Origin of the sequence: Pantoea sp. ICBG 1758 (assembly GCF_002928325.1) — a bacterium.
In the GTDB taxonomy this organism is placed as follows: Bacteria; Pseudomonadota; Gammaproteobacteria; order Enterobacterales; family Enterobacteriaceae; genus Pantoea; species Pantoea eucrina.
Genome location: NZ_POWL01000002.1, coordinates 113366 through 344051, shown reverse-complemented (window position 1 = coordinate 344051; position 230686 = coordinate 113366). Strand labels below are relative to the sequence as shown.

General features: G+C 56.2%; 184 protein-coding genes, 2 tRNA genes, 1 other RNA gene, 1 pseudogene and 1 riboswitch (2 of these 189 cut by a window edge). Of the genes and pseudogenes, 66 read left to right on the top strand and 122 right to left on the bottom strand.

Going from position 1 to position 230686, the window contains the following annotated elements:
- Nucleotides 1–140, bottom strand: the 5' portion of a protein-coding gene (sdhE, locus tag C1Y41_RS11145) for an FAD assembly factor SdhE (RefSeq protein ID WP_039380010.1). The gene continues 127 nt to the left of window position 1, outside the view; only the first 140 of its 267 coding nucleotides appear in the window; its start codon is at nt 138–140; the stop codon falls past the left edge of the window.
- A 226-nt stretch (nt 141–366) separates the two neighbouring features.
- On the opposite strand from sdhE, the gene ygfZ reads away from it, so the two are divergent.
- Nucleotides 367–1350, top strand: coding sequence for a tRNA-modifying protein YgfZ (gene ygfZ / locus C1Y41_RS11140; protein WP_039380012.1), 984 nt, complete (start codon nt 367–369; stop codon nt 1348–1350).
- Nucleotides 1351–1405: 55 nt separating this feature from the next.
- Here the strand turns inward: ygfZ and C1Y41_RS11135 are convergent, their stop codons facing one another.
- Entirely contained in the window at nt 1406–2059 is a 654-nt protein-coding gene (locus C1Y41_RS11135; protein WP_104085471.1) for a hemolysin III family protein, read from the bottom strand.
- Nucleotides 2060–2233: 174 nt separating this feature from the next.
- Here C1Y41_RS11135 and C1Y41_RS11130 point away from each other — a divergent pair, with 174 nt between their 5' ends.
- Complete coding sequence (locus tag C1Y41_RS11130; RefSeq protein ID WP_039385630.1) at nt 2234–2965, top strand: MurR/RpiR family transcriptional regulator; 732 nt, start codon at nt 2234–2236, stop codon at nt 2963–2965.
- Between the two features lie 125 nt (nt 2966–3090).
- On the top strand, nt 3091–4530 hold the full coding sequence (locus C1Y41_RS11125) for a 6-phospho-beta-glucosidase (protein WP_104085470.1): 1440 nt from the start codon (nt 3091–3093) through the stop codon (nt 4528–4530).
- Nucleotides 4531–4549: 19 nt separating this feature from the next.
- Here the strand turns inward: C1Y41_RS11125 and C1Y41_RS11120 are convergent, their stop codons facing one another.
- The 8 genes from C1Y41_RS11120 to C1Y41_RS11085 all read right to left on the bottom strand — a co-directional run bounded on the left by C1Y41_RS11120 (nt 4550) and on the right by C1Y41_RS11085 (nt 14774).
- Nucleotides 4550–5293 carry an SDR family oxidoreductase gene (locus C1Y41_RS11120; RefSeq protein WP_104085469.1) on the bottom strand — a complete coding sequence of 248 codons (744 nt, stop codon included), beginning with the start codon at nt 5291–5293 and terminating at the stop codon, nt 4550–4552.
- 59 nt (nt 5294–5352) lie between these two features.
- Nucleotides 5353–8226 carry an aminomethyl-transferring glycine dehydrogenase gene (gene gcvP / locus C1Y41_RS11115; protein ID WP_104085468.1) on the bottom strand — a complete coding sequence of 958 codons (2874 nt, stop codon included), beginning with the start codon at nt 8224–8226 and terminating at the stop codon, nt 5353–5355.
- Nucleotides 8227–8322: 96 nt separating this feature from the next.
- Nucleotides 8323–8709, bottom strand: a complete 387-nt coding sequence (gcvH, locus tag C1Y41_RS11110) for a glycine cleavage system protein GcvH (protein WP_039380024.1) — start codon at nt 8707–8709, stop codon at nt 8323–8325.
- A gap of 20 nt (nt 8710–8729) precedes the next feature.
- The gene (gene gcvT, locus C1Y41_RS11105) at nt 8730–9827 is read right to left on the bottom strand and encodes a glycine cleavage system aminomethyltransferase GcvT (protein WP_039380026.1); all 1098 of its coding nucleotides are present in this window, start codon (nt 9825–9827) and stop codon (nt 8730–8732) included.
- Between the two features lie 600 nt (nt 9828–10427).
- Complete coding sequence (ubiI, locus tag C1Y41_RS11100; RefSeq protein WP_039380028.1) at nt 10428–11630, bottom strand: FAD-dependent 2-octaprenylphenol hydroxylase; 1203 nt, start codon at nt 11628–11630, stop codon at nt 10428–10430.
- A gap of 13 nt (nt 11631–11643) precedes the next feature.
- Entirely contained in the window at nt 11644–12822 is a 1179-nt protein-coding gene (gene ubiH, locus C1Y41_RS11095; protein ID WP_104085467.1) for a 2-octaprenyl-6-methoxyphenyl hydroxylase, read from the bottom strand.
- Nucleotides 12819–14141 carry a Xaa-Pro aminopeptidase gene (gene pepP, locus C1Y41_RS11090; protein ID WP_082032641.1) on the bottom strand — a complete coding sequence of 441 codons (1323 nt, stop codon included), beginning with the start codon at nt 14139–14141 and terminating at the stop codon, nt 12819–12821. The genes ubiH and pepP overlap by 4 nt, the downstream gene beginning before the upstream one ends.
- A gap of 51 nt (nt 14142–14192) precedes the next feature.
- On the bottom strand, nt 14193–14774 hold the full coding sequence (locus tag C1Y41_RS11085; protein ID WP_039380033.1) for a YecA family protein: 582 nt from the start codon (nt 14772–14774) through the stop codon (nt 14193–14195).
- Between the two features lie 169 nt (nt 14775–14943).
- Between C1Y41_RS11085 and zapA the strand changes: the two genes are divergently transcribed.
- From zapA to C1Y41_RS11070, 3 genes are all read left to right on the top strand, one after another.
- The gene (gene zapA, locus C1Y41_RS11080; protein WP_034823204.1) at nt 14944–15273 is read left to right on the top strand and encodes a cell division protein ZapA; all 330 of its coding nucleotides are present in this window, start codon (nt 14944–14946) and stop codon (nt 15271–15273) included.
- A 39-nt stretch (nt 15274–15312) separates the two neighbouring features.
- Nucleotides 15313–15496, top strand: a non-coding RNA gene (ssrS, locus tag C1Y41_RS11075) — 6S RNA.
- Nucleotides 15497–15630: 134 nt separating this feature from the next.
- On the top strand, nt 15631–16233 hold the full coding sequence (locus C1Y41_RS11070) for a 5-formyltetrahydrofolate cyclo-ligase (RefSeq protein WP_104085466.1): 603 nt from the start codon (nt 15631–15633) through the stop codon (nt 16231–16233).
- A gap of 21 nt (nt 16234–16254) precedes the next feature.
- Here C1Y41_RS11070 and serA read toward each other — a convergent pair whose 3' ends face one another.
- Complete coding sequence (gene serA / locus C1Y41_RS11065; RefSeq protein WP_039380039.1) at nt 16255–17493, bottom strand: phosphoglycerate dehydrogenase; 1239 nt, start codon at nt 17491–17493, stop codon at nt 16255–16257.
- A gap of 278 nt (nt 17494–17771) precedes the next feature.
- Nucleotides 17772–18431: a ribose-5-phosphate isomerase RpiA gene (rpiA, locus tag C1Y41_RS11060; RefSeq protein WP_039380041.1), complete on the bottom strand. Its 660-nt coding sequence runs from the start codon at nt 18429–18431 to the stop codon at nt 17772–17774.
- A gap of 182 nt (nt 18432–18613) precedes the next feature.
- Here rpiA and C1Y41_RS11055 point away from each other — a divergent pair, with 182 nt between their 5' ends.
- Nucleotides 18614–19519 (top strand): LysR family transcriptional regulator ArgP, encoded by a 906-nt coding sequence (locus tag C1Y41_RS11055; protein ID WP_039380043.1) that lies wholly within the window; start codon nt 18614–18616, stop codon nt 19517–19519.
- A gap of 39 nt (nt 19520–19558) precedes the next feature.
- On the opposite strand, the gene C1Y41_RS11050 is transcribed toward C1Y41_RS11055, so the two are convergent.
- Entirely contained in the window at nt 19559–20293 is a 735-nt protein-coding gene (locus tag C1Y41_RS11050; RefSeq protein ID WP_104085465.1) for an oxidative stress defense protein, read from the bottom strand.
- A 214-nt stretch (nt 20294–20507) separates the two neighbouring features.
- Between C1Y41_RS11050 and C1Y41_RS11045 the strand changes: the two genes are divergently transcribed.
- Nucleotides 20508–21821 (top strand): MFS transporter, encoded by a 1314-nt coding sequence (locus C1Y41_RS11045; protein WP_104085464.1) that lies wholly within the window; start codon nt 20508–20510, stop codon nt 21819–21821.
- Here C1Y41_RS11045 and C1Y41_RS11040 read toward each other — a convergent pair.
- From C1Y41_RS11040 to tkt, 7 genes are all read right to left on the bottom strand, one after another.
- The gene (locus C1Y41_RS11040; RefSeq protein WP_104085463.1) at nt 21805–22503 is read right to left on the bottom strand and encodes a transcriptional regulator; all 699 of its coding nucleotides are present in this window, start codon (nt 22501–22503) and stop codon (nt 21805–21807) included. The genes C1Y41_RS11045 and C1Y41_RS11040 overlap by 17 nt on opposite strands.
- A 77-nt stretch (nt 22504–22580) precedes the next feature.
- Nucleotides 22581–23201, bottom strand: coding sequence for an arginine exporter ArgO (gene argO, locus C1Y41_RS11035; protein ID WP_104085462.1), 621 nt, complete (start codon nt 23199–23201; stop codon nt 22581–22583).
- A 131-nt stretch (nt 23202–23332) separates the two neighbouring features.
- Nucleotides 23333–24214 (bottom strand): small-conductance mechanosensitive channel MscS, encoded by an 882-nt coding sequence (gene mscS, locus C1Y41_RS11030; RefSeq protein WP_039380053.1) that lies wholly within the window; start codon nt 24212–24214, stop codon nt 23333–23335.
- A gap of 308 nt (nt 24215–24522) precedes the next feature.
- Complete coding sequence (gene fbaA / locus C1Y41_RS11025; protein WP_039380055.1) at nt 24523–25602, bottom strand: class II fructose-bisphosphate aldolase; 1080 nt, start codon at nt 25600–25602, stop codon at nt 24523–24525.
- 102 nt (nt 25603–25704) lie between these two features.
- Entirely contained in the window at nt 25705–26868 is a 1164-nt protein-coding gene (gene pgk, locus C1Y41_RS11020; RefSeq protein WP_094111522.1) for a phosphoglycerate kinase, read from the bottom strand.
- 51 nt (nt 26869–26919) lie between these two features.
- Entirely contained in the window at nt 26920–27939 is a 1020-nt protein-coding gene (gene epd, locus C1Y41_RS11015) for an erythrose-4-phosphate dehydrogenase (RefSeq protein WP_039380059.1), read from the bottom strand.
- Nucleotides 27940–28292: 353 nt separating this feature from the next.
- On the bottom strand, nt 28293–30284 hold the full coding sequence (tkt, locus tag C1Y41_RS11010; protein ID WP_039380061.1) for a transketolase: 1992 nt from the start codon (nt 30282–30284) through the stop codon (nt 28293–28295).
- Between the two features lie 272 nt (nt 30285–30556).
- Between tkt and C1Y41_RS11005 the strand changes: the two genes are divergently transcribed.
- Complete coding sequence (locus tag C1Y41_RS11005) at nt 30557–31312, top strand: M48 family metallopeptidase (RefSeq protein ID WP_094111524.1); 756 nt, start codon at nt 30557–30559, stop codon at nt 31310–31312.
- A gap of 45 nt (nt 31313–31357) precedes the next feature.
- Here the strand turns inward: C1Y41_RS11005 and speB are convergent, their stop codons facing one another.
- The 7 genes from speB to speA form a co-directional block, all read right to left on the bottom strand.
- Complete coding sequence (gene speB / locus C1Y41_RS11000) at nt 31358–32278, bottom strand: agmatinase (RefSeq protein WP_039380065.1); 921 nt, start codon at nt 32276–32278, stop codon at nt 31358–31360.
- 144 nt (nt 32279–32422) lie between these two features.
- Nucleotides 32423–33619 carry an HlyD family type I secretion periplasmic adaptor subunit gene (locus tag C1Y41_RS10995; protein WP_369826800.1) on the bottom strand — a complete coding sequence of 399 codons (1197 nt, stop codon included), beginning with the start codon at nt 33617–33619 and terminating at the stop codon, nt 32423–32425.
- Between the two features lie 23 nt (nt 33620–33642).
- On the bottom strand, nt 33643–35820 hold the full coding sequence (locus tag C1Y41_RS10990; RefSeq protein ID WP_039380067.1) for a type I secretion system permease/ATPase: 2178 nt from the start codon (nt 35818–35820) through the stop codon (nt 33643–33645).
- The gene (locus tag C1Y41_RS10985) at nt 35817–37268 is read right to left on the bottom strand and encodes a TolC family outer membrane protein (RefSeq protein WP_104085460.1); all 1452 of its coding nucleotides are present in this window, start codon (nt 37266–37268) and stop codon (nt 35817–35819) included. The genes C1Y41_RS10990 and C1Y41_RS10985 overlap by 4 nt, the downstream gene beginning before the upstream one ends.
- Before the next feature lie 71 nt (nt 37269–37339).
- Nucleotides 37340–51889 (bottom strand): Ig-like domain-containing protein, encoded by a 14550-nt coding sequence (locus C1Y41_RS10980; protein WP_104085459.1) that lies wholly within the window; start codon nt 51887–51889, stop codon nt 37340–37342.
- Between the two features lie 304 nt (nt 51890–52193).
- Nucleotides 52194–52883 carry an EAL domain-containing protein gene (locus C1Y41_RS10975; RefSeq protein ID WP_104085458.1) on the bottom strand — a complete coding sequence of 230 codons (690 nt, stop codon included), beginning with the start codon at nt 52881–52883 and terminating at the stop codon, nt 52194–52196.
- Between the two features lie 666 nt (nt 52884–53549).
- A complete protein-coding gene (speA, locus tag C1Y41_RS10970) occupies nt 53550–55529 on the bottom strand; it encodes a biosynthetic arginine decarboxylase (protein WP_039380074.1) in 1980 nt (659 codons plus the stop codon).
- A gap of 785 nt (nt 55530–56314) precedes the next feature.
- Here speA and metK point away from each other — a divergent pair.
- From metK to ruvX, 8 genes are all read left to right on the top strand, one after another.
- On the top strand, nt 56315–57466 hold the full coding sequence (gene metK / locus C1Y41_RS10965; RefSeq protein WP_071668584.1) for a methionine adenosyltransferase: 1152 nt from the start codon (nt 56315–56317) through the stop codon (nt 57464–57466).
- Between the two features lie 612 nt (nt 57467–58078).
- A complete protein-coding gene (locus tag C1Y41_RS10960; protein ID WP_104085457.1) occupies nt 58079–59473 on the top strand; it encodes a sugar porter family MFS transporter in 1395 nt (464 codons plus the stop codon).
- Between the two features lie 98 nt (nt 59474–59571).
- The gene (locus tag C1Y41_RS10955; RefSeq protein WP_139239665.1) at nt 59572–60084 is read left to right on the top strand and encodes a SprT family zinc-dependent metalloprotease; all 513 of its coding nucleotides are present in this window, start codon (nt 59572–59574) and stop codon (nt 60082–60084) included.
- A gap of 79 nt (nt 60085–60163) precedes the next feature.
- Nucleotides 60164–60868, top strand: a complete 705-nt coding sequence (gene endA, locus C1Y41_RS10950) for a deoxyribonuclease I (RefSeq protein WP_039380079.1) — start codon at nt 60164–60166, stop codon at nt 60866–60868.
- A 74-nt stretch (nt 60869–60942) separates the two neighbouring features.
- Nucleotides 60943–61674, top strand: a complete 732-nt coding sequence (gene rsmE / locus C1Y41_RS10945; RefSeq protein WP_039380081.1) for a 16S rRNA (uracil(1498)-N(3))-methyltransferase — start codon at nt 60943–60945, stop codon at nt 61672–61674.
- Between the two features lie 96 nt (nt 61675–61770).
- A complete protein-coding gene (gshB, locus tag C1Y41_RS10940) occupies nt 61771–62715 on the top strand; it encodes a glutathione synthase (protein ID WP_039380084.1) in 945 nt (314 codons plus the stop codon).
- An 86-nt stretch (nt 62716–62801) separates the two neighbouring features.
- Nucleotides 62802–63365, top strand: a complete 564-nt coding sequence (locus tag C1Y41_RS10935) for a YqgE/AlgH family protein (RefSeq protein WP_104085456.1) — start codon at nt 62802–62804, stop codon at nt 63363–63365.
- Nucleotides 63365–63781: a Holliday junction resolvase RuvX gene (gene ruvX / locus C1Y41_RS10930; RefSeq protein WP_039380089.1), complete on the top strand. Its 417-nt coding sequence runs from the start codon at nt 63365–63367 to the stop codon at nt 63779–63781. Before C1Y41_RS10935 ends, ruvX begins: the two co-directional genes overlap by 1 nt.
- A gap of 108 nt (nt 63782–63889) precedes the next feature.
- Here the strand turns inward: ruvX and C1Y41_RS10925 are convergent, their stop codons facing one another.
- A complete protein-coding gene (locus C1Y41_RS10925) occupies nt 63890–64897 on the bottom strand; it encodes a type IV pilus twitching motility protein PilT (protein ID WP_071668588.1) in 1008 nt (335 codons plus the stop codon).
- Nucleotides 64898–64912: 15 nt separating this feature from the next.
- Between C1Y41_RS10925 and C1Y41_RS10920 the strand changes: the two genes are divergently transcribed.
- The 4 genes from C1Y41_RS10920 to hemW are packed head-to-tail and all read left to right on the top strand — an operon-like array spanning nt 64913 to nt 67924.
- Nucleotides 64913–65620, top strand: coding sequence for a YggS family pyridoxal phosphate-dependent enzyme (locus C1Y41_RS10920; protein WP_039380094.1), 708 nt, complete (start codon nt 64913–64915; stop codon nt 65618–65620).
- Between the two features lie 12 nt (nt 65621–65632).
- Nucleotides 65633–66187 carry a YggT family protein gene (locus C1Y41_RS10915; RefSeq protein ID WP_039380096.1) on the top strand — a complete coding sequence of 185 codons (555 nt, stop codon included), beginning with the start codon at nt 65633–65635 and terminating at the stop codon, nt 66185–66187.
- A gap of 20 nt (nt 66188–66207) precedes the next feature.
- Nucleotides 66208–66801: an RdgB/HAM1 family non-canonical purine NTP pyrophosphatase gene (gene rdgB / locus C1Y41_RS10910; protein ID WP_104085455.1), complete on the top strand. Its 594-nt coding sequence runs from the start codon at nt 66208–66210 to the stop codon at nt 66799–66801.
- On the top strand, nt 66794–67924 hold the full coding sequence (gene hemW / locus C1Y41_RS10905) for a radical SAM family heme chaperone HemW (protein WP_104085454.1): 1131 nt from the start codon (nt 66794–66796) through the stop codon (nt 67922–67924). The genes rdgB and hemW overlap by 8 nt, the downstream gene beginning before the upstream one ends.
- A 31-nt stretch (nt 67925–67955) precedes the next feature.
- Here hemW and C1Y41_RS10900 read toward each other — a convergent pair whose 3' ends face one another.
- The 3 genes from C1Y41_RS10900 to trmB all read right to left on the bottom strand — a co-directional run bounded on the left by C1Y41_RS10900 (nt 67956) and on the right by trmB (nt 69918).
- Nucleotides 67956–68669, bottom strand: coding sequence for a DUF2884 domain-containing protein (locus C1Y41_RS10900; RefSeq protein ID WP_104085453.1), 714 nt, complete (start codon nt 68667–68669; stop codon nt 67956–67958).
- 203 nt (nt 68670–68872) lie between these two features.
- Entirely contained in the window at nt 68873–69199 is a 327-nt protein-coding gene (locus C1Y41_RS10895) for a YggL family protein (protein ID WP_071668591.1), read from the bottom strand.
- Entirely contained in the window at nt 69199–69918 is a 720-nt protein-coding gene (gene trmB, locus C1Y41_RS10890) for a tRNA (guanosine(46)-N7)-methyltransferase TrmB (RefSeq protein WP_039380104.1), read from the bottom strand. Before trmB ends, C1Y41_RS10895 begins: the two co-directional genes overlap by 1 nt.
- 154 nt (nt 69919–70072) lie before the next feature.
- Here trmB and mutY point away from each other — a divergent pair, with 154 nt between their 5' ends.
- From mutY to mltC, 3 genes are read left to right on the top strand one after another with little or no spacing between them, the layout of a single operon-like run.
- Entirely contained in the window at nt 70073–71158 is a 1086-nt protein-coding gene (gene mutY, locus C1Y41_RS10885; RefSeq protein WP_071668592.1) for an A/G-specific adenine glycosylase, read from the top strand.
- The gene (locus tag C1Y41_RS10880) at nt 71158–71430 is read left to right on the top strand and encodes an oxidative damage protection protein (RefSeq protein ID WP_039380106.1); all 273 of its coding nucleotides are present in this window, start codon (nt 71158–71160) and stop codon (nt 71428–71430) included. Before mutY ends, C1Y41_RS10880 begins: the two co-directional genes overlap by 1 nt.
- A 54-nt stretch (nt 71431–71484) precedes the next feature.
- Nucleotides 71485–72564, top strand: a complete 1080-nt coding sequence (gene mltC, locus C1Y41_RS10875; RefSeq protein WP_039380107.1) for a membrane-bound lytic murein transglycosylase MltC — start codon at nt 71485–71487, stop codon at nt 72562–72564.
- A gap of 49 nt (nt 72565–72613) precedes the next feature.
- Here the strand turns inward: mltC and C1Y41_RS10870 are convergent, their stop codons facing one another.
- Entirely contained in the window at nt 72614–74761 is a 2148-nt protein-coding gene (locus C1Y41_RS10870) for an ornithine decarboxylase (protein ID WP_104085452.1), read from the bottom strand.
- 161 nt (nt 74762–74922) lie between these two features.
- Between C1Y41_RS10870 and C1Y41_RS10865 the strand changes: the two genes are divergently transcribed.
- Nucleotides 74923–75924, top strand: coding sequence for an MDR family oxidoreductase (locus C1Y41_RS10865; protein WP_104085451.1), 1002 nt, complete (start codon nt 74923–74925; stop codon nt 75922–75924).
- Nucleotides 75917–76198: a SelT/SelW/SelH family protein gene (locus C1Y41_RS10860; RefSeq protein ID WP_039380110.1), complete on the top strand. Its 282-nt coding sequence runs from the start codon at nt 75917–75919 to the stop codon at nt 76196–76198. The genes C1Y41_RS10865 and C1Y41_RS10860 overlap by 8 nt, the downstream gene beginning before the upstream one ends.
- Before the next feature lie 34 nt (nt 76199–76232).
- Here C1Y41_RS10860 and C1Y41_RS10855 read toward each other — a convergent pair whose 3' ends face one another.
- The 6 genes from C1Y41_RS10855 to C1Y41_RS10830 form a co-directional block, all read right to left on the bottom strand.
- On the bottom strand, nt 76233–77024 hold the full coding sequence (locus C1Y41_RS10855) for a siderophore-interacting protein (protein WP_104085450.1): 792 nt from the start codon (nt 77022–77024) through the stop codon (nt 76233–76235).
- Nucleotides 77025–77184: 160 nt separating this feature from the next.
- A complete protein-coding gene (locus tag C1Y41_RS10850; RefSeq protein WP_223811773.1) occupies nt 77185–77328 on the bottom strand; it encodes a cytochrome P450 in 144 nt (47 codons plus the stop codon).
- A 250-nt stretch (nt 77329–77578) separates the two neighbouring features.
- On the bottom strand, nt 77579–78445 hold the full coding sequence (locus tag C1Y41_RS10845; RefSeq protein ID WP_104085449.1) for a helix-turn-helix domain-containing protein: 867 nt from the start codon (nt 78443–78445) through the stop codon (nt 77579–77581).
- 194 nt (nt 78446–78639) lie between these two features.
- Nucleotides 78640–78786 (bottom strand): DUF2474 domain-containing protein, encoded by a 147-nt coding sequence (locus tag C1Y41_RS10840; protein ID WP_369826793.1) that lies wholly within the window; start codon nt 78784–78786, stop codon nt 78640–78642.
- 22 nt (nt 78787–78808) lie between these two features.
- A complete protein-coding gene (gene cydB / locus C1Y41_RS10835) occupies nt 78809–79813 on the bottom strand; it encodes a cytochrome d ubiquinol oxidase subunit II (RefSeq protein ID WP_039380114.1) in 1005 nt (334 codons plus the stop codon).
- On the bottom strand, nt 79814–81238 hold the full coding sequence (locus tag C1Y41_RS10830) for a cytochrome ubiquinol oxidase subunit I (RefSeq protein ID WP_039380115.1): 1425 nt from the start codon (nt 81236–81238) through the stop codon (nt 79814–79816).
- An 832-nt stretch (nt 81239–82070) separates the two neighbouring features.
- Here C1Y41_RS10830 and treF point away from each other — a divergent pair.
- Nucleotides 82071–83729, top strand: coding sequence for an alpha,alpha-trehalase TreF (gene treF, locus C1Y41_RS10825; protein WP_094111541.1), 1659 nt, complete (start codon nt 82071–82073; stop codon nt 83727–83729).
- A 45-nt stretch (nt 83730–83774) separates the two neighbouring features.
- Here treF and C1Y41_RS10820 read toward each other — a convergent pair whose 3' ends face one another.
- The 10 genes from C1Y41_RS10820 to C1Y41_RS10770 all read right to left on the bottom strand — a co-directional run bounded on the left by C1Y41_RS10820 (nt 83775) and on the right by C1Y41_RS10770 (nt 93351).
- Nucleotides 83775–84599 (bottom strand): alpha/beta fold hydrolase, encoded by an 825-nt coding sequence (locus tag C1Y41_RS10820; protein ID WP_071668595.1) that lies wholly within the window; start codon nt 84597–84599, stop codon nt 83775–83777.
- Between the two features lie 123 nt (nt 84600–84722).
- Nucleotides 84723–85694: a sensor domain-containing diguanylate cyclase gene (locus C1Y41_RS10815; RefSeq protein ID WP_039380118.1), complete on the bottom strand. Its 972-nt coding sequence runs from the start codon at nt 85692–85694 to the stop codon at nt 84723–84725.
- An 891-nt stretch (nt 85695–86585) separates the two neighbouring features.
- The gene (locus C1Y41_RS10805; RefSeq protein WP_039380119.1) at nt 86586–87278 is read right to left on the bottom strand and encodes an amino acid ABC transporter permease; all 693 of its coding nucleotides are present in this window, start codon (nt 87276–87278) and stop codon (nt 86586–86588) included.
- 14 nt (nt 87279–87292) lie between these two features.
- Complete coding sequence (locus C1Y41_RS10800) at nt 87293–87979, bottom strand: amino acid ABC transporter permease (protein ID WP_199181693.1); 687 nt, start codon at nt 87977–87979, stop codon at nt 87293–87295.
- An 86-nt stretch (nt 87980–88065) separates the two neighbouring features.
- Complete coding sequence (locus tag C1Y41_RS10795; protein WP_104085445.1) at nt 88066–88881, bottom strand: transporter substrate-binding domain-containing protein; 816 nt, start codon at nt 88879–88881, stop codon at nt 88066–88068.
- 20 nt (nt 88882–88901) lie between these two features.
- Nucleotides 88902–89639: an amino acid ABC transporter ATP-binding protein gene (locus C1Y41_RS10790; RefSeq protein WP_039380122.1), complete on the bottom strand. Its 738-nt coding sequence runs from the start codon at nt 89637–89639 to the stop codon at nt 88902–88904.
- A 9-nt stretch (nt 89640–89648) separates the two neighbouring features.
- Nucleotides 89649–90215: a peroxidase-related enzyme gene (locus C1Y41_RS10785; protein ID WP_104085444.1), complete on the bottom strand. Its 567-nt coding sequence runs from the start codon at nt 90213–90215 to the stop codon at nt 89649–89651.
- Nucleotides 90212–90694: a CMD domain-containing protein gene (locus C1Y41_RS10780; RefSeq protein ID WP_104085443.1), complete on the bottom strand. Its 483-nt coding sequence runs from the start codon at nt 90692–90694 to the stop codon at nt 90212–90214. The genes C1Y41_RS10785 and C1Y41_RS10780 overlap by 4 nt, the downstream gene beginning before the upstream one ends.
- On the bottom strand, nt 90691–92145 hold the full coding sequence (locus C1Y41_RS10775; protein WP_104085512.1) for an NAD(P)-binding domain-containing protein: 1455 nt from the start codon (nt 92143–92145) through the stop codon (nt 90691–90693). The genes C1Y41_RS10780 and C1Y41_RS10775 overlap by 4 nt, the downstream gene beginning before the upstream one ends.
- Before the next feature lie 246 nt (nt 92146–92391).
- Complete coding sequence (locus tag C1Y41_RS10770; RefSeq protein ID WP_104085442.1) at nt 92392–93351, bottom strand: LysR family transcriptional regulator; 960 nt, start codon at nt 93349–93351, stop codon at nt 92392–92394.
- Between the two features lie 562 nt (nt 93352–93913).
- Here C1Y41_RS10770 and C1Y41_RS10765 point away from each other — a divergent pair.
- Together C1Y41_RS10765 and C1Y41_RS10760 are read left to right on the top strand one after the other, a co-directional pair.
- Complete coding sequence (locus C1Y41_RS10765) at nt 93914–94111, top strand: general stress protein (protein WP_039380126.1); 198 nt, start codon at nt 93914–93916, stop codon at nt 94109–94111.
- Between the two features lie 18 nt (nt 94112–94129).
- Nucleotides 94130–94636, top strand: coding sequence for a ferritin-like domain-containing protein (locus tag C1Y41_RS10760; RefSeq protein ID WP_039380127.1), 507 nt, complete (start codon nt 94130–94132; stop codon nt 94634–94636).
- Nucleotides 94637–94740: 104 nt separating this feature from the next.
- On the opposite strand, the gene C1Y41_RS10755 is transcribed toward C1Y41_RS10760, so the two are convergent.
- Both C1Y41_RS10755 and C1Y41_RS10750 read right to left on the bottom strand, forming a co-directional pair.
- Nucleotides 94741–95934 (bottom strand): MFS transporter, encoded by a 1194-nt coding sequence (locus C1Y41_RS10755; RefSeq protein WP_104085441.1) that lies wholly within the window; start codon nt 95932–95934, stop codon nt 94741–94743.
- A 255-nt stretch (nt 95935–96189) separates the two neighbouring features.
- Nucleotides 96190–96265: transfer RNA gene (locus tag C1Y41_RS10750), tRNA-Phe, on the bottom strand.
- A gap of 196 nt (nt 96266–96461) precedes the next feature.
- Between C1Y41_RS10750 and C1Y41_RS20410 the strand changes: the two genes are divergently transcribed.
- The gene (locus tag C1Y41_RS20410) at nt 96462–97778 is read left to right on the top strand and encodes a PAS domain-containing methyl-accepting chemotaxis protein (RefSeq protein ID WP_104085440.1); all 1317 of its coding nucleotides are present in this window, start codon (nt 96462–96464) and stop codon (nt 97776–97778) included.
- Nucleotides 97779–97781: 3 nt separating this feature from the next.
- Here C1Y41_RS20410 and mrdA read toward each other — a convergent pair whose 3' ends face one another.
- The 10 genes from mrdA to prfC all read right to left on the bottom strand — a co-directional run bounded on the left by mrdA (nt 97782) and on the right by prfC (nt 109214).
- Nucleotides 97782–99656: a penicillin-binding protein 2 gene (gene mrdA, locus C1Y41_RS10740; RefSeq protein ID WP_071669246.1), complete on the bottom strand. Its 1875-nt coding sequence runs from the start codon at nt 99654–99656 to the stop codon at nt 97782–97784.
- A gap of 148 nt (nt 99657–99804) precedes the next feature.
- Complete coding sequence (gene deoD / locus C1Y41_RS10735; RefSeq protein ID WP_039380134.1) at nt 99805–100518, bottom strand: purine-nucleoside phosphorylase; 714 nt, start codon at nt 100516–100518, stop codon at nt 99805–99807.
- Nucleotides 100519–100553: 35 nt separating this feature from the next.
- Nucleotides 100554–101777 carry a phosphopentomutase gene (gene deoB / locus C1Y41_RS10730; protein ID WP_039380136.1) on the bottom strand — a complete coding sequence of 408 codons (1224 nt, stop codon included), beginning with the start codon at nt 101775–101777 and terminating at the stop codon, nt 100554–100556.
- A gap of 95 nt (nt 101778–101872) precedes the next feature.
- Complete coding sequence (gene deoA / locus C1Y41_RS10725) at nt 101873–103195, bottom strand: thymidine phosphorylase (RefSeq protein WP_039380139.1); 1323 nt, start codon at nt 103193–103195, stop codon at nt 101873–101875.
- Between the two features lie 302 nt (nt 103196–103497).
- Complete coding sequence (gene deoC / locus C1Y41_RS10720; RefSeq protein ID WP_039380141.1) at nt 103498–104277, bottom strand: deoxyribose-phosphate aldolase; 780 nt, start codon at nt 104275–104277, stop codon at nt 103498–103500.
- A gap of 220 nt (nt 104278–104497) precedes the next feature.
- Nucleotides 104498–105301, bottom strand: a complete 804-nt coding sequence (locus tag C1Y41_RS10715) for a TatD family hydrolase (protein WP_104085439.1) — start codon at nt 105299–105301, stop codon at nt 104498–104500.
- On the bottom strand, nt 105298–106350 hold the full coding sequence (locus C1Y41_RS10710) for a patatin family protein (RefSeq protein ID WP_104085438.1): 1053 nt from the start codon (nt 106348–106350) through the stop codon (nt 105298–105300). Before C1Y41_RS10710 ends, C1Y41_RS10715 begins: the two co-directional genes overlap by 4 nt.
- Nucleotides 106351–106521: 171 nt before the next feature.
- Nucleotides 106522–106683: a DUF1328 domain-containing protein gene (locus C1Y41_RS10705; protein WP_065648197.1), complete on the bottom strand. Its 162-nt coding sequence runs from the start codon at nt 106681–106683 to the stop codon at nt 106522–106524.
- 96 nt (nt 106684–106779) lie between these two features.
- Entirely contained in the window at nt 106780–107367 is a 588-nt protein-coding gene (gene osmY / locus C1Y41_RS10700; protein ID WP_065648196.1) for a molecular chaperone OsmY, read from the bottom strand.
- A 257-nt stretch (nt 107368–107624) separates the two neighbouring features.
- Entirely contained in the window at nt 107625–109214 is a 1590-nt protein-coding gene (gene prfC / locus C1Y41_RS10695) for a peptide chain release factor 3 (RefSeq protein ID WP_039380149.1), read from the bottom strand.
- Between the two features lie 429 nt (nt 109215–109643).
- Here prfC and ftnA point away from each other — a divergent pair, with 429 nt between their 5' ends.
- Nucleotides 109644–110150 (top strand): non-heme ferritin, encoded by a 507-nt coding sequence (gene ftnA, locus C1Y41_RS10690; RefSeq protein WP_039380152.1) that lies wholly within the window; start codon nt 109644–109646, stop codon nt 110148–110150.
- A gap of 154 nt (nt 110151–110304) precedes the next feature.
- On the opposite strand, the gene C1Y41_RS10685 is transcribed toward ftnA, so the two are convergent.
- The 3 genes from C1Y41_RS10685 to C1Y41_RS10675 all read right to left on the bottom strand — a co-directional run bounded on the left by C1Y41_RS10685 (nt 110305) and on the right by C1Y41_RS10675 (nt 116297).
- Nucleotides 110305–113148: a bifunctional diguanylate cyclase/phosphodiesterase gene (locus C1Y41_RS10685; RefSeq protein WP_104085436.1), complete on the bottom strand. Its 2844-nt coding sequence runs from the start codon at nt 113146–113148 to the stop codon at nt 110305–110307.
- 278 nt (nt 113149–113426) lie between these two features.
- Nucleotides 113427–114029, bottom strand: a complete 603-nt coding sequence (locus tag C1Y41_RS10680) for a hypothetical protein (protein WP_104085435.1) — start codon at nt 114027–114029, stop codon at nt 113427–113429.
- A 180-nt stretch (nt 114030–114209) separates the two neighbouring features.
- Complete coding sequence (locus tag C1Y41_RS10675) at nt 114210–116297, bottom strand: bifunctional diguanylate cyclase/phosphodiesterase (RefSeq protein WP_104085434.1); 2088 nt, start codon at nt 116295–116297, stop codon at nt 114210–114212.
- Nucleotides 116298–116700: 403 nt separating this feature from the next.
- On the opposite strand from C1Y41_RS10675, the gene C1Y41_RS10670 reads away from it, so the two are divergent.
- The 5 genes from C1Y41_RS10670 to C1Y41_RS10650 are packed head-to-tail and all read left to right on the top strand — an operon-like array spanning nt 116701 to nt 121898.
- Nucleotides 116701–117270 (top strand): spore coat protein U domain-containing protein, encoded by a 570-nt coding sequence (locus C1Y41_RS10670; protein ID WP_039380159.1) that lies wholly within the window; start codon nt 116701–116703, stop codon nt 117268–117270.
- Between the two features lie 53 nt (nt 117271–117323).
- Nucleotides 117324–117800: a spore coat U domain-containing protein gene (locus C1Y41_RS10665; RefSeq protein ID WP_039385638.1), complete on the top strand. Its 477-nt coding sequence runs from the start codon at nt 117324–117326 to the stop codon at nt 117798–117800.
- 21 nt (nt 117801–117821) lie between these two features.
- Entirely contained in the window at nt 117822–118511 is a 690-nt protein-coding gene (locus C1Y41_RS10660) for a molecular chaperone (protein WP_104085433.1), read from the top strand.
- Nucleotides 118511–120943, top strand: a complete 2433-nt coding sequence (locus C1Y41_RS10655) for a fimbria/pilus outer membrane usher protein (protein WP_104085432.1) — start codon at nt 118511–118513, stop codon at nt 120941–120943. The genes C1Y41_RS10660 and C1Y41_RS10655 overlap by 1 nt, the downstream gene beginning before the upstream one ends.
- A complete protein-coding gene (locus C1Y41_RS10650; protein ID WP_104085431.1) occupies nt 120936–121898 on the top strand; it encodes a spore coat U domain-containing protein in 963 nt (320 codons plus the stop codon). Before C1Y41_RS10655 ends, C1Y41_RS10650 begins: the two co-directional genes overlap by 8 nt.
- A 40-nt stretch (nt 121899–121938) precedes the next feature.
- On the opposite strand, the gene C1Y41_RS10645 is transcribed toward C1Y41_RS10650, so the two are convergent.
- From C1Y41_RS10645 to exbB, 3 genes are all read right to left on the bottom strand, one after another.
- A complete protein-coding gene (locus tag C1Y41_RS10645) occupies nt 121939–123261 on the bottom strand; it encodes an MFS transporter (RefSeq protein ID WP_104085430.1) in 1323 nt (440 codons plus the stop codon).
- A gap of 202 nt (nt 123262–123463) precedes the next feature.
- Nucleotides 123464–123886, bottom strand: coding sequence for a TonB system transport protein ExbD (gene exbD, locus C1Y41_RS10640; protein ID WP_039380171.1), 423 nt, complete (start codon nt 123884–123886; stop codon nt 123464–123466).
- A gap of 5 nt (nt 123887–123891) precedes the next feature.
- Nucleotides 123892–124620 carry a tol-pal system-associated acyl-CoA thioesterase gene (gene exbB, locus C1Y41_RS10635; RefSeq protein WP_186368988.1) on the bottom strand — a complete coding sequence of 243 codons (729 nt, stop codon included), beginning with the start codon at nt 124618–124620 and terminating at the stop codon, nt 123892–123894.
- Between the two features lie 247 nt (nt 124621–124867).
- Between exbB and metC the strand changes: the two genes are divergently transcribed.
- Both metC and C1Y41_RS10625 read left to right on the top strand, forming a co-directional pair.
- Nucleotides 124868–126058, top strand: coding sequence for a cystathionine beta-lyase (gene metC / locus C1Y41_RS10630; protein WP_104085429.1), 1191 nt, complete (start codon nt 124868–124870; stop codon nt 126056–126058).
- Between the two features lie 97 nt (nt 126059–126155).
- Entirely contained in the window at nt 126156–126818 is a 663-nt protein-coding gene (locus C1Y41_RS10625; RefSeq protein WP_039380178.1) for a DedA family protein, read from the top strand.
- A gap of 3 nt (nt 126819–126821) precedes the next feature.
- Here the strand turns inward: C1Y41_RS10625 and C1Y41_RS10620 are convergent, their stop codons facing one another.
- Nucleotides 126822–127739 (bottom strand): AraC family transcriptional regulator, encoded by a 918-nt coding sequence (locus C1Y41_RS10620; RefSeq protein WP_039380180.1) that lies wholly within the window; start codon nt 127737–127739, stop codon nt 126822–126824.
- Nucleotides 127740–127932: 193 nt separating this feature from the next.
- Here C1Y41_RS10620 and dkgA point away from each other — a divergent pair, with 193 nt between their 5' ends.
- Nucleotides 127933–128760, top strand: a complete 828-nt coding sequence (gene dkgA / locus C1Y41_RS10615) for a 2,5-didehydrogluconate reductase DkgA (protein WP_039380182.1) — start codon at nt 127933–127935, stop codon at nt 128758–128760.
- Nucleotides 128761–128806: 46 nt separating this feature from the next.
- Here dkgA and ftsP read toward each other — a convergent pair whose 3' ends face one another.
- The 4 genes from ftsP to C1Y41_RS10595 all read right to left on the bottom strand — a co-directional run bounded on the left by ftsP (nt 128807) and on the right by C1Y41_RS10595 (nt 134367).
- Nucleotides 128807–130234 carry a cell division protein FtsP gene (ftsP, locus tag C1Y41_RS10610; protein ID WP_071669236.1) on the bottom strand — a complete coding sequence of 476 codons (1428 nt, stop codon included), beginning with the start codon at nt 130232–130234 and terminating at the stop codon, nt 128807–128809.
- 108 nt (nt 130235–130342) lie between these two features.
- Nucleotides 130343–131080 (bottom strand): 1-acylglycerol-3-phosphate O-acyltransferase, encoded by a 738-nt coding sequence (locus C1Y41_RS10605; protein WP_039380186.1) that lies wholly within the window; start codon nt 131078–131080, stop codon nt 130343–130345.
- Between the two features lie 38 nt (nt 131081–131118).
- Entirely contained in the window at nt 131119–133389 is a 2271-nt protein-coding gene (gene parC / locus C1Y41_RS10600; RefSeq protein ID WP_104085428.1) for a DNA topoisomerase IV subunit A, read from the bottom strand.
- 213 nt (nt 133390–133602) lie between these two features.
- The gene (locus C1Y41_RS10595) at nt 133603–134367 is read right to left on the bottom strand and encodes a transporter substrate-binding domain-containing protein (protein ID WP_104085427.1); all 765 of its coding nucleotides are present in this window, start codon (nt 134365–134367) and stop codon (nt 133603–133605) included.
- A 161-nt stretch (nt 134368–134528) separates the two neighbouring features.
- On the opposite strand from C1Y41_RS10595, the gene C1Y41_RS10590 reads away from it, so the two are divergent.
- Nucleotides 134529–135110 carry an NAD(P)H-dependent oxidoreductase gene (locus C1Y41_RS10590; protein WP_071669235.1) on the top strand — a complete coding sequence of 194 codons (582 nt, stop codon included), beginning with the start codon at nt 134529–134531 and terminating at the stop codon, nt 135108–135110.
- Between the two features lie 31 nt (nt 135111–135141).
- Nucleotides 135142–135450, top strand: a complete 309-nt coding sequence (locus tag C1Y41_RS10585) for a putative quinol monooxygenase (protein ID WP_039380197.1) — start codon at nt 135142–135144, stop codon at nt 135448–135450.
- A 53-nt stretch (nt 135451–135503) separates the two neighbouring features.
- Here the strand turns inward: C1Y41_RS10585 and C1Y41_RS10580 are convergent, their stop codons facing one another.
- Genes C1Y41_RS10580 through nudF form a run of 6 tightly spaced genes read right to left on the bottom strand, consistent with a single transcriptional unit; the run spans nt 135504 to nt 140886 of the window.
- The gene (locus C1Y41_RS10580; protein ID WP_039385639.1) at nt 135504–136403 is read right to left on the bottom strand and encodes a LysR substrate-binding domain-containing protein; all 900 of its coding nucleotides are present in this window, start codon (nt 136401–136403) and stop codon (nt 135504–135506) included.
- 29 nt (nt 136404–136432) lie between these two features.
- A complete protein-coding gene (gene parE / locus C1Y41_RS10575) occupies nt 136433–138328 on the bottom strand; it encodes a DNA topoisomerase IV subunit B (RefSeq protein ID WP_039380200.1) in 1896 nt (631 codons plus the stop codon).
- Between the two features lie 45 nt (nt 138329–138373).
- Nucleotides 138374–138955 carry an esterase YqiA gene (gene yqiA, locus C1Y41_RS10570; RefSeq protein ID WP_039380202.1) on the bottom strand — a complete coding sequence of 194 codons (582 nt, stop codon included), beginning with the start codon at nt 138953–138955 and terminating at the stop codon, nt 138374–138376.
- A gap of 3 nt (nt 138956–138958) precedes the next feature.
- Nucleotides 138959–139786, bottom strand: coding sequence for a 3',5'-cyclic-AMP phosphodiesterase (cpdA, locus tag C1Y41_RS10565; RefSeq protein WP_039380205.1), 828 nt, complete (start codon nt 139784–139786; stop codon nt 138959–138961).
- A 42-nt stretch (nt 139787–139828) separates the two neighbouring features.
- Nucleotides 139829–140254, bottom strand: coding sequence for a DUF1249 family protein (locus C1Y41_RS10560; RefSeq protein ID WP_039380208.1), 426 nt, complete (start codon nt 140252–140254; stop codon nt 139829–139831).
- Nucleotides 140251–140886, bottom strand: a complete 636-nt coding sequence (gene nudF, locus C1Y41_RS10555) for an ADP-ribose diphosphatase (protein ID WP_039380210.1) — start codon at nt 140884–140886, stop codon at nt 140251–140253. Before nudF ends, C1Y41_RS10560 begins: the two co-directional genes overlap by 4 nt.
- 213 nt (nt 140887–141099) lie before the next feature.
- Here nudF and tolC point away from each other — a divergent pair, with 213 nt between their 5' ends.
- From tolC to C1Y41_RS10540, 3 genes are all read left to right on the top strand, one after another.
- Entirely contained in the window at nt 141100–142569 is a 1470-nt protein-coding gene (tolC, locus tag C1Y41_RS10550; protein ID WP_104085426.1) for an outer membrane channel protein TolC, read from the top strand.
- A gap of 139 nt (nt 142570–142708) precedes the next feature.
- The gene (locus tag C1Y41_RS10545; protein WP_039380215.1) at nt 142709–143383 is read left to right on the top strand and encodes a DUF1190 family protein; all 675 of its coding nucleotides are present in this window, start codon (nt 142709–142711) and stop codon (nt 143381–143383) included.
- 7 nt (nt 143384–143390) lie between these two features.
- Nucleotides 143391–144554 (top strand): glutathionylspermidine synthase family protein, encoded by a 1164-nt coding sequence (locus C1Y41_RS10540; protein WP_104085425.1) that lies wholly within the window; start codon nt 143391–143393, stop codon nt 144552–144554.
- A gap of 52 nt (nt 144555–144606) precedes the next feature.
- Here C1Y41_RS10540 and ygiD read toward each other — a convergent pair whose 3' ends face one another.
- Nucleotides 144607–145386: a 4,5-DOPA dioxygenase extradiol gene (gene ygiD, locus C1Y41_RS10535; protein WP_169713297.1), complete on the bottom strand. Its 780-nt coding sequence runs from the start codon at nt 145384–145386 to the stop codon at nt 144607–144609.
- A 196-nt stretch (nt 145387–145582) separates the two neighbouring features.
- On the opposite strand from ygiD, the gene zupT reads away from it, so the two are divergent.
- Nucleotides 145583–146350: a zinc transporter ZupT gene (gene zupT, locus C1Y41_RS10530; protein WP_039380219.1), complete on the top strand. Its 768-nt coding sequence runs from the start codon at nt 145583–145585 to the stop codon at nt 146348–146350.
- Nucleotides 146351–146389: 39 nt separating this feature from the next.
- Here the strand turns inward: zupT and ribB are convergent, their stop codons facing one another.
- Entirely contained in the window at nt 146390–147046 is a 657-nt protein-coding gene (ribB, locus tag C1Y41_RS10525) for a 3,4-dihydroxy-2-butanone-4-phosphate synthase (RefSeq protein WP_039380221.1), read from the bottom strand.
- Nucleotides 147047–147154: 108 nt separating this feature from the next.
- A riboswitch (FMN riboswitch) is annotated at nt 147155–147304 on the bottom strand.
- Nucleotides 147305–147475: 171 nt separating this feature from the next.
- Between ribB and C1Y41_RS10520 the strand changes: the two genes are divergently transcribed.
- Nucleotides 147476–147781 (top strand): accessory factor UbiK family protein, encoded by a 306-nt coding sequence (locus C1Y41_RS10520; protein ID WP_034828368.1) that lies wholly within the window; start codon nt 147476–147478, stop codon nt 147779–147781.
- 39 nt (nt 147782–147820) lie between these two features.
- Here the strand turns inward: C1Y41_RS10520 and hldE are convergent, their stop codons facing one another.
- From hldE to C1Y41_RS10505, 3 genes are all read right to left on the bottom strand, one after another.
- Nucleotides 147821–149245 carry a bifunctional D-glycero-beta-D-manno-heptose-7-phosphate kinase/D-glycero-beta-D-manno-heptose 1-phosphate adenylyltransferase HldE gene (gene hldE, locus C1Y41_RS10515; protein WP_039380223.1) on the bottom strand — a complete coding sequence of 475 codons (1425 nt, stop codon included), beginning with the start codon at nt 149243–149245 and terminating at the stop codon, nt 147821–147823.
- A gap of 81 nt (nt 149246–149326) precedes the next feature.
- Entirely contained in the window at nt 149327–152176 is a 2850-nt protein-coding gene (glnE, locus tag C1Y41_RS10510; RefSeq protein ID WP_104085424.1) for a bifunctional [glutamate--ammonia ligase]-adenylyl-L-tyrosine phosphorylase/[glutamate--ammonia-ligase] adenylyltransferase, read from the bottom strand.
- Nucleotides 152177–152206: 30 nt separating this feature from the next.
- Complete coding sequence (locus C1Y41_RS10505; protein WP_039380227.1) at nt 152207–153517, bottom strand: inorganic triphosphatase; 1311 nt, start codon at nt 153515–153517, stop codon at nt 152207–152209.
- 204 nt (nt 153518–153721) lie between these two features.
- Here C1Y41_RS10505 and C1Y41_RS10500 point away from each other — a divergent pair, with 204 nt between their 5' ends.
- Both C1Y41_RS10500 and C1Y41_RS10495 read left to right on the top strand, forming a co-directional pair.
- Complete coding sequence (locus C1Y41_RS10500) at nt 153722–154345, top strand: TIGR04211 family SH3 domain-containing protein (protein WP_094110976.1); 624 nt, start codon at nt 153722–153724, stop codon at nt 154343–154345.
- Between the two features lie 138 nt (nt 154346–154483).
- The gene (locus C1Y41_RS10495) at nt 154484–155716 is read left to right on the top strand and encodes a multifunctional CCA addition/repair protein (protein ID WP_039380231.1); all 1233 of its coding nucleotides are present in this window, start codon (nt 154484–154486) and stop codon (nt 155714–155716) included.
- 18 nt (nt 155717–155734) lie between these two features.
- Here the strand turns inward: C1Y41_RS10495 and bacA are convergent, their stop codons facing one another.
- Nucleotides 155735–156553: an undecaprenyl-diphosphate phosphatase gene (gene bacA / locus C1Y41_RS10490; RefSeq protein WP_039380233.1), complete on the bottom strand. Its 819-nt coding sequence runs from the start codon at nt 156551–156553 to the stop codon at nt 155735–155737.
- 190 nt (nt 156554–156743) lie between these two features.
- Entirely contained in the window at nt 156744–157103 is a 360-nt protein-coding gene (folB, locus tag C1Y41_RS10485) for a bifunctional dihydroneopterin aldolase/7,8-dihydroneopterin epimerase (protein ID WP_039380236.1), read from the bottom strand.
- A gap of 107 nt (nt 157104–157210) precedes the next feature.
- Between folB and plsY the strand changes: the two genes are divergently transcribed.
- On the top strand, nt 157211–157813 hold the full coding sequence (plsY, locus tag C1Y41_RS10480; RefSeq protein WP_039380238.1) for a glycerol-3-phosphate 1-O-acyltransferase PlsY: 603 nt from the start codon (nt 157211–157213) through the stop codon (nt 157811–157813).
- A gap of 31 nt (nt 157814–157844) precedes the next feature.
- Here plsY and tsaD read toward each other — a convergent pair whose 3' ends face one another.
- Nucleotides 157845–158858 (bottom strand): tRNA (adenosine(37)-N6)-threonylcarbamoyltransferase complex transferase subunit TsaD, encoded by a 1014-nt coding sequence (tsaD, locus tag C1Y41_RS10475; RefSeq protein ID WP_039385641.1) that lies wholly within the window; start codon nt 158856–158858, stop codon nt 157845–157847.
- 280 nt (nt 158859–159138) lie between these two features.
- On the opposite strand from tsaD, the gene rpsU reads away from it, so the two are divergent.
- The 3 genes from rpsU to rpoD all read left to right on the top strand — a co-directional run bounded on the left by rpsU (nt 159139) and on the right by rpoD (nt 163317).
- The gene (gene rpsU / locus C1Y41_RS10470; protein ID WP_001144069.1) at nt 159139–159354 is read left to right on the top strand and encodes a 30S ribosomal protein S21; all 216 of its coding nucleotides are present in this window, start codon (nt 159139–159141) and stop codon (nt 159352–159354) included.
- A gap of 120 nt (nt 159355–159474) precedes the next feature.
- On the top strand, nt 159475–161220 hold the full coding sequence (gene dnaG, locus C1Y41_RS10465; RefSeq protein WP_104085423.1) for a DNA primase: 1746 nt from the start codon (nt 159475–159477) through the stop codon (nt 161218–161220).
- A 249-nt stretch (nt 161221–161469) separates the two neighbouring features.
- Complete coding sequence (gene rpoD, locus C1Y41_RS10460; protein WP_039380242.1) at nt 161470–163317, top strand: RNA polymerase sigma factor RpoD; 1848 nt, start codon at nt 161470–161472, stop codon at nt 163315–163317.
- Between the two features lie 41 nt (nt 163318–163358).
- On the opposite strand, the gene mug is transcribed toward rpoD, so the two are convergent.
- Entirely contained in the window at nt 163359–163886 is a 528-nt protein-coding gene (gene mug, locus C1Y41_RS10455) for a G/U mismatch-specific DNA glycosylase (protein ID WP_039380244.1), read from the bottom strand.
- Between the two features lie 293 nt (nt 163887–164179).
- Between mug and C1Y41_RS10450 the strand changes: the two genes are divergently transcribed.
- The 5 genes from C1Y41_RS10450 to C1Y41_RS10430 all read left to right on the top strand — a co-directional run bounded on the left by C1Y41_RS10450 (nt 164180) and on the right by C1Y41_RS10430 (nt 167592).
- A tRNA-Ile gene (locus C1Y41_RS10450) sits at nt 164180–164255 on the top strand.
- Nucleotides 164256–164496: 241 nt separating this feature from the next.
- Nucleotides 164497–165333, top strand: coding sequence for a hypothetical protein (locus C1Y41_RS10445; protein ID WP_104085422.1), 837 nt, complete (start codon nt 164497–164499; stop codon nt 165331–165333).
- A gap of 102 nt (nt 165334–165435) precedes the next feature.
- Nucleotides 165436–165654 carry an AlpA family transcriptional regulator gene (locus tag C1Y41_RS10440; protein ID WP_071591677.1) on the top strand — a complete coding sequence of 73 codons (219 nt, stop codon included), beginning with the start codon at nt 165436–165438 and terminating at the stop codon, nt 165652–165654.
- Between the two features lie 116 nt (nt 165655–165770).
- The gene (locus C1Y41_RS10435) at nt 165771–166865 is read left to right on the top strand and encodes an inovirus-type Gp2 protein (RefSeq protein ID WP_104085421.1); all 1095 of its coding nucleotides are present in this window, start codon (nt 165771–165773) and stop codon (nt 166863–166865) included.
- Between the two features lie 22 nt (nt 166866–166887).
- On the top strand, nt 166888–167592 hold the full coding sequence (locus C1Y41_RS10430) for a hypothetical protein (RefSeq protein WP_104085420.1): 705 nt from the start codon (nt 166888–166890) through the stop codon (nt 167590–167592).
- A 718-nt stretch (nt 167593–168310) separates the two neighbouring features.
- On the opposite strand, the gene C1Y41_RS10425 is transcribed toward C1Y41_RS10430, so the two are convergent.
- From C1Y41_RS10425 to hhe, 5 genes are all read right to left on the bottom strand, one after another.
- Nucleotides 168311–169303 (bottom strand): hypothetical protein, encoded by a 993-nt coding sequence (locus C1Y41_RS10425; protein WP_104085419.1) that lies wholly within the window; start codon nt 169301–169303, stop codon nt 168311–168313.
- Between the two features lie 237 nt (nt 169304–169540).
- Complete coding sequence (locus C1Y41_RS10420) at nt 169541–170620, bottom strand: PD-(D/E)XK nuclease family protein (RefSeq protein ID WP_028723596.1); 1080 nt, start codon at nt 170618–170620, stop codon at nt 169541–169543.
- A 15-nt stretch (nt 170621–170635) separates the two neighbouring features.
- Entirely contained in the window at nt 170636–172342 is a 1707-nt protein-coding gene (locus C1Y41_RS10415) for a LeoA/HP0731 family dynamin-like GTPase (protein WP_104085418.1), read from the bottom strand.
- Nucleotides 172342–174540: a dynamin family protein gene (locus C1Y41_RS10410; protein ID WP_104085417.1), complete on the bottom strand. Its 2199-nt coding sequence runs from the start codon at nt 174538–174540 to the stop codon at nt 172342–172344. Before C1Y41_RS10410 ends, C1Y41_RS10415 begins: the two co-directional genes overlap by 1 nt.
- Before the next feature lie 502 nt (nt 174541–175042).
- Nucleotides 175043–180724, bottom strand: a complete 5682-nt coding sequence (gene hhe / locus C1Y41_RS10405) for a DUF4011 domain-containing anti-phage protein Hhe (RefSeq protein WP_104085416.1) — start codon at nt 180722–180724, stop codon at nt 175043–175045.
- 334 nt (nt 180725–181058) lie between these two features.
- Here hhe and C1Y41_RS20450 point away from each other — a divergent pair, with 334 nt between their 5' ends.
- From C1Y41_RS20450 to C1Y41_RS10385, 4 genes are all read left to right on the top strand, one after another.
- Nucleotides 181059–181271 carry a hypothetical protein gene (locus tag C1Y41_RS20450; protein ID WP_369826802.1) on the top strand — a complete coding sequence of 71 codons (213 nt, stop codon included), beginning with the start codon at nt 181059–181061 and terminating at the stop codon, nt 181269–181271.
- A gap of 101 nt (nt 181272–181372) precedes the next feature.
- Nucleotides 181373–182520 (top strand): IS3 family transposase gene (locus tag C1Y41_RS10395; RefSeq protein WP_104085415.1). Its coding sequence is split into 2 segments (ribosomal slippage): nt 181373–181610 and nt 181610–182520, totalling 1149 coding nucleotides; the frame shifts between segments, so codons are not numbered across the junction.
- A gap of 54 nt (nt 182521–182574) precedes the next feature.
- Nucleotides 182575–184674, top strand: coding sequence for a RecQ family ATP-dependent DNA helicase (locus C1Y41_RS10390; protein WP_104085414.1), 2100 nt, complete (start codon nt 182575–182577; stop codon nt 184672–184674).
- Entirely contained in the window at nt 184671–186026 is a 1356-nt protein-coding gene (locus C1Y41_RS10385) for a DNA-processing protein DprA (protein WP_104085413.1), read from the top strand. The genes C1Y41_RS10390 and C1Y41_RS10385 overlap by 4 nt, the downstream gene beginning before the upstream one ends.
- Before the next feature lie 490 nt (nt 186027–186516).
- Here C1Y41_RS10385 and C1Y41_RS10380 read toward each other — a convergent pair whose 3' ends face one another.
- Nucleotides 186517–187821 carry a site-specific integrase gene (locus tag C1Y41_RS10380; protein ID WP_104085412.1) on the bottom strand — a complete coding sequence of 435 codons (1305 nt, stop codon included), beginning with the start codon at nt 187819–187821 and terminating at the stop codon, nt 186517–186519.
- A 165-nt stretch (nt 187822–187986) separates the two neighbouring features.
- Between C1Y41_RS10380 and C1Y41_RS19910 the strand changes: the two genes are divergently transcribed.
- The gene (locus C1Y41_RS19910; RefSeq protein WP_146065237.1) at nt 187987–188178 is read left to right on the top strand and encodes a hypothetical protein; all 192 of its coding nucleotides are present in this window, start codon (nt 187987–187989) and stop codon (nt 188176–188178) included.
- Between the two features lie 244 nt (nt 188179–188422).
- Here C1Y41_RS19910 and C1Y41_RS10375 read toward each other — a convergent pair whose 3' ends face one another.
- The 24 genes and pseudogenes from C1Y41_RS10375 to C1Y41_RS10265 all read right to left on the bottom strand — a co-directional run bounded on the left by C1Y41_RS10375 (nt 188423) and on the right by C1Y41_RS10265 (nt 217440).
- The gene (locus C1Y41_RS10375; protein ID WP_104085411.1) at nt 188423–189778 is read right to left on the bottom strand and encodes a VasL domain-containing protein; all 1356 of its coding nucleotides are present in this window, start codon (nt 189776–189778) and stop codon (nt 188423–188425) included.
- 104 nt (nt 189779–189882) lie between these two features.
- The gene (gene tssE, locus C1Y41_RS10370) at nt 189883–190308 is read right to left on the bottom strand and encodes a type VI secretion system baseplate subunit TssE (RefSeq protein WP_071669212.1); all 426 of its coding nucleotides are present in this window, start codon (nt 190306–190308) and stop codon (nt 189883–189885) included.
- On the bottom strand, nt 190308–190847 hold the full coding sequence (gene tssJ / locus C1Y41_RS10365) for a type VI secretion system lipoprotein TssJ (RefSeq protein ID WP_104085410.1): 540 nt from the start codon (nt 190845–190847) through the stop codon (nt 190308–190310). Before tssJ ends, tssE begins: the two co-directional genes overlap by 1 nt.
- Nucleotides 190822–191919: a type VI secretion system baseplate subunit TssG gene (gene tssG, locus C1Y41_RS10360; RefSeq protein WP_104085409.1), complete on the bottom strand. Its 1098-nt coding sequence runs from the start codon at nt 191917–191919 to the stop codon at nt 190822–190824. Before tssG ends, tssJ begins: the two co-directional genes overlap by 26 nt.
- Nucleotides 191874–193637 carry a type VI secretion system baseplate subunit TssF gene (gene tssF, locus C1Y41_RS10355; protein WP_104085408.1) on the bottom strand — a complete coding sequence of 588 codons (1764 nt, stop codon included), beginning with the start codon at nt 193635–193637 and terminating at the stop codon, nt 191874–191876. Before tssF ends, tssG begins: the two co-directional genes overlap by 46 nt.
- A gap of 17 nt (nt 193638–193654) precedes the next feature.
- Complete coding sequence (locus C1Y41_RS10350; RefSeq protein ID WP_146065236.1) at nt 193655–193972, bottom strand: hypothetical protein; 318 nt, start codon at nt 193970–193972, stop codon at nt 193655–193657.
- 47 nt (nt 193973–194019) lie between these two features.
- Nucleotides 194020–195603 (bottom strand): annotated as a pseudogene (tssA, locus tag C1Y41_RS10345) (type VI secretion system protein TssA).
- A complete protein-coding gene (locus C1Y41_RS10340; protein WP_104085511.1) occupies nt 195600–198971 on the bottom strand; it encodes an ImcF-related family protein in 3372 nt (1123 codons plus the stop codon). The pseudogene tssA and the gene C1Y41_RS10340 overlap by 4 nt, the downstream one beginning before the upstream one ends.
- A gap of 13 nt (nt 198972–198984) precedes the next feature.
- Nucleotides 198985–200124 carry a hypothetical protein gene (locus C1Y41_RS10335; protein WP_104085406.1) on the bottom strand — a complete coding sequence of 380 codons (1140 nt, stop codon included), beginning with the start codon at nt 200122–200124 and terminating at the stop codon, nt 198985–198987.
- A 5-nt stretch (nt 200125–200129) separates the two neighbouring features.
- Nucleotides 200130–200384: a PAAR domain-containing protein gene (locus C1Y41_RS10330; protein WP_071669206.1), complete on the bottom strand. Its 255-nt coding sequence runs from the start codon at nt 200382–200384 to the stop codon at nt 200130–200132.
- A gap of 419 nt (nt 200385–200803) precedes the next feature.
- A complete protein-coding gene (locus C1Y41_RS10325; protein WP_104085405.1) occupies nt 200804–201901 on the bottom strand; it encodes a T6SS immunity protein Tli4 family protein in 1098 nt (365 codons plus the stop codon).
- Nucleotides 201898–203502: a triacylglycerol lipase gene (locus C1Y41_RS10320; protein ID WP_104085404.1), complete on the bottom strand. Its 1605-nt coding sequence runs from the start codon at nt 203500–203502 to the stop codon at nt 201898–201900. Before C1Y41_RS10320 ends, C1Y41_RS10325 begins: the two co-directional genes overlap by 4 nt.
- On the bottom strand, nt 203502–206027 hold the full coding sequence (locus C1Y41_RS10315; RefSeq protein ID WP_104085403.1) for a type VI secretion system Vgr family protein: 2526 nt from the start codon (nt 206025–206027) through the stop codon (nt 203502–203504). The genes C1Y41_RS10320 and C1Y41_RS10315 overlap by 1 nt, the downstream gene beginning before the upstream one ends.
- 116 nt (nt 206028–206143) lie before the next feature.
- A complete protein-coding gene (locus C1Y41_RS19905) occupies nt 206144–206380 on the bottom strand; it encodes a hypothetical protein (protein WP_146065235.1) in 237 nt (78 codons plus the stop codon).
- Between the two features lie 33 nt (nt 206381–206413).
- Entirely contained in the window at nt 206414–207061 is a 648-nt protein-coding gene (locus tag C1Y41_RS10310; RefSeq protein ID WP_104085402.1) for a hypothetical protein, read from the bottom strand.
- 6 nt (nt 207062–207067) lie between these two features.
- Nucleotides 207068–209671, bottom strand: coding sequence for a type VI secretion system ATPase TssH (tssH, locus tag C1Y41_RS10305; protein WP_104085401.1), 2604 nt, complete (start codon nt 209669–209671; stop codon nt 207068–207070).
- A 135-nt stretch (nt 209672–209806) separates the two neighbouring features.
- A complete protein-coding gene (locus tag C1Y41_RS10300; protein WP_039380466.1) occupies nt 209807–210115 on the bottom strand; it encodes a hypothetical protein in 309 nt (102 codons plus the stop codon).
- A 54-nt stretch (nt 210116–210169) separates the two neighbouring features.
- The gene (locus C1Y41_RS10295) at nt 210170–210661 is read right to left on the bottom strand and encodes an Hcp family type VI secretion system effector (protein ID WP_039380468.1); all 492 of its coding nucleotides are present in this window, start codon (nt 210659–210661) and stop codon (nt 210170–210172) included.
- 19 nt (nt 210662–210680) lie between these two features.
- Nucleotides 210681–212327 (bottom strand): OmpA family protein, encoded by a 1647-nt coding sequence (locus tag C1Y41_RS10290; protein ID WP_199181691.1) that lies wholly within the window; start codon nt 212325–212327, stop codon nt 210681–210683.
- Nucleotides 212327–212977: a type VI secretion system protein TssL, short form gene (gene tssL / locus C1Y41_RS10285; protein ID WP_071669200.1), complete on the bottom strand. Its 651-nt coding sequence runs from the start codon at nt 212975–212977 to the stop codon at nt 212327–212329. The genes C1Y41_RS10290 and tssL overlap by 1 nt, the downstream gene beginning before the upstream one ends.
- The gene (gene tssK, locus C1Y41_RS10280; RefSeq protein WP_039380472.1) at nt 212974–214311 is read right to left on the bottom strand and encodes a type VI secretion system baseplate subunit TssK; all 1338 of its coding nucleotides are present in this window, start codon (nt 214309–214311) and stop codon (nt 212974–212976) included. The genes tssL and tssK overlap by 4 nt, the downstream gene beginning before the upstream one ends.
- Before the next feature lie 14 nt (nt 214312–214325).
- Entirely contained in the window at nt 214326–215867 is a 1542-nt protein-coding gene (tssC, locus tag C1Y41_RS10275; protein WP_186368984.1) for a type VI secretion system contractile sheath large subunit, read from the bottom strand.
- 38 nt (nt 215868–215905) lie between these two features.
- Nucleotides 215906–216403 carry a type VI secretion system contractile sheath small subunit gene (tssB, locus tag C1Y41_RS10270; RefSeq protein WP_104085399.1) on the bottom strand — a complete coding sequence of 166 codons (498 nt, stop codon included), beginning with the start codon at nt 216401–216403 and terminating at the stop codon, nt 215906–215908.
- Nucleotides 216404–216735: 332 nt separating this feature from the next.
- Nucleotides 216736–217440, bottom strand: coding sequence for an MgtC/SapB family protein (locus C1Y41_RS10265; protein WP_039380478.1), 705 nt, complete (start codon nt 217438–217440; stop codon nt 216736–216738).
- Between the two features lie 413 nt (nt 217441–217853).
- Here C1Y41_RS10265 and ddlA point away from each other — a divergent pair, with 413 nt between their 5' ends.
- On the top strand, nt 217854–218948 hold the full coding sequence (gene ddlA / locus C1Y41_RS10260; protein WP_104085398.1) for a D-alanine--D-alanine ligase: 1095 nt from the start codon (nt 217854–217856) through the stop codon (nt 218946–218948).
- Nucleotides 218949–218955: 7 nt separating this feature from the next.
- On the opposite strand, the gene C1Y41_RS10255 is transcribed toward ddlA, so the two are convergent.
- Together C1Y41_RS10255 and C1Y41_RS10250 are read right to left on the bottom strand one after the other, a co-directional pair.
- Nucleotides 218956–220374 carry a GGDEF domain-containing protein gene (locus C1Y41_RS10255; protein WP_094111012.1) on the bottom strand — a complete coding sequence of 473 codons (1419 nt, stop codon included), beginning with the start codon at nt 220372–220374 and terminating at the stop codon, nt 218956–218958.
- Nucleotides 220375–220591: 217 nt separating this feature from the next.
- Complete coding sequence (locus tag C1Y41_RS10250; RefSeq protein ID WP_104085397.1) at nt 220592–222067, bottom strand: SulP family inorganic anion transporter; 1476 nt, start codon at nt 222065–222067, stop codon at nt 220592–220594.
- Nucleotides 222068–222998: 931 nt separating this feature from the next.
- Between C1Y41_RS10250 and C1Y41_RS10245 the strand changes: the two genes are divergently transcribed.
- Nucleotides 222999–223712, top strand: a complete 714-nt coding sequence (locus tag C1Y41_RS10245; protein ID WP_039380486.1) for a polyphenol oxidase family protein — start codon at nt 222999–223001, stop codon at nt 223710–223712.
- Nucleotides 223713–223855: 143 nt separating this feature from the next.
- On the opposite strand, the gene idnO is transcribed toward C1Y41_RS10245, so the two are convergent.
- From idnO to C1Y41_RS10230, 3 genes are all read right to left on the bottom strand, one after another.
- Nucleotides 223856–224620: a gluconate 5-dehydrogenase gene (gene idnO, locus C1Y41_RS10240; RefSeq protein WP_039380488.1), complete on the bottom strand. Its 765-nt coding sequence runs from the start codon at nt 224618–224620 to the stop codon at nt 223856–223858.
- A 9-nt stretch (nt 224621–224629) separates the two neighbouring features.
- Entirely contained in the window at nt 224630–225661 is a 1032-nt protein-coding gene (gene idnD, locus C1Y41_RS10235; RefSeq protein WP_104085396.1) for an L-idonate 5-dehydrogenase, read from the bottom strand.
- A 159-nt stretch (nt 225662–225820) separates the two neighbouring features.
- A complete protein-coding gene (locus C1Y41_RS10230; RefSeq protein WP_255402082.1) occupies nt 225821–226519 on the bottom strand; it encodes a response regulator transcription factor in 699 nt (232 codons plus the stop codon).
- Between the two features lie 696 nt (nt 226520–227215).
- Here C1Y41_RS10230 and C1Y41_RS10225 point away from each other — a divergent pair.
- The gene (locus C1Y41_RS10225; RefSeq protein ID WP_104085394.1) at nt 227216–229213 is read left to right on the top strand and encodes an NADPH-dependent 2,4-dienoyl-CoA reductase; all 1998 of its coding nucleotides are present in this window, start codon (nt 227216–227218) and stop codon (nt 229211–229213) included.
- Here the strand turns inward: C1Y41_RS10225 and rlmG are convergent, their stop codons facing one another.
- The gene (rlmG, locus tag C1Y41_RS10220) at nt 229214–230332 is read right to left on the bottom strand and encodes a 23S rRNA (guanine(1835)-N(2))-methyltransferase RlmG (RefSeq protein WP_094111017.1); all 1119 of its coding nucleotides are present in this window, start codon (nt 230330–230332) and stop codon (nt 229214–229216) included.
- Nucleotides 230333–230414: 82 nt separating this feature from the next.
- On the opposite strand from rlmG, the gene C1Y41_RS10215 reads away from it, so the two are divergent.
- A protein-coding gene (locus C1Y41_RS10215) for a M48 family metallopeptidase (protein ID WP_039380498.1) crosses the window boundary here: on the top strand, nt 230415–230686 show its 5' portion. It continues 229 nt past the right edge of the window; only the first 272 of its 501 coding nucleotides appear in the window; it begins with the start codon at nt 230415–230417; its stop codon lies off the right edge, out of view.

Here is a 230686-nt window from a genome sequence, read left to right as displayed (position 1 = left end):
AGTAAAGCAACAAACACCCGCTTATCTTCATCACTCAGCGAATCATACTCATAGTGAAAAAAAGGCATAATGGAGACATCAAGCTCAAGCATGCCCCGACGGCAGGCCCACTTAACGCGTGATTTATCATGAATATCCATGTGTCGTGTTCCACGGCTGTAAACAGTAGGGTCAGTGTACCTGCTTTTTTTACCTGCTGCAGGCTGAGTGCTGTTTCCTGCGCAGGATTACGCAAAGCGGCAGGCTGTGTTGCCGCATCATCACGCGATTTGTGCGCCCGGTTCCGTAAACAGTTTGCATTGCCCCGCTGCTCTTTTAACATTGAACAAACAACTCCGGACAAACTTGATTAATCAGGATGGACACATGCCGATTTTTACCCTCCCTCCCCGCCAGCCTGTCGCTGCGGCACGCCTGCCCCTGACGCTGATGTCGCTTGATGAGTGGGCGCTGGTGGCGGTACAGGGCAAAGACAGCACCAGCTATCTGCAGGGACAGCTGACGCTGGATGTCGCAACGCTGACCAGTGAGCAGCATCGTCAGGCTGCCCACTGCGACGCCAAAGGCAAAATGTGGAGCAACCTGCGTCTGTTTCATCGCGGCGAGGGATACGCTTATCTGGTGCGCCGCAGCCTGCGTGACCAGCAGATTGCTGAACTGAAAAAATATGCGGTGTTTGCCAAAGTGACCATCGAAGCTGACGATGAAGCTGTCGTACTGGGCGTTGCCGGCTTTCAGGCGCGTGCGGCACTGACGAATCTGTTTGCCACGCTGCCGGATGCCGCGCATGCGGTAGTGCAGCAGGATGAGAGCACGCTGCTGTGGCTGGATCAGCCTGCGGAACGTTTTGTCGTGATTACTACCCCCGCCAAAGCGGAAGCGATTAAAGCGGCACTGGAGGGTGAGGCGCAGTTCAACGACAGCAGGCAGTGGCTGGCGCTGGATATCGAAGCGGGTATTCCGGTTATCGATAGCGCTACCAGCGCCCAGCTGATCCCGCAGGCCACCAACCTGCAGGCGCTGGATGCGATCAGCTTTAAGAAAGGTTGCTATACCGGTCAGGAGATGGTCGCGCGGGCAAAATTCCGCGGTGCCAACAAGCGTGCCCTGTTCTGGCTGGCGGGTAGCGCCGGTAAAGTACCGGAAGCGGGGAGTTCAATGGAGCTGCAGATGGGCGATCGCTGGCGGCGTACCGGCACGGTACTGTGTGCGGTACAGCTTGAGGATGGCAGCGTCTGGGTGCAGATGGTGATGAATAACGATCCGGAACCAGATGCGATCCTGCGTGCTGAAGGCGATGAAGGTGGTGAACTCACCATTCAGCCACTGCCTTACGCGCTGGACGCGTAAGAGGCACAGAGCGGGAGGCCGTCCGGCGTCCCGCTGCAATGCGCATAAAGCCCGTTTATTTCACATAAAAGTAGATGGCGCAGAAGTGCAGCACGCTGCCGCCGAGTACAAAGCCGTGCCAGATCGCATGGTTAAAGGGTATCCGGCGCGACACGTAAAAAATCACGCCCAGGGAGTAGACCACGCCTCCCGCCGCCAGCAGCCAGACGCCTCCGGCGGAAAGCCGCATCGCCAGCTGATAGATCACCACCAGCGACAGCCACCCCATGCTGAGATAGGTCACCAGCGACAGCACCTTAAAACGGTGCGCAATTGTCAGCTTAAAAATGATGCCCGCCAGCGCCAGACTCCAGATCACCACCATCAGTCCGTGTGCCAGCGGCGATTTCAGCCCGACCAGCAAAAACGGCGTATAGGTGCCGGCGATCAGCAGATAGATAGCGCAGTGATCAAATTTCTTCAGCCATGGCCGGGCGCGCTGATGCGGAATGGCGTGATAGAGCGTAGAGGCGAGATAGAGCAGAATCATGCTGCCGCCATAGAGGCTGTAGCTGGTGATAGCAGTGATGCTCGCCTGCGTTTCCACTGCCTGCGTCAGCAGCAGCACCAGACCGATAATACCAAACAGGCAGCCAACGCCATGGCTGACGCTGTTGGCTATCTCTTCGGCCAGCGAATAACCGGGCGTAATGAGTACGGGTTTTACCATGGTGCGGGATCCCTGAAGATAAAGGAGCGTGTTTTTTAACCCCTTCAGCCTAACCAGAAATATTTTCAGTGTACACATGTACGCTCAATTATTTCTGTGTCGGGGTGTGTCACCCGGCCTGCGGTGCAATCTGGTACACTACAGGCTCCTTTTGCTGCCTGAGCGATGTTCCGCATGTTTGCACACCGCGATCTCTCCAGCCTGAACGATCTTGAGATGCAGGTTTACCATTTCATCATCAAACATCCGCAAAGCGTCAGCTATATGACCATTCGCGATCTGGCGGCGCAGGCGGGCGTCTCTACCACCACCGTACTGCGCTTTTGCCGCAAGCTGCACTGTGACGGCTGGTCAGAGTTTCGTATCCGCTTTCGCCTGGCTCAGGAGCAGACCCCGCCTGCAATCCCCTCATCGGGCGCTGGCGAAATGCTGAGTTTTTTCAAAAGTATTCACAATGCCGAGTTTGAGCAGCAGATTGCGCAGGCCGCGCAGATGATCCTGCAGGCCGGGCATATTTTCTTTATTGGTGCCGGCACGTCGGGCAGCCTCGGTAAATATGGCGCACGCTTCTTTTCCAACGTCGGCAAATTCAGCCACCATATTGACGACCCTTACTATCCGGTTATGCCCGGAGTCAGTGAAGGCGCGCTGGCGATTATTCTCTCCGTTTCCGGCGAGACCGAAGAGATCCTGCGCTTCGCCAGTCAGTTCAGCCTTAACCGCTGCAAAATCATCGCCATCACCAATCACGACACCAGCTCGCTGGCAAAAATGGCGGATTTTACCCTCTCCTATCACGTGCCGCAGATCACGCTGGCCGGGCAGCACGACATCACCACGCAGGTGCCGGTAATGTACATTATCGAAACGCTGGGACGCACGCTGGCGCATATGCTATCCCCCTGAAAACACCCTGTTTTTTAGCTGTGACAGGTTACATTCTGCACGCGGTGTTATAGCGTGACATTCACCGGCTGCTTGTTACACTGCGGGAAATTCTGTTTTCACCCGACGTATGATGAGGCTGAACAATGCGTGATGATTTGCAGTTACCACAAGGGTTTCTCTGGGGCGGCGCAGTAGCCGCGCATCAGGTTGAAGGCGGCTGGGATCAGGGCGGCAAAGGCGTCAGTATCGCTGACGTGCTGACCGGTGGTGCACACGGCGTTGACCGCGTGATCACCGACGGCGTACAGCCGGGCAAACACTATCCTAATCACCAGGCGGTAGAGTTTTACTCACACTACAAACAGGACGTGGCGCTGTTTGCTGAGATGGGCTTTAAGTGCTTCCGCACCTCGATTGCCTGGACGCGCATCTTCCCCAACGGCGATGAAGCGCAGCCCAACGAGGCGGGCATGCAGTTTTATGATGACCTGTTCGATGAGCTGCTGAAATATGGTATCGAACCGGTGATCACTCTCTCTCACTTTGAGATGCCTTATCATCTGGTAAAAGAGTATGGCGGCTGGGCTGACCGCCGGGTGGTCGATTTCTTTGTGCGCTTCAGCGATGTGGTGATGACGCGCTATCAGCACAAAGTGAAGTACTGGATGACTTTTAACGAGATCAACAACCAGCGCAACTGGCAATATCCGCTGTTTGGCTACTGCTGTTCCGGCGTGGTGTTTACTGAGCATGAGAAGCCAGAGCAGACGATGTATCAGGTTATGCATCACCAGTTTGTCGCCAGTGCAAAGGTGGTGAAACGCGGTCATGAGATCAATCCCGGTTTTCAGATCGGCTGCATGATCGCCATGGTGCCGGTCTATCCCTTCTCCTGTCATCCGGATGATGTCATGCGGGCGCAGGAGGCGATGCATCAGCGTTACGTTTTCAGCGACGTGCAGATGCGCGGCGCTTACCCCGCTTACACGCTGAAAGAGTGGGCGCGCAAAGGCTACCACATCGAGATGGCAGCAGATGATGCCGAAACCCTGCAGCAGGGCTGCTGCGACTACATCGGTTTCAGCTATTACATGAGCAACGCGGTCGATACCCGCGCCAGCGGCGTGGATGATCCGATCACCGGCTTTGACGGCGTGGTACCCAATCCGCACGTTAAAGCGTCAGACTGGGGCTGGCAGATCGATCCGGTGGGCCTGCGCTATGTGCTGAATTCACTCTATGAGCGCTATCAGAAGCCGCTGTTTATTGTGGAAAATGGCTTCGGCGCGATCGATAAACCTGATGCGGAGGGCTTTATCGCCGACGACTACCGCATTGACTACCTGCGGGCGCATATCGAAGAGATGAAAAAAGCGGTGGCGCTGGATGGTGTCGAGCTGCTGGGCTACACGCCGTGGGGCTGCATCGACTGCGTCTCGTTCACCACCGGTCAGTACAGCAAGCGCTATGGCTTTATCCACGTCGACAAAAACGACGACGGCAGCGGCACCTTTGCGCGTTCAAAGAAAAAGAGCTTCAGCTGGTATCAGCAGGTGATCGCCAGCAACGGCGCCACGCTCTGACCGGCGATGCGGGCGGATGTCAGAGTCCGCCCGTCACGTCCAGCATGCTGCCGGTGACATACGCGGCGGCATCGCTGCTCAGCCAGAGGATCGCGCGGGCGATCTCTTCCGGCTGCGCGCCGCGTCCCAGCGGAATACGCTGCGCCACCCGATCAACCCGCTCCGGCTCGCCGCCATCCGCATGCATGTCGGTATACGTGGAGCCGGGACGCACACCGGTTACCCGGATCCCCTGGGCGGCCACTTCGCGCGCCAGCCCGCGGGTCAGCGTGTCCACCGCCGCTTTTGATGCTGCATAATCCACATATTCGTCCGGCGCGCCGCTGTGTACGGCACCTGATGAAACATTCACAATCACACCGCCCTCCCCGCCGTGCGCCCTGCTCATGCGTTTCACCGCTTCCCGGCAGCAGATAAAAGTCCCGATGACGTTCGTCGCCAGCACCCGCTGAATACGCTCAGCGCTTAGCGCCTCCACCCGGCACTGCGTAAACAGAATTCCGGCGTTGTTCACCACTATCCGCAGGGCACCCGGCTGCTCATCCAGCTGCGCAAACAGCCTCACGACCTGCGCCTCATCAGCAATATCCGCCTGCAGCGCGCAGGCACTGCCGCCCCGGCGAATAATCTCCCCGACCAGCTGTTCTGCGTCTGCAGCCCGCTGACGGTAGTTGATTACCACGCGGTAACCCGCCTGCGCCAGCAGCAGCGAGGTAGCGCGTCCGATGCCCCGGCTGCCGCCGGTAACCAGTGCCAGATCCATATGTGCCTCCAAAAGAAAAAGGACCGGCAGCCGGTCCTTAAGGGGTCAGTTCATCGCGCTTACTGATATTCGCTCATCGGCACGCAGGCGCAGAAGACGTTGCGATCGCCGAAGACGTCATCAAGACGTTTTACCGTTGGCCAGTACTTATTCGCACTGCCTGCCGGGAATACTGCCAGCTCTCGCGTATAGGGATGCTGCCACTCGCCCACAATTTCCATTTGCGTATGCGGTGCGTTGACCAGCGGATTGTCATCAGCAGGCCACTCACCGGCGGTGACGCGGTCAATCTCCATGCGGATCGCCAGCATCGCGTCGATAAAGCGATCCAGCTCTGCTTTGCCCTCTGATTCAGTCGGCTCCACCATCAGCGTGCCCGCTACCGGGAAGGACATGGTCGGAGCGTGAAAACCGTAATCGATCAGGCGTTTGGCAATATCCAGCTCGCTGATACCGCTCTGCTCTTTCAGCGGACGAATATCGAGAATACATTCGTGCGCCACGCGACCATCGCGTCCGGTATAGAGGATCGGATAGGCCGATTGCAGACGACGCGCAATGTAGTTGGCATTAAGGATCGCCACTGAGCTCGCCTGTTTCAGCCCTTCTGCACCCATCATACGGATATACATCCAGCTGATAGGCAAAATCGAGGCGCTGCCAAACGGTGCAGCCGACACGGCGCCCTGCTGCGTCAGTACGCCATCAATCTGCACCACGCTGTGCCCCGGCACAAACGGAGCCAGATGCGCTTTTACGCCAATCGGTCCCATGCCCGGTCCGCCGCCGCCGTGCGGAATGCAGAAGGTTTTATGCAGGTTAAGATGCGAGACGTCAGCACCGATATAGCCAGGCGTAGTAATGCCCACCTGGGCGTTCATGTTGGCGCCATCCAGATATACCTGACCGCCATACTGATGCACAATCTGGCACACTTCGCGGATGGTTTCTTCATAAACGCCGTGGGTAGAAGGATAGGTCACCATGATGCAGGAGAGCGCATCGCCCGCCTGAGCCGCTTTCTCACGCAGATCGCCGAGATCGATATTGCCCTGTTTATCGCAGGCAACCACAACCACCGACATGCCCGCCATCTGCGCCGAGGCTGGGTTGGTGCCGTGTGCCGACCCGGGGATCAGGCAGATGTTGCGCCGGCCTTCATTGCGGCTTTCGTGATAGCGGCGGATCGCCAGCAGGCCGGCATACTCTCCCTGCGCCCCGGAGTTAGGCTGCATGCAGAGCGCGTCATAGCCGGTGAGCTGTACCAGCCACTGCGACAGCTGCCCAATCATCTGCAGATAGCCGGTAGCCTGTTCAGCGGGGCAGAATGGATGCAGTTCAGAGAACTCCGGCCAGGTGATCGGGATCATCTCTGCGGCGGCATTCAGCTTCATGGTGCAGGAGCCAAGCGGGATCATTGCCTGATTCAGCGCCAGATCTTTTTTCTCCAGGCTGTGCATGTAGCGCATCATTTCTGTTTCGCTGTGGTAGCGGTTAAATACCGGATGCGTCAGATATTCACTGCGGCGCTGCTGGCCTGCCGGAATAGCCGCACTCTCCGCCGATACGGCGGCATCAAGCTTATCGATATCCAGCCCGTGCGTGTCGCCCAGAAAAATGGCAAACAGCGCCTGTACATCTTCACGGCTGGTGGTTTCATCCAGCGTGATACCTACGGCGTCAGGCATATCGCTGCGCAGGTTTACGCCAAAACTCAGCGCGCGATTCAGCACGCCGGCCTTGTCAGCAACCTCAACGGTCAGCGTGTCAAACCAGCTGCCGTGGCGCAGCGTCAATCCGCCTTTCTGCAGGCCGGTTGCCAGAATGCTGGTCAGGCGATGAATGCGCGAGGCGATACGTTGCAAACCCTGGGGACCGTGCCAGACCGCATAGAGGCCGGCGATATTGGCCAGCAGAACCTGTGAGGTACAGATATTGGAGTTCGCCTTTTCACGACGGATATGCTGCTCGCGCGTCTGCATCGCCATGCGCAGCGCGGTGTTGCCCGCCGCATCGCGTGAGACGCCGATAATCCGGCCCGGCATTGAGCGTTTGTGCTCATCGCGGCTGGCAAAAAAGGCCGCGTGCGGTCCGCCATAGCCCATTGGCACGCCAAAGCGCTGAGCGGAACCAAACACAATGTCAGCACCCTGTTTGCCGGGCGCCTCCAGCAGCAGCAGCGCCATGAAATCAGCGGCCACGCTCACGACAACTTTGCGGCTCTTCAGCTCTGCTATCAGATCGTGATAGTCATGTACTTCCCCACTGGTGCCCACCTGCTGCAGAAGAACACCAAACAGATCCTCATGATCGCGTGCTTTCTCTGCCCGATCGATAATCAGATCAAAGCCAAATGTTTCGGCGCGGGTGCGTACGACATCCAGCGTCTGCGGATGAATATCATCGGCGATAAAGAAGCGGGTGGCGCTCTTCAGCTTGCTGACGCGTTTCGCCATCGCCATCGCTTCAGCCGCCGCGGTGGCTTCATCCAGCAGCGACGCAGAGGCGATATCCATACCGGTCAGATCCAGCGTCAGCGTCTGGAAATTCAGTAGCGCCTCCAGACGCCCCTGTGACACCTCAGGCTGATACGGCGTATAGGCGGTATACCAGCCAGGGTTTTCCAGCATATTACGCAGGATCACCGGCGGAGTGATTACTGCACTGTAGCCCATGCCGATCCAGGATTTGTAGCGCTGATTCTGACTGGCCATCGCTTTCAGCTCTGCCAGCGCCTGCTGCTCGGTCGCGGCGTCACCCGTGGCCGGCGGCCCGGGCAGCTGAATATCCGCCGGTACGATGGTGCTGATGAGTTCGTTTAGCGAACCGGCACCAATCGCTTCCAGCATGCTGGCCTGCTGGGCGTCGGTGGGACCAATATGGCGCTCGATAAATGCACCGTTATGTTCAAGCTGGCTGAGAGTCTGGGTCATTACAGTCGATCCTGCATCGGGCTGGGTTACACAAAGGACTTACAACAGGCAGATAAAGAAGAGGTGCCGCACTGCGACACCTTCAGAGGCTACCGGTTACTCATCGATACTGGCTTTATAGGCGTCAGCATCAAGCATGCTGTCGAGTTCAGCTTCATCGCTGGCTTGCAGGCGGAACAACCAGCCATCGCCATAAGGCGCGCTGTTCACCAGCTCGGGTGAGTCGGTCAGCGCCTCATTCACCGCTACAATTTCACCGCTCAGCGGTGCATAGATGTCGGAAGCAGCTTTAACCGACTCCGCGACGGCGCAGTCGTCGCCCGCGCTAAACGTAGCGCCAACGTCTGGCAGATCGACAAACACCATATCACCGAGCAGCTCCTGCGCATGCTCGGTGATCCCCACGGTGTAAGAGCCATCTTCTTCTTTACGCACCCACTCGTGGCTGTCACGGTATTTCAACGTATTTGGCACATTGCTCATCGCCATTTCTCCTGAAAAATTTACTGAGCGACCGGCTTACCGGCGCGTACAAAAACGGGTTTAGTCACTTTTACCGGCATTTCGCGATTGCGGATCTCCACAATGGCCTGCCCGCCAATACCGGCAGGTACGCGCGCCAGGGCGATGCTGCAGCCCAGCGTCGGCGAGAAGGAACCACTGGTAATCATACCCTGCTGCGGTACGCCCTGCTCATCGGTAAAGCGCACCGTCTGACCACCGCGCAGTACGCCTTTTTCCGTCATGACCAGCCCCACCAGTTTTTCAGTGCCCTGCTCGCGCTGCGCTTCCAGCGCTTCACGTCCGATAAAATCACGATCGGCCGGTTCCCGGCTGATGGTCCAGCCCATATTCGCGGCCAGCGGCGAAACGCCTTCATCCATCTCCTGGCCATAGAGATTCATACCGGCTTCCAGACGCAGCGTGTCGCGCGCGCCTAAGCCGGCGGGTTTTACGCCCGCGGCCAGTAGCTGCTGCCAGAACATTTCCGCCTGGTCAGCGGGCAGCGCAATTTCATAGCCTGCCTCGCCGGTGTAGCCGGTGGTGGCAATGAACAGGTCGCCTGACTGCACGCCATAAAAAGGCTTCATGCCGGCAACGGCGGCACGCTGGCTCTCATCAAACAGCGTCTGTGCTTTCTGCTGCGCATTCGGACCCTGCACGGCAATCAGCGCCAGGTCATGACGCTCGGTCAGCGTCACGCCAAACGGTGCGGCGTGCTGCGTTATCCACGCGAGATCTTTCTCTCGCGTGGCGGAGTTGACCACCAGGCGGAAAAAATCCTCCTGCATGAAGTAGACGATCAGATCGTCTATCACGCCGCCCGATGCGTTAAGCATGCCGCTGTAGAGCGCTTTGCCGGGTTGAGTCAGTTTTGCGACATCATTTGCCAGCAGATAACGCAGAAACTCGCGGGTCCGTGCGCCGTGCAGATCAACGATAGTCATGTGCGATACATCAAACATGCCGGCGTCGCTGCGCACTGCGTGGTGCTCATCGATTTGCGAGCCGTAGTGCAGCGGCATCATCCAGCCGTGGAAGTCCACCATGCGTGCACCGTCCTGCTGGTGCTGCTTAAACAGAGGCGTTTGCTGAGTCATAACCATCCTGTGAAAACCAATAAGCGGGGCTCGCCTGCGCGGTAATAAACGCCGACGCAAACGTTCTCTTTCAGCTGACGTTACCACTGAAAAACAGATTTAACCATAAGCAAAACGAGGTCGAAGCCGGGCCTCATCTTTGCAGTGCATCCCATAGCATGCAGCATAATCCGCTGCCTTTGTGTGATTAAACGCGCAGATTATGCAACTCCGGGGCGATATCTCAGTAAATCAAACACGCCACCGCGGGTGAGAAGCTAAATGGCACGGCTGTGCGATTAATCCTGCATGAAAATAACTAATGCGAATCTGGCGGTAAAATTAGAATAAATCAAACGAGGCATCATTATGGCGCAGAGCGCTCTGTTTTAGTGCGAACAGGGAGTCAGGAGGAGGTTTTTGCCGGGGCGCATAAATGCGCCCCCTACCATAGGGCGGGTGCGAAATGTAACGTCCGGGGGATGGGGTTGCCGGGGCGCATTAATGCGCCCCCTACGCCAGGGCGATGCGAAACGATGACGTCCGGTATTGAGCCACCGTAGGGGCGCCATTTATGGCGCCCGGGTTGATGCGGATACGAAACGACAACGTCCTGGTTAGCTAGCGGATCCACTCTGGCAGGTCGTTCAGCCCCATCGCCTGCTTCAGCAGACGCGGCTTCACGCCTGGCAGCGTATCGGCCAGCTTTAGCCCGACGTCACGCAGCAGCTTTTTCGCCGGATGCGTGCCGGCGAACAGCTCGCGGAATCCCTGCATGCCGGCCAGCATCAGGGCTGCGCTGTGCTTGCGGCTGCGTTCGTAGCGACGCAGTGAGAGATGCTCACCGATATCGCGACCCGCCTGATGCAGGCGGCGGATCTCACCAATCAGCTCAGCCGCATCCATAAAGCCTAAATTCACGCCCTGCCCGGCCAGCGGATGAATGGTGTGCGCCGCATCGCCGACCAGCGCCAGACGATGAGCTGCAAAATTGCGCGCATAGCGTGCCGTTAGCGGGAACGTTTTACGTTCGCTCTCAACGCTGCATAATCCCAGCCGCATATCAAAGGCTACAGAGAGTTGCTGATTAAACAGCGCTGCCGGCATCGACTGCATGCGCGCTGCTTCCTGTGGAGCCAGCGACCAGACGATTGAGCACAGGTGCGGATCCTGCATCGGCAGAAAGGCGAGAATACCTTCGCCGTGAAATACCTGACGCGCGATAGCATCATGCGGCATATCAGTACGCACGTTCGCGACCAGCGCATGATGCTCATAATCCCAGAACGTCAGCGGGATATCCGCTTTTTCGCGCAGCCAGGAGCCGGCGCCGTCGGCGGCTATCATCAGCCGGGCGCTCATCATGGTGCCATCTTCCAGCGTGATAAAGGCTTCATTATCACCAAACGCGACCTGCTGCAGGCGGGCCGGTGCAAACAGCGTAACATCTTTACACTGGCTGGCACGCTGCCACAGCGCACTGTGAATCACTTCATTTTCAACAATATAACCAAGATGCGACAGCCCCTGCTGCTCATCATCAAAGCTGACAGATCCAAAGCTGTCCTGATCCCACACTTCCATACCGTGATACGCGCTGGCGCGCAGGGCGAGAATAGATGACCAGACGTCGAGTTTCTGTAGCAGACGTTCACTGGCTGCATTAATTGCGGATACCCGAATCGACGCGGCGGCTGCCGGATCGAACTGCGGTTCCGCCGCTTTCTCCAGTACTGCAACGCGCAGACCACTTCCCTGCAAACCGCAGGCCACTGCCAGACCGACCATGCCGCCACCGGCAATCACCACATCAAATGTTTGCATTGCTGCCTCTTTATTAACGCTTTACCCAGCCGAGCGTACGCGCGGCCAGCGGATGTTGCAGCCAGGGGAGGTGATCCATAGCCACCAGCCCGAGATTTCTTCCTGCAACCAGCGGTGCATAACGGTTAGCGAACAGGCGCACCAGGCCGTCAGTCACGCCGATTGTCGCCGCGCGGTCAGCCTGACGCCGGGCGGCAAAATGCTGCAGCACCGCATAACTGCCAGGATCCTGCTGCTGGCGCCAGGCGCCGGCCAGCGTTTCCGCCAGCGACATGACATCGCGCAGGCCAAGGTTAAAGCCCTGTCCGGCGATCGGATGCAGCGTCTGGGCAGCATTGCCGACCAGCGCCAGCCGGTGCGTCACCTGACGATCGGCGGTTTGCAGCGCCAGCGGGTAAATTTCACGCTGACCGGCATGGGTAAAGCGACCCAGCCGCCAGCCAAATGCGCGCTGCAGTTCGCGCCGGAATGTCTCTTCATCCCACGCCCGCACCCGGCATTCTGCGGCTGCCGGATGGCACCACACCAGCGACATACGATTGCCGGACATCGGCAGCAGCGCCAGCGGCCCGTGCGGCGTAAAACGCTCAAACGCCTGCCCCTGATGCGGCAGCTGAGTGGACACGTTGGCAATCACCGCCAGCTGCTGATAATCCTCGCGCTGCCACTGAATACCGCATGATGCCGCCAGCGATGAGCGCGACCCATCTGCAGCCACCAGCAGCGTACCCTCCAGCGTTTCGCCGCTGTTAAGCGTCACCTGCGCATGCGCTTTATCACGCGTGGCCTGCGTGACGTAATCGGGGCAGCGCAATGTTACGCCGGGCGCCTGCCGGAGACGCTCAAACAGGCGCTGTCCGACATCGAATAGCTCCACCACCTGCCCCAGCGCAGCCAGCTGATACGCCTCTGCGCTGAGCTGCACAAAGCCGCTGTGACCGCGATCGGAGACATGAATGCGGGTGATCGGCGTGGCGCAGTCCGCCAGCGAACGCCAGAGGTCGATTGCTGCCAGCTGCTGGCAGGTGCCAGCGGCCAGCGCAATCGCCCGGCCATCAAAACCGGGGTGCGCACGGCTGGCCGGCTCGCTGCGCTCAATGAGCGTGACCGGTAACCTGCCCTGCGTCAGATGCGATATCGCCAGCGCCAGCGTGGCGCCGGTCATGCCCCCGCCTGCAATCAGAATGGTCATACGCCGCGCGCCGCTGCCATCAGGGCTTCAATCGCATCCGGATCTTTCACCACGCTATCAGTAAGATTCTCATGGCCTGTCGCCGTAATCACAATATCATCCTCAATGCGCACGCCTATGCCGCGGTACTGCGGCGGCACGCTGGCATCAGGTGCAATATAGAGGCCCGGCTCTACCGTAAGCACCATGCCCGGCTCCAGCACGCGGTCGCGGCTCGGCGTACCGTAATCGCCGACGTCATGCACATCCAGGCCCAGCCAGTGGCCGAGGCCGTGCATGAAGAAAGGGCGATGCGCCTGCGCTTCAAATAGTTCGTCGATATTGCCGTCAAGAATACCGAGATCAACGAGGCCGGTGATCATGATGTGCACAACTTCATCATTCACTTCATGAATGCTGACGCCGGGCCGGAACATCGACAGCGCTTTATGCAGCGAAGCCAGCACAATGTCGTAGATTTCCCGCTGCGGCGGTGTAAACCTGCCGTTTACCGGAAAGGTACGGGTAATATCACCCGCATAACCGTGAAACTCACAGCCGGCGTCGATTAGCACCAGATCGCCGTCGCGCATTGCGCTTTCATTTTCGGTGTAGTGCAAAATGCAGCCGTTTTCGCCACTTCCGACAATGGTGTTGTAGGAAGGAAAGCGCGCGCCGTGGCGGGAGAATTCATGGTGGATCTCCCCTTCAAGTTGATACTCATACATGCCGGGGCGGCACTGCTGCATGGCGCGGGTATGCGCCAGCGCGCTGATCTTTCCCGCCTGACGCAGTATCTCAATCTCTTCTGCGCTTTTAAACAGTCGCATCTCATGCACCCAGGGACGCCAGTCGGTCACGCTGGCTGGTGCGCTAAGATTCTGCCGGAAACCGCGACGTAATTTTTCCAGCGCGCTAAACAGCAGCTGGTCAGCGTAACCATATTCGCCCTGCGCGTGATACACCACGTCAAGCCCGTTCAGCAGCAAGTGCAGCTGTTCGCCAATATCATCCCACGGCAGTGCGCGATCAACACCCAGCTTCGCCGGCGCAGCCTCCTGCCCGAGGCGACGGCCAGACCACACCTCGGCAGTCAGATCGCGTATGCGGTTAAACAGCACGCTGTGATTGTGATGTTCATCGCTTTTGATCAGCACCAGCAGCGCCTGCGGCTCGTTAAACCCGGTGAAATACCAGAAGTCGCTGTTTTGGCGGTAGCTATATTCGGTGTCGTTGCTGCGCGTGACTTCAGGTGCTGCAAAAATCAGCGCCGCGCTGCCGGGGGCCATCTGCGTAATCAGCGCCTGACGACGCTGCCGGAACTGTTCCAGTGTGATCATAGTTGCACTCCCTGTTGATAACGGGCAGCAGCGCTGCCCGCAATGACGCGCTTAGTGTAGCGTAGGTTTCTGCACTTCCGGTGCGGTTGGCGTATGCGGGCGTGTGAAGGTGTCGTGACACAGCAGCGCCGCGACGCGCACATACTCAATCACCTCTTCCAGCGACTGCTCCAGCTCTTCCTGATCTTCATCTTCTTCATAGCCAAGCTGAGCAATGGTACGCAGATCGTCAATCGCCTCGCCGGTTTCACCGGTGACTTTATCCAGTTTAGGCTGCGTAACGCCCAGGCCAAGCAGGAAGTGATTAACCCAGCCCGCCAGCGCATCAGCCCGGTCAAACACGGTAATATCATCTTCATCCGGCAGCATCAGCTGAAACAGAAAGCCATCCTCTTCCAGGGTCGTAGTCAGGCTGTCATGCAGCGCCTGCAGCGGCTGCGCCAGGCTCTGCGAGAAGGCCATGCCTTCATTAGCCAGATCGTGCACCAGCGTCTTCCAGCTGGCGTCCTGATTACCGCCACACAGGATGCCACACAGCAGTCCATGCATTTCGGCAGGCGTCATGCCCACACCCTGCTGAGAGAGGGCTGCGGCCAGCGCGTTGTAAGTGGGTGTTGCGTTCTGTAAAGACATAAGCTTTGGTCGTCGTTGGCAGAATAAGTTCGTGATATGCTACCACCAGGTGCCTCAGGGTTTCCAGAAAAGGGGTTGTATCTTCTTACCCGCGTCTATATAGTTGCGCACCTTCCGGGCCAGTGGCGAGCCGGGTGGAGCGAACGAAGTAATCAGTCAGGATGGTGGCATGTCTGCACAACCGGTAGATATACAAATTTTTGGTCGTTCTTTGAGAGTAAATTGTCCGCCTGAACAGCAGGATGCACTAAATCTTGCCGCAGAGGACCTCAATCAACGGTTGCAAGATTTAAAAGTTCGCACTAGAGTCACAAATACAGAGCAACTGGTGTTCATCGCCGCGTTAAATATCTGCCACGAGCTGGCGCAAGAGAAAGGTAAAACGCGAGACTACGCAGCAAACATGGAACAACGTATCCGCATGCTGCAGCAGACGATTGAACAGGCTTTAGTTGAGCAGGGTCGCATTACCGACCGCCAGGGCCCTAAATTCGAATAATACTTCATGGTTCTCATGCCAGAGCAACGATGAAGTCCTGTTTCTCTGAGATGTTTGCAAGCGGGCCAGTCCCCTGAGCCGATATTTCATACCAACAGAGTGTGACGCTCTGTAGCCTGTGAGCATGCTCGGTTCGTCCGAGAAGCCTGATGGTTGCGACGGCATACTCACCTTGAACCAAGGGTTCAAGGGTTACAGCCTGCGGCGGCATCTCGGAGATCTCTTTTCTGTTTTATCCGGCATCATTTCAGGTAGTAGCGTCAGCCGAGACTGCGGCTGCTACCTGAAGCCAGTCCCCCTCCCCTTCTTTTGCATGTTATAGTCAGCGCAAGCTAACCCACTCTTTAGGGGGATCCTGTGTCCGCTATCGATTATTCTGAACGCCAGCTGCTGCGTCAGCATATCCGCCATCTGCGCCGGCATCTGACGCCTGAACAGCAGAGTGAAGCGGCCGAACAGCTGGCTGAGCACGCGATTAACCTGGCACCTGTCTCAGCGGCACAAAGCATTGCGCTGTTTCTCTCTACCGACGGTGAAATCAATACCCGCCCGCTGATTGCCCGTCTCTGGCAGCAAAAAAAAGCGGTTTATCTGCCGGTACTGCATCCGTTTGCGCCAGGCAACCTGCTGTTTTTGCGTTATACCCCTGAGACGCAGCTGGTCATGAATAAGCTGCGCATTCCGGAGCCGCCACTGGATATTACGCAGATGACGACGCTGGATCGACTGGATGTCATGCTGGTTCCGCTGGTGGCGTTTGATGAGAGTGGACAACGGCTGGGGATGGGCGGCGGCTTTTACGATCGCACGCTGCAGAACTGGCAGCGCCACGGCTGTCTGCCGATTGGCATTGCCCACGACTGCCAGCGCGTTGAGGCGCTGCCGGCAGCCGCATGGGACATCCCGCTACCCGCCGTGCTGACGCCGGCAAAGCTGTGGCAGTGGGATGCTTCGTTCTGACGGGCATATGCCCGTCACCAATCAGTAAAGCAGGCGCGCGCGCATAGTGCCCGGAATAGCGCGCATGAGCTGCAGCGCTTTATCCGCCACATCTTTTTCCGCATCGATATCAATCACCACGTAACCAAGCTGTGGCGAGGTCTGCAGGAACTGCGCCGCGATATTGATATTCTGCTCAGCGAAAATCTGGTTGATGGCGGTAAGAATGCCCGGACGGTTTTCGTGAATGTGCAGCAAACGGCTGGCGCTGGCACCGTGCATCGGCAGTGATACCTCCGGAAAATTAACCGCAGAGAGCGTCGAGCCGTTGTCGGAGTATTTTGCCAGCTTACCCGAGACTTCCAGGCCGATATTCTCCTGCGCTTCCTGCGTTGAACCGCCAATGTGCGGCGTCAGAATAACGTTATCAAACTCGCACAGCGGTGAATTAAACGGATCGCTGTTGGTTGCCGGTTCAGTCGGGAAGACGTCGATAGCCGCACCCGCCAGATGTTTGCTGGAGAGCGCATGGCACAGCGCCGGAATATCGATAACGGTGCCGCGTGCGGCGTTGATCAGCAGCGCGCCCGGCTTCATCAGCGCCAGCTCTTCCGCGCCAATCATGTTCTGGGTTGAGGCGGTCTCCGGCACATGCAGGCTGACCACATCACTCATATTGAGCAGATCCGACAGGTGACGTACCTGCGTGGCGTTCCCCAGCGGCAGCTTGTTTTCAATATCGTAAAAGAAAACGTGCATCCCCAGGCCTTCAGCCAGCACGCCGAGCTGCATGCCGATATGACCATAACCAATGATACCCAGCTTTTTGCCGCGCGCTTCATAGGAGCCGGTTGCCACTTTATTCCAGATACCGCGATGCGCTTTGGCGTTCGCTTCCGGAATGCCGCGCAGCATCAGCAGCATCTCGCCAATCACCAGTTCAGCCACGGAGCGGGTGTTGGAGAAAGGGGCGTTAAAGACCGGAATACCGCGCCGGGCGGCGGCGTTGAGATCGACCTGATTGGTGCCGATACAGAAGCAGCCGACCGCGACCAGTTTTTCCGCTGCGGCGAAGATCTCTTCCGTGAGCTGGGTGCGGGAGCGGATACCGATAAAGTGCGCATCACGGACAGAGGCTTTCAGCGACTCCGCATCCAGCGCCCCTTTGTGAAACTCAATGTTGGTATAGCCTGCCGCGCGCAGATTCTCCAGCGCGCTCTGATGCACGCCCTCCACCAGCAGAAATTTAATTTTGTCTTTATCCAGTGATACCTTTGCCATTTCCCGACCCTATTCAGAATTCAACGTGGAGTGCCATAAGATTACCTTCTGCCAAAATAACAAATTCTGGCAATGCGGCAATACAAACGATTGCGACCACGGCAGCACGCCCCGGCTTTCAGGCAGCACAAATCCATACAAAATCGCAGGATGCCGGGAGCAGAGAGCAGGAATCGGCTCTCCATGCTCTGTTTGTGACATAAGTCACCAAATTCAGGCTGATAAAGAAAAGCAGAATTAGCCGGGGGAAAAACGGCGCGTCAGGCGCGCCGGAGAGATCATTTGAGAATGGTTTTGACGCCATCCGGCGTGCCAATCAGCGCGACATCAGCGCCGCGCGTGGCAAACAGGCCGACCGTGACCACGCCCGCCAGCGCGTTGATGTTTTTTTCCATCGCGACAGGATCGAGGATCTGCAGATTGTGCACGTCGAGGATGATATTGCCATTATCGGTCACCACCTGCTGCCGATACTCCGGCTGGCCACCAAGCTTAACCAGCTCGCGCGCGACATAGGCACGCGCCATCGGGATCACCTCAACCGGAAGCGGGAAACGGCCAAGGATATCAACTTCTTTGGACGCATCCGCGATACAGATAAACTTCCGTGCGACCGCCGCCACAATCTTCTCGCGCGTCAGCGCCGCGCCGCCGCCCTTGATCATCTGCATATGCGGGTTGATCTCATCGGCACCATCGACATAGACCGCGATATCATCCACGTCGTTAAGATCGAAAACCGGTATGCCCAGCGATTTCAGCTTCAGGGTGGAGGCTTCAGAGCTGGAGACCGCCCCCTCAATCTGGTGCTTCATGGTGGCCAGCGCGTCGATAAAATGCGCGGCCGTTGAGCCGGTGCCTACGCCAACAATGGTGCCTGGCTGCACATACTGCAGCGCCGCCCACCCTACCGCTTTTTTCAGTTCATCCTGGGTCATGGTATGTTTAAAACCTGTGCGACATCAAAGTGCGCGTAGTATAAAACAACGCGCTGTAAAAGTGCGCGACTCACGCACCACCGATTTTTACCTTTGGAAGCCAGTCCGCAAAAATGCACCCGCCGCACAGCGCGGCCATTTTGTGGCATAGTACTTTCCACCCTGAACGAGAGAGAACAATAATGAAACGCCCGGATTACCGTACGCTTCAGGCGCTGGATGCAGTGATTCGCGAGCGCGGCTTTGAACGCGCCGCACAGAAGCTTTGTATTACCCAGTCAGCCGTATCGCAGCGTATCAAACAGCTGGAAAACCTGTTTGGTCAGCCGCTGCTGGTGCGCACCGTTCCGCCCCGCCCGACTGAGCAGGGGCAGAAGCTGCTGGCGCTGCTGCATCAGGTAGAGCTGCTGGAGGAGGAGTGGCTGGGTGACGATCAGAGCGGGACCACGCCGCTGCTGCTCTCGCTGGCGGTCAACGCCGACAGCCTTGCTACCTGGCTGCTGCCGGCGCTGAAAGATGTGCTGGCGGACTCCCCGGTGCGGCTGAATCTGCAGGTAGAAGATGAAACGCGTACGCAGGAACGTCTGCGCCGCGGTGAAGTGGTGGGCGCCGTGAGTATCCAGCCGCAGCCGCTGCCGAGCTGCCTGGTCGATCAGCTGGGAGCGCTCGACTACCTGTTCTGCGCCTCACCCGATTTTGCCGCCCGCTATTTCCCCAACGGCGTGACGCGATCTGCTTTGCTGAAAGCGCCGGCAGTGGCGTTTGACCATCTGGATGATATGCATCAGGCGTTTTTGCAGCAGAATTTCGATCTGTCACCGGGCAGCGTACCCTGCCATATCGTTAACTCGTCAGAGGCGTTTGTGCAGCTGGCGCGGCAGGGATCGGTCTGCTGTATGATCCCGCATCTGCAGATTGAGCGCGAACTGGCGCAGGGAGAGCTGGTGGATCTGACGCCGGGGCTCTATCAGCGCCGGATGCTCTACTGGCACCGCTTTGCGCCTGAGAGTCGTTTGATGCGCAGCGTCACCGACGCGCTGATTGCTCACGGGCATCGGGTACTGCGTCAGGATGAGGTCACGGCCTGAGCATAGCGCAGCGGCAGATGCCGCTGCGGCCGTCAGCTATCAGGGCGTCGCGGCGTTTGGTTTGATTTCAAACACCACATCGACCTGATCGTCAAAGTGAATACTCTGCTGTTCATACGTCTGCTGCGCGGTGGTATCCGCCGGCGCGGCGGCAGCTTTATACATGCGCGCCATCGGCATCGGCTGATAGTTGGCTACGTGATAGCGAACGCTGTAGACCGGTCCCAGCTTCGCGTTAAAGCCTTCTGCCAGCGCGCTGGCCTGCTGCGTCGCGTTAGCAATTGCGGCTTTACGCGCCTGCTCTTTATAGCTTTCTGCGTCTGCCACACCCAGCTCAACGGTGCGGATTTCGTTCAGACCCGACTTCAGCGCGCCATCCAGCAGATCGTTCAGCTTATCCAGCTGACGCAGCGTCACTTCCACCTGGCGTACCGCGCGGTAGCCTTTCAGTACCGACTTACCCTCTTTGGTGTAGTCATATTCTGGCTGGGTGCTCAGATTAGCCGCATCGATATCTTTCTTTTCGATACCGCTCTTTTGCAGAAAATCAAAATATTGCGCAACGCGCGCGTCAGCCTGTTTTTTAGCATCGGCGGCTTCTTTGGAGGCCACGCTGACCATAATTGAGAGCGTCGCCATATCCGGACGCGCATCAACGCTTGCCTGACCGGAAGTGACCACGTGCGGTCCTTCAGGCACTTCTCCGGCCTGTACCATGCCCGACAGTGCGACAGTGCTCATTGCGGCGACCAGCGCCAGTGCTTTCAGTTTCACAAACTCCTCCTTGGAAATCGGGTTACCGGCTGCCACTATGGCGAAACCGCTACCGCTTTACTATGCGTGATGCTCTGAGTTTACGCAGACAGAAAAGTTCGTTCGCGCTGCGTTTTAACCTGCTGCCGGCTGCAAACTTATCACTACAGGGTTGCTAAAAACAGCATTGTGCGTTTCGCTTGATGGATACTCTCTGTTTCCAGGAACCCTGCCCATGGCGCACGATCCCTCAAGCCCTGGCGCGCCTGCTGCTGACGTGCGCGTCGGGCGCACGCGTTTTCTGATGCTGGCGCTGGTGTTTGTGAACATCATTATCAACTATATGGATCGCGCTAATCTGGCCGTGGCGGCACCAGCGCTGAGCGCTGAGTTACAGCTCACGCCGCTGCAGATGGGGCTGATTTTTTCTGCGTTCGGCTGGATCTACGCCGCGCTGCAGATCCCGGGCGGCTGGCTGATTGATCGACTTGGTGCGCGTATGGTGTATGGCGTGGCGATGATCGGCTGGTCGCTTATCACCCTGCTGCACGTCTGCGCCAGCAGCGTGGCGGCGCTGGTCGGACTGCGGCTTGGCGTCGGCGCGCTTGAAGCGCCGGTGATGCCGGCGAATAACCGTATTATTTCCGGCTGGTTTCCCCTGCATGAGCGCGCCAGCGCCATTGGCATTTACTCTTCGGCGCAGTTTGCTGGTCTCGCCTGCGTCACGCCGCTGCTGTTTCATATTGAAGCCGCATTTGGCTGGCGCGGGCTGTTCGCTATCACCGGCCTGACCGGCATTCTGTGGGCGGGCGTCTGGTTTGCGCTCTATCGCGAGCCTGGCGAGCATAAACGGGTATCAGCCGCAGAGCGCGCCTGGCTGCTGGAGAATGGCGCGCTGCCCGACAGCGCATCCGCCGGGCGCACATCGCTACGCCTGAGCGACGTGCAGCAGATGCTGTGCAACCGCAGACTGCTGGGCATCTGTCTGGGCCAGTTTTCTATTTCCGCTACGTTCTGGTTCTTTCTGACATGGTTTCCGACCTATCTGGTCCGGTACCGGCATATGAATTTCATCAAAAGCGGTTATGTCGCCTCGCTGCCTTATCTGGCGGCGTTTTGTGGCGTGCTGCTGGCGGGGTTTATCTCCGATTATCTGATGCGGCGCGGCGTTTCAGCGAGCGTAGCGCGCAAGCTGCCGGTTCTGCTCGGGCTGACGATGACGCTGTTTATTCTCGGCGCCAACTACACGGATAACACCACGCTGATCGTGCTATTTATGTCGCTGGCTTTTTTCGGCAACGGGCTGGCAACCATAACCTGGGTTTTTGTCACCACGCTGGCGCCGCGTCATCTGGTCGGGCTGGCAGGCGGGATGTTTAACTTTACCGGTGCGCTCTCCGCGATTGTGGTGCCGATTGCAATTGGCGCGCTGATCGACGGCAGTGATTTTGCTCCGGCGCTGATATTTATCGCCGCCCTGGCGCTGGTGGGGATCGGCAGCTATCTGTTTATCGTTGGCCGCCCCGATGAGATTACTGCTCGCCGGTGATCTTCTGCGCCAGCGTTTTCAGCTGCGTCACCCGCTGCGCCAGATGCTCGTCATCCCTCTGCCAGATTTTAGCGAACGCCAGCGCTGCGCGATTATGATTGATCGGCAGCGCCATACCAATCTCACCATCATCACGCTGCCAGATGAGATGATCGCTCTGGCGCTTGCGCGCCAGCAGAGGCGCCATCTGCGTCCACTGCGCCGCGGCAAAACGCGGCTGCAGCTGCACATCGGGCTCTGCGGCCAGCAGCGCCATGCCAATCACCGACTGCCACGCCGGCAGCATGCGAAATCCGGCCAGCGCCTGACTGGTGCGGGTGCGTTCACCGGGTTCTGAGTGCCAGATATAGATGACCTGATCTTCCCACAGCACGCCCAGCGCCACCACGATATCGTGCGGTGCATAGAGCTCCAGCTGCGGCAGCGCCTGCGCAAACAGCGAGGAGCCCCGAATCGCCTGCGCCGCCAGGGCGTGAACCCCCGGTCCTGGCAGATAGCGACGCTGCTCATCCTGAACGGTGAGGCCGATCGACGCCATCGTCATCAGCAGGCGGTTAACGCGCGTGCTGTTCATACCCATCTGACGCGCCAGCTCACGCCCGCCAATGGCTCTGTCGCTGGAGACCAGATACTGCAGGCAGCGGATACCGTCAATCAGGCTCTGGTTAGGTTGAGAAGACATCGGTCACCTCCTGGCGCTAAAAACTCAATCTTAGCAGCCTCGTCGCGTCAATAATGCCCCCTGCGCGTTTTACTTTTTTAATCCGTCAGCGCCTGATGCGCCAGCTGGAAAGCGATAAGCCACATGACGCTGCCGACCAGCAGGTTGATGATGCGCTGCGCGCGCGCGGTGCGCAGCCGGGGCGACAGCCAGGCCGCCAGCAGCGCCAGACCATAAAACCAGATTACGGAGGCGCTGACGGTGCCCAGCGCGAACCAGCGGCGGGCATCGGCGGCGGGCAGCTGACTGCCGAGGCTGCCCAGCACCACAAACGTATCCAGATAGACATGCGGATTGAGCCAGGTCACCGCCAGCATCGTGGCGACGATGCGCCAGCGCCCCTGTTTCAGCGCGCTGTCCTGCTCCAGCGCAATACCGCCGCGCCATGCGCTGCGTAACGCTCCCCAGCCATACCAGAGCAGAAACGCAACGCCAGCCCAGGTGATCAGCGTCAGCAGCAGCGGTGACTGATGCAGCAGCGCGCTGCCGCCAAATATGCCGCCGCAGATCAGCGCAATATCGCTCAGGGTACAGAGCGTGGCAGTCATCAGATGATAGTGGCGCTTGATGCCCTGATTCATAACAAAGGCGTTTTGCGGGCCCAGCGGCAAAATCAGTGCAGCGCCCAGCGCCAGCCCCTGCAGATAAATTGATAACACGTTGAATAACCTGAAAAGAGAAGAGGATGGACGCAGTATATCGGCCGGAGGGTATTAGCGGAAATTGAAAGATTTAATCGGTCATTAGCGTTGTTAATAAGAAAGGCACCCGCAGGTGCCTTACGCTAACGTTATTTAGTCAGGTTAACCGGCTGCTCCTGCGCCTCACCCTTAACCTGGTGCAGATGCACATCCATCTGCGGATAAGGGATGCCGATGCCGTGCGCATCCAGGGTACGCTTAAAGTTTTTCATCAGATCCCAGTAAACGTTCTGCAGGTCGCCGCTTTTGCTCCAGCAGCGCACGACAAAGTTCAGTGACGAAGCCGCCAGCTCGTTCAGGCCAATCTGAATACCCATATCTTTCAGCACGCGCTCATCCGCTTCCACAACTTCTCGCAGCAGATCGATTACCTGATCGACATCCGCGTCATAGGCCACGCCGATAATAAATTCGTTGCGGCGGATCGGCTCACGGGAGAAGTTAACGATATTGCTGGCGATAATTTTACCGTTCGGCACCACCACCATTTTACCGTCCGCGCTTTTCAGCGTGGTTGAGAAGATCTGCACATTCTGAACGGTACCCATCACACCACCGAGGTCAACAAATTCGCCGGTGCGGAATGGACGGAAAGTCACCAGCAGTACCCCTGCGGCAAGGTTAGAGAGCGAGCCCTGCAGTGCCAGGCCTACGGCCAGACCCGCTGCACCCAGCACGGCGATAACTGACGCGGTCTGTACACCCACCCGCCCCAGCGCTGCGATGATAGTAAATGCGATAACGCCATAGCGGACTAAGGCTGAGAGAAAATCTGCCACGGTCGCATCGATGTGGCGTGCCACCAGCAGACGATTCACGCCGTTTGAAACAATACGCGCGATAATCATACCCACGATAATAATCGCAATTGCTGCCACGATATTGACCGCATAGCTCAGGATCAGCGCCTGGTTACGCACCAGCCATCCACCTGCACTGTTAATGCCATTTACGACATTTAAATCTTCCATTTGTCAGCCCTGTTGTTGAGTTTCCCGCGGGAAATTACAAAAACGGCCAGATTGACTCCGGCACTCCAGGCTTCAAGGTTAAACAAAAACAGCATGAAGCGCCAAAATTAAGCTGATTTAACATTGTATTGAGGGAAAAACGTACCGGAATTGATGCAGATTAGCGCAGCACAGACCTGCAGGTTGCTGGTACGTATGCGGCAAAGTATGGCGGGCTGACGTGTGGTTTTGTCGGGAAGAGAGTACGGTGCCGCATCGTGAAAAGCACATAAAAAAGGCCCCAATGGGGCCTTTTTACTGCAGCGGACTTACAGTACGTCGACTGCGTTCAGCTCTTTGAACGCCTGCTCTAAGCGCACAACCATTGAAGATTGTGCTGCACGCAGCCAGACGCGTGGATCGTAGTATTTCTTGTTCGGGCTATCCGGGCCGTTCGGGTTGCCCAGCTGCGACTGCAGGTACGCTTCGTTAGATTTGTAGTACTGCAGAATACCGTCCCAGGTTGCCCACTGGGTATCGGTATCGATGTTCATTTTGATCACACCGTAGCTGATTGACTCTTCAATCTCTGCTGCGGAAGAGCCGGAACCGCCGTGGAACACGAAGTCCAGCGCGTTATGTTCCAGACCATGCTTCTCGCACACATATTTCTGTGAGTCGCGCAGGATGGTTGGGGTCAGCTTCACGTTGCCTGGCTTGTACACGCCGTGCACGTTGCCGAAAGAGGCGGCGATAGTGAAACGCGGGCTGATTTTGCTCAGCTCGGTGTAGGCGTAATCCACATCTTCAGGCTGGGTGTAGAGAGCTGAAGCGTCCATATGGCTGTTGTCCACGCCATCTTCTTCACCGCCGGTGCAGCCGAGTTCGATTTCCAGCGTCATGTCGATTTTCGCCATACGCGCCAGATATTTGCTGGAGATTTCGATGTTCTCTTCCAGCGACTCTTCAGAGAGGTCGATCATGTGTGAAGAGAACAGCGGCTTACCGGTTTTTTTGAAGTGCTCTTCACCGGCATCCAGCAGACCGTCGATCCACGGCAGCAGTTTTTTCGCACAGTGGTCAGTGTGCAGAATAACCGGCACACCATACTGCTCAGCCATCAGATGCACATGGTGCGCACCAGCGATAGCGCCGAAAATTGCCGCGCCCTGAGGTTTGTCGGTTTTGAAACCTTTACCGGCGATAAATGCAGCACCGCCGTTAGAGAACTGAACGATGACCGGCGCTTTAACTTTGGCAGCAGCTTCCAGTACCGCGTTGATGGAGTCCGTGCCGACGCAGTTAACTGCAGGCAGAGCGAATTTGTGCTCCTTCGCTACCTTGAAGACTTTCTGAACGTCATCACCAGTGACAACGCCGGGTTTTACGAAATCAAAAATTTTAGACATGGTTGTGTCCCGTTTCGTTACCGTTCATTCCCGAAGGGAATGGGATTTATTTGCCCCGCTCGGGGCCAGTTTTAAGGCAGCGCCAGAGCGCTGCCCCCAGAATTACTGCTTAGCGCGCTCTTCCAGCATCGCCACCGCAGGCAGCTTTTTGCCTTCCACGAACTCCAGGAATGCACCGCCACCGGTTGAGATGTAAGAGATCTTCTCTTCGATACCGAACAGATCGATAGCCGCCAGAGTGTCGCCGCCGCCTGCTACAGAGAACGCGTCGCTGTCGGCAATTGCATTGGCCACAATTTCGGTGCCTTTACGGAAGTTAGGGAACTCAAAGACGCCTACCGGGCCGTTCCACAGAATGGTTTTGGCCTCTTTCAGGATCTTCGCCATGTTCTGTGCGGTTTCATCACCGAAGTCCATAATCTCTTCGTTATCCTGCACTTCTGAAACCTTTTTCACGGTAGAAGGTGCAGTTTCAGAGAATTCCGTGCCCACACGGGAATCGGTCGGCACCGGAATACCGTACTGGTCACGCAGGCCTTTGGCCGCTTCAACGAAATCCGGCTCGTAGAGTGATTTACCGACCTTGTTGTCGATAGCCACAAAGGTGTTGGCGATGCCGCCGCCCACAATCACGGTATCCGCAATTTTTACCAGCGACTGCAGCACATCAAATTTAGTCGATACTTTTGAACCACCAACTACGGCAACCAGCGGACGCTCCGGGTTGCTCATGACTTTACCCAGCGCTTCCAGCTCAGCAGAGAGCAGCGGGCCTGCGCAGGCGACTGGCGCAAACTTGCCCACGCCGTGAGTTGAAGCCTGCGCGCGGTGCGCGGTACCAAACGCATCCATCACAAAGACGTCACACAGCGCGGCATACTTCTTCGCCAGCGTCTCGTCATCTTTCTTTTCGCCTTTGTTGAAGCGCACGTTTTCCAGCACGACCAGCTCGCCCGCGCCGACTTCCACGCCGTCAAGATACTCTTTCGCCAGCGTAACCTGGGTACCGTTCAGTTTTTCTTTCAGATAGTTAACAACCGGCAGCAGCGAGAACTCTTCGTTATATTCACCTTCGGTCGGACGACCAAGGTGAGAGGTAACCATCACTTTCGCGCCCTGTTTCAGTGCCGCTTCGATGGTTGGCAGGGAAGCTCGGATACGTGCGTCAGATGTCACTTTTCCTTCTTTCACTGGCACGTTCAGATCGGCACGGATCAGAACACGCTTACCAGCAAGGTCCAGATCGGTCATCTTAATTACAGACATGGTGAATCCTCTCGTTGATTCTCGTAAGTTTTGCCAGACGCCATCCGCGTCTTACCTGAAACCGCTTGCGGCCATTGCTAACGTAGTATCGATCATCCGGTTAGCAAAGCCCCATTCGTTGTCACACCAGACCAGCGTCTTGATCAGGTGATGACCGCTGACCCGCGTCTGCGTACCATCAACGATGGCACTGTGCGGATCGTGGTTAAAATCTACTGAGACTAACGGTAATTCCGTATAGTCAACTATACCACGAAATGCCCCTGCTGATGCGTTTTGCAGCAGCGCATTGACCTCACACGCCTTTACCGCCGCCCGTACCGAGACGCTCAGATCAATCGCCGTCACGTTGATAGTGGGTACGCGCACCGCTATCGCTTCGAAGCGATCGTTGAATTTCGGAAAAATGCGGGTGATGCCGGCAGCCAGCCGCGTATCGACCGGAATGATCGACTGGCTCGCTGCACGGGTGCGGCGCAGATCGCTGTGATAGGCGTCGATCACCTGCTGATCGTGCATCGCTGAGTGGATCGTGGTCACGGTGCCGGACTCGATCCCGAAGGCATCATCCAGCAGCTTGATCACCGGAATAATGCAGTTGGTGGTACAGGATGCGTTAGACACAATGCGGTCAGTTTGTTTAAGAGCCTGTTCGTTTACGCCGAACACCACGGTTGCATCCAGATCGTTGCCGCCCGGATGCGAAAACAGGACTTTTCTGGCGCCCGCCTGCAGATGCGCCTCACCGTCGGCGCGGCTGCCGTAAACGCCGGTACAATCCAGCACCACATCAACGTCCAGCTGCTGCCACGGCAGCGTGCCGATCTCAGCCTGATGCAGGATGCGGATAGTGTCCTCCCCTACCCACAGCAGATCGCGCTCCTGCCGCACGTCGAAGGCGAAGCGACCGTGGCTGGTATCATACTTCAGCAGATGCGCCATACCGGCGGCGTCTGCCAGCTCGTTAATCGCCACAACTGTAATTTCCGCCCGGCGTCCCGTTTCATAGAGCGCACGCAACACATTGCGCCCGATACGACCAAAGCCATTGATAGCAATACGAATGGTCATCGCTTTTCCTGCAACTGCACCTCTGAAATGTGCCAGATACCTTGAGCGTTTCATGCCATTTTGTACAGGGAATTCTTACGCAGCGCCTGGAGCATTGCTGAGAGATATCCTGCTAACTGAAACGGTTCAGCCAGAATAAAGCATGCGAGGAATAACCGGAATGATTGCGATCAAGGATGGTGATGATTATTGGATCTGCGTCACAAAAATGCAGCGATTAATCGATTACTGCAGGAATAATTGAAACGTTTCAGGTGGAGAAGGCGAAGAAAATAAAACAGGGCGCGCATCAATGCGCACCCTGTGGTTCACAATATCTGATCTGGTAACCCGCCCTTTAAGGCGACTCCGGATTACAGAATAGATTTTGCGGTATTAACCACATTCTCAACGGTAAAGCCGAACTCTTTAAACAGCAGCTCTGCCGGTGCAGATTCACCAAATGAGGTCATACCCACGACCGCACCGTGCAGGCCGGTATATTTAAACCAGTAATCGGCAATACCCGCTTCAATGGCAACGCGTGCGCCAACCGCTTTCGGCAGCACCGCTTCACGGTAGGCGGCATCCTGCTTATCAAACGCATCCGTTGATGGCATGGAGACCACGCGCACATTGCGGCCTTCGCTGCTGAGTTTGTCAGCGGCAGCTACCGCCAGCTCAACTTCAGAGCCGGTAGCGATCAGGATCAGTTCCGGCGTGCCGTTGCAATCTTTCAGCACATAGCCACCGCGTACCACATTTGCCAGCTGCTCAGCGGTACGATCCTGCTGCGCCAGGTTCTGGCGGGAGAAGATCAGCGCTGACGGGCCATCGACGCGCTCAATGGCATATTTCCACGCGACAGCAGACTCAACCTGGTCACAGGGACGCCACAGGCTCATGTTTGGCGTCGTACGCAGGCTGGCCATCTGCTCAACCGGCTGGTGCGTCGGGCCATCTTCACCCAGACCGATAGAGTCGTGGGTATAAACCATGATCTGACGGATCTTCATCAGCGCCGCCATACGCGCTGCGTTGCGGGCATACTCAACAAACATCAGGAAGGTCGCGGTATAAGGCAGGAAACCGCCGTGCAGCGCAAGGCCGTTGGCAATCGCGGTCATACCAAACTCACGCACGCCGTAATGGATATAGTTACCCGCTGCGTCTTCATTGATCGGTTTAGAACCGGACCACATAGTCAGATTGCTGGGTGCCAGATCGGCAGAACCACCGAGGAACTCCGGCAGCAGCTTGCCAAAAGCTTCAATCGCATTCTGCGAGGCTTTACGGCTGGCGATTTTAGCCGGGTTCGCCTGCAGCTGCTCAATAAACTGCTGCGACTCCGCCTGCCAGTTAGCCGGCAGCTCATTGTTAACGCGACGTGTAAACTCTTCAGCCAGCGCCGGGAAAGCCGCCTTATAAGCTGCAAATTTCTCATTCCACGCTGACTCTTTCGCCTGGCCCGCCTCTCTGGCATCCCACTGCGCATAGATATCGGCCGGGATCTCAAACGGCGCGTGGCTCCAGCCCAGCTGCTTGCGCGTCAGCGCAATTTCATCGTCGCCCAGCGGCGCGCCGTGTGAATCGTGCGTGCCCGCTTTGTTAGGTGAACCGAAACCGATAACGGTTTTACACATCAGCAGTGACGGCTTGTCAGAGACGCGCTTCGCCTCTTCCACCGCCTGTTTGATCGCTTCTGCGTCGTGACCATCCACGCCGCGCACAACATGCCAGCCGTAGGCTTCAAAACGTGCTGCGGTGTCGTCGGAGAACCAGCCATCAACGTGACCATCAATGGAGATACCGTTGTCGTCATAGAACGCGACCAGCTTGCCCAGCTTCAGCGTACCGGCAATAGAGCAGACTTCGTGCGAAATCCCTTCCATCATGCAGCCGTCACCCATGAAAACATAGGTATGGTGGTCTACGATATCATGACCCGGACGGTTGAACTGTGCGGCCAGCGTGCGCTCGGCGATCGCAAAGCCCACGGCGTTGGCGATACCCTGACCCAGCGGGCCGGTTGTGGTTTCCACGCCTGGCGTGTAGCCATATTCCGGGTGACCTGGGGTTTTAGAGTGCAGCTGGCGGAAGTTCTGCAGCTCGCTCATTGGCAGATCGTAGCCGGCAAGGTGCAGCAGGCTGTAGATCAGCATAGAGCCATGCCCGTTCGAGAGCACGAAGCGGTCGCGGTCAGCCCACTGCGGGTTAACCGGGTTGTGGTTCAGGAAGTCGCGCCACAGCACTTCAGCGATATCCGCCATGCCCATCGGGGCACCCGGGTGTCCCGATTTAGCTTTCTGTACTGCGTCCATACTTAACGCACGAATGGCGTTGGCAAGCTCTTTACGAGAGGGCATGTTCTACTCCAGATCGGATTAAGGCTCCGCCGCGCTTAACGTATTGTAATTAATCAGTTATAAGGCGAAGCGTGAAAGAAGTCGCCCATCAATGTACATGAAAATCGGCACAAAAGTACATGCATCCGCGTGCTAATTATCATGGCTGCGATTGCATTTTAAGCCGCGTCTGCTAGCAACTGCGAAACGGGCGCGCTATAAACATCGGGTTTATACATCTGGCCTGCTTTCAGGTGTCTGTTTTTACGACGAGTTACTTAAAGGATGATGATATGAAAATCCGGGCTACGGTTACGGCAATCGGAATGGCAGCGCTACTGAGCGGCTGTCAGGGGTTTGATAACAACGCGCTGCTGCAGTCGGGCGCGCAGGCCTATCAGGCCTATTCGCTCAGCGATGCGCAGGTAAAACAGCTGAGTGACCAGTCCTGTGCACAAATGGATAAAGAGAATCAGGTCGCGGCGGCAAACAGCAGCTATCAGCAGCGTCTGAATAAGATCGCTGCCGCGCTGGGCGACAATATCAACGGCACGCCGGCGAACTACAAGGTGTACGTCACCAAAGATGTCAACGCCTGGGCGATGGCCAACGGCTGCATCCGCGTTTACAGCGGCCTGATGGATATGATGACCGATAATGAAGTGGAAGGCGTGCTGGGCCATGAGATGGGTCACGTCGCGCTGGGCCACACGCGTAAAGCAATGCAGGTTGCTTTTGCCACCGAAGCCGCACGCGGGGCTGCCGCCTCGGTCGGCGGTATTATTGGTTCGCTGTCGCAGTCGCAGCTGGGCGATATCGGCGAGAAGCTGGTTAACGCGCAGTTCTCGCAGACTCAGGAGTCGCAGGCAGATGACTACTCATATGATCTGCTGAAAAAGCGCGGCATCAATCCGCTCGGTTTAGCCACCAGCTTTGAGAAGCTGGCGAAGATGGATCAGGGGCATCAGAGTTCGATGTTTGACTCCCATCCTGATTCAGAAGCGCGCGCGCAGCATATCCGCGATCGTATCGCCGCAGACGGTAAATAAGCGCCTGATGCAGCCCTTCTCCCGACGGGAGAAGGGCTGCTGCTATCAGCCTTTGTTCGCTGCCTGCACGTGCAGCATATCCAGCGCCAGCGTAGCCGCTGCCAGCGCGGTCAGATCGGCGTGATCGTAACCCGGCGCCACCTCAACCAGATCCATGCCGACAATATTCATTCCCTGCAGACCGCGCACCAGTTTGGTCGCTTTGTCGCTGCTCAGGCCGCCAATCACTGGCGTACCGGTGCCTGGCGCGTGCGCCGGATCGAGGCAGTCGATATCAAACGTCAGGTAGACCGGCAGGTCGCCCACGGTGCGCTTCACCTCGGCCAGAATATCATCCACGCTGCGATCGTTAACCTGCGCCGCGTCCAGCACGTTAAAGCCCAGACTCTTATCAAATTCAGTACGAATACCGATCTGCACCGAGTGCTGCGGATCGATCAGCCCCTCTTTTGGCGCAGTGAAAAACATGGTGCCGTGGTCAAACGTCGGGCCGTTAGAGTAGGTGTCGGTATGCGCATCAAAATGCACCAGCGCCATTTTGCCGAAATGCTTCGCGTGGGCGCGCAGCAGCGGCAGCGTAATGTAGTGGTCACCGCCAAAGGTCAGCATGCGCTTGCCGCTGGCCAGCAGTTTTTCCGCATGCGCCTGCAGTTTGTCTGAGAGATCCTGCGAGTCGCCAAATGCGTAAACCAGGTCACCGCAGTCCACGACATTCAGGCGCTGACGCAGATCAAACTCCCACGGCCAGCGGCACCCTTCCCACGCCAGGTTAGTTGAGATCTGACGAATCGCGCCCGGCCCCAGACGGCTGCCCGGACGGCCCGACGTAGCGGCGTCAAACGGCACACCGGTGATCACCCACTCAGCATCGCTGTCATACGGCTGAAAGTTGAGCGGAAAACGCATGAAGCCAAAGGCGTTGGAAACCAGGGAGTTGTCATACTGATTGCCCAGGGTGTTGTACATAATTCATCCTCTTTACGTCAGGCAGCACCGGCCTGATTACGGGTCAGGTATAAAAAAATCCCTTCCGCGTCGTTAAGCCCGACGAGGAAGGGATTGATGGCGTGATTATCGCCGGGAATATACTCCCCTGCAATCCTCATCCGCTTAGCGCTCGCGCATCGCCTCTTCAGCTTTATTAAACGGCTTGACCAGATAATCCATCACGGTTTTCTCTCCGGTTTTGATATCCACCGTGGAGACCATGCCGGGCGTGATAGAAAAGCGCCGGCCCGCTTTGTTCTGCACATAGTCGTTATCGGTGCGGATAAACACCCGATAGTAGTAGATCTCTGGTTTCACCTCATCCTGGATGGTATCCGGCGAGATGCTCTCCACTACGCCGTTAAGACCGCCATAGATGGCGTAATCGTAGGCGGAGATCTTCACCACCGCGCGCTGCCCCGGATGAATAAAGGCGATATCGCGCGGCGACAGGCGCGCCTCCACCAGCAGCCGGTCGTTGAGCGGGACAATGTTCATCAGCTCGCCGTTAGGCGGCACCACGCCACCGACCGTGGAGACTTTAATATTTTTAACGATGCCGCGCATCGGGGCGCGGATCGTCAGTCGCGTCACCGTATCTTCGCGTCCTTTAATCACTTCAGCGAGGCTGTCCGCTTCCGCGCTCGCTTTGGCCAGCTCTTCACGCGCCTGGACATAATATTGCGAACGCATATCGGTCAGCTTCAGCTCCAGATCGGATTTTTCACGCTGCAGGCGCAGCACCTCCACATTGCTGGCAGCCCCGCTCTTTGCCAGCCGCTGCGTAATCGCCAGCTCGCGGTTAGCCAGCGCCAGCGACGCGTTAAACTGCTTCGTCGCGTCGTTGAGCTGTGCCCGTTTAGTATTATAGAGACGGGTTTCTGCCGCGATCAGATCGGGCCAGCCTCTGAGCTCATCCGGAAAGGTCAGCCGGGTGTCGTTAACCTCTGCCCGCAGGCGTGACGCCGCCGCCAGCGCGGCGCGATAGCGTGCCGCGCTCTCACCCACGCTTGACTGGGAACGGGTCGGATCGAGACGCGCCACCACCTCACCCGCCTGCACCTGATCGCCCTCATGCACGTACAGCTCCGTCAGAATACCGCCCTCCAGCGACTGCAGCACCTGCTCGCGCGAGCTGGGGATCACCTTGCCGGTCCCGGTTGAGACTTCATCCAGCACGCCAAACCACGCCCAGATCAGCGCGACCAGCATCAGCGCGGCGCTGATAACAATCAGCCGCACCGCCCCGCTGTAGTGCGTTTCCGATTTCAGTTCGCCCAGCAGATCGTCTGACGCGTCTGTTTCAGCAGCCGTGACCAGCCGCAGTTTTGCCGGCAGCTGCTTCATGCGTTCACCTCCGGCAGATTTCCGCCGCTGCGCGCTGGCGGCAGCGCTTTCTCTTTCGGACTGTCCATAACCAGCTGCCCCTCTTTCAGCACCAGTATCCGATCCACCAGCGACAGAATCGCGGCGCGATGCGTCGCCACGATCAGCGTGCGGCCGTTCAGCCATGCGCCGAGGCGCTCAATAAACTCTTTCTCCGTATGGTCGTCGAGCGCGGCGGTGGGTTCATCCAGCAGCACGATATTAGGATCGCGCAGCAGCATGCGCGCCAGCAGCAGCGACTGCCGCTGCCCGCCGGAGAGGCCGGTGCCCCCCTCCATGATCGGGTGATCCAGCCCCAGCGGCAGGCGGCGAATAAATTCCGCTCCGCCGCTCACCGTCAGCGCAGAGAAGATGGCGTCGTCGGTAGCGTGCGCCGCGCCGAGCGTCAGGTTTTCACGCAGCGTACCGTGAAACAGACGCGCGTTTTGCGTCAGCAGCCCGACGTTGCGCCGCACGTCGGCCACGTCAATGTGCGGCAGGCTGAGGTTATCAAGCCGCAGCTCACCGCTCACCAGATCCATGCCGCCCGCCATCGCCTGCAGCAGCGTGGATTTACCGGAGCCGTTGCGGCCCAGCACCGCAATACGCTCCCCAGGCTGAATGGTCAGGGATTTAATGCGCAGCGCCATGGTCAGCGAGTCGCTGTAGTAGCGAAACATGGCGTCGGTGAACTGATAGTGGCCAAACAGCACCGGACAGTGAATACGCGTCTCATCGCTGCTGTTCTCTACCGGCAGATTCATCAGGCCGTCGAGGCTGGTTTTCGCCGCCCTGACCTGCTGCCAGCGCGCCAGTACGCCGCACAGCGTTGCCATCGGCGCAATCATGCGCGAGGAGAGCAGCGACGCCGCGACAATCGCCCCGGTGGTGATATCGCCGTTGATCACCATCGGCGCGCCCACCACAATGACGCTGGCGTAAACCAGCCCCTGCACCGTTACGCCCCAGCTAATGAGCGAGTGCATCACCTTACGCATCGCCACGCCCGACTGCGCGGTGATACGGATATAGCTGTTCCACTGCTGCAGAAAGCGATCTTCCGCCTGCATCAGCTTGATATCCTCCAGCCCCTGTACGCTCTCCACCAGCACTGCGTTACGCAGCGTGGACTCTTTCAGCGCCTGCTGCGCCAGCTTCGCCAGTTTTTTCTGGCTGAGCAGGCCCGGCAACACCATCAGCAGCACCGCCACCGGGGCGATCCACGCCAGCTGTGGCGCGATAATCGCCATAACCAGCAGAAACAGCAGGAAAAATGGCATATCGACAATCGCCGTCACGGTGGTTGAGGTCACCATTTCCCGGATCGCCTCCAGTTCACGCAGCTGGGAGATAAAAGTGCCGGTAGAGCGCGGCACCACGCTGTTGCGCAGCCGCAGCGCATGACCAAACACCCGATCGGAGACGCGCATATCGGCGCGCTTGCCCAGCAGATCGGTGACGTGATCGCGGCCCACGCGCAGAATATAGGTAAATACCACCGAAATGATCACGCCAGCATAGAGGACATAGAGCGTGGGATAAGATTGCGCCGGGATCACCCGGTCATAGACCTGCATCGAAAACACAATCCCTACCAGCGCCAGCAGATTGATCAAGAAGGACGCCAGCATCACATAGCCGTAGGGACGCAGATCGTGCAGCACCAGCCGCCGCAGCCAGTCGGGGCGAACGGTGGCGAGATAGCGATCGACCCGGCTATCTTTCGCCGCCGCCACCGGTCGCAGCGCGGCCACCACGCGGAGGGCGGGCAGCAGATCGGTGAGCATCACCGGCGTCGGCTGTTCATCGCCGGAAAAGTGCACCCGAACGCGGTCATCACCATCAAACGCCGTCACCACGCCGACCTGGCCATCATCCAGCTCTACTGCCAGCGGCAGGCGCCAGCGCGTGATCTCCCGGCTCTCCTCTGCAAACAGCTGCAGCGACAGCCCCGCCTGACGTGCCAGATGGCGCAGCGCTTTATCGCGCGTCTGTTTGCCCTGCCACTCCGCTGCCGCCATGATCATGCCCGGCGAACAGGGCAGCCGGTAGTGGGTGGCGATCTGAATAATGGCCGTGGCCCAGCCGTTAAGCGGCAGCTCGCCGCCGCTGGCGGACTGGCCCTCAGGCGCGTCCGGAATCGGTAATTGGGTCATGGCTGAATCTCCACGGTCTGGATGCGCTGGTTATTAAGCGTAAAGGCTGAACGGATCTGTCCGGTGCTGTAGAGGCAGTCGAGCTGCAGCGATCGCAGCTGGCTTACGGTCTGCTGTAGCGTAAAGCGGGTCTGCCACACCTCCTGTTCGGCATTGAGTACGTCCAGCAGCGGGCGCGTGCCGAGCTGCAGATACTGATCCTGATAGAGCTGGCGGGTTTTCTCGCCCAGCGCCTGCTGGCGCCCCATGATCGCCAGACTCTGCGACAGGCTGAGCGCTTCATTCTGCGACTCGCTCAGCTGCTGACGCGCTTTCAGCCGTGCCGAATTTACCGCTGCGTTCGCCGCCTGTAGCGCGCTGGCGGCGGCGTCACGCGCGGCGGTGATCCCGCCGCCCTGATAAAGCGGCATCTCGACTTTGACAAAGGCAGAGTACTGCGTGCGGTCCAGCGACTGACTACCGGCGTAGCGATCGTTGAGATAGTGGGTAACCTGCGGTTCCAGCGAGATAGTCGGCAGGTTCTGCGCGCTGGCGTTATCAAGTTTGGCCTGCGCCTGATTAGCCTGCGCCCACGCGGCCAGCACCGCCGGATTGGTTTTGTCATCCGCTTTGCCACTGGCGCAGCCGCGGGTCAGCGTTGCGGGAAACTGGTCGCTGACCTGCTTTACCAGCGGCCAGCCCAGATAGGTGGCTAAGGTTGCGCGCCAGCGGTTAAGGCTCGCCTGATACTGCGTCAGGGTGGTGCGCGCGCCTTCAATACGCGCATCGGTCTGGGTCGCGTCGGAGAGCGAGGCCGCGCCCTCCTCATTACGCTGCCGCGCCAGTACGCCAATCCGGCTCAGGGCGCTGAGCTGATCGCGGGCAATCTTTACCAGCTGCTGATAGCCCTGCACCTGAACCAGTGCCGCTGCGGTATCGTGCGCCACGCTATCGATACTCACCAGCACGTTTGCCTGCTCCTGCGCCACGCCCGCCTCGGCAGAGCGCACCGAGCTGCTGACTTTGCCAAAGTCATAAAGCATCTGCGACACCGACAGCACAAATGAGGGGCTGAAGCCGCTGCCGCTGTAACTGTTGCTATAGCCATTGTTCATGCCCGCACTGATTTGCGGATAATATTTTGCTTTTGCCACATCGACCTGATTCGCCTGCTCCAGCATGGTGCCAATCGCCTGCGCGATATCAGGATGCCACTGCACCGCACGCTGCACCGCCTGCTCAATTGTCAGGGTCTCCGGCACGCGGCTTAGCGCCGGTTCGGCGACTTCGCCCGCGAGCGACGGCAGCTCCTGCTGCTGAACCAGCTCGCTTTGCGTAATAGATCCAGCGCGTATCAGCGTCTCACTGGCGGCACTAAGATGCGCACTGTAAAACAACAGAAAGCCCGCGCTTACTGCGGCGGGCAGAGAGGAACGGCGAAAAGGTGCGCCGGATTGCATCAGATCCATCGATTATCCACCAGTCAGAATAGAGAAAGGGCACCTCCTGTGCCCGTGATGCTTCCCTGCGTCACACACCACTATGCCGTGTGGTTTTGGTGCGGTTGCTGCAGCAGCTCCTCCAGTGACACGTTAACGCCTTCCAGCGTGATCAGCTGCGTAGTGCTGTAGCCCGTCCCGCTACCGTCACGATCGATTGAAAGCACGGTGCTGCCATCAGAAGTATGGTCCACTTTCACGAAATCATTAATATTACTTGTGGAATCATTCCAGCCGATCAGCAGTTCACTGATATCAATCTTGTCTCCCTGGGCGACGTTAAAGTCGGTCCAGGTGTCGTGGCCGTTGCCGCCGGTGGCATCAGCGCGATCCAGCAGATGGTAAACCAGCGTATCTGCGCCGGCGCCAGCGGTGATGGTGTCATCGTAGGCGCTGCTGGTCAGCGTATCGTTACCGCCGGTTCCGTTAATGGTCGGGTGCAGCTCAATGGTGAAGCTGTGGCTGGTCAGGGTGCCGTCCCGGCCCGCCAGGGTGTAACTGAATACCTCCTTATGCGTAATGTTCTGGACGTTAACATCCGCATTGAGTGAGTAGGTGTAGCTTCCGCTGGCGCTGACCTGCAGCACGCCGAACTCACCGGCTACCTGCGTCATACCGGCCGCTCCCACCGTGGTTTCTGCCCCCAGAGCATTAGTGATGGTTAAGGTTCCGCTGTGCGTGCCGGCGCTGTCAGCCCAGATGCTGCCGCTCGCGTCATGCTCAGCGCTGCTGCTTTCCGCCAGCAGACTGGTGGCGGCAAACAGCGTGGCCGCCGGGCCGTTATGCAGCGTTACCGTCAGCGTGGCGGAGGTTACCGTGCCGCTGGCGTCCCGCACTGAATAGGTAAAGGTATCCGTCGCCGGCAGCGTGTCGATATTCAGTCCCGCTTTCAGCGCATAGGTATAGTTGCCTCGCGCATCCAGGGTCAGCGTACCGTAGCTGCTGTTGATCACCGTATTACCCGTGCCAGCAACCGTTGCGCCGCCCGCCGTTGTAACCGCCACACCGGCCGGTACCGTACCGGCTATCGAACTGGTGTCGTTCGCCAGCAGATTACCGGTGACGGTGGCCGCCGTGGTCACCGCCAGCGTGGTGTAGTCTGACACCGTGCTCACGGTAGTGGTGGGCAGTACGCTGAGGTTGGTATTCGCGCCGACCACTACCGCGTAGTTACCGGTACTCAGATTGCTGTAGGTGACGTTACCGCCGCGAATCGTTCCGATTGAGAGCAGAGAGCTGATGTAGTTGCTCTGCGAACTCACCAGCTGCCAGGAGCCGTTACTCAGCTGCGTGTAGAGGTTTAGCGAGTAGTTAGCCGCCACGCCGATACTGTTTACTGAGCCGTAGAGCGTTACCGTGCGGAAATCGTCCTGACCCACATTGAAGATATAGGCGTTACCGTTATTGAGCACGCTGGCGCCCAGTAGCGAGCCGACCCCCAGGGTAAGCAGCGCCGTGTGCGAAGAGTTCACGGTGCCGTTATTGATGGTGGCCTGCGTGGTGCCGTAATCAACCTCACTAACATCGTTGGTCGCCACAACGCGGATGGCTCCCAGCAGCGACGCCGATGGCGAAACGTTGCCCGCTCTGTCGCTCTGCGTCACCGAGAGCGTGGCACCGGTAGTCTGCGCAGTGCTCAGCGCCACTGACCAGCTGCCGCCGCTGCCCACCGTAGTGGTGCCGAGCGTAACGCCGCTGGCGTCGCGGACCGTCACCGTTGCGCCGACCTCGCCGCTGCCGGTGACGCTGGTGCCGGCGCTGTTGATCAGCAATCCGGATACCGCCGCCGGTGGAACCGTGTCAACGGTGATGGTGGTCGCTACGTTGGTGCTGCTGACGTTACCTGCCGGATCAGTCACCGTGGTGCTCAGGGTATGCGCCCCGTTGCTCAGCGCCGCGGTGGTAAAGCTCCAGCTGCCGCCCGTACCCACCGTGACGGAACCCAGTGCGGTCGTGCCGTCAAAAATGGTCACCAGCGCGCCCGCTTCTGCCGTACCGCTCAGCGTCGGCGTGGTATCGCGCGTAAAGGCACCGCTGGTCAGCGTTACCGGCGCGCTGCCCGCATCATCCGTAATGGTGAGCGTGCTGGCCACCGGCGCTACGGTGTCAACCCGCAGCGTGACCGAAGCCTGCGGGCTGACGTTACCCGCCGCGTCGGTCTGCGTCACGTTGAGCGTATGGGGACCATTACCCAGCGCTGGCGTGATGAAGCTCCAGCTGCCGCTGCCGCCGACGGTCGCAGTTCCCAGTAGCGTAGTGCCGTCGTAAACGCTGACGCGTGCACCCGCCTCGCCCGATCCGCTCAGCAGCGGCGTGCTGTCATTGGTCACGCCGTTGTTAGGGATAGCGATCGCCGTACTGCCATTGTTATTAGCCAGGGTCAGGCCGGTTACGGCAACCGGCACCGTGGTGTCGATAATCGCCGTCGAACTGATGCTGCTGCTGACGTTACCCGCGGCATCAGTGGCGGTGATGCTGAAGGTGTGCGATCCCTCGGAGAGGGCTGTTCCCGGCGTGAAGCTCCAGCTGCCGCTGCTGCTGGCGGTCACCGACCCCAGGACAGTGGTGCCGTCGCGCACAATCACCAGACTGTTTGCCTCGGCCGTGCCGCTCAGGGTTGGCGTGCTGTCGCGCGTCGCGCCGCCATTTACCACCGTGGTGTTGTTAATGTCGTTGGTGACCACCAGCGTTGGCGCAGCGGGGGCCACGGTATCAACGGTAATCGACACCGCCGGCGTCGCCGGGCTGACGTTGCCCGCGGCGTCACGTACCGTCGTGCTCAGCGAATGCACGCCGTTGCTCAGCGCAGCTGGCGTAAAGCTCCATGCGCCGTCGCTGCCTGCCACCACCGATCCCAGCACCGTGCTGCCGTCATACACCGTGACGACCGCGCTCGCCTCCGCCGTCCCGCTCAGCGTTGGCGTCGCGTCATTGGTGACTGCGCCATTTGCCAGCGGTCCGGTCACCGGCGCCACATCGTCCGTGATCGTCAGGTTACTGACCGCTGCCGGCGCCACCGTATCCACCGTCAGCGTGATGCTGGCTGGCGGACTGACGTTTCCGGCGGCGTCGGTCTGGGTCACGTTCAGGGTGTGACTGCCTTCACTCAGCACCGGGCTGACAAAGCTCCAGCTGCCGTTACTGCTGACAATCGCCGTGCCCAGCGCAACATTGCCGTCAAGGATAGTTACGCGTGCGCCCGCCTCACCGGATCCGGTCAGCAGCGGCGTGCTGTCACTGGTCACGCTATTATTGGGAATCGCGATCGCCGTACTGCCGTTGTTGTTGGCGGCAGCCAGACCGGTAACCGCACCTGGCGCAACGGTATCAATGATCGCCGTTGAGCTGACGCTGCTGCTGACGTTGCCTGCCGCATCGGTGGCGGTGATGCTGAAGGTATGCGATCCCTCAGCGAGCGCTGTAGCAGGGGTAAAGCTCCAGCTGCCGGTACCGCTGGCGGTGACTGAACCGAGTAGCGTGGTGCCGTCGCGGATAATCACCAGGCTATTGGCCTCGGCGCTGCCGCTCAGGGTTGGCGTGCTGTCGCCGCTTGCTGCGCCGTTCGCCACCGTAGTGTTCGCCACGTCGTTGGTCACGACCAGCGTTGGCGCAGCCGGCGCTACGGTGTCCACGGTGATTGCGACCGTGGGCGACGCCGCGCTGACGTTGCTTGCCGCATCACGCACCGTGACGCTCAGCGCATGCGGACCATTATTCAGCGCGGGCGACGTAAAGCTCCACGCGCCGCTGCCGTCGGCCACAGCGGAACCCAGTACTGCAGTGCCGTCATAGACGGTGACCACGCCCCCCGCCTCTGCCGTACCGCTCAGCACCGGCGTGGTGTCGTTGGTCACGGCGCCGTTAGTCAGAGGACCGGTGTTCGGCGCGGCGTCATCGGTGACCACCAGATTGCTTACTGCGGCTGGCGGAGTGGTATCGACCGTCAGCGTCAGCGTCGCATTCGGGCTGACGTTACCGGCCGCATCGCTGGCGGTAACGTTAAAGGTGTGTGCCCCCTCTGCCAGCGCCGGCGTGACAAAACTCCACGCGCCGCCGCTGCCCGCCGTTACCGATCCGAGAACGGTGTCGCCGTCGCGGATCGTCACCACGCTGCCCGCCTCTGCCGTGCCCCTGAGCAGCGGAGTGGCATCGCTGGTGGTGCCGCCGGCGGCAATTGCCACCAGCGCGCTGCCGTTGTTGTTAGCCGCGTTCAGGCCGCTCACGGCGACCGGCGCCACGCTATCCACAATCAGCGTGGTGCTGGTCGCGCCGCTGACGTTGCCCGCCACATCGGTGGCGGTGACGCTCAGGGTATGCAGTCCCTGGTTCAGCGTAGTGCTGACATAGCTCCAGCGTCCTTCCGCATCAGCGGTCACCGAGCCCAGCACCGCGTTACCGTCGCGTACCGTGACAATGGCGTTCGCTTCCGCCACGCCGCTTAAGGTCGGCGTCGCATCGCTGCTGTAGCCACCCGCCGGGATGGTTGCGCTGGTCACATCGTTGGTCACCACCAGCGTTGAGGTGGCTGGCGCAGTGGTATCCACTACTACGGTAAAGTTCACCGGATCGCTGCTGCTGCCCGCCGCATCGCGTACCGTGACGCTGAGCGGATGCGTACCTTCGCTCAGCGCGGCAGGGGTGAAGCTCCAGGCTCCGTCGCCGTTTGCCACCACCGATCCCAGCACCGTAGTGCCTTCACTGATCACCACCACGCTGTTTGCCGCGGCGCTGCCGGAGAGCGTTGGCGTGGTATCGTCAGTCGGCGTACCGCTGGTCAGCGGCCCCTGAATCGCGCCGGCGTTATCCGTTACCGTCAGTGCCGTGACCGGGGCGACCGCTGCGGTCAGCACGGTAAAGCTGATATCGCTCACCGGGCTGACGTTGCCCGCCGCATCGGCGGCACTCACGCTCAGCGTGTGCGGACCATCCGCCAGCGCGGCGGTGGTAAAGCTCCACGCGCCGTTGGTGCCGGCGGTCACCGAGCCGAGCACGGTGGTGCCGTCCCGCACGGTAACGATGCTGCCCGCCTCAGCGGTGCCGCTCAGCTGCGGCGTGTTGTCGCTGGTGGTGCTGCCAGCCGCGATAGTCAGCGGCGTGCTGCCGTTGTTATTGACCGCCGTCAGGCCGGAGATAGCCGCCGGTGCCACGGTATCCACCACCACCGTGGTGACGGCAGAGGCGATACCGGTATTACCGGCCGCATCGGTGACGCGCACGCTCAGGGCGTGACTGCCCTCGCCCAGCGCGGCAGGGGTAAAGCTCCAGGCGCCCGCGCCGCTGGCGATAGCGGTACCGAGCAGCGTGGTGCCGTCATACACGCTGACCGTGGCGTTTGCCTCCGTGGTGCCGCTCAGCGCTGGCGTACTGTCATTGATGGTTGCTCCGCTGGTGAGCGGCGTAGCCGAATCACCCGCGGTGACGTTCACCGTGCCGGCCGCAGGGGCTACCGTATCGACCGTGATGTTCAGCGCGCCGGAGCGATCGCTGACGTTGCCCGCCGCATCGGTCACTGTCACACTAAGCGCGTGCGCGCCCTGGCTCAGCAGCGGCAGCGTGGTGCTCCATGCGCCGTCGCCGTCAGCAGTGACCGAAGCGATTACCGTATTGCCATCGTAGATGGTCACCAGCCCGCCCGCTTCCGCCGTGCCGCTGAGCTGTGGCGTACTGTCGTTAGTCACGCCGTTATCCGTTACCGGCACCGGCGTGGCACCGTTGTTATTGGCCGCCGCAAGATCGGTGACGACGTCGGGCACGACGGTATCGACAATGAAATTAATCACCGCTGACGGATCGCCAGGATTGCCGGTTTCATCCGTGCTGACGACAGAAATCGCGTGCGCGCCCTCATCCAGTACCGGATCTGGCGTATAGCTCCACTGTCCGTTCGCGTCTATCGGCAGAGTAGCCAGCACTGTACCGTTATCAGAAATGGTTACAGTGCCATTTGCCGGGCCCGTTCCCTGCAGGACCGGCGTGTTGTCACGGATAGCGGCCCCGTCTGCTACCGTTACCAGCGTGCTGCCGCTGTTATCGGTGATCTGCAGCGTGCTGTCGACCGGTGGCAGATTGGCTTCAACGGTCAGCGTGAAGGCGTCAGTAGCCGGGCTGACGTTACCCGCCGCATCGGTCACGGTGAACGTAAAGCTATGCTCGCGGTTTGACAGCGCGGCATCTGGCGTAAAGCTCCAGCTGCCGTTTTCGTCAGCGGTGGCCGTTCCCAGCAGCACGTTGTCGTCATAGACCGTTATCGTGCTGCCCGTCTCCGCCGTGCCGCTGAAGGCCGGGAGATTATCATCAGTGATCGCGCCTGACGTCAGCGGACCTTCAGCGCCGCCGACGCTGTCGGTAACAAGCAGATCGTCAATTGCCTCCGGTGCCACCGTGTCGATAGTGATGGTAATCGGGCCGGTAATCGGGCCGGCGGTGCCCGCCGCGTTGCTGACCGAGACGCTGAAGGCATAGGTTGCATCGTCCAGCGCTGCGGATTCATAACGCCAGACGCCATTCTCACCCACGGTTGTGGTGCCAACGATGGCTCCATCCTGAATGATATTCACTACCGTGCCGGCGACGCCGGTTCCGCGCAGCACCGGCGTGCTGTCACTGGCGAAGCCGTTGTTCGCCACCAGCACCGGCGTGGTGCTGGCGTTGTTGTAGATATCAAAGCTCAGCACCGCGGCTGGCGTGCTGGTATCGACCGTAAAGCTGACCGTCGACGCCACCTCGCTGACGTTGCCCGCTACATCGGTGGCGGTCACCGTCAGGGTGTGCGCCCCCTCAGCCAGCGCGCTGGTGTTGAGGCTCCAGGCCCCCTGAGGATCGGCGGTGGTTCTGCCAACCTCCTGCGCACCGTCATACACAATAATGGTCGCTCCTGCCTCTGCGGTACCGCTGATGAGCGGCGTCGCATCAGGAGTTACGCTGTTGCTATTGATGGTTACCGGCGTCGCTTGTATATCATTCTGCAGCAGCAGATCGCCTGCCGGCTGCGGCGCAGTGGCATCAATAGTGATGGTCAGCGCACCGGACGGTGCGCTGACGTTGCCCACTTCATCGGTGACCGTGGCGCTCAGCGTGTGCTGGCCGTCGGTCAGTACCGGTGAGCTGAAGCTCCAGCTGCCGTCGCCGTCCGCCGTCACCGAGCCAATCACCACTCCGCCGTCATACAGCGTAATCAGGCTGTCGGGTTCCGCGGTGCCGCTCAGCAGTGGCGTATTGTCCGTGGTCAGCGCGCCGTTTGTCAGAGGCTGCGGTGTCGTACCGTTGTCGTTACTGACCACCAGCGATGTGGCATCCGGCAGCGTGGCGTCCACGGTAAAGGCGACAGGAGCAGAAGCCGGACCGGTGTTACCGGCCGCATCGGTCACCGTGGTGGTGAGGCTGTAGCTGCCATCGTCCAGCTGCGGCAGCTGATAGCCCCACTGTCCGTTACTGCCGGTGGTCACGCTGGCCAGTATTGCGGTTCCGTCCAGAATCGTTACCACGCTGCCCGGCTCTGCGGTGCCGCTGAGGAACGGCGTATTATCCGTGGTGATGCTGCCGCTGGCGATAGCCACCGGCGTGGTGCCGTCGTTGTTCGTCAGCGCGATGTTCGCTGCCACCGCCGGCGGCGTGGTATCAACGATCGCACTGAAAGTCACCGGTGCGCTGACGTTACCAAGCGTGTCAGATGCCGTGGCGGTAAAGGTGTAGCTGCCGTCCGCCAGCGCGGTGGCAGGCGTAAAACTCCAGCTTCCCTGTCCGTTTACCGTGGTGGAACCCAGCAGCGTACCGCTCTGATCGGTAAGGGTAATAATGCTGCCCGCATCTCCGCGACCGCTGAACAGCGGCGTGCCATCATTAGTGAAGCCCCCGTTGGGAACGGCTACCGGCGCAGTGCCGTTATCGTTGCTCAGCGTCAGCTGCGTAACGGCGGAAGGCGCCGTGGTGTCCACGGTAAAGGCGATCGGCGCACCCGGCGCGCTGCTGTTACCGGCAGCATCGGTGACCGTCACGCTCAGGCTGTGCGGGCCGTCGCTGAGGATCGGCGAGAAGCTCCAGTTACCCTGCGCATCGGTCGTGGTGGTCCCGAGGATCAGATTGCCATCAGATACAACGATGGTGCTGCCAGGCTCTGCGCGACCGGAGAACTCAGGCGTGTTGTCACCGGTGGTGGAGCCGGATGTAATCGCCTGCGGCGTAGCGCCATTGTTGTTCACCAGCGCGATCTCAGTGGCCGCAGCCGGTGCGACCGTATCCACGGTAAAGGTGATTGTGGGCGAAGCGGGGCTGGTGTTCCCGGCTGCGTCGCTGACAACGGTGCTCAGGTTATGCTCGCCCTGCGTAAGCGCGCCGGTCGTGAACTGCCAGCTGCCGCTGCTGTTCACGGTAACCGAACCGATTTGCGTAGCGCCGTCATAGATCAGCACCACGCTGCCCGGCTCGGCTGAACCGATCAGCTGCGGCGTCGCGTCGTTGGTCACGTCACCGCTGTTGATCGGCACCAGCGTACTGCCTTCATTATTGTTAACCAGCACGTTCTGCGCCGCTTCCGGTGCCTGCGTATCCACGTTAATCGTGGTTACTGCCGAGGCCGGACTGACGTTGCCCGCCGGCGTCGTCTCCGTAATGCTCAGCGCATAGCTGCCATCATCCAGGGCTGCGGGCGTATACTGCCAGCCGCCATCGCCACCGGCTACCACGCTGCCGATAGCCGTGCCGTCATTATAAATAGTGATGAGACTGCCGGCGGCGGCCGTACCGCTGAGCTGCGGCGTACTGTCGCTGGTGTAACCGTTACTGGCAACCGGCACGCCTTCGCCGGAAGTGACGGAGAAAGCAGGTGCAGCCGGCACGCTGGTATCCACCGTCAGGGTCACAGAGTTGCCTGTAGCGCTGACGTTGCCTGCGGCGTCGGTCGCGGTGGCCCGTAAGGTATGTGCGCCATCGGTCAGGACCGTGTCGCTAAAGCGCCAGGCCCCGTCTGCGTCTGCCCGGACAGAGCCGATAGCGGCTGTTCCGTCATAGAGCGTTACCAGGCTACCTGCCTCAGCGCTGCCGCTCAGCACCGGTGTGGCGTCGTTGGTGACGCCGGTGATCGGTGCGTTATTGTCATCCCTCGCGGTCAGGTCGACTACGGCGCCAGGGGCTGTGGTATCGATGGTGAAGTTATATGCAGAGGAGGCCGCGCCGGTGTTACCGGCGGCGTCAGTCACTCGCGTGGTCAGGCTGTAATCGCCCTCAGCCAGCGGCGCATCCGGCGTAAAGCGCCAGCCGCCGTCACTGCCTGCAGTGACGCTGCCCAGTACTTCGCCGTTGTTATAGACGGTCACGATGCTGCCCGCTTCCGCCGTGCCGCTTACCACCGGCAAGGTGGTATTAGTCGCACCGGCCTCATCGACAGGGCGCGCCACGCCGCCCGCCTCATTGCTGACCTGCAAAGCCTCTGCAGCTTCGGGTGCCGTTGTATCAATGGTGAAATTCAGCGGTGCCGATGGCGCGCTGACGTTGCCCGCCGGATCGGTAACGGTAGTGGTCAGGCTGTAATCGCCCTCAGGCAGCGGTGCCTCTGGCGTGAAGCTCCAGTTGCCGTCTGTATCTGCGGTTACGCTGCCCAGTACCGTGTCGCCATTGGAAACGGTGATCAGCGCACCCGGTTCGGCGCTGCCGCTCAGCACCGGCGACGTCGTGTTGGTCACGCCGTTATCAACCGGCAATGGCGTTTCGCCGTCGTTGTTACTGAGCTGCAGCTCGCCTGCCGCCGCTGGCGGAATAGTATCAACGGTAAACACCAGCGCAGCAGAAGGCTCGCTGACGTTACCCGCCGGGCTGGTTACCGTAGCCGTCAGGCTGTGCGGACCCTCGCTCAGCGGCGACTCTGGCGTAAAGCGCCATGTACCGCCGTCATCCACGACCACGCTGCCCAGCACCGTGGTGCCGTCAAGTACCGTTACCGTGCTGCCCGCAGCCGCCGTGCCGCTCAGCACCGGGGTAGTATCACTGGTAGTCCCGTTGGTGACCGTCACCAGCGTGCCGCTGCTGTCATTACTCAGCACCAGATCGTCCGCCACAGGCGGCGGCGTGGTTTCAACCGTAAAGTTAAGCGGTTCAGACTCATCGCCGCGGTTACCCGCCGCATCCGTGACCGTAGTAGTCAGGCTGTGCGGTCCGGCTGCCAGCGGCGTTTCCGGCGTAAAGCGCCACGCTCCGGTGCCGTCAGCGCTGACGCTGCCCAGCAGCGTGCCGTTATCATAGACGCTGACCGTGCTGCCTGGCTCAGCGCTGCCGCTCAGCGCCGGCGAGGTGTCGTTAGTTACGCCGCCGGCGTTGATGGCGTTACCGTTTTGATCGTTACTCAGCTGCAGGCCGCCTGCCGCAACGGGCGGTGTAGTATCAATGGTCAGCACCAGCGGTGCAGAAGGCGCACTGCTGTTCCCTGCCGGTGAGGTGGTGACGGCCGTCAGGCTGTGCTCACCGTCTGCCAGCGGTTCGTCTGGGGCAAAACTCCAGCTTCCCCCCTCTCCCACGGTAACGGAGCCCAGTACCTCATCCCCATCTGAAATTGTCACCACGCTGCCTGCGGCCACGCCGCTGCCGCTCAGCAGCGGCGTAGCGTCATTCGTCAGACCGTTGTTAACCGGAACCGGCGCAGTACCTTCATCGTTAGCCGCCTGCAGAGCAGCGGGTGCCGCTGGCGCAGTCGTATCGATGGTAAACACCACTGCCGTGGACGCTGCCCCGCTGTTGCCAGCCGGATCGGTGACAACCGTGGTCAGGCTATGTTCACCCGGCTGCAGTACCGGTGAGGTAAAGCTCCAGCTGCCGTCGCTACCGGCGGTGGTGCTGCCCAGCACGTTACCGTTATCAGAAACGGTGACGGTACTGCCTGGCTCAGCGCTTCCGCTGAGTACCGGCTTAGTGCTGTTAGTGATGCCGGTGATTTCGTTACCGTTTTGCCCGTTGCTCAGCAGCAGATCGCTGGCGATCGCGGGTGCAGTAGTGTCGATCACCACGCTGACCGGGGCACTGGCCGGCCCGGTGTTGCCCGCCGTATCGGTTACGGTGGTGGTAAGCGCGTGCGGGCCTTCATCCAGCGGCTGCGGCGGCGTAAAGCTCCAGCTGCCGTCGCTGCCCGCCACGGTGCTGCCCAGAACGTCGCCATTATCAGAAACGGTGATGATGCTGCCCGGCTCGGCGCTGCCGCTGAGGGTCGGCGTGGTTTCATTCGTGGCACCGCCCGCCGGCAGCGCGTTACCCTCCTGGTTATTCAGCTGCAGACCGCTGGCGGCGGCCGGTGGCTGCGTGTCTACCGTTACCGCTACCGGTGCAGAAGCGGGGCCGGTATTGCCGGCCGCATCGGTGACCGTGCTGGTCAGCGCGTGTTCGCCATCGCTGAGCGGCGGCGTGGTATAGCTCCAGTTGCCCTGAGCATCCGTGGTGGCGGTGCCAAGCACCGTATCACCGTCGCGGATGGTCACCGTGGAGCCAGGCTCCGCGGTGCCACTCAGCGTCGGCGTAGTGAGACTGGTGCTGCTGCCTGGCGTAACCGGATCGCCATTTTCATTGCTGAGCTGAACGCCGGACGGCGCGGCGGGCACGCTGGTATCGATGGTGATATTGATAACCGATGAGGAGGTCTCCGCCCCCGCTGCGCTGGTGGCAACCGCCCGGAACGCATAGGGGCCGTCGGCTAACGCGGCAGGCGTAAAGCGCCACTGGCCGTCACCGTCTGCGACGACGCTGCCCAGTAGCGTAGTACCGCTATAGAGTCTGACCACGTCGCCAGCGGTGGCGACGCCGCTCAGCACCGGGGTGTTATCGCCGGTGCTGTCGTTATCTGCCAGCGTAACCAGCGTGCTGCCGCTGTCATCTGTTACCTCCAGTGAGCTGGTTGCCGGCACGCTGCCGGCATCAATCGCCAGCGTAAACGCCGGTGACGCCGGGCTGACGTTCCCTGCAGCGTCGGTCACGGTGGTGGTAATGTTATGCTGACCGTTGCTCAGCGCCGGCAGCGTCAGGCTCCAGCTGCCGTTGCTATCCACAACGGCGCTGCCCAGCAGCACGTCGCCGTCATAAATGCGCACCACGCTGCCCGCTTCGGCCGTGCCGCTCAGCGTCGGCGTGTTGTCATCGGTGAGCTGGCCTGAAGTCAGCGGGCCGGTACTACCGCCTGCGTTATCAGTGACCTGCAGATTGCTGACCGCCGCTGGTGCGACTGTATCTACGGTAAAATTCAGCGGCGCAGAGACGGGGCTGCTGTTGCCAGCCAGATCGGTTACGGTGGTGGTCAGGCTGTGGCTGCCCTCACCCAGCTGCGGCGTGGTAAAGCGCCAGCTGCCGTCGCTGTTGGTGGTCACGCTGCCCAGCACGGTGTCGCCATCACGAATCGTCACCAGCGCACCCGGTTCCGCCGTGCCGCTCAGCACCGGCCGGGCATCGTTAACGGTGCTCTCCGGCGCGATATTGACTACGGTGCTGCCGTCACTGCCGGTTAGCGTCAGCGCATCAGCCGCTGCCGGTGCCACGCTGTCGACGGTGATATTCAGCGGCGCGCTTTGCGTGACGTTGCCTGCGCCATCGGTAGTACGCAGGTAGAAACTGTGCAGCCCCTGGAACAGACCGCGCAGGGCAAACGACCACTGGCCGTTGCTATCGGCGACAACGCTGCCGATTTCAGTGTTTCCGTCAAAGAGTGTAATCAGGTTGCCCGGCGTGCTGACGCCGCTTAGCGTTAACTCCTCGCTGCGCGTGGTCGCGCCGTCGGTCAGCGGCTGCAGCGTATTATCACCGGTGCTTACCGCTTCCAGCGGCGTGGTCGCTGGCGGCAGATCCGCCTGGACGTTAAGCGTGAAAGGTGTGCTGGCCGGACCAATGTTACCGGCCGCGTCAGTGCTGATAACGGTGAAGCTGTGCGCGCCGTTGCTGAGCGCAGGGGTGGTAAACTGCCAGCTGCCGTTAACGTCAACCAGGGCCACACCAAGCAGTACGTCACCATCGTAGATGCTGACCGAGGCGCCCGGCTCCCCGCTGCCGCTCAGCACGGGCGTATTGTCATCAGTAGTGGCGTTTTGCGGCAGCTCAACCTGGCTGTCGCCCGCGTCGTCAAAGACCCGCACATCGGTTATCGCCTCCGGAGCCGTGGTATCAACCGTCAGCTGCAGCGGAGCGGAAGCGGGGCCGGTATTGCCTGCCGCATCCGTCACGGTAGTAGTCAGAGTATGGCTGCCTTCACTCAGCACCGGGGTGGTAAAACTCCAGCGCCCGTCGCTGTCTGCGATAGCGCTGCCCAGTACCGTCGTGCCGTCACGTACGGTGATGACGCTGCCTGGTTCAGCGCTGCCGCTTAACACCGGCGTGGTATCACGGGTCACGCCATTCGTGGCAATTGGCGCGAGCGGGCCGCTGCTGTCGCTGCTGAGCAGCAGATCGCTGGCGACGGCTGGCGGCACCGTATCAATAGTAATGGTCAGCGTGACGGATGATGTGCTATTTCCGGCGGCATCGGTGGCTACCGCGCGGAAGGCGTAGCTGCCATCCGGCAGCGCTGCAGGCGTAAAACTCCACTGCCCGCTTGCGTCGGCAAGCGTGCTGCCAAGTACGGTAGTGCCGTTATAGAGCGTAACCAGCTCATTGGCGCCCGCCAGCCCGCTCAGGGTTGGGGTGGTGTCACGCGTGCTGGACCCGTCCGGCAGCGTACGCAGCGCAGGGCTGCTGTCATCGGTGATTTCCAGCGTGCTGCTGGTAGGTGCGATGCCGGCGGCGACATTGATCACGAATCCGCTGGTGGCGGGACTAACATTGCCTGCCGCATCGGTGACCGTCACGCTCAGCGTGTGGCTGCCGTTATTCAGTGCCGGTGTGGTAAAGCTCCAGCGCCCGTCTGCTCCCGCCGTGACGCTGCCAAGCAGAACGGAACCGTCATACACTTTAACCACGGCTCCCGCTTCCGCCGTACCGGTCAGCGTTGGCGTATTGTCATCGGTGGTTTGCCCGTTGAGTAACGGCCCCTGGCTGCTGCCGACATTGTCGCTGACCACGATATTTCCGGCCGGATCGGGTGCGGTGGTGTCGCCGTTACCAGGATTGCCGCCACCGTTGCCGGGATCGCCGCCGCCAGGATTGTTGCCTCCGTTACCGGGATTAGTGCCGCCGCCGGAATTACCCGTATCGTCATCGCCACCGCCACCGCCACCGCCACCGCCACCGCCGCCGGTCGCAAACAGCGCCCCGATACCGGCCAGAGCCGCGCCGCCAATACCGAATGCGGCAATCGTGCCGTTATCCGTTACGTTTTCTGCCAGCAGGCCTTCAGTGCTGTCGATCGACACATACTGAAAGCCCTCTGTGCCGGGATCTTCAACCCACCAGAGCGCACCGCGATCGTCCTGCAGGACCAGATCGCTGTCGCCATTGGCGCTGTAAAAATCATGAATAACAAGTGTTTCACCTGATTTAGTGGTTACGACTAAATCATTACCATTGCGTGTGAAAGCCTTAATGTCAGCCTGATTCAGGTTAAGTTTAACCACACTGGGTGCGTTCAGCGTAACCTGAGTACCGCTCACTTCGTTAGCAATCGTCCCACCTTTGGGCGTGATAGAAATATTGTTCATGTTATCGGGATCCCGCGCAGATATAAGTTTATGAGCGTTACTGGCACGCCCGGTATCATCAGATACCGCTTGCTATCGCAAGTAATTCAGTGAATTACTTACATCCTTCATCGGCCGTTCTTATTCCGGTAAAAGAGTAAGAACAGCGCTGAACAGGTTTAATTGCGGATTCAGAAAGGACATCAGGCGTTATGCGGAATACAGAAGCGTGATTCAGAAGTGAATATAAGCGCAGCAGGCACGCTTACCTTTTCAGCTGAAATGACTTTCTGCGCAGACCATAATCGCAAAGCTGTGTGCTGAATTACGCAAATAAATCATCAAGATAAACACTCTGCCAGTGGTAACCCTGCATGCCATAAATGGGCTTATGCGCAAGCAGATCCACATAGTGCTGATTTTCAACCCCCTCAACAATGACGCCGCGGCATAATTGATTAAGGTGATTAAGCAGAATGTCAAAGGTGCGGTCTTCGCTGAATTGCCAGAAAAACGCTTTATCAATCTTGACGATCTCAAATATTCCGCTGTCAAGCATGGTCAGGCTTGAATAACCCGGACCAAAATTGTCGAGCCAGAGAGGAGCCGGCGTAATTTTCGCTACGCCTTTAAGGGTCAGCAGATCCTCACTATTAAAACGCGAGGTGAAAAATGCAGAGATTTCCAGCCGCAATAATGCAACAGACGCCAGTTTTTCCTGAATGACTTCGTCTGCAAATATGCCGGCAACAATATCTCTGTCTACGTTTACGCTGATAACCTGGTTAAACCCCTGCTGACTAAGCTGAATAATATTTTCGACCTGGTGAAGGAATAGCTGCCATTTCTCATCGGCAGAAAGCAGAGAGAAAAAATGCTCTTCTCTGTCGGGATTGCGTTGTGTAGTTGTCGCTTTTTTTTCTTTAAAACGTGTCAGCAGCTCCCATGAAGTCACCTCTCCGGTCAGACTATGAACGGGTTCCAGCAAGAAAACCGGATTAAAACGCTCGGTCATGGCACCCTTCCTGAAGACGCTGCTGATAAGACTCTAAATATCAGATTTATTCATGTTATCTGAAATCGAAACATCGACAAAAATTACTATAGCAACTGGAGATTAGCCTGCAATTTACATTTTGAAAAATAGTTTTCAGCTAAAAATGGCCATGAAACGATAGCTAAAACCAATCATTTTCTGACAACCGTTCCGGTAATATTCTATAACTGGCACCTGTAAATAAGCCTGTTCTCTTGCACTGCGCGAGCATCAGCGCCTCACTTAGCGTTATATTACTGATTTTAAGTTAAATCAATGTTAAGGCGCAGCGTTATTAGCGTTTCACTTTAGCAATAACCGGCTATTTTTCAGGAAACCTGGCGCCAGTAAATGCGCCAGATGCATCACGGCTAAAAGCATCTCTTATTTATTAAAAACATAAATAAATTATGATTTAAGGATAAGCGAAACATAAAAAAATTTATCAATACATAAGAAAATGCAGTGCCAGAGCGAGCGATACCGGTAGAGGATATTGATTTTTAAGCCAAATTGATTGGACAGCAGCGGCAGAAGAAAACGAGGAAGTGGCGCTCGTATGAAATAGTGAATTACGTCACAAACCAGAAAAAATTTTACAGCAAAAAAAAAAGGGCCCCGCAGGGCCCGATACGTTATTACTGATTATTCATCTTCAAGATAGGTATAACCATAAAGGCCGCTTTCAAACTCGGCAAGGAACTGCGATCGCAGCTCTTCATCTATATCCTGCTGTTGTTTCACCTGATCGCGGAATAGCGTCATCAGATCGTCCGGATTCAGCTGTACATATTCCAGCATGTCAGCGACGGTATCCCCTTCATCTGATAACTGCACTTCCACGCTGCCATCCTGGAAAGCAAACACATCTACTGCTTCGGTGTCACCAAATAGATTATGCATATTGCCGAGGATCTCCTGATAAGCACCCACCATAAAGAAGCCCAGCATTGGCGGATTATCCACATCATATTCAGGCATCGGCATAGTGGTTGCGATCCCGTCACCGTCAACGTAATGGTCGATTGTCCCGTCGGAGTCACAGGTAATATCCAGCAGCACAGCGCGACGCTGCGGCATCTTGTTCAGACCTTCCAGCGGCATAACCGGGAAGAGCTGATCGATACCCCAGGCATCCGGCATCGACTGAAACAGAGAGAAGTTAACGTAGATTTTATCTGCCATACGCTCCTGCAGCTCATCGATAATCGGGCGGTGTGCACGATTGCTCGGATCCAGATGCTGCTGGATGTAGTGACAAATGCTCAGATAGAGCTGTTCCGCCCACGCGCGCTGTCCCAGATCGTAGGTGCCGGATGAGTAACCGGTGTGGATATCAAACAGATCCATCTGGCTGTCATGCAGCCATTCACGCAGCGAACGGCGCACATTGGGCTCATGCATCTCCTGCCAGGTATCCCACAGGCTCTGAATCGGGCGCGGTGCATCCGTATCAGGTGCGACCGGCGTGCTGAATTCGTTACGCTCTACGCCGATGATGTTAGAGACCAGCACGGTATGGTGTGCCGTTACGGCGCGGCCTGACTCAGTGATCACCGTCGGATGTTCAAGACCATGCTCTTCGCAGGCGTCGCCAATCGCCCAGATAACATTATTGGCATACTCATTCAGGCCATAGTTTACCGAGCAGTCAGACTGGGAGCGGGTGCCTTCATAGTCCACCCCCAGGCCGCCGCCGACGTCAAAGCATTTGATATTTACGCCAAGCTTTGCCAGCTCAACATAGAAGCGGGCAGATTCGCGTACGCCAGTCGCGATATCGCGGATATTCGCCATCTGCGAGCCGAGATGGAAGTGCAGCAGCTGCAGGCTGTCAAGCCGGCCAGCTTTGCGCATGATATCCACCAGCTGCAGCACCTGAGATGCCGCCAGGCCAAACTTCGATTTCTCACCACCGCTCGACTGCCACTTACCCGAGCCCTGCGAGGCCAGGCGCGCGCGGATGCCGAGACGCGGTACCACATTCAGACGCTCCGCCTCTTCCAGTACCAGACGGACCTCGGTCATTTTTTCCAGCACCAGGTAGACTTTATGGCCGAGCTTTTCACCGATCAGCGCCAGCCGGATATATTCACGATCTTTATAGCCATTACAGACGATAACGGTGCGCGTTTTGCCCGCGTGCGCCAGTACCGCCATCAGCTCTGCTTTTGAGCCCGCTTCAAGGCCCAGCGGTTCACCCGAGTTAACCAGCGATTCAATGACGCGCTTGTGCTGATTAACCTTGATCGGATAAACCAGGAAGTAGTCGCCTTTATAACCATAGGATTCGCGTGCGCGCTTGAACGCCGCGTTGATGGAGCGCAGGCGATGCTGCAGGATCTGCGGAAAACAGAACAGCGCCGGCAGACGCTGACCGTCAGCCTCCCGCTCTTTGACCAGCTTCGCCAGGTCAACCCGCACCTCAGGCCGATCGGGATCCGGACATACGCTGATATGGCCCAGCTCGTTTACGTCGTAATAGTTGTTGCCCCACCAGGCGATGTTATAGGTGCGCAGCATACGGCTCGCTTCCTGATCGCTTATCGCCACCTCCTGCATTGAGCGGAGGACACCCTGTTCGCCAGCTGACGAACCCTTGATATTCTTCATGTCGTCAGACATCGCGAACCTCAGTTTTCTGTTGAAATAGTAGAGAGTTATCAGGTACTGCTGGTGCGTTTGCGGCTAAAAACTTATTCATGCTGCGTGTCCCGCCTCATCAGGTTACCCCGGGTGTTACTGCCAGTAAGTGTAAAACATCGTGCTGCAGTCAGTGGAAATCCAATCGGATTTGGCACGGCTGCGGGTATAAATCACGCGCGTGTGCTGGTGTCTGATTTCAGCCGCAGTTTAATGGCTATGCATGTCGTCATGATTGCGCGGCGGCAAACATCGACAGAAAGAACAGGAAGAGTGAACAGCAGAAAGAGAGGCCAGCGCGCAAAATATGCGCTGTGAACCAGAGAGCAGATGGGAACGGTTCATTACTTTACTCACCTCCAGCGCCTGCGGGCAGCATGCGGAAACGGAGCGGAAAAAAATCAGACACGGTATCTGATCGTGCAACGCCTGACGGCGTCCTGGCATCAATAGCGGCGTTTTATACCGCCAGCCGGGTAAAATTGCAAAATCTTTGTCCCCGCCCTGCGCGCGCTGTCAGCAAAAGCTTCCAGTAAGCCGCTTTTTGAAACAAACCGAATCAGAAAAAGCTCTGGTAAAATGCACATCGGGTAACCTAAAATAGCCGTCCAGATGGTTTTCCATCTAAACTGAATAAGTTCCAGGCGGTGTGAGCCTGGCGTGCTGACACTCCCTGCTGCTCGTGGCTTTGCCTGAAGGGGCGCTAAGCAGGTTTTTCACTGGCGCTATGCAGTCGAATTCAACCCATTTCTAAGGTAAAGAACAGAATGGCTAAACACCTTTTTACATCTGAGTCCGTATCAGAAGGACATCCTGATAAGATCGCTGACCAAATTTCCGATGCCGTGCTGGATGCCATCCTCGAACAGGATCCGAAAGCGCGCGTGGCCTGCGAAACTTACGTCAAAACCGGTATGGTACTGGTAGGCGGTGAAATCACCACCAGCGCCTGGGTCGATATTGAAGAGATCACCCGCAATACCGTACGTGAGATCGGCTATGTTCATTCTGATATGGGCTTTGATGCCAACTCCTGCGCCGTACTGAGCGCCATTGGCAAGCAGTCACCTGATATTAATCAGGGCGTAGATCGTACCGATCCGCTGGAGCAGGGTGCGGGCGATCAGGGTCTGATGTTTGGTTACGCAACTAACGAAACAGATGTGCTTATGCCTGCGCCGGTTACCTATGCGCACCGTCTGGTGCAGCGTCAGGCTGAAGTGCGTAAAAATGGCACGCTGTCCTGGCTGCGCCCGGACGCCAAAAGCCAGATCACCTTCCAGTATGATGGTGGCAAGATTGTTGGCATCGACGCTGTCGTGCTCTCAACCCAGCATTCAGAAGAGGTTTCTCAGGCCGATCTGCGTGAAGCGGTGATGGAAGAGATCATTAAGCCGGTGCTGCCTGCTGAGTGGATCAACGCCAGCACTAAATACCATATCAATCCGACCGGTCGCTTTGTTATTGGCGGCCCGATGGGTGACTGTGGCCTGACCGGCCGTAAAATCATCGTTGATACCTACGGCGGCATGGCTCGTCACGGTGGCGGTGCTTTCTCCGGTAAAGATCCATCAAAAGTTGACCGCTCTGCAGCCTACGCCGCGCGCTATGTGGCAAAAAACATTGTTGCTGCCGGCCTGGCCGATCGCTGCGAGATTCAGGTTTCCTACGCTATCGGCGTGGCAGAGCCAACGTCGATCATGGTAGAAACCTTTGGCACTGAGAAAGTACCGACCGAACAGCTGACGCTGCTGGTTCGTGAATTCTTTGACCTGCGCCCTTACGGTCTGATTCAGATGATGGATCTGCTGAAACCTATCTATAAAGAGACCGCCGCCTACGGTCACTTTGGCCGCGAACACTTCCCGTGGGAGCAGACGGATAAAGCCGCCCTGCTGCGCGAAGCCGCTGGCCTGTAAGCGCAGAGTATTCTGTTTAATAGCCCGCTCTGTGCGGGCTTTTTTATGCCTGAACGTACCCCACCGCTCTGATTTCGTAACTCATCCGGACCAGGGGTGGGTCATGTGTAACCACAGGGGCGGCATTTATGCCGCCCTGGTTACGTACATCATCTGAACCAGGGGCGCATTAATGCGCCCCCTGGGTGCCGTGCCGTTAATCGCCCTGCGTGCTCCCTGCCGGGTGAAATCCTGCGGCATAGCTGGCTTCAGGCTTTCCCGGGCATAAAATTTTTCACTGGCTACACTCTTATCACCGCTGTGATAACAAAGTGTTAACGATTACATTCTAAAACTCTTTTTTAATCTGTAATTTAGAGATTTTTCAGCGTAGTCATCACTCTGAAAATGCGTTATTTTCAGCGTCGTCTGATAGGCAATATTTAAAGCGATGTCAGAAACTTGAAGGGTGCTATACCTTACTGGCGAAGAGACTGTTCCGGGCAAAAAATGCTGGATTACAGGGTTTCGGCGTGTGTAAGCGGTTACATTCGTGTGATCGCGCTCACTTTTTATCGTGTACAGGTCTCTTAGCATTAATAAAAAACAAGACAAATAACTTTCGGAGGCTTTATGCCTGGTAATACTCACAAAAGCAGAACCTCAAACAAGGCGATGACCCTGTTTGTCTGCTTTCTGGCGGCGTTAGCCGGCCTGCTGTTCGGGCTGGATATCGGTGTCATCGCAGGTGCCCTGCCCTTTATCGCTAAAGATTTCAACGTTACTGCTCACCAGCAGGAGTGGATTGTCAGCTCGATGATGTTTGGCGCGGCGGTCGGTGCAATCGGCAGCGGCTGGATGTCATCACACCTGGGTCGTAAAAAGAGCCTGATGGCCGGCTCTGTGCTGTTTGTTATCGGTTCGCTGTGGTCAGCTATGGCGCCAAACCCGGAGATGCTGATTGCTGCCCGCGTAGTACTGGGCCTGGCAGTTGGCGTGGCTTCTTATACTGCCCCGCTCTATCTCTCTGAAATTGCACCAGAGAAAATCCGCGGCAGTATGATTTCGCTCTATCAGCTGATGATCACCATCGGTATTCTGGGCGCCTACCTCTCTGATACCGCGTTCAGCGCATCCGGAGAGTGGCGCTGGATGCTGGGCGTGATCACTATCCCTGCGATTCTGCTGCTGGTTGGCGTCTTCTTCCTGCCAAACAGCCCGCGCTGGCTGGCTGCGAAAGGTAACTTCCGCGATGCGCAGCGCGTGCTGGATCGCCTGCGCGACACCAGCGAACAGGCAAAACGTGAGCTGGATGAGATCCGTGAGAGCCTGAAAGTAAAACAGTCTGGCTGGCAGCTGTTTCAGGGCAACAGCAACTTCCGTCGTGCGGTGTTCCTCGGCGTGCTGCTGCAGGTGATGCAGCAGTTCACCGGCATGAACGTCATTATGTATTACGCGCCGAAAATTTTTGAAATTGCCGGCTTCGCCAACACCACGCAGCAGATGTGGGGTACGGTGATTGTTGGTCTGGTCAACGTTCTGGCGACCTTTATCGCTATCGGTCTGGTCGATCGCTGGGGCCGTAAACCGACGCTGGTGCTGGGCTTTATGGTTATGGCGGCCGGTATGGGCGTTCTCGGCACCATGCTGCACCTGGGCATCCACTCTCAGGGCGCACAGTACTTCGCCGTGGCGATGCTGCTGATGTTTATCATCGGCTTTGCCATGTCAGCCGGCCCGCTGATCTGGGTGCTTTGCTCTGAAATTCAGCCGCTGAAAGGGCGCGATTTCGGGATTACCGTCTCGACCACCACGAACTGGATCGCCAACATGATCGTGGGCGCTACCTTCCTGACCATGCTGAACACGCTGGGCAACGCGCCGACCTTCTGGGTCTATGCCGGCCTGAACCTGCTCTTCATTGTGCTGACGCTGGTGCTGATCCCGGAGACCAAAAACGTCTCGCTGGAGCACATTGAGCGTAACCTGATGGCAGGTAAAAAACTGCGCGACATCGGTCAGCAGTAATGTTTTACTGAGTGACAAGGGCTGCCTGCGGGCGGCCCTTTTTTATGGGCGCGACTGCCCGCTGCCGCGCCAGCGCAGCGTATGGTATGCTGCCCGCCATGAAAACGACCCGCGTACCTGTCGCCTGTCAGCAGGCGGTCATGCGATCGCTGCGGCACTTTTTGCAGCTCGCCGCACAGCGCCTTGAATGCACCTTTGATGAACCCGCACTGCTCTACCAGCAGCGCGGCACTGCCGCAGGTACCGCCTGGCTGGAGAAGTGGGAGATCCGGCTGAATCCGGTGCTGCTGCAGGAGAATCTGCAGGCGTTCACCGACGAAGTGGTGCCGCATGAACTGGCGCACCTGCTGGTGTGGAAGCGCTTCGGGCGCGTTGCGCCGCACGGCAAAGAGTGGAAGTGGATGATGGAGACGGTGCTCGGCGTGCCGGCACGCCGTACTCATCAGTTTGCCCTGAACTCGGTGCGCACCAACACCTTCACCTATCGCTGCAGCTGTCAGCAGCATCAGCTGACCGTGCGCCGGCATAATCGCGTGCTGCGCGGAGAAAGTGAATATCGCTGCGTTCGCTGTGGTTCACTGCTGCAGCCCGGCGAATTCAGCAGCATATAGCGCGCTAATCCCATTTCCCCGCTCCGGTCATTCTGCTACCCTGCCGCCCTTTTTTGGGTATCGGGTAAATTTCTGGAATATGTCTCGCAAAACGCTGTTACTTCTTCCTCTGCTGCTGGCACCGCTTAGCGCGTACAGCCTCAGCTTCTCTTCGTTTCATCAGAATAATTTTCGCCAGGCAAAAGTGGTTGCATCGCAAATCAACGCGGATGCGCCCGATTTCTACTGCGGCTGCACGATCAGCTGGCAGGGAAAAAAAGGCGTGCCCGATCTTAAAAGCTGCGGCTATAGCGTACGAAAAAATGCCAACCGCGCCGGGCGCATTGAATGGGAACATGTGGTTCCGGCGTGGGAATTTGGCCATCAGCGCCAGTGCTGGCAGGAGGGAGGGCGAAAAAACTGCGCCAAAGATCCGGTCTATCGCCGTATAGAGAGCGATCTGCATAATCTTCAGCCCGCTATCGGCGAGGTTAACGGCGATCGAAACAATTTCCAGTACAGCCAGTGGAACGGCGGCGAGCAGCCTTACGGGCAGTGCGCGATGAAAGTGGACTTCAAACAGAAGCTGGCTGAACCGCCGGCCCGCGCGCGCGGCGCCATTGCACGCACCTACTTTTACATGCGCGATCGCTATCAGCTGCGCCTCTCCCGCCAGCAGACTCAGCTGTTCAGCGCCTGGGATAAGCTCTATCCGGTCAGCGTCTGGGAGTGCGAGCGCGACAGCCGTATTGCTCAGGTGCAGGGAAATCACAACCCGTATGTACAGCGCGCTTGCCAGCGCTAAAAGCGCTACCCTAAACTAGCTTATTATTTTTGCGCCGCATCACGGGATGCGGCAATAACGCTGGCAGGAACCGCATGCGTATACCCCGCATTTATCACCCCGAACCGCTCTCTGTTGACAGTGAAATCTTTCTTGAAGATGACGCGGCTAACCACGTTGGCCGCGTGCTGCGCATGGGCGCCGGGCAGATGCTTGAACTGTTTGATGGCACTAATCTGACTTTTAACGCCGAAATCACCCAGGCGGATAAAAAGCGTGTAAAAGTAAGGGTTCTTAGCGGTCAGCCTGATGACCGGGAATCCCCCTTGCATTTACATCTGGGTCAGGTGATGTCGCGTGGTGAAAAAATGGAATTCACCATCCAGAAATCGATAGAGCTGGGCGTAAACGTGATTACGCCCTTGTTTTCTGAGCGCTGCGGCGTGAAGCTGGATGCAGAAAGGCTGGCAAAGAAGATCCAGCAGTGGCAGAAGATTGCTATCGCCGCCTGCGAGCAGTGTGGCCGCAACCGCGTACCGCTGATTCGTGACGCGATGACGCTGGAAGCCTGGTGTGCCGAAGCTGATGAGGGCATCAGGCTGAATCTTCATCCACGCGCCAGCCACAGCATCAACACCCTGCCGCAACCGGTTGAGCGGGTGCGGCTGCTGATTGGCCCTGAAGGGGGATTATCTGCTGAGGAGATCGCCATGACGGCGCAGCAGGGCTTTACGGATATATTACTGGGGCCGCGCGTGCTGCGCACGGAAACCACTGCCCTCACCGCTATAACGGCACTTCAGGTGAGGTTTGGCGATCTCGGTTAAGGGATAATTCGGGCCGTAAAAGAGACGCAGACTACTACACAGCACGACGCTTTCGCATAGAAGGACGTCGCTGATATCCCCTCTGAGGAGAGAATAATGATTAAGCTTGGCATTGTGATGGACCCGATTTCGTCTATCAATATTAAAAAAGACACCAGCTTCGCCATGTTGCTGGAGGCACAGCGTCGTGGCTACGAAATTCATTACATGGAGATGGGCGACCTCTCTCTGCGCGGCGGCGTGACCTACGCCCGTACGCGTCTGCTGAGCGTGGAGCAGAATGCTTCGCAGTGGTATGAGTTTGGCAGCGAGCAGACTATCCCGCTGGCCGATCTCAACGTTGTGCTGATGCGTAAAGATCCACCTTTTGACACCGAGTTTATTTACGCGACCTATCTGCTGGAGCGGGCTGAGGAGCAGGGTACGCTGATTGTGAACAAACCGCAGAGCCTGCGCGATTGTAACGAAAAGCTCTATACTGCATGGTTTGCAGATCTGACGCCGGATACGCTGGTCACGCGTAATAAAGAGCAGCTGCGCGCTTTCTGGCAGGAACATGGTGATGTCATTCTGAAGCCGCTTGACGGTATGGGTGGCGCATCCATTTTCCGCGTTAAGCAGGATGACGCAAACTTCGGCGTGATCACAGAAACCCTGACCAACCATGGCCAGTTCTTCTGCATGGCGCAAAATTATCTGCCGGCGATTAAAGAGGGCGATAAGCGCGTCCTGGTCGTCGATGGCGAGCCGGTGCCTTACTGCCTGGCGCGTATTCCACAGGGCGGCGAAACGCGCGGCAATCTTGCAGCCGGTGGTCGCGGCGAAGCGCGCCCGCTTTCTGACAGCGACTGGGAAATTGCACGGCGTGTCGGTCCCACGCTGAAAGCGAAGGGGCTGATTTTTGTTGGCCTGGATATCATCGGTGATAAACTTACTGAAGTGAATGTCACCAGCCCAACCTGCGTACGGGAAATTGAAGCGGCGTTCCCGATTTCAGTTACCGGAATGCTGATGGACGCGATCGAAAAACGTCTGGGCTGAGGACGCAGCCGGAGTGCAAACTCCCTAACCCCTTTGATACCGGCGCTGCCGCACTGGCGCCGGTTCTCTTCGGTAAATGAGTGACAATGAATTTACAGCATCATTTTTTGATAGCGATGCCCTCTCTGCAGGATCCTCTGTTCAAACGCTCTGTTGTCTATATCTGCGAGCATAATGAAGAGGGTGCGATGGGTTTGATTATTAATAAACCGATGGAGAACCTGACGGTAGAGGGTATTCTGAAGAAGCTAAAAATCACTCCGTCAGAGCGCGATCCGTCGATTAAGCTCGATAAACCGGTGTTTGCCGGCGGTCCGCTGGCGGAAGATCGCGGTTTTATTCTGCACTCTGCGCAGCATACTTATGCCTCCAGTATTCGCATCTCAGACAACACCGTGATTACTACCTCGCGCGATGTGCTGGAAGCGATCGGCACTGCTCAGCAGCCGGAGAATGTGCTGGTCGCACTCGGCTACTGCGCCTGGGAAAAAGATCAGCTGGAGAACGAGCTGCTGGAGAACGCCTGGCTTACGACCCCGGCCGACACGCAAATTTTGTTCCAGACGCCGATTGCCGGACGCTGGCGCGAAGCCGCCCGCAGCATGGGTGTCGATATTCATAACATGACCAGCGATGCGGGACACGCCTGATGCAGAATGCAACGCTGCTCGGCTTTGATTTTGGCACCAAAAGCATCGGTGTTGCCGTGGGTCAGCAGCTCACCGGCACCGCACGCCCGCTGACAGCGCTGAAAGCTCAGGAAGGCACGCCAGACTGGAACCTGATTGAGAAACTGCTGAAGGAGTGGCAGCCTGACTACGTGGTGGTCGGCCTGCCGCTGAATATGGACGGCACCGAACAGCCGCTGACTGCACGCGCACGCAAATTTGCCAATCGCCTGCACGGCCGCTTTGGCGTACGCGTTGAGCTGCAGGATGAGCGCCTGAGTACCGTTGAGGCGCGCGCCGATCTCTTTAAGCGCGGCGGCTTTCGTGCACTGCAGAAAGGACAGGTAGACTCACAGTCGGCCGTGATTATTTTGCAGGACTGGTTCGAAACCCACTGACGCTGCAAGCAGCGTAAACGCGATAAAGCGCACTCCGGTCAGCAGGTGTAGCCGATGCCGGGAGCTGACCGGGCGCACAGCTGTAGCATCAGTGCTGCTTCAGCTCCGCTATCCGCTTGCCTGGTCAATAATGCCCTCCGCGCGGCGTGCCTGTTCACTTTGCGCAAAGGTCTGCATGCCATGCTGCGCACCGGTCTGCAGCACGCCCGGCAGCTGATGTCCTTTGCCTTCACGGATCAGGCTGGCTACCGCAGGCGTGGCGATCAGCACCTCATACAGCGCAACACGTCCGCCCGCTTTCGCCGCCACCAGCCGCTGCGCCACTACCGCTTTCAGGCTGCCCGCCAGCTGCGTGCGCACCAGGTTTTTCTCTTCGGCCGGAAAGACATCAACCAGACGATCAACCGCCTGCGCCGCGCTGCGGGTATGCAGCGTAGCGAGCACCAGATGCCCGGTCTCAGCGGCGGTCAGGGCTAAACGGATCGTCTCACTGTCGCGCAGTTCACCCAGCAGAATAACGTCGGGATCTTCACGCAGCGCCGCTTTCAGCCCGTGCTGAAAAGAGAGGCAGTGCGTCCCCACTTCACGCTGCTGAATCAGCGAACGCTGACTCCGGTGCACAAACTCGATCGGATCCTCCAGAGTGATGATATGCCGCGCCTGCTGCTGGTTCAGCGCCTGTACCAGTGCAGCCAGCGTCGTCGACTTGCCGCTGCCGGTTGCACCGCTAATCAGAACCAGTCCCTCCTGCAGCTGCAGGAGCTGCTGCACGGCAGGCGGCAGGCGCAGCTGCGCCAGCGGCGGGATCGTCTGCGCAATCAGCCGCAGCGCCAGTGATAATCCGTGCCGCTGGGTGAAAAGATTGGCACGCAGCCGTACGCCGCTGCTGAGCGTCAGGGCAAAGTCCGCCTGTCCGGTGACGTCAAGCTCCGACTGCTGCGCAGCGCTGAGAAACCGCGTAGCAAACCTCTCCAGCCACGCAGATGGCAGCGGCAGCTGCTGCGGCACCGGCTCCAGCACGCCCTGCCGCCGCCAGTGCGGTAAATGTCCGCTGCACAGGTGCAGATCGGCGGCGTTATGCTTTACACTAAGGGCCACAATTTCATCTAAATCCATTTATTTCTCCTGACTATGACTTCCATTGAGCACAACTTACATCAGGTACGCGAGCGTATCGCTGCCGCTGCCGTGCGTTGCGGCCGGGCGCCAGAAGAGATTACGTTGCTTGCAGTAAGCAAAACCAAACCTGCGAGCGCTGTCGCAGAAGCGGTTGCCGCCGGGCAGCGCGCGTTTGGCGAAAACTACGTGCAGGAAGGGGTGGAAAAGATTGCGGCGCTGATGACGGAAGGCGATCTGCAGTGGCACTTTATCGGTCCGCTGCAATCCAATAAAAGCCGTCTGGTCGCCGAACATTTTGCCTGGTGTCATACCGTTGATCGCCTGCGTATTGCGCAGCGGCTTAACGACCAGCGTCCGGCGCACCTGCCGCCGCTGAACGTGTTAATTCAGGTAAATATCAGTGACGAAAACAGTAAATCTGGCATCATGCTGGAGGCTGTTCCGGCGCTGGCCGCGGCTATCGCCGCCCTGCCCCGCCTGAGCCTGCGCGGCCTGATGGCGATTCCGGCTCCCGAGCAGGATTATGCACGCCAGCTGGCCGTCTGCCAGCAAATGGCCAGTGCGTTTCATGCGCTGCAGCGCGACTATCCCGCCATTGATACGCTTTCACTGGGCATGAGCGACGATATGGAAGCGGCAATCGCGGCCGGCAGCACTATGGTAAGAATTGGCACCGCCCTGTTTGGCGCGCGGGATTATGCGCGACCTTCACAACAATAACTGAGGAACTCCATGTTAACACTGACGTTTTTAGTCAAAACGCTGATCGATCTCTACGTCATGGTACTGCTGCTGCGTATCTGGATGCAGTGGTCACGCTGCGACTTCTACAATCCGCTGGCGCAGTTTGTGGTGAAGATTACGCAGCCGGTGATCAAACCGCTGCGTCGCGTGCTGCCCGCTATCGGCCCCATCGATACCGCCTCGCTGCTGCTGGCGTTTGTGCTGACCACGCTGAAGTATCCGATTCTGCTGCTGATTCAGGTCGGCGCTTTCTCGGTTGATCCCACCAATCTGCTGGTAGGACTGCTGTCGCTGCTGAAGTCAGCCGGTAATCTGGTGTTCTGGGTCATTATTATCCGCTCGCTGATGAGCTGGATCAGTCAGGGACGCGGGCCGCTGGATCACGTGCTGATACAGCTTACCGAACCGCTGATGGCACCTATTCGCCGTATGCTGCCCGCTATGGGCGGTATCGACTTCTCCGCCATGATTGTCATTCTGGTGCTCTATGCGCTGAATTTCCTTGGCATGGACCTGTTCCCGGGTCTCTGGTATCTGCTGTAATTTGTTAATCTGGAACTGTTATGCAAAAAGTTGTTCTCGCAACCGGTAATCCGGGCAAAGTTCGCGAACTGGCCGATCTGCTCGCTGATTTCGGGCTGGATATCGTGGCGCAAACGGAGCTTGGCGTGGAGTCAGCCGAAGAGACCGGTCTGACCTTCATTGAAAATGCGCTGCTTAAAGCGCGTCACGCGGCGCAGATAACCGGCCTGCCGGCTATCGCGGATGATTCCGGTCTGGCGGTAGATGCGCTGGGCGGCGCGCCCGGCATCTACTCCGCACGCTATGCTGGCGCAGAAGCCAGCGACCAGCAAAATCTGGAGAAGCTGCTGCTGGCGCTGGAAAATGTGCCGGATGGCGCGCGTCAGGCGCAGTTTCACTGTGTGCTGGTCTATGTGCGGCACGCCGCTGACCCGGTACCGCTGGTGTTTCACGGCAGCTGGGCGGGCGAAATTACCCGTACGGCGGCTGGTGAAGGCGGCTTTGGCTACGATCCCATCTTCTTTGTACCGGAAGCGGGTAAAACCGCCGCTGAACTGAGCAAAGAGGATAAGCGTGCCCTCTCCCACCGGGGTAAAGCGTTAACGCTGCTGCTGGACGCGATGCGCAATGGCTGAGTTACCACCGCTGAGCCTCTACATCCATATTCCGTGGTGCGTACAGAAGTGCCCCTACTGCGACTTCAACTCACACGCGCTGAAAGGGGAAGTCCCGCATCTGGAGTATGTGCAGCACCTGCTGCAGGATCTTGAGCAGGACCTGCCTCTGACCGCCGGACGCGAGGTACGCACCATCTTTATTGGCGGCGGCACGCCAAGCCTGCTGAGCAGCCACGCGATGCAGACGCTGATGGATGGCGTACGGGCGCGCCTGCCGCTGGCGGCTGATGCGGAGATCACCATGGAAGCGAATCCCGGCACGGTGGAAGCCGATCGCTTCAGCGGCTATCAGGCTGCGGGGATCAATCGCATTTCCATCGGCGTGCAGAGTTTTAGTCCGCAGAAGCTGGAGCGGCTGGGGCGTATTCATGGACCGCAGGAGGCGAAACGCGCCGCTGAACTGGCCGCCGCGCTCGGGCTGCGCAGTTTTAATCTGGATCTGATGCATGGCCTGCCTGACCAGTCGCTGGAAGAGGCGCTGGACGATCTCCGTCAGGCAATTGCGCTTAACCCGCCGCATCTCTCCTGGTATCAGCTAACCATTGAGCCGAACACGCTGTTTGGTTCCCGACCACCGCAGCTGCCGGATGATGATGCGCTGTGGGATATTTACGAGCAGGGGCACCAGCTGCTGACGGCTGCCGGCTATCAGCAGTATGAAACCTCAGCCTACGCGAAGCCGGGCTATCGTTGTGAGCATAATCTCAACTACTGGCGCTTCGGTGATTATCTCGGTATCGGCTGCGGAGCGCACGGTAAGCTGACGCAGGCGGATGGCCGCATTGTGCGGACGGTCAAAACCCGTCATCCGCGCGGCTTTATGAAGGGCAACTATCTTGATAAGCAACATGAAGTGGCGGACGAAGATAAGCCGTTTGAGTTCTTTATGAACCGGTTCCGCCTGCTGGAAGCGGCGCCGCGCGTGGAGTTTCAGCGTTATACCGGGCTGGATGAACAGACGATCCGCCCGCAGATGGAGCAGGCTATCGCCGCAGGCTATGTTACTGAGAGCGCCAGCGAGTGGCAGATCACCGAGAAAGGCAAACTGTTCCTGAATTCGTTGCTGGAACTGTTTATGTAATCAGAGCGGCCCGGTGGCCGCTCTTTTTTTGCTAGTTAATACTCTTCACCAGCGTTTTACGCTGGTTTTCCAGCGCGATGACCCGGTTGCAGACCTCATGGCCAAAGTTCTGGAAATCGCGCTCCTGGTTGTTCCATTCAGTCTGAATCGACTGCTGCAGACCACCCAGATTGCCCATCAGCGCCTGCAGCGGATTACTGCCGCTGGTCGCCTGCTGCGTGCCCATCTCATTCAGGCTATCCTGCAGTACGCCGCCCAGCGTGCTCTGTACCAGCTTCTGTCCGTCAGCGCGCACCTGGTTTATTGCCTGGTGGTGGAACGTCAGGCCATCCTGGCGCTGCTCAATGATGCGATTCATCTGCTGCTTCAGCTGGCTATCCAGCGTGGTCAGGCGGTTGCGCACATTGCTGTCGCTGCCCAGTTTCTCAACGATCACTTTATCCAGTGCGGCGCGCCCGCGTTCAAGGCGCGTTTTTGCGCCGTTGCTGACCCACGGCAAATCGCGACGCAGCGCGCTCTGGTAATCAATCGCCTGCTGACGTGCCGCGTTATCAACGGTAACCGTTTTGCCGTTAAAGGTGACATCACCCTGTGGGGTCATCGTGAGATTGCCGTTGCTGCCGACAACCTGAACGCTTTGTGGGGTGATCACCACATCATCCTGCGGATTAACGCTGCACTGGTAGTCAGCGTGTGCCTGCGCTGCCGTCAGCAGTAGCGCGGCGAACAGAGCCTTACGAATCATGAGATCTCCTGAATGTGCTGTGCGGGGTGGGTATTGTGCGGCCAATGGCGCGGGCGCCATGAATGGCGCTGCGGCAAATTACATCGCAGGGGGCGCATTAATGCGCCCCTGGCGCAGTGCAGTACAGGGCGCGCAGAAATGCGCACCTGGCGCAGTGCAGTACAGGGCGCGCAGAAATGCGCACCCGAATGTCGCACTACAACTTAGTCCCACCAGACGTCGAAGAGTTCCGTTATCTGGATATCAGACAATTCACGCCCTTCCAGCCACTTGCGCACCAGTTCACGATGCTCATCGGTGCACTTTCCGGTCTGCTGCATGCAGACCAGGCCTTCCCATACCAGATAACCACTGCCGTCATAAGCCAGACCGTTTGGATCGATCACCTCAGTGATAAACTGATCCAGCGTGGCATCAATCTGCTCTTCGGTGGTTCCCTCGGCAAAACGCCATGCTACGGAGAAACCCAGCTCCTGAAACTCATCAATATGCAGTTTCTTACGTAAACGACGACTGCGCTGTACGGCCATTATTTTACCCTCTCAAACATCAGATCCCACACGCCATGGCCCAGTCGCTGCCCGCGCTGCTCAAATTTAGTCAATGGACGCGTCTCAGGACGCGGCACGTAATCCTGGGTGGCTGACTGATTAACGTAACCCGCTACGCTGTTCATCACCTCCAGCATATGGGTCGCGTAATCTTCCCAGTCGGTGGCCATATGAAACACGCCGCCAAGCTTCAGCTTGCGATGCACCAGTTCAGCAAACGGCGCCTGCACGATACGGCGTTTATTGTGACGCGCTTTGTGCCACGGATCCGGGAAGAAAAGCTGCACCATGCGCAGAGAGTTATCCGGGATCATATGCTCCAGCACTTCTACCGCGTCATGGCACATGACCCGCAGATTCTCTACGCCCGCTTCCTTCGCAGATGCCAGGCAGGCACCTACGCCCGGCGCATGCACTTCAATGCCCAGGAAGTTCTGCTGCGGATTATTTTGCGCCATGGTGACCAGCGAGGCGCCCATACCAAAACCGATCTCCAGCACCAGCGGTGCGTCGCGCCCGAACAGCGCGGTCATGTCCAGCGGCGCGGGCTGATACTCAACGCCCATCACCGGCCAGTATTGATCCAGCGCGAGCTGTTGGCCTTTCGTTAACCGCCCCTGGCGGCGTACGAAGCTGCGGATACGGCGCAGCGGCCGCCCGTTTTCATCAAATTCCGGAGTGATGACGTCATTTATCATGTTGAAGCCTGCTGGTTAGCCTGTTCGGGGAAACGGGCATTATGCAAAGTTAAAGGTCAGAAGCAAGCCTTTGCAATCTTCCGGTTTACACCCCTGACGCTCTGTGCTGCAATTCCTGCCTGATTGTAGAGTAAACACGGAAAATTTCCTTCATATGATGCAGGCGTCGCAATTCGCGCAACAGGTGCTGAAGTGGTATGACCGCTTTGGCCGTAAAACGCTGCCGTGGCAGCTGGAAAAGACGCCCTACAAAGTGTGGCTTTCAGAGGTCATGCTGCAGCAGACGCAGGTTGCCACGGTTATTCCCTATTTTGAACGTTTTATGGCGCGCTTCCCCACCGTGCGCGATCTTGCTGCCGCGCCGCTGGATGAAGTGCTGCATCTCTGGACCGGCCTCGGCTACTATGCGCGGGCGCGCAACCTGCATAAAGCGGCTAAACAGGTCGTGGATCAGCACGGCGGTGAGTTCCCGCCGGACTTCACGGCAATTGCTGCTCTGCCGGGCGTGGGTCGCTCGACCGCCGGGGCGATCCTTTCACTGTCGCTTGGCCTGCATTTTCCGATTCTGGATGGCAACGTCAAACGCGTGCTGGCGCGCTGCTACGCAATCGGTGGCTGGCCTGGCAAAAAAGAGGTCGAAAAGCAGCTGTGGCAGATTAGCGAAGCAGTGACGCCAGCGCAGGGCGTCAGCCAGTTTAATCAGGCGATGATGGATCTCGGAGCGCTGGTCTGCACCCGTTCACGGCCAAAGTGTGAAATCTGCCCGCTTAATAGCGGCTGTGAAGCGTATGCCAGCCAGAGCTGGGCTGACTATCCGGGCAAAAAGCCCAAAGTCACTCTGCCGGTACGCAGCGGCTGGTTTTTGCTGATGCAGGATGGCGATAATGTCTGGCTGGCGCAGCGTCCGCCCACGGGACTGTGGGGCGGCCTTTACTGCTTTCCGCAGTTTAGCAGCGAGGATGCACTGCGGGAGTGGCTGACACAGCACGGTATTAGCGGCAATCTGCAGCAGCTGACGGCATTTCGCCACACCTTTAGCCATTTCCATCTGGATATTGTGCCGATGTGGCTGGCAGAGCCATCCGCCGGGTCGCTGATGGATGAAGCGGGCGGTCTCTGGTATAACTTAGCGCAACCACCGTCAGTGGGCCTTGCTGCCCCGGTAGAGCGTTTACTGCATGAATTACGCCATCCGCAGCAGCTGTCACTGTCATCGCGCGCGATCGAAGAGGAAGAGTAATGAGCCGCACCATTTTTTGTACCTATCTGCAACGTGACGCTGAAGGCCAGGACTTTCAGCTCTATCCCGGCGAGCTGGGCAAGCGCATCTATAATGAGATTTCTAAAGAAGCCTGGCAGCAGTGGATGTCGAAACAGACCATGTTGATCAACGAGAAAAAGCTCAACATGATGAATCCGGAAGATCGCAAAGTGCTGGAAAAGGAGATGGTCAATTTCCTGTTTGAAGGCAAAGATGTGCATATCGAAGGTTTTACCCCGCCAGAAAAATAACCGTTCCGGGCCTTCCTTTGAGGCCCGCTTTTTTGAGTCAGGCACAGATTCACGATGAATAAAAAACTGATAGCCCTGCTGGCGATCGCGCCGCTATTAATCTCCTGCTCCGGACAAAAAAAATCGCAGTATCACGAAGAGTGGGTTAAAGATACCAACGGCTTTGACATTCTGATGGGACAGTTTGCCGCCAATATTGAAAATATCTGGGGCATTAATGAAGTCCTTATCGCCGGGCCGAAAGATTATGTGAAGTACAGTGACAGCTACTACACCCGCAGTCACATCAACTTCGACAAGGGTAGTATCACCATTGAGACCATCTCCGGTACCGATCCCATGGCCAGCCTGCGCCAGGCGATCGTCACCACCCTACTGATCGGCGACGATCCGGGCAATGTCGATCTCTACTCTGACGCCAACGATATTAAGATCAGTAAAGAGCCGCTGCTGTATGGCCAGGTGCTGGATAATACCGGGCAGCCAATCCGCTGGCAGGGGCGCGCCGCCAGCTTTGCGGACTACCTGATCCAGAACAAACTGCAAAAACGCACCGCCGGGCTGCATGTGATATGGTCGGTAACCATTCCGATGGTGCCGAACCATCTCGACAAGCGTGCACATAAGTATCTGCCGATGGTGCGCAAATCTGCTGAGCAGTATGGTGTCGATGCCTCACTGATTCTGGCGATTATGCAGACCGAATCGAGCTTTAACCCCTATGCGGTCAGCCACGCTGATGCGCTGGGGCTGATGCAGGTGGTGCAGCATACTGCCGGCGTTGACGTCTTCCGCATGAAAGGTAAATGGGGCAAGCCGAGCCGCAGTTATCTGCTGGACCCGGAAAACAACATCGATGCCGGTACGGCTTATCTGTCGCTGCTGCAGAAAAGCTATCTGGGCGGCATTCAGGATCCCACTTCGCGTCGCTATGCGGTGATCACCGCGTATAACGGCGGTGCCGGCAGCGTACTGCGCGTCTTCTCCAGCGATAAAGACCGAGCATTTTCGCTGATCAACGATATGTCGCCAGCCGATGTCTACCAGACGCTGACCAGCCGCCATCCTTCTGCCGAGTCGCGTCGTTATCTCTATAAAGTTAACCAGGCGCAGCGCAGCTATCACCGCTATTAAATGCGCCGGATTGTCGCGCCCTGCCCGATCGGGTCAGGGCGCGATACGCTCAGGTCAGCATATTCGCCACCAGCTGCTTATAGCCGCTGCTCTGTTCCGCGATATAAACACCCTGCAGCTCCGGTGAAAAGCCCGGCAGCTGGTTGATGCCCGCTTCCAGCGCGAGGAAGTAGCGCTGTACCGCCCCGCCCCACACCTCGCCGGGCACGACGCACAGCACGCCCGGTGGATAAGGTAGTGCCCCTTCCGCCGCGATGCGCCCTTCCGCTTCTGCGACCGGCACCAGCTCCACTTCACCGCGGATATAAGCCTGATGCGCATCCTGCGGATTGACCGCTACCGGCGGGAAACAGTCAGCGCGGAACATCGCTTTCTGCAGATCTTTAACGGCAAAACTGACGTAGAGATCGTGCATCTCCTGACAGAGGCGGCGCAGCGTATAGCCGCGATAGCGCTCCGCATGCTTGCGATACAGGCTCGGCAGCACTTCCGCCAGCGGCGCATCTTCGCGCACCTGCTGTTCAAACTGCTCCAGCATCGCCACCAGATGCGCCATCTTCTCCGCGCTTTCTGCCGGCGTCAGCAGGAACAGAATGGAGTTGAGATCGCACTTCTCCGGCACGATGCCGTTCTCACGCAGATAGTTCGCCAGTATGGTGGCCGGAATGCCAAAGTCGCTGTACGCGCCGCTGCGTGCGTCGATGCCCGGCGTGGTAAGCAGCAGCTTGCAGGGGTCAATCTGATACTGGCCCGGCGCATAGCCGCTGAAGCCGTGCCACTCTGCGTCGGGCTCAAAGCTAAAGTAAGCCGGATCGCGGGCAATAGCGGCGCTGTCTGCCTGCTGCCACGGCGCGCCGTGTACCTGAGCAGGCAGAAACGGTTTAATCATGGTGCAGCGCTGCAGGATCGCTTTACGCGCATCAATGCCCTGTATGACGCAGTCGTGCCACAGGCTGCGTCCTGCCTCGCCCTGGTGCATACGCGCGTTGATATCCAGCGCGGCAAACAGCGGATAAAACGGGCTGGTTGAGGCGTGCAGCATAAAGGCGTTGTTCAGCCGCTTATGCGGGCAAAAGCGCTGCTGACCACGGATATGATTATCCTTTTTATGGATCTGTGAGGTCTGCGAAAAGCCCGCCAGCTGTTTGTGTACTGACTGGGTGACAAAGATCCCCGGATCGTCTTCCGTCAGGGTAAGCGTCAGCGGTGAACCCGCTGCCATCAGCGGAATAAACTGTTCATAGCCGAGCCACGCGGAGTCAAACAGAATGTAGTCGCACAGATGACCGATGCGGTCCACCACCTGACGCGCGTTGTAAACGGTGCCGTCATAGGTGCCGAGCTGGATAATCGCCAGCCGGAATGGCCGCGCCTGCCTGGCGCGTTCAGGGTTAACCTTTGCGATCTCTGCCCGCAGATAGCTTTCATCGAAACAGTGCGCGTCGATGCCGCCAATCAGGCCAAACGGATTACGTGCCGCCTCCAGGTAGACTGGCGTGGCGCCCGCCTGCAGCAGCGCGCCGTGATGGTTGGATTTATGGTTATTGCGATCGAACAGAACCAGGTCGCCGCGCGTCAGCAGCGCATTGGTGACGACTTTATTAGCGCTTGATGTTCCGTTCAGCACAAAATAGGTTTTGTCGGCGTTAAAAACGCGGGCTGCAAACTTTTGCGCATCTTTCGCCGAGCCTTCATGGATTAGCAGATCGCCCAGCCGGACATCTGCATTACACATATCAGAGCGGAACAGGTTTTCACCATAAAATTCATAAAACTGCCGCCCGGCGGGATGGCGGCGGAAAAACGCCCCGCCCTGATGGCCCGGGCAGGCGAAGGTGCTGTTCTGCATATCGACGTAGCGCGTCAGGGTATCAAAGAAAGGCGGCAGCAGTGCCGCCTCATACTGCTGCGCAGCCTGCTCCAGCGCCTGCCACTCTTCAGCTGCGCCGTTGATTTCTCCGGTCACGCCAGGCAGATCCAGCACTGCAGTATCAAACGCGTTAGCCACAAATACCGGCAGGTTAAATCCGGTCTGGCGCAGCAGCATCAGTACGCCGCTGCGCGTATCCGCCAGTGAGAGCACCACCGCGGCAACGTCAGTAAAGTCGGTCGTGTCGAACGTCACGACATCGCGGGTGGTATTCAGGCTCAGGCCCGGCGCAATTGCGACGCTGGCGGCTATTTTCAATGGGTTCATAACTCAAATCCCCGGCATAACAGGATGAGTGGGTGCCAGTGGCACAGAAAGGAACGGCGTGACCGGTGCAGGACACCCGCCGGTCGCGATAATGGCATTTTTTGCTGCCGCTCACAATCAGGGGTACTATTGGCTGCACACTTCCTATCGCCGGAGGCGGCATGTTCAAAGCATTAGTCATTGAAAATGATGCACAGGGGTATCGCACCTCCCTGCAGGATCTCTCCGAGCAACAGCTTCCCGATCGGGATGTTATCCTCGATATCAGCTACTCCACGCTGAATTACAAAGATGCGCTCGCCATCTGCAACAAAGGGCCGATCGTACGCCAGTTTCCCATGGTGCCAGGCATCGACTTTGTGGGCCGCGTGACCCATAGCCGCCATCCGGCGTGGCAGCAGAACGATCTGGCGCTGCTGACCGGCTGGGGCGTGGGTGAAAAGCACTGGGGAGGACTGGCGCAGAAAGCCAGCGTCTCCGGCGACTGGCTGGTCAGCGTGCCGGATGCGCTCAGTCCGCAGCAGACGATGGCGATAGGCACCGCCGGCTTTACCGCGATGCTCTGCGTGATGGCGCTGGAAAAACAGGGCATCACCCCGCAGCACGGCCCGGTGCTGGTAACGGGAGCCAGCGGCGGCGTAGGCAGTTTTGCGGTGAGCCTGCTGGCACGCCTGGGATATGAGGTGGTCGCCGCCAGCGGACGCGCAGCTGAGCGCGACTACCTGTGCAATACGCTGGGCGCCACAGCGGTAATCGATCGTGCTGAACTCAGCGAACCGGGTAAACCGCTGGCAAAAGAGCGCTGGGCTGCCGCCATTGATACCGTGGGCAGCCATACGCTGGCCAACGTGCTGGCAGGGATGCGGCGCGACGGCGTGGTGGCCGCGTGCGGAATGGCGCAGGGACTGGATCTGCCGGGCAGCGTGGCCCCCTTTATTCTGCGCGGCGTCACGCTGACCGGTATCGATAGCGTTATGTGTCCGCAGGCGCTGCGCCAGCAGGTGTGGCAGCGGCTGGCAGAACAGGCCGACAGCGCGCTGCTGCAGCAGATAACCCGCATCATTCCGCTCAGCGAAGCGCAGGAAGGTGCCGAACAGCTGCTGGCGGGCAACGTGCGCGGCCGGCTGATAGTGGATTGCCGTCAGGGAGTTAACGATGTCTAAGCCCGCGATTACCCTGCACTACTGCACCCAGTGCAACTGGATGCTGCGTTCAGCGTGGATGGCTCAGGAGCTGCTGCAGACGTTCAGCGACGATCTCAGCGCGGTCACGCTGCAGCCTGGTACCGGCGGCGTCTTTGAGATCAGCGTGGATGGTCAGGTTATCTGGGAGCGCAAACGCGACGGCGGTTTTCCGGATGCGGTCACGCTGAAACAGCGCGTGCGCGACTACTGCTGGCCGGATCGCTCACTGGGCCATGCCGACAAACGGCGCTAGCGCCGCTCGCCGGCAGCGGGATATCTGCCGCTGCTTACTTTTCAGGTGACTTTTGATGCCAGTAGGCGACGGCGCGGACAAAGTCCGTATCCGCGCCGCGCTGCTGCGTAAAATAGTCGCTGAGCTGCTTCACCGCATTGCCTTCTCCGGTCAGCCAGACAAAATAGTCATCGCCGGTAAAATCGATGGCAGACAGTTCTGCCGTCAGCTGCGCTGGCGTAGTGGTCGCCATACGGTTGCTGCCCAGCCAGTGGACGGTAACGCCCTCCATCTCTTCCAGATAGTCGTGTCCGATAGCGGCATCCGTAAACGCCAGCAGGTGAACGTGCTGCGCCTGCAGCTCCGCATAGCGCCGCTTAAAAGCAGGCAGCCCGGTTTCATCGCAGACATACACCTGGCAGGCGTAATCCACCGGCATAATGCAGGAGCCGCGCGGCCCGCCCATCGCGATCCGGTCGCCAGGCTTAGCCGCAGCTGCCCAGCCGCTCGCCACTCCGTCATCATGCATATAGAAATCGAGCGTCAGAGAGTCGACGCCGTTAAACGCCAGCGGCGTGTAGTCACGCGCGGCGGGACGCACGCCCTCAGGCCAGACGATGCCCTCTTCACTCAGCTGCGGCAGCGCAACATCGCAGCCCGGCCCGGAGGGAAAAAAGACTTTGATGTGATCGTCAAACGAGGGGGAATGAAAGCCTGCCAGATCGGCCCCGGTAAATACAATGCGCCAGAAGACGCCGGCAACACGGGTTTTGCTGGCTACCGTCAGATGACGAAAGCGCAGCTCATTACGCACTCGCTGCGGTGCACGACTCTTTTTCTGTGACAATTCACTTCTCCCGGCAGCGGCAGCAGCGCACTCCGCCTGTGCCGCCACGCTAAATTAATGTAAATAATTCTCATTACGTGGCGAAACGATAGCGGTGACCGCGCCGGGAAACAATGTCGAAAAATGCGGTTGCCGCATTAGCGGAGAGCGGCGGCAGGTGTCAGGCGTGCAGATCGCTGCAGCAGAGAGAAACGTTCTCACTGTTTTCATACTGAGGCAGTGCGTTATCACCCACAATTTCCTGCTGAGCACAGCGCTGCTGGTGCGGATGCAGGCCACCGGGGGGTGAAAATGGCTCAGCCATTTGCGCACCGGCCAGCGATGAAAAAACGGCAAGCGCCGCGGACAAGAACAACGGTAAAAGTCGCATGATAATTTAGGGTTTCATTTAAAGATCCGGAGCGGATCGGGAATGCAGAGAGCCATCCAGCCTGATGCTGCGCTGCCAGCACATGGCGCGGCAGGTCAGGCTTCGGAGCAGAATTTTACGCCGCTACCGGCGCAGGGTTTATAAAATTGTGCGGTTTGTCACATTTAGCCGCACAATTTGCTGATTATTCCAGTGCTACCGGAATATGAAAGGTGCCCTGCAGCAGCTGCGGCGTACTGTATTTCAAATCGAGCCTGAGCAGATCTTTACCGGGCCGGCGTGCCACGCCGAGCGCGGGCAGATGGTTGTAGTAAATCTCGGCGGTGAAGGCGTTGATCTCTTCCGGCGCGCCATGCCAGTCGATCTCTGCATACAGCCCGCTCTCGCCGGTCCAGTTCTGCACATGCTGCGGCAGAACGTCAGCGTGCTCACTCTCCAGCGCCTGAAACAGGCTGATATGCTGCTGATCGAGCGAGCTCACGCCGGGACTGAACTGAAAACCGAGCCAGCCGCGCGTGGCGTGCTGTCCGGCAAAGGCGATAAAGTCGCGTGTATGCTGCGCCACAATATGATTGTGATGGTCAATATATTCGCCAAAGCGGCACTCCCACTCCACCACCTCTCCACTCAGACGAATTTCCGGCTTCTCGGCGAGCCGTGCTTTAACCCACGGGCGCGGCGCAGAGATGCGGCTGTGAAAAGCTTTCATGCGCATTTCCGGAATACGACGATAGGCGCCAGGCGTCAGCGAGAAATGGCTTTTGAACACGCGGGTGAAATTTTGCTGATTGTCGAAGCCAAAACGTACGGCGATGTCGATCAGCGGCATGCTGGTTAAGCGAAGCGCCATAGCGGATAAAGTCAGGCGGCGTTTGCGCGTGTAGGAGGCCAGCGTCTGGCCGGTCATCTCCTTGAACATGCGCTGCATATGCCATTTGGAATAGCCTGATTTCAGGGTGATAAGATCGATATTAAGCTCATCGGTCAGGTTGGCTTCAATCCAGTCAACCAGGTCAGAGATATACTGCTTTTTCAGGTTCAGGCTAAGCATGGTTCTAATTGAATGAGTCAGGAAAGCGCGCGTTAATGCATTATTTGTCACATAAATATAACAAAATCGCCTAACCAACGTAAGGAAGAGTAAAGGATCCGCTCAGGGCGGCGCACTAATTGCTTAGGTTACTAACTTTTTTTAACGCAAGGCGAGCGGCACGCTGTGCTGTGCCGCTCTGCTGCAGACAGATATTAATGCGAACGCATACCTGCCGCGGTCATCATCATACGAAACAGGGATGCCACCACGCCGAGTGCCAGCACGCTTGCACCATAGATGATCACCAGCCACATCACCCGCTTCCAGAGCGGCGCTTTGTGTTCAGTGTGCTGTTTCATGTTGCTGACCTCCGTTTGCATCTCAATGGTATCCTGCGTCAGCTTTGATTTTTCCGCGGAACACATAGTAGCTCCAGAAGGTATAGCCCAGAATCATCGGGATAATCAGCAGGCTGCCCACCAGCATAAAGGCCTGGCTCTGCGGCGGCGATGCCGCTTCCCAGATAGTTACGGATGGCGGAATAATGTTTGGCCAGACGCTGATGCCAAGCCCGGAGAAGCCGAGGAAAATCAGCGCCAGCGTCAGCAGGAACGGCGAATAGTGCGCCTCACGTTTGATGGCGCGCATGATCCCCCACGAGCAGAGCAGAACCAGTACCGGCACCGGCAGGAACCAGAACAGGTTTGGCCGGGTAAACCAGCGCTGCGAAATCGCTTCGTGAGCAAACGGCGTCCACAGGCTGATAATGCCGACTATCACCAGCAGCGCAATCACCAGCGGCGTAGCCAGCGCAGACATTTTACGGTGCAGTTCATTTTCGGTTTTCATGATAAGCCAGGTGCAGCCCAGTAGCGCATAGGCCACGACCAGACCCACGCCGCAGAACAGCGGGAACGGGGCCAGCCAGTCCAGAGCTGAACCGGCAAACTCACGTCCTTTAACCGGGAAACCGTTGATCATCGCACCGACCGCCACGCCCTGGCTGAAGGTCGCCAGCAGCGAGCCGGCAATAAACGATTTATCCCAGAATGCACGATGCTCTTCGGTCGCCTTGAAGCGAAATTCAAACGCCACACCGCGGAAAATCAGGCCGATCAGCATAGCCGTCAGCGGGATCGCCAGTGCATCAGCGATCACCGCATAGGCGAGCGGAAAGGCACCATACAGCCCTGCTCCGCCCAGCACCAGCCAGGTTTCATTACCATCCCAGACCGGCGCCACGGTGTTAACCATCATGTCGCGCTCAACGGCATCTTTGTTAAACGGAAACAGAATACCGATGCCCAGGTCAAAGCCATCCATCACGATATACATCAGCGTGGCAAAGACGATGATGGCGAACCAGATAACGGAAAAATCGATCATTTATTTACCCTCCTGCGAAGCATCCAGGCTCTCATGTGCAGCAGAGAGCGGGCGCGCTGGCGTCTTATCCTGACCCGGACCACCGTGACGGACATCTTTCCCTTCACCGGTGTGCGGACCTTTTTTGATCAGGCGCATCATATAGACATAGCCCACGCCAAACACCGATGAGTAGACCAGGATAAAGGCCAGCAGGCTGATACTCATATGCAGGTCGCCATGCGCTGAAACCGCATCAATTGTGCGCTGCACGCCGTAAACCACCCACGGCTGACGTCCGATTTCAGTGGTGAACCAGCCAGCAAGGATAGCGATCAGGCCCGATGGTCCCATCAGCAGCGCAAACCACAGGAACGGTCGTGAGCTGTAAAGACGCTGTTTATAACGCAGCCACAGGCTGAACACGCCGAGCGTGATCATCAGCAGCCCCATCGCCACCATGACGCGGAACGACCAGAAGATCACCAGCGAATTAGGCCGATCCTCTTTCGGGAAGGTTTTCAGTGCCGGAACCTGTTTATCAAGACTGTGCGTCAGGATCAGGCTGCCGAGATAAGGAATTTCCAGCGCATACTTCGTACGCTCCTCTTCCATATCCGGAATACCAAACAGGATCAGAGGCGTGGCTTCACCCGGCGGGTTTTCCCAGTGTCCTTCAATGGCAGCAATTTTTGCCGGCTGATGCTCCAGCGTGTTCAGGCCGTGCGCATCGCCAATCATCGCCTGAATCGGAGCAACAATCAGCGCCATCCACAGCGCCATTGAGAACATCTTGCGGATCGCCGGGTTGTCATTGCCGCGCAGCAGATGCCATGCCCCGGACGCGCCCACAAAGAAGGCGCTGGCAAGGAATGCCGCCACCGACATATGGAACAGCCGATAAGGGAATGAGGGGTTAAACACAATTTTGAACCAGTCTTCCGGCACCACAATACCATTCTGGATGATGTAGCCCTGCGGCGTGTGCATCCAGCTGTTTGATGCGAGGATCCAGAACGTGGAGATCAGCGTACCTAACGCGACCATACAGGTGGCGAAGAAGTGCAGGCCTGGTCCGACGCGGTTCCAGCCAAACAGCATGACGCCGAGGAAGCCCGCCTCAAGGAAGAAGGCAGTCAGCACCTCATAGGTCAGCAGCGGACCGGTAATACTCCCGGCAAACTGCGAAAACCCGCTCCAGTTGGTCCCGAACTGATAGGCCATAACCAGACCTGAGACCACCCCCATACCGAAGTTCACCGCAAACACTTTCGACCAGAAGTGATAGAGATCGCGATAGGTTTCGTTACGGGTTTTCAGCCACATCCCCTCAAGCACTGCCAGAAAGCTGGCAAGCCCGATAGTGATGGCCGGGAAGATAATATGGAAGGAGACAGTAAACGCGAACTGTATCCTGGCCAGATGAAAAGCATCTAATCCAAACATTGCTTACCTCATTGCCACAAAATTACGCGGAATTTTTACTTATTATTAACAAAGATGGCGCACAGAATAATTTCTGCTACGCCGTCATCAATTCCCGCCAAATGTGAGAAACCGGCAGGAACAAACGGAAAAGTAGGAGTGAATAAAACTATACCAGTAAATCTTGATTAAGATCATTGTTTTTGCGAGAAACTATCTGTTTAAAATCACTGAGTTAAGGTTAATTATCCTGCTCTATTGTGACAATGTTGTTATTAAGCTTAGCGGCTGTAAAAGAGATTACTTCTTTAAGCAGTTCATTTGATTGTTAATTACGGTAACAACCAAAACGGCAGCCTGATGTTTGCGCCAGCGCAGTGTAAAAATTATTGCACGGCCGTTTTTTAGTTAAATTAAAATTAAAAAAAACCTGTTTATAGCGAAAGGTAATTAATAACGTTTTCGCTTAGCGCCTGCTCATCTGGCAAAAAATTTACCGCGGCGAGGTCCTGTGCAGATTCCGGATGTACAGACGCCCGGATGGCTGTAACGCGTAAGTCGCGCACCGGGTGCAGAAAACAACCGCATAAATTGATCAAGAAAAAAGGGAGAGCGGCGCCTGAAATTGGCGATTTTCTTATTTGCAGATTAATCCGGTGCGCTTTCTGAAGGTATATTTAAGAAACACCTTAAATATCTTTAAATACAGGCCGTTGTTAATATTGCAAAAAAGGCAAAAACGGCGATCCATCGACAATATTTATTACGTTCATAGATATTTCGCATTGTTGTCTGCAACCGCGAACCCTCTATAATTTGTCTTTTGAGCAACCAGGAATTTCAGGAGGCCGTTATTAATACTAACCACCAGCCACGCCAGGTGTTCGGTGAACACGAAGCCCATGCTGATCTGGGGTATCAATACGATCCTCATGAGTTCGTGCGTGAAGGCGCAGAAGATTCGGAGCCAGAACCTGAGCTGATTCAGGGACTGCCGGCACCGGATGCGCTGACGCCTGCCGATCGCTATCTGGAGATGTTTGAACACGTTCAGACCTCTCATATTTTTGCTGACAGCAAAACATTTCCCGACTGTGCGCCTAAATTCGATCCGCTGGATATTCTTATCCGCTATCGTCGCCGCAAACGGGCGGGCGATCTCGATCTGGAAAAGTTTATTCATGAGCACTTTTACCTGCCGCAGGTAAATGAGAGCTTTTATGTCTCAAATCCGGATAAAACGCTGAAAGAGCACATCGATGATCTGTGGCCGGTGCTGACAAAAATGCCTCAGCAGCATATGCCACACTCCTCGCTGCTGCCGCTGCCAAAACCTTACGTGGTACCCGGCGGCCGCTTTGGCGAAACCTATTACTGGGACTCCTATTTCAGCATGCTGGGGCTGGCTGATGCCGGACGTGACGATCTGCTGCGTCATATGGCGGACAATTTTGCCTGGCTGATCGATAACTACGGTCATATTCCTAACGGAAACCGTACTTACTATCTCAGCCGCTCGCAGCCACCGGTATTTGCCCTGATGGTGGAGCTGTTTGAAGAGGATGGCATTCGCGGTGCCAAACGCTACCTTGACCAGCTGATGAAAGAGTATCAGTTCTGGATGGATGGCGCAGGTGAGCTGATGCCGCATCAGGCTTATCGTCACGTTGTGCGCATGCCCGACGGCTCTCTGCTCAACCGCTACTGGGACGATCGCGACACACCGCGTGATGAATCCTGGGTGGAAGATGTGGAGACGGCCAGCAAGTCGAGCCGTCCGGCCAGTGAGGTTTACCGCGATCTGCGCGCCGGTGCTGCATCCGGCTGGGATTACTCTTCACGCTGGCTACGCGATCCGCAGCGACTGGCGAGTATCCGTACTACGCAGTTTATCCCGGTCGATCTCAATGCGTTTCTCTACAAGCTGGAGCTGATGATCTCCACGCTATCGCACGCCCGGGGCGAAGAGCTGACGGCGCTGGCGTGGCAGAAAAAAGCGGATGCGCGCAAGCAGGCGATTAACCGTTACCTCTGGGATACCACCGCAGGCGTTTATCGTGACTACGACTGGCGCAACGAGCGGTTTGGCGCCTTTACTGCCGCTGCGGTTGTACCGCTGTTCCTCGGCCTCGCTTCGCCTGAGCAGGCGCATCTGCAGGCGATTGCGCTGCGCCAGCTGCTGCTGACGCAGGGCGGACTGCTGACCTCGATGGTCGAGAGCGGCGAGCAGTGGGACGCGCCTAACGCCTGGGCACCGCTGCAGTGGATGGCCGTAGTGGGGCTGAATCATTACGGTGAAGAGACGCTGGCCACTGAGATTGCGGTGAACTGGCTGACGACGGTGAAAAACTTCTACTCGCTGCATCACAAGCTGGTTGAGAAATATGATATCAGCGGCGATCGGGCGCGTCCGGGCGGCGGCGGCGAATATCCGCTGCAGGACGGTTTTGGCTGGACCAACGGCGTGACGCGTCGTCTGCTGACGATGTATGGTCATCTGCTGGCAGATTAACTCTGCCCTGCAGTTCAGAGGAGGTCGCCCGCAGGCGACCTTTTTTTATTTCTGCTGCTGCAAAAAGGCGAGCAGGTCGGCGTTGAGTCGATCCTGATGAGTAACAGCAAAGCCGTGCGGTGCATTGTCATACACTTTCAGCTGTGAATGTTTAATCATCTCATGCGCCAGCTTGCCGGTCGCCTCAAAGGGTACGACCTGATCGTTACTGCCGTGGATCACCAGCGTGGGCACATCGACTTTAGCGATATCATCCCGGAAGTCCGTCTCTGCAAACGCCGTAACGCAGTCGATAGTCGCTTTCAGCGAAGCGAGCAACGCGATATTGAGCGTCTGGGTCAGCACCCCGTCTGAAACCTGCTGTCCGGCATTCAGACCATAAAACGGCGTGGCAAAATCGCTGATGAACTGCGCACGGTCCTGACGTAATCCCGCCCTGATATCATCAAAGACCGCCTGTTCCGGGCCTTCCGGATGATCCGCTTTCCGGCCAAACACCGGCGTCACGGCACCCAGCAGCACCAGCGATTTTACTTTTGCGCTGCCGTAGCGGCCAATGTAGCGCGTGACATCGCCTCCGCCCATTGAAAACCCTACCAGCGTAATCTCTTCCAGCTGGAGATGTTCGATCAGGTCATGGATATCATCAGCGAAGGTATCGTAGTTATACCCTTCCCACGGCTGCTCTGAGCGGCCAAAACCGCGACGGTCAAACGCGATAACCCGATAGCCCCGCTCTGCGAGGAAAGTCAGCTGGCTGTCCCACATATCCGCATCCAGCGGCCAGCCGTGGCTGAACAGCACTGGCTGGCCGCTGCCCCAGTCTTTGAACCAGAGCGTAACGCCATCTTTAGTCTGAAAAGTGCTCATCTCATTCTCCGTGTGTGGCCGATAACAGGCAGTTTTATTGCCGGCAGAGATCGCTGCAGCAATAATCACAGACAAGTTTAGGCGCATTACGCGAACAGGGGTGACAGCGGATGCGTTTAATAATTAAATGTCGCGTCTCTCCTGCCCGGAGGCAGCAAGCCTTATCCCCTGTTTTCCGTTACGCTTCACCTGATACATCGCCTCGTCCGCCCGTTTCAGCGCATCATCAAAGCTCTCTTTTGCCCGTACCTGAGCCACCCCGATTGAAGCGCCAATCTGTGCGAGACCGTTGTCGACATCAAACGGCTGCAGCGCCGCCTCCAGCACCGCCTGCGCCAGAATCCGCACTTTAGGGTAGTCGATCAGGAATGGCATCAGCAGCACAAACTCATCACCGCCGAGCCTGCCTGCCAGCACCACAGGCGGCAGAGCGTCCAGCATCCGCTGGCTGAGCTGGATCAGCACTTCATCACCGCTGCGATGACCGAGCGTATCATTGACGTGTTTGAAGTTGTCCAGATCGATAAACGCCACACAGAGCGGCCCTCCGGCCTGCATCTGCGCAAACTGAACGGAGAGCGCATGGCGATTGGCGAGACCCGTCAGCGGATCGTGATGCGCCAGCAGCGCAAGCTGAGCCTCATAATTTTTCTCTTTGGTCATATCGATATGCGTACCGGTCACACGCAGCGGATTACCCGCCGCATCCCACTCGCTGACGCGACCGCGGTCCAGCACCCAGGTAATTTTGCCATTTTTGCCAATCATGCGGTGCAGCGCCTCATACCACGGTGCCCGCCCTTCGATATGGTCGTAAAACGCCCGCAGCACCTCATCAGCATCTTCCGGATGCAGGCACTCCCGCCAGGCATCAAACCGCGCTTTGGTCTCTTTCGGCTGAAAGCCGAGCATCGCCCCCCAGCGCCGGTTGAATATCACCAGTTTGCCGCTGGGAATGTCCAGCTGCCACAGGCAGAGTCCGGTGCCATCCAGCGCAGCGCTGAGTTTATTGCGCGCATCATGCGCAATGCGCTTCAGGCGCGCGTTGTGTTTTTTCAGGTTCTGGATCTGCTGACGCAGGGCTTCTTCAGACATAGTCAATTACGGTGAGAAAATAAACGCTATTTTGCCTGTCCTGAATTTTCTGTAAACAGACGAGGTGAAAAGCCGACGAGTTTCGGAAAATTGTCCCAACCGCAGAAGTAATGGCGCATTATCGGCCAGTTTTCAGTTTGCTTTGTCTGTTGGGGCTGGGCGCGAAGCAGCGCGGGGCTGAGAAAATAGCGCGGAGCTTTGCGCTGAGCAGCGCGAGGCTGGGTGCGGCAGCGCGCGGCACTGAGAGGTTCCGCCCGCCAGGCTTCTGGCAGTTTCAGCGGCGCTTGCGCACGCGGACGGGCTAAGGGGCGGGTGGGCGCGCCCCTTAGCAATCCGCGCCCCGCGCCGTCCTCGCGAATTCCCGGACTTATCCCTCCGGCCTTAACGGACCGCGCGGATTCGCTCCTGCTCAGCCCGCGCTCTCGCCGGCGTCCTGCCGGCTCGCCCTGGCCGTCACTCTGCGCCCGGCGCTGCGGATAGCGCCCCCTTCCCGCCTGCACATTCATTTTTTCATTCTTAAAAGGTTGCAGGGTCTGAACCTGCGAACAAAATCCACAGCCATAAAAAAAACCAGGAAAGAGAAAAAAGTGGAAGCCGGGGGAAGCGCCATCCGGGTCCGCCGAGGGAGGGCGCGATTCCGGGATGAGCCGACAGGACGTCGGCGAAAGGGCGCGGTGAGCAGGAGCGAATAGCGGCCGGTCCCCGGGAAGCGGGCGTGAGCGAGGGAACCGCGCAGCGGCGGGCGGGGCTGGCGCAGGGCCGGGGAGTGCAGAGGACGCCGCCGCAGCTGACGGCGAACGGAACCGGCCCCGTGCCCCTGTGGCGAACGGAACCAGTCCCGTGCCCCACGCCCCTGTGGCGAACAGAACCGGCGTCAGCCTCCTCTCTCTCTCAGGTCCTGACGCGCAACCGCGCTTCAATCATATCGGCGACCTTGGTCACCACCCACGCAATCACCATATAAAACACCACGGCAATCAGGAACGCTTCGAGATAGTAGAAGTTCAGCGCCGCCGTCAGCTGCGCCTGCGCAAAGATATCCACTACTTCGATAGCAAAGGCGAGCGACAGCGCTTTCATAATCACCATAAAGGCGTTGGCCAGATCCGGGATCGCCGCCACGATGATTTGCGGGAACATCACGCGCCGGAACAGCTGGCCACCGCTGTAACCCAGCGACAGCGCGGCGTCGGACTGGCCGCTGTCAAACGAGTTCAGCGCCCCTTTCCACACTTCTGCCTGAAACGCCGCTACGCAGGCGCTCAGCGCGACGATGATAATCACCCAGTTAGGCAGCGAGTGAGCATTCACCTCAACGTTAAACAGCGTAGCGAAGAAATGCAGCGCGGATGGCAGACCGTAGTAGGCGAGAAAAATCACCACCACCATCGGCACGCCTTTAAAGGCAATTTTGTAAACCATCACCAGCTGACGCAGTAGCGGAATACGCTGATGCTCAATATATGCAAACAGCCCGCCCAGCAGCGTGGAACAGATAAACACCGTTACCGCCATCAGCAGCGTAACCGGCACCGCATCCAGAATGCTCCAGAAATCGGGCAGTAGTACTTCAGTATCAAACATGCGCGCTCTCCTGCTCAGACGCTGGCGGTCAGCTTGACGCGCGCCGTTTTGGCGCTGTACTTCGCATGACGCTGTTCAAAGAAACGAATAATCAGCCAGGCGACCAGACAGAGCAGCGAATAGATCACCGCAAGCACCAGATAGGTACCAAACTGATACTGGTTATAATCGCGCTCCATAATCAGATGCGCCGTCGCCATGACATCAGCGGCACCGATATACATCACCAGCGCAACATTATGGATCAGGTAAATTATCGCGTTACCATAGCCCGGCAGCGCAAAGTGCACCGCCTGCGGTCCTACCACGCGCAGCATCTTGTGACGAAAGCCGTAACCCAGGCTGTCCGCCGCATCGTGCTGACCGCGCTCTACCGCCAGAAACGCCGGGCGCATCACTTCGGAGAGATAGCCGCCGTGATAGAAGCTCAGGCCAATCATGGCGGCCAGATTAGGTGAAACAAAATCCGTAAAGCCGAGCTGCTGCGTGATCAGCGGCAGGCCGTAGAAAGCGACAAACAGCTGCAGAACCACCGGCACGCTGCGCGCATAAGAGACGTACAGATCGGCCAGCTGGCTGACCAGCGGAATACGACGGACGCGGAAAAGCGTCGTGATGAGCGCCAGAACAAAGCCAGCCAGCATCGCAACAAACATAATACCGAGCGTCAGCGGCAGCGCTGACAGCAGCTCGGGGATCATGGCGGATAGATTCACGGTGAAACACTCCTGCTTACTATAGAGCCGCGCCTGCCAGAGAGCCGGCGCGGTATCTGCTTGTGAATCCGTTACTGCATATATTTCGTGACGTCTTCACCAAACCACTTCTGCGCCAGCTTATCCAGCGTGCCGTCCACCTTAAGATCCTGCAGCGCCTTTGTAATGTCCTGACTCAGCGCCTGATTCTCTGCCGAACGATGCAGCAGCACATAGGTGTTGTTGATCGCCACCGGTTCGCTCGCTTTGATAGCCAGTTTCTGGTTATCAATGACCGTCTGCTCGCCGAGGTTGGATGGCAGGATCAGCGCGTCATACTTGCCGTTCTGCACCTCTTTCAGGCGATCCGGATAGGGCACGCCAGCACTGGAGGCTTTAATGGCGATCTTGTCGTTCGGATTATCCTGCTGCCACTGCGTCACAAATTTGTAGACGCCACCGCCAGCGGTCACCGGGACAACCTTTTTGCCCACCAGATCTTTCATGCCCTGAATGGTGCTGTCGCTGCGGCTGTAGATCTTCATCAGGCTGGCACCCATCGGTGCATCCGGGATCAGGAACTGCTTGCTACGCGCCGGGGCCTTATAGTAGCCGCCGGTTGCCATATCATATTTGCCGGTCGCCAGCCCGGTCTCCTGAGCGATATCCGCGGCGCCTTCCATCACAAATTTGTACTGCGGCAGTCTGGCATTAATCGCTTTCAGCACGTCGGGCTCATAGCCCTGCGGCTCATGACCAATCGCGCCCCAGGAGAGCGGCTTGGACTCTGCAGCGGTAGCGATTTTGATGGTGCGAACCGCATCGGCAAAGCTGCTGCCGCTGACCAGCGCCAGTGCGATGATGCCAGGCGCGGCCAGGCGACGTAATGTTGTTTTAAGTGCAGGCATGATCTTGATTCCTCTGATTATTAGAATATGCGTTCTGAGCTGAGAAACTGGGCAAGGCGCGGCAGGGTCGGGTTTTCAAACATCTCTGCCGGCGTACCCTGCGCGGCGACCACCCCCTGATCCATAAACACAATGCGGTTAGAGACGCTTTTCGCAAACTGCATCTCATGCGTGACCAGCAGCGAGGTGATGCCTGAGGAGGTGACATCTTTGATTACCTTCAGCACCTCACCCACCAGCTCCGGATCCAGCGAAGAGGTCGGTTCATCAAACAGAATGACCTCCGGCCGCACCGCCAGTGCGCGGGCAATGCCGGTGCGCTGCAGCTGTCCGCCAGATAGCTGGGAAGGATAGTGATCGGCTTTCGCGCCGAGTCCGACCCGCTCCAGCTCCTCAAGCGCGATGGTCCGCGCCTCCTGGCGGCTTTTGCGCTGGATCACGATCAGCGGATCCATCACATTCTCCAGCACCGTCATGTTCTTAAAGACGTTGAACTGCTGAAATACCATCGCGGTACGCAGGCGGATCGCCTGGATCGCCGCTTTATCGGGTTTGCGATAATCCATGCGGATCTGATCGAGCGCGATCGTTCCGGCTGTGGGCTTTGCCAGATAATTAATGCAGCGCAGCAGCGTGGTTTTACCGGTGCCGCTTGGCCCGATAATCGACACCACATCGCCCCGCTTTACCGTCAGATCGACCCCTTTCAGAATCGGGTTGTTACCATAGGCGAGCGTAATATTATTAAGTTCTAACATGGCATTGCCCTATTTATTCAGGTCAGCATGGCCCAGCACATGCATCAGACGGTTGGCCCAGCCAAAGATGGCGATAGCGTGGATCAGGTCGATAATCTCCCGATCGTCCATTCCGGCCGCACGCAGCGGCGCAATATCTTCTGCCGTCGCTTCGGCTGGCGTGACCGACAGGCGGCGGGCAAAGTGATAGATCGCGGCGTCGCGCTCGCCCAGCGCATCGGCGCGGTCAAAATAGATTGCACTGACCACCGCGTCGTTTTCAGCCAGCTGCACGTGCCGGCGCGCATGCACCACCGCGCAGTAGCGGCAGCCGTTCACGATTGACGCGCCCAGCGCGCCCAGCTCGCGATCGGCGCGATTCAGGCCGCCTTCAACATACATGATGGCGTTGAACAGCCCGGTGCGTGCGGTGTAGCTTTCCGGATCGTGTACCAGCGTGCGGACATACTCCGACACCTTCTTGTTAGACGGTGTGATTTTCATCGCATCGCGCTGGGCCGGCGTGGCGTCGTCTACGCTGACCGGCGCAATATAGGGGTGCCAGTGCAGCGGCTTCAGGGAAACAGAAGGGATCATGCTGACCTCAGCAGGCGCAGGCCAGCCGCCACGCGCGTCTGGAAGTTAACAAAGGCGATCAGCTCAGAGAGCGCCACAATCTGCGGGTTATTCAGCCCCGCCTGCTCCAGCAGCCGGATGTGCTGCTCGGTGGCCTGCACCGGCTGAGACGTGACCAGATCGGTATGACGCACAATCGTCGCCAGCGGTTCACTTGCCGGCATCGCGCCTTCTGCCAGCGCCAGCAGCTCATCTGCCGGCTGCAGCTGCGCCAGCTCATGCTGATACGCCTGCTCCAGCGCACTGTCCTGATTCAGCCGCGCCATGCGCTGCGCCAGCGCCAGCCGCAGGACTGCAGAGAGCCCCTGGTCATCTTCCGGTGTCAGCACGGAGCGACGGCACGCCTCGGCGCCATCAACAAACTCCGGCCGCAGCCGCCGCGTCTGGTAGAGCGCCGCGTCAGGGGTCAGCCCGGCGGCGCGATCGATAGCGTCACTCATAACGCGTTCTCCTGATTCAGTAAGGGGGTGGCGTCCACCCATTCATCGCCCTGTAATTCAGGCGTGTCATACGCCTGCAGGCTGGCATAGTGCTGCTCCACATCCTCGGCAAACAGCGAGGCCGCAATCGCCCGCACCAGCCGATCGGCACCGGCGCTGACCGCGGGGATATCACCGGAGACTTTGCCGTGCGTCAGCATCGCGGCATCATTGAAACAGTGAATATGTGAAAGCATCGGGCAGGCGCCGGGGGAGCGCTCGCGAAACTCAAACCCGGGTCCCAGGTCAGGCGCCTCCAGCATATTCTGGCGCGCCGGCCCCATGGCAGGCTGATAGCGACCGTCTGCCCAGCGGCGGATGTGCGGGGCGATGGCGGCGAATTCGGATCGGCCGCTGAAATCGTTGCTGAAACCGGTAGCCGCAATCAGGTAGTCATAGCGCAGCGGCCCCTGCGTCGTCTCAATGACCAGCTCATCCCCTTCGGGCCTGACGGCATTGATAGCGCAGTTCAGCAAAAAACGGGCATTTTCATGACGCGAAACGCGCAGGGTGGAGGCGCGCGGCGGCGGCGTCTGGGTGGCAGCGGTATAATCAACAAACTTCCATTTCCACATATCCGGCAGCTGGTGCATACCGTGTACCACGCCCTGACTGCCGATACCGGTCATTTTATTGATGCGCGGCATCGCTTTACGGCGGATCAGCAGATCCACCCTGGCAGCGCCCTGCTCCAGCGCGGTTGCGGCATTATCCATTGACGAAGCACCAGCACCAATCACCGCAACCCGCTTACCCTGCAGCGCACGGAAGTCGATGTTGTCGGCGGAGTGTGCCCAGAAGCGGCGATCGACGCCCTGCAAAAAGGGGGGAACGGCAACGCCGCCCAGGCCGGAACGGCCGGTTGCCAGTACCAGCCGGCGGGTATAGACGCGTGCCGGCGCTGCGCCTTCCAGCGTCAGCGCAATCAGCGCCCCGGCAGGTTCAATGGCGGTAACGCGGACGCCGTTCTGTACCGGCAGATTGAGTACCTGCCGGTACCAGACCAGATAGTTCATCCACATCTCTTTCGGGATTTTGTCCAGCGCCTGCCATGCCGCTTTTCCCCACTGCGCGGTGTACCATGCGCGAAAGGTCAGCGAGGCCAGACCGAGTGCCGGTCCCTGCAGCGATTTAGGGGAACGCAGCGTCTCCATGCGGGCAAAGGTGACCCACGGCCCCTCCTCCCCTGCTGGTGCAGTGTCGTAAGCGATGCTATTGGTGATGCCCGCCAGCTGCAGCCGGGCCGTCGCCGCCAGGCCGCACATTCCGGCACCGATCACGACGACATCGCGCACCGGCTGGTCATAAGCCGTGTGCACAGGCACCCAGGGTTTTGCGGGCAGTTCAAGGTATTCCAGGTCCTGCTGTAGCTGAGCTTCCAGCGCAGCCAGACTGTCGGCAGCTGAAGTCATATAAGTATCCCCTGATGTCAGCGCAAAAAACGCTGTCAAACGCATACCCACAACCGCCGGATTTATTATCCTGATAACACATAGTTACCGGCTAATGATTGTTAATACGCATAATAAAAGCTGAGGCTTTGCATACTCCTCCTGCGACCGGGCGGAGTCAATAATAGCGCTCAGCATTTAACCAATGGATTTCTTATATCTTATGCCGGAATGGGTATAAGCCAGTTGCCACGCCCTGCAGACGCCTTAAAGCTGATTGATAAGCCGCATAACGCGGGTGTGTTCGCTTGAGGCCAGCCGCTGAAAATCGGGCAACAGCGCGGCAGCCGCGGCGGCGAGCGCTTCTACCAGCGCCTGTGCTGCCGCGGTGATCTGCCGTCCCTGCGGCGTGACCACGCCAAAGTAGTAAGGAATATCCTCTTCCAGCGTACAGATAGTGACGCCAGCCAGCGGCATTCCCCAGCCGGAAACCGGCTCCAGAATAGCCACGCCCAGCCCGGCACGAACGCAGCCAAGAATATTTGCTGATGAATTTGTTTCAATGGTTTCCGGCAGCGGCGTATTGACACGCTTCAGCGCTTTTTCATAGCGCCCGCGCAGGCGCTGCGGATTCCAGGGTGCGATAAGTCGCCGGCCTGCCAGCTGGCTGAGCGACACCTGCGGCTGCGCCGCAAGTGGATCGCTATCCGGCAGCGCCACCACGCAGCGCGCGTGGCCAATCCAGTGCAGCACCACCGCATCATGCTCCAGCGGCAGGCTGCAGAGGCCGATGTCCGCCTCGGCGGTGATCACCGCGTGCGCCGTTTGCGCCGCAGACTCACTGATAATCTGCACTTTATTGTGCAGGCCAATCGCCGCCAGCGCCTGTGGCAGCAGCCCTGCAGCCAGCGCCGGCGTGGCCGCAATGCTGAGTGGCCGCTGCTGCTGCTGCGCGATCTCCTGCGCCCGCAGCCGGATCTGCTGCAAAGAGAGCAGCGCTTTCTGCACATACTGATGCAGCTGCAGCGCCTCTTCGGAGGGGTGAATACGCGGTCCGTTGCGGATAAAGAGCGGATAGCCCAGAGAGAGCTCCAGCTCCTGCAGCTGGCGTGAAACCACAGGTTGTGAGCGATTCAGCGCTTTGGCTGCGGCGGTCACGCTGCCCGCTGCAATAACCGCTGCGAACGCTTCCAGCTGACGCAGATCGAGATCGTTGAGTAAATTCATTACGGGGTGATTCCTGCATGCTTGCTCACCGGGCTGAGCATAAGTGATGCCGCCATCATAAGGTGCAGAGCCCCGTTAAGTCACTGCATAACCTGAAAGTCTCAATTTAGGTAATGACCACTCCAGAATATATTATTGCCCTGGCTGAAATGATCTCAGTCAAAAAAATCAACTGACAAAAAATTACATGTTAAATTTAAGAAATACTTTCCACCGCTGCGCTTAATTCCCTTCATACGACACTCTGTTACCTTGCAATATAAATCTGTACAACACACAGTAAAATCGTACAACTTATAAAAACCACCCTTAATTGAAGTAAGGCACTAAAAATAAAGGATAAATATCTAAAAATACCGAGATAAAATTCATTGTACAAATAGTATTTCTCTGTACACAAAACGAATCGTGATTTTATAAATTAGCTCTTAAAGAAATAAAAAATATAAAAACCCCAATTAAGATTATTCCTGGCTGGCGCCCTTGTTAATCCGGAAAATAACGCTAACCTTAAGTTGCAAACTAAATACTTTAATATGCTTTACCCTCTGAGGAGTAAATGATGAGCAATCCACGTGGCGGTGCCGGTAATTTTGCCCTGAATCCTGAACGTGCCCGCGAAGCGGGGAAAAAAGGCGGTCAGGTCAGCGGCGGTAACTTTCGCAATAACCCTGAGCGCGCAATTGAAGCGGGCCGTAAAGGGGGTAAAAAGAGTCGTCGTGGCACAGATAAAGATGCTGCACAGGGTGCACAGGCTTAACATTAACGGGAGAATCTAATGACTTACGAAGAACATTTTATTGACTGGGTCAGAGATGCACACGCTATGGAGAAGCAGGCGGAGAGCATGCTGGAAAAAATGGCAGCCCGGCTCGAACACTATCCCGATCTCAAAGCGCGTATTGAGCAGCACATTGATGAAACACGTGAACAGCAGCAGCTGGTGCAGAGCGTCATTGACCGTTACGACACGTCCCGTTCGGTGATCAAAGATGCCGCAGGAAAACTGTCGGCGTTTGGCCAGGCAGTTGGCGGAATGATGACCGAAGATGAGGTGGTGAAAGGCGCCATCAGCGGCAACGTTTTTGAGAACTTTGAGATCGCGAATTACACTGCGCTCATTGCCGCGGCGGAACAGCTTAACGACAGCGAGAGCGTGTCAATTTTCACCCGCATTCGCGAGCAGGAACAGGCGATGGCCGACTGGACAGCCAATCATCTGGGCGACGTTACAAAGCAGTTCCTTATCCGCTCCAGTACACCAGGCGTAGAAGCAAAGAAATAGCGTTGGCTGCGCTTTGATTTTCTTCCCCGGACTTTGACATTGCATATTATTTATCGGCCAGCTGGCCAGCCAGCATAGTGAGGTTGCTTCTGTGCTGGCCTTTTTTATGCCTCACTTACCGGCGCGAACCGCCTCGCCTGCCACCAGATCAGCAGCGCTGTCAGCGCAATCACGCTTAGCGTGCTGAACGCCACGCTATAAGAGTAGTGCCTGACAATCATGCCGGTCAGCGCCGGACTAAAGGCGGCACCCGCTCCCTGCATCAGCATCACCGCACTCTGCCCGGCATTAACATGGCCGCTGCCGCGCAGCAGCTGCACAATGTAGCCAGGCACGGCGACGCCCAGCGTACCGGCCGCGATGCCGTCCAGCACCTGAACCGGGATCATCATCCCGGGGTTGGTAAAGCTGGCGGCGAGTACGGCGCGCAGCGGCAGCAGCAGCAGCGCCAGCATAATCAGACGCTGATACCCCAGCGTTTCGGCGCGCGCCGCCGTCCAGAGCGCTACCGGGATCATCACCGCCTGCGAGATAATAACGGTTGCAGCAGCATAAACGCCGGGATTCATGCCGCCGGGTGAGGCGGCTACGCGCATACTGAGCATCGGCAGCAGTGCCGCATTCGCGAGATGGAACAGCAGCAGCGTGATGCCTGTGGTCATCAGCGGTGCGTTGCGCGTCAGGTCAGAGAGGCGGGGAACCGCGCCGCCCGCAGACGCATCCAGACCGCGCGCTGCCTGATGATCAATATCTTTTCCGCGGATGGCCAGGATAGCGAGTGAGGTCAGCAACGCCATCGCTGTCATCAGGATAAATACCGAGCCGGTCCCCCAGTACCATGTCGCGGCCCCGGCAATCAGCGCAGCGCTCATATTCCCGGCGTGGTTAAACGCTTCGTTGCGCCCCATCTGCCGGTTAAAACCGCGCTGTCCGGCCAGACCCAGCGTGATCCCTGCCAGCACCGGGGCAATAAACGCGGCAGAAACGCCGCTGATGATCTGCGTAATTGCTACCACCCAGCTTTGCTGTGAATACCAGAGCCACAGCGTGGCAACGGTAATCAGCGCGCAGCCACCCAGCAGCAGCAGACGTTTGTAGTGCGTGGCATCCGTAACGATCCCGGCAGGCAGCGTGGCGATAAGCCCCGCCAGCCCGCCCGCCGTCATCACCAGGCCGACATCATTTGGCTGCCAGCCACGCTGCGTTAAAAATATCCCCAGAAAAGGTCCCAGCCCGTCGCGCACGTCGGCGAGAAAAAAGCTCACCAGACAAAGCGCCTGCAGCGATCGTATCGGCATTGCTCATATTCCTGATTTTTTAGTGCGGGTCCGCCTGTTAAGTAATGGCAAAGATTCAGGAAAAGTCACGTAGTGTAAAAGTAACTAAATGAAAGCAGTGTTCGCAGCTGTCTGTCTGTATCCGGGGTGCGATCGTACAGATGAAGGTGCTGACTGTGTCAGACCAGGAGTGGAGCGTATACGCCGGAGCGCAGAGCGAATATGGGGAGCGCAGAAAAGCAAAAACCCGGCCATAAGGCCGGGTTTTCTGAATTGTGGTGCCCGAACCCGGAATCGAACCAGGGACACGCGGATTTTCAATCCGCTGCTCTACCGACTGAGCTATTCGGGCAACGGGGCGCATTAAACCCTACCCCGGCCGCAGCGTCAAACGCTTTTCAGCAAATACGCGCTGACTGCTGACTTTTAGAGCATCCGCTGCGCTTACTGGTTAAATTCTGACACACTCTGCTGCGCTGTCGCGATGGATTTTCGCATCCGGCTGCCGATAACCGTGCTGACATCCAATAAACATAAAAAGGTCCACCATGTTCAGCACTATTGTATCAGGTATTATGTCACGCCTTGCGTGGCAAAAGCGCAGCCGCGCGACGCTCAGTTCATTGCAGGATGCTATCGCCATGATTGAGTTTACGCCGGACGGCAAAATTATCACCGCCAACGATCTGTTTCTGGAGCGCATGGGCTATACCCTGCCGGAGATCGTCGGGCAGCACCACGCTCTGTTTTGTACGCCCGATATGGTGCACTCGGCCGCGTATCGCAATTTCTGGCAACGGCTCAACCGCGGCGAGGGGTTCAGCGATAAGTTTCTGCGCGTGGCGAAACACAGCCGTCCGGTCTGGCTGGAAGCCAATTATGTGCCGGTACAGGACCGCAGCGGCCGGGTAATAAAGATTGTTAAGCTGGCGAGTGACATTACGGCACACATTCTGGATACGCAGGAGCAGCGCGCCATGACGGCGGCTATCGATCGCTCAATGGCGGTTATCGCCTTTAATCTGCAGGGCGAAGTGCTGATGGCAAATGACAATTTTCTTAAAACCATGGGCTATCGGGAGCAGGAGATCCTTGGCCGGCACCACAGTCAGTTCTGTCCGCCAGAAACGCAGCAGAGCAACGCCTATCGTCGTTTCTGGCAGAAGCTGAATCAGGGTGAATACATCTCCGGCCAGTTTCAGCGCGTGGATAAACAGGGCCGTACCGTCTGGCTGCGCGCCACCTATAATCCGGTTTTCGATGAGGCGGGCACTCTCTATAAAATTGTTAAATTCGCCACTGATGTGACCCCGCAGGTGGAGAAGAGCCAGCAGGAGCGTGACGCTGCGCAGCAGGCGTATCAGACGGCGCTGCAGACCAGCGAAAGCACCCGCCTGGGCGCTACCGTGCTGGAGAACAGCGTGCAGACCATGAATGCGCTGGCAGGCGAACTGCACGGTATCTCCGGTGATATTACCAATCTCAGCGACTCCTCCGATCGCATTGGCGCGATTGTCGAAAGCATCCGCCGTATTGCCGAACAGACCAATCTGCTGGCGCTGAACGCGGCGGTTGAGGCGGCGCGGGCCGGACAGCATGGACGCAGCTTTGCCGTCGTCGCGAACGAGGTGCGTGCGCTGGCGGAAAATATCAATCGCGCCACTACTGAAATCGAAAACCGGGTGCGCGATAACCATCTGCTGGCAGAGAAAGCGCTGCAGGGCATTGCATCTAACCTGAAGCGCGCCGATCAGGGCGTACTGCTTGCTCAGGAGGCGGGCGACATGATGGCGGAGATCCGCGGCAGCTCAGGTGACGTGGTCCGCGCTATCGGCCACGTCACCGCGACGTTAAAAGAAGAGTAGCCGCTACTGCCCTGCCGTCTGCAGCGGCGCGTCGGATGCCGGCGGCAGGAAGATATGATCGAGAATATTGCGCATTACCGGCGCGGCGCTCACGCTCTCGTTTCCGCCGTTTTCCAGAATCAACGCAATCGCCACTTTAGGATCGCTGAATGGTGCAAACGCGGTATAAAAAATATGATCGCGCAGCCGGATCGGGATCGCTTTCGCATTATAGGTCTGGTTCTGCTTCAGGCTGAACACCTGCGACGTCCCGGACTTCGCTGCAATGCCGTATGGCGCGGTATGAAAATATTTATATCCGGTGCCGTTAGGGGCGTTAGCCATACCAAACATCGCCCGGCGCACCAGCCCCCAGTATGGCGAGTTCGCCTCGCCAATCTGCGGCTGCGGCCTGACGGGCTGATAAGGCTGCTGCCAGCCGCCACGCTGCGCTTTAGCCAGCAGATGCGGCGTGATCACTTTGCCGTTATTGATCAGCGCGACCATCGCCCGGACCATCTGGATCGGGGTTGCGATCCAGTAGCCCTGCCCGATCCCGACTGATACCGTATCGCCCTGATACCACGCCCGTTTATGCACCCGCTTTTTCCAGGCGCGATCGGGGAGCAGACCGGTGTACTCTTCGTTAAGATCGATACCGGTTGACTTGCCATAGCCAAACTGGCTCAGCATCGTATGAATGCGATCGATACCCATCATAAATGCCACCTGATAGAAAAAGGTGTCTGCCGACTCCTCAATCGCTTTAGTGACGTCCAGCATACCGTGGCCCGTTTTTTTCCAGTCGCGCCAGGTGCGGTGCGTGCCGGGCAGGGTCCAGGTGGGTCCGCCAAAGAAGGTGGTCGCGGGCGTGATAGTGTGGGTCAGCAGTGCAGAGATCGCCATATATGGCTTTACCGTCGAGGCGGGCGGATAGAGGCCCTGCGTGACGCGGTTGATAAGCGGTAAATCTTTATTCTGCAGCAGCGCTTTGTAGGCTTTATAACTGATGCCTTTCACAAACGGGTTGGGATCGTAGCTGGGGCTGGAGACCATCGCCAGCACGCTGCCGTCGTGCGGATCTTCAATCAGTACCGCCGCGCGCTGGCCGGCCAGCTGCTGCTCAACATACTGCTGCAGATGCAGATCGAGGGTCAGCCAGATATTTTTGCCAGCCACCGGCGGAACCTCTTTCAGCACGCGCACGATGCGGCCATGGTTGTCGACCTCCACTTCCTGGTAACCGGTTTTGCCGTGCAGCAATGCCTCATAGTAGCCTTCAATGCCCTGCTTGCCGATGTTATGGTCCGCGGCGTAGTTCTCCCCTCTGCCCGCCTCGTTCAGCCGCCTGTAGTCAGCGTCGTTGATTTTGGAGACGTAGCCCACCACGTGCGCCAGGTCAGCGCCGTAGGGGTATTCCCGATCCTGATAAGTCGATACGCTGACGCCGGTGAAACGAAACTGGTTCACGGCAAAGCGTGCCACCTGACGATCGGTAAGCTCCGCTTTCAGCTCGACCGGTTTATAGCGGCTGCTGTGCTGCAGCGCATGCCTGAATGCTTCAATATCATCGGGCGTCAGATCAAGCAGCGGCGTCAGGGCGCGGAGCGTGGCCGCCATATCGCTGACCTTATAGGGCGTGACCAGTACGTCATACCAGGTGACATTGTGTACCAGCGGAATGCCGTTGCGATCGTATATCAGCCCGCGTGTAGGCGCGATGGGGATCATTTTAATGTCGTTTTCGTTGGAGCGCGTCTGGTAGTAGCGGTGCTGACGGACCTGCAGACGATAAAGATTGATTCCCAGAACGATAAAGCAGGTCACCACCAGCGCAAATGCCACCAGCGCCCGCCGGGCAAACAGTTTTTCTTCAGCTTCGAAATTGCGAAAATTCATCAGGAAAGGGTCTCTTCATTATCGCGCTAATGATAAACAGCGTGAGCGTCAGAGCCAGCCTGAAGATGCACAAGCCTGGGTAAAAGTGTGTCAGATGTTTACGGAGGGAGGACCGGAGCGCATTAATGCGCCCCGGACACAGGCGAAGTTAGTCGCCCAGCAGCACCGATTCCAGTGCAATTTTGATCATATCGTTGAAGGTGGTCTGACGCTCTGCCGCGCTGGTCTGTTCGTGCGTGCGGATATGGTCAGAGACGGTACAGATGGTCAGCGCTTTCGCACCAAACTCTGCCGCCACGCCGTAGATCCCTGCGGCTTCCATCTCAACGCCGAGGATGCCGTACTTCTCCATGACATCAAACATCTGCGGATCGGGCGTGTAGAACAGATCCGCAGAGAAGATGTTGCCGACGCGCGCGTCAACGCCCAGCGCTTTTGCTGCGTCAACCGCGTTGCGTACCATGTCAAAGTCAGCAATCGCTGCAAAATCATGATCTTTGAAACGCATACGGTTTACTTTGGAGTCGGTGCAGGCGCCCAGACCAATCACCACATCACGCAGTTTTACGTCAGCACGTACTGCACCACATGAGCCGACGCGGATGATTTTCTTCACGCCGAAATCGGTGATCAGCTCTTTGGTATAGATTGAGCAGGATGGGATCCCCATACCGTGGCCCATTACCGAAATCTTACGGCCTTTATAGGTGCCGGTAAAGCCAAGCATACCGCGTACGTTGTTGACTTCCACAACATCGTCCAGGAAAGTCTCAGCGATATGCTTTGCGCGCAGCGGGTCGCCAGGCATCAGCACGACGTCCGCGAAATCACCCATTTCTGCATTAATATGTGGCGTTGCCATGGTTCTTATTCCTTTTCAAAAAAGTGTGCGCTGTTTTACAGCATGCTTTTGCCGTAGTCCATGCTGGAGAGGCCAAAGTACGCGGCAATGGTCTGGCCGATATCGGCAAAGGTGTCGCGATAACCCAGCGATCCCGGCTTGACGCCCGGACCGTAGATGAGAATCGGGATATGCTCACGCGTATGCTCAGTGCCTTCCCAGCTGGGATCGCAGCCGTGGTCAGCGGTCAGGATCAGAATATCGCCCTCCTGCACCAGCGCCATCAGCTCTGGCAGACGGCGGTCAAACAGCTCCAGTCCACCGGCATAGCCTGCGATATCGCGGCGATGACCCCAGGTTGAGTCGAAATCAACAAAGTTGGTAAAGACGATAGAGGTGTCAGGCGCCTTTTTCATCTGCTCAATCGTGGCGTCAAACAGCGCGTCGAGACCGGTCGCTTTCACTTTCTGCGTGATGCCCTGATGCGCATAGATATCGGCAATTTTACCTACCGAGATCACTTCCCCGCCCTTCTCGTCGACCAGCTTTTTCAGCATGGTCGGTGATGGCGGCTCAACGGCCAGATCGTGACGGTTGCCGGTACGCTCAAAGCTGCCCGCTTTATCACCCACAAACGGACGGGCAATGACGCGACCGATGTTGTAGCCGCCTTCCGTCAGCTCTTCACGGGCAATTTCACACAGTTCATACAGCCGCTCAAGGCCAAAGGTCTCTTCGTGACAGGCGATCTGGAACACCGAGTCTGCTGAGGTATAGAAAATCGGCTTACCGGTTTTCATGTGCTCTTCACCCAGCTGATCGAGGATCACCGTACCGGAAGAGTGGCAGTTGCCGAGATAGCCCGGCAGATCGGCGCGCTCCACCAGCTTATCCAGCAGCGCCTGCGGAAAGCTGTTCTCTTTATCGCTAAAGTAGCCCCAGTCGAACAGAACCGGGACACCGGCAATTTCCCAGTGGCCGGAGGGGGTATCTTTGCCGGAAGAGAGTTCGCTGGCGTAAGCGTAAGCGCCGATGATTTCAGCATTTGGATCCAGCCCTGGCGGAAAGCGACCGGTCGAGAGTTCTGCCGCTTTGCCAAGACCGAGCGCGGTCATGTTTGGCAGATGTAGCGGGCCTTCGCGCCCTTCGTTTGCGCGACCTTCAAAACAGGCTTCAGCGATATGGCCAAGCGTATCTGAACCCGCATCACCGAATTTATCAGCATCTTTACTGGAACCGATGCCGAAGGAGTCGAGAACCATAATAAAAGCACGTTTCATGCAAGTCTCCTGCGCGCCAGGCGCGATGACAAGTCAAAAAAAAGCGATCAGATCAGTATACCTGAATGGCTGCTGTCTGGCACGCAGTAACGCCACTATTCACTGATGCGGCGATAGACCACGGGCGTGGTTTCAGGTGCCTGGTCGCTCAGTACGATGGCGGTTCTGACCGCCTGCGCGGCTTCCTGCCACTGCGCTTCCGAGGCGGCATGGATCATCGCCAGCGGCCGCTGCGTATCAACCCGGCTGCCCAGCGCAATCATGTCGCTCAGGCCTGTGCTGTAGTCGATTGTATCAGTGGCCCGCCGCCGCCCGCCGCCCAGCGCCACAACGGCCATGCCCAGCGCCCGCGTATCCATCGCGCTGACGATCCCCGCTTCTTCTGCATAGAGCGGCCTGCTGAAAGCCGGCGCCGGCAGATAGTGATCCATCCGCTCGATAAAATCTGCCGGCCCGTTCTGAGCCGCCACCATTCGTGCGAATACTTCGGCAGCTTTACCGTTATCCAGCACCTGCTGCAGTTTCTGCCGCGCCTCGGTGTCATTCGCTGCCAGCTGGCCGGACACCAGCATCTCAGCGCAAAGCGCCATCGTGACCTCATACAGACGCGGATTGCGCGCCTCGCCGGTCAGGAACTGCACCGCTTCGCGCACTTCCAGAGCGTTACCCGCGGTTGAGGCCAGTACCTGATTCATGTCGGTAAGCAGCGCGGTGGTCTTGCATCCTGCGCCGTTCGCCACCCGCACAATCGACTGCGCCAGCTGTTCCGAGGCGGCAAAGGTGGGCATAAAGGCGCCTGAACCCACTTTGACATCCATCACCAGCGCATCCAGCCCTTCTGCGAGTTTTTTGGCGAGAATCGAGGCGGTGATCAGCGGAATGGAGTCAACCGTGGCGGTGACATCGCGCGTGGCGTAAAAGCGTTTATCTGCGGGCGCGAGCGAGCGGGTCTGCCCGATGATCGCTACCCCCACCTGTTTAATTATGTCGCGGAAACGGTCGTCGCTGGGGTAAATATCAAAGCCCGGAATGGCCTCCAGCTTATCCAGCGTGCCGCCGGTATGACCCAGACCGCGTCCGGAGATCATCGGCACATATCCACCGCAGGCGGCGACCATCGGTCCCAGCATCAGAGAGGTAACATCGCCTACGCCACCGGTTGAATGTTTATCCACTACCGGACCGTTGAGCTGCAGCGACTGCCACTCCAGAACCGATCCTGAGTCGCGCATCGCCATGGTCAGGGCAACGCGTTCCTGCAGGTTCATATCGTTAAAATAGATGGTCATCGCCAGCGCAGCGATTTGCCCTTCCGAAACGGTTTCATCGCGCACGCCATCGATGAAAAAGCGGATCTCCGCCTCACTCAGCGGCTGCCCGTCACGTTTTTTCCGGATGATTTCCTGTGGCAGAAACAAGGTTGCCTCCTGTGATTGCTGGTATATACGCGGCGCATAAATGCGCCCTCTACGGGAATGTTGGATTTTGTACCCCGTAGGGGGCGCATTCATGCGCCCCTGGCCGGATGCCGCAACGGGATTTAACCCGGGCCGCATGAATGCGGCCCCTACGACAATATTCGATTCCGGCCCCTGTAGGGGGCGCATTCATGCGCCCCTGGCCGGACGCAGTGCCGGGATTCAACCCGGGCCGCATTAATGCGGCCCCTACGGCAATATTCGATTCCGGATGCCGCGACGGGATTCAACCCGGGCCGCTATCAGTAACCCGTTTTGCTGCCGCTGGTTGCGTGGCCCAGCGTGCTGAGCAGGTTTGCCAGCAGGCTGGAGGCACCAAAGCGGAAGTGACGGGCGTCGGCCCAGCCCTCACCGAGGGTGTCGTCAGCCAGCTTCAGGTAAAGAGCGGCATCTTCTGCGGTGCGCACGCCGCCGGCTGGTTTAAAACCCACCTGCTGCTGCACGCCTTTATCGCGAATAACCTGCAGCATGATGGCGGCAACTTCCGGCGTGGCGTTCACCGGCACTTTACCGGTTGAGGTTTTAATAAAATCAGCGCCGGCATCAATCGCAATTTCTGATGCCGTACGGATCAGCGCCTCTTCTTTCAGCTCGCCGGTTTCGATAATCACTTTCAGCAGCACGTCCGCTGCCGCACACGCCTCTTTGCACGCTTTAACCAGCGCAAAGCCGGTATCACGATCGCCAGCCATCAGAGCGCGATAGGGAAATACCACATCCACTTCGTCAGCGCCGTAAGCGATAGCGGCGCGCGTTTCCGCCAGAGCGATCTCAATATCCGCATTACCATGCGGAAAATTGGTCACGGTCGCAATGCGCACCTCAGGCGTACCCTGTTCGCGCAGCGTTTTACGGGCGATCGGGATAAAGCGCGGATAGATGCAGATAGCGGCAGTGTTGCCCGCAGGGGATTTGGCCTGATGACACAGCGCAATGACTTTTTCATCAGTGTCATCGTCATTCAGGGTAGTGAGATCCATCAGTTGCAGCGCGCGCTGCGCAGCAGCATTAAGGTCAGTCATAACAGGCTCCGGATGTCAGGCCAGCAGCGAGCTGCCGGATAATGTGATTATTTTAACAATTGTCGGGAAGTGCCATTGCGAATCAGATCACATAAAAAAGAGATAGCAGCTCGAAATTACATAGAAAATCTGCTTAAGATCTCTTTTTGACGTGAATGCATGGCTAAACAGATCGCAACGCAGATGTAATTATTATCACAAAATCGCGCGCTGAATGGTATCACTCTGATAGATCGCCGGACGGCGATCGGGAAGAAAATGCAAATATACGCAGGCTGTTCTGCCACAGCGCATCGGCAATCACGTCAGCCGGTTCAGGACGCAGCGTGCACAATACCTCAAACACATTGCGCGCCCGCTCAGGCCGGTTGGGCTCTCCCTGAAAACCCTGCAGCGGCATATCCGGTGCGTCAGTCTCCAGCAGCAGCGACGCCAGCGGCAGGCTGGCAATGGTATGGCGGGTTTTGCTGGCGCGCTCCCAGGTAATGGTGCCTCCCACGCCGATGGCATAGCCGAGCTGGATAAAGCGCTCTGCCTGCTGCTGGCTGCCGGCAAAGCCGTGCACGACGCCACGCCGCGGCAGATTATGGCGCCGCAGCAGCATCGCCAGCTGATCGTGGGTGCGGCGGGAGTGCAGGATCACCGGCAGATCAAAACGTTTTGCCAGAATGAACTGCGCGTTCAGCAGTCGCGTCTGCTTGTCGAAATCGGGATCGTTCATATAGAGATCCAGTCCGATCTCACCGATCGCTACGCAGTTGCTCTCTGCCTGTGCCAGATACTGCGCGAGCAGATCCAGATGATCGTCCTGATGACGGGCAATATTGATCGGATGCAGGCCCAGCGCCGCATAGAGCGCCGTGTGATCTTTTGCCAGCTGCATAACGCGTGCAAAACGACTCGCTTCTGTCGATGGCACAATAATGCGCTCTACGCCGGCGGCGGCGGCGCGGGCAATGCTTGAGACCGCATCATCAACAAACGGCGGGAAGTCAAAATGGCAGTGCGTGTCGATAAATTTCATGCCAGCGATCCTTCATCCCAGGCAGCATCGTTCCCCGCCAGCGGCGGCGTGTGTAGCGGTCGCGTATGCGGTGCATTGGCAGCGGCGGCGGGCGGTGCAATCGGCAGCGATCGGCGTGCCGGCTCTGCATCACTCAACCACTGCCCCAGCGTAGCCAGAAAGTAGCGTCCGCTGCGTCGGCCAAGATGATAATCGTGGTTCAGCGCGGCCACGCGGCTGCCGAGCGCCATGCTGGCCAGCGGGCGCGGCGGGCAAATTTCCACAATGCGCAGATTACCCGGCGGCTGTTCAATAAACTGCTGGATCTCGCGATAGCTCGCTTCATGATGATGCAGGATGTTGATCATCGGCTGCAGCGCACTGTCACCCAGCCAGCGCTCCATCCGCTGGAACCATTGCGGCGTATAGAACATCTGCGAAGGCGTGGTCCGGATCACCACAATGGTATCCGCGCCGCGTCGCGCGGCTTCACGCACCGGAATGGCGTCGCTGATGCCGCCATCCAGATAGCTGACGCCATCCATCAGCACGCCGCTGCGATAAAAGCCAGGAATAGCGCTGGATGCTTTGATAATGTCATGCCAGGTCAGCTCATCAGGCCTGAAATAGCGTGCCTGATAATCGTCACTGCGGCAGGCGCACATATAAAATTCGCTGCCACCGGCAAACAGTTTCTGCGCGCTGCTGAACGCCAGAGGAAATTCACTGCGGGTAATATCGATTAGCCAGTCGAGATCGATAAGATGTCCACCGCGCACAAAACGCAGCGGATCGAAAAACTGCTTACTGGTGGTATAGCGGGTAATAACACGTCGGGCATAGCCCGGCTGAGCGCAGACAAAGGCGGAGAGATTTTGCGCGCCGGCGGAGGTGCCCAGCATCAGATGAAAAGGGTTAAATCCGGCCCGCTGGAATGCGTCCAGTACGCCTGCGGTGAATATTCCGCGCTGGCCGCCGCCTTCACAGACAAGTGCAATTTTGCGGGATTTAAATGGCTGAAGCGCCAGCGGTTCAAAGGAACCAAGTGAAACCGGAATGCGTATACCCAATGGCGTACCCTCAGTAGTTACTGCTCTGAGGGAGGCCAGAGCGGCATCCCGGAGAACCAGTCATTGTCATTCCCTGACCCACTGCACGGGCAGCTGCGACGGCAGACAATGCCGTCAATGACTGGCCTCCGCTTTACATCACTAGCGGGTTACTGCAATTGATGTGTCTGGTCAGAGTTTTTTGCGCCCGGTAAACAGGCTAACCAGGAACAGAATAATACCGACAATAAAGACAATTTTAGCTGCCCATGCTGCCGTACCTGCCAGACCGCCGAATCCTAAGGCTGCCGCGATCAGTGCAATGACCAGAAAGATAATACCCCAACGAAACATAAGCCTCTCCTTTACCATAGTAGAAATCGAACTGCTTATTCTTCACTTCACTGTTTTATTGCGGAACAGCATCAGAGCGATGCCGTTCCGGCTGCGTTAAGATTTCACCTTGAGGTCATTCTTCACGCTTTTCACGCCTTCAATGGCTTTTGCGATCTTCTCAGCACGCTCAGACTGTGCCTGATTCGCAACTTCTCCTGACAGCTGAACCACGCCATCGGTGGTTTCCACCTTCACATTGCGCGATGGAACAATGTCGTCTGCTAACAGCTTAGCTTTAATTTCGCTGGTTGTGGCGGCATCACCGGCATAACCTTTCAGCGAGCCTTCTTTATTGTCTCTGACGTGTAGTTTGTCACTGACGGATTTCACTCCTTCAACTTTCTGCACCAGAGCGACAGCCTTTTCAGCCTGATCCTGCGAGGCAACGAAACCGCTTAATGTCACCACACCCTGCTGCGTTTTGACGGAGATATCCGTGCTTTTAATCGCGTCATCATCAACCAGCGCCGCTTTGGCTTTGGCTGTAATGCCGCTGTCATCCATAAAACCATCGACTTTTTTCATAGAACTATCGATTTTGGAACCCGTCGAGCTGGTATCAGCAGCAAATGCCGCACCGCTTAACAGCGCCGTACCGGCCAGTGCAGCAATCAGGGTCTTGGCAATCTTAGTCTTATTCATCGATATGATCCTTCTATCAGTTAATTCACCCGCAAGCGCGAATGCACAACAGCTAACGGCGCCGTTGCCTTGATGGACGTAACCAAACTCGCAGGCCTGTTTTTTCGTCCGACAGAATAATCATAGTAGGGATTACAGCTTTTGCTGGCTTTTGTGGTTGATATCTCGCCAGAAAGTCAGAATGACAGCGTAATTAAGAGGAGTCTGTAACAAAAAAAGCAGGACCAGTAATGACTGGTCCTGATAGCGAGGCGGGATCAGTGTTCGCGGGTTTTGCGGAAAACCACGTCAGGATAACGCTCCTGCGTAATATTCAGGTTAACCATCGTAGGCGCGATATAGGTGAGGTTATCTCCCCCATCCAGCGCCAGATTGACCTCATTTTTACGCTGGAAGTCGTCAAACTTCTTCGCGTCGCTACACTCTACCCAGCGGGCGGTGGAGACGTTGATCGCTTCATAGATCGCTTCAACGTTGTATTCGCTCTTAAGGCGGGCGACAACCACATCAAACTGCAGCACGCCGACGGCACCAACAATCAGATCGTTGTTATGCACCGGACGGAATACCTGCACGGCGCCCTCTTCAGAGAGCTGAACCAGACCTTTCAGCAGCTGCTTCTGCTTAAGTGGATCGCGCAGACGGATACGGCGGAACAGCTCTGGCGCAAAGTTCGGAATGCCGGTGAACTTCATCGCTTCACCCTGGGTAAAGGTGTCGCCAATCTGAATCGTGCCGTGGTTATGCAGGCCGATGATATCGCCCGGGAACGCCTCTTCAACGTGCGAACGATCGCCTGCCATAAAGGTCAGCGCATCGGAGATCACCACATCTTTGCCGGTACGCACCTGACGCAGTTTCATACCCTTTTCATAACGACCCGATACCACACGCATGAACGCAACGCGGTCGCGGTGTTTGGGATCCATATTCGCCTGAATCTTGAAGACAAAACCGCTGAACTTCTCTTCACGCGCTTCCACAATACGGGTATCGCTTTTACGCGGCATCGGCGCAGGTGCCCAGGAGACCAGGCCATCCAGCATATGATCGACACCAAAGTTGCCCAGCGCAGTGCCGAAGAACACCGGCGTCAGCTCGCCGTTGAGAAACAGCGACTGCTCAAATTCGTGTGAGGCGCCCTGCACCAGCTCCAGCTCATCACGCAGCTGCTGTGCCAGCTCTTCGCCCACCGCCGCGTCGAGATCGGGATTATTCAATCCTTTTACAACGCGCACGTCCTGAATAGTATGGCCTTTACCGCTCTGATAGAGATAGGTTTCATCTTTATAAAGGTGGTAAACCCCTTTAAACAGCTTGCCGCAGCCGATTGGCCAGGTAATGGGGGCGCAGGCGATCTTCAGCTCGCTCTCAACCTCATCCAGCAGCTCCATCGGATCGCGGATGTCGCGGTCCAGTTTGTTCATAAAGGTGATGATGGGCGTATCGCGCAGGCGGGTTACTTCCATCAGCTTGCGGGTACGATCCTCAACCCCTTTCGCGGCATCAATAACCATCAGACAGCAGTCAACGGCGGTCAGCGTGCGATAGGTATCTTCCGAGAAGTCTTCATGCCCCGGCGTATCCAGCAGGTTGACCAGGCTTTCACGATAGGGAAACTGCATCACCGAGGTGGTGATTGAAATACCACGCTGCTTCTCCATTTCCATCCAGTCTGATTTAGCATGCTGGCTGGAGCCGCGGCCTTTAACAGTACCGGCAGTCTGGATAGCCTGTCCGAACAGCAGGACTTTTTCGGTGATTGTGGTTTTACCGGCGTCCGGATGCGAGATAATCGCAAAGGTACGGCGGCGCGCCACTTCTTCTAAAAAGGGAGCATTAGACATGAGTGCGTTCTTCTTCAGGGCGGCGCGTCTGTAACGCGCGGCAGATAAATCGTTCCGGAACCTGTCCGGTGGGTAACAGTGCCAGTGGCAACGCCGTGGCGTCACTGCACAGCAGCGGTTCGCGGCTGCGCTGGCGGTGCTCCGGTTATCCGGTCAGCGTTGAGGCGGCATAGCATACAATATTTCAGCAGGCGGGGAAATCACGACTGTAGCGCGCAGGTAACCTCTTACGGCTCCGTCCGCGTCCGGTCATGGCAGGCGAATGGCAATCAGTTAACAATGAGAATTCGTCGCATTCAGAATATTGAATAATTCCATTTATATTCAATGATATAAATTAAAATTTCGTGCAAAAAACCCTTCACATAAACGCTGATATTGCTGCATAATTCGCCGTAATTTTTCTGACTGCTTAATAAGGACGCAGCTATGTTAACTGCTGAAATGACCTCTCGCCTGAACGACCAGCTTAATCTGGAGTTCTTCTCTGCCAACCTCTATCTGCAGATGAGCGCCTGGTGCAGCGATAAAGGATTTGAAGGGGCCGCCTCTTTCCTGAAAATGCATTCGCGTGAAGAGATGGAGCATATGCAGCGCCTGTTTGATTACGTCAGCGATGCGGGTTCCATGCCGGTACTGGGCAGCATAGCGGCACCGGCTGTCAGCTGGAACTCTCTGAGCGATGTGCTGAGCGAAGCGCTGAAGCATGAGCAGCTGATCACGCAGAAAATCAATGAACTGGTGCACACCGCGCTGACATCGCAGGACTACTCCACTTTTAATTTCCTGCAGTGGTATGTGGCAGAGCAGCATGAAGAAGAGAAATTGTTTAAAACCGTGCTCGATAAACTGGCGCTGGTGGGTAACAAAGGTGAAGGTCTGTTCCTGGTGGACAAGGACCTGGGCCGCATGAACGTGGAAGGTCACGGTCAATAATAAAAAAGATGACATACAGCAAGCAGCAGCGCCCGGTTTTGCCGGGCGTTTTTTTATGCTGAAAGCGTGCGCTCAGAGGACGACGAGCCTGCAGACGGTCAGGAGCACATAAATGCGCCCTCTGCGTTGTCACGTCGTCACCCATGGCGCCATCTTACTCCAGCGCTTTCAGTCGCAGCTCTGAGGGTTGCGGGCGGCCAAACAGATACCCCTGAAACAGCGTGCAGCCCTCTTCACGCAGCTTCGCAAACTGTTCGCTGTTCTCCACGCCTTCCGCCGTGATCTGAATATCCAGGCTGCGGCTCATGCCGGTTATTGCCCGGATGATCGCCAGCGCTTCGCGGCTGTCGCCCATATCGTTGATAAAAGATTTATCGATTTTGATCTTATCGAACGGGAATGAGCGCAGATAGCTGAGCGAAGAGTAGCCGGTGCCAAAATCATCCAGCGCAATCTGTACGCCCAGCGCTTTAAGGTTCTGCAGCGTCCGGATATTGCCCAGCGTATCGTCCAGCAGCACCGACTCCGTGATCTCCATCTCCAGCCGATGCGGTGCCAGACCTGACTCCTTCAGCGCCCCCTCTACCACCGACACCAGCGAGCTGTTTTTAAACTGCAGCGGTGAGAGATTTACCGAAACGGACTGTTCGGTGTTCCAGCTCTGCGCTTCGCGGCACGCCTCATACAGCGCATAGGCACCCAGCATATGAATCAGCCCGGTCTCTTCAGCAATCGGGATGAAATCCACCGGCATGATCAAGCCTTTGACCGGATGGTGCCAGCGCATCAGCGCTTCATAACCAATAATGCCGCTCTGACTGGTAATGGGCTGATAGTAAAGTCTGAGCTGCCGCCCGGTAATCGCATCACGCAGATCGTTTTCAATGATGCGCCGGCTGCGCGCCTGGTCATCCATCTCTGGCGTAAAGTGCTCATAGCGGTTACGGCCGTTACGCTTCGCCTCGTAGAGCGCCATATCGGCGCAGCGCAGCATATGTTCCGGCGTGTTGACGGCCTGGGTGGTCAGGGCGATCCCCACGCTCAGGCCCACGGTAAGATTATGCCCTTCGACATTCATGGGCGGCTGAATCGCCTCGATCAGGCGCTGCGCCACCGTGGCCGCTTCGTCAGCGTTGTGGATATCGGGCAGCACAATAGCAAATTCGTCGCCGCCGATGCGGGCCAGCGTATCACGCTCACGCAGCACGCTGCGCAGCCGCTTAGCCACCGCGCGCAGCAGATCGTCACCAATCTGGTGGCCAAGCGCATCATTCACGTTTTTGAAATTATCGAGGTCGAGACAAAGCGTGGCGCTGATCTGGTTCTGTGCCGTGTCGTTACGCAGCGCTTCGCTGAGTTTTTGCCGGAACAGAATGCGGTTAGGCAGGCTGGTCAGGTTGTCGTGATGCGCCATATGGTGAATACGCGCATCCGCTTCGCGCTGGTCAGTCACATCTTCCACGATTAGCATGACATAATTTTGCCGCATATCTTTGCCGGTGATGGTGGTGGCGCGGGTATGCAGAACCCGCTCACCGCTGGCGGTCAGCAGCAGCTGCTCGCGGGCGTGAATGCCTTCACTGCGCAGCGCAATATCCGCCAGGCTATTAAAGTAGTCGCTCAGTTCGGCAGACATGCACTCGTGCGGACGCTTATGCATGAGCAGCGATCGGCTCAGCCCAAACAGCTGCTCAGCCTTGGCATTCACCATCAGAATTTCGCGGCTGATAGCATCCTCCACGATCACGCAGGAGGGGATGTTGCTGATGATGGTGTCGAGAAAGGTCGACAGCTCCGACATTCTGCTGCTCTGCGCCTGTGCCAGATCGCGCGCGCGCAGAAGCTGCTGCTCATGTTCACGCCGCTCCGTCACGTCGCGCGTGATTTTGGCAAATCCGATCAGGCATCCACTCTCATCATGAATCGCGTCAATTACCACGTGCGCCCAGAAAGCCGATCCATCTTTCCGGTAGCGCCATCCCTCATCTTCAAACCGCCCGGTTTTTAGCGCAATGCCGAGGTTTGCATCCGGCAGATGGAGCTGGCGCTCCTGCGCGCTGTAAAAGAGTGAGAAGTGCTGCCCCACAATCTCATCTGCGCGATATCCTTTAGCGCGCTGCGCCCCGGCGTTCCAGTTAACGACTCGCCCCTTCAGGTCCAGCATGTAGATAGCGTAATCGGTGACGCCCTCCACCAGCAGCCGAAACGTTTTTTCATGTTCGCGCTGCTGGCGCAGCAGCGCCTGCTGTTCAGTGCAGTCGCGGGTAATTTTTGCGTAGCCAATCAGTTTCCCGGCGTCGTCGCGAATTGCGTCGATGATAACGTGCGCCCAGAAAGCGGAACCATCTTTACGATAGCGCCACCCCTCATCTTCAAAACGTCCGGTTTTAAACGCGGTCGTAAGATTCTTTTCCGGTAGATGGTTCAGACGATCCTGCGCGCTGTAAAAGCGGGAGAAGTGCTGTCCGACAATTTCCTCTGCCACGTAGCCTTTTGTCCGCTGAGCCCCGGCATTCCAGTTCTCAACGTTGCCCTCCAGATCCAGCATATAAATCGCATAGTCGGTTACGCCCTCTACCAGTAAACGAAAGCGCTGCTCCTGTTCACGCTGCCTGCGCTGCTGCGCCTGCTGCTGCGTGTAGTCGCGGGTGATTTTGGCAAAACCCAGCAGCTCGCCCTGCTCATCCCGGATAGCGTCAATCACGACGTGAGCCCAGAACGCGCTGCCATCTTTGCGATAGCGCCAGCCTTCGGTTTCAAACTTACCGGTTGCGGCAGCAACAGAAAGACCGCGCTGCGGCGCGCCGTTTTTGCGCTCCTCTTCGCTATAAAACAGCGCAAAATTTTTACCAACGATCTCATCTGGCGTATACCCTTTGGCGCGCTGCGCACCGGTATTCCAGTTAGCAACGGTACCGTCAGGTTTGAGCATGTAAATGGCGTAATCTACGACGCTCTGCACCAGCAGCCGATACATTACATCAGAGTTATTGTTCATATTTTGTGCCTGTTCCGGCCTGATACAGCATCGGCTTTTCAGAAGATTCTTAATTATTTCAGACTTAAACGCAAAAGTGCAGCGCTGACAAGCGCTAATCGATTTCAGACAAAATCTGGCAGGAGTGTTATCGGCAGTGGCGAGAAAACGTTCAGAGAAATGCATCATTCCTCGTGGCTACCTGCTATTTATGGCAGGTCAGTCGGGGAAGAGCATGCAGGAAAGCCGCATACCGGAGAGAGCCGGTATACGCAGAGAGACGAGACGCTGTCGCTGGCCTATCGGGCTGCCAGCTGCTGCATAACCGGCAGCCACAGGTCGGTCATCATCCCTTTGCCGCCGGTAAGCGGGTCGCGCGGGGGCAGAGGAACGCGCTGAATTTGCTCTCTGGCTGCACGCAGCCGCGAGGGTTCATCGCGTACTGTTTCGGGCGTCATTCCTTCCGGATAAGCGCCGACCATGAAAAAATCGTCTGACGCGTAAACCTGTTTATGCCCGACGCCTGCCGGGATCAGCACGGCATCACCTTCACGCAGCACCACCATACGCCCGCTGTCGCCGCCCAGCAGGATCTCAGCCCAGCCCGCCCCGACGCCCAGCACCTCATGCGTATTCGGATGATAGTGGGTATAAGGGAATACCGGCGCGCGCCATGCGGCAGGCCAGCCGCTGGCGGTAAAGGTCGTTTCAAACCAGCGTGCGCTATCTTCCGTGTCATCCGGCACCACACGCGGCCAGATAATCAGCGGCAGCGGGCTGTTCGGCACGCCGCCGCTGGCGTGAGAGAGCCGCAGATGCTGCGGGTTAAAGGAGGCGCCTGCTGAAAAGGTGCCGGCAGCAAACGACATCGATAACAGCAGGCTGGAAGAACAGGACGCCATGAACGTGCTCCGACAAATAATGTTAATTAATTGTGGCAATTTCAGGCGGTAATGCAATGTGGCAATATCTGAAAAAATCCCTGTTAATTAGTCGCTTAGTAACTTAAGCCAAATTTTTCGTTTCGGCGTTGCCGGTTTGTGATAGCGATCGCTCTCCGGCAAAGAGGTTGCGGTGCACACTCAGGCGGTTTTATCCAGATCGCACTGGCTGCTGACAAAATCGGGCAGTTCATTTACGCGCTCAGGTGGCAGCGGCCTGCCGAGCAGGTATCCCTGCAGCGTGTCGCAGCCAAGGCCGGTCAGAAAAGCTTGCTGATCGGGCGTCTCCACCCCTTCCGCGACCACTTTCAGATCCAGCGACTGCGCCAGCGCGACAATAGCGGAGACGATAGTGGCGTCCTCGGAATTTGCCTGCAGCTCATTCACGAACGCGCGGTCGATCTTCAGTTCACTGGCGGGCAGCCGCTTCAGATAGAGCAGGCTGGAGTAGCCGGTTCCGAAGTCATCAATCGACGCCTTTACCCCCATGCTGGTGAGTTCAGTCAGGATACGCACGCTCTCTTCCGGATCGCGCATCGCCGTGGTCTCTGTCACCTCCAGCGTCAGCTGCTCTGCCGGGATCTGATGCGTTTTCAGCGCCTGCGTCACGGTGGTAATCAGCCCGGACTGCTCAAACTGCAGCGCAGAGAGGTTCACCGCAACTGACCAGGCGGTATGCCCCTCCTGATGCCAGCAGTGCAGCTGGCGGCACGCTTCATCGATCACCCAGTTACCTATATTTATGATTAAACCGGTTTTTTCTGCGCCAGGCAGAAACAGATCAGGCGTAAGCAGACCGCGCTGCGGGTGCTGCCAGCGCAGCAGCGCTTCAAAACCGAGAATCGGCCCGCCGGGGGCACAATACTTCGGCTGGTAAAACAGCCGCAGTTCACGGTTATCCAGCGCCTGCCACAGATCGTTGTTAAGCTGCAGCTGCGACTGCGCCAGAATATTCATTGAGGGCTGGAAGAAGGTGTAACCGTTGCGGCCATTGTGTTTGGTGTGGTACATCGCGGCATCAGCGTTAAACATCAGCTCGCGCTCATCTCTGCCGTCGCCAGGATAGACGGCAATCCCGATACTTAAAGAGACCACCAGCTCATAACGCGATATGTCAAACGGCCGGTCAACGGCCTTCACCAGCATATCGGCCACCGAGGCGGCGTCGTTGGGATCGTCAATCTCCAGCAGCAGCACAAACTCATCTCCGCCCATTCGCGCCAGCGTATAGTGCCCCTGCATCTGGCTCATCATACGTTCCGTTACGCTCACCAGCAGTTTATCGCCGATATGGTGCCCGAACGCATCGTTAACCGCTTTAAAACCATCAAGATCCATAAACATCAGTGCAAACTGCGACTTCTCGCGATTGGCTTTGTTGATCGCCTGATCGAGCCGATCCTCCAGTAAAATGCGATTGGGCAGCCGGGTCAGGTTGTCATGCAGCGCCAGCTGGGCCAGTTCACGGTTCGCCTCTGCCAGCGAGTGCGCCAGAATTGACGTGCGCGCCTGCATACGCGCATCCAGCATAGAGACCAGCAGCGTAATGCCGAGTATCGCCAGCGTCACCACGGTGACAATCATCGCCAGCCAGTCGCTGTTTACCCCGTGATGTGTGACGTGGCTGCTCGCCGGAAATCCGGCCGCCGCCATACCGGTGTAGTGCATGCCGGCAATGGCGCACCCCATAACAACCGAGGCGCCAAAACGCAGCAACGTTACCCGGCCATAGCTGTGGCGCAGGTGAAAGGCCAGCCAGAGCGCAGCCCCTGATGCGAGCAGCGCAATCAGCACCGAGACGGCGATCCAGCCCTGGTTCCAGATAATACCCGGCATAAACATCAGTGCCGCCATGCCGGTATAGTGCATAGCCACTACGCCCGACCCCAGCACCAGCGCGCCGCCAGCCAGTCGCCGCCACGGCAGCTCTCCCACGCAGACCAGCCGCAGGGCAAAAATCGAGGCGAGAATAGCAACCAGCATGGAGGCTGCAGTGAGCATCGGATCATAGCTCATCTCCATATCGAGATTCATGGAGAGCATGCCGATGAAATGCATCGCCCAGATTCCTACGCCCATGGCAAAACCGCCACCCAGCAGCCAGATGAGCGCGACGCGACCTGACGAGGAGGCGACCCGGCCTGCCATATCCAGCGCAGTAAAGGAGGCGAGCATGGCGACAATAATCGAAACGATAACCGTGAATGAGTCGTATGACGTTACCAGCATAGGGAAGTCCGGATTAACGCTGTTTCCAGCTATAAAGTCGTGTAAACGGCATCCCTGCAGCTTTTGAACCGCTATCGCCCTTCCTGAACGAGGCAGAAATCCAGCCCTCTTCCCGCGCCAGACGACAGCAGGCTGGCAGCAAGGCCAGCCACTGTTATGACTCTATTATCGGCCTGCGGGCAAAAATAATGAGTAGAAAAAGCGTGTCAGAGATTAGACGTACTACCAGGCTGAACTATAGTAAATAAAACTGATGTAAATCATAAAGCAACCTCAGCGCTAATCTGGGGAAAGCGCGATATATCGCCTTAATTCTCTTTGCCAGCGGCATTTTACGGGTTCGTTTTTTATTAACAGGCCAGGTGGAAAAGCATCGACTCCTGATAATCAGTAAGGAATGATTATGAAACTCAAGCTTTTTCTTATGACCGCAGGCCTGTACACAGGATTGACGTCCGTAACGGCCCTGGCAGCCACCACTACCGGGGCGATCAACGCCACGCTCACGCTGACGACCGGTTGCCTGGTCAACGGTCAGTCAGCCACCACCGGCGTCAATTTCGGTACCCTGAACTTTGGCAGCAGCGCAGCTACCTTTGATACGCTGAATGCCACGCTGGTGGGCGCGGCCGGCAGCGGTATCTATGTGCGCTGCACAACCGGACAGACCTTTAATGTACAGGTCACCAGCAGCAACGGCGCGCCGGGCACGATTTACGGCACCGTCAGCGGCCAGCCGCGCTACCTCATTCTGGGCTCGGATAATACGCGGGGCATCGCCTATACCCTCTACAGCGACGCCGCCTTTACCACCGCGATAGCGAACAACACCAACATTGCCGCCAGCGGCACCACCGATCCGACGCTGGGCACCAACTATGCCATCTATGGTCGGGTCGTCGGCGGCGGCTTCAACCCGCTTATCCCGGCGGGTACCTATACCGACACCATAAACGTGGCGGTGAATTACTGAGCACGGGTGCGCGCGCAGTGAGGCTATCCCTCTCTCTCTGGCGGGCGGCGGAGCTGATAGCAGCCTTCGCCTGCCTGCCGGCAGATGCGCTGCCTGTGGCAAACTTTCAGGTCGCTGCGTCCATCGTGGCGGGCTGCGTGGTGTCGGGCAGCAATACGGGCGTGTTTGGTACGCTCAACTTTGGCTCGCACTCCGGCGTGGCTACGGGAAACTTCAGCGCAAGCTACCTGCAGAGCACAACGCTGAACCTGGCCTGCACGCCAGGCACCGCCGTCAGCATGAGTATTGACGGCGGCGCTAACTACACCTCTGTCCGCAATCTCAAACACACCAGCAGCAGCAATACCGTTGCCTACCGGCTCTTCAGTAACGCTGCACTGACTGCGCCTATACCCATTAACAGCGCTATAGCGCTGAACTATAGCAATGCGAATACGATTACGCTGCCTGTTTATGGTCAGCTGACGCTGCCTGGCACCGCGCAAGCCGGAACCTATACCGACACGCTGACCGTCACCCTGAGCTGGTGATGCTGAAAAAAAGGATGAACCATGAGAAACCTGTGCGCGCTGCTTTTGCTGTTAATCATCCCCTCAGTCCGGGCCGCCAACTCGCTGATGATCTGGCCCATTGACCCCGCCATAGCCTCTGAAGATAAAGCCAGCGAGCTCTGGCTGGAGAACCGCGGCGGCAGCAGCACCATTATGCAGGTACGCATTTTTGCCTGGCAGCAGCGCGAGGGCCAGGAGCAGTATCAGACGCAGCAGCAGGTCGCCGCCAGTCCGCCTATGGTGCGGCTGGAGCCGGGGCAAAAACAGCTGGTGCGCCTGATCAAACAGACGCCGCCCCCTGCCGGTCAGGAGAGCGCCTATCGCGTGGTACTTGATGAGATCCCGTCGCCGCGTAAGCCCGGTGATAATCAGGCCGGGCTTAACTTTCAGATGCGCTATTCCGTTCCGCTGTTTGTCTACGGCAGCGGTCTGACGCGCGACAGCGCGAAAGCGGTGCTGAGCTGGCGCGAAGTCAGCAGCGGCGGCAGGCGCTGGCTGGAGCTGACCAACAGCGGCAGCGGCCATGCGCGCCTGAGCAATGTCCGCGCCGGCGGAGCCGCCCTGGGCAACGGCCTGTTTGGCTATGTGCTGGCACACAGCAGCCAGCGCTGGCCGGTCAGCCAGCCCCTGCGCGGAGAGCTGGCAGCCGATGTCAACAACCGCGCCTGGCGCAGTACTGCCGCACGCTAATGACGCCTGCGCCCTCGCGTTATCTGCTGCTGGGCAGCGTACTGATGATCCTGCCCGCGCACGGGCGTGCGGAGAGCTGGTCTGCGCTGCCGCCTCCGCCCGCGCTGGAAAGCAGCGCACAGGGGCAGCAGCTGATGCTGGAGTTAATTATCAATCAGCGCGCGCGCGGCGATATTGTTGCCGTTGAACATCAGCAGGATCATTTCTGGCTGCGCCGCAGCGATCTGCTGCAGGCGGGCGTGGCGGCGGAAAAGCTGCCGGATGAGCGGGTCGATCTTCGGCAGCTGCCTGGCGCGGATGTCACCTATGATGAAACCCGGCAGCGGCTGCTGCTGACGGTGCCGCCGGCCTGGCTGCCGGCGCAGCGGCTCGGGCAGGCTGAGCAGCGTCCCCGCTTTCCGGCGCGCGCCAGCAACGGGGCGCTGCTGAATTACGACGTTTATCTGACCCACACCGACCGGGCCGGCTCACGCCTCTCCTCGTGGAATGAGTTACGGCTGTTCGGCCCGGCAGGACAGTTCTCCTCTAACGGCGTCTATACGCAGCAGCTGAATGGATCGCTCAGCGGTCAGCAGGAGGGATATCTGCGTTACGACACCTGGTTCAGCAATGAGAATGAAGACGCCGCGCTCAGCTGGCGGGTGGGCGACCTTATCACTGACGCCCTGAGCTGGAGCAACAGCGTGCGGCTGGGCGGGGTGCAGATAGCGCGTGATTTCAGCGTGCGTCCCGATTTAGTAACTTATCCGCTGCCTGCCTTCAGCGGCCAGGCGGCGGTGCCCTCCTCGGTCGATCTGTTTATTAACGGCTATCGCAGTGCGCAAACGGCGGTGCAGCCCGGTCCGTGGTCGCTGACCAACATCCCCTTTGTCAATGGTGCCGGGGATGCGGTGATCACCACCACCGATGCGCTGGGGCGTCAGGTCACCACCACGCTGCCCTTTTACGTGTCGGCCAGCCTGTTAAAAAGTGGCCTGTCTGATTACGCCTTCTCTGCCGGCGCTGTCCGGCAAAATTATGGTGTGAAGAGTGCCGACTACGGCGCTGCCGCTGCCAGTGGCTCCTATCGCTACGGTATCAGCGACTGGCTGACGCTGGAGTCGCACGCTGAAGGCAGTGATGACGTTGTCATGGGCGGTGCGGGCGGCCTGCTGAAAGCGGGAAGCCTGGGCGTCATCAACGCGGCGGTGGCGCAGAGCGACGCGCAGGGCCAGAGCGGCACGCAGTACAGCTGGGGATATCAATATAACAACAGCTGGTTCAGCCTTGGCACCCAGCACATTCTGCGCGATACCACGTTCAGTAATCTGGCGCTGATCGGCAGCCGCAGTGAAAGCGCCGACAGCCGCTATTCACTCGCGCGTCGCAGCGCACAATATACGGCCAGCCTGTCGCTCAGCGACTACGGCAGTCTGGGACTCGCTTATCTCGATATCAGCGGCGGCTACGGTGAGCGCACGCGTCTGTGGAACCTGACCTGGAGCAAAAACCTGTGGGGCAACAGCAGTCTCTATATCTCAGCCAGCCGCGATCGCGATCTCGGTAGCTGGGACGGGGCGATTTCACTGGTGATCCCGTTTGGTGAACAGAGCAGCGCGTCTGTGAGCGTGGAGCGCGATCGCCAGGGGCGCAGTAACCAGCGGCTGTATGCCTCGCGGGCAATGCCCACTGAGGGGGGAATCGCCTGGGACGCCTCCTGGGCACGCCAGGGGGGCGACAGCGGCGATTATCGTCAGGGCAGCCTGCGCTATCGCAATAACCGGATCGATACCTCAGCCGGATTCTGGGGCGATGATGACAATACAACGCAATGGGCGGATCTCTCTGGCGCGCTGGTGCTGATGGATAACCGCCTCTTTGCTGCTAATGATATCAACGACGCCTTTGTGCTGGTGAAAACCCGCTATCCCGGCGTGACCGTGCGCTATGAGAATCAGGCGATGGGGAAAACTGACGGCCAGGGCTATCTGCTGGTCCCGGCGGTCAGCAGCTACTACGGCGCAAAATATGATATCGATACGCTGGATCTGCCTGCCAGCGTCGCCGCATCCCGGGTTGAGCAGCGCATTGCCGTGAAGCGTAAAAGCGGTTTTCTGCTCGACTTCCCGATTGAGCCGCTGCGTGCCGCCAGCGTTATTTTGCACGACACGCGCGGTCAGCCGCTGCCGCTTGCCAGTCAGGTGCTGCGCGCAGGTAAAGAGAGCAGCTATGTCGGCTGGGACGGCATCGTCTGGCTGGAGAATTTGCAGGCGCGTAATACGCTGCAGGTTATCACGCCCGATGGCCGCCAGTGTGAAACCACGTTCAGCGTCGCGCGCGGCGAACCAGAGGCGCTGAAAACCTATGGCCCGCTGGTCTGCGCGCTACCTCTCCCGCAGCCCGGCGCCGGTGCGCTGGTGCAGAGATCCTCAGCAGGAGTACAACATGATTAAGTTACTATTGATGCTGGCGCTGCTGCTGCCCGGCGCCAGCTATGCGCTCTGCCCGCTCTCCGCTTCGCCGGCCAGCTTTGGCAGCCAGACCACCTTTTCTGTGCAATCCCAGGTTATCCCCACGTCCGCCAATACGAATGTCAACTGCGGCTCCGCCACGCTTAATCTGCTGGGCAACGACTATATTGCCTATGCGTTTACCGCTGCCAGCTACCTGAACGGGACCCGCGCTACGCTGAAAGCGAGCGCCGGCGGCAGCGATAACGTTCCGATCCAGCTTTGTGTCGACAGCGCCTGCGCCACCGAGCTGCGTCAGGGCAACAGCTATCGCTGGAACGCCTCGGCGCTGCTGGCGCTGGGCAACAGCCTCAACTTCACTATCCCGCTCTATTTCCGCACCGTGCCGGGACAGGTGATTGCGGCAGGCACGTACACCACCACCCTGACGCTGACGGTCAGCTACAGCGTCTGTACCAGTGCCGGTGCAGCGGGTATCTGCCTGGGAGCTGTGCAAACCAGCAGCGGCACCGCCCTGCCGCTGACCGTGACGCTGGTGGTCACCAATGACTGCACCACCATTACTGCCCCGAACCTCAACTTTGGCAGCGCGCCGCTGGCGGGCAGCTTCTCTGCCGTTCAGCAGACCATCAGCGTGGTCTGCTCTAAAGGAAGCACCTATAGCGTTGGGCTGAGCAACGGCAATAATTTCAGCGGCACCGCGCGGCAGATGGCAAACGGCGCCAGCCGGCTGGCCTATGACATTTATAAGGACACGGCCACGACCTCGCGCTGGGGCCCCTCCGGCAGCGATCGCTGGAGCAGCACGACGTCAACCTCGCTTAATCCCGATACGGTAACGCGCAACTTTACCTACACGGCCCGGATACTGACGACGCAGGCGACGCCGGCAGCCGGAAACTACACGGATAACGTGGTGGTGGACGTGGCGTTTTAGCGGGGGAGTGAGCCGGCCGCAGGGCGCGGCCGGAAAAGTATCAGAGTGAGGCGCTGGCGGGCGTTACCGCGTGGCGCTGCTGATACTGTCTCACCATCCGGCCAATCAGCAGTGTGCCTGCCAGTCCGCAGACGGCAGCAAATGAGAGCCAGATGCCGGGCATCGCTTTATCGCCGGTGGCATGAATAAGGTAGCTGGAGATGGCTGGCGTAAAGCCGCCAAACAGTGCGGTCGCCAGGCTGTAGGCCAGGGAAAAGCCGGATGCGCGCACCTCTGCCGGCATAATCTCCGCCAGATAGACCACCATGGCACCGTTGTAGCTGGCATAGAGAAAAGAGAGCCACAGCTCCGCTTCGACCAGATGCGCAAAGCTCGCGGAACCGGTGAGCCAGTGCAGCACCGGCCAGGCCGTCAGGATCATTAGCACGGTAAAGATAATCAGCAGCGGTCGCCGTCCGACCCGATCGGAAAGTGCCCCCATAACCGGCAGCCAGAACAGATTGGATATCCCGACAAACAGCGTGACCAGAAAGCTCTGCTTATCGCTCATCATCAGCACCGTTTTGCCAAAGGTTGGCGTGAAAGCGGTGATCATGTAGAACATAACGGTGGTGGTGACCACCATCAGCATGCCCGCCAGCACCAGCGCCCAGTTCTGTCCGACTGACCGCACAATCTGGCGCATCGAAGGATGCGTTTTACGCCGGCTGAACGCCTCTGTCTCCTCCAGCATGCGGCGGATCCAGAACAGAAACGGCACAATCATACAGCCCACCACAAACGGAATACGCCAGCCCCATTCGGTAACGGCCTCTTTCGCCAGTAAATGATTCAGCCCCAGTCCCAGCAGCGCAGCGAAAATCACCGCCACCTGCTGACTGCCCGACTGCCAGCTGACCCAAAACCCTTTACGTCCTTTGGGCGCAGCTTCTGCGAGATAGACTGAGACGCCGCCGAGTTCTACCCCCGCGGAGAAGCCCTGCAGCAGGCGTCCGAGCAGGATCAAAATTGGTGCCGCGGCGCCAAGCGTGGCGTAACCCGGCACCAGCGCAATGGTCAGTGTGCCCATCGCCATCAGCCCCAGCGTCAGCAGCAGGCCTTTGCGCCGGCCGTGATGGTCGATATAGGCACCCAGCACAATGGCGCCCAGCGGACGCATAAGAAATCCGGCGCCGAAGGTCATCAGCGTCAGCATCAGAGAGGCAAAGGGATCGTCGCCGGGAAAAAAGGTTTTCGCGATGGCGGTGGCGTAGTAGCCAAAGACCATAAAATCATACATCTCAAGAAAGTTACCGCTGGTAACGCTAAAGATGGTTTTCGCCCCGCTGCGCGCAGGTTTTTGCAGAGATAACTGGCTGCTCATACTGTCCTTCCTGGTTTTTTACCCGTTGTAGCCTGCTCAGCCAGGAATGAATGTGATCTGAATCACCATTGTGCTTTACAAAGACTGACAAAAGGTAACAGGAAATTAACAATGCGGGGCGGTTCTGACAGCCGCTTTGCAGAAAGCAGGTATAAAAAAAGCCGCTGTTATCAGCGGCTTTCTCTTCGGCAAAACAGTCCGGCTATTTGCCGGCCGTTTCCATTCCCATCAGGCCAATCTTCAGATAGCCCGCTGCGCGCAGCTGGTCCATCACCGCCATCAGCGTGGCATAGTCCACTGATTGATCGGCCTGGAAGAAGATAGTGGTCTGCTTATCTCCCGCGGTCTGCGCAGTCAGCGCGTTTACCAGCGTCTCTTTCGTCACCGCATCATTGCCGATATAGATCTGCTTATCCGCTTTGATTGAGAGATAGACCGGCTTCTCCGGGCGCGGCTGCGGTGCGCTGGTGGACGCTGGCAGGTTAACGCGTACATCTACCGTTGCCAGCGGTGCCGCCACCATAAAGATAATCAGCAGCACCAGCATAACGTCGATAAACGGCGTGACGTTAATCTCATGCATTTCGCTGTCGCCAGCGGCCTCATCGTTTAAACGCATCGCCATAATGATTATCCTGCGCGCAGCTTATGCGTAGCGGCCGGACGGCTGGTTTCCGCCGCGACGTGCGCCGTGCCGAGATCGAGATCGCGGCTTTGCAGCAGCAGCACCTGGGCTGCGACGTCACCCAGCGACGCTTTATAATTGGCAATCATGCGCGCAAAAACGTTGTAAATAACCACGGCAGGAATAGCGGCAACCAGGCCGACTGCTGTCGCCAGCAGCGCTTCAGCAATGCCAGGCGCGACCACGGCAAGATTGGTGGTCTGCGTTTTAGCGATGCCGATAAAGCTATTCATAATGCCCCATACGGTACCGAACAGGCCGATAAAAGGCGCCACGGAACCGATGGTTGCCAGAAAACCATTGCCGCGCCCGGCATGACGACCGAACGCCCCTACCCGACGCTCAAGGCGAAAACTGGTGCGATCCTTGATGCCCGCCAGATCGTCTGTGCCCGCTGACAGCGTCAGCTCCTCGCGCGCATCGGCCAGCAGTACAGCACTGTGACTGCTGGCTTTAAAGCTCTCTGCCGTACGGTAAGCGTCAGCCAGCGAGCGTGCTGCGCCCAGCGCCTGCTGCTCTTTTTTCAGGCGACGTTTCGCGGCGCTCAGTTCAGCATATTTGCCAAAAAAGATGGCCCAGGTCACGACGGATGCCAGTAACAGGCCAATCATGACAATTTTAACCACGATGTCGGCATGCTGGTACATCCCCCAGACAGAGAGGTCTGTCTGCATTAAATCACTGGCTACCACGCTGCATCTCCAGATTCTGTTGTAGAGTTCACGACTGAAGAGACGATCATAGCAAAAAAAAGGATCTAAGTGATAGTCGTTCTCATTACTATTTACAAAGCAGCGCCTGCTGCTGCTGTGCCTGCACTGCCGGGCTGGTGCCACTCTGATAATCGGTAAACAGGCTCAACCCCTCCCCCTGATTCGTGGTAACGTGAACGCTTTGTAAGATGGGTCAGGACAGGCAGTGATGGCTACGAAAAAACTGGATACCGCGCTGGTGAGCGCAGGACGTAATAAACGTTATACGCAGGGCGCGGTGAACAGCGTAATACAGCGCGCCTCATCCCTGGTTTTTGATACCGTCGCGGATAAACAGCGCGCCACCGCCGGGCGGGCTGAAGGCGAACTCTTTTATGGCCGTCGCGGCACGCTTACGCACTTTTCGCTGCAGGATGCGATGACCGAACTGGAAGGTGGCGCAGGCTGTGCACTCTATCCCTGCGGCGCAGCCGCCGTTGCCAACGCCATTCTGGCGTTTGTTGAAGCGGGCGATCACGTGCTGATGAGCGGAGCGGTCTACGAACCGACGCAGGATTTCTGCAGCAAAATCCTCACCAAAATGCAGGTCACTACTACCTGGTTTAATCACTGTATTGGCAGTGAGATCGGTGAACTGGTGCAGCCCAATACCCGCGTGGTGTTTCTTGAGTCGCCGGCGTCGGTGACGATGGAAGTGCAGGATATCCCGGCGATTGTTGCCGCCGTACGTGCCAAAGCGCCCGAGGCGATTATCATGCTGGACAACACCTGGGCGGCGGGCGTGCTGTTTAACGCGCTGTCGTTCGGGATTGATATTTCTATCCAGGCCGGCACCAAATATATCATTGGTCACAGCGACGCCATGATTGGCACCGCGGTGGCCAACGCCCGCTGCTGGCCGCAGCTGCGTGAGAACTCTTACCTGATGGGGCAGATGGTCGATGCGGATACGGCCTATATGGCGAGCCGCGGTCTGCGCACCTTAGGCACCCGCCTGCGCCAGCACGAAGAGAGCGCGCTGCAGGTGGCGGAGTGGCTGACTGGCCGGCCTGAAGTGGCGCGGGTCAATCATCCGGCGCTGGCGCAGAGCCCGGGACACCGTTTCTGGCAGCGCGACTTCAGCGGCAGCAGCGGCCTGTTTTCATTTGTGCTGCATGAGCGGCTGGATGCGCAGCAGCTGGCAAATTATCTCGATCGCTTCCATCATTTCAGCATGGCCTATTCGTGGGGCGGTTATGAGTCGCTGATTCTGGCCAGCCAGCCCGAAGAGCTGGCGGCGATTCGCCCGGCAGGCGGCGTCGACTTTACGGGCACGCTGATACGTCTGCATATCGGTCTGGAGCACGTCAGCGACCTGCTGGCCGATCTGCAGGCGGGTTTTGACCGCTTAACGAATTAAACCAACCTTCAACCATCCGTGGCTCGCCGTGTCAGATCAACGCGCCGGCGGCTGCGGAGGGCTACTATAAAAGCCTTGTAACTCGACGGGATAGCAGATGGGTGTTTTACATGAGATTGTCCAGGCGCTCTGGCATCAGGATTTTGCTGCGCTGGCCAATCCGGATGTCGTATGGATCGTCTACGGCGTGATGTTTCTGACGCTGTTTCTGGAAAATGGCTTGCTGCCGGCGTCGTTTCTGCCGGGTGACAGCCTGCTGCTGCTGGCGGGCGCCATGATTGCTAAAGGCGTAATGGACTTTGTGCCGACCATGGTGATCCTGACCACTGCCGCCAGCCTCGGCTGCTGGCTGAGCTATCTGCAGGGGCGCTGGCTGGGCAATACAAAGCTGGTCAAAAGCTGGCTGATGCATCTGCCCGCGCAGTACCATCAGCGCGCCTGGCATCTGTTTAACCGCCACGGCCTGATGGCGCTGCTGGTGGGCCGTTTCCTGGCGTTTGTGCGCACGCTGCTGCCTACCATGGCGGGTATCTCCGGACTGCGTAACAGCCGTTTTCAGCTGTTTAACTGGTTAAGCGGCGTGTTGTGGGTCGGCATTGTCGTGACGATGGGCTACGGCATCAGCCAGGTGCCGTTTATCAAGCGGCATGAAGATCAGGTTATGGCTATTCTGATGATCCTGCCGCTGGTGCTGCTGTTTACCGGGCTGGCCGGCAGCATTGTGGTGATCTGGAAAAAACGCCGTCAGAAAACCTCTTAATTATCACGCCGCGTCAAACGGCAGCGTCTGCACCGTTTGACGCGCGCGGCTGACCTCTTCACCCGGCGTTGTGCCAAACAGCCGTTTGAACTCCCGGGAAAACTGTGACGGACTCTCATACCCTACCCGCAGCGCGGCTGTACTCGCCTTTACGCCATCCTGCAGCATCATCAGCCGCGCCTGATGCAGACGATAGCGTTTGAGGTACTGCAGCGGGGACGTCTGCGTTACCGCCTTAAAGTTGTGGTGAAAAGCGGACACGCTCATGTTGACCTCGGCCGCCAGCGTCTCAACGCTCAGGCTGCCGGCAAAGTGCGTTTCTATCCGCCGCAGCGCGCGCGCAATCTGACTGAACTGCGTCTGCCGGTTAACCAGCGACAGCAGCGCCCCGCCAATCGGACCGGTGAGCACATAATAAAGGATTTCCCGTACCAGCTGCGGGCCAAGCACCCGTGCATCGCGCGGATGGCTCATCACATCCAGCAGCCGCTCTGCGGCACACAGCATCTCTTCGCTCAGCCAGGCAGAATGAATACCCGAGGTCTGCACCGCGGGCTGAAACTGCTCATCGTCACCGATATCCAGCAGCAGATCCTGCAGCGAAGCGGTATCCACGCTCAGACACATGCCCGCCAGCGGCGCATCGGGCGTGGCTTCCGTTTCGCACTCAACCGGCAACGGCACCGTCAGCATCAGATATTTACTGGCGTCATAGTGGAAGACCGTGCTGCCGAGATAGCCGGTTTTGCGTCCCTGAAACAGGATCACAATGCCGGGCTGATACATCATCGGCGTACGCGGCAGCGTTTCGCTGGCGTAAATGAGCCGGACATTTTTCACTGCACAGTGCGGTTTTTGCGGGTCGCACATTAGCGCGACGACCCGGCGGGCAAGCTGGCGACACAGGGCGTCATGGGACATGGCGGCTTTCCGGATAAAAAATTCAGTGTGCCGCAACGCTGCACAAAGCTCTACTCCCCTGGAGGATCAGGCAAGATTTTTGCAGAAAAGGGTCAGAGTCCGCTCTGGCAGAGCGATCCGCACTGCACGTTTGTTGTCTAGACTTAAGCACACAGTTTTTCCATTCAGCGATCGCAATGAAAAAGGAGCCCCTATGGCAGATCAACCTATTATCAAACTGCGCGACGGCAATATGATGCCGCAGCTTGGCCTCGGTGTCTGGCAGGCAAGTCAGGAGGAGGCGCATACCGCCGTACTGAAAGCGCTGGAAGTGGGTTATCGCTCTATCGATACCGCTGCCGCCTATAAAAATGAAGAGGCGATTGGCAGGGCGCTGAAGGATACGCCGGTAGCGCGCGACGATATCTTCGTCACCACCAAGCTGTGGAATGATGACCAGCAAAATGTGCAGCAGGCGATGGAGACCAGCCTGGAGAAACTGCAGCTCGACAGCGTTGATCTCTACCTGATGCACTGGCCCTGCCCGGAAAAAGATCACTACGTTGCGGCATGGGAGAAGATGATTGAGCTGCAGCAGCAGGGTCTGACCAAAAGCATCGGCGTCTGCAACTTCCATGAGGCCCACCTGAAACGCCTGATTGATGAAACCGGCGTGACGCCCGTCGTGAATCAGATTGAGCTGCATCCGATGCTGCAGCAGCGTACGCTGCACGCCTGGAACGCACTGCATCAGATCCAGACTGAGTCCTGGAGCCCGCTGGCGCAGGGCGGCGAAGGGGTGTTCGATCAGGCGATTATCCGCACGCTGGCGAAAAAGTATGGCAAGAGCGCCGCGCAGATTGTGATCCGCTGGCATCTGGACAGCGGCCTGGTGGTGATCCCGAAATCAGTCACCCCGGCACGCATTGAAGAGAACTTTAACGTCTTCGATTTCCGGCTGGAGAAAAGTGAGATCAGTGAAATCACCAAACTGGATAAGGGCCAGCGTCTGGGACCCGATCCGGAGACGTTTAACGGCTAGAGAAGCACAATGATTGCGGCCGCCCTCACGGCGGCCTTTTTCTTTTTCAGGAAAGCGGATTAACGACCATCTGCCCTGCCGTACCGCGATCGGCCAGTTCCAGCGTCTGGCTGTAATAGACAAACGGGAAGTGATCGCTGGCGCTTTGCGGAAAACTCACCAGCAGTTCCACACTGCCGTCAACCCAGACGGTATCTTTCCAGCCGCGATCTTCGCCCATCGACTGCGCGCCGTTGACGCTTTTGATAAGGAACATGACGCCCTGAATATGCAGCGACTGCGGGCGATCGGCGTGAATAATCCAGCGCTCAAACGTTCCCTGCTGCGTTGTGGTATCGATGCGGTTCATATCCCACAGCGCGCCGTTAATGCCCGGTACGCTGTCGCCAATACGAAATTCGCGCGTCCGCACCGCCACGCCGTCGAGGATCTGATCGGCCAGCAGTCGCATCGGCAGGTTATCGGTGACCAGCGGCAGCAGCCCGGTCGGGCGCAGCGTCAGCACCAGCGTGTTGGTCAGAATGGATGAGGGTTCAAACAGGCCGCGCAGGCGATCCATAATCCCTGCCGCCGTGCCCGCCGTGATTGACACTTCATCCCCCTGCGACATATCCACCAGCACCTCACGCCGTTCGCCTGGCGCCAGAGAGAGCGTCTGCACCGCGACCGGCGAAGGCAGGAACCCCTGATCGCTGGCAATAACGGTAAAAGGGCGACCGTCTGAAAAACGCAGGTCAAAGCGGCGCGCATTGGCGGCATTCAGCAGGCGCAGGCGCACCCAGCCGCGGGAAACATCCACATAGGGATTCTGCACGCCGTTAACCAGCAGCGTATCACCAAGAAACCCGCCCTCTGATGGCGGGTTATAGACCGGGGTGGCGAAGTTATCGAGGCGCTTATCCTGAATCACCAGTGGAAAATCATCCACGCCGTAGTGCTTAGGCAGCGGCAGCGATTTGCTGACCTCATCTTCAATCAGCCACATTCCCGCCAGGCCGTTATAGACGTGCGGGGCCATATGATTCGGCGTGCTGGCGTGATACCACAGCGTCGCCGCCCCCTGCCGAATGGGCAGCACCGGCGACCAGTCAGCACCCGCTGACATCATGCGCGGCGCCCCGCCCATCAGCGCGCCCGGCACCTGCAGGCCGCTGACCGTCATCGCCACCGGCTCATTAAGCCGGTTGCTGTAGATAAGCTTAACGTCATCACCGCTGTAAACCCGCACCGTCGGCCCCAGATAGAGGCCGTTAATGCCCCAGACCGGAACTTTGCTGCCGCTGCCCGTAAACGACCAGTGGCTGCGCTGCAGCGTCAGAAACAGCGGCTGTCCGCGGCGGGATTCAATCAGCGGCGGGACCGGCAGCGGGACATCGCCAGCCGGAGTAGCGGCGCGGGCTGAAAAAGTCAGTGCCGGGGAGGCCAGCGCAACGCCGGCAGAAAGCTGAATAAAGTGACGTCTGCTGCAAGACATAAAACTTCAGACCTTTTGAGCGGGGCGTAAAACGCCGTGTCCATGTTGTTGTTGTTGTTAATTTTGCTGTGGTGCACGGGGGTGGCATCCACCACCCCCGGATAGGGCTCAGATTTTACCGTTTTTTTCGCGTTCAGCGACTTCTGCGTTTAACTCTTCCAGCTTAGCAGACATTATTTCACGGCAGTGGGTCGCCAGCTTACGCACAGAGGTGGTCTCAAACTGTGCGGTATCGACCGGTGGCAGCATCTCTACAATCACCAGGCCATTCTTCCAGCGATTCATATTAATTTTGCCATGCGTATTGGAGACGACGATCGGGATAATGGGTACGCCAGCGGCGACGGCAGCGTGAAACGCGCCGGTCTTAAACGGCAGCAGGCCACGTCCGCGGCTGCGCGTGCCTTCCGGGAACATCCAGAATGAGATACGCTTCTTTTTAAATTGCCCGACAATCTCTCCGATAGTGCCGTGCGCTTTCGCCCGGTTGTCGCGATCGATCAGCAGGTTGCCTGTCAGCCAGTAGAGCTGCCCGAAAAACGGGATCCACAACAGGCTCTTTTTGCCCACGGTAACGGTGGTCGGCTGTACGATTTTCGCCGCCGTGATCATGTCATAGTTGTTCTGATGGTTTGCAATATAGATAGCATTACCGTAATTCGCCGCCTCAGGAGGCTTACGCAGCTCAACTTTAACGCCCAGCACTCCGGAGAGTCGGCCAAAAAGATGGCCAAACGTCGCGACATGGCGCGGGTTGCGCGGCGAAAACAGGCACCAGATGCTGCCGAAGACACAGACCAGTACGGAATAGATGATAATAATTATCGCGCGTAAAATTAGTAACATAGCGTCCTCAAAAAAATACTCCTTCGCAGATAACCCGATTACTCTGCACTTGCGTCACGCTTAGGGCGTGCCGGCGCGTTGACTTCAACGCTGTCAATACGCTGCAGGCCGCGTGATACGCTGCCGCGACGGCCGCGATCGGCACGCACTTTCTGCAGATCTTCATCGCGCAGGATCAGCTTACGTTTACCCACATAGAGGGTAAGAGTGCTGCCCGGCGTCAGAATCAGTAGCCACTGCAGCCGGTCGGCACCGGAGGCAGCATCTGCGGCAGGAATTGAGATAATTTTATTGCCTTTGCCTTTAGACATTTGCGGCAGGTCAGCCACCGGGAACATCAGCATTCTGCCCGCCTGGGTGATTGCCAGCAGCATGTCATCGCCGGAATTGACCGCCAGCGGCGTCATGACGCGCGCATTCTCCGGCAGCGTCAGCAGCGCTTTACCGGCGCGGTTGCGCGATACCAGATCGGCAAAGGTACAGATAAAGCCATAGCCGGCATCAGAGGCCATCAGCAGCTTCTGATCGTCCGCTTCCATCAGCACCTGCTCCATCACTGCGCCCGGCGGAAGCGTCAGCTTGCCGGTCAGCGGTTCCCCCTGCCCGCGCGCCGACGGCAGCGAGGTGGGATCGAGCGTATAGCTGCGGCCGGTGGAGTCAATAAATGCCACCGGCTGATTGCTCTTGCCGCGCGCCGCCGCCCGATAGCTGTCTCCCGCTTTATAGCTCAGGCCGGCAGGGTCGATATCGTGCCCTTTGGCGCTGCGCACCCAGCCCATCTGCGACAGCACAATGGTCACCGGCTCAGCGCTCACCAGCTCATTTTCACTCAGCGCTTTCGCCTCTTCGCGCTCGTGCAGCGGCGAGCGGCGCTCGTCGCCGTATGCCTGGCTGTCAGCCTGCAGCTCTTTCTTCAGCAGGCTGTTCATTTTCCGCTCAGACGCCAGCGTGGCCTGCAGCTGATCGCGCTCTTTCTCCAGTTCGGCCTGCTCGCCGCGGATCTTCATCTCTTCGAGTTTCGCAAGATGACGCAGCTTCAGCTCCAGAATCGCTTCGGCCTGCGTTTCGCTGATTGCAAAGCGCGACATCAGGACCGCTTTGGGTTCATCTTCACTGCGGATAATGTGGATCACATCATCAATGTTCAGAAACGCGACCAGCAGCCCCTCAAGGATATGCAGGCGGCGCAGCACGCGCTCCAGCCGGTAATTCAGACGGCGCGTGACCGTATCGCGCCGGTAGACCAGCCATTCAGAGAGGATCTCCAGCAGGTTTTTCACTGCCGGACGGTTATCCAGACCAATCATGTTCAGGTTAACGCGGTAGCTCTTCTCCAGATCGGTGGTGGCGAAGAGATGGTGCATGACCTGATCGAGATCGACGCGGTTAGAACGCGGCACAATCACCAGCCGCGTCGGGTTTTCGTGATCGGATTCGTCGCGCAGATCCTCAATCATCGGCAGTTTTTTGTTACGCATCTGGGCGGCGATCTGCTCCAGCACGCGCGCGCCGGAGACCTGATGCGGCAGCGCAGTGATCACTGCCTCACCCTCTTCTTTTTTCCAGACAGCGCGCTGACGTACCGATCCACGCCCGCTCTGGTAGATCTTGCGGATCTCTTCACGCGGCGTGATGATCTCTGCTTCCGTCGGATAGTCAGGACCCTGCACAATATCCAGCAGCTCATCCAGCGTGGTTTTGGGTTTGTCGATCAGCCGCACCGCGGCTTCAGCCACTTCGCGCAGATTGTGCGGCGGGATATCCGTTGCCATGCCGACGGCGATACCGGTGGTGCCGTTAAGCAGAATGTTGGGCAGCCGCGCCGGCAGCATTTTGGGTTCCTGCAGCGTGCCGTCAAAATTCGGGATGTAATCAACCGTGCCCTGGCCCAGCTCGCTGAGCAGCACTTCCGCATATTTAGAGAGGCGCGATTCGGTATAGCGCATCGCGGCAAAAGATTTGGGATCGTCCGGTGCGCCCCAGTTACCCTGACCATCAACCAGCGGATAACGATAGGAGAACGGCTGCGCCATTAATACCATCGCTTCGTAACAGGCGCTGTCGCCATGCGGATGATATTTGCCCAGCACGTCACCGACGGTGCGCGCTGACTTCTTAAATTTGGCGCTGGCGCTCAGGCCCAGCTCTGACATGGCGTAGACGATACGGCGCTGCACCGGCTTCAGACCGTCACCGATATAGGGCAGCGCGCGATCCATAATCACATACATGGAGTAGTCCAGGTACGCTTTTTCGGTAAACTTGTGCAGGGCAAGACGCTCTGCACCATCCTGCGTCATTTCGCTCATTACGTTTGCATCCTCACTTCGTGGCCCGCACCGGCGGGTCATTTGGCGAGGATAGTACCTTATTCACGCGAGTTAGTCACAGAGAAGCCGTGTCTCTGCGGCAGAAAGGTTTGCGTTAAAAAACAACAGCGCAGCAGGCGGATCCGGCCGCTTTTGCCCTTTGATAAAACCGCTGATTTTGCTGCAGAAAACCCGGTGTGACGTCATACCGCATCAGGGCACTTTACCCAGCCACGCTTGCTGGATCGCCGCATATTCGCCCGTGGCAGTCGCCAGATGCAGCCACTGATCCACGTAGAGTTTCCAGCTCATATCATCGCGCGGCAGCATGTAAGCTTTTTCACCATACTGCATCGGCTTATCCGGATTAATGGCGCATAGCGACGGATAGTGCTGCTGCTGAAACTGCGCTTCAGACGCGTCGGTGATCATCACGTCCGCTTTTTTATCCGCCAGCTGCTGAAAGATGGTCGTATTCTCTGCCAGCTGCAGCGTAGCCTGCGGCAGATGGCTGTGCACGAACGCTTCGTTAGTGCCTCCGGCAGGCTCGATGACCCGCACCTCACGCCGGTTTATCTGCTCAATGGTCTGATAGCGCGCTTTGTCCTCGCAGCGCACCAGCGGGATTTTGCCATCTGTGCCGAGCGGCCGCGCAAACCAGGCGATTTTCTGACGCTTCAGCGTGACCGATACGCCGCCCAGCGCGATATCGCACTGGCGGGCAACAAAATCGGCGCTCAGTTTTTTCCAGGTGGTCGGCACCCACGCGACTCTGGCGCCCAGGCTGGCGGCCAGCGACTCCGCCATGCTGATATCCAGCCCTTCATATTTTCCATCACTGCGCAGAAAGCTGTAGGGCTTATAGTCGCCAGTGGTACAGACGCGCAGCGTCTGCTGCTGCTGAATGAGATCGAGACGTGACTGCGCCTGAGCCGTGCCCGCTACCAGCAGCAGCGCGATAGTGATCTGTTTTTTCATAGCCTCTTCTTATTTTAATTCCGGGTTGCGCACAGAGTGTTTCACACGCCGGAGCATTATTGCTTTATAAGCAACAGTATTGTGACCCGTGGCACGTTTTTCCCCGCAACTTTCGCGCGTAGAGTGTGCCGTATCAAACTAACATTCAGGTGCAAAACAGTATGAGCAACATTCTGATCATTGACGGTGGCAAAACCTTTGCTCACTCAAAAGGCGAACTTAACCATACGCTGACCGACGTCGCGGCCAGTCAGCTGCGCGATCTCGGTCATCAGGTCTCTGTCACGCTGGCCGACAGTAACTACGACGTCGCAGAGGAGATCCAGAAGTATCTGGACAGCGATGTGGTGATCTATCAGATGCCGGGCTGGTGGATGGGCGAGCCGTGGACGGTGAAGAAATATATCGATGAGATCTTTACCGAAGGTCACGGCAAACTTTACGCCAGCGATGGCCGCTCACGCAGCGACGCCAGCAAAAAATATGGTTCCGGCGGCCTGATTCAGGGTAAAAAATATATGCTGTCGCTGACGTGGAACGCGCCGCTGGAAGCCTTTACTGAAGCCGATCAGTTCTTTGAAGGCGTGGGCGTGGATGGCCTTTATCTGCACTTCCATAAGGCCAACCAGTTCCTCGGAATGGAGGCGCTGCCCACCTTTATCTGCAACGACGTTATTAAACAGCCCGATGTGCCACGCGATATTGCGCGTTATCGGACTCATCTCAGCGCAATCTTTGCTTAACTGTAAGCACAACGGGAAAAGAGGAAGCGCTATGTTAACAGTCGTCGCTGAAATTTGTGTTAAACCGGGCCGTCGTCAGGCGGTGCTGGATGCCATCAATGAGCTGATTCCGGCGGTACTGCAGGAAGAGGGTTGCCATCAGTATGATGCGCTGCTCGACCATCAGGCGCAGGTGCCGTGGAAACAAAACTCACCTGACTCCATTTTTATGCTGGAGCAGTGGGCCTCGCTGCGGGCGCTGGAGCAGCATCAGCAGATGCCGCATATGGATGCACATCGCGCCCGCATCAAAGACGACGTGGTGGATGTAAAAATCCTGGTGCTGGAACCGGCCAGCTGATCCTCTCCTCAGGCAACGCTCTGGCTATGCCGGAGCGTCTGCCGCCCGAATGCTTAAATCAGCTGCTGGCGCTGGATTTTCTCCTGCAGGAAATCGAGAAAGCAGGTGACGCGCGAACTCAGCGTCTGGTTGCGATAGTAGACGGCGTGCACCGGCAAACGTAGCTCCCGGGTTTCGCTCGCCAGCACATCCATCAGCCGCCCCTGTTCGCGATCTTCCCGGCTGACAAAATCAGAAAGCCTGACAATACCCAGCCCCTGCAGGGCCAGCTGGCGCAGCGTTTCGCCGCTGGAGGCGGTCAGGGTGGGTTTAATACGCAGAAACTCCCCCTCCTGCTGCCAGACGGGCCAGATGTTATGGGTATCCAGCTGGCTGAACCCGATCAGCTGGTGCTGGCTCAGCGCGGCTACGCTATCGGGTATGCCATGTTTTGCCAGATAGTCCGGACTGGCTACCAGTCGCGTCGCGCTGCTGCCTAACACCCTGGCGCGCAGCGTCGAGTCGCGTAGTTCGCCAATGCGAATAGCGATATCCGTTTGCTGTTCCAGCAGATCGATAACGATGTCGTCGGTGTTGAGTTCAAGTTCAATTTGCGGATAGCGTTGCCGGAACTCCGCCAGCAGCGGCACGATGACGTGCAGCATAAAGGGGGTATTGGCGTTAATGCGCAGTCGCCCGGCAGGCGTCTCACGGCGGCGGGCTATCTGCTCTTCGGCCCGCTCAACGGAGGTGAGGATCTGGCGGGCGTGCTCAAGAAAAATCGCGCCCTCATCGGTCAGCGCCAGACGGCGCGTGGTGCGGTGCATCAGCGTGGTCTGTAACTTACTCTCCAGCCGGCTGAGCGCGCGGCTGATACCGGAGGTGGTCTGCTCCAGCTGTTCTGCAGCGGCGGTGATCGAACCGCTGTCGACCACCGCCACCCAGGCGCGCAGCTCTTCGAGAGTAATTTTCACCGTGTTATCCTCAGCGCGCGTCGCCGTCATTAAACGTCGAGATCGGCGAGATCGCCTTTCTCCTGTAGCCAGTTGCGGCGATCTTCGGAGCGTTTCTTCGCCAGCAGCATATCCATTACGCGCAGAGTCTGCTCAATATCCTCATCGGCAATGGTCAGCTGTACCAGACGCCGGGTATTTGGATCGAGCGTGGTTTCGCGCAGCTGCAGCGGGTTCATTTCACCCAGTCCTTTAAAACGCTGTACGTTCGGCTTGCCTTTTTTCCGCTTCAGCTGCTCCAGCACGCCCTCTTTTTCATCTTCATCCAGCGCATAATAGACCTCTTTACCGAGGTCGATACGATAGAGCGGCGGCATCGCAACATAGACGTGTCCCTGCTGCACCAGTGAACGGAAGTGCTTCACAAACAGCGCGCACAGCAGCGTGGCGATGTGCAGGCCATCGGAGTCCGCATCCGCCAGAATACAGATTTTGCCGTAGCGCAGCTGGCTCAGATCTTCGCTATCCGGGTCGATACCAATCGCTACGGAAATGTCATGCACCTCCTGCGACGCCAGTACCTCATCAGAAGAGACTTCCCAGGTGTTCAGGATCTTTCCCTTCAGCGGCATAATCGCCTGGTATTCGCGATCGCGTGCCTGCTTGGCCGAGCCGCCCGCTGAGTCACCCTCAACCAGGAACAGCTCGGTTTTATTCAGATCCTGGGCGGTGCAGTCTGCCAGCTTGCCCGGCAGCGCCGGCCCGCTGGTGAGTTTTTTACGCACCACCTTTTTCGCCGCGCGCATACGGCGCTGCGCGCTGGAGATCGCCAGCTCAGCCAGCATTTCTGCCGCCTGCACGTTCTGATTCAGCCACAGGCTGAACGCATCTTTCACCACCGCCGACACAAAGGCCGCGCACTGGCGCGAGGAGAGACGCTCTTTGGTCTGACCGGCAAACTGCGGATCCTGCATTTTTACCGATAACACATAGGCGCAGCGATCCCAGATATCTTCCGCTGACAGCTTAACGCCGCGCGGTAAAATATTGCGGTATTCGCAGAATTCGCGCATGGCATCCAGCAGTCCCTGGCGCAGACCGTTTACGTGCGTTCCGCCCTGCATGGTCGGGATCAGGTTAACGTAGCTTTCCGTCAGCAGCTCGCCCCCTTCCGGTAACCACAGCAGCGCCCAGTCTACCGCTTCCACGTCACCGGCAAAGCTGCCCGTAAACGGCGTTTCCGGCAGCGTGGGCAGCCCGTTGACCGCCTCACTCAGATAATCGGTCAGACCATCCTGATAGAGCCAGGTCTGCTCGCTGTTGTTCACCTTATCTTTAAAGACAATCTCAACGCCGGGACAGAGTACCGCTTTCGCTTTGAGCAGGTGTTTCAGGCGCGATACGGAGAAGCGCGGGCTGTCGAAGAAGCTGACGTCAGGCCAGAAATGCACGCTGGTGCCCGTGTTACGTTTGGCGACCGTACCTATCACTTTCAGGTCTTCAACCTTTTCGCCATGCTCAAAAGCGATACGATACACTTCACCATTACGCCGTACGGTCACTTCCACCCGCGTGGAGAGCGCGTTGACAACCGAGATGCCCACGCCGTGCAGGCCACCGGAAAACTGATAGTTTTTACCGGAGAATTTACCGCCTGCGTGCAGCCGGCACAGGATCAGTTCAACGGCCGGTACGCCCTCTTCCGGATGGATATCCACCGGCATACCGCGCCCGTCGTCGATCACTTCCAGTGACTGATCGGCGTGCAGGATCACCTCGACCCGGCTGGCATGGCCCGCCAGCGCTTCATCGACGCTGTTATCGATAACTTCCTGACCCAGATGGTTTGGCCGGGTGGTATCGGTATACATACCCGGACGGCGACGCACAGGCTCAAGGCCGGTCAGGACCTCAATCGCGTCAGCATTATAGTTTGATTGGCTCATTGTATTTGTCTGATGAACAAGAGAAAAAGGAGCCCATGACGCAGCTTAGGAGAGGGATAAACCCAGAAAATCTACTATCTGCGTAAAATGGCGTTCAAATCCGATAAAGGCGTGATTGCCGCCCGCTTCAACCGTCTGCCGGCATGCGCTGTAGTAATTCAGTGCCTGGCGATAGTCGAGGATCTCATCGCCGGTCTGCTGCAATAGCCAGAGCAGATCGGGCGCATCAAGCGGGTCAATCTGCATCACTTTCAGATCGTAAATATGGCGTGACTCTAACACATATTGCTGGCCGGTGTAGGGATTACGGTTCTCGCCCAGATAATCCGTCAGCAGCTCAAACGGGCGTACCGCCGGATTCACCACCACCGCTGGCAGCATAAAACATTGCGACAGCCAGGTCGCGAAATAGCCGCCCAGCGATGAGCCAACCAGCCCCAGCGGTTCGCCGGTATGCTGCATCACTAACTCTTCCAGCAGGCTGGCGGCCTCCTCCGGAAAAGCGGGCAGCTGAGGCACCAGAACATTAATGTGCGGCTGCGCTGCGGCGCACCACGCCTGCAGCTGCGTCGCTTTGGCTGACTGCGGCGAGCTATTAAATCCGTGCAGATAGAGCAGCGTGGCCATTAATCAGTACCCATCTGAGTCAAGGTCCGGCCGGAACATATCGCTTTGCAGGCGATTCACTTCCGTCTCCAGTGAGCCATCCGCCGCTAATGTCAGCCAGCGCCAGCCGGGGGCCAGCGTGTCAATGGTGAAACTGGTGCAGTGCGGTTTGAACTGGACGCAGGTAGAAGGCGAGGCCAGAACCCGGCGCCCCTGCCAGTGAAGATCGAGCTCCTGATGAATGTGGCCACATACCAGATGCTGCGCCTGCGGAAAAGCCTGTAACACCGCTTCCAGCTGGTGCGGGTTACGCAGGCTATGCTGATCGAGCCAGGTACAGCCGGAAGGCACCGGATGATGGTGCAGCAGGATGAGCGAGTGCCGCCCAGGAAACCGCGCAAGTGACGCTGCCAGCCACTCCAGCTGATAGTCGCTCAGCATGCCGTGTGGCACGCCAGATACCTGGCTATCGAGCAGCAGTAGCTGCCACTGCTCCCCCAGCAGAACATGTTTATCTGCCGCTATGCCTGCTTCGGCGAGGGTATTCACCATGGCTGGCTGGAAATCGTGATTACCGGGCAGCCAGACGCATGGCTTTTGCAGGCGGGCAATACCGGCAACAAAATGCTGGTACGCTTCCACGGTATGATCCTGCGCCAGATCGCCGGTCGCGATAATCAGATCATATTCGTGCTGCTGTGCCGCGATAGCATCCAGCACCGCATCGAAGCTCGCCCAGGTGTTAACCCCCAGCAAAGATTGGTGCTTCCCCGCGAAGAGATGGGTATCAGTGATCTGCAGGATCCGGATTGCGGATCCTGGTGCCGCAGGAAAAGTGAGCAGGCTATCCAAAGCGTTTCCTTAATCTCCACGCCATCAATGCGTCAGACGCGTTTAGCAAACAGGCACGGCCAGAGCACCGTGCGCCAGGCAGTAGCGCAGCCAGTCAGCCAGAAACTGGTTAATCTGATGTTTTTCATCACGCTGATGCAATTTTTTATTAGGATAATCATAGCGTGCTTTAAAGCGATAGATCTGCTGTGTGGAACACACTTCAGCGACCATCGCATCGTGATAGAGCCGCACTGACATCGCGGGCAGACTCCAGTAGCTTACCGCCGGCGCCACCTGCCGGATTTCAACCAGCGTGGTATAACGCGTTGATTCTTCAATCGTCAGCTGATAACGGGCGCCGTTGACCTGATAGAGCACCGAGGCGCCTGCTTCATCACTGCGCGGCAGCAGGCGACGCAGCTGCGCGAAGTTCGTTTCGCACAGGCGCATCATTTCGGGAAAATCAGGGGTATAGCGCTGTTTCATTTTACCTTCCACTCACGTCGTAGTGTTTCATGGTGCAACGCCAGCCATTGCAGCGCAATGACAGAAGCTGCGTTATCAATAATCCCCTCTTCCACCCAGCGATAAGCCTGTTCGCGGCTCACCACATGTACGAGAATATCCTCATTCTCTTCCTCCAGCCCATGGTTCCCTTCTGCCAGGCTGGCATCCACTTCACCCACCAGCACCGACAACCGTTCAGAGGTGCCGCCAGGGCTGGCTAAATAACTGATAACCGGTTTCACGCGCCCGACATTCAGGCCCGCTTCTTCCTGTGCTTCGCGTCGTACGACCTCTTCCGGCGTTTCTCCGGGCTCAATGATACCTGCCACCATCTCCAGCAGCCAGGGTGTGGCGCTGGAATCAAGAGCCGGAATGCGGATCTGTTCGATTAAAACGACTTCGTCGCGCAGGGGATCATAGGGTAGCAGCACGGCGGCGTGTCCGCGCTCGAAAACTTCACGCACCACTTCACCACTCATTCCGCCATTAAAAAGGCGGTGGCGAAAGCGATAGCTGACGATGGAAAAAAAACCGTCATAACGGGTATCGCGTGCAATAATTTCTACATCGTTTTTTGTGAAAGTCACAGGGGATTTTTTTTCGCCCGCCATCGTCTGGTTCCTTATGCAGATTGGGATAGAGCATCGAAAAGCCAACCCTTGTGCTCCATCCGAGTGGTTCTTTCTGAATTATTTACGTAAATTAGGGAAAGAAGGCACGTTCAGCCAACCTATCTCTGACAGCGCCTCTGTAAAATCGGCGATTATTTTTTTGGCTTAGCAGCAGCACTTTTCGCGTCACAGGCTGCAACAAAAGGAATGCAAATGAAAAAACTGCTCCCATTTTTTATTGGACTGAGCCTGGGCGGATTCAGCCTTGCCAGCCAGGCAGAAAACCTGCTGCAGGTTTATCAGCAGGCGCGCCTGAGCAATCCCGATCTGCGTGCCTCTGCCGCCGATCGCGACGCTGCGTTTGAAAAGATCAACGAAGCGCGCAGCCCGTTGCTGCCGCAGCTGGGCCTGGGTGCAGATTACACCTATAACAACGGCTATCGTGATAGCAGCGGCCTGAATACCACCACCAAAAGTGCCTCGCTGCAATTAACGCAGACGATTTTTGATATGTCAAAGTGGCGCAGCCTGACGCTGCAGGAAAAAACTGCCGGCATACAGGATGTCACCTACCAGGTTGCGCAGCAGGATCTGATCCTCAATACCGCTACCGCCTATTTCAACGTGCTGAATGCGATTGATACGCTCTCCTATACCGAAGCGCAGAAACAGTCCATTTATCGCGAGCTGGATCAAACCACGCAGCGCTTTAATGTCGGCCTGGTGGCGATTACCGATGTACAGAACGCCCGCGCCCAGTATGACAGCGTGCTGGCGAATGAAGTGACGGCCCGAAACACGCTGGATAATGCGGTTGAATCGCTGCGTCAGATCACCGGGATGGACTACCTCTCCCTGGCCTCGCTGAGCATCGACCGCTTTAAAACAGCACGGCCTGATGCGGTCGCCAGCCTGCTGAAGCAGGCTGAGAGTCGCAACCTTAACCTGCTCTCTGCGCGCCTGAGCCAGGATCTGGCTCGTGAGCAGATCCGCTATGCTGAATCGGGCCATATGCCTACGCTGGATCTGACGGCGTCGACCGGTCTGTCTAACAATAAATATAGCGGCAGCCGGGCGAATCAGAGCATCACCAATAACGACTCGATCTCGGGTTCAAATCAGGTCGGCCTGAGCTTCTCATTACCGCTCTACAGCGGTGGTTCAGTGACCTCGCAGGTGAAACAGGCGCAGTACAACTTTGTCGCCGCCAGCGAACAGCTGGAAGGCGCGCATCGCAGCGCGGTGCAGACCGTACGCTCCTCGTTTAACAACGTGAATGCGTCAATCAGCAGCATTGATGCGTACAAACAGGCAGTGATCTCTGCGCAAAGCTCACTCGACGCCTCTGAAGCAGGCTATCAGGTGGGTACCCGTACGATTGTTGATGTACTGGACGCGACCACTACGCTGTTTAACGCTAAACAGCAGCTCTCTAACGCGCGCTACAGCTATCTGATTAACCAGCTGAATATCAAATATGCGCTGGGTACTCTCAATGAGCAGGACCTGCAGCAGCTGAACAGCGCGCTGGGCAAAGAGGTGACGACCTCACCTGAAGTCGTCGCGCCGGAAAATAGCCAGCAGACTGCACAGGCCGACAGCGCACCGCAGGCGGCAGCTTCCGCTCCGGCGGCGTCTGTTCAGCCGGCAGCGCGCAACAGCGGCAATCCATTCAGCCGCTGACAGCAAAAGGGGCCCCTGCGGCTCCTTTCGCATTTGAACGTATAGCTACGTAAAGATCCGCGCCCTGTCAGGCTTCACGCTTTAAATCCCCCCTCGCATCACCTATCCTGACTGCAACTCTGGGTACAGGATAATCACTATGAAACGGACAAAAAATATCCGTCATGCCGCTTTTCGTAAAGGCTGGCAGGCACGTCATCTTACGCCCGTCGCGCTGGCGGTCACTGCAGTATTTATGCTGGCAGGCTGCGAACAGAGCGACGAAACAGTTTCGCTCTATCAGAATGCTGACGACTGTGCGAAAGCCAATCCGGATCAGAGCGGTCAGTGTAAAGCCGCTTATAACAATGCGCTGAAAGAGGCGGAGCGCACCGCGCCTAAATATGCCTCACGCGAAGATTGCGTGGCGGAATTTGGCGAAAATCAGTGCCAGCAGGCACCGGCTCAGGCGGGTGCGGGCACCACCGCAAACAATGCCGAAGCACAGCACAGCGGCGGCTTCTGGATGCCGCTGATGGCTGGCTACATGATGGGACGTATGATGGGCGGCGGCGCCGGTTTTGCTCAGCAGCCGCTGTTTTCCCCTAAAACGCCTGCCAGCCCGGCTAACGGACAGTTCGTAGACGCCGCCGGTAAAAACTATGGCTCAGCGACCTCTGGCCGTACCATGAACGTGCCTAAAACCGCCATGGCACCTAAACCGGCCACGACCTCGACCATTACCCGCGGTGGCTTTGGTGAGACGGTCGCGAAGCAAAACAGTATGCAGCGCAGCAGCGCCAGCGGCACCAGCAGTCGCTCGCTGGGAGGCTAAGCGCCGTATGCAACGTATTGCTATCAGCGAACGCCCGGACTGGCGCGCAAAAGCCACTGAATATGGCTTTCAGTTTCACACGATGTATGGTGAGCCTTACTGGTGTGAAGAGGCCTATTATCAGTTCACGCTGGCACAGGTAGAGACGCTGGAAAGCGTTACGGCAGAGCTGCATCAGATGTGCCTGCAGGCGGTGGAAAAAGTGGTTAACAGCGATGCGCTGCTGACCCGCTTCTGCATTCCGAAACACACCTGGGAGTTTGTCCGCGAATCCTGGGCTCAGCGTCAGCCTTCGCTCTATTCCCGTCTGGATCTGGTGTGGGATGGCAGCGGTGAGATCAAGCTGCTGGAAAACAACGCCGACACGCCGACGTCACTCTATGAGGCCGCTTTTTTTCAGTGGATCTGGCTCGAAGATCAGCTCAAAGCGGGCAACCTGCCGGCGGGCAGCGATCAGTTTAACAGCCTGCAGGAGAAGCTGATTGAGCGGTTTGCGGTTCTGCAGCAGCAGCACGGCTTTAACTGGCTGCACTTTGCCTGCTGCCGTGATACGGAAGAGGACCGCGCGACGGTACAGTATCTGCAGGATTGCGCCACAGAAGCGGGACTTCCCGGCGAGTTTCTCTATATCGACGAGATTGGACTAGGGGAAAAAGGCCAGTTTACCGACCAGCACGATCGCGTCATCAGCAACCTGTTCAAGCTCTACCCCTGGGAGTTCATGCTGCGCGAGGTGTTCTCGACCAAGCTGGCCGATGCCGGCGTACGCTGGCTGGAACCCGCCTGGAAAAGCATCCTCTCCAATAAAGCCCTGCTGCCGCTGCTGTGGGAGATGTTCCCGGACCATCCCAATCTGCTGCCCGCCTGGTTTGCAGATGACAGCCAGGCGCCGCAGATGGATAAATATGTGGTGAAGCCGCTCTTCTCCCGTGAGGGCGCCAACATCCGTATTATTGAAAACGGCAACGAAATTGCGCGCGCTGACGGTCCCTATGGCGAAGAGGGTATGATTATCCAGCAGTTCTGCGCGCTGCCCCGATTTGGCGACAGCTATACGCTGATTGGCAGCTGGCTGATAGACGATCAGCCGGCGGGGATTGGCTTACGCGAAGATCGGGCGCTGATCACCCAGGATCTGTCGCGCTTCTATCCGCATACTTTTATCGGCTAACCTGGTGGCGCATTCCGGTGCGCCCCCTTCCGGCCTGCGACGCCGCGGGCCGTTATCCCACCTGCGCTGACAGCATACTGATTGCGCCCATCTCCATGCCCTCAACCGGCACGCTGACCGCCTCACCCGCTGCGCGTGCGCCCAGAATATAGAGCAGCGGCAGATAGTGTTCAGCCGTCGGATGCGAAAGCGCCGCGCCCGGATGCTGCTGATAGTTAACCAGCGGATGATCGGCTGCCGGCGCGTCGCTGGGCAGATTATCGCGCACATACTGGTTAAACGCTTCGGCCCATGGATACGCCGGCGCACTCCCCTGCCACTGCAGCTTGCGCAGGTTATGTACCACGTTGCCGCTCGCAACCAGCAGGATCCCCTCATCGCGCAGCGCAGCCAGCTTACGTCCGGCCTCAAAATGCCATGCGGCGGGCCGGGTACTGTCCACGCTGAGCTGCACCAGCGGAATATCCGCCTCAGGATAGATTTTGGCCAGCAGGCCCCACGAGCCGTGATCGAACCCCCAGCTCTCATCTTTTTCTGCCGCCGGCAGCAGCTCCGTTACGCGCTGCGCCAGCGCAGGCGATCCGGGTGCCGGGTAGCGCACGTCAAACAGCGCCTGCGGAAATCCGCCGAAATCGTGAATAGTGCGTGGCTGTTCCATGGCGGTTACCCGAGTTCCGCGCGTGTACCAGTGCGCGGAAATCGCGAGAATAGCGCGCGGGCGCGGCAGATCTCTGCCCAGCTGCTGCCATACCCGGGTATAACGGTTCTCTTCCAGCACGTTCATCGGGCTGCCATGACCCAGAAACAGAGCAGGCATACGGCCATCACACATTTTCACACCTCATCGCTGTTGCTTTCATAAGCGTCACAATACGCGCTTGCCAGGCCACTTAAACGCGGAGAAGCGTGATAATGTCTGTCAGCAAATTTGAATAAGCGTGAACGACATAACTTTACGCTTAATAACTCGATATTTTATAAGGTTAATTATAATGTAACTGGTAATCATTATCATCATGGAGCTTGCTATGTCGGTGCCTTTACTGCTCACTATTCTGGCCGGTGGTGCCACCTTTATTGGCGCCCTGTTTGGCATTCTCGGTCAAAAGCCGTCAAACCGTCTGCTCGCCTTTGCGCTCGGCTTCGCCGCCGGCATTATGCTACTGATTTCGCTGATGGAGATGCTGCCAGCGGCGCTGCATACTGCGGGAATGTCACCGATGCTGGGATACGGTATGTTTATGCTCGGCCTGATCGGCTATTTCGCGATGGATCGCCTGCTGCCGCATCAGCATCCGCAGGATCTGATGGCCACTCAGGGTCGTCCCGTTAACCTGAAGCGAACTGCTGTGCTGCTGACGCTGGGCATCAGCCTGCACAATTTTCCTGAAGGGGTCGCCACCTTTGTTACTGCCAGCAGCGATATGGAGCTGGGGCTGGGCATCGCTTTAGCCGTGGCCATCCACAATATTCCTGAAGGACTGGCGGTTGCCGGGCCGATGTACGCGGCGACCGGTTCCAAAGCCAAAGCGCTGTTCTGGGCCTGTATTTCCGGTATGGCGGAGATCCTGGGCGGCGTCATTGCCTTTCTGCTGCTCGGTCCGGCGCTGTCGCCGGTAGTGATTGCTGCCATTATGGCCGCCGTCGCAGGGATTATGGTCGCACTTTCGGTGGATGAACTGATGCCGCTGGCGCGCGAAATCGATCCGCACAATAACCCGAGCTATGGCGTGCTGTGTGGGATGACGGTGATGGGGCTGAGTCTGACGCTGCTGCAGACCGCCGGCGCGGGCTGATTTCCCGCCCTCCGGCTGGTCTGCTTTTGTATGCCAGCTTTAGCTGGCCTGACGGGTCTCACGCTGGCGGCGGTAAGCCACCAGATCTTCAATGGTCACCACGGGCATATCATGCTGCTGCGCAAACGCGATCGCTTCAGGGGCGCGCGCCATGCTGCCATCGTCGTTAGTCAGCTCGCACAGGACGCCAGCCGGCCTGAAGCCCGCAAGCGTGACCAGATCGAGCGTGGCCTCGGTATGACCGCCGCGCGTCAGTACGCCACCTTCGCGCGCGCGCAGCGGGAAAACGTGTCCCGGACGGTGCAGGTCAGCCGGTTTAGCGTTATCAGCAATCGCGGCGCGGATAGTGGTGATGCGGTCAGCTGCAGAGACGCCGGTGGTCACCCCCGCTGCGGCTTCAATCGTAACGGTAAATCCGGTGCCGTAAGAGCTGGTGTTGTTCTCTACCATCATCGGCAGATCGAGCTGCTGGCGGCGGGCCTCATTGATGCAGAGGCAGACAATGCCGCTGCCGTGGCGGATAGTCAGCGCCATCTGCTCTGTGGTCATGGTCTCGGCGGCAAAAATCATATCGCCTTCGTTCTCGCGATCTTCATCGTCAAGAACCATCACACCGCGACCGTTACGCAGTGCGTCAAGTGCACGTTCTACACGCTGTTCCGGCGTGCCAAATTCAGAAAGAAGCGTCTGATTCATGGTAATTAACCTTAAAATATTATGAGTTACCAGAACCAGGGCGAGCTTAGGAGTGCGTGAAAAATACACATGGCAAAAACGTGACGCGGGCATAAACCCGGCTGATGTCGTTACCCTCTCCCATCCGGACTTTAACCGTCGGCCCCGGAATCACACCGGATCTGCTGTCCTTTTGCACGGTCGCAAAAGCGCTCGCGGGCTTTCAGCAGAAGCTGATTTACCGCCGGTGGGGAATTTCGCCCCGCCCTGAGAATAAGCAAAATCACTATAGCGTTATTCACCGGGACGGGCAATCGACAAAAGTGCAATTGCTTTTGCACATCATGCGTTGCGGATTTCGGGTTTAACCTTTTTGGTTCTGGCATTACACTTACTTCTTGTACCGTCGGAAAACGTGCTGCTCACAGCCACCGCAATCAGGAAATAACCATGATCGACACAAAAAAAATTGAACAACTGGCGCGCCAGGTCCATGAAGCGATGCCGAAAGGCATCCGCGACTTTGGCGACGACGTGGAGAAGAAAATCCGGCAGGTTCTGCAGGCGCAGCTGACCCGTATGGATCTGGTTAACCGTGAAGAGTTTGATGTGCAGACTCAGGTCCTGCTGCGCACCCGCGAAAAGCTGGCAGCCCTGGAGCAGCGTCTGGCTAAACTGGAGAGTGAAAGCCCGGCGGCACCGGCGCCAGCAGTGGTGACGCCCGATCCGGCCGGTAAAATCGATACGCCACAGTAAATATTATCAGCCGGGTGGCTGCTGCCCCCGGCTGTCTGCTCAGTGACTGCGGATCGTTTTAATAATGTTGGTGGTGGAGATGCCATCTTCAAAGTTAAGCACGCGTACGTCACCGCCGTTGGCCCACACTTCTTTGCTGCCTGCGATCTCTTCCGGCTTGTAATCTCCGCCTTTCACCAGCAAATCCGGCAGCACATCGGCAATCAGACGCTGCGGCGTATCTTCTTCAAACAGTACGACCCAGTCCACCGCTTCGAGTGCGCTCAGCACGATCATCCGGTTCTCCTGCGGATTAACCGGCCGGGTTTCGCCTTTAAGACGTCGGGTTGACGCGTCGCTGTTCACCGCCACAATCAGCCTATCGCCCAGCTTGCGGGCATTGGCGAGATAAGAGACGTGTCCTGCATGCAGGATGTCAAACACGCCGTTGGTCATCACCACTTTCTCGCCGCGCTGACGCGCCTGAGCCACGGCGGTTTTCAGCTCGCTCTCCGTCATCACGCCAAAGCCGCTTTCGGGACGTGCATGAATAGCGTTCTCCAGCTCCACCGTACTGACGGTAGAGGTTCCCAGCTTGCCCACCACGACGCCTGCCGCCGCGTTGGCAAGGAAACAGGCGTTTTCCAGCGTGTCACCTGCCGCGAGGACCGCGGCCAGGACGCCAATGACCGTATCGCCGGCACCGGTCACGTCATAGACTTCCTGCGCCTGCGTCGGCATATGCAGGGGCGCTTTACCCGGCTGCAGCAGCGTCATGCCGTTTTCAGAACGGGTTACCAGCAGCGCTGAGAGAGCATAGTCAGCGATCAGCTGCATTCCCCGGCTGACGATGTCCGCTTCGGTTTTACATTTGCCGGCAACGGCTTCAAATTCAGACAGGTTTGGCGTCAGCAGGGTTGCACCGCGATAGCGCTCAAAGTCGGTGCCCTTCGGGTCGATCAGTACCGGTACGCCCGCTTCGCGGGCCAGCCCGATCATGGTCTGGACGCTGCTCAGGGCACCTTTAGCGTAGTCTGACAGCACCAGCGCGCCAGCCTGTGACAGCGACTGACGCATACGATCGTGGATGGGCTGCGGATCGACCTGATCAAAGCCCTCTTCAAAGTCCAGCCGGATCAGCTGCTGGTTGCGCGACAGCACGCGCAGCTTGGTGATGGTGGGATGCGTTTTTAGCGCCACAAAGTCACAGCTGACGTTAACCTGCTCCAGCGTGCGGCTCAGTACCTGCGCGGCATCATCCTCACCGGTAAGCCCAATCAGACGCGATGCGGCACCCAGCGCGGCAATGTTCATTGCCACGTTGGCCGCGCCGCCCGGACGCTCCTCAATGGTATCCACTTTGACGACCGGCACCGGCGCCTCGGGTGAAATGCGGCTGGTCGGGCCATACCAGTAGCGGTCTAACATCACATCGCCAACAACCAGTACGGTGGCCTTGCCAAACGCGGGCAGTGTTACTTTCATTTCAGAGACTCCAGACTACGCTCAAAATATTGCGCGGATAATACCATATACCCGCCGCAGGGTAAGATGCCGCCGCACGCCTCAACTGTCTGGCTCAACCGTGCCCAGCCAGCGCTGCCAGCTGGCGTTGACAATGCCGCGCTCGCGGGCAAAACGATCCGGTGCCACGTGACCCGGCAGCGCCTGCAGGGCCAGATGATGCAGCGCATCACGCAGCGTGACGTAAGCATGCGTCAGCGCCTGCGCTTCCTGGGCAGGCATAATATCGTGCTCCGCCATCAGAGCAAAAATGCGCACGTTATCTGACCAGCGCGTCAGGGCCGGCCGATCCGCCGCTGACGCTAAGACCAGATACTGGGCAATGAATTCAATATCGGTAATACCGCCTGCATCTGTTTTTATCTCCCAGCGCCCTTTATGTTTGTTGCTCAGGTGCGCACGCATCTTTTCGCGCATTTCACGTACCTCAGCCCGCAGCGGTGCTGTTGCACGGGGCAGGCTGAGAATAGCGTGGCGGATCTGCGTAAAACGCGCCATTAGCGCCGGCTCACCAAAGACAATACGCGCGCGCACCAGCGCCTGATGCTCCCAGGTCCAGGCATCATTACGCTGATACTCTTCAAAGGCGTCGAAGGTGCTGACCAGCATGCCTGCTGAGCCAGAAGGACGCAGGCGGGCATCCACCTCATACAAAATACCGGAGGCGGTGCGGGTGCTGAAGAGATGCATGATGCGCTGCGCCAGACGCAGATAAAACTGCCTTCCGTCGATGACGCGTTTACCGTCGGTCTCTGCACTCTCCGGACAATCATGCAGAAACACCAGATCGAGATCGGAGCTGTAGCCAAGCTCCCAGCCCCCCAGCTTGCCATAGCCGACCACGGCAAAGCCGCGCTCATCGTCACGCGTCAAATGTGATGGCCGCCCATAGCGCTGTACCATCATCTGCCAGGCCTGCTGCACCACCGACTCGATCATCGCCTCTGCCAGCCAGGTTAAGTGATCGCTTACTTTCATTACCGGCAGCGTTCCGGCGATATCTGCTGCGGCAATACGCAAGAGCTGCGCCTGTTTGAACTGGCGCACCGCCTCCAGCTGCTGCTCTTCATCCTCTGCCGGAATACGCAGCAGATATTGCCGCAGTTCGTCACGGTAGGCGTCAGTGGCAGTGGGCTGATACAGCGTGGCGGGGTCGAGCAGCTCATCCAGCAGCAGCGGATAGCGCGCCAGCTGGCTGGCAATCATTGGTGAGGCGGCACAGAGACGGATCAGGTGACGCAGCGCGCCGTGATACTCAGTCAGCAGCTCAAGATAGGTGCTGCGCGTCAGCACCCCCAGCAGCAGCGGCGTCAGGCGCTCCAGTACGCTGTCGGCATCCTCACGCGAAGCGATCTCCCCCAGCAGGCGCGGCATCAGCTGGTCGAGCGCCAGCCGGCCACGCGGCCCGATTGTGCGCCGGCTGGCATCCTGCCGGAAGTCATTAAGCACGTAAAAAAAGCGCTGCCGCTGCGTTTCATTCAGCTGCGGCACCACCGGCGTCAGCTCATGCTCCTCCAGCGTGTCCTGCCAGAGTGCCGCAAATTCCGCCAGTTCCGGCTGGTCATCAACGTCCGGGGCATCGTCGCCAATCAGCTCATCAAACACCGCGCGTACGGCGGCCATGTGCGCCGTTAGCTGTGCCGTCAGCGCTTCCCAGTCAGCGCAGTTCATCGCCCACGCCAGACGCTCCCGGTTGAGCGCATCCTGCGGCAGCGTCTGCGTCTGCTCATCATTGATGCTCTGCAGCAGATTCTCCAGCCGGCGTAAAAAAAGGTAGGCGTCATGCAGCTGACTGACCTGCTGCGGACGCAGCAACTCCAGCTCACCGATGGCCTGCAGCACTGGCAGCAGTGAGCGCGACTGAAGTAAGCGCTCACGTCCACCGCGAATCAGCTGAAACACCTGCACAATAAATTCGATTTCGCGGATACCGCCGGCACCCAGCTTGATATTATCTTTCAGGCCACGACGGCGCACTTCACGCGCGATCATCCCTTTCATGTTACGCAGCGACTGAATCACGCTGAAATCGATATAGCGGCGATAGACAAACGGCCGCAGCATCTGCTGCAGCGCCTGGCTCCACTCGCCGCGATCGTCGCCCATCAGACGCGCTTTGACCATGGCGTAGCGCTCCCAGTCACGCCCCTGCTCCTGATAGTAATCTTCCAGCGCCGCAAAGCTCATCACCAGCGGGCCGCTATCGCCGAACGGACGCAGTCGCATATCCACGCGGTAAACAAAACCATCGACGCCAGGCTGATCCAGCACTTTTATCAGGCGCTGCCCCATGCGGGTAAAAAACTGTGCGTTGTCCAGCTCGCGTCGCCCGCCGCGCGTGACGCCGCTCTCCGGCCAGGCAAAGATCAGATCGATATCAGAGGAGAAGTTGAGTTCTCCGCCACCCAGCTTGCCCATGCCGAGGATCAGCAGCGGCTGCGGCTCGCCCGCCTCGTTGCAGGGCGTGCCAAAATCGCGACAGCAATCCTGCCACACGCGATCGCGGGCGGCAGCGATCAGGCTTTCTGCCAGTACGCTAAGCTGCGTCAGGCTCTGTTCGGTCGTGGCGTGCTGCAGCGCCTGCATCCAGGCGATACGCACCAGCATATGCCGGCGGAACAGGCGCAGCTCACGCATCAGCGCGGCCTCGCTATCCGCATGCTGCAGCGCCTGCTGCAGCCACAGAGCATAGTGCTGCCATTCATCAGGCTGAGGAGGCTGCTGCTGCAGTTGCTGCCACCATGCTGGCTGCTGCTGCAGGTTATCTGCGATAAAGTCACTGAAGGCCAGCGCGCCAGCCTGTTCAGACGTCAGCGCCGGCAGCGACAGCTGCAGACGTTCTGCGATGCCGGCCAGCTGCGCCTGCATCAGCGAAGGTAACGGTAACTGCATCCTCTCTCCCTGAATTTTTACATAGTGTTGTTAACGCCTGACGCCGCTGCTCAGCCAGAATGGCGGCTGGCGCATGGCCATCGTAGCGAGCTGAATCAGGCCGTGCTGCTGTTTTTCCCGGATGGCGAGCTGCAGCTCCTGCCATCCCGCCATCCACTGGCATACCTCTTCAGCCGGATACGCCGCCGCCAGCAGACAGACAGCCAGCAGCTGCCGCTGCAGACGCGTGGCCTTATCCTGAAACTCGCTGACCAGTTTTACATCCGTAAAGGTTTCCCGCAGATCCGCTGCCACGCGGCTTAGCATGATGTCGCAAAAGCGTTTATAAGAGCCCTGCAGCTTGATCTGGTTTTTGCTGTCTATCCACGGCTGCCACTGCGCTTCTGCCAGCCAGCACGTCAGCGCCATCTGCGCCTCGACTGAGGTGGCAGAGAAACAGAGGGTTTCCGCACTGATAGCATCATCCTGCAGCAGCTCCTCAAGACGGGTCAGCTTCTGGCGCAGCTCGCTGTTAGCCTTACGCGGCACCAGCGCGCCAAACAGCGAAAACGCCTGACGCAGCGTTTCCAGCGCCTCCAGCACAGCGTGTCGCGCAGCCGGATTACCGCGCAGCCAGACCTCTTCATGATACTGCCAGTGATCCAGCGCGGCGCTGAGCGCGGCGATCATCCCCTGCTCTACTGTCGCTTTTGGCGTCACTTTCAGCAGCGGCAGCGCCCGAACCGGACGCAGCGCGTCGCCCTGCGCCAGCTGATAGCCACGCGCGGCTTTGCTCAGGCTGCCGGGACGGAGTCCGCCGCCCGCTGCCAGCGTCTGCGCGAGCCTGAGCAGATCGGCAGGCGTGCCCTGTTTAAGCTCCAGCTCAACTTCACACAGCGGTTCGCTAAGCTCGCCGGCCGCCACGCTGCCCTGATCGAAGGCAATTTCAATCGTGCTGTTACCTGCCTCTACCGTCCAGGTTTCGCGCCGGAAATGCGTGCTGAATAGCGGCTGCAGCCGCTGCTGCAGGGTGGCAATATCAGTACCCTGCGGCCAGATCTCTGCCGGCAGCCGGGCGATATCAAGCTGCGGCGCCGTTATATCCACGTTGTACTCCGGGCGCTGATGCAGACCGCCCAGCGTCTGACCCGCTGCCTTAAGCGTCATCTCATAACGCTTGTCCACACCCCGGATGCGCAGCCCCATATCCCAGCGGCGCAGCTGGTTGTCGTCCGTTTCATAATAGATATTCGTCAGCTCGCGGGCGGCTTCATGCTGATGCGGCCAGGCGGCCAGTGTCTCTGCCAGGGTGGCGGCAGCCTGCGGGGTGGCAATGAACTTTAATTCGATTTCAGTGGTCATAATTTTTTATTTACTACGCTGCTGGCACTTATACGGTTAATCTGGCGAGAGTAATGCACCACAAGCACGCTGTCTCGGCTTTCTTGTGCTTTTACGCCCCTTTTCGCGCCGGATTGAGACCAGGATAGTTCTCATTCAGATTTATGCGAGGCAACTCCAGACTGTGCCGGTAAATTTACGCCCATCAAGAAAATACGACATCGAATGAAAAAAATTACACTTGCCGCCCTTTCTTTGCTGGCTTTCAGCGCCATCACCCCCGCTCACGCTGCTGATGAAAAGCGTTATATCTCCGATGAGTTATCAACCTGGGTACGCAGCGGTCCGGGCGATCAGTATCGCCTGGTCGGTAAGCTGAACGCCGGGGAAGAAGTTACCGTACTGCAGACCAACAGCGATGCGCAGTATGCGCAAATCCGCGATGCAGAAGGCAAAACCAACTGGATCCCGCTGTCGCAGCTCAGCGCGACCCCAAGCCTGCGCACCCGCGTGCCACAGCTGGAGCAGCAGGTTAAAGATCTGACTGACAAGCTGGCTAATATCGACAACAGCTGGAATCAGCGCACGTCAGAAATGCAGAACAAAGTCGCTAACAGCGACGGCACGATTGATGGTCTGAAACAGGAAAACCAGAAGCTCAAAAATGAGCTGATCGTGGCGCAGAAAAAAGTGAGCGCAGCCAACGTACAGCTGGATGACAAACAGCGCACCATCATTATGCAGTGGTTTATGTACGGGGGCGGCGTACTGGGCGTTGGCCTGCTGCTGGGCCTGCTGCTGCCACATATGGTGCCGCGCCGTAAAAAGAAAGATCGCTGGATGAATTAATCTGCCGCACGCCAGCCGTTTGTCCGGGGGGGATCGCCAGATGCCCCCTTTCGCATGCCCGCTTTTCCGCCAAAGTATGCAACAATTACGAAACAGGCGCCTGACGCGCAGTTATCTGAATACCTCTGGAGTTGTTGAGTGAAAACCTTTCTGGTCGGTGGTGCGGTGCGTGATGCCTTACTGCAGCTGCCGGTAAAAGATCGTGACTGGGTGGTGGTTGGCGCCACGCCTGATGAGATGCTGGCGCAGAACTATCAGCAGGTAGGCCGCGATTTTCCGGTCTTTTTACATCCGCACAGTCGTGAAGAGTATGCGCTGGCGCGCACCGAGCGCAAACAGGGCAGCGGCTACACCGGCTTTATCACGCACTTCGCGCCCGACGTCACGCTGGAGCAGGATCTGCAGCGGCGCGATCTGACCATTAACGCCATCGCGCAGGCGGAAGATGGCAGCCTGATCGATCCCTGCCACGGCCAGCGCGATCTTGCCAGTCGCACGCTGCGTCACGTTTCGGCAGCGTTCAGCGAAGATCCGCTGCGCGTGCTGCGCGTGGCGCGGTTTGCCGCTCGCTATGCCCACCTTGGCTTTCGCATTGCCGCTGAAACGCAGGCGCTAATGGCAGAGATGGCTGCCAGCGGCGAGCTGGCGCATCTGACGGCAGAGCGCGTCTGGAAAGAGACGGAAAATGCACTGCTGACGCGCAATCCGCAGGTCTATTTCCAGGCACTGCGCGACTGTGGCGCACTGCAGGTGCTCTTTCCGGAGATCGATAATCTGTACGGCATTCCTGCCCCGCCGAAGTGGCACCCTGAGATCGATACCGGTGTGCATACGCTGATGACGCTGACGCTGGCGGCCGCGCTCTCTGATGAGCTCGACGTGCGCTTCGCTACGCTGTTTCACGATGTGGGCAAGGCGCTGACTCCTCCGGAGAAGTGGCCGTCGCATCACGGTCATGGCCCGGCGGGTGTCCCGCTTGTCGCCGCCCTGTGCCAGCGGCTGCGCGTCCCTAATCACGTACGCGATCTGGCGCTAATCGTGACAGAGTTCCATGACATCGTGCACACCATTGAGCGGCAGTCAGCGGCGGCGCTGGTAGCGCTGTTTGATCGCATCGACGCCTGGCGTAAGCCGGAGCGGGTGGAAAAGATGGCGCTGACCAGTGAGGCGGACGCGCGCGGACGCGCCACGCTCGAGAGTATGCCCTATCCGCAGGGTAACTATCTGCGTCAGGCGTTTGCGCTCGCGCAGGCGGTACCGGTGCAGCAGGTGATTGCAGCAGGCTTTAAAGGCGCAGAGGTGCGGGAAGAGCTGGGCAGGCGCCGGATTGCGGCTATTGAAGAGACGCTGATTGGTGCGCGGCCGGCATAACCCGCCGCGCAACCGCTGTTACATAAACACGGCGTAAACCGCTGCTGCAACGATAAAACGATAGATGGCGAACGATACAAACGAGATACGCTTGATCAGCTCAAGGAAGACTTTGATTGCCAGCAGCGCCACGATGAACGCGGTAATAAAGCCCACTGCGAACATCGGGAAATCCTGCATCGTCAGGAAGCCCATGCTTTTGTAGAGGTCCAGCACGGTCGCGCCCATCATCATCGGCACGGCGAGAATGAAAGAGAATTCCGACGCTGCGTAGCGGCTGACGCCCATCAGCATACCGCCCGAAATCGTCGCACCCGAGCGGGAAAAGCCCGGCCACAGCGCCAGACACTGGAAGCAGCCAATCATAAACGCCTGACGATAGGTGATATCATCCACGCCCACTGCTTTTGGCTGTTTTGGCTTCAGGAACTCTGCCGCCAGCAGCAGCACACCGCCCACCACCAGGGCATACATGACGTTGATCGGATTAAACAGCGTTTTAATCTGATCGTGCAGCAGTAAACCGATTACCACCGCCGGGATCATCCCGAGCAGAATGTGGATCAGCGTCAGCTTACCGGTACCGGTGCCTTCATGACGCTCCTGACCAAAATGGATACCGATCAGGCCAAACAGACGTCGCCAGAACATTACGACCACTGCCAGAATTGATCCGAGCTGGATCACCACTTCAAACGTCTCTGCTTTATCGCCCTCAAATCCCAGCAGGTGCCCGACAATAATCATATGGCCCGTGGATGAGACCGGCAGAAACTCGGTCAGCCCCTCAACGACCCCGAGGATCGCAGCGACCCATAGCTGATGCATATCTGCCATCAAAATTTTCCCCTATCCGTTTTAAACAGTAAAAAGGCGGTCGCAAACTGCTACCGCCTGAAATTATGCCGGCGTTGATCTGAAGAAAACCTTAGGGTTTTCTGCCACTTCGTTTCGCTTAACGCAACGGCCTCAGCTAAGACACACCATAATTTGATTTGGTTTCATTGTGATGGCAATCACAGGGGGTTTATTTAGGAATTGTCCCGCGCTCAATACGCACGCCAACGCTCGCCGCCTGGGCTACTGCACCCGGCTTACCTACCCGGATACGCACGCCGGGCGTTTTGAAACGATTCATCAACAGATCGCAGATTTCTTCTGCGACGCGCTCGACCAGCGCAAACCGGTTTCCCTGCAGATGCGAGAGGATGGCGTCGGTGACATCGGCATAACTCAGACAGTCGCTGACATCGTCGCTGGCCGCGGCACGCCGGTTGTCCCAGGCCATTTCGACATCGAGCACCAGCTTCTGCTGCATGCCCTGTTCCCAGTCGTATACGCCAATGGTGGTGAACACGGTGAGTTGTTCTATAAATACGATATCCATGATGTCACTCTCTGTTTTTGGCCAGGCCGGATACCACTTCCGGCGGATTATGCGTATTATCCACGCTTACCGGCAACAAAACGACCCAAAAGGAACGGTACGACGCTATGAGTGCTATCGCGCTTGGTATGATTATTTTCGCGTATCTTTGCGGCTCGATTTCCAGTGCGATACTGGTCTGTAAACTCGCAGGCTTGCCCGATCCGCGTATCTCAGGCTCCGGCAATCCCGGTGCCACAAACGTCCTGCGCATCGGCGGCAAAGCGTCAGCAGCAGCGGTACTGATATTTGATGTGGCCAAAGGAATGGTTCCGGTCTGGATCGCCTGGATGCTGCACGTGACGCCTATGTATCTTGGCCTGACCGCGATAGCTGCCTGCCTGGGTCATATCTATCCGGTCTTTTTCCGCTTTCGCGGTGGCAAAGGCGTGGCGACGGCGTTTGGCGCGATTGCGCCGATTGGCTGGGATCTTACCGGCCTGATGACCGGGACGTGGCTGCTGACCGTGCTGCTGAGCGGCTACTCCTCGCTGGGTGCCATTGTCAGCGCGCTGATCGCCCCGTTCTACGTCTGGTGGTTTAAGCCGCAGTTTACGTTTCCGGTTTCCATGCTCTCCTGCCTGATCCTGCTGCGGCATCATGACAATATTCAGCGGCTCTGGCGCGGACAGGAAAATCGCGTCTGGAAACGGAAAAAAAAGAAAGAATAAAAAAAACCGGCTGCGCGCCGGTTTTTTGTTTTCAGATAGCGGGCAGTTCCGCCAGCGGCCAGCGCGGACGGACGCTGACGCCGAGCTCACCCCGTGTGCCGCCCTTCAGACGCACCATGCCGGCATAGGCGATCATCGCGCCGTTATCGGTGCAGAACTCAGGCCTGGCATAAAACACCTCGCCGCCGCGGGCGCTCATCATCTCTGCCATTCGCGCGCGCAGCGTGCGGTTGGCGCTGACGCCACCGGCGATCACCAGCCGCGTAAAGCCGGTTTGCTCCAGCGCGCGTTTGCACTTGATCATCAGCGTATCCACGACCGCATCTTCAAATGCGCGGGCGATATCTGCCCGCGCCTGTTCGTCGCCGTCATGCTCGCGAATAGTATTTGCCGCAAAGGTTTTCAGCCCTGAAAAGCTGAAATCGAGGCCCGGGCGATCGGTCATCGGACGCGGGAAGCGGAAGCGGTTCGCAACACCCTGCTGCGCCATGCGCGACAGCATGGGGCCGCCCGGATAGTCCAGACCCAGCAGCTTGGCCGTTTTATCAAACGCCTCACCCGCCGCATCGTCGATTGACTCGCCCAGCAGCGTATATTCGCCGATACCGGTGACGCTGATAAGCTGCGTATGTCCGCCGGAGACCAGCAGCGCGACAAACGGGAACGCCGGCGGATTCTCCTCCAGCATCGGAGCCAGCAGATGGCCTTCCATATGATGTACCGGGACTGCCGGCACATTCCAGGCGAACGCCAGCGCGCGGCCAATCGTGGCGCCGACCAGCAGTGCACCCACCAGACCCGGACCGGCGGTATAGGCGACCGCATCGATATCGCTGGCCTGCAGGTTTGCCTCTTTCAGCGCGGCCTGTATCAGCGGCACCGTTTTACGTACATGGTCGCGCGATGCCAGTTCCGGCACAACGCCGCCGTAGTCAGCATGTAGCTTCACCTGGCTATACAGCTGATTCGCCAGCAGACCGGACACATCGTCATAAATCGCGATGCCGGTTTCATCGCAGGACGTTTCAATACCCAGAACTCGCATAGCTTTATTACCCTCTTCTTGCGGCGCGCAGTGTAGCACAGGCAAATCTGCCGCCGGACTACTTTGACGGGAAAAAGTGTTTTTCTGCCGCACAAAGAGTGCGCTATACTCCACGGCCTGAAAAAACCGGCAGCCGCACAGGCAAACGCTCCTGTTGGTTCTAAATTGTCCATGGTGCTTTACAAGCTGGCCCCGGCTGGAGTAAAATGCTGCACCATTTTGAGATGTGCTGACGCCGCAGTCAGCAGCAAAAACCGAATTTTATCGAGGTGAGAGTTACATGCCGGTAATTAAAGTACGTGAAAACGAGCCATTCGACGTAGCACTGCGTCGCTTCAAGCGTTCCTGCGAGAAAGCAGGCGTTCTGGCTGAAGTTCGTCGTCGTGAGTTTTATGAAAAACCAACGACCGAGCGTAAGCGCGCTAAAGCGTCAGCAGTTAAGCGTCACGCCAAGAAACTGGCTCGCGAAAACGCACGCCGCACTCGTCTGTACTAATTTCTTTCGGAAGTTCGCTTCCGCCGCGTGTTAAACGCAGACAGAGTCAAGTAAGAGGCCGTGCTTTCCGAAAGGAAGCGCGGCTTGTTGCCGTTTAAGAGCTGAAAAAAATCGGGGCTTATGGCTGGACGAATTCCACGCGTTTTTATCAATGATTTACTTGCCCGCACGGATATCGTGGATCTTATCGATGCCCGCGTTAAGCTGAAAAAGCAGGGTAAGAACTATCACGCGTGCTGTCCATTCCATAACGAAAAAACCCCCTCTTTTACCGTCAGCGGTGAAAAGCAGTTTTACTACTGCTTTGGCTGTGGTGCCAAAGGCAACGCTATCGATTTCCTGATGAATCACGATCGTCTGGAATTTGTCGAAAGCGTTGAGGAACTCGCCACCCAGCACGGCCTTGAAGTGCCGTACGAAACAGGCAGCGGCCCCAGCCCGATTGAGCGTCATCAGCGTCAGAGTCTTTACCAGCTGCTGGAGAAACTGGATGGTTTCTATCAGCAAAGCTTCCGCAGTCCGGGAGCAGAGGCGGCCCAGCGCTATTTAGGCTCGCGCGGGCTCAGCCAGCAGGTGATCGATCACTTTGCGATTGGCTATGCGCCCGCCGGCTGGGATAACGTGCTGAAGCGTTTCGGAGAGCAGCAGGAAGACCGCGAGTCGCTGATGGAAGCGGGCATGCTGGTCACCAATGATAAAGGCCGCAGCTACGATCGCTTCCGCGATCGCGTCATGTTCCCGATCCGCGATAAGCGTGGTCGCGTGATTGGCTTTGGCGGACGCGTGCTGGGTAACGATACGCCTAAGTATCTGAACTCGCCGGAAACACCGATTTTCCATAAAGGCCGCCAGCTCTATGGCCTGTATGAAGCACAAAAAAACCATCCTCAGCCGGCGCGCCTGCTGGTGGTGGAGGGCTATATGGATGTGGTCGCCCTGGCACAGTTCGGCATCGATTATGCCGTGGCGTCGCTGGGGACCTCCACCACGGCTGAACATATTCAGCTGCTGTTCCGCTCGACTGACACGGTTATCTGCTGTTATGACGGCGACCGGGCCGGTCGCGAAGCCGCCTGGCGCGCGCTGGAAACCGCCCTGCCCTACATGAATGACGGGCGTCAGCTACGCTTTATGTTTCTGCCTGATGGCGAAGATCCCGATACGCTGGTGCGTAAAGAAGGGAAAGAAGCGTTTGAAGCACGCATGGAGCAGGCGATGCCGCTCTCGGTGTTTCTGTTCGACAGCCTGATGCTACAGGTGGATTTGAGCACCCGCGATGGTCGTACCAAGCTGGCGACGCTCGCTCTGCCGCTGATTAGTCAGATCCCGGGCGAAACGCTGCGGATCTATATGCGCCAGACGCTGGGTAATAAACTCGGCATTCTGGACGATAACCAGTTAGACAAGCTGATGTCAAAGGCGGCAGAAAATGCGACGCCGCCCGTCGCGCCGCCGCTGAAGCGCACCACGATGCGCGTACTGATTGCGCTGCTGGTGCAGAATCCGCAGTTTGCGACGATTGTGCCCACGCTTGACGGGCTGGCGCAGTCAAAACTTGCCGGCCTGTCGCTGTTTGTTGACCTGGTCAGCCGCTGCACAGAGAATCCTGGCCTGACGACCGGACAGCTACTAGAGTTATATCGCGGGACAAATTTTAGCCAGCCCCTTGAAACACTGGCCACCTGGAACCACATGATAGTGGATGAGGAAGCCGAAGCGGTGTTTCAGGACTCGCTGGCAAGCATATATGATGCTGCGCTGGAGCAGCGCCTGGAAGCGCTGATTGCGCGTGAGCGCACCGAAGGGCTCAGTGCCGCTGAGCGGCGCGAATTCTGGGCATTAAGCCAGGCATTAGCGAAAAAATAAGATTCAGCCAGGCCAGAATGGCGGAGTATTCCCCGTTCTGGCCTGCGGCTTTCGGTTTACACGCCATATAAGCGGAACCGGAGCACAACGATTTCAGACCGAATATCAAGCGGCTTAAGTGCCGAACTAAAAGGGGCTGCAGCCCTGGCCGCGTTGAAGGCAGCGGCAAAAACATAATGCCTTCACTGTTATAGTTGGCTCGCTGCCGACCGACACCAATCTAATTAACAGAAGTGTGGATACCGTCTTATGGAGCAAAACCCGCAGTCACAGCTTAAGCTGCTTGTCACCCGTGGTAAGGAGCAGGGCTATCTGACCTATGCTGAGGTCAATGACCATCTGCCGGAAGATATCGTCGACTCCGATCAGATCGAAGACATCATCCAGATGATCAACGATATGGGTATCCAGGTGGTGGAAGAAGCCCCTGATGCCGATGATCTGATGCTGAATGAGAACAGCTCCGATACAGATGAAGATGCTGCAGAAGCGGCCGCGCAGGTCTTATCCAGCGTTGAATCTGAAATCGGGCGCACAACCGATCCGGTGCGCATGTATATGCGTGAAATGGGTACCGTAGAGCTGCTGACGCGCGAAGGCGAAATCGACATCGCCAAGCGTATCGAAGACGGTATCAACCAGGTGCAGTGCTCTGTTGCCGAATATCCGGAAGCTATTACCTACCTGCTCGATCAGTACGATCGTGTGGAAGCGGGCGAATCGCGCCTGTCCGATCTCATCACCGGCTTTGTCGATCCTAACGCTGAAGAAGATCTCGCCCCCACTGCCACCCACGTTGGTTCTGAGCTGTCTGAAGAAGATCGCAATGACGACGAAGAGGAAGATGAAGAGAGCGACGACGACGACAGCAGCGACGACGACAACTCTATCGATCCGGAACTGGCGCGCGAGAAGTTCCTTGAGCTGCGCACCCAGTATGAAGCAGCCCGCACCGTTATTAAGGCGAAAGGCCGCAGCCACGCTGATGCCGTTGCCGAAATCAACAACCTTTCTGAAGTCTTCAAGCAGTTCCGCCTGGTGCCGAAGCAGTTCGACTACCTGGTAAACAACATGCGTGAAATGATGGAGCGCGTGCGTACGCAAGAGCGCCTGATCATGAAGCTGTGTGTCGAACTGTGCAAAATGCCGAAGAAGAACTTTATTACGCTGTTCACCGGTAATGAAACCAGTGAGAGCTGGTTTAAAGCAGCCCTGGCGATGAACAAGCCGTGGTCTGAAAAGCTGAAAGATGTTGAAGAAGATGTCATGCGCTCGCTGCAGAAACTGCTGCAGATTGAGGAAGAGACCGGCCTGACCATCGAACAGGTTAAAGACATCAACCGTCGCATGTCGATCGGCGAAGCGAAAGCGCGCCGCGCGAAGAAAGAGATGGTTGAAGCTAACCTGCGTCTGGTTATCTCTATCGCGAAAAAATATACCAACCGCGGCCTGCAGTTCCTTGACCTGATTCAGGAAGGCAACATCGGCCTGATGAAAGCGGTTGATAAGTTTGAATATCGCCGTGGCTATAAGTTCTCAACCTACGCCACCTGGTGGATCCGTCAGGCGATCACCCGCTCTATCGCCGATCAGGCGCGTACCATCCGTATTCCGGTGCATATGATTGAGACCATCAACAAGCTCAACCGTATCTCGCGCCAGATGCTGCAGGAGATGGGCCGCGAGCCGACGCCGGAAGAGCTGGCTGAGCGTATGCTGATGCCGGAAGATAAGATCCGCAAGGTGCTGAAGATCGCCAAAGAGCCTATCTCTATGGAGACGCCGATTGGTGATGACGAAGATTCGCATCTGGGCGATTTCATCGAAGATACCACGCTGGAGCTGCCGCTGGACTCTGCTACCTCTGAGAGCCTGCGTTCTGCGACCCACGACGTGCTGGCGGGCCTGACCGCGCGCGAGGCGAAAGTCCTGCGTATGCGTTTTGGTATCGATATGAACACCGACCACACGCTGGAAGAAGTGGGCAAGCAGTTTGACGTAACGCGTGAGCGTATTCGTCAGATTGAAGCCAAAGCGCTGCGCAAACTGCGTCACCCGAGCCGCTCGGAAGTGCTGCGCAGCTTCCTCGACGATTAATCGTCTGCAGGAAAACAAAAACCCCGGCACGCCGGGGTTTTTTATTGCCCGCGCTCCGGCAGACCCAGCGCATCCGCCAGCTGGCGATACGCTGCCACCATCTCCTCCAGTGAAGCGCGGTTAAGGCCACTGGGATTTGGCAGCACCCAGATGCGCGTCTCCATCAGCGGCTGCGGCTGCTCGCCCCACTCCACTTTACGCTGCCGGAACGCACGCTGATACGCATCCTTGCCCAGCACCGCCAGCGCCCGCGGCTGATACCGTAAAATTTTATCCTGCAGCCGTAGCCCGCCGTCGCGCAGCTCATCGCCGCTCAGCTCGCTCGCCTGCGTGGTGGGACGCTCAACCAGCGCGGTGATGCCGCAGCCGGTCTCCAGCAGCCGCCGCTCCTGCTCCGGCTTCAGCAGCTCGCGCGTAAAGCCAGCCAGATAGATCACTTTCCAGAAGCGGTTGCCGGGATGCGCAAAATGGTAACCGGTATGCGCAGATGACTTGCCGGGATTGATGCCGCAGAACAGCACCTGCAGATCGTGCGAGAGAATATCGCGAATGTCGTGGTCGGGTTGCATACGCCTCTGAATACCTGGTAAACGTGCTTAAAGCGTAGGTTATTCAGCGGGATGGGGAAAGCATGGCGATTGCGATAAGTGAAAACCCTGCGCCAGCCGCCCAACGAGTTAACGATTTCTTTTACCGCCTGTGCAGCAAAAAAACGCTCAAACTGTTGTGGCAATCACTCCTGTCACAGCAGCACGCTGATTTTTTCATTAATATCAATCACTCACCATTGTGCTAATTTTCACCAACCGATCGGTGAACGCTGGATCGCCTTTGCCAGATACTTTATAATCCCCGCACTACTGGCCCCTTAGCTCAGTGGTTAGAGCAGGCGACTCATAATCGCTTGGTCGCTGGTTCAAACCCAGCAGGGGCCACCAAATAAAACAAGGAGTTAGATGAGAAATCGTCTGACTCCTTTTTCTTTGGATGCGATTCAGGTGATGTAGTGGGTGACGTAAGAGAATGGCTGGGTGACGTAAGTAGTGTGGGTTTAAATGTCTGGCTGGCAAGTTGCCAGAAACCTGATTTCCTGTTTTCGAAAAGCCTTACAGCCATTTAATTCAATCATCAACACAGCCTTATCTGAACTATCCCAGGATTGCAGGTCAAAAACAAGTTATGAGTTTCGACGATTCCATTCAGCAATTGCGTAATGAGCAACTCGCGCGCCGGTCCGATACAGAACGCTTTATCAGTGTTAAAACGCTTTTTGAACAGATCAAACAGCGTTATCCAGATCAGAGCTACAACGCCCTGTGCCTTTTAGCGTTGAAAAAGTATCGACGTTCAGAGCATCAGCCTTCGCTGTATTGGTTTAGATATGAAAGCTGGTATGACACTTCACCCGTTGCCCCATACCAACTCCTGGATAAACATGGCGCGCCAAACATAGGTGCCCCTGACTATTATCCTAATGCCGAGGCGGCACTGCGGGCAGTCAGTGATGACGTCATGAATACTGATAAGCTAGCTGATTGTGGTTTTCTGAGAACAGAAATCACTGCTGCGCTTGGGGTTTCGCTTGATACTGCAAGGCCAGAAGCACCGATATTTGAACAAGATACCCTGGACTTGAAAGCTGAAAACGTAGCACTAAAAGAAAAAATTGAGGCGCTGGAAAAACGTCTGGCTGCCCCTATAGAGAAAGCAGAAACTTATGCAGCTAAACGGGAAGAGTTTTTCATCGCTGTTATAGCCAGTTTGTACGACAAAAACAGACTCACCTTTGCAAAGGATTTACTGCCAAAAGCACCGGAGCTTTTAAGGTTGGTCGAAAATAAGATCCCGCTATTCTGGCCAGCGGAAGGGTGTTTTCCAATGAGTGAAGAGCAATGCCTGAAAATTCTTCGAGAAGCGATTAGCCTGCTTGAACGCGACGTGACTGATCTTCATCAGTTGCGGGTTGAAAAGAGACAGATGCAAAAAACAAGAAAATTAAATCTTCTTAATCAGTAGGATAACAAAGGTCACCAAGGTATCTTTCTAAGGTATCCACGACATAAACTCTCTCAGTTTTTAAGATACGTTTCATCTTAATTTTTTACCGAGAGACCTAACATGAAACACATCAACTCTTTATCTACAACTGTCAGCCATCTTCCCGGGCCCCAACGCCTGATCCGCATTCATGAAATGATGGCTCTTTTGAATTGCAGTCGTACTACTCTTTACCGCTGGGCAAACAGTGGTGAATTCCCTGCGCCAAAAAAACGCGCCGGAAGAACCATGGGCTGGACAGTCACGCAATATGAACAGTGGCTCGATAACTGCTGCTAGATCTGTAAGAAGGGCTGGGATTTCCAGCCTTTCTTTTTATCTGCTGATGCAACCGTTTGAAACAACAAGCGCATCAAATTGTTATCAATTCGTGATTCTGATACATCCGTAACCCTATGATAAACAGTAAAAATGGCAGTCTGGATTCAACCTATCAGGAACCGGTAATTAATAATATTACGCGCGGTACGGTCTATCCGGATATCCGGGCTAAAGGCGAGTTTCTGTATGACGATGTTCTCTGGCCAGTCATGCCTGAAGAGTGTCAGCAGGATGTGAAGATCATGAATTCTTTGTTCAAGGCAATTGATAGAACTTATTCCATTTGCTCTCGCTTTCTGGCAATCCGTTATGATTTTCATCTGCCTCAGTACACGGCTGATAACCGCGTTATTATCCGCTTTCATCAACTACTGATTCCTGCATTCAGAAAGTTATATTCCAAAAGCTTTGCCCGAGTGTTTTGGGTCAGAGAACAGAATCAGGCACCAGCACAGCATTATCATTACCTGCTGATGGTTGATGGCAACTGCGTGCGTCATCCTCTTAAAATTAACAAGCTGGTGGAGAGTTGCTGGAAAATAGCAACGGGCGGAACGGTCTGGTTTCCAAAGCATGGTTACTATTTAATTCGAAAGAATGACACTGAGGCCATGACCGCATTGTTACTGCGGGTAAGTTACTTTGCTAAGCGGCACTCTAAGGAAGGAATTGCTAAAGACATTGCGCGTTCCGGCACTCGGCATTACCCGTTTTTAAAAAAGACCAAACACACTAAAACTGCGCAATTATGTACTCAGATTGCCCATTTTGATCGGGCACAAGCGCATTGCCCTCTTCCCGGAAAGCTGGATTCGCTTTTCACTCCCGCAGAGCCTTCTGCCGTTAAGCCTGCGACACTGCCTCTGAAAGATAGCCAACGATTGGATGAGGCTGCCTTACTGCCAATGAAGGCGCTCAGACGAGCGCTGCAACGTTTTAGTAAAATCAGGGGCCGCCTGCGTGACGGTAATAGCATTGTGGCAAGCGCTCAACTCAACCCTCACTGGTACCGTCATTTTGAGCGCTACTACCGCTATTACTGGCCATGCAATATCAGCGTTTCACAGTATTGCCGCTGGTATTACCTAAATCCGTCTACTGCAAGCCGCTATTTGTGTAACTACCCGGCTAATTTAATTAATCCGTGGCTTTTAGCACGCTGGCTATAAGCACCTATGAAGACTGGTAAAGATGGAAAAGATAAAAGAGAAGTACAAAGCAAAAATTGCGATGCCCTACTCTCTTAATCGTAAGGTGAAGACTTATGTAGGCGGCATTGACTGGCTAACCGGTTATGAAATTGTGCCGCTGACTGATGAACAGCGGCTGCAAAGAAAGCAGCATCTGCATGCTCTGCCTGCAACGCTTGATGAGTTGTTTGAGCGTTTCCTGCTGCCTGCCATTGAGTGCGACATGCATTACAAGGACTACAATTTCTGGAGCGATACGTGGCGCATCCAGTGGGCTTACCACAAACAAAATTATCGTCGTGAAGCAATATTAAGTGGCATAACGCAGCAGCAATACGCAAAAGCGCGTAAGCTCCCTCAACGTGTGATGTATGACAACTTGCATAAATGCGGTGGCGCGGCAATCCGTGTGCTGTTTTGGGTTTATCATCGTCGACAGTTCCACCAGCAGCAGCTTACGGTTCAGGAATATATTTCTGAGCATCAGCTTCCCCAACGTACAGCACATCGTCAGTTGTCGCGACAGCCAATGAGTGATATCTGGGCTCAGCATTTTGATAACTACTACGGTGATGCATGGCTGAGGCATTGTAACGTCAGAGAGTATGCGGATTTTTACGGTTTGAACGTCACCACTGCCCGACAGTATCTTTTTAACTTTCCCATTGGGCTTTTTGACCCAATGTTGATTAAACCCTGGATGTGATTTTTCAAGACATCGCTGAAGAATATGATCATGAATTCTGATCACTGAATAATGATCAAAATCGTCAAACGGTAAACAACGCAACGATCAGAATTTGAAAATCTACAATCAGTTTTTGTATATAAAAAAAGCATGTCTTGACTGGAGTGAGAAAGAGACACACCTTGTGTTTTAACTTAGTGAACCGCTCTGGAAATCAGCGGCAGTTAGCACTACAGGCGCTTGCTGATGAAATGCCCAGCTTTGCATGCGACTGTGCGTCTGCATAAGGCAGTAAGCTGCTGGTAGTGGAAAACTCTGAGGCGAAGCTCACAGACCTACTGCCCGTTGATTAAAACTTTATGATGTCAGTGATTCCTTGCAAATTTCCACTATGCGCTCTCAGAAGGTGTACCCTGTTGCAAGTCCGCTTTGTGCCAAAGTCGGACGTTCGGCTTATTTTTTTTAAGATTTTCTCAGTGTGACTTAATTTATGTTTTCTGAATCGCCACGAGTAATCCAGACGACTGCCGAGTCGTAGCGCAGGTTATCGCCAACTCTACGGCTGGCTTATGGGCGCTTTTTATGCCTAATCGGCTAAAGTCGAGGGCAAGAAGCGTGCGCTGCTATCGGCTTAGCACGTTAGTTTTGAAAGTAGGACATGCACACCTCAACCAGCAAGACGGTTAAATAAGCTGGTATTTCTGATGCAAGATCTTGCTCTTTGCCCTCATTAGACTCACTCAGGACGTTGTGCGGTTATTTTATAACCAAGATTTTCAAACGTTGTAATCAGCCGCTGAATAGAGCCGATACTCCATTGGTTGGTAATCAGCACCGTCTCACCAGAGATGAGCTCAATGGGCGCCTCATGAAAACGCTTTCGTCGTGACAGAGTGACGTCTGATTCCAACTTTATAAGACTGCGATGAACATCCTTTCCAAAGATCGATATAACAGAGTTCATATTCTCCGGTTCATTCTCCGCTATCCAGTCGCTTATAAGCTCAAAAGCCAGGTTACGCTTGTTATATGTCGCGCCTCTAAAAACAAATTTAGAATAATCTTTCTCAGATTTTTCATTTGCCTTCATGGCTTCTATTTCTTTGCGCTTTTGTCGGACAAGAAAATCTTTTGCCTCTGGCAACGGGATTATTTGTTCGAAATTAACCAGCAGTTTGTCGAGATGAAGATATGGACTTATCCTAAAACAGCTGATATTAAGACCATTATTGTTAAGCCACAGGACTGTGTTTGTGACCTCTTTAGAGAAATCAGCTGATATTAAAAGAATCCGCACCTGCGTATTAAAATCAGCAATTTCGCTTTCTTCTCTCTCACAGAAATTGAGGATTTCATTCTCTGCATTTTTTTCGACACCTTCTTTATCGAGATATTTTTGATAGCACTCAGCAGCTTCATGAAACGTCATTTGCGAAACCATAGCAGCATACCTTACTGCCTGAAGCTCCATATGGGCGCCCTGCTCATCACGTTTGAGCTCAATGACGACCAGATTGAAATTTTTATCAATGCAGAGCAAATCGATCCTGCGCTGACTGTCCTCCCAGTTATTAAACTCTTCCTGAATGACCATGCAGTCAGGAACGAAATGGCTTATTTTTCTGGCTAAGGCCGACTGGATATCTCTGCGTTCAAGAATGGATTCGCGCGCAAACGTCGTTTTCGATACTGCCCGAAACTCCTGCTCTTCTAAAGTGAACAACCCCATACATTCTCCATGTAAGACATTTAAAAATTAATGTAATAAGCTCTTTGCCATCTTCAAGGCATCATTTGAAAACGTATCCGGGCAAGGCACGTCACAATCGCTCGTGCCCAATTCAGTTTTGCAACGTCAGTAACATCGCAAAGCAACGTAATCCACGCTGAGCCGGTGCCGCGCTGTTATTCATGCGCCGCCTCTTAAACCCAGCGTAAAATGGGCCGGGTTGCCGTCCCACAGAGATTAGCGGAGCTCACGCTCAAAGTTATCCAGTAACGTCATCCGCTTTGCCAGATCCGAAAGCAATTCAGATTTAGGGGTTTCCTGCGGGACATGGCAGGAAAAGAAACCCAAAATTCTTCCGTTGGCTTCTTCCTCATACTCTTCCTCACTTCCCTCGATGTTGAGCATCGCGATCGCTCTTTCACGCATCTGCTCATTTTCAAGATCGCAGGCGTAAGTGATCACTTCAAACCACTCATCCACCGTTCCGTTCAGATACAGAACCACATCTGAAGGTGAGAACCAGTGGGAACATTTAAAGCGCAGTACCGGAAAGCCAGACCAGTTAGTCAGACGGGCTTTGATCTCATAGCCCTTGTCGCTGAAATGTTCAGTAAGGTAACGCTGGCATTCTCCGGACAACGTTTTAATGACGGTTTTCTTGAGCTCTTCTATTTCTGCAATGCGATGGAGATTAGTCAGAACAAACGCTTCGGTTTCAGTTGTAACAGCAGGGTGGCTCACAAGTAACTCCAGATGCAGGACATACTCACGCAGTATGACCAGCCATTTGTTTAATGATGAAGCCATATAGGCTTCCCCGATCCGCGAAGACAATGCACCGGTAAGCTGCCGGTAACTGACCCCAACCCAGCCCTCAGGCGCACAACCGTTGGGTGATAACACCACGCAAAGGGGCGTTTTGCCCTGATACGCTTCCTGTTGAAGGCACGTGAGGTAATCATCAAAGGGATTATTCTGCAGATGCCAGACCTTGTTCTCGATGATCATTACCCAGTCTTCACCCTCAAGCAGGATGTCGATCCGGTTCCCTCTTCCAGTGCTGACTTCACGCTGAGGCGGTGCGGACAGTTGGGCGTTGAACGTGTTTGCCAGTCCCATGCAGCTGAACAGCGCCTCTGCCGCCAGTGGCCCCAGCCCGTGACCACCGTCAGGATCGAGAAAGAAGGCCAGCACATCGCTGACAGGATTTTCATAGTGCCCGCGGGCACCTGAGGAAAAAATATTCGCTTCCGTTTTACGTGGCTGGGGAAGGCTTTTCATCTGATTCAGCAACGCTTCCAGCGCTAAAATGTCCATTTTTTCTCCCGAAGCTTAGTCGTTCACGCGCGTGTATTCCGCATTAATCGCTTCCGCATCCGCACGCCAGCGGGCAAAGAGTGACTGTTGCTCCTGAATCGCCTGCATTGCGCGTTCAAGGCTCGCCATTTCATCCTGCATCAGTGCGAAACCGGTAAAATAATCGCGTGCGAATTCACTTCCTCCCAGCACACTGATTAATCCATCGCGTTGCTGGTTGAAGTTCGAAATCATGGAGTCGATCATTTTTTTGAACTCCGCCTCACGCTTTGCCTGGCTGTAGGTATCCCACAATTCCAGCGCCACGCCGGCGAACACCAGCGCCCCGTTCAGGCCTTTAGCAAATTTAATGGCTCCCCAAGGTTTAAACTTCAGCAATTTTCCCAGCTCTAACCCGGCCATTTTACCAACGGACACCATCCCATCACGAGCGGCAATCACGGTTGCACTGTTAATTAAGTTGCTCTTAACGACATAATTGAGACCCTGCTTGCCCATCGCCGCCATATTGCCGTTGTAGTGATTGATTTCAGCGCTGTAGCCCAGATGCATCTTCTGGATGGCATTGTTTACGGACTGCACGCGGCGGGCGAACTCGTTGTCCAGGCGGGTATCAATGATGATGCCTTGCTCACCGATTTCGCTCTCGAAAAACTCCATATAGGTTTCGAGACTCAGGCCCCGGGCACGAAGTATCAAATCTTTAAAGTAGTCGAGTACAAAGTTATTGAGACTGATGCGCGCTTCCGAGATATCGCGCTGCATGGTCAGCAGCTCTTTGCTGAGCCGGACATGAATGGATGAGAGGTCTTCTACTTCCTGTCGGATACGCACATCATTCGCGATGGCTTCCGGCAGCTTCCGGGTCAGGATATCCCTGATAACACTCTTTTTCGTTTCTTCACTCAACGCCAGTGCTCCCCCGCTTTTTTCTATCTTGTCGCTCGTAGCGTCCTGCAGTTCACTGATATGAGACAGCGCACGGAATTTTTCCGGGTTATCCAGCCAGTATTCGGTCCCCATATCAAAAGGGTTAGCCGCGACGGCGACAATATTTAGCGCATCATGTTCCAGGGAAGTGAGCGCGATCAGGTCGTCCAAACGCGCACGCACGTTCTGGCGCTTCACCTCTACGTTGGCGGCGTAATCGTCCTCATCCTCCACGTCCGCTACTTCATCAAAGCGGCTGAGAACGAACACCGTACGTTCAAGCAGGTTCAGGGTACGGAAGAGCCATTCAAGGTCGGCCTTATGGCTCTCTTTTATCGGATTGGTGGAGTTCATGACATAGAGGATCAAATGCGCCTCACTGATGTACTTTTTGGTCATGTCCTTGTATTTTTCGACAGCCTGGGTGTCTTCGTTGAACTGTTCTTTGAAGCCAAACAACCCGGGCGTGTCAATCAGGACAAAGTCCGATCCCACGTCGTACACTTTGACTTCGTTGGAAGATTCCTGATGGCTGATATTCATGCTCGCTTTATCGAGACGCCCCATCCAGGCGGCAGCTATTGAGGTTTTCCCTTCGGAGAACCCTCCAATCAGCGCGATTTTTAATTTCCCGTTCGCGGCATTCTCTTTGGCCGCTTCAATTTTATTGATGAGCTGCACATCGACCGGGACGCCGACCTTCTCACCCTGCTCAAGAAAGGCGGTGAGTTCATCCAGAATGTGAACATTGCGGGACTGCTGCGCTTTAAAAACATCCAGCGTTTTTTCCATTACTTCGCTCCAGAAAAATCAATTCCAGTGGATAAAAGGCGTAATCCGGCCGCGGCCTGGATCAGGATCTCATTGATGCCCGAAACCTGTTTCACAGGCTCCTCCAGCATGTCTTTAATCTCAGCGATTTTCTCTTGCAGCTCCGGGAAGGCTTTTTGAATGCCGTCGACAATGGCGTCGTTCATGTGGGCAGCCACGTTGCTGAGATTTTTGTCAGCGGACTGCTTCTGCTGAGACATTTTGTAACTGGAGCTGATCATGCTGCGCAGGGCTTTGTAGGCCGCAAATGCCAGATTCGCCAGCGCCGGGCCGAGGACAAGCCACCCGGCGGGGTTCCAGAAAAGTAGCGCGCCGCCCGCGAGTGTCGCCAGAAGTCCCGTGACGTTGATGCCGTTATCGATATCAATCGTGAGGGGAATATTACTGCTGAATTTGTGCGTCTGGAGGCGTGAAAAGGTATTGAGGATCCCGCGAGCGTGCTGCTGAAACTGCGCAACAATGTCACTGATCTCTGAATGAAAGCGCTCAAGTTCGGCTTTAAGTATCCCTGGAAGAGACTTTTCAAGCGAAGCGTGCTCTAGGCTAATCATGGCATCCAGCTCACTTTTAAAGCGATCGTTACTGATATCACCGTCAATCACTTTATAGATACGCTCGCGCGCATGATTGCGGAAACGACTAACGCTCTCCTCCGCGCGGTCAATCAGACGCTGGCGCAGTGATTTCAGTGCGTGATCAAGCTGCTTGTGTGCACTGTTTTTGTCCTCATTAAGCTGCCAGACAAGTTTTGCGTAGGTGTCTGACTGCAGCACGCTCACCTGTGCGGCAATGTCATCCAACACAACGCGGGTTTTCTGTATGTTCGAACGGGCAATTTTTGACTTGCTGTCGGCGACAAGCTGTTGTGTCAGTACGCGCGCAAGCGCTGAAACGCCCGTTTTTTCGAGCAATTCTTCTGGGGTAAAGGCTTTCAGGTACTTATCGCGACTCTTCGCATTGGGCCCGCCGGGGACCAGGTGTTCGGCCAGACTGAGAAAAGCAGGCATGGCGCTGACAACCAGCGTTTGACGATAGTTTTTACCCAACTGCTCGCGCATTTTGTCGTCCAGATCCTGAATACTGTGCGCTTCATCCTCATTAACGAGGGGTCTTCCAAGCGCCATAGCATTCGTTACACGCTTATTGAACAACGTCCAGACTTCAGTCTGCGCATTGAGATGAGACCTGATTTTCTCCAGTGTGCCGGGATTATCCTCATCACCTTTCTGCGGCGCCGTGGCTTTACTGGTGACGTAAAAAACGGCGTGCGCTTTCTCGACCGCGTGCTGTATCTGCTCGCGCACCTTGCTCTCCTTACCTTCAATACCGGGTATGTCCAGCAGGGCAAAGCGCTGACCGCACGACTCAAAAGGATAGAGAGTAGCGTCCAGGGTGAAATCGGACATACCCGTGCCGATGATTTCACCGTCCGCCAGTGCGTTCAGTTCGGCAAACTTTTCATCCATCCGCGCGCGCTGCTTCAGCATCGTCTGCCGTTGTGCATTACAGTCCGCTTTCTGCACGGCAAGCGATTGTGTTTCCTGATGAATTTCTGCCTCTAATGCCTGCTGCTTCTGTTTCACCTGACGCCACTGCTTTTGCTCTTGAGATAAGATCCAAAGAGCCAGTAGCCGACGTATTGCTGACCAGCGCATCTTCTGATCCTCAATCAACGTACTCAGCCGCGACAATTCTTTACCGAGTTCAGCTTCGCGATCTGAGTAGCGGCCTCGCACCTCCGCCAGTGCCTGACTTAGAGAGGCTGCTAATGCTTCGTTTTCTTTTAAAGCCCGATCAGCGTTTTCAAGCGCCTCTGGTGAGAGATCGTGTTGCTGCTGAAACTGGCGAAACGCTGCCTGCCTGGTGAGCTTTGTATTCTCTTGGAGCAGGATACGCAGTGCCTCAATGACAGTTGATTTTCCCGCATTCGTCTCCCCGTAAAAGGCGATGGTAAACGTCTCCCATTCAGCATTAGAACGCAGGCTGTCAATTGCCTCGTTCAGGCGCGTCTGGAAACTCTCAAGTTGAAGGCGGGCATTGCTGTTGGCTTTCTGTAAGGCAGGGTCGTTTACAGGCAGGGTCAGGTTGTCGAGAATTCGTTCTACTTCCTGCGAGATTTTTTTATAGACCTGCGTAGAGGTCTCACTGGCAACAGACATGCAGTATCCTTTTGAATTGATCCATTTGGCGCGGCTGTAATACGCAGCGTGGGCAGTAACCGCTCAGGTAAAACTTCTGACCGCAGCCCTCCGCGTCACCCAGAGCCTAAAGTTGTTGACTGGTTCAGGCGCGCCGATCATATACACAGCACTCATCGTTGAATCGGCAGAATGAGAAATTCCTTTAATGGAAACGAGGCAAAAAAGTCATTTAATCGGGCAAGAGAAATGATCCAATGCGCTCATAAACGTCACGACGGCCAGACAGTATCTCTTTAACTTTCCTACAAGGCTTTTTGATCCAATGTTGATTAAGCCCTAGATGTGATTTTTTGGTAGGGATTAGTGTGAAAATGTGATCACAAAACTGATCACCGAAACAGTGATAAAAACCGCCAAATGGTAAACAACGCAATGATCATGCATTCTTAAAAATGTATAACCTTTATAAAAATCAGATGCAGATAAGTTACAAGAGGCTTCCTTGCCTCACTGTAAAATTTTACTCTAATCCTTCTCCGTCAATGATAGACAAAACTCTATCTAAATAAGTCTTACCCATCTTGCTTTCGGTCGCTTCACGCAGATATTTAGGTATACGCTCTACAAACTCAGAGCGTGACAGCGGCTGATGCTCAACTAAAGCTTCAATCATAGCAGGGCGTAGCAATTTACTTTCATCTGCAATATAGGGACACTCTATGTCTATCACCTCTCTGGCAAAACGTTCAAGCCGCAATCTAAGCGGCTCGGCACTATCGCTAAAAGCTGTTACATTCGCACTAGCTTCATGTTCTTCAACAACTAACTGTTCGATAGCCTGCTCTTCAGAATATCCATGTTCAGGAACTATGGTTTTTAATTGATGTAATTCACGAATAATAGGTTCCAAAACCTCTTCAGGATTACTGAACCAATCTGTGGACCATATACGACGAATCCGCCATCCCAGTCCCTCTAACACATCCTGCCGTAAGCGATCCCTGTCACGAGCGGACTTAGCAGAATGGTAAGTCGCACCATCACACTCAATCCCCATCAAATAACGTCCCTGCTTACCGGGATCACGAACCGCAATATCAATAAAGAATCCGGCTACCCCGACCTGAGGCTCACAACGGAAGCCAGCATTTTCCAGCGCCATAATAACTGCTACTTCAAAATCACTATCCGGCGCTTTGCCGGTAAACTGTGAAAGCCCATCCATATTGCCCTTTTCAGCAAAGTGCAAAAAGCCGCGTAAGGCCTGAACGCCACGCTTAGATGTTTCTGTTACCTGAACATCTTCCGCTCGCATTGAGCTGAAAACATGCATTCTTTTTTTGGAACGAGTGAAAAGAACGTTCAAGCGACGCCAGCCGACATCTGAGTTGATAGGGCCAAAGCGTTGATATACTTTGCCATCGGCCTCACCCGGCCCATAAGTAAACGAAATAAAGATGACATCGCGCTCATCGCCCTGAACGTTTTCGAGGTTCTTAACAAAGAGTGCATCGCTTTTCGTTCTTAACCGATCAATAGCTGCCTCAGCTTGAGAGTCTTCACGACACATTTCGTCAATGGCTCGTTCAATCTGTTCACGCTGCTTTGAGTTCATGGCAACGATCCCCAAAGACTCCTCAGGCGAATGGATTGCATGTAAAGCCACAGCCTTAGCGATAACCCGAGCTTCTTCGATATTATGCTGGTTTATGAAACGACCGTTTTTAACGAAGCTGAATTTAACGCCATACTCTGGGGCATGAGCGTTAGGTGATGGGAAAACCACTAAATCACTGTTATAAAAATGACGGTTAGAGTAGGCAATCAGGCTCTCGTGCTGAGAACGATAATGCCATCTTAAACGGCGCATTTTGAAAAGCGGCAAAGAGGCATCAAGAATACTGTCAGTCTGACTTACTGCAGCAGTGTCTTCGCCATCATCATCAATGCCTGCACGATCAAAGAAGCTGGTTGGCGGAAGCTGTTTAGGGTCACCAACTACGACGATTTGCTTACCGCGCGCGATAACTCCCAACGCATCCTCAGGCTTAACCTGTGAAGCTTCATCCATCACAACAAGATCAAATTCAATGTCACCCGGTTGAAGGTAATTAGCCGCAGACATTGGCCCCATCATAAAACAGGGCTTCAACTGGAGCAGTGCGCGACCGGCTCGATTAATAAGTTGACGAATCGGAACGTGCCGCGTCTTCTTGCCGGTCTCGTTTCTGATAAGAGCCATTTCCGTGTAGTCTGCTTTTCTTCCCCCTGATGCGCCCTGGGGAACCGGATTGCTCGCAATAATGGCTGCTATACGTTCACGCTGTAATGTCTGAAGCGCCTTGTCATAGTCACGAAATGTTTTTTGCATGGCGCTCCGGCTATTACCCGACACCCGTAGAAGATGCGGACGTTCAGAAGCAACTTCGCGCGCCAGCTGATCGAAAATAGCTACCTGCAAGCCGGTATCGATGTGTTCAATTGCAAGTGTATGGCTCATGATCGCATCACGGATACGCTGTAGCCCGTTACTTTCAATTGCTTTAGATACGCGGGTAAAATTAATCCAACCATTTAACCATCGAGGTTTAGATATTGCTTCTTTATTACGCTCTATTAATGCGGAGAGACGATCCTGGCATCGTTGCTGCCATTGCACAATATCAAGCTGAGTCTCCTGTGCAAAATTCATTTGCCGGTCTGTTTGAATTTCCCACTTGTGCTCAAGGGCATGAAAATGCTGTTGTAGGCTTCGGTACTCATCGCCGCCGGATAACTTTTTGATAGCATCAGCCAAATCAGAGTTGTGGATTTTTTCACGCATTTGTTCTGTAAAATTAATGGTTTCACTCATCACATTTAGAAGACGCGTGTTATCTTTACTTGCTCCAAAAGCTATTTCATCGGCTATCGCAAAAATATCTCTAGGCAAGGTATCTTCACTTATAGCACTCTGCTTTTCTTGTATTTGATGCAAGATGACGATCTTTTCATTTACTGTCTCCAAAGTAAGTTGCTCAGCTGTAAACCATTGCTGTATTGGAAACAGTGCATCCTTAAGGTTCGCTATAAGAGGTGAAAAAATATTTGTGTCACCGGTCAGTGTTTGAACGTTTTCAGGGAACAAAACGTTTGATGGGATAGTTTCTTCATACTCTTTCAGTTTGGTCAGATGCTGCGAGATTTGAGTATCTATACCTTGATGTTTTAACTGCTGGATACCTTTGAAAATCTGACTATCCAAAGTGAGTAAAGCGCTGCCTATGGCAACGTTAGCGCCGAATCCGATACCCCAGACACTACGCACTTTGCTATACCAGTCTCGAAGCTGTCGCATCTGGCTCGGCTCGGTTTCTAATCCTTGATAAAGCTCACCGAAAATTTGGCTAAAATTACGTGCCTCAAACTCGGTTAGTTCTTGAGCATACTGACGAAGCCTGGGCAGTTCATCATAAAGCGTTTTCCATTTTGTATCAGGTTTGCTGGATAAGCCGATTAGCGTATTTTTGGCTTGTCGCCATGAGCCGCTTAACCAGCTAAACAAGCCAGAGTCTTTCAAGCTGCTTTCAATAGTCTTCAGCTGTTCATCATCAGTTACTTTATTCAGTACAAAGCGTGACTTTAACTGGTCGCGCAGGGTATGTAACGATGCCAACCGCTGGCTTAACTCTTTAATCAGCGGCTCGATACCATCATCATCGAACCTTTCATGTCTGTATTTAACTAAATCGCCAGGTAGCTCAAATGCAACATAAATAAATGTCGCTATTTGACTAAAACCTTGCGGAGTAACAGGAAATCTTTCGGAAACAGAAGATGGTAAAGATTCAAGTAGTGCGAAAAGATGCTCACGATCTGATTCAAAAGAAGCATGCATTTGCTCTAAATTACGAATCAGACGTACGACATCAGCAAGCGTGATCACGCTCTCCAGACCAAAATTTTTAGCAATATTCGGCAAGTCAGGCGCAGAAACCCCTTCCTCAAGGAGACGCAATTTTTCAGGCATCAGGTAGTCAGCCATATGACGATAATCAGCCTGAACGACATTGAAATCCACCAGCCAATTTTTTAAATGTTTAACCTTATTATCATCAAGTTTGGCGTAAGCCTGAAAATCAGCTTCAGCGGGCAGATCCGGAAGTCGACCGGACAACTCAACTAACTGAGTCTGCCAGCTCATTTCGTCATGATTGGTAGTAACAATCGAATACTGATTTAGAAAATCTGAGAGCGCCTGCTGCCATGAGATTAGCGCTACATTCCATTCATTCAGAATTGAAACAATTCTATCACTGTCGAAAAGCTGGATAACGACGTTATTGATGCCATACCAGGGATGCTCCCATAGTTCAGCATGCTCACCGACCTGTTGACGAAACTCCACAACGACATCTTTAAACTCTTTGATTTCGTCACGTAGTCTCAACTGCGCCACGCGATCTAATTTCTGCCCCGAAAGGTTTTCTATATGCAATTGAGTAGGATCAATACCCAGTTCGCGTCGATAGCGTGTCGCCCCGGTCAAAATCTGGTGAATAGTCAGCTCGGTTTTTTTCCAGATCTCATTAATTTCCTGAGCGTAACTGTTTAACTGACTCTTCAAATCTTCATAGCGTGAAATCTCTGCGTCAATTTGCGCAGGCGTTTTTTGCAATGACGGGTTATGCAGCCTTTTCTGGATATCCTCTAAAACCTTACGCTTATGTGATTTATGACTGTGAAGTTCCAGACAAAAATCACCTAATCCCGCCTTATCGAGCCTGTGTTTTACTACTTCTAGCGCAGCGAGCTTTTCCGCAACAAAGAGAACCTTTTTACCATTTAGCATCGCAGCGGCAATAAGGTTCGTTATTGTTTGTGATTTCCCCGTCCCTGGTGGTCCTTCGATTACCAAATTTTCGCCGTTTATAGCATCAATCAGAGCGCTATGCTGCGAACTATCAGCATCATAAATAAGCGGAAATTTTTCATGAATGTTATCGAGAGTATCGATCGAATATTCCCTGGACAAACTTTCTGTATTCGAATTGTTTTCTGCCTGAGATGTAAAAAGGCGTTTGATCACTTCATGATTCAGTAAGTTTTGACTGCCTTGAGGCCAACGCTCTGGATCAAGATCCAGATACATCAGCATCTTGCTGAAGTTTAATAAGCTCAATGCTCCGTAGCGACGCACTTTCCAGCGCGGCTTATTCTTTTCGATGATTGCCTGTATTTGTTTGAAGTAAGTTTCAGGCAACATCTCGTCATCAAGACTGGGCAAGGCAAGACCAAAATCACCCTGTAATTTTTCATGCAACGACAAATTAGGGATAATGTCTTCCCCGGTATAACGTAAGTGGTAACGATAGAGCCCGGCCTGTGGATCGAGCTTACCTTTCTCAAGCGTCACCGGAACAGTAAAGAGTGGAGCAAGTCGAGCCTTATCTGAATCTTCACTTTCATACCATTCCAGAAAGCCAAGGGACAAATAGAGAATACCGGCTCCCGTCTCTTCAATTGCGACCTGCGCCTTACCATGGATAGAACGCAACACGGCTTCCAGCTCGGCTGGATAGTAAAGTGTCTGTATTTGGTCATCGGTAAGGGATGTCTGAACTGATGGTTTACGCAACGGCTTGCCCGCTTTCGTATCACGCTCAAACTCACCGATATCTTTGTAGCCAAGCCGGGTAAGAAGAGAATCCAGATGTTCGCCTGGAAGACCAGAGTTAGCTTCAGTACTTCTGATGCCTGCTAAAGAGCCTCCGTTATCTTCCAGATGCTCAAGGATGACATCTCTTGCTTTGATTACCAGCTCATAATCTTCTGATGAAATATTGTTTTGAGCGCTGCTCAACAATTCATAGCTGGTATTAATACCCAGTTTGCCAGCCCAGGTTTTCGCATCGGGCAATGATTTTGTTGCTTTCTCTTCTGCTGAAGAGGCATTTTTCTCCAGATAACCAAAATGCTGTAACTGTGTTTTGGTCGGATCCGGCACAGGAGCGAACTGCATGGCCTGTTCTGACATAAGGGTTTGAAATAGCTGATCTGGCAACTCATTGATAATACGTAAGGAAGAGTGCTTTTGATTAACCGGAAAATTTAATAGCCGGTTTCGTGAAGTCAAATCCAGCAATTTACGCCGCATATCCTCAAGTGATTTGAGGATATATCCTTGAGATTCGTCATCGATTGAAGAAGTGTGTTCCGCCATATCAAACCCTGTAGATCATTAGCAAAAGATTACAAAAACTCACCAGGTTGCCTGTTTTCAATAATTGTCAGGAATAAAAACCGCTTCACTTAAAGTCATTCTTGCTGCCATGACAAGTTCTGTTGTTATTGTTAACGCTGGTGAACTCAGAGACAAACTTACCGGAAAAGGTGGTTTTTTGACCTAAAAACCTAGTTGGTAAGTATCAGGATAGCAAAATCATACCCTGAGCAGTGATGAACACAAGAGTATAATCAATAAGGAAGGTTTAACAAAAAGCCCCAAGCTGCATATTTGACTTAGCAAGGTTAAAGATCTCACCGCGCTGATTTTGTTGTCTAAAGGCATTAACGAAGCACATTATTTGTGCCAAAATCGTTCCATCTTCCTTCACTTTTATCTGACCGAAAATGCTATGGCTGGCGTGAACAAAACTCAACTGACTGAAACCGACATCGTAACTAAATTTATTCTGCCTGCGGTCAAGAAGGCCGGATGGGATGACATGACGCAAATTCGCCAGGAGGTGAAGTTACGTGATGGCTAGGTAGTTGTGCGGGGTAAGCTGGCATCCCGTCAGAAAGTTGAATCACCACGGGTTTAACAGACACCTCAGAGTCATTTAAGATGACTTAAAGAGAGGTGCCCATGAGCGGTAAGCGTTATCCTGAAGAGTTTAAAACTGAAGCAGTCAAACAGGTTGTTGATCGCGGTTATTCTGTTGCCAGCGTTGCAACACGTCTCGATATCACTACCCACAGCCTTTACGCCTGGATAAAGAAGTACGGTCCGGATTCTTCCACTAATAAAGAACAGTCAGATGCTCAGGCCGAGATCCGCCGTCTCCAGAAAGAGCTGAAGCGGGTTACCGACGAACGGGACATATTAAAAAAAGCCGCGGCGTACTTCGCAAAACTGTCCGACTGAGGTACGCCTTTATCCGTGACAACACCTGTTGCTGGCCTGTTCGCCTGCTCTGTGGGGTGCTGGATGTTCATCCCAGTGGTTTTTACGCCTGGCTTCAGCAGCCGCATTCACAACGCCATCAGGCAGACCTGAGACTGACAGGACAGATTAAACAGTTCTGGCTGGAATCGGGATGTGTCTATGGTTATCGCAAAATCCATCTGGATCTGCGGGACAGCGGGCAACAGTGCGGAGTGAACAGAGTCTGGCGACTCATGAAACGTGTCGGGATAAAGGCTCAGGTCGGATACCGGAGTCCGCGGGCACGTAAAGGCGAGGCCGGTATCGTGTCGCTCAACAGGCTCCAGCGACAGTTCAATCCGGATGCTCCGGATGAGCGTTGGGTAACGGACATAACCTACATCAGGTCCCACGAAGGCTGGCTGTATCTGGCCGTGGTTGTTGATCTGTTCTCACGCAAAATTATCGGCTGGTCAATGCAATCCCGGATGACAAAGGACATTGTCCTGAACGCACTTCTGATGGCTGTATGGCGGCGTAATCCCCAAAAACAGGTGCTGGTTCACTCGGACCAGGGCAGTCAGTACACAAGCCATGAGTGGCAGTCGTTCCTGAAATCACACGGCCTGGAGGGAAGCATGAGCCGTCGCGGTAACTGTCACGATAATGCGGTTGCAGAAAGCTTTTTCCAGTTGCTGAAACGCGAACGGATAAAGAAAAAGATCTACGGAACGCGGGAAGAAGCCCGCAGCGATATTTTTGGTTACATCGAAATGTTTTATATCAGTAAGCGTCGGCATGGTTCGAGCAATCAGATGTCACCGACAGAATATGAAAACCAGTATTATCAACGGCTCGGAAGTGTCTAGATTATCCGTGGCGATTCAGAGCGATAATTTTACCGTATAAATCAAGGAGTGATAATGAATCGAGCCCAAGCCCAACAATTACTACAAACAGCCTTAGCTAACCCCGCAGCCGAATTCCGTGATGGCCAGTGGGAAGCTATAGATGCCTTGGTAAATCATCGACAGAAACTGTTGGTGGTTCAGCGCACTGGTTGGGGTAAGAGTTCGGTCTATTTTATCAGTACCAAGATTTTTCGTGATAGTGGCATGGGGCCAACCATTATAGTTTCCCCTCTGCTAGCCTTGATGCGCAACCAGATTGAATCGGCCCAGCGTTTGGGCATTGTTGCTGAGACCATGAATTCTACCAACACCGATGAATGGCGAGCGGTGACCCAGCGCATTATGAACAATCAAGTCGATTGCTTACTGATCTCCCCAGAGCGCCTGGCCAATGACAATTTCATTGAAACAGTCTTACAGCCAATTGCCGATCGCATCGCCCTGATGGTGATTGACGAGGCACACTGTATTTCGGATTGGGGTCATGACTTTCGCCCTGATTATCGCCGCATCGTAAACATTCTGCGTCAGTTACCTGCAAACACGCCGATACTGGGCACTACGGCGACGGCAAATAACCGCGTTATGGAAGATATTCAAACTCAGCTCGGAGATATTCAAATTCACCGTGGCCCGTTGATCCGGGAAAGTCTCGCGTTACAAACCATGGTATTGCACGATCAGGCTTCGCGTTTAGCTTGGTTAGCACAGGAAATACCTTCCCTGCTAGGAACGGGGATTGTTTACACCTTAACAGTGCGAGACGCTGAACAGGTGGCTGAATGGTTGATTGCGAATGGCATAGACGCTAAGGCATATCACGGCAGCGTTGAAGCAGATGGTTTTGAAAACAGCAATGCCTACCGCCAGCATTTAGAAGAGTTGCTTTTCAACAACCAGCTCAAGGTATTGGTGGCCACCACAGCGTTGGGCATGGGTTACGACAAGCCAGATTTAAGCTTTGTAATTCATTATCAAGCACCGAGCTCTATCGTCGCCTATTACCAGCAAGTAGGCCGTGCTGGGCGAGGCATTGATCATGCGGTAGGTGTGCTGATGTCGGGGGTTGAAGATCAGAATATTCACGAGTTTTTTCGTGATTCGGCCTTTCCGTCTGAGGCTCAAGTCAATGAGATCTTGCACGTCTTGGAGCAGAGTGATGGATTGTCACTGCGCAGCATCGAAGAGCAAACCAACCTGCGTCATGGCCAAATCGAAAAAGTGTTGAAGCTGCTAAGCGTGGAAAACCCGGCACCCGTAATCAAAGACGGCAGCCGTTGGGTCAGAACCCCAGTGCGTTATCAAATGGATCATGCCAGAATTGCACACTTAACCGGACAGCGGCTGCAGGAATGGCAGCAGGTTCAGGCATATCTGGATGATGGTAGCTGCAAAATGACCTTTTTGCGGCGTGCGCTCGACGATCTCGATCCTGCGCCTTGTGGTAAATGTTTGTCTTGCTTAGGGCGGCCTATGATCAGTACACAAGTTGATCCTGCTTTGGCACATCGCGCAGGTACTTTTCTTAAACACGCCGAAATGGTGATCGTTCCAAAAGCGCAGGTGGCGGCCAATGCGTTTCTGACATACGGCTTTAAAGGCAATTTATCCCAGCAACTTCGCGCTCAGGAAGGCCGTGTTTTATCCCGCTGGGGTGATGCAGGTTGGGGGAGGACGGTTGCCGATAATAAACATGCCGGGCGTTTCAATGATGAATTGGTCGACGCCATGGCAGAAATGATTCAGCACCGTTGGCAGCCCGATCCTGCTCCTCGTTGGGTGTGCTGCGTGCCATCGCGTAATCATCCAGAATTGGTGCCAGATTTTGCACGCCGTCTTGCTGCACGATTGGGCCTACCATTTGTGGATGCTATTAGTAAAGTCAAAAATAACCAGCCGCAAAAAGGCCAGCAGAATCGTTTCCACCAATGTCGAAATCTGGATGGCGCTTTTGGCGTGACTCAGCTTTATAAGGGGCAACCGGTTTTGTTAGTTGATGACATAGTGGATTCCGGTTGGACACTAACGGTCATCGCAGCACTCTTACAGCAATCTGGCAGTGGTGTTGTTTATCCCGTCGCGCTGTCTTCATCTTCGGTGAAAGATTCATGAATGTATCCAGTATATTGTCCCCTACGGCACAAGCGACCTTGCTGTTGACGAGTTATTTTTCAAAAGCCAGCAGCGAAAGCGCAAAACCGCTAACCAATGCTGAATGGGGGCGATTTGCGTTGTGGTTAAAGGAAAAGTCCATCACGCCTGCTGACTTATTGGTGGCAGACCCGAACACGTTGCTGCAAGGGTGGCACGATGCGCGTATCAGTGCGGAGCGAATTGTTGAATTGCTGAACCGTGGTCATAGCCTCGCACTGGCCATGGAAAAATGGCAAAGAGCTGGTCTATGGGTAGTGACCCGCTCTGATCCAGAATATCCAAAACGCTTAAAGCAACGATTGAAAACAGACTCCCCGCCAGTGCTGTTTGGCTGTGGTAATAAAGCCTTGTTAAATGCTGGAGGCTTGGCGGTTGTTGGCTCGCGTAATGCCAGTGTTCCTGATTTGGCTTTTACCAACCAAGTAGGTGCCAAAGCCGCAAAAGAGGATATTGCCATTGTCTCTGGTGGTGCTCGGGGTGTCGACGAAACGGCAATGCTAGGTGCTATGGAACAAGGCGGTGTAGTAATCGGTGTGATGGCCGATAGCCTGCTAAAAGCAGCGACCAGCAGTAAGTGGCGTAAGGGCTTGATGGATGGCCATACTGTGTTGATATCGCCGTTCTATCCAGAGGCAGGATTCAATGCGGGTAATGCCATGGCCCGCAACAAATACATCTATTGCCTAGCCGACAGCTCTCTGGTGATTCACTCGGGCCAAAAAGGCGGTACGCTAAATGGTGCAGAAGAAAATCTGAAAAAAGTCTGGGTACCGCTGTGGGTTAAGCAAACAGCAGACAAAGATGCGGCCAATGCGGATTTGGCTACCAAAGGTGGCCGTTGGCTGGGGACTAATACTCAAGCCTTTAAGATTGCAGATTTAATGAGAAATGAAGGTGATGGTCGTACGAATCAGGTGAGGGAACAAATGGACGATCTGTTTTCCATACCTGCACAGCCTGAGTTGTTCGCCGGAAGAAAATCTTACTCAGACAATGAATCTAATCCTGAGATAAAAATTGCCGAGACAGAGGTTGAAGCTGTTGTTAACGAAAGGCAGGCAAATGTTGAAACTATTTCAAAGCAGACTGCCGAAAACGAAGCCATGCCATCAAGGCCTGTCAATTTTTATCAATTATTTACTTCCGAGCTTCAACGCTTGGCTAACGAACCAGTCACAGTCGATGCGCTTATCGAGAACACACGGCTTCATAAGTCTCAGCTAACTGAATGGCTAAAGCGTGCCAAAGAAGATGGGTTACTAGACAAGCTGAATCACCCCGTACGTTATCAAGTTAAGAAAATGAAATAGAAGGGATTTACGCATGCCCTTGAAAGAGGCGCACCTATTTTAGGAGGTCACTGCAGACTACTTGCTGAATCAGTTGTGGTGGGATAAATCTGTCTTGGGCATGTATAAAAACTGGGCTAGGAGGGTGGCTTAGATGGGCTTTCAGAGAAAGGAATTATGTTAACTCATTGCTAGTCAATGTTTGACAGAAACACCCAGCCTTTCAATACTCGTCTTTTTGATTTTGAGTATTGGAGCAGCCTGACTGGATCTGATGACGTCGTTGAATGTTTCAAGATTCTATCTTTTAAATTGGCGACTAACCTTCCCCCAGTAATTACCTAAGGCTTTGAAAATATTGAGATTAATTAGACATACTGGCTTTGTTTTTTATTAAAAAATATTTTCAAGGGATAGTTCGCTTGTTCGCAGCTTTATGTAAATCGCTATTCACATTAGGAGTATGTATTTTTTCCGCAAGAAAAACGCGCGATAATGTTCAGTTGGATATTTATGCTTTCTGGAACAAATTCACCACATTGCTGGTGGCTTGTGCAATCCTATTAACGCGCCTTTCCCATAACTTCAGCGCCTTACGCTTCTCGCTAAGATAATCATAACGGTCATAATGCTTCGAGCTGACATCCTGCAATGCATGGTTTTGAATACGGTCACGTAACTCTTTCGAGACACCGATTTCACCCATCAGCGTTTTGCAGGTCCTCCTCAAATCTCTCGCAACAAACACCGGATGATCAGGAAAATGCTCGCGATAATAGATGATTGCCTGCGCAAAGCTGTCAGTTCGCAGATGCTTACCTGCATCCAGTCGCTGCGGGAAGATAAACGGACTATCGTTAACGTTTTCCACCTTCAGCCTTTCCAGAATATCGACCGCTGAATCCGTTAACGGCACCAGATGGTCACGTTTGTTCTTTGATACATCAGCGACGATCAACAGCGTTTTTTCTTCCCAGTTCACGGCATCCCACCGACTGGAAGCCAGTTCATGTGGGCGCTGACCACCAGTATAAACACACAAGTTAAGCAGCAAGCTCACGGTGCTGCCGACGCTTGGCGTTTTGGGAAAGTCACCCATCAGCTGTTGCAGTTCATTCAATCTTAGCCAGTTGGTTCCCGCTTTCTCTGCAGCCGACTGCTTAGGGATGACGCTCACCGGATTCATCTCAAGCCCAAACATCACGTTCTGCTGGTGGTTGGCAGGATCGTTATCCGCTTTAAGCCCGTAGTTGAACGCTGCCATCAGATAAGAACGTACACGGTTCGCTTCAACGCTCGCACCACGCTGAATAATGGCCGATAAAATCTGTTTGATATGTAGCGGCGTGACTTCGTTAGCTTTGGTGTCTTTGGCGATAAAGGAATATGTTTCCTTCTCAAGGCGGTATAGCACCTGCTGCCAGGTCCGCTTCCCGTCTTCCCGCATTTTGTTGGTGTAGCCCTGAATAAGCTGCTCAACACTGCCCTTTAACTGTTCAGCACGCTTTTGCTTTTCCAGCGCGATTGCCTGTTCAGCTTTTTCGACCTTAGGGTTCTTCCCTTCCTTCAGCGTACCGGCATAACCTTTCGCAAGCTGGCGAGCCAGAGATAACGACATTTCAGGGTAACGACCCAACTGAATGAAATGGCGCTTAGCATCCCAGTAGTAGCGATAGTAGAAAACCCGCTGCCCGGATGGCTCAACTTTAACGCCCAGACGCCCTGCTCCGCGCTCACCACTCTTGTCCCAAACCTGATAAGCCGAGTCGCGAGCTTTAAGACCGCGCACCATTGAGTCCGTTAGATTGTCTGCCAAGAGAGAGTCCTTACGAGAATTATATTGCTGTTTTCTGGGTGATGTAGCAGGTGACGTAAGGATGATACTGAAAGGAAAATCCCGGAACAACATGAAACGAAGAAATCTACATAACCTTCTGTTTTATAGCATTTAATAAGCGAATATGGTTTAAGATGAAAAACGATGAAACAAGCTATTCATATGACTCATAATCGCTTGGTCGCTGGTTCAAACCCAGCAGGGGCCACCAAATTTAATGATGAAAATCATACATTTAAGCCACCTTTCAGGGTGGCTTTTTTGTTTCCTGATTTTAGAGTGGCGGCAAAATGGCGATGGCAGGAGTCAATGCCATATCAGAACTTCCCTACTTAATGCGAGAAAAGACGATCCAGCGATTGAATTACTGTTGTGAAAATCTTTATGGCATGCTGTAAAGATTGTTCTCACCCAGGCTCTCTGTACCAGTCAGATTTATCACATCACCCGGAGAAGCACCGGACGAAATCGATAAAAATAACGATGAGCGCAGCGCTCACTGCCAGTGCAGCATGTCGGGGTAGAACAGTCGGGATCATTGTCATTCACTCGCTGATAATAAGCAGATCGTCGGTTTTATTTACGATCCGCCTGCCTGTGCCGCTGAGCCTCTCAATGCGGCTGCCCTGCGAAGGCGAATCATGTCGTATCGCGCCTGCAGTTCACTGATTGCCCGTTTAAACTGCGCCTCCCCGGCCGGAGAGGCAGAATCTTCATAGCGGCGCAGCCACTCTTCAGCGGGGATATGCAGGCTGAATGCCTGTTGTGTGGAAAATATTGCTGACTTCAGCTCGCTGACGGTCAGGTAACGCCCCCGTTTCTCATCAAGCGCATTCAGCTTTTCACTGAGCAGGCTGAGTTTTTCCATCCCCTGCTGCCAGGCACCTGCCGCTTCCGGCGACGCTGTCATCGCCTCTCTCCTGGCGAGCGCGTCTGTCAGCAGCCGGCGCGTTAACTCTTCAGCCGGCCAGATCGAGCCGGCCAGCAGCGCAACGTCGGCGCTGTAGCTCCCCGCCCTGCCGATACCGGCGGCATCAAGCCGTTCAGCCTGTGTTTTGATCGTGTTGATCCACTCTGCGGCGTTGATACGCCGATCCTGCCGGATGCCTGCCCGCTGCTCTTCCGTCAGCGGATGAGGAAGCGCAGGTACGGCAGCAGAGAGCATACGCGTATTTTCGCCGGGCTGGCGGGCATAAAGCCAGCCGCCTGCGCCTGTTGCGACAACCATCAGCATAGCGGCCATGCCGGCGATAAAAGGCCTGATATAACGGCCTGATGATGTCTGTTCAGGCGCTGATTCAGGATGAATAATAAAGGTCGGAGGCGTTGCCGTTGCCGGAGCCGGGTCGGAAAGCGCCTCGCGCGGGCGGCTTCTGCGTACAGTCGCCATGTCGCTTTGGCCCGGTGACGGCTCTGCGTTTTCGGCTGCTGTTCTGACTTTATCGCACAGCTGGCGGATACCGCTCGCGGCGTTGAGGCCCGCCTGCGCCAGATGCTGCTCAATCAGATCCAGATATGTTGCACACGCCTTCAGCGCGATCTGCGTATCAGGCTTCTCCGTCGGCCAGGTGCGTGACAGAAACTGCAGACGCTGAAAGTGCATCCTCAGGATCGCTATCCGGTCTGCAGGCTGGTGGGGCCAGAGCGTCTGCCAGCGTGAGCACATCAGTGCCTCCGTGACCCTGAGCCCCTCCTGCAGCCCCTTAGCGCCGTCAAGATGAGAAAGCGCCAGCGTAAACCAGCAAACAGACTGCAGATCTGCTCCAGCCTGTCCGAAAAGCCGGGTGCAGCTCTCCATCACCTGCAGCCAGTTAATATCGGGCCGGGCGGGATGGCTGAGCTTCCTGATTTCGTTTTGCAGACAAATAAATTCGGGATGCAGGCGAGGGTCTCCGCCGGTCATCAGCACGTGCGGTTTCTGAGATGAAAAGGTCATAGTTATCCGCAGACCTGCCGGAAGCAGGTCCGTTATCAGAGTGTTAGCGGGAAGGTAAAGGCGAAGCGCCAGGCCGGCGATCTTATCTGGCTGGTGGCTATGGCTTAACGCATCACGTTCTGCTGGCGCAGATGCCGCAGCAGTACCTTTCCTCCCGGCATAAAGTCAGTGCCATAGCGCACCATACCTACGACGTCCAGCCCGGCATCAATGGCATAACGCAGCTCACCGGGCTGCGTCTGTTCCAGCATCACCACATCAACCTGTTTCAGCCGGGGCTCATACTTCAGTAATACGTCAGAAAGAATATGTACCAGCTGATGTGCGGTGCCGGGCAGCCCCTGCAGGATGAGCGTCATATCCGGCAGGCCATAATCGGGCAGATGAGCCAGGGCGCCGGCGCGGGTGTTCAGAATGCGCTGCAGGTTATCCAGCACCGACAAAATCACCTGTTCCCGTTCGCTCACCGCATCCAGATCCAGGCCGCCGCTGAAATTGCCGTAAAGCATGTCGTAAAGTGAAGGCTGCATCAGAGTCTTTCCCCTTTTTCCGCTACCAGCGTCAGCGTGCCGTCACCCAGCTCAATCACCCTGGCTTTGTCCGGGTGGAGGTCTGCGCGGGTCAGCAGTATTCGCCACGTCTCATCCTGAGTATCTGGCGACAGAAACAGCCCGGCCACCGCCACAAACGCTGTTCGCTTCTCCATGGGTACATCAATACTGACCGATTCGCCGGGACGCACCCGGATAGTTTTTTGCGCCAGCAGATCCGCTTTCAGAACCTGACTGTCAGCCGCTAACAGTGAAGGGTAGTCGGAGGCGTCAAAGGCCTGACGGTCGCTGAGTTGCCAGATGCGCACCACGGTTGAGAGCGCAGCGCCCTGCGCGTTGCGGTTGGCGCCTTCGCGGGCGCGGAAGTCGAGGTGCAGGGTGCGTATCTGTTTGTAAAAAAGAGATTTTGTGACGGACGCGGTGCCTTCGGATACTTTCTGCGTCAGGCCGCAGCCGCTGGCACTCAGCGCCAGCATCAGAGGAATAACTATTTTACCAGCGGTAGTCGCCCTGTTCATCTGTTTTAGTCCCTGAAGGTTGTTCCCGGACGCGCTGATAACGCCCGAGCGGTATAGTGAGTAAATCGGGTTTATGCGAGGCGTTAAGGTTCCGCTGAGGCAGCACCGCGGTGCGGCCCAGCTGCTGTGCCGCCTCCCTCCGGCAGCTCAGCTGCGCATCAGGCAGCAGGGCGCGGTCGACGCACAGCTCCAGCCGCGCATCCAGCTTTGCTCCCAGATAGACGTGGAGCAGCGCCATCAGATCGCCGTGTAACTGTCCGCCAGGCAGCCAGCTGCGCATCTCCTCCGGGTTATCGGTGAGCAGTCGCAGTAAGACCTGTCCGTTAACGTCGGTGGCATGCGTTCCCATGACCGGACGACGCATCAGGCTGACCGGCTGTTGCGTGCTCAGACGTAAACGGCAGGACTGGGGAATACGATGCGGATCCCACGGCACTATCTGCGCGCGTGTATCCGGTGCCAGCAGCGCCACCAGCGAGGAGAGCCCCTCTGCGGTCCGGCCAGGCAACATCATGACCGGCAGCAGCGCCAGAAAGCGCGAAACCGGCGTGGCGATGTTTTGCGCGCAGCCGTCTATTCCCAGGCCAGCCAGCCCCAGCAGGTACTGAGAGGTTTCATCGGTGCCGCCGGCGGCGAACGTGGCCGGATAGGTGTATTTGCGCCAGATCCGATAAAACTGCGTAGTCAGCCGGTGGCTGAAGATATCCAGGAAATCCTGCAGCGCCTCATGCCCTTCACGCTGCCGGACGATATCGTCGATATAGTGCGTCGGCAGCGGAGATGCCGTGCCGTACAGCCCCATAAAATTGATGCGTACCGTGGGAGGAAGGTGCGGATACCCGGCGGTTTCAGCCGCGCGAATTTCGCCGGCCGGAAATCCCATGCCCGGGTGCGGCCTGAACCGTACCGGCTCGTGTCGCACCTGCCAGACGCTGCCCGGGACCGGCGCTTCAGGATCGCACCTCTCCAGCAGCTGGCAAAAACGGTAAAAATTTATATGGGAAAGCTGGTCGCCCAGCCGTGCGATCAGCCGGGCAGACGCTGACTGTGATTCTCTTTCCATCGGATACATTTTCCTTCAGGCCGGACTATCAGCGAAAGCTGAATGAACTGATTCATGTCCGCATACAGCGACAGGAAACGGTTAAGCATTTCACCAAACAGATGGATATCGCCATCACCGGTAAAACCGCTGCTGTCGAGCGTTACTTCAACATTGAGACCGCGCAGCAGATAACCCGACTCAAACCGCTGCAGACGATGCTGCTGTACGTCAAGGATCGCCTCCAGCCTGCGGTTACCGCGTTCATCATCCTGCCAGTTATAGAGCGCCAGCGTGCCGCGCAGCACCTCTGCGCTGTTCATCATGTTGATAAAGCCAGAGCCGAGATGGCTGAGCACCCGCCAGTGAAAGCGGTCCTCAGCGGGTGGATAAGCAGGCAGCGTCGGGCGGGTGAGATTGCGCACCGTCACCGGCGTCTGCAGCACCTGTTCGCAGCGATCCAGCAGCGTGCTCTGCAGTGCGCGACGCGGAAGCTGGCCGTTGGTACCGGTAATGCGCAGCGAGAGCGTGTCGCGGGAAAGCAGATCGTCTTTCTCCAACTGCTGACCGCCGAGGATCAGCCAGGTGTCATGCAGGCCGGTGACGCCCCGGCGCACGCGGGTATGAAAGTAACGTTCCGGAGCAAGACGACGCATCATGCCGCCCCGGTGCCGGAAGCTGGTGAACGGAACATACTCAGCCGCACCGGTCAGTCCTGAACCGCTGACCGTATCCACCGAGTAAATTTCCGTGTGCCCATCCTGCAGGCGCTTTGCGCGCAGCAGATACTCGCTCTCCAGTCCGTTCACAATCAGCGGATCGGCTTCCAGTGCAAACAGGTTAATCACCGGCACGCAGTGCAGGCGCAGAGAGCTCTCTTTGACCGGTAGATCACTCTGCCACGGCTCGCTGAAGACCACCTCGATATCGACGTATGCCAGCCCGGGCGGAAGCGCGAGCGTCTCCAGCCCATTCAGATTCACAAAACGGAATTTCTCAGGAAAGGTGAAGTATTCCAGTAGCAGCTGATAGCCGCTGAAAGCGCTCTCCCCCTTTGGCCAGAGCCGGTCATCCTCGTCAAATCCGCCGGGGCTGAACCAGCCGTCAAAGGCCCTGCGCTCCGGCTGCCCTGCCTCGCGAATGTACAGCGCCGCCTGGCAGCGGGTCAGCCTCTGATGCAGTGCCGTCGCCACGGGCAGATCTTCTCCCAGCCACAGGCTCAGCTGGCGCAGGTCACACTGGCTCCAGTCCGCCTGCCCGCTGCTGGTCAGGCGCAGGCGCAGCACAGAGCGCCCATCCGGCTCAGTGCCCATAGCAACCCCGGTGACCGCCAGCGGGTTAAGCGTGACCGGCTTCGTGGTGCGATAGCGGCACACGGTATTTTTAGGCCCCACGGGACGGGAAAAGATCTCCAGTCCTGCAGGCGCCGTCTCTGCCATCTTCATTTTCGGCAGGTCCGGCGTCAGTGCCACCACTGCGAGCGATGGAATGGTGCGCAGATAGTGCGGCCAGAGCATGCTGACCAGGCCTTCGGTCAGCTCCGGCAGGTCATCATCGATCTTCTGACGCAGCCGTCCTACCGAGAAGGCAAACCCCTCCAGCAGGCGCTCCACAAAGGGATCCGGCGTGCCGGCACGATCCAGGTTGAGCATGGCGGCGCGGTCAGGGTGAGTTTCGGCAAACTCTTTTGCGGCGTCGCGCAGATAGCGCATTTCAATATCGTAATAGCGCAGCGTTAAGTCTTTCATATCCTGACGAGCCTCTATTATTTGAACGCACCCAGACCAGTCATAAACCGGAGAAACGTCAGCGATATCGGGAAGAAAATAATGTCCGCTGCAGCCGCAACCGGGGTAAGAACCACATTAGTCAGAATATTACCGGCATGAATATCGGTGACCTGTTTATCGGTCCACAATTCAATTTCGTACTGACTGGCAGTTTTACTTCGCTGAGCGCCTTTTAAATTGATGAGCTCTGCGTGATTGATGACGCCTTTTATTTCTTCCCTGCTGACATACGTATTATCAAAATAATGAAAGCCTGTCGGCTGCATATTCTGTGTTTCAGTTAATGTCATCATTCCTTTGAACCATTTATAGTTAAATTAAAGAAAGAGGTCAGACCCTATTAAGAAAAGAGTACTGACGCTCGCGCCGCATCGATAGTCACCAGCCCGGCCAGCAGCTGTTCCATGTCAGACTGCAGGCGGGCTTTATCTGTTTCACTCCGGCCTGCGCGGGCACGCAGTAACTTCAGCCGGCGGGACTTGACTTCAAATAACAGCGCTGGCTCCCACTCCGCCAGCGTCATACTCTCTGCGGTAGCATCGAGCGCGCCCAGCAGCTGCAGTGCCAGTTCCTGCCGACCAGACTACTCAGCAATCCGTGCCATCAGCAGGCGAAGGAGCCACTGCTGGCGGGGAGAGTGGATACCGGGCCGCTGCTGCAGCCAGGTCAGCGCAGCAGCAATACCCTCTCTATCTGCCAGCTCAGTCGCCTCGCTCTCCAGCAACAGCACGTCATCTTCCGGCACGCTCGCCACAGCGGCGGGATCGGGTCCGGACGCACTCTCCGTTATCATGACCTGCTGCTGGATCCAGCCCAGCGTCACCTCATCCGCAAACGGCATGCCGTCGCTGAAGGCCAGCGTTTCCAGGCCGCGCAGGCGGGAGAGCAGCCCTTTCAGATCGTCCTGAACAATAGCGGCAAATTCCGCATGCCCCAGTCTCAGCTGCGCCTGGTGCTGATACCACTGCAGATCAAGCCAGAAGTGGTTTGTTCCCCGACTGAACAGATTGTCCGCCTGCTCAGCCAGCTCGGCCCAGCTCTGCTGGAGCCAGAGGCGTTTAAGCAGCGCGCGCTGGTCAGATTTTGGAGGCGTCACACGACTGTTGCCGTTACCTGACAGCAGCGGCAGCTGACTGAGCGTGTCATAGCGGAGGGTTTTCATCAGCCGGTGTGCGGCCAGCACGCCATTTGGCTGCTCGCGCAGATAAGCTGCCAGCGCTCGCGCCTGCTCCATCAGCTCCCGCCCGGAGCTGATGGCAGCCAGCGCTGGCGCAGCTGAGGCTGAAGACGCGTCTGCTTGCAGGCTGTCTGCTGCCGTCAGCGGCACTATCGCATCAGGACCGCCGGCGTTAAGCATCCGGGACTCCAGCGCGCTGTAAAGCGCTGCGCAATGAATGCCGCTCTGTGCCCGGCAGATGTCATCAATAGCCAGCAGTGCCGCCACGGTGCGCTGCGCCGTCGCGGTCGTCACCTCCGGATAGAGCGTCAGCGTATCCAGCACGCGCGCGCCGGATATAAAATTCAGCGCTGCCTCGCGACTGCGCGTCCGCTGCGGATGCAGGTTGTCACCAAAGCGCTGCAGCAGGCCCGCCAGTAAGGCAAGCCCCTCAGCAAACCCCGCTTCGCCATCCTGCTGCAGGCGGGCCACGCAGTACCAGACCGCTACGCGGATATCTTTCGCTTCCGAAGTCAGTATCTGCTCTGCCAGCGAACAGATCAGTGCCATATCCGTGCCGGACAGGCGGTTCATCTCCTCCTGCATCCGCTGAAACGTATCGGTATAGGTCGGGTCTTCACCGGCAGGATGGCTGGTGCTTACAGGCTGCAGCCAGTGCTCCCATAAGAGAATATGCTCAGCAGCCTGCGCGCGGAGCGGTTCCGCATCCATGCCGCAGGCGCTAATCAGAGATTGCAGGGGCATCACTCCTCCTCCATGAATTCAGCATCACCCGGCGGGTTCTGGGTGCTGCCGGTGAGAAAAATATCGGACGGGAGCGTAAAGTTGCGCAGCTTCAGCAGCGCCAGCGGCCCCTCGCCGGCTTCGGTACGCAGGGTGTAGTTTAACGGCCGCCCGTCGGGGGCATGCCAGGTGAGCTGCCAGCTGCTGCCCGATCTTGGTCTGGCGCTGACGTGCGCCTTTTCCAGCAGGCGGATCAACCCCCAGCTGCCCGGCATCTCACCGTACAGACGAGTGCCTGCTTTGGTGCTGATCCAGCTCAGCGACGCGCCTGGCGCGTCGGTGTCAGCAGGCCAGGTAAAGCGCCGCCAGACCGGCTGCTGATTCATGTAGGTCAGCTTCTGGCTATCGATTATCAGGTCAGTCTGCATCACGTCTGCTGCCGTTCCCGGACGCAGCTCAAAATGCAGGCCGGCATGACCGCTGGCAAATACCACGTCAGCAATCTGACTGAGCTGATTTAGCGCCTGCAGAAAAGCGGGATTAAACGTCAGTCCGCGGGCGTTAATGCGGTCCGGTACCCAGCGGGTCCCTTCGCGATGGAGTACGCCACCCAGACGAGCGTGCAGAAAGCGGGTAAGGCGTCCGGTGTCCGCATTCAGATATTTCGCCAGCAGCGGCAGTGATACCTCGCTGCTGACATTTCTGAACGGGTAGCGGCCACCGAATGCGCGGTTCCATTCATTCACTACGGCCTGCTGCCACTGTGCGTTGAAGCTGCCTGCAGCCGGCATCAGCACCTGCTGCCACGCCTGTTCTATCGGGCGCACAAACACCGTCTGCCCGAAACCGCTCCACTCCTGCCCCAGTCCGGCGGCGACCAGGCTGCCGTAGTCGCGTGTCTCCGTCAGATCAACGCTCTTTCCCTGAAATACCGTCCGGGCCAGCGCCTGCGTCATCGCCTGTGGATCTGCCGCGCTGGTGACCTGCTGCAGGCGCAGGCGCACCTGCGTTACGCGCGTCAGGAAAGTGCGCAGATTCATCGTGCTGCTGCTCTGATTGTCGGTCAGCGCCAGCAGCGGCCCGAACGTGGCATCAAGCGGCCCCTGCGGGCCGCTGCGCTGATCAATCACCGGGCGCTTCTCCCGGCTAAAGAGGTTTTGTGCAGATTTCACCAGCGAGTCGCTCATCGCGCCGCCGCTCTGTGCGGTACGCCCCTGCACATTGAGCGTGTTCATTAACGCCACCAGCGGCGACTGCCTGACGTCCGCTATCAGCGTGAGCTGGTCAATCGCATCGGAGAGCGTCGGCGCGGGCTGCAGGCGCAGACTATTAAGGAAGTGCAGCCAGGCTGCACTGTAATCGGCAAAGTAGCGGCTGGCGAGCCTCGCTTCCAGCGCCTCAGGCGAAGCCGCCTCACCTGCAGGCGGCGGTGCATCACTCAGTACCCAGTCCATCTCTTCACGCCGCTCACGCGCCACTTTTTCAATGGCAGGTTTAACGCCCTCTTCCCACGCCTGACGGGTGAACATACCGGGCACAATTTCATCAGTGATAAAGAGACGACCGGCATCCGTATCGCCGGTCATATCGGCCAGCCGCATATCGGCGTACTGGTGTTTTACTTTGGAGATCACCCGCTGATACTGCCGCGATTCACTGTTGGTTACCCCCATCTGACGCACCAGCAGGGTGCGTACCTGCCCGACCAGATCCGGGTCTGCTTTCAGCGCCCATTCGGGGTGAGTGATCAGATGCTCTGCATAGAAGGCCAGCAGCGTCTCCCCGGCTCCCTGCCAGTAAGCCTCATCCAGCCCCTGCCGCTGTGTCCGGTTCTGCATCAGCGTCTGACTGAACCAGCTGGCGTCCATACGTTCAGGACGCGTCAGCATCAGATAGAGTCTGAGATGCACATAGGCCTGCTTTGACTGCGTTTCACGCAGCGGGCTGTCAGGCGGGAGTGCGGCATACGTCTGCAGTGCACCGGTGAGCCAGGCTGCGGCAGCGTCGCGCAGGAGGGGCTGAGCTGCCGTGCGATAGTGGGGCCATAAGGCGTAAAGCAATACCCTGTTCTGATTCAGCCCGAGACGGCTATACCAGGGTGCACCATGTTCGTCCCGATACTGCAGCTGTCCAATCATATTCTGCAGTGTGCCCAAAGCTGCCAGGCGCTGATCCAGAGATTGATTGCTGTCAGCAGCATGTTCTGTTACCCGAACCGCCCCCACGATGCTGCTGCGGTTACTGGCAAATGACACCAGCATTCCTGCTCCCCATAGCAGTACCAGCGCACAGGTAGCGGAGGTAAGAAAGCCGCGCCATGGCGCGCCATAACGCAAAGGGCGCAGATGCGCGGGAAGCGAGGAAAAAGAAGGCGGCAGCGCATCCCAGCGGTTGTCGCGTATCCAGTAGTTCGGTATATCGCTCTCAGCTTTTGCAGAAGGAGCACTAAATACCAGACCTGCCAGCGGAAGCGAGCGGCGCGGACTGAGGAGAGCAGACACTTGCGCAATGACAAATGCATGGTTTCGGCTAAGTCGATCGGCCAGGCTCAGAAGAAAGTGATGCTTCGGGCGACTTGCCACCTGCTGAATACCCTGCAGGATAAGCTGCCCGGTAAGTTCCGCCAGTGCCAGATGAATGGTGCTGGCTGCCGGCAACTGACAGCCAACAGCCTGTGTAATACGCCCTGGCTGATTGTCTGCCCCGGAATGCAGGGCCCAGATGAAAAGCGGCAGTCGCCAGCCCAGCGTTTTATACACTGACACCAGCGATTGCGCGGTAGCGTCCGGGTGTTTATCGGATAATTGAATCTCTGATAACAGAGCGTTGTTATCACGCATATCGTCAGCCGTGGAGGTCACCAGAATCAATGCATCTGCAGGTTTACCTCTTAGCTGGCAGATAGCCTCAAGCCACTCCTGCTGCAGAGCTGAAAACGGATCGCCTCCCCACAATAACAGTGTTCCGCTGTTTTCCTGCCACAATTGCGACGAGAGGCCAGGCGCAAGGTTTTCCACGTTTCTGATGTTTCCGGCGATAATCAGAATAGTGAGTCTTTTTTTCCAGAAGCGGCCATAGCGATGGCGAAGAACATGCCGAATATGCTGAAGGGTATCACTATGCTCTGGAACGGTTTTTTTTTGCTTTTGCAACAAATTTTCGTTATTCACTATCTGCTGAGGTGAATACTTCTGCTGTACTTTTTTAGCATTTTTCCTTTGTAGAAAATCAGATAAATATACTATAAGCGCCAGGAAAGAAACGCATATTATCCAGATAGCCCAGATATACTTGCTATTTGCCTCCGAAGTTTCAATGTTGTTTTTATAATAGTAGATAAACAATGCACTCAAACATGCAAAGGCTATAACGACTATTGCATATCCAGGCATGATAAAACGGCGATTAACTGGCTGCTCTTCTGCCATCATAGAATAACCTCCCTGTAACCAGACACAGTGAATACGTTCCCTCTTTACTCCCTGAGATCAATAACTGCATCTCTCCCGTCTGGATGGCAGCATCAGTAAGTAATGAAATCGCAACCGGAAAAGCCAGCGGGCCTGAGGGGCCAAATGAATGATTGATACTTAAAAATGGGTGGTAAGGAGGTATTTTCCACTGGTGCTTATCAGCGTACTTCACGAGTTCAATCATATCTTTCTCTTCAACCGCTGATAACCACACATACCTGATGTCGCAGGATTTAAGCTTGTTATACTCTGTCAGTACATCAAGTGATTTCATCAGGTTATCTGAATGCAGAATCCTTCCTACGCCTGCTTTTGGATACGGCGAATAGTTATCAACGTTTTCTGCGTCACAAATAAGCTTTGCGTTAATAAATTCACTGTATTGACCTTCAGCCGCGCCAGGCCAATCCTGCAAAGTGACCAGTAACGTCATTCCTTTAATAGCGCAGGATTCCGACCCGGAAAAGTATTTGTCGGCACTACTCTGAATAACTGGCATCATATCCCATTGGCTGAATATGGCCTGCGTAACAATAGATGCATCATGACTATCGGTCTGAAGCACGATGATCTCATAAAGGTTATTCCTGTATCCCGGTAGCTGCTGCTCCAGATTTATATCCAGGAAGCTGAGTTTTGAGCACAAATCTGGCAAATTATGGTGCAGACGCCGGCATTTAAGAGGGTATGCGGGAATATCAATAACATGACCTGTTAGCATCTTTACCCCATTCTCCTCCGGGCACAGGGTTATGCTTGCAATAATCGGCCTTTGCCACATAGCCCAGTGCTGCCAGCGAAGTTTATTTTTTTGCGTCTCAATATCCCATAAAATTACAGCATGCGATGAGTGCTCATATTGCAACCATACTATTCCCAAAAAAAACAGCCATACAACCACTGCAGGTAGCAATCCATTGAAAAATATATCTCTGTAATTAATAGCATTCAGTAGAAAAATAGCAATTAGCGCCCCAGATGAAGAAAGGATCAAAAGAATGCCGCCCCATAATTTACCTGAGGGTAACTTTGGCATCTCTTTTGTTGGAAAATCCGGAATAGGCCAGTTCATCCTATCTATGCTACCTCCTCATTACGGAAACTAATAACGGTACAACCGCATTCACAGACGCAGCCGTGAACAACTACCTGAATGCCGTTATCGAATATCTTCGGGCTACCTTGCTGAATACGGTTAGTCCCATGCAGTGGGCATGATACCGTATCGCCTACTAACGCAACGCGCACGCCATTTATATACATCATCGAGGAAGCTGATATGACGCTACCACCATGCGTTGTAGCATCCCCCAGACAAGTCAAAGCTGGCATATATTAACCCTTTAATTTTATATAAGATTTATACTTAAAAAGAAAACCTAAAATATTCTGTTCTTGATTTTGAAGAGTAGCAAGACATATGCCCCCCGGGTGCAATTCACGATATTTAATTTATAAATTGCTCAGCAGATTAGATGGCTTGGTACACTGACACCCAGCACTGATCAAGGGTGAATATCTTCTATTTTTTGCAAAAAAATTCTTCTTTTGCACTGACTATTACAAACGTCATTTTGACTGTTAATGTGCAAAAAACAATGCAAATGTATATTGCAGAATTATTACCAGAGTTATATCCGGAACGTGCCATAAAAAAATAGATAATGGGAACTTTATATATCGATGTATTTATGAAGTTAATTTTATGTCTTTAAGCGTATAAGGAATATATTGCCATTCAGTTAAAAAATTTATTTTATAATTGCATTGGGACGAACGCGGATAGTATCAGTGATCTGCTGCCAGAGGGTAACCGCCTCAGCCTGCGTAAGCCGGCCTTCACCCTCCGTTCCTTCTTGCAGAAAATTAACAGACAGCACAGGGTGCAGAGGGGAGGCCGTTTTCTCATTAATACGAAGCAGGAAACGCAGCGCTTTCTGACCGCGGGTATTGCTGAGCATCCCTTCAGCAAGCCACTGCTCAGCATATAATCCACTAATATGGCGTCGCCCGCTGTGAATAGTAAAACCCTGGGCCTGTTTAATGTATGGCTCCATTATGGAGCGTCTTTCTAACAGAGAATCATCAGAAGCAGTATAATTATCACTGTCAAAATAAAACTTCATGTGGGGGTACTCTGAAGAGAGATAATGAACATTAACATCTTCATTTACTGGCTTCGTGCCATCTTTAATGAACAATTCAGGCAGGCAAAACCCGGGAGCCACAGGTATTTCATTCTCCTGCCTGGCAGAGATCCGCTTTAGTAGATCTGTCAGTTCAGAAATCTTTTGTGGAACATTATTTCCATATATTTCCGGGAAATCTTTGCGATCTTCATCATAGCGCGGCGATGCTCCGTTTCTGGCTTCCATTGTTGTTTCTATTGCCATACCATTTGTATACATATGTGCCTCAATAATTCGCGCAGAATCGTAAACCTGGGTACTCTCATTTCGCTCAAATATCACTCCTTCCATACCGTCTGGCAGAGAATAAACACCCTTAAGATAAGGCATATCTGCAGGCCTTAATGTTTTCTCAGCGCGTAACTCAGCCTCTCTTAATCGAATTTTTTGTTCAAACGCCGGGCGGTAGATACGCTTGTACTCTATCGGTGATTTTTCAATAAACGCCATAACACTATTATGGGTTGCAGTGAATGTGTCCGGCAGGTCAATCAGATAACGGCCGATACAGCGGGTGGTCATTTTGTGCGTAAAGTGCTTCACGTTTTTATGCTCCTCTTCGGTCAGCTTTATTTCCGGCTGCAGCCAGCTAGAGCAATACCAGCCGGCAAAAATTCCAGCCAGCAGTATTATTACTGCAATTGCTTTTTTTATACTCATTCATACCTCAGCGCGGTCTGCTGTATCTGCTGCACAATTTTTACCAGCGCCCGCAGGGTAAACTGCTGTGCAAGTCGGTGTTTAAACGCTGCTTCATGAGAAACCGAAACCTGAAAACTCGCCTGTAAATGATGCTCAGCAATCCTTCCCGAGCGTACCGGAACCGTGCCATCCCCTGACTCTTCAGCTGGCAAAATCTGGTAAGTCTGGTGAATACCCTTTGCCCAGCCGCTACCTGAAAGGGGAGAAGAAACGCTTCGCTTATCAAACATCTCGGTTTTATCTACCGCGCGTCCTGCAAGGCCGTCACGCTGGCGGTTACGGTTCAGCCATGCGTCAGCGCGACGTGTGTTAGCCCGCCAGCAAACATCGCCATAAGAACGATACGTTATTTCGGCGCTGTAGAATGCCCAGCTATGAGGATGATATTTCCCTGAGATCTCCTCAATAAAAGGCTGCACTTTTTCATTTAAGAGAATTGAAAAAATTTGCCAGTCTCTGTCGCGGTCTGCTGCAGTATGACTTTTGCCCGGGTTAATAAAATGATCTTCACATAGCCCCCACCACTTATCCCGCTGCAGATAGATTTCTTTGTAAGGATCGTTTTCCGGAAAAGCATAGGTAGTTTGATCATCGATAATCTTCAGCCAGCGCTGCCCGTAAGCTTTGCCTGGCAATAGCTGCAGGGGGCCTGGAGATTGTGAGAGCACCACAGTCATAAATTTGGCGTTTGCTCCTAAAGCATGTGCAGCCATTGCGCCGGTAAAATTATCGGTGCCGTTTTCATTTCCGGCTTTCATTCTGCGATAAGTGGCGGCAGCTCCCGCAGCCGGCATCACGCCATGTATTACGCCCAGTACTTTGTCCGCTTCACCACAGCATTGTGTATAGTGCCGGGCGACGAGCCCCCCCATTGAATGGGTAATAAGGATTACTTTCTCGCACAATCGGCCTTTCTGACGATAAAACCGAATTTGTTCATCAATGTAATTACCCAGGGCCATCGCAGACTCACTATTCGATTGCAGCCAGTTATATCCCATGGCAAATACCGGAAAGAGGTAACGGTAGGTCAGGTCTACTTCTTCCCGGGTCAGTGAAACATCACCTGACTCTGTTTTCAGAATGGATTGCAGCAGATTTGTACGTTCGCCAGATGGGCCATTATCAAAGTCGTTAAGTGCGTTTTGCAGCCAGTCAAGAAATGCGGCATAGCTGGTATATGCGACACTTCCCCAGCCGCGTTGCCGGCGATTTTTCAACAGATAAGGTTCTGTCTTCTCAATAATTTCGCCACCATCATCTACCTTTGTCCTGTCTGGATGCAGTTTTCTTTTCCTGGTTTCTGCATTCGCATTTTTCCAGTCCCAGAAAAATCGGATCTCATCGTCCAGTCGCCATATTTCTTCTCCGTTTTTATTTTTTAAGTTACTGCCCATAACGCCCGGGATAAATATAATTGGTATAATACGCTCAGGATAAAGCACACATTGCTGAACGATGTTTTCTCCTTTCGAAGTGCTGAAAAGTTGATAACAGGGGTTGCCATTGTCATCAAACGTTGGCTGAATTTTTAATGTCTTTTTTTTCTCAGACATCATTAACGTTCCTTGTTTAATGTTATGTTAACGCTGGCAATATCAGGAAAATCCTGCGGCGTCAGTTTTCCTGCGCTGTCAGAGTCTGAAGTGGTTTTTCCAAGGTCGCTACTGATCTCTCCTGGGCAGCTTTTTACCGCCTCCTCGCTGCCTGCCCGAATTATCTGGGAGTTAAGTTCATAATTACCCTGTTGCCAGGTATTGAACATTTCACCGGCACTCTGACCACCAAATTTTTGCCACACGGCTGCACGCTGAATAATTTTATCCGGAGCACCGCTCTCTACCTCACCATTTCCTATACGCAAATAAGCCCCGCTGCTGCCCACCAGCAAAATATCCTGTTTAGCGCGAATGGTGACGTTACCTTCACTGCTGCTAATGAGCACATCCTTCAGCGCATCCAGCGTCATTCCATCAGACTGAGCCTGAATCTCCACTTTTCCTTTCGCGGCAAAAAATTTAATTCCCAGCTTCTGAGCGAACAGGCTGATTGCTTCGCCTGCTGCTACTGTGAAATTTTTTAAAATGCTGAAATCAGTGTTTTTACCACTTGTGGCGATCAGGTTTTCGCCGGCGGTCAACTGCAGGCTTTTTGCTGTAGCCTGCGCGATGCCAGCGGGCGCTGAGAGTAAAAGCGCGGCTTGTTTTAGTTCGGTAAGTGCTTCGCTTAACAGCGACTTTTGGGTTTGTAAATCTGCCAGCTCAGCTGTCGCCGCCTCCGCTGCGCTGCGTAAGGACGCGGTTAATTGCTGTGCCTTATACAGTTCATTCACGGCATCTTGCATCGCCAGCATTTTTCCCTGCGCCTGAGGCTGCGCATCCGCGCTGATAAATACCCCTTTGCCACCGCGGATACTGATCCAGTTATCCGTCCGCAGTTCAGCCCCTTCACCACGAAGAACCCTGCTCGCGTCAACGTTATGCCCCAGATTCAGCTGCGTCTTCCCGCCATACTCCGTGCTGAGCTTGATGTGCTCCTCACCGCGCTTATCCTCCATGCGCAGCTTGTTAAAGCCTGCCGTACGGATGACGTTGCGCGTGCTGTTCTCTTCAGTGACGTGATCGACATGCCTTGAATCGTGTAACGCGTGCGCGATATAAGGCTGGTCCGGATCGCCTTCGCGGAACGCTATCGCTACCTCGGTGCCCTGTATAAGCGGGAAGTGGAAGCCGTACATATCGCCGCCGTACGGTTTCGCCAGACGCACCGGCATGCTCTCCAGACCGCGCTCCCGGCTCTCCTCGTCGGCGTCAAATACCACGCGGTATAATCCCGCGGCATCCTGCCAGGCGTAGATATCGTTATCTTTTGCGCTGGTCACGCGCGCCGTCATGGTGCCGCTGACTTTTGGGCGTTCAGGTAAATCGGGACGCCAGCAGAGGGTTTCACTATAGGGAACGGCGCTAAGCGTTACGCGCATTGCTGACTTTCTGCTGGCAACAAACCCCAGTCTGACCATAACAAGTGGATTGAGAAGCTGTTCCGGCAAAGAAGGGGGAATATTATTATCGGTTACAGTAATAACCTGCCCTGCAGCAAGGCCAGGATCGCTGCTTGTACCCACGATAACAGACTGAGCAGCCAGAAACCGTTCGTGATCGAGTTGCGCATAGAAGTTGGCGGTTTCTGCGGAGGGAAACATTTTATCGCCTGCCTGAAGATGTCGGGCGCGATAATGATAAGCTTTCCCGTAATTTATTTTGTCGCCATCCCCCCGCATCATATCTGCTTCTTCAGAACGCAAAATATACTGAGCTGTGCGATGATTATAATCTTTCGTCGTCACGCTTTTTTGTACAATATGATGCTGCTGGTTTAAGCCCCAGACTGAGTCGATGCCTCCATCCTCCATGCCTGAGGGTGTGGTGAACAGTAATACTTTTCCCGCTTCAAATGCTGCCTGACTATCGCCAAAATGAATAACCTCAGTACATACTTCTTCCTGCAACCGGAAATAGTAGAAAATCCCGACTTCAGCTAATATCCGCTGGATAAAAGCAAGGTCGCTTTCCTGATACTGATTAATTTGTTCACGCCTCGGATAATCCCGCTTCAGGCTGAATTGATATTGCCAGCTCTCCAGTCCATGCTCTGCTAATATCTGAGAAACGACTTCAGTAACGGATTTATTAACAAAAAAACGATGAGTGCGAAAATTTTTATCAAGTAATGCAATGAAGGGTTTTATCTCCACTTCATACAAAACCTGATCGACGGAGCTTTGCAGGCGTCGAAAACCTGTGACAATGCCATGCACAGTTTTTCGCGTTTTCAAAGGCAGCATTTTATCCCGCGCACCTGGCATGTCGTACATATACAGCCAGATATGTTTACGTAGCACTTTCTGAGAAGGAATATTTGATTTGTCACTGGTAAACCTGATTGTATAGCGATAGATTTCACTCAACCCCTCCTGAGCATCAAATTCTTCGACATCCATCTGAAAGAGGCAGTCAGGAATTTCCAGATGAAATCGATTGAGTGAAAGCGGAGAAGATTTAATGAGATTATTATAAGAGACCATTTATCCTCCATGATAAGATCAATTCCCACCGGGGGTGTCTGTGTGCTTCCATAGCCGGTGGAAAAACGCAGGTCAGCTAAAGTGTTTAAATAATTAAATTTCCGCATGAGAAAAACTTAATAGTGAATATCAAATTCATTATGCATTTTTTCAAAGCTAAATTTAATCAAACTATAACCTGCATATACCAGCAAGAACAAAATAGCAATTATGACATAGCGATAATCGCTATTTGAAAAGAAAACATACCAGATTGACATAACCAAACCTGTCGCCATCAGCATTGAGCCTATTGCCCTGACAGCGAGTGATGCCAAAGTTAAGCCTATGCGTTTTATCAAAGAATTTTTCATGACTCCTCTTACCATACTCTCAGGCAGATAAAATTAACCTTTTAAACCATTAAAAAAATGTCTACATAACTCGTCAAACTCAAGAGGGTTTTCTTTATGTATATTGCAGGCTCTTTCAAAGGGAGCAACAGTATCTTTAACAACAAAATAGAGTAAATCCAGATTACCCATGCGTCTTAGTCTGGAGTAAATGACCGGATTAGCTGACTCAAGATTTCTTGATGTATAAATTGCTCTCGATGCTTCGCTACCAAGGTATAATAGTGAGCCAATTATCGTGCCAGAGAATATAGCATTTGTAGCATTAGCTGTCAGAGCACGTCCCAGATTGACACCTGTCAGATGGGAGAAAGACAATCGGCCCATAATATTAACGCCAGTTTTGTCTGCAACATCCCTTACCTTTTCAAAATTGATTCTTGAAGTAAAATCATCAATAAAAACGCTGACGATTTTCTCAACAACCTCTTTTCTGAAAACGCCCTGCTTAACTAACTCTGCTATCCGATATTTATCGTTACTGTTATTTCTGCGACGTTCAGTATCTATGTAATCATAACTCAGGTAAGCCATGCTCACCGAAAAAGAAATAAATCCTTTGGTGAAATTCACCAATAGTCCTGAGTCATCAAGATTAATCGCATCAAGCATATCTCTGGCAATATTTTTTGTACTGCCCATAAGTTACTATTCTCTAAACACCAGCACGAAACCTTCATCTTCTGTCCACGTCATAGATAGCTGCTGCGGACAAGAGCCCGCCGCCTGCCAGGCGAGGATTTGCCTGCTCACAACCGGCAAAATCTGCTGGCTGAGCAGGCTGTCAACGTTGCGCGCGCCGGTATCCGGCAGCAGGCAGGCGGCGGTGAGGGCATCACAGAGCGCGTCTGTGATATCCGTATGCAGGCCGTAGTGACGCTGCAGGCGATCTCTGACCTTCTCAAGCTTCGTTTCAACGATGATACGCATCGTGTCACGGCTCAGCGGGCGGTAAATTACCGTCTGGAAGCGTGCCAGCAGTGCCGGCTGGAAATGGTCGCGGATAATCGGGCGCAGCAGTTGCTGCAGATCCGCCTCGCTGGCGTCCGGCTGTTCACTGAGCAACCGCATTAGCGCGTCGCTGCCGAGATTGGAGGTCATCAGGATAACCGTATTGCGGAAATCAATTTCCCGTCCCTCGCCGTCGCGCATAAAGCCCCGGTCAAATACCTGATAAAACAGGTTAACCACGTCGCGGTGCGCTTTCTCCACCTCATCAAGCAGGATCACACTATACGGGCGCTGGCGCACTGCTTCGGTCAGTACGCCGCCCTGACCATAGCCCACGTAGCCCGGCGGCGAGCCCTTGAGCTGGCTCACCGTATGCGCCTCCTGGTACTCGGAGAGATTAATGGTGATCAGCGACTTTTCGCCGCCGTACAGCGTGTCAGCCAGCGCCAGCGCCGTCTCTGTCTTACCAGTTCCGCTGGTGCCCACCAGCAGAAACACGCCCAGCGGGCCGTTCTCAGCGGTCAGGCCGGTTTTCGACGCCCGCAGTCGCTGTGCGATGGCATTCAGCGCTGCCGGCTGTCCTGCCACGCGGGTTTCCAGCGTCTTTTCCAGTGTCAGCAGCGCCGTCTGCTCATTCTTCATTAAGGAAGAGATCGGTACACCGGTCCAGTCGGCAATGACGCCCGCTACCGTACGCGCGTCTACGTCCAGCGTGATCAGCGGCTCACCCTGCTGCAGCGTCTGCAGGGCAGAGTGTAACGTGCCACGCCTGACGTTCTGCGTTGTGTCCTGACGACAGGCCAGTAGCGTCTCCATCATTTCGCGCTCGGCCTGGTAACGCAGCTCCAGCTGTTCAAGGCGTTCCTCAGCGCGGGCCAGCTCGCTCAGAATGTCATGCATGCGCCCTGCCTGAACGGGAGCGCCCAGCGCTTCATCATCCAGAATGGCGCGTTTCTCAACGTTCAGCGCGTCCGTGCGGGCACGTAACCGCGTGATGGCTTCCGGCACCGTATCCTGACTCATACGTACGCGGGCGCTCGCGGTATCCAGCAGGTCTACTGCCTTATCAGGCAGCTGTCGTCCGGTCAGGTAACGCCGGGAAAGCGTAACGGCCGCGCGGACGGCGGCATCGCTAATATGTACGTCATGATGCTTTGCGTAACGCGATTTCAGGCCTCTGAGCATCAGGCAGGCAGTTTCATCATCCGGTTCATCGACTTTTATCCTCTGAAAGCGACGCTCCAGCGCGGCGTCCTTTTCAAAATACTGCTTGTACTCACTCCAGGTGGTAGCCGCGATAGTACGTAGCTCGCCACGCGCCAGCGCGGGTTTGAGCAGGTTAGCCGCATCTGCGCCACCGGCCTGATTACCGGCACCGATGAGGGTGTGCGCTTCGTCAATGAATAGCAGCACCGGCTGCTCCGCCTGCTGTATCTCAGTAATGATGGTTTTGAGGCGCTGCTCAAACTCGCCCTTTACGCCCGCCCCCGCCTGCAGCATACCGAGGTCAAGCGTGCGCACGCTGACCGTGCTAAGACTCTCCGGCACGTTGCCTTCGGCAATGCGCAGCGCCAGCCCTTCCACCAGCGCAGTTTTACCCACGCCCGGCTCGCCCACCAGAATCGGGTTGTTCTTGCGGCGGCGGGAGAGAATATCCACCATCTGGCGGATTTCATTATCGCGCCCGTATACCGGGTCGATCTTTCCGTCGCGCGCATCAGCAGTCATGTCGCGGGTAAAGCGGCATAGCGCCTCTGAGGCAGCGGGTTTTTTTTCTCCGGGAAGATCGGACGGCTGAACGGTGATATCCGGTATACGCTGCGGCTCCGCCTGGTTTTCATCCGATTGCGCATCCAGCAGCGGGCGCAGCGCCGTTATCCGGGGCCGATCCAGGGTAAGAACCGGCCAGAGTGCAGCACAGCACATCAGCCCGTGATGATCGGCCATGGCGAGCAGCAGGTGCAGGCTGCGGATACGCTCCTCCCCGGCCATCGAGGCAGCCAGCCAGGCCTCCTTTAGCAGATGGTGCAGACGGGCCGACAGCGCTGGCCGGCCACACACCTGACGTGGCCGATCGTTGAGAAAGCTCAGCAGATCCTGCCAGACGTCATCCATGTCCCACTCGTAGCGACGCGCGATGACCGTGATGTCCCCTTCTCCCTGCTCCAGCAGTTTAAGCAGCCAGTGCTCAGGTAAGATTTCTGCATGTGCGCGGATCTGGCACAGTGAGGCAGCGGCCTCCAGCGCACGCGCGCAGAAAGGGTTAAGCCGGCGCAGCAGCGCTGCAGACGCATGTTCCATATATTTTCTCTCCGTTTCAGGCACGCTACCGCCCCTGGCCGTTCACCGAGGCCCATAAGGCTTAAAAACAGGATTGGCTGAGCGCTGGTGTAAAAACGCTCACTGAACGTGGCGACAGGTGTCGCCACAGAGGGGTTAAAAACTGTGGCCGAGGTGCTCTCTTTTATTGATATCAATTGGCCGGGTGACGCTGTTATCCAGAATGACGTGCCAGCAGGAGCTGCCCGTATCCGGTTGCAGTGTCATATGCCAGCGGGCATCACCGCCGCCATTTGGCCCCGCTTTCCGGTGTGGTCCGGCAATCACCTTGAGCGTACCGCTGCAATAAGCATCATTAAGCTGAGAATCGATGGCACACGCTTTTTCAATCAGGCGTTCCGTATAGTTCTTGCTGAAACGCGGATCTTTCTGCCAGTTGGTCGCCCAGTTAGCGAGATGCGACATAACGCCTCCATTTGCAGGTGCTCAGAGCACAACGCCCTGAGCAGGGTGAATCAGTTACGCGGTAGCGCGTTCGCTCCAGGAATCGGAGTGGATGATGTTGCCTTCTTTATAGGTCCAGGTGATCTTTTCGTAGCGCAGCTCAACGTGCTCCAGATGGTTGTGCTTCTCCTTTGCCGGATCTTTGGTGTCGTGCATCACCGGATTCACCTTCACCACCTTCACGTTCTCAAGCTTTGTGTTGAAGTACTCAACTTCCTGACCCGCGTCGTTGATGCGATACCATTTGAACTCCGCCGATTTCAGAGTCTGTCCGGTGGTTACCGCTTTGTAGAGATACGGGCTTGACGCGTCGATTTCTTTAGTGAGCAGAAAGGGCGTATGAATACGAGTGCCGGTCAGCTTGCCGGTATTGTTGTCGGTAGGGATGTACAGGTTATGCTCCTGTGCCACCACCTCAATGCTGCCCTCGCGACTCTTCACATCTACAGACCCTTTGATGTCCGCTCCGCCATCATTCTTCAGCCACAGATAAACCGGAATTGCCATGGTATTGCTCCTTTTCAGATTAAGAATGGCCATCATCCTGTGATGACCGGGTGAGTCCGTCCGCTACGTGACAGGCGTCAGCCTGCGGTACCAGACTGATTTCGACGCGACGGTTACGCGCGCGACCCGCCGCGGTGTCGTTGGCGGCAAGCGGGCGGTCATGACCGTAACCCTGCACCGCAAAACAGCTCTCCGGCACGTCGCCGGTGTCGCGCATCCAGTTGCGCACGGCTTCCGCGCGTCTCAGTGAAAGCAGCTGATTAGCTTGTGCACTGCCGGTACTGTCGGTGTGGCCGGCTATCACAATCAGCCAGCCGGGCCGGGCTTTGATATTCACCAGCGCGTGGAGCAGCACCTTGCCGGAATCGGTTTTTAGCGTTGCCCTGCCCGATTCAAATAGCGACAGGCTGTCAAGGCGCACCGTTTCTGGCCCCTGTACGACCTGCCGGATAACCGGGGCCGGCGGCGGGGGCGGTGCCCAGCGGTGTATGGCCGCATTCACCGGTGCGGTCAGCCGCATGCCCTGATAGAGCCCCATACCAAACCGCATCGGCTCACCGCTGCGCTGCCACTCATCCAGCAGCGCGCGATCGCGGATAAGCGCATTGCGCGCAAGGGTTTTCGCCGCAATGGCGTCATCAGGCAGGCTGCGCCACAGGTCAAGGTGATCGGTCACGCTCTGTATGAGGCGCTGGTTGTGAATGAAAGAAAAAAGCATGGCGAGTGCCAGAAACAAACCCAGCATCAGGCCAGCTATGCGCAATTTGCGTAGCCAGCGGCTGATCCCCGGCCGCCGCGCCAGGCCGGACAGAAGGCGATCCGGCAGCGGTAGTGAAAGCGGGGATTCGTTGTTTTCAGATGAAAGCGTGGTCAGCCCGGCAACATGCTGCTGCCACAGGTTGTCCGCCAGCGCCGGCGACGGCGTCAGGCAGAGACCGATCTGGCAGGGGCGCGCTGAGTGCGAAGCGGCAAACTGCCCCGCATACCACTGCATCACGCTTTGCAGCCTGAGCGCGTGGTGAACAGAGTGCGCATCCTGTGCTGCCCATTCACTCAGTGAAAGGCGGGCACGTTTGTCCGGATGAAACTGCAGCTCTGGATGGTCGGCCGTCAGGCTGAACCAGTATGTGCCGCTATCCCCGGACGAACTCCATATCACCGTCCGGAGCGGCGGCAGTCCGCTCAGCACGCGGCGGCACTGCAGATATGCCCGCAGCCACACGCACTGCTGCTGTGTAAATATCTCTGCGGAGGTGTGCAGTCCGGGGACGATTGCCAGCATTACTGACAGCTGCGGCATCAGTGACGGAGAGTGAAGAGCCAGCCGTTCCGCCAGCGCGGATAACTCACCGGGCTGGCGAACGTTCAGATACCATCCCTGCCCGCTCTCATGGTGGTCCCGCTCGCCAAACAGCAGCGCGGTGTCTCCTGTCACGAGGATCACCGGCCGGCGCCAGGTTTCAGGTGGCAGGCTGGCATCTGCAGCAGAGTGACTGTCAGAGGTGGACCGCTGCAACCGCCACAGAATAAACGCAGATACCAGCAGTATCAGTCCGCAGAACATCGCCCTGTTCAGCGGCTTCAGACCCCAGTACTCCACTACCAGCAGCAGGGCAAGTCCGCTCCCCAGCAGCACCAGGCCCTGACGTGAATCGGGTCGGAACATTACTGCGCCCCCGCAATGTGCGACACCATATCTGCCAGCGCTGACTCCAGCACGAACCAGAGTCCGGCGAGCAGCATCACGGCCACTCCCCAGCTCAGCCAGTAAACGCGGCGTCCGGTGCGCAGACCTGCGGGCCGGATAACCAGCGGTGCATCTTCCGGCAGCGTAAACGGCGGCACCCGCGCAGCCAGCGCATTCACCACATCCTCACGGCGTTCATCATCCTGAGCGCGATAGTGCCCGACGAAACCCAGCTGCAGCGTGCGGTAAAAGCAGGTCAGGACAGCGATCTCCGGCGCTGGCTCATGCAGCACGGTACGGATGCGATCCCATAACGCTTCCCCGCCGTTCAGGGAGCCAAAAAAACGCACCTGCAGCGGATCACGGCTCCAGCGAGCCCAGCCATCATCCTGAACTCCCCGGTTCAGTACCGCCTCATCCAGCAACACGCAGAAGGCATATAACATATGGTCGCAGCTGGCCTCGCTGACTCCGGCTTCTGACAGCGCTTCACGGGCTGACTTGACCCAGTTAACCGCCTCACGATAGAGCGCGTCTCCGTTTTCAATTTGCTGCCCGCCTCGCAGCTGGCTTACCATCAGCCAGCCCTGAAAAAAGAGTCGTTCCGTCAGTTTGTTAAGATTATTCATGAGCGCAGCACCGCGTAGAGTTCCAGCTTCAGCTCACCCAGCGATTCCGGGGTATAAAAAGTACAGCCGCCGGAGGCAAGCATCGCCTTCGCCGCATCCGTTGAAAGATCCAGCGCAAAGTACTGGTTCTCAAGGCGCAGCGGAATAGCCGCAGGCACATGGGCTAGCGGGCGGATGGTCATACCGCTCAGGGCAATATTCACCACTTCAGAAACGTCAGCGTGGCTGCCAGCCTTGCACAGCAGCGGAAAACGCGCCTGAAGTTCGTGATTTGGCAGAGACGATCGAACAGAGAGATAAAAATCGGCCCCTTCGCGCAAACGGGCATCGTGCAGCTTTCCCTTCCACAGTACGCCCTGATTCTCCAGCTCAATGGCGATAACACGGGAAGGCAGACTCGCCTCCAGCAGCGTGTCCAGTAGCATAAAGAGCGGCGGGAAAACCTGCTCCGGCAGCTCATGCCGGTAGCGTGGGATCTCATCCGGCGTATTGCTGAGGGAAAACGTCAGCAGGCTGCCTGCCAGCCGCACCAGCTCGCGATAAAGCAGTTCAGGATGACGTGACGGCGCGTGGTGCAGCTCTGTCAGTACCGGATCGGCGCTGTTCAGCGCATTCAGCAGCCAGAACAGAGAAACGTCGGATACGGCAAAGTCCGCCATACGCTCATTGCTTTCGCGGCGCAGCTGCATCAGATGCTGACGCCGCGCCTGCAGGCGGTGCAGCAGGTCACCCAGCCCCGTAACCAGCGCCGGACAGGCAGTCAGTGCCAGCATGGGCGGGATAAATGCCGCGTCGCGTACCCACTCTCCCTGCGCATTGCGCTTAAGACGGGCTACCGGACAGGTCAGATATGCAGCGTTTTCTTGATGCGCCAGCCGCAGCCGCAGGGCATAACGCTGCACCGCAATCTCCGTGATCTCATGACCGGCCAGTTCCTGCACGCGCTCCCGGGCGGCGACCCAGCGGCGCGGACGCTCGCTTTCGGCATCGTTGACCAGATTACCGCCGCTTGCGTTGATGAGCGGTAATGCCAGCACCACCTCCACACAATCCCGATCTGTGACGTTCGTTAAGTCACAAACTGGCGGAAGCGCATCAGCCAGGCGGGTATCAACCAGCGTGCCATCGGTAAAACGGACGGCAATGCGCGTCGCATTCAGTTTTGAGAGTGCCAGCGCGCCGTCATCGAACTCTGCACACAGCACTCCCCATGGATGAGCCAGCGTCATACCTGCGACGGTACCGGCCACATGCGCGTCCCACATCGCCTGCTGCTGGAACTGCTGCGGCGTCAGAAACGCGCCCTCTTCCCATAACGGACGGTAAATTTTCATTCCGGATGGCCGCCTTACGCTTTCGCTTTTGGCATCCGGGATACCAGTGACAGGTTGACGTCCATGCCTTCCACCTGAAAGTGCGGCACCGCAAACAGCTTCACGCGGAAGAAGCCTGGATTGTCCTCAATGTCTTCCACCACCACTTTTGCTTCACGCAGCGGGTGCGAAGCCTGCAGCGCATCGCCCGGATTTGTCATCTCCGTCACCAGCGTTTTTATCCAGTTATTGAGCTCCAGCTCCAGCAGGCGACGATCTTTGGTGGTTCCGATGTTCTCGCGCTGAATCAGCTTCAGGTAGTGCGCAATACGCGACAGCAGGAAGATATAGGGCAGGCGGGCATTGATACGGCTGTTTGCCGTAGCGTCAGCCGTGTCATACAGCGCCGGTTTCTGCGTGGAGTTTGCCGAGAAGAAGCAGGCGTAGTCGCGATTCTTATAGTACGAGAGCGGAATAAAGCCGAGGTTCGCAAACTCAAACTCGCGGGTTTCCGGGATCATCACCTCTGACGGGATTTTCACCTGGTTGCCGGTGCCGAGATCGTAAAGATGAATAGGCAGGTCATCTACTGCGCCGCCCGCCTGTGGACCGCGAATTTGTACGCACCAGCCGTTGCTGATGAAACTTCTCACCATATTTGCGGCAAAAGCGAACGCGGCGTTTACCCACAGATATTTCTCGTGGTCCGGGCCTTTCACCTCCTCCGCGTAGTTAAAACTGCGTACCGGCATGGTGTCGGGGCCCCAGGGCAGACGACCCAGCACGCGCGGCATGGTCAGGCCGATATAGCGGGCATCATCGGTTTCGCGGAAAGATTTCCACCTGATGTACTCAGCGCGATCAAAGTAGTTGCCGATATCCTTAATGGCCGCGACCTCTTCCATGGAGTCTTTCAGGAAGAACGCCGGACCTGCTGAACCGATAAACGGCATATGCGCAGAGGCTGCCACTTTAGAGATGTTGCGCAGCAGCGCGATATCCTGTGCGGATGCATCAAACTCATAGGCTGAAATGACTGCCCCAATCGGCTCACCGCCTGGCATATCGTATTCGGCAACGTAGGTCTGCAAATAGAGACCGCTCTGGACTATTTCCGGCGCATCTTCAAAATCCTGGCGCAGGTCATCTTTCGATATGTCCAGCACGTCGAGCTTCACGTTCTGACGAAAGTCGGTTTTATCTACCAGGGATTTAAGGCCGCGCCACACCGACTCAACCTTCTGAAACGCCTCATGGTGCATCACTGCATCCAGCTGACGGCTAATCTGCGCATCAAGCTCAGCAATGTGGTGATCCAGCAGATGCTTGTCGAGTTTCTCAACCTGTGTGTTGCTGCTTTTCAGACGGGTAAGCAGCACCTGTATGGCCGCGGTAACGCGCTCATCGGCCGAGGCGTCTGACAGCGCCTGACTATCCTGCCAGACGTTCAGATCGCTGAGTTCAGAGACCGGATTGAGATTGATTTTATCAAACAGCGAGGCGTAAACGCCCTCCGCTGCCGGGCGCTGCGGCACGGCGGCACTGCCCGCAGACAGGGTTTCATTCTGAACTGACATCAGGATTGTCTCTCGTATTAGTCCGTTAAGGGGAGAATTCAGTCGTGGTTACTGGCGAGGGCAGAAAGCTCGCTGCGCAGTTCACGGCTCAGGGCCGGATCTCTGAGAATGGTTTCAAACTCTTTGCGAAAGGTCGCATTGTCGAGCAGGTTGGATTTCAGATCGCGCAGCAGGTTGCGCATGGCCAGCATCACATTGAGCTGCGGGATTTGACGGGCAACCTGTTCCGGCTCGAAGTCCTTCATGCTGCGAAATGTCAGGCTGACCTGTTGTTCGCTACCGTCAGCGGCGACGGCGTCTGGTACAGCGTAATTTACCGCAGGTGAAAACTCGCTCAGCACGCTGTCAAAGTTGTTTTTGTTGACGCTGATTTTTTCGCGTTCAGAAACTACACGCTTATCTCTGCCGTTGCTGAAATCGCCTGTCACCAGCAGTTTCAGCGGCAGCTCAGTTTTCTTCTGTGCCCCGCCGGTATGCAGGTCAAGGCGCAGATTAATACGTGCTTTAGGGATCTCGTTTTGATAAGAATTGCTCATATTTACTCCTGTAAAAATGGCGAAAAAAACAGATAACCCTTCTGCTTCCTTAGGGGTATGGCGTGAATATAAAATAGGCCGGATTAATAAATCAACCGCATGGGTTAAATTCTTATAATTGATTTATATAGAAAAAAAGCGGAAATTCGACTTAAGTCATTGAAATTGATTTTTAAAACATTGTTCAGATTTATCTGAAAATTAATCGATTGTATTTTTCATTCCGCCAGGTTATGAGACCTCTGCGCAGTTAACTTGATCATTATATTTTAACTGTTTTTTTATGGAACAGTTCCTCGATGTAATTAACAAGCAGGTAAAACCAGACGCTTTTAATCGCGCTCCATACCGCACACCTGCCAGCGCACCGCACTGACGCCCTTCTCCAGGCTGATGCGGCTGACAAGATTTTCCAGCTGCTGGGTCAGATTGGGCTTACCCAGCACTTCGGCGCTGACCATCATGCGCTGCGAGCTGTCGATATCTTCACTCTGCAGCGATTGCAGGCGCAGATCGCTGTTGCCTAAACTGTGCAGCATCAGGCTGCGTACCTGCACCTCATCCTGCGCCAGGCAGGTGATCTGCACCGTATAGTGCTGCACCGCTTCGGCGGCCGGCACCAGCGTCTGACGGTTGATGCTCCGCGTCAGTTCGCGCAGCAGAATGTTAGCGCACAGGATGATCAGGGTGCCGATAGCCGCCTCCAGCAGCAGCCCCATGCTGCACAGCACCCCAACTGCCGCCGTGCACCAGAGCGTGGCAGCGGTGTTGAGTCCGCGCACGTTCAGGCCATCACGCATAATCACGCCGCCACCGAGAAAGCCGATGCCGGAGACCACGTAGGCGGCGATGCGCGATGCGTCATGGGCAATACCAGGTACGCTCTGCGTCATCAGTACAAACAGGCAGGCACCGGTGCTGACCAGCGCGTTGGTGCGCAGGCCGGTCATGCGCTGCCGCAGCTGGCGTTCGCTGCCGATCAGCGCACCCAGAATCAGTGCTGCAGTCACCCGCAGCAGGAAAATTTTCCAGTCCATTTTATCCTCCGCATGTCAGCAGACGCTGACAACAGCTCAGAATGAAAGAATGGATCGCAGCGGGCGACGTGCTGCACGTGAGGCAGCAGATGAACAGAGGCCATTCGGGAGGGAATATGCCATCTCAACGCGCGGTTAAGACAGCGGGAACACTATCTTAGCGCGGACGCCTTTTGCGATCGTTTGGGACAGTTGTCCAAGAGAGTGCTCCTGTTAAGTAAACCGCCGCGATTTTAAGCACAGAAAGTCGCGTAATCAAACTGATTTCCCGTCTGTTTAGGGATGATTGACCGTTTTTTGCAACAGCGGGAGCACGGCAGCAGGCGCGCCGTTCTGATGCGATTTGCGCTCCCCTGACCCGGAATACGCGTGCTATCTTAGCTGCTCGCTTAACTGCAATCGGATAAGAAACAATGGCAAAACAGCGCGTAGGGATTGTCTTCGGCGGCAAATCTGCTGAGCATGAAGTCTCATTACAATCAGCAAAAAATATTCTGGATGCGCTGGACCCGCAGAAATATGACGCGGTGCTGCTGGGCATTGATAAACAGGGCCGCTGGCGGCGCTATGACGCCGGCCGCTTTCTGCTCAACGCTACGGATCCGGCGCGCATTGCGCTGCACCCGGAGGGAGAAGCCGTGGCGCTGATACCCGGAGGCGAGCGGGCGCAGTTTATCGGCTGTGAGCAGGCGGAGCCGCTGCCTCATCTGGATGTCATTTTTCCGATTGTGCACGGTACGCAGGGGGAAGATGGCTCACTGCAGGGGCTGCTGCGCATGGCGGATGTCCCGTTTGTCGGCTCGGATGTACTGGGGTCCGCTGTGAGCATGGATAAAGATTTTACCAAGCGTCTGCTGCGTGATGCCGGTCTTCGCGTTGCGCCGTGGATCAGCGTGACCCAGGCAGAGCGCGACACGCTGGACGCGGCAGCGGTCATTGCGCAGCTGGGCCTGCCGCTGTTTATCAAACCGGCTAATCAGGGATCGTCGGTGGGCGTCAGCAAAGTTACCGATGCCGCTGAGTTTAACGCTGCTGCCGATTTAGCGTTTCGTTTTGACCGCAAAATCCTGATTGAAACAGGGATTAACGGGCGTGAGATTGAGTGCGCGGTGCTGGGTAACGACGCGCCGGAAGCGAGCCCGTGCGGAGAAGTAGTGGTGCAGGATGCGTTCTACGCCTATGACACCAAATATATCAACGCCAGCGGTGCGCAGGTGGTAGTGCCGGCAAACATCAGCCGGGAAAACAGCGCGGCTATTCAGGCAACCGCGCTGGCCGCCTTCAAAGCGCTTGAATGTTTTGGCATGGCGCGTGTCGATGTGTTTCTGACGGATCGCGACGAGATCGTGGTGAACGAAGTGAATACCCTGCCCGGCTTTACCAATATCAGCATGTATCCCAAGCTGTGGCAGGCGGTGGATCTGAGCTATCGCGATCTGATCAGCCGCCTGATTGAGCTGGCGCAGGCGCGACATCAGCAGCGTCAGCGCTTAGCCAGCACGATGTAAGCGGCGCTCAGGCCACATGACTGGCGCTCAGCGCGGCGGCGGGCGCCACCTGGTTACGTCCGTTGCGCTTGGCGCTATAGAGATGTTTATCTGCTGCGGAAATCAGCCGGTTAATCACCTCCGGCCACTCCCGCTCGTGCCGCGCGCAATCCCACGCCAGGCCCATGCTGGCCGTCACCGTCACGCTGTTTCCTTTGATCCAGAACTTTTCGCGCGCCAGCGCCTGGCGCACGGACTCCGCCAGCCGGTAGAGCTGTTCCGGCACGGCATCAAACACCACAATCACAAACTCTTCGCCGCCAAAGCGGCAGATCATGCCCTGCTGCTGCGCCACCTGTTGGATACGTCGCCCAATCTCTTCCAGCACGCTGTCACCGGCGTCGTGTCCGAAGTTGTCGTTAATGGTTTTGAAGTAATCGACATCCAGCATGATCACGCCGGTATGGCGCTGCAGAGAAAACGGCATCTGTTTCAGCTGTTCATACAGGCCGGAGCGCGACAGCTGCTGCGTCAGCACATCGACGTTTGCCCGCAGCGCCAGACGCTGATTAAGCTGACGGATAGCGTCCATACTGACCGCCACCAGCAGCGGGCTCAGCGCAACGGTCGCCACCCCGAGGCGTGCCGACGTAAGGTGGCCAATCGGCAACAGCGCGTCGTTACCCTGAATATTCATCACGCCGTGAGAAACCAGCACAATCTCTGTAATACCGGTCAGCAGGATCACCACGCTGGTGACCGGCATAGGCAGCACAATCGCACACCAGATCAGCGCCGGCACCGGAAAGGTCAGACTGCCGGCGCCGCCAATCAGCGCGCCCGCTGTCAGCGACAGCACCACGGCGAGCAGCGGCAGCAGCGTCGCCGGCGTCAGCAGCTGACGCAGAGAGACGCTGCGCAGCGGGCGGGCCAGCATAACAGGCAGCAGCATCAGCGAGGTCGAGATCTGTTCGCTGAACCAGTCAGCCCATGCGACCACAAAGCGCGCATTGAAATCGATGCCCTGCGCCCAGGCGCCCCAGGTCGCACAGGCAGCGGCCCCGAGTAAACAGGCGGGAAAAATGCGCATCGCATTGACGACCTGACTGCTGGCAGCCGGTGTCTGCAGCGGTCTGATCAGCATACAGACCGCGACAAGCGTAAACAGAATATTGGCGATATTGATTGTGACAGCAGCAAAGGCCCAGCCTGAAAATACCGTGTCGTTAAAAATCATCGCGGCCAGAGCAACAAGATAGCTGGAGGGCGTATGCAGAAAAGGCTGACGGACAATCAGCCCGGCAATCAGCGCATTAACAGGCCAGAACAGTGAAAACTCTTCAGGGACCCGCAGGTGGCTGCCAAGAAAACAGAAAAAGAGCGTAATCAAGAAAAGCGTGAGAGCATTTTTCTTATCGTTATGTTCATCAAACAGCGAAACGCGCATTCATCCGCATCCTGTAACCTGAAATCGTTGCCGCGTTGCAGTGGCACCCCCTATTGAACATCAGATCGTGCGGTGCCAATTCAGCGAACAGGTTCGGGTTTACTCTCCTGTTCGGCTGGCTAAGGCATCCGGCCTGCAGACGTTCTGCCGCCGATTATGCCGCGCCCGAACAAAAACCGTCTACCCGTGATATCCGATTTTTGCCGGGCATAATCACCTACTTAACGGCTACCGGCCACTGGCTCAGCCGTATGCCCCGCTCCGGCGCATTTTCGCCAAAGTCGCGCAGAACCGCTTTCACATCCGGATCGAGATATTCCGCGTTACCCTGCTCCACAATCACCAGGCTGTTTTCCGGAATTTCTGCCAGCACGCCCTGCAGCTTAGGGTTATGCATAAACGTCAGGTTCTGATGAAAGTGCAGCACATAGTGATCGTCATGGCGGGTGAGCTGCAGCGCATTGCGGTGGCTCTGATAGATGCTGCAGAGGATCTGCACGGCGATCCCGAGGAAAATACCGGCCAGCATCCCCAGCAGGATGATGCCGCCAATCGTGGCCAGAAAAGGCACCGACTGCGCCCATCCCATCCGGATCTGCTCAGCAAACAGGCGCGGCGTCGCCAGCTTGTAGCCGGTGTAAAGCAGCACAGCGGCCAGGCTGGCCAGCGGGATCGCGTTGAGCAGCGAACTGAACCACAGGCCGCAGACCAGCAGCAGCACGCCATGGATCAGAATTGAGAGTTTACTCTGTGCACCAACGCTGACGTTAACCGAACTGCGGACAATGACGGCGGTAATCGGCATTGCGCCCAGTAATCCTGCCGTTAAGTTACCTATTCCCTGCGCCACCATCTCTTTATCAGGCGAAGGAGCCGGATACTGCGGGCGCAGTTTTTTCAGCGCCTCCTGGCTGAGCAGCGTCTCCAGGCTGGCGACCAGCGCCAGCGTGATCGCGACCACCCAGACGGCGGGATTCTGCCACGCCAGCCAGTCCGGCGTTTCCAGCTCAGCGGCCAGCGCGCTAAGGCTGTCAAACGCAGGCAGTACGATACGCGGTAACCCGTCACCCAGCGCTGGTAAGAGCCGGTCTCCGGCGAAGGTTGCCATACAGCCAATCAGCACCGCCACCAGCGGACCGGGGATCCAGCTGAGCACCCTGACTGACTTAACCAGCGGCGTGGTCCAGAGCCAGAGCGTCAGCAGGCCCGCTGCGGCCACGCCTGCCGCGCTTGCTGAAAACGCAGTATTGGCTGACAGAAGCGCCCCCAGCCCGCCCTCTCCGGCTGCGCCCAGCGCCACCGGAATCTGCTGCATAATCAGCAAAATGCCGATTGCGGCCAGCATGCCTTTAATCACGCTGCCGGGCACCAGCGCGATAAACCGCCCGGCGCGCAGCAGGCCCAGCAGGCACTGCAGGACACCCGCCAGAATCAGCGCGGTCAGAAAAGCAGAAAAACTGCCCAGCGTCTGGATGGACGCCACCACAATCGTTACCAGCCCTGCTGCCGGGCCGCTGACCGCAAAGCGCGACGGACTCAGCGCGGTTACCAGCAGCCCGCCAATTACACCGGTAAGCAGACCGGCGAAAGGCGGCAGACCGCTGGCCTGAGCAATGCCCAGGCAAAGCGGCAGCGCCACCAGAAATACCACCAGCCCGGCCGGAATATCCTGCCGCAGTGTTTTAACGTTCATGGCACATGCTCCTTAGCTGATTGCGGTACAGATGACGCAGAGGGTATTTAACATAGCCTGAGCGGTGCTCATGACAGGGTAAAACGGCGCCGCGATATTTCACTGATAACGGTTTTTGTATCATCACAATCATCTTCTCTTTATGCCTGCGTATCTGATTTGCAGATAATAAATGCCCTCTGAGCAGGAGGCCGTAAACCTCCGCAGCGGAGACAAAGCAGCTTCACCTCACAAAAATTGGTTATAGCCGCTTAAGATTTAAGTTGCATCTTTATTATTTAACGCCGCGGGACGGCAGCCGTTTTGTAAAATAAAAGTCAGGAAAGGTAATTAATAAGTCAGTTTAAGCAAGCATATTTAAAAGAGGATAATTAGTTAAAGCGATTATATTTCAATGGATAAAAATCTATAAAAAATAACGCAAGAAGCTGGCTGACAAAAATATACATATTATCTGGCAGCAGCGTGCACCGCGCTGGCTAATAATCGCACTATAACCAGGATAGTTCTTAGTTATTAAAATTAATGCTTAGCGCAATAATCTGTATTACCCGGAAAACATCAAAATTATCCACTCATCGCTGGCGTAAAATCAGGTTATATATCATGAAATGCCGCCAGCGCCTGGCAGCTAACACAAAATGTAAATATGCGTGGCTCTGACGGTAAAACGTAATCCCCTGCGCCGCCGGGTGTTTTTTCAGTGGTCAAATTATTTACCGTTCCACTCTTTTATGCAGTTACTCCGGCTCTGCCCGGCAATCTCAGCGCAGGCCATCGTGAAACACAGCGCTGTGATACGGGCAGCTATAAGCTGAACGCATGACGTTAGCCGTGATGAGAAAGATATCTGCCGGAGCGCTGTAAAAACGTACCGGTTAACGTAAGCTGTGCGCAGTCGCCGGTTACGTTCAGGTCACAGGAGAGAAGTATGGAGAGTAAAATCTGCGGTCCGCGTTCAGCGCTGCTGGATAGCCTGACATGGCTGGAGTATGCCTTTCAGCCTGCGGGTCTGCCTGCACCTGAGGCTGCCGCTTACGGACATCAGCGTCACAGCGCCCGCGTGGTGTTATCGGGACAAAACCGGCCGCCAAAAAGCTGTGAATCTGACGGTGTGATTGCTGAAGATAACCGTCCGGTAGCGGTTTATACTGCCGACTGCCTGCCGGTGCTGTTTGCCGATCCCGTGCAGCAGCAGGTGGCGGCGATCCATGCCGGGCTGAACGGCACGCTTAGCGGAATTCTGCAAAGCGCGCTGGATGCCCTGCTGGCACGCGGCGCGAGTATCGATACGCTTTGCGTCGCTATCGGTCCGGCCATTGGCCCCTGCTGTTATGAGCTGGGCGAGGATCGTATCCGCCAGATGCAGCAGCGCAGCGATCTGCCGCCGCTGCAGTGGACGCATCAGCAACCCGTGAATCCGCAGGCGGTACGTGCGCAGGCGCAGGCGCAGCAGCAGGGGGCGTGGTTCAGCCTGCCCGGGCTGGCGCGCAGCATCCTGCTAGAGCGCGGACTCGGGCCGGCACAGATTGATGCGGTCAACGTATGTACCTACTGTATGGCCGAGGCGGGATCCAGCTACCGGCGCAATACCCACTTCAGTAGTGGATACCAGTCGCGCTTTTCGTGGATCCGCCGTCGTTAATCGCTTTGCTGCCCTGTGAGCAGCCGGCCCGTGGATAAGCGCACTAAGCGTCAGCAGAGCCGCGGCTCCAGGCGGCGAGATTGGCGCTTCCTTCTGAATCTCCACTGTTTAAAATGTTGCCGGGCAGGCTCTCGGGCCACGCACTACACGGCTACGCGCATACCGCCATCGACAAACAGCAGATGTCCGTTAACGAAATCTGAGGCGGCAGAGGCCAGAAAGATGGCGGCACCAATCAGCTCTTCCGGCTTACCCCAGCGCGCAGCAGGCGTACGCTTAGTCAGCCAGCCGGTAAACGCGGGATCGTCAGCCAGCGGCTGCGTCATCTCGGTGACAAAGTAGCCCGGCGCAATCGCATTAACCTGAATGTTGTAGCGCGCCAGCTCGACGCACATTCCCCGCGTCAGCATGGTGACTGCCCCTTTAGAGGCCGCATAAGGCGTGATGGTGTCGCGGCCCAGCTCACTCTGCATTGAACCGATATTGATAATTTTGCCGCGCTGGCGCGTTACCATCTGCTGCGCCACTTTTTGCGAGACAAAAAACACGGCGGTCTGGTTTACCGCAATTACGTCGTGCCAGTCCTGTTCAGGAAACTCCAGAAAAGGCCGCCGACGCTGGATGCCGGCGTTATTTACCAGAATATCGATGGCGCCCCACTGTGCTTCAATTTCATCGATCGCCTGATGCACCGCGCCGGAGTCGGTTACGTCAAACGCTTTGGCCCGGGCGACGATCCCCTGCTCGCGCAGGGCGGCGGCGGCGCGCTCTGCCCCTTCAGCTGTGGTCGCGTTAATAATCACTTCGGCGCCGGCTTCACCCAGGCCCTGCGCCAGCAGAAACCCGATACCGCGTGCTGAACCGGTCAGCAGTACACGCTTGCCGGCCAGAGAAAAGAGTGCGTTCATAGTATCTCCCTAAAAAGTCAGCTGAACTTTTGCCGCGCGGGTTTTATCGCTGGCAAACTGCAGCGCCGCATCGATATCCTGAAGCGGGTATTCCCCGCTGTAGAGCGGCAGCGGGTTGATAACGCCCTGCGCCAGCCACTCAACTGCCGTATTGAATTCATGCGTAAAACGGAACGATCCCGTCAGATTTATCTCTTTGGCAATCAGCGTCATCAGGGGGAAATCAGGAAATGCGCCGCCCATTCCTACCTGCACCACCGTGCCTCTGGCACACACAACTTCCAGGCAGCGCTGCAGTGACGCCGGATGGCCGGACGCTTCAAACGCAACATCGAAGTAGCCCTTATCCGCCATCCAGCCGGTGAAATCGCCGCTTGCCGCGTTAACTATTTGCGTGGCACCTATTTGCTGCGCCATCTCCAGCGAACGTTCACTGATATCGCTGCAGACAACCTCTGCAGCACCACGCGCCTGCGCGGCAGCGGCAATCAGACAGCCAATTGGCCCGGTGCCGGAGATAAAGATACGCTTACCGGTAAGATCGCCAGCCTGATGCGTGGCGTGAATGCAGACCGCGAGCGGCTCAGCAAACACCATCACCTTTTCATCGGCATCCTGTGGAAAAGGCACGCACTGGCTGCTCGCCACTACTTTGTGCCGGGTAAATCCGCCATCGACGTGCGGGACATACATTGCACTGCCAAAAAAGCGCATGGCGGTACACTGGTTCTCCTGCTGGCGCTGACAATATTTGCATTCACCGCAGGGTTTAGCCGGATTGACAGCCACTTTTTGCTGCGGCTGCAGGCGGGGATCGTCGCTTTCAATGACGTAACCAATCACTTCATGCCCGAGTATCATAGGCATTTGCAGCGCAAAGCTGCCCACTTTTCCCTCCTGGTAGTAGTGCAGATCGGAGCCGCAGATTCCGCCGCGCGTAATGCGCACCAGCGTGCCGGAGCCATCCCATTGCACCTGCTGCTGTGCGACACTGACCTGCTTTTTGCCGGTAATAACGCAGGATTGCGTTTCAATATTCATGTTTATCCTGTGAGTCTAATGATGTGACGACTATAAAAACGGGTTAAACAGGATAAAACTGTGATGAACATCACTCAGAACGATGTTACAGAAAAGATGTTACCGGGAACGTGAACTGGCTATCAGGTTGCTGCGCTCGGGCGCGGCCGCCCTGCGCGATTACCGGGCTGACAGCAGCTCCCGGCTATATTTAAATAGTTCCGAATCTGAACGGACGCCGAGCTTTTTCAGCGTCGACTGCTTCTGTCCGCTTACCGTCTTCCGGCTTCGTCTGAACTTGGCCGCAATCTGTGAAACGCTCATGCCATCAAGAAAGCAGCGGATCACTTCTGCTTCACGCGGACTTAATAATCTTATTTTTTCGTGAAGAACCGGCTTACAGCTGATACAGAAATCATCGTCCGCCTTTTTTCCGGAAATGGCATACAGCGTCTGGATCTCTTCAGCAAGGTGCGTGGCTAAAAACAGGTTATTCTCAGCAACGGATCTGACCGCCGCCAGCACCTCTTCAAAGGGATGGCTTTTACCGATAAACCCGTTTACGCCGGCCCGGAGTACCATTCTTGCTACCGCCGGGCTTTCGGCAGAGGTTAAAACCAGCATTTTCTGCATCGGATAGTGATTACGTATTTGCTTTATTAGCGTCAGGCCATCAATTTCACGCTCGCCCAGCAGGAAATCCAGAATCAGAACATCAACACTGTGCGTACTTAACGCGCTGAAAAGCTCGCTGCCGGAAGACCAGGCAGCAACAAGGTGAATATCGGGATGGTTTTTCAGACATAGCTCAAAAACCAGACGAATCATAGGATGACCGTCAAGAACAGCAATACGGACTGGCTGAGTGTTTAAATCCAATCTGCCTCTCCTCTAAAAGTATATGACAGGTAAAAGGGCTATATCGTTTAACCTTTTCAGTTAACTCAGTGGTAATAGCAGGAAAATCACCTTCACAATGTGATTATTCAGGTAATTATATAAAACCGATAAATAAAAAATTATTAAGATATGGAATTAACTGCTTCACAAATAAAATAAAGGATAATCCATCCAGAAAAAAAGGCACCCCGGCTGCTGGCTGCCGCTAACTGTGCGGGCTGGCGCGCAATAAATATATCACTCATCCGATCGCACCATTCAGCTGCGCGCTATGATTAACAAGCATCATTAATAACATTAAAATAGCGGTTAAAATGATAAATTCTCTGTCTGACTCTATCTGAAGACTTATTTCCAGATTACTTTCCCGCTATAATATTTAAAACTCAGGCGAGTTGCGATGAACACAGGTTGCCGCGGTCTGATAATTACCCGGCGTTTCCGGAAAAAGGAATCCATGATGATATATAAAAAGTGCTAAGTCATTAGCCCTGTACTCTGGCCCTTTCAGGGCGCGCCGGTCCTTCCCGTGCGTAACGAAGACAAGCTGATACTTCGTACGTAACCTGCCGCCCTGCTTTTTTTGACGTCTCTCACAAGCTCAGCGTCCCCCTCTTCCATCATGCGCGATTACCGTTAGAGTTAACTCATCCGACCACTTTCGAGTACCCGATCATGATCGAGCACTACCCCTGCTTATTTACGCCTCTCGATCTGGGATTTACCCGGTTAAAAAATCGTTTTCTGATGGGCTCAATGCATACCGGACTGGAGGAGCACCCTGACGGGGCGGAGCGACTGGCCGCTTTTTATGCTGAGCGCGCACACGAGGGCGTGGCGCTAATTGTAACCGGCGGCGTCGCGCCGAATGCGCAGGGTGTGGTGGCACAGGGTGGTGCGATGCTGACCGATGAAAGTCAGTGCGGCTGGCATCGTCAGATCACGACGGCGGTCCATGCGCAGGGCGGAAAAATCGCGCTGCAGATACTGCATGCCGGACGCTACAGCTATCAGCGTGCGCTGGTAGGCCCTTCCGCACTCCAGGCGCCTATTAATCCTTTTACTCCGCATGCGCTGAGCGAAGCAGAAATTGAACAGACGATTGCCGATTTTGCCCGCTGCGCCCGTCTGGCACAGCAGGCGGGCTATGATGGCGTAGAGATCATGGGCTCCGAGGGGTATCTGATTAATCAGTTTCTGACGGCGCAGACTAACCAGCGCACTGACGCCTGGGGAGGCGATGTGCAGCGGCGGCAGCGCTTCGCCCGTGAAGTGACGCAGGCGGTACGCCACGCCACAGGCGAAGACTTTATTGTTATTTTCCGGCTGTCGCTGCTCGACCTGGTGCAGCACGGCAGCACGCTGGATGAAACGCTGATGCTGGCTGAAGCGCTGGAAGCGTGTGGCGTGACGCTGTTCAACAGCGGTATTGGCTGGCATGAAGCGCGCATCCCGACGATAGCCACCTGTGTCCCGCGAGCCGGCTTTGCCTGGGTAACCCGCCACCTGCGCGAACGCGTATCCGTACCGGTGATTGCCACCAACCGGATCAACCACCCTGACGTGGCTGAAGCCCTGCTGCGCGACGGGACTGCTGATATGGTTTCAATGGCACGGCCGTTTCTGGCGGATGCCGCGTTTGTCTCCAAAACGGCGCAGGGTCAGCCTGAAGCTATCAATACCTGTATTGCGTGTAATCAGGCGTGCCTCGATCAGATTTTTGCAGGCAACGTGACATCCTGCCTGGTCAATCCGCGCGCCTGCCACGAAACCCTGATGCCGGTTGTACCAGCCACGCAGCCGAAGCAGCTGGCTGTGGTTGGCGCCGGTCCGGCAGGCATGGCTTTTGCCCTGCAGGCGGCTCAGCGCGGGCATAAGGTAACGCTCTATGAAGCAGAGGCGGAGATTGGCGGGCAGTTTGGTATCGCCCGACAGATCCCGGGTAAAGAGGAGTTTAGCGAAACCCTGCGCTACTTCCGCCATCAGCTTGCGGCAGCGAAGGTGACGCTGCGGCTTAACCACCGGGTCTGTGCCGAAGAGCTGACAGACGCGGATGAAATTATCATTGCTACCGGCGTAACGCCGCGTCAGCTCTCTATTCCTGGCATCGATCATGCCAGCGTGATCGGCTATCTGGATCTTCTGCGCCATAAAAAACCGGTGGGTCAGCGCATCGCCATTATCGGCGCAGGCGGCATCGGTTTTGATACGGCCGCCTATTTACTCCATTCATCAGAGGATTTTTACCAGCGCTGGGGAATCGATCGCACGCTGCAGGCGCGCGGCGGCATTGTTCCTGCCCGGCCACCCTCTCCCGGCCGGCAAATCTGGCTGCTGCAGCGTAAAGGCGGGAAGCCCGGAGCGGGCCTGGCGAAAACCACCGGCTGGATCCACCGCGCCAGCCTGCAGGCGCACGGCGTAGAGATGTGGGGGGATGTGGAATATCTGCGCATTGACGATGCAGGGCTGCATCTGCGTCACCAGGGTAAACCGGTCACGCTGGCCGTGGATAATATTGTGGTTTGCGCCGGTCAGGAGCCGCTGCGCCTGCTGGCTGACGAGCTGACCGCACGCGGCAAACCGGTGCGGGTGATCGGCGGCGCAGATGTGGCGCAGGAGCTGGACGCGCGGCGGGCTATTGCACAGGCTACCGCGCTGGCGCTGAGTCTGTGATCAGCGCAGTTTGACCGCGCGCAGCACCACAAACTTGGCGCTGGACGCCACCAGTTCGCAGTTACCAAACAGCTTCTTCATCTTCTGGTGATAGCCGAGGTGCCGGTTGCCCACGATGCGCAGCTCACCGCCATACTGCAGGCAACGCTTTGCGTCGCGCAGCATCTGCCACGCCAGGTGATCGGTAACCGCATGCTGCTGGTGGAACGGCGGATTGCACAACACCGCATGCAGCCGGTCGGAGGGAAAGCCGCTCAGCACATTATTAACGCGGAACTGACTGCGCGACAGATCCTGCGGGCGGTTAACCCTGACGTTCAGCTCGCTGGAGGCGACCGCCATATAAGATTCATCATAAAACAGTACCTCAGCCTGCGGATTCTGCTCCAGTGCCATTAAGCCAATCACGCCGTTGCCGCAGCCGAGATCCATGATTTCGCCTTCAATATTGTGTGGCAAATGCTGCATAAACAGCCGCGCGCCAATATCCAGCGAAGTGCGTGAAAAGACGTTGGCGTGGTTATGGATCTGGTAAGGCGTCTCATCGAGTGGCCAGACGGTAGTGTCCGCCGCCTCAGCCAGCGCCGGGGCGCTGTAACGGCTGTAGATCAGACGCGCTTTTTTCCAGGCCAGCGACGTTTTACTCTCACCCAGAATTCGCTCAAACAGCTGCAGGGTGGAGTTATGAATATCTTTTGCTTTGGCTGCCGCCAGAATCAGCGTCTCTGGCGTGGCCACGCTGCGCAGCGCACGCAGCTGATGCTCCAGCAGCGCCAGCGCTTTGGGAATTTTGATTAAGACAGCAGCAGGCGCCGCAGGCAGCGCGCTCAGGCTGTCAATAAAGTGAATGCGATCGTCAGACAAACCATTTAAGCGCAGATTCTGTCTGGCTGCCTGCTGGCTCAGCCAAGAGTCGCTGACGTGCCAGATCTCCCGATCCTGCAGGCCACAGGTTAATGCCCCAAAGCTGTCATTGAACACCAGCACCGGACCTTCCGGCAGCGTCTGCTGCAGCAGATATTCATCGGCAGCATCCCACGCCTGTAACGGGCTCTCTTCGCGCATCGGCGGAAAGCGCTCCAGCGTAAGGGTGCTATGGGTCAGTTCAAGTTGGCTCATGGGATCTCCGGCGTGGTACACTTTGCGCAATTTTCGCCCTGAAAAGGGGGGCGCAGTATACTGTCTTTCGTCAGGAATCCCAATGTCATTAATTTATCTGCAGGGTTACCCTGAAAATATCCTCGAACAGGTGCAAATGCTGATTGATCATCAGCGATTAGGCGCGTTCCTGCAGCAGCGCTATCCCGAGACGCATGATGTGGTCAGCGATCGCGCGCTGTATGACTACACGCAGGCGATAAAAAATCGCTATATGCGCAGCGCACCTCCGGTAAGCAAAATCCTCTGGGATAATAAAATCAAAGTGATGAAGCATGCGCTGGGGCTGCACACGGCCATTTCCCGCGTACAGGG

Coding starts and splice junctions, on each gene's coding strand:
- ygfZ (WP_039380012.1), top strand. CDS start 367: ATGCCGATTTTTACCCTCCCTCCCCGCCAGCCTGTCGCTGCGGCACGC.
- C1Y41_RS11135 (WP_104085471.1), bottom strand. CDS start 2,059: ATGGTAAAACCCGTACTCATTACGCCCGGTTATTCGCTGGCCGAAGAG.
- C1Y41_RS11130 (WP_039385630.1), top strand. CDS start 2,234: ATGTTTGCACACCGCGATCTCTCCAGCCTGAACGATCTTGAGATGCAG.
- C1Y41_RS11125 (WP_104085470.1), top strand. CDS start 3,091: ATGCGTGATGATTTGCAGTTACCACAAGGGTTTCTCTGGGGCGGCGCA.
- C1Y41_RS11120 (WP_104085469.1), bottom strand. CDS start 5,293: ATGGATCTGGCACTGGTTACCGGCGGCAGCCGGGGCATCGGACGCGCT.
- gcvP (WP_104085468.1), bottom strand. CDS start 8,226: ATGACCCAGACTCTCAGCCAGCTTGAACATAACGGTGCATTTATCGAG.
- gcvH (WP_039380024.1), bottom strand. CDS start 8,709: ATGAGCAATGTGCCAAATACGTTGAAATACCGTGACAGCCACGAGTGG.
- gcvT (WP_039380026.1), bottom strand. CDS start 9,827: ATGACTCAGCAAACGCCTCTGTTTAAGCAGCACCAGCAGGACGGTGCA.
- ubiI (WP_039380028.1), bottom strand. CDS start 11,630: ATGCAAACATTTGATGTGGTGATTGCCGGTGGCGGCATGGTCGGTCTG.
- ubiH (WP_104085467.1), bottom strand. CDS start 12,822: ATGACCATTCTGATTGCAGGCGGGGGCATGACCGGCGCCACGCTGGCG.
- pepP (WP_082032641.1), bottom strand. CDS start 14,141: ATGATCACACTGGAACAGTTCCGGCAGCGTCGTCAGGCGCTGATTACG.
- C1Y41_RS11085 (WP_039380033.1), bottom strand. CDS start 14,774: ATGTCTTTACAGAACGCAACACCCACTTACAACGCGCTGGCCGCAGCC.
- zapA (WP_034823204.1), top strand. CDS start 14,944: ATGTCTGCACAACCGGTAGATATACAAATTTTTGGTCGTTCTTTGAGA.
- serA (WP_039380039.1), bottom strand. CDS start 17,493: ATGGCAAAGGTATCACTGGATAAAGACAAAATTAAATTTCTGCTGGTG.
- rpiA (WP_039380041.1), bottom strand. CDS start 18,431: ATGACCCAGGATGAACTGAAAAAAGCGGTAGGGTGGGCGGCGCTGCAG.
- C1Y41_RS11055 (WP_039380043.1), top strand. CDS start 18,614: ATGAAACGCCCGGATTACCGTACGCTTCAGGCGCTGGATGCAGTGATT.
- C1Y41_RS11045 (WP_104085464.1), top strand. CDS start 20,508: ATGGCGCACGATCCCTCAAGCCCTGGCGCGCCTGCTGCTGACGTGCGC.
- C1Y41_RS11040 (WP_104085463.1), bottom strand. CDS start 22,503: ATGTCTTCTCAACCTAACCAGAGCCTGATTGACGGTATCCGCTGCCTG.
- mscS (WP_039380053.1), bottom strand. CDS start 24,214: ATGGAAGATTTAAATGTCGTAAATGGCATTAACAGTGCAGGTGGATGG.
- fbaA (WP_039380055.1), bottom strand. CDS start 25,602: ATGTCTAAAATTTTTGATTTCGTAAAACCCGGCGTTGTCACTGGTGAT.
- pgk (WP_094111522.1), bottom strand. CDS start 26,868: ATGTCTGTAATTAAGATGACCGATCTGGACCTTGCTGGTAAGCGTGTT.
- epd (WP_039380059.1), bottom strand. CDS start 27,939: ATGACCATTCGTATTGCTATCAATGGCTTTGGTCGTATCGGGCGCAAT.
- tkt (WP_039380061.1), bottom strand. CDS start 30,284: ATGCCCTCTCGTAAAGAGCTTGCCAACGCCATTCGTGCGTTAAGTATG.
- C1Y41_RS11005 (WP_094111524.1), top strand. CDS start 30,557: ATGAAAATCCGGGCTACGGTTACGGCAATCGGAATGGCAGCGCTACTG.
- speB (WP_039380065.1), bottom strand. CDS start 32,278: ATGTACAACACCCTGGGCAATCAGTATGACAACTCCCTGGTTTCCAAC.
- C1Y41_RS10990 (WP_039380067.1), bottom strand. CDS start 35,820: ATGACCCAATTACCGATTCCGGACGCGCCTGAGGGCCAGTCCGCCAGC.
- C1Y41_RS10985 (WP_104085460.1), bottom strand. CDS start 37,268: ATGGATCTGATGCAATCCGGCGCACCTTTTCGCCGTTCCTCTCTGCCC.
- C1Y41_RS10980 (WP_104085459.1), bottom strand. CDS start 51,889: ATGAACAATATTTCTATCACGCCCAAAGGTGGGACGATTGCTAACGAA.
- C1Y41_RS10975 (WP_104085458.1), bottom strand. CDS start 52,883: ATGACCGAGCGTTTTAATCCGGTTTTCTTGCTGGAACCCGTTCATAGT.
- speA (WP_039380074.1), bottom strand. CDS start 55,529: ATGTCTGACGACATGAAGAATATCAAGGGTTCGTCAGCTGGCGAACAG.
- metK (WP_071668584.1), top strand. CDS start 56,315: ATGGCTAAACACCTTTTTACATCTGAGTCCGTATCAGAAGGACATCCT.
- C1Y41_RS10960 (WP_104085457.1), top strand. CDS start 58,079: ATGCCTGGTAATACTCACAAAAGCAGAACCTCAAACAAGGCGATGACC.
- C1Y41_RS10955 (WP_139239665.1), top strand. CDS start 59,572: ATGAAAACGACCCGCGTACCTGTCGCCTGTCAGCAGGCGGTCATGCGA.
- endA (WP_039380079.1), top strand. CDS start 60,164: ATGTCTCGCAAAACGCTGTTACTTCTTCCTCTGCTGCTGGCACCGCTT.
- rsmE (WP_039380081.1), top strand. CDS start 60,943: ATGCGTATACCCCGCATTTATCACCCCGAACCGCTCTCTGTTGACAGT.
- gshB (WP_039380084.1), top strand. CDS start 61,771: ATGATTAAGCTTGGCATTGTGATGGACCCGATTTCGTCTATCAATATT.
- C1Y41_RS10935 (WP_104085456.1), top strand. CDS start 62,802: ATGAATTTACAGCATCATTTTTTGATAGCGATGCCCTCTCTGCAGGAT.
- ruvX (WP_039380089.1), top strand. CDS start 63,365: ATGCAGAATGCAACGCTGCTCGGCTTTGATTTTGGCACCAAAAGCATC.
- C1Y41_RS10925 (WP_071668588.1), bottom strand. CDS start 64,897: ATGGATTTAGATGAAATTGTGGCCCTTAGTGTAAAGCATAACGCCGCC.
- C1Y41_RS10920 (WP_039380094.1), top strand. CDS start 64,913: ATGACTTCCATTGAGCACAACTTACATCAGGTACGCGAGCGTATCGCT.
- C1Y41_RS10915 (WP_039380096.1), top strand. CDS start 65,633: ATGTTAACACTGACGTTTTTAGTCAAAACGCTGATCGATCTCTACGTC.
- rdgB (WP_104085455.1), top strand. CDS start 66,208: ATGCAAAAAGTTGTTCTCGCAACCGGTAATCCGGGCAAAGTTCGCGAA.
- hemW (WP_104085454.1), top strand. CDS start 66,794: ATGGCTGAGTTACCACCGCTGAGCCTCTACATCCATATTCCGTGGTGC.
- C1Y41_RS10900 (WP_104085453.1), bottom strand. CDS start 68,669: ATGATTCGTAAGGCTCTGTTCGCCGCGCTACTGCTGACGGCAGCGCAG.
- C1Y41_RS10895 (WP_071668591.1), bottom strand. CDS start 69,199: ATGGCCGTACAGCGCAGTCGTCGTTTACGTAAGAAACTGCATATTGAT.
- trmB (WP_039380104.1), bottom strand. CDS start 69,918: ATGATAAATGACGTCATCACTCCGGAATTTGATGAAAACGGGCGGCCG.
- mutY (WP_071668592.1), top strand. CDS start 70,073: ATGATGCAGGCGTCGCAATTCGCGCAACAGGTGCTGAAGTGGTATGAC.
- C1Y41_RS10880 (WP_039380106.1), top strand. CDS start 71,158: ATGAGCCGCACCATTTTTTGTACCTATCTGCAACGTGACGCTGAAGGC.
- mltC (WP_039380107.1), top strand. CDS start 71,485: ATGAATAAAAAACTGATAGCCCTGCTGGCGATCGCGCCGCTATTAATC.
- C1Y41_RS10870 (WP_104085452.1), bottom strand. CDS start 74,761: ATGAACCCATTGAAAATAGCCGCCAGCGTCGCAATTGCGCCGGGCCTG.
- C1Y41_RS10865 (WP_104085451.1), top strand. CDS start 74,923: ATGTTCAAAGCATTAGTCATTGAAAATGATGCACAGGGGTATCGCACC.
- C1Y41_RS10860 (WP_039380110.1), top strand. CDS start 75,917: ATGTCTAAGCCCGCGATTACCCTGCACTACTGCACCCAGTGCAACTGG.
- C1Y41_RS10850 (WP_223811773.1), bottom strand. CDS start 77,328: ATGGCTGAGCCATTTTCACCCCCCGGTGGCCTGCATCCGCACCAGCAG.
- C1Y41_RS10845 (WP_104085449.1), bottom strand. CDS start 78,445: ATGCTTAGCCTGAACCTGAAAAAGCAGTATATCTCTGACCTGGTTGAC.
- C1Y41_RS10840 (WP_369826793.1), bottom strand. CDS start 78,786: ATGAAACAGCACACTGAACACAAAGCGCCGCTCTGGAAGCGGGTGATG.
- cydB (WP_039380114.1), bottom strand. CDS start 79,813: ATGATCGATTTTTCCGTTATCTGGTTCGCCATCATCGTCTTTGCCACG.
- C1Y41_RS10830 (WP_039380115.1), bottom strand. CDS start 81,238: ATGTTTGGATTAGATGCTTTTCATCTGGCCAGGATACAGTTCGCGTTT.
- C1Y41_RS10820 (WP_071668595.1), bottom strand. CDS start 84,599: ATGAGCACTTTTCAGACTAAAGATGGCGTTACGCTCTGGTTCAAAGAC.
- C1Y41_RS10815 (WP_039380118.1), bottom strand. CDS start 85,694: ATGTCTGAAGAAGCCCTGCGTCAGCAGATCCAGAACCTGAAAAAACAC.
- C1Y41_RS10805 (WP_039380119.1), bottom strand. CDS start 87,278: ATGTTTGATACTGAAGTACTACTGCCCGATTTCTGGAGCATTCTGGAT.
- C1Y41_RS10800 (WP_199181693.1), bottom strand. CDS start 87,979: ATGATCCCCGAGCTGCTGTCAGCGCTGCCGCTGACGCTCGGTATTATG.
- C1Y41_RS10795 (WP_104085445.1), bottom strand. CDS start 88,881: ATGCCTGCACTTAAAACAACATTACGTCGCCTGGCCGCGCCTGGCATC.
- C1Y41_RS10790 (WP_039380122.1), bottom strand. CDS start 89,639: ATGTTAGAACTTAATAATATTACGCTCGCCTATGGTAACAACCCGATT.
- C1Y41_RS10785 (WP_104085444.1), bottom strand. CDS start 90,215: ATGATCCCTTCTGTTTCCCTGAAGCCGCTGCACTGGCACCCCTATATT.
- C1Y41_RS10780 (WP_104085443.1), bottom strand. CDS start 90,694: ATGAGTGACGCTATCGATCGCGCCGCCGGGCTGACCCCTGACGCGGCG.
- C1Y41_RS10775 (WP_104085512.1), bottom strand. CDS start 92,145: ATGACTTCAGCTGCCGACAGTCTGGCTGCGCTGGAAGCTCAGCTACAG.
- C1Y41_RS10770 (WP_104085442.1), bottom strand. CDS start 93,351: ATGAATTTACTCAACGATCTCGATCTGCGTCAGCTGGAAGCGTTCGCA.
- C1Y41_RS10765 (WP_039380126.1), top strand. CDS start 93,914: ATGAGCAATCCACGTGGCGGTGCCGGTAATTTTGCCCTGAATCCTGAA.
- C1Y41_RS10760 (WP_039380127.1), top strand. CDS start 94,130: ATGACTTACGAAGAACATTTTATTGACTGGGTCAGAGATGCACACGCT.
- C1Y41_RS10755 (WP_104085441.1), bottom strand. CDS start 95,934: ATGCCGATACGATCGCTGCAGGCGCTTTGTCTGGTGAGCTTTTTTCTC.
- C1Y41_RS20410 (WP_104085440.1), top strand. CDS start 96,462: ATGTTCAGCACTATTGTATCAGGTATTATGTCACGCCTTGCGTGGCAA.
- mrdA (WP_071669246.1), bottom strand. CDS start 99,656: ATGAATTTTCGCAATTTCGAAGCTGAAGAAAAACTGTTTGCCCGGCGG.
- deoD (WP_039380134.1), bottom strand. CDS start 100,518: ATGGCAACGCCACATATTAATGCAGAAATGGGTGATTTCGCGGACGTC.
- deoB (WP_039380136.1), bottom strand. CDS start 101,777: ATGAAACGTGCTTTTATTATGGTTCTCGACTCCTTCGGCATCGGTTCC.
- deoC (WP_039380141.1), bottom strand. CDS start 104,277: ATGACTGACCTTAATGCTGCTGCGCAGCGCGCGCTGCAACTGATGGAT.
- C1Y41_RS10715 (WP_104085439.1), bottom strand. CDS start 105,301: ATGAAATTTATCGACACGCACTGCCATTTTGACTTCCCGCCGTTTGTT.
- C1Y41_RS10705 (WP_065648197.1), bottom strand. CDS start 106,683: ATGTTTCGTTGGGGTATTATCTTTCTGGTCATTGCACTGATCGCGGCA.
- osmY (WP_065648196.1), bottom strand. CDS start 107,367: ATGAATAAGACTAAGATTGCCAAGACCCTGATTGCTGCACTGGCCGGT.
- prfC (WP_039380149.1), bottom strand. CDS start 109,214: ATGTCTAATGCTCCCTTTTTAGAAGAAGTGGCGCGCCGCCGTACCTTT.
- ftnA (WP_039380152.1), top strand. CDS start 109,644: ATGTTAACTGCTGAAATGACCTCTCGCCTGAACGACCAGCTTAATCTG.
- C1Y41_RS10685 (WP_104085436.1), bottom strand. CDS start 113,148: ATGAACAATAACTCTGATGTAATGTATCGGCTGCTGGTGCAGAGCGTC.
- C1Y41_RS10680 (WP_104085435.1), bottom strand. CDS start 114,029: ATGGCGTCCTGTTCTTCCAGCCTGCTGTTATCGATGTCGTTTGCTGCC.
- C1Y41_RS10675 (WP_104085434.1), bottom strand. CDS start 116,297: ATGCTGGTAACGTCATACGACTCATTCACGGTTATCGTTTCGATTATT.
- C1Y41_RS10670 (WP_039380159.1), top strand. CDS start 116,701: ATGAAACTCAAGCTTTTTCTTATGACCGCAGGCCTGTACACAGGATTG.
- C1Y41_RS10660 (WP_104085433.1), top strand. CDS start 117,822: ATGAGAAACCTGTGCGCGCTGCTTTTGCTGTTAATCATCCCCTCAGTC.
- C1Y41_RS10655 (WP_104085432.1), top strand. CDS start 118,511: ATGACGCCTGCGCCCTCGCGTTATCTGCTGCTGGGCAGCGTACTGATG.
- C1Y41_RS10650 (WP_104085431.1), top strand. CDS start 120,936: ATGATTAAGTTACTATTGATGCTGGCGCTGCTGCTGCCCGGCGCCAGC.
- C1Y41_RS10645 (WP_104085430.1), bottom strand. CDS start 123,261: ATGAGCAGCCAGTTATCTCTGCAAAAACCTGCGCGCAGCGGGGCGAAA.
- exbD (WP_039380171.1), bottom strand. CDS start 123,886: ATGGCGATGCGTTTAAACGATGAGGCCGCTGGCGACAGCGAAATGCAT.
- exbB (WP_186368988.1), bottom strand. CDS start 124,620: ATGCAGACAGACCTCTCTGTCTGGGGGATGTACCAGCATGCCGACATC.
- metC (WP_104085429.1), top strand. CDS start 124,868: ATGGCTACGAAAAAACTGGATACCGCGCTGGTGAGCGCAGGACGTAAT.
- C1Y41_RS10625 (WP_039380178.1), top strand. CDS start 126,156: ATGGGTGTTTTACATGAGATTGTCCAGGCGCTCTGGCATCAGGATTTT.
- C1Y41_RS10620 (WP_039380180.1), bottom strand. CDS start 127,739: ATGTCCCATGACGCCCTGTGTCGCCAGCTTGCCCGCCGGGTCGTCGCG.
- dkgA (WP_039380182.1), top strand. CDS start 127,933: ATGGCAGATCAACCTATTATCAAACTGCGCGACGGCAATATGATGCCG.
- ftsP (WP_071669236.1), bottom strand. CDS start 130,234: ATGTCTTGCAGCAGACGTCACTTTATTCAGCTTTCTGCCGGCGTTGCG.
- C1Y41_RS10605 (WP_039380186.1), bottom strand. CDS start 131,080: ATGTTACTAATTTTACGCGCGATAATTATTATCATCTATTCCGTACTG.
- parC (WP_104085428.1), bottom strand. CDS start 133,389: ATGAGCGAAATGACGCAGGATGGTGCAGAGCGTCTTGCCCTGCACAAG.
- C1Y41_RS10595 (WP_104085427.1), bottom strand. CDS start 134,367: ATGAAAAAACAGATCACTATCGCGCTGCTGCTGGTAGCGGGCACGGCT.
- C1Y41_RS10590 (WP_071669235.1), top strand. CDS start 134,529: ATGAGCAACATTCTGATCATTGACGGTGGCAAAACCTTTGCTCACTCA.
- C1Y41_RS10585 (WP_039380197.1), top strand. CDS start 135,142: ATGTTAACAGTCGTCGCTGAAATTTGTGTTAAACCGGGCCGTCGTCAG.
- parE (WP_039380200.1), bottom strand. CDS start 138,328: ATGAGCCAATCAAACTATAATGCTGACGCGATTGAGGTCCTGACCGGC.
- yqiA (WP_039380202.1), bottom strand. CDS start 138,955: ATGGCCACGCTGCTCTATCTGCACGGATTTAATAGCTCGCCGCAGTCA.
- C1Y41_RS10560 (WP_039380208.1), bottom strand. CDS start 140,254: ATGAAACAGCGCTATACCCCTGATTTTCCCGAAATGATGCGCCTGTGC.
- nudF (WP_039380210.1), bottom strand. CDS start 140,886: ATGGCGGGCGAAAAAAAATCCCCTGTGACTTTCACAAAAAACGATGTA.
- tolC (WP_104085426.1), top strand. CDS start 141,100: ATGAAAAAACTGCTCCCATTTTTTATTGGACTGAGCCTGGGCGGATTC.
- C1Y41_RS10545 (WP_039380215.1), top strand. CDS start 142,709: ATGAAACGGACAAAAAATATCCGTCATGCCGCTTTTCGTAAAGGCTGG.
- C1Y41_RS10540 (WP_104085425.1), top strand. CDS start 143,391: ATGCAACGTATTGCTATCAGCGAACGCCCGGACTGGCGCGCAAAAGCC.
- ygiD (WP_169713297.1), bottom strand. CDS start 145,386: ATGTGTGATGGCCGTATGCCTGCTCTGTTTCTGGGTCATGGCAGCCCG.
- zupT (WP_039380219.1), top strand. CDS start 145,583: ATGTCGGTGCCTTTACTGCTCACTATTCTGGCCGGTGGTGCCACCTTT.
- ribB (WP_039380221.1), bottom strand. CDS start 147,046: ATGAATCAGACGCTTCTTTCTGAATTTGGCACGCCGGAACAGCGTGTA.
- C1Y41_RS10520 (WP_034828368.1), top strand. CDS start 147,476: ATGATCGACACAAAAAAAATTGAACAACTGGCGCGCCAGGTCCATGAA.
- hldE (WP_039380223.1), bottom strand. CDS start 149,245: ATGAAAGTAACACTGCCCGCGTTTGGCAAGGCCACCGTACTGGTTGTT.
- glnE (WP_104085424.1), bottom strand. CDS start 152,176: ATGCAGTTACCGTTACCTTCGCTGATGCAGGCGCAGCTGGCCGGCATC.
- C1Y41_RS10505 (WP_039380227.1), bottom strand. CDS start 153,517: ATGACCACTGAAATCGAATTAAAGTTCATTGCCACCCCGCAGGCTGCC.
- C1Y41_RS10500 (WP_094110976.1), top strand. CDS start 153,722: ATGAAAAAAATTACACTTGCCGCCCTTTCTTTGCTGGCTTTCAGCGCC.
- bacA (WP_039380233.1), bottom strand. CDS start 156,553: ATGGCAGATATGCATCAGCTATGGGTCGCTGCGATCCTCGGGGTCGTT.
- folB (WP_039380236.1), bottom strand. CDS start 157,103: ATGGATATCGTATTTATAGAACAACTCACCGTGTTCACCACCATTGGC.
- plsY (WP_039380238.1), top strand. CDS start 157,211: ATGAGTGCTATCGCGCTTGGTATGATTATTTTCGCGTATCTTTGCGGC.
- tsaD (WP_039385641.1), bottom strand. CDS start 158,858: ATGCGAGTTCTGGGTATTGAAACGTCCTGCGATGAAACCGGCATCGCG.
- rpsU (WP_001144069.1), top strand. CDS start 159,139: ATGCCGGTAATTAAAGTACGTGAAAACGAGCCATTCGACGTAGCACTG.
- dnaG (WP_104085423.1), top strand. CDS start 159,475: ATGGCTGGACGAATTCCACGCGTTTTTATCAATGATTTACTTGCCCGC.
- rpoD (WP_039380242.1), top strand. CDS start 161,470: ATGGAGCAAAACCCGCAGTCACAGCTTAAGCTGCTTGTCACCCGTGGT.
- mug (WP_039380244.1), bottom strand. CDS start 163,886: ATGCAACCCGACCACGACATTCGCGATATTCTCTCGCACGATCTGCAG.
- C1Y41_RS10445 (WP_104085422.1), top strand. CDS start 164,497: ATGAGTTTCGACGATTCCATTCAGCAATTGCGTAATGAGCAACTCGCG.
- C1Y41_RS10440 (WP_071591677.1), top strand. CDS start 165,436: ATGAAACACATCAACTCTTTATCTACAACTGTCAGCCATCTTCCCGGG.
- C1Y41_RS10435 (WP_104085421.1), top strand. CDS start 165,771: ATGATAAACAGTAAAAATGGCAGTCTGGATTCAACCTATCAGGAACCG.
- C1Y41_RS10430 (WP_104085420.1), top strand. CDS start 166,888: ATGGAAAAGATAAAAGAGAAGTACAAAGCAAAAATTGCGATGCCCTAC.
- C1Y41_RS10425 (WP_104085419.1), bottom strand. CDS start 169,303: ATGGGGTTGTTCACTTTAGAAGAGCAGGAGTTTCGGGCAGTATCGAAA.
- C1Y41_RS10420 (WP_028723596.1), bottom strand. CDS start 170,620: ATGGACATTTTAGCGCTGGAAGCGTTGCTGAATCAGATGAAAAGCCTT.
- C1Y41_RS10415 (WP_104085418.1), bottom strand. CDS start 172,342: ATGGAAAAAACGCTGGATGTTTTTAAAGCGCAGCAGTCCCGCAATGTT.
- C1Y41_RS10410 (WP_104085417.1), bottom strand. CDS start 174,540: ATGTCTGTTGCCAGTGAGACCTCTACGCAGGTCTATAAAAAAATCTCG.
- hhe (WP_104085416.1), bottom strand. CDS start 180,724: ATGGCGGAACACACTTCTTCAATCGATGACGAATCTCAAGGATATATC.
- C1Y41_RS10390 (WP_104085414.1), top strand. CDS start 182,575: ATGAATCGAGCCCAAGCCCAACAATTACTACAAACAGCCTTAGCTAAC.
- C1Y41_RS10385 (WP_104085413.1), top strand. CDS start 184,671: ATGAATGTATCCAGTATATTGTCCCCTACGGCACAAGCGACCTTGCTG.
- C1Y41_RS19910 (WP_146065237.1), top strand. CDS start 187,987: ATGAAACAAGCTATTCATATGACTCATAATCGCTTGGTCGCTGGTTCA.
- C1Y41_RS10375 (WP_104085411.1), bottom strand. CDS start 189,778: ATGACCTTTTCATCTCAGAAACCGCACGTGCTGATGACCGGCGGAGAC.
- tssE (WP_071669212.1), bottom strand. CDS start 190,308: ATGCAGCCTTCACTTTACGACATGCTTTACGGCAATTTCAGCGGCGGC.
- tssJ (WP_104085410.1), bottom strand. CDS start 190,847: ATGAACAGGGCGACTACCGCTGGTAAAATAGTTATTCCTCTGATGCTG.
- tssG (WP_104085409.1), bottom strand. CDS start 191,919: ATGTATCCGATGGAAAGAGAATCACAGTCAGCGTCTGCCCGGCTGATC.
- tssF (WP_104085408.1), bottom strand. CDS start 193,637: ATGAAAGACTTAACGCTGCGCTATTACGATATTGAAATGCGCTATCTG.
- C1Y41_RS10350 (WP_146065236.1), bottom strand. CDS start 193,972: ATGATGACATTAACTGAAACACAGAATATGCAGCCGACAGGCTTTCAT.
- C1Y41_RS10340 (WP_104085511.1), bottom strand. CDS start 198,971: ATGCCTGGATATGCAATAGTCGTTATAGCCTTTGCATGTTTGAGTGCA.
- C1Y41_RS10335 (WP_104085406.1), bottom strand. CDS start 200,124: ATGAACTGGCCTATTCCGGATTTTCCAACAAAAGAGATGCCAAAGTTA.
- C1Y41_RS10330 (WP_071669206.1), bottom strand. CDS start 200,384: ATGCCAGCTTTGACTTGTCTGGGGGATGCTACAACGCATGGTGGTAGC.
- C1Y41_RS10325 (WP_104085405.1), bottom strand. CDS start 201,901: ATGAGTATAAAAAAAGCAATTGCAGTAATAATACTGCTGGCTGGAATT.
- C1Y41_RS10320 (WP_104085404.1), bottom strand. CDS start 203,502: ATGATGTCTGAGAAAAAAAAGACATTAAAAATTCAGCCAACGTTTGAT.
- C1Y41_RS10315 (WP_104085403.1), bottom strand. CDS start 206,027: ATGGTCTCTTATAATAATCTCATTAAATCTTCTCCGCTTTCACTCAAT.
- C1Y41_RS19905 (WP_146065235.1), bottom strand. CDS start 206,380: ATGAAAAATTCTTTGATAAAACGCATAGGCTTAACTTTGGCATCACTC.
- C1Y41_RS10310 (WP_104085402.1), bottom strand. CDS start 207,061: ATGGGCAGTACAAAAAATATTGCCAGAGATATGCTTGATGCGATTAAT.
- tssH (WP_104085401.1), bottom strand. CDS start 209,671: ATGGAACATGCGTCTGCAGCGCTGCTGCGCCGGCTTAACCCTTTCTGC.
- C1Y41_RS10300 (WP_039380466.1), bottom strand. CDS start 210,115: ATGTCGCATCTCGCTAACTGGGCGACCAACTGGCAGAAAGATCCGCGT.
- C1Y41_RS10295 (WP_039380468.1), bottom strand. CDS start 210,661: ATGGCAATTCCGGTTTATCTGTGGCTGAAGAATGATGGCGGAGCGGAC.
- C1Y41_RS10290 (WP_199181691.1), bottom strand. CDS start 212,327: ATGTTCCGACCCGATTCACGTCAGGGCCTGGTGCTGCTGGGGAGCGGA.
- tssL (WP_071669200.1), bottom strand. CDS start 212,977: ATGAATAATCTTAACAAACTGACGGAACGACTCTTTTTTCAGGGCTGG.
- tssK (WP_039380472.1), bottom strand. CDS start 214,311: ATGAAAATTTACCGTCCGTTATGGGAAGAGGGCGCGTTTCTGACGCCG.
- tssC (WP_186368984.1), bottom strand. CDS start 215,867: ATGTCAGTTCAGAATGAAACCCTGTCTGCGGGCAGTGCCGCCGTGCCG.
- tssB (WP_104085399.1), bottom strand. CDS start 216,403: ATGAGCAATTCTTATCAAAACGAGATCCCTAAAGCACGTATTAATCTG.
- C1Y41_RS10265 (WP_039380478.1), bottom strand. CDS start 217,440: ATGGACTGGAAAATTTTCCTGCTGCGGGTGACTGCAGCACTGATTCTG.
- ddlA (WP_104085398.1), top strand. CDS start 217,854: ATGGCAAAACAGCGCGTAGGGATTGTCTTCGGCGGCAAATCTGCTGAG.
- C1Y41_RS10255 (WP_094111012.1), bottom strand. CDS start 220,374: ATGCGCGTTTCGCTGTTTGATGAACATAACGATAAGAAAAATGCTCTC.
- C1Y41_RS10250 (WP_104085397.1), bottom strand. CDS start 222,067: ATGAACGTTAAAACACTGCGGCAGGATATTCCGGCCGGGCTGGTGGTA.
- C1Y41_RS10245 (WP_039380486.1), top strand. CDS start 222,999: ATGGAGAGTAAAATCTGCGGTCCGCGTTCAGCGCTGCTGGATAGCCTG.
- idnO (WP_039380488.1), bottom strand. CDS start 224,620: ATGAACGCACTCTTTTCTCTGGCCGGCAAGCGTGTACTGCTGACCGGT.
- idnD (WP_104085396.1), bottom strand. CDS start 225,661: ATGAATATTGAAACGCAATCCTGCGTTATTACCGGCAAAAAGCAGGTC.
- C1Y41_RS10225 (WP_104085394.1), top strand. CDS start 227,216: ATGATCGAGCACTACCCCTGCTTATTTACGCCTCTCGATCTGGGATTT.
- rlmG (WP_094111017.1), bottom strand. CDS start 230,332: ATGAGCCAACTTGAACTGACCCATAGCACCCTTACGCTGGAGCGCTTT.